Origin of the sequence: Methylobacterium mesophilicum, assembly GCF_036441335.1 — a bacterium.
GTDB lineage: Bacteria > Pseudomonadota > Alphaproteobacteria > Rhizobiales > Beijerinckiaceae > Methylobacterium > Methylobacterium mesophilicum_B.
Map to the genome: position 1 here is coordinate 1 of NZ_MLBW01000009.1, position 228,046 is coordinate 228,046.

At 72.3% G+C, this 228,046-nt stretch carries 187 protein-coding genes and 23 pseudogenes (1 of these 210 cut by a window edge); 111 read left to right on the forward strand and 99 right to left on the reverse strand.

Annotated features, from left to right (window positions below; translation table 11 throughout):
- Positions 1-207: 207 nt before the first annotated feature.
- From MMR14E_RS06745 to MMR14E_RS06770, 6 genes are all read right to left on the reverse strand, one after another.
- On the reverse strand, positions 208-663 hold the full coding sequence (locus MMR14E_RS06745) for a hypothetical protein (RefSeq protein ID WP_331313402.1): 456 nt from the start codon (positions 661-663) through the stop codon (positions 208-210).
- A 179-nt stretch (positions 664-842) separates the two neighbouring features.
- The gene (locus tag MMR14E_RS06750; RefSeq protein ID WP_331313571.1) at positions 843-1,871 is read right to left on the reverse strand and encodes an amidohydrolase family protein; all 1,029 of its coding nucleotides are present in this window, start codon (positions 1,869-1,871) and stop codon (positions 843-845) included.
- A 155-nt stretch (positions 1,872-2,026) separates the two neighbouring features.
- Complete coding sequence (locus MMR14E_RS06755; RefSeq protein WP_331313403.1) at positions 2,027-3,166, reverse strand: hypothetical protein; 1,140 nt, start codon at positions 3,164-3,166, stop codon at positions 2,027-2,029.
- 167 nt (positions 3,167-3,333) lie between these two features.
- Positions 3,334-3,930, reverse strand: a complete 597-nt coding sequence (locus tag MMR14E_RS06760) for a thiamine pyrophosphate-dependent enzyme (RefSeq protein WP_331313404.1) — start codon at positions 3,928-3,930, stop codon at positions 3,334-3,336.
- On the reverse strand, positions 3,918-4,466 hold the full coding sequence (locus tag MMR14E_RS06765; protein ID WP_331313405.1) for a thiamine pyrophosphate-binding protein: 549 nt from the start codon (positions 4,464-4,466) through the stop codon (positions 3,918-3,920). The genes MMR14E_RS06760 and MMR14E_RS06765 overlap by 13 nt, the downstream gene beginning before the upstream one ends.
- Positions 4,467-4,606: 140 nt before the next feature.
- Positions 4,607-5,572 carry a LysR substrate-binding domain-containing protein gene (locus MMR14E_RS06770; protein ID WP_419539314.1) on the reverse strand — a complete coding sequence of 322 codons (966 nt, stop codon included), beginning with the start codon at positions 5,570-5,572 and terminating at the stop codon, positions 4,607-4,609.
- Between the two features lie 323 nt (positions 5,573-5,895).
- Between MMR14E_RS06770 and MMR14E_RS06775 the strand changes: the two genes are divergently transcribed.
- The 3 genes from MMR14E_RS06775 (at position 5,896) to MMR14E_RS06785 (ending at position 8,859) form a co-directional block, all read left to right on the forward strand.
- Entirely contained in the window at positions 5,896-7,203 is a 1,308-nt protein-coding gene (locus MMR14E_RS06775; protein WP_331313407.1) for an MFS transporter, read from the forward strand.
- A 3-nt stretch (positions 7,204-7,206) separates the two neighbouring features.
- Positions 7,207-8,112 carry an ABC transporter substrate-binding protein gene (locus tag MMR14E_RS06780; RefSeq protein ID WP_331313408.1) on the forward strand — a complete coding sequence of 302 codons (906 nt, stop codon included), beginning with the start codon at positions 7,207-7,209 and terminating at the stop codon, positions 8,110-8,112.
- Between the two features lie 333 nt (positions 8,113-8,445).
- Positions 8,446-8,859, forward strand: coding sequence for a thioesterase family protein (locus MMR14E_RS06785; RefSeq protein WP_331313409.1), 414 nt, complete (start codon positions 8,446-8,448; stop codon positions 8,857-8,859).
- Between the two features lie 69 nt (positions 8,860-8,928).
- On the opposite strand, the gene MMR14E_RS06790 is transcribed toward MMR14E_RS06785, so the two are convergent.
- Positions 8,929-9,081, reverse strand: coding sequence for a hypothetical protein (locus tag MMR14E_RS06790; protein WP_331313410.1), 153 nt, complete (start codon positions 9,079-9,081; stop codon positions 8,929-8,931).
- 40 nt (positions 9,082-9,121) lie between these two features.
- On the opposite strand from MMR14E_RS06790, the gene MMR14E_RS06795 reads away from it, so the two are divergent.
- From MMR14E_RS06795 to MMR14E_RS06825, 7 genes are all read left to right on the forward strand, one after another.
- Positions 9,122-10,282, forward strand: a complete 1,161-nt coding sequence (locus tag MMR14E_RS06795; RefSeq protein WP_331313411.1) for an ABC transporter substrate-binding protein — start codon at positions 9,122-9,124, stop codon at positions 10,280-10,282.
- Positions 10,283-10,417: 135 nt separating this feature from the next.
- Complete coding sequence (locus MMR14E_RS06800; RefSeq protein ID WP_331313412.1) at positions 10,418-11,830, forward strand: phosphatase PAP2 family protein; 1,413 nt, start codon at positions 10,418-10,420, stop codon at positions 11,828-11,830.
- Positions 11,831-12,346: 516 nt separating this feature from the next.
- The gene (locus tag MMR14E_RS06805; protein ID WP_331313572.1) at positions 12,347-13,735 is read left to right on the forward strand and encodes a deoxyribodipyrimidine photo-lyase; all 1,389 of its coding nucleotides are present in this window, start codon (positions 12,347-12,349) and stop codon (positions 13,733-13,735) included.
- Positions 13,736-14,002: 267 nt separating this feature from the next.
- Positions 14,003-14,308 (forward strand): GCG_CRPN prefix-to-repeats domain-containing protein, encoded by a 306-nt coding sequence (locus MMR14E_RS06810; protein WP_419539310.1) that lies wholly within the window; start codon positions 14,003-14,005, stop codon positions 14,306-14,308.
- Positions 14,309-14,428: 120 nt separating this feature from the next.
- The gene (locus MMR14E_RS06815) at positions 14,429-15,808 is read left to right on the forward strand and encodes a chloride channel protein (RefSeq protein WP_331313413.1); all 1,380 of its coding nucleotides are present in this window, start codon (positions 14,429-14,431) and stop codon (positions 15,806-15,808) included.
- A gap of 137 nt (positions 15,809-15,945) precedes the next feature.
- A complete protein-coding gene (locus MMR14E_RS06820) occupies positions 15,946-16,125 on the forward strand; it encodes a DUF1328 domain-containing protein (protein WP_010685332.1) in 180 nt (59 codons plus the stop codon).
- An 8-nt stretch (positions 16,126-16,133) separates the two neighbouring features.
- Complete coding sequence (locus tag MMR14E_RS06825) at positions 16,134-17,000, forward strand: SDR family oxidoreductase (RefSeq protein WP_331313414.1); 867 nt, start codon at positions 16,134-16,136, stop codon at positions 16,998-17,000.
- A gap of 25 nt (positions 17,001-17,025) precedes the next feature.
- Here the strand turns inward: MMR14E_RS06825 and MMR14E_RS06830 are convergent, their stop codons facing one another.
- Positions 17,026-17,985, reverse strand: a complete 960-nt coding sequence (locus MMR14E_RS06830; RefSeq protein WP_331313415.1) for a cation diffusion facilitator family transporter — start codon at positions 17,983-17,985, stop codon at positions 17,026-17,028.
- Positions 17,986-18,143: 158 nt separating this feature from the next.
- Here MMR14E_RS06830 and MMR14E_RS06835 point away from each other — a divergent pair, with 158 nt between their 5' ends.
- Complete coding sequence (locus MMR14E_RS06835; RefSeq protein ID WP_331313416.1) at positions 18,144-18,581, forward strand: HIT family protein; 438 nt, start codon at positions 18,144-18,146, stop codon at positions 18,579-18,581.
- A 16-nt stretch (positions 18,582-18,597) separates the two neighbouring features.
- Here the strand turns inward: MMR14E_RS06835 and MMR14E_RS06840 are convergent, their stop codons facing one another.
- From MMR14E_RS06840 to MMR14E_RS06850, 3 genes are all read right to left on the reverse strand, one after another.
- A complete protein-coding gene (locus MMR14E_RS06840; protein ID WP_331313417.1) occupies positions 18,598-18,999 on the reverse strand; it encodes a PilZ domain-containing protein in 402 nt (133 codons plus the stop codon).
- Between the two features lie 273 nt (positions 19,000-19,272).
- Positions 19,273-19,503, reverse strand: coding sequence for a hypothetical protein (locus MMR14E_RS06845; protein WP_331313418.1), 231 nt, complete (start codon positions 19,501-19,503; stop codon positions 19,273-19,275).
- A 115-nt stretch (positions 19,504-19,618) separates the two neighbouring features.
- Complete coding sequence (locus tag MMR14E_RS06850) at positions 19,619-21,718, reverse strand: NAD(+) synthase (RefSeq protein ID WP_331313419.1); 2,100 nt, start codon at positions 21,716-21,718, stop codon at positions 19,619-19,621.
- A gap of 1,108 nt (positions 21,719-22,826) precedes the next feature.
- Between MMR14E_RS06850 and MMR14E_RS06855 the strand changes: the two genes are divergently transcribed.
- Positions 22,827-24,686, forward strand: coding sequence for a DNA translocase FtsK (locus MMR14E_RS06855; RefSeq protein WP_331313420.1), 1,860 nt, complete (start codon positions 22,827-22,829; stop codon positions 24,684-24,686).
- Between the two features lie 268 nt (positions 24,687-24,954).
- Positions 24,955-25,863, forward strand: coding sequence for a LolA family protein (locus tag MMR14E_RS06860; protein ID WP_331313421.1), 909 nt, complete (start codon positions 24,955-24,957; stop codon positions 25,861-25,863).
- Between the two features lie 12 nt (positions 25,864-25,875).
- Here the strand turns inward: MMR14E_RS06860 and MMR14E_RS06865 are convergent, their stop codons facing one another.
- On the reverse strand, positions 25,876-26,610 hold the full coding sequence (locus MMR14E_RS06865; RefSeq protein ID WP_331313422.1) for a lysophospholipid acyltransferase family protein: 735 nt from the start codon (positions 26,608-26,610) through the stop codon (positions 25,876-25,878).
- Between the two features lie 158 nt (positions 26,611-26,768).
- Here MMR14E_RS06865 and xth point away from each other — a divergent pair, with 158 nt between their 5' ends.
- Positions 26,769-27,578 carry an exodeoxyribonuclease III gene (gene xth, locus MMR14E_RS06870; RefSeq protein WP_331313423.1) on the forward strand — a complete coding sequence of 270 codons (810 nt, stop codon included), beginning with the start codon at positions 26,769-26,771 and terminating at the stop codon, positions 27,576-27,578.
- Positions 27,579-27,842: 264 nt separating this feature from the next.
- Positions 27,843-28,721 carry an SDR family oxidoreductase gene (locus tag MMR14E_RS06875; RefSeq protein ID WP_331313424.1) on the forward strand — a complete coding sequence of 293 codons (879 nt, stop codon included), beginning with the start codon at positions 27,843-27,845 and terminating at the stop codon, positions 28,719-28,721.
- 75 nt (positions 28,722-28,796) lie between these two features.
- Here the strand turns inward: MMR14E_RS06875 and MMR14E_RS06880 are convergent, their stop codons facing one another.
- Positions 28,797-31,127: an FdhF/YdeP family oxidoreductase gene (locus MMR14E_RS06880; RefSeq protein WP_331313425.1), complete on the reverse strand. Its 2,331-nt coding sequence runs from the start codon at positions 31,125-31,127 to the stop codon at positions 28,797-28,799.
- A 117-nt stretch (positions 31,128-31,244) separates the two neighbouring features.
- On the opposite strand from MMR14E_RS06880, the gene MMR14E_RS06885 reads away from it, so the two are divergent.
- On the forward strand, positions 31,245-31,499 hold the full coding sequence (locus tag MMR14E_RS06885) for a hypothetical protein (RefSeq protein WP_331313426.1): 255 nt from the start codon (positions 31,245-31,247) through the stop codon (positions 31,497-31,499).
- Positions 31,500-31,709: 210 nt separating this feature from the next.
- Positions 31,710-32,492 carry an SDR family oxidoreductase gene (locus MMR14E_RS06890; RefSeq protein WP_331313427.1) on the forward strand — a complete coding sequence of 261 codons (783 nt, stop codon included), beginning with the start codon at positions 31,710-31,712 and terminating at the stop codon, positions 32,490-32,492.
- Positions 32,493-33,419: 927 nt separating this feature from the next.
- On the opposite strand, the gene ssb is transcribed toward MMR14E_RS06890, so the two are convergent.
- The 3 genes from ssb to MMR14E_RS06905 form a co-directional block, all read right to left on the reverse strand.
- A complete protein-coding gene (gene ssb, locus MMR14E_RS06895; protein WP_331304587.1) occupies positions 33,420-33,986 on the reverse strand; it encodes a single-stranded DNA-binding protein in 567 nt (188 codons plus the stop codon).
- 168 nt (positions 33,987-34,154) lie between these two features.
- Positions 34,155-35,174 carry an NADP-dependent oxidoreductase gene (locus MMR14E_RS06900; RefSeq protein ID WP_331313428.1) on the reverse strand — a complete coding sequence of 340 codons (1,020 nt, stop codon included), beginning with the start codon at positions 35,172-35,174 and terminating at the stop codon, positions 34,155-34,157.
- Between the two features lie 441 nt (positions 35,175-35,615).
- On the reverse strand, positions 35,616-36,593 hold the full coding sequence (locus tag MMR14E_RS06905; RefSeq protein ID WP_331313429.1) for a protein-methionine-sulfoxide reductase heme-binding subunit MsrQ: 978 nt from the start codon (positions 36,591-36,593) through the stop codon (positions 35,616-35,618).
- Between the two features lie 207 nt (positions 36,594-36,800).
- On the opposite strand from MMR14E_RS06905, the gene MMR14E_RS06910 reads away from it, so the two are divergent.
- From MMR14E_RS06910 to MMR14E_RS06985, 16 genes and pseudogenes are all read left to right on the forward strand, one after another.
- Positions 36,801-37,811, forward strand: a complete 1,011-nt coding sequence (locus tag MMR14E_RS06910; protein WP_331313430.1) for an aldo/keto reductase — start codon at positions 36,801-36,803, stop codon at positions 37,809-37,811.
- Between the two features lie 297 nt (positions 37,812-38,108).
- Positions 38,109-38,876 (forward strand): ribosome maturation factor RimP, encoded by a 768-nt coding sequence (gene rimP / locus MMR14E_RS06915; protein ID WP_331313431.1) that lies wholly within the window; start codon positions 38,109-38,111, stop codon positions 38,874-38,876.
- A 64-nt stretch (positions 38,877-38,940) separates the two neighbouring features.
- A complete protein-coding gene (nusA, locus tag MMR14E_RS06920) occupies positions 38,941-40,578 on the forward strand; it encodes a transcription termination factor NusA (RefSeq protein WP_331313432.1) in 1,638 nt (545 codons plus the stop codon).
- A gap of 25 nt (positions 40,579-40,603) precedes the next feature.
- Complete coding sequence (locus MMR14E_RS06925) at positions 40,604-41,326, forward strand: RNA-binding protein (protein WP_331313433.1); 723 nt, start codon at positions 40,604-40,606, stop codon at positions 41,324-41,326.
- Positions 41,327-41,402: 76 nt separating this feature from the next.
- Positions 41,403-41,666: a translation initiation factor IF-2 associated domain-containing protein gene (locus tag MMR14E_RS06930; RefSeq protein ID WP_331313434.1), complete on the forward strand. Its 264-nt coding sequence runs from the start codon at positions 41,403-41,405 to the stop codon at positions 41,664-41,666.
- Positions 41,660-42,226: pseudogene (locus MMR14E_RS06935) on the forward strand (HAD-IC family P-type ATPase); the annotation flags it as partial. The gene MMR14E_RS06930 and the pseudogene MMR14E_RS06935, both read left to right, overlap by 7 nt.
- Complete coding sequence (gene cueR / locus MMR14E_RS06940; RefSeq protein ID WP_331313435.1) at positions 42,223-42,681, forward strand: Cu(I)-responsive transcriptional regulator; 459 nt, start codon at positions 42,223-42,225, stop codon at positions 42,679-42,681. The pseudogene MMR14E_RS06935 and the gene cueR, both read left to right, overlap by 4 nt.
- 65 nt (positions 42,682-42,746) lie before the next feature.
- Positions 42,747-43,919 carry a M20 aminoacylase family protein gene (locus MMR14E_RS06945; protein WP_331313436.1) on the forward strand — a complete coding sequence of 391 codons (1,173 nt, stop codon included), beginning with the start codon at positions 42,747-42,749 and terminating at the stop codon, positions 43,917-43,919.
- Between the two features lie 98 nt (positions 43,920-44,017).
- Positions 44,018-44,377: pseudogene (locus MMR14E_RS29165) on the forward strand (chromate transporter); the annotation flags it as partial.
- A 23-nt stretch (positions 44,378-44,400) separates the two neighbouring features.
- Positions 44,401-46,462 (forward strand): annotated as a pseudogene (infB, locus tag MMR14E_RS06950) (translation initiation factor IF-2); the annotation flags it as partial.
- A gap of 103 nt (positions 46,463-46,565) precedes the next feature.
- Positions 46,566-46,994: a 30S ribosome-binding factor RbfA gene (rbfA, locus tag MMR14E_RS06955; RefSeq protein ID WP_331313438.1), complete on the forward strand. Its 429-nt coding sequence runs from the start codon at positions 46,566-46,568 to the stop codon at positions 46,992-46,994.
- Between the two features lie 66 nt (positions 46,995-47,060).
- Positions 47,061-48,077, forward strand: a complete 1,017-nt coding sequence (gene truB, locus MMR14E_RS06960) for a tRNA pseudouridine(55) synthase TruB (protein WP_419539315.1) — start codon at positions 47,061-47,063, stop codon at positions 48,075-48,077.
- 134 nt (positions 48,078-48,211) lie between these two features.
- Positions 48,212-49,597 carry a dihydrolipoyl dehydrogenase gene (locus MMR14E_RS06965; RefSeq protein WP_331313574.1) on the forward strand — a complete coding sequence of 462 codons (1,386 nt, stop codon included), beginning with the start codon at positions 48,212-48,214 and terminating at the stop codon, positions 49,595-49,597.
- An 84-nt stretch (positions 49,598-49,681) separates the two neighbouring features.
- The gene (locus MMR14E_RS06970) at positions 49,682-52,297 is read left to right on the forward strand and encodes a histidine kinase dimerization/phosphoacceptor domain -containing protein (RefSeq protein ID WP_331313440.1); all 2,616 of its coding nucleotides are present in this window, start codon (positions 49,682-49,684) and stop codon (positions 52,295-52,297) included.
- A pseudogene (locus tag MMR14E_RS29170) lies at positions 52,294-52,795 on the forward strand (biliverdin-producing heme oxygenase); the annotation flags it as partial. The gene MMR14E_RS06970 and the pseudogene MMR14E_RS29170, both read left to right, overlap by 4 nt.
- A gap of 141 nt (positions 52,796-52,936) precedes the next feature.
- Positions 52,937-53,383, forward strand: coding sequence for a DMT family transporter (locus MMR14E_RS06985; RefSeq protein ID WP_331313442.1), 447 nt, complete (start codon positions 52,937-52,939; stop codon positions 53,381-53,383).
- Positions 53,384-53,453: 70 nt separating this feature from the next.
- On the opposite strand, the gene gmk is transcribed toward MMR14E_RS06985, so the two are convergent.
- Positions 53,454-54,116 (reverse strand): guanylate kinase, encoded by a 663-nt coding sequence (gene gmk / locus MMR14E_RS06990; RefSeq protein WP_056525786.1) that lies wholly within the window; start codon positions 54,114-54,116, stop codon positions 53,454-53,456.
- Positions 54,117-54,168: 52 nt separating this feature from the next.
- On the reverse strand, positions 54,169-55,026 hold the full coding sequence (locus MMR14E_RS06995) for a YicC/YloC family endoribonuclease (RefSeq protein ID WP_331313575.1): 858 nt from the start codon (positions 55,024-55,026) through the stop codon (positions 54,169-54,171).
- A 269-nt stretch (positions 55,027-55,295) separates the two neighbouring features.
- Here MMR14E_RS06995 and MMR14E_RS07000 point away from each other — a divergent pair, with 269 nt between their 5' ends.
- Positions 55,296-55,910 carry a PAS domain-containing protein gene (locus MMR14E_RS07000; RefSeq protein ID WP_331313443.1) on the forward strand — a complete coding sequence of 205 codons (615 nt, stop codon included), beginning with the start codon at positions 55,296-55,298 and terminating at the stop codon, positions 55,908-55,910.
- 152 nt (positions 55,911-56,062) lie between these two features.
- Here MMR14E_RS07000 and MMR14E_RS07005 read toward each other — a convergent pair.
- The 4 genes and pseudogenes from MMR14E_RS07005 to MMR14E_RS29175 all read right to left on the reverse strand — a co-directional run.
- Positions 56,063-56,281: pseudogene (locus MMR14E_RS07005) on the reverse strand (efflux RND transporter permease subunit); the annotation flags it as partial.
- Positions 56,282-56,302: 21 nt separating this feature from the next.
- Positions 56,303-57,718, reverse strand: a complete 1,416-nt coding sequence (mltG, locus tag MMR14E_RS07010) for an endolytic transglycosylase MltG (RefSeq protein ID WP_331313444.1) — start codon at positions 57,716-57,718, stop codon at positions 56,303-56,305.
- 150 nt (positions 57,719-57,868) lie between these two features.
- The gene (gene mutM / locus MMR14E_RS07015) at positions 57,869-58,759 is read right to left on the reverse strand and encodes a bifunctional DNA-formamidopyrimidine glycosylase/DNA-(apurinic or apyrimidinic site) lyase (RefSeq protein WP_331313445.1); all 891 of its coding nucleotides are present in this window, start codon (positions 58,757-58,759) and stop codon (positions 57,869-57,871) included.
- 124 nt (positions 58,760-58,883) lie between these two features.
- The gene (locus MMR14E_RS29175; protein WP_419539316.1) at positions 58,884-59,468 is read right to left on the reverse strand and encodes a Smr/MutS family protein; all 585 of its coding nucleotides are present in this window, start codon (positions 59,466-59,468) and stop codon (positions 58,884-58,886) included.
- A gap of 62 nt (positions 59,469-59,530) precedes the next feature.
- On the opposite strand from MMR14E_RS29175, the pseudogene MMR14E_RS07025 reads away from it, so the two are divergent.
- Positions 59,531-60,730, forward strand: a pseudogene (locus MMR14E_RS07025) (MFS transporter); the annotation flags it as partial.
- 148 nt (positions 60,731-60,878) lie between these two features.
- Here MMR14E_RS07025 and MMR14E_RS07030 read toward each other — a convergent pair.
- The 7 genes and pseudogenes from MMR14E_RS07030 to MMR14E_RS07065 form a co-directional block, all read right to left on the reverse strand.
- Positions 60,879-61,754: an RNA polymerase factor sigma-32 gene (locus tag MMR14E_RS07030; protein ID WP_012320644.1), complete on the reverse strand. Its 876-nt coding sequence runs from the start codon at positions 61,752-61,754 to the stop codon at positions 60,879-60,881.
- Between the two features lie 299 nt (positions 61,755-62,053).
- The gene (locus tag MMR14E_RS07035) at positions 62,054-62,659 is read right to left on the reverse strand and encodes a CarD family transcriptional regulator (RefSeq protein WP_331313446.1); all 606 of its coding nucleotides are present in this window, start codon (positions 62,657-62,659) and stop codon (positions 62,054-62,056) included.
- Positions 62,660-63,162: 503 nt separating this feature from the next.
- A complete protein-coding gene (gene fdxA, locus MMR14E_RS07040) occupies positions 63,163-63,501 on the reverse strand; it encodes a ferredoxin FdxA (protein WP_012320642.1) in 339 nt (112 codons plus the stop codon).
- 343 nt (positions 63,502-63,844) lie between these two features.
- Positions 63,845-66,376 (reverse strand): annotated as a pseudogene (locus tag MMR14E_RS07050) (helicase-related protein); the annotation flags it as partial.
- 101 nt (positions 66,377-66,477) lie between these two features.
- Positions 66,478-66,786: a hypothetical protein gene (locus MMR14E_RS07055; protein WP_331313447.1), complete on the reverse strand. Its 309-nt coding sequence runs from the start codon at positions 66,784-66,786 to the stop codon at positions 66,478-66,480.
- 216 nt (positions 66,787-67,002) lie between these two features.
- Positions 67,003-67,293, reverse strand: coding sequence for a DUF1330 domain-containing protein (locus tag MMR14E_RS07060; RefSeq protein ID WP_331313448.1), 291 nt, complete (start codon positions 67,291-67,293; stop codon positions 67,003-67,005).
- Positions 67,294-67,374: 81 nt separating this feature from the next.
- Complete coding sequence (locus MMR14E_RS07065; protein ID WP_419539317.1) at positions 67,375-68,310, reverse strand: DUF3108 domain-containing protein; 936 nt, start codon at positions 68,308-68,310, stop codon at positions 67,375-67,377.
- A gap of 377 nt (positions 68,311-68,687) precedes the next feature.
- Here MMR14E_RS07065 and rpmB point away from each other — a divergent pair, with 377 nt between their 5' ends.
- Entirely contained in the window at positions 68,688-68,990 is a 303-nt protein-coding gene (gene rpmB / locus MMR14E_RS07070) for a 50S ribosomal protein L28 (RefSeq protein WP_012320636.1), read from the forward strand.
- Positions 68,991-69,252: 262 nt separating this feature from the next.
- Here the strand turns inward: rpmB and cobT are convergent, their stop codons facing one another.
- The 4 genes from cobT to MMR14E_RS07090 all read right to left on the reverse strand — a co-directional run bounded on the left by cobT (position 69,253) and on the right by MMR14E_RS07090 (position 73,494).
- Complete coding sequence (cobT, locus tag MMR14E_RS07075) at positions 69,253-71,157, reverse strand: cobaltochelatase subunit CobT (protein ID WP_331313450.1); 1,905 nt, start codon at positions 71,155-71,157, stop codon at positions 69,253-69,255.
- Between the two features lie 6 nt (positions 71,158-71,163).
- The gene (locus MMR14E_RS07080; RefSeq protein WP_331313451.1) at positions 71,164-71,658 is read right to left on the reverse strand and encodes a DUF29 domain-containing protein; all 495 of its coding nucleotides are present in this window, start codon (positions 71,656-71,658) and stop codon (positions 71,164-71,166) included.
- 17 nt (positions 71,659-71,675) lie between these two features.
- Positions 71,676-72,659: a cobaltochelatase subunit CobS gene (gene cobS, locus MMR14E_RS07085; RefSeq protein ID WP_012320633.1), complete on the reverse strand. Its 984-nt coding sequence runs from the start codon at positions 72,657-72,659 to the stop codon at positions 71,676-71,678.
- A gap of 208 nt (positions 72,660-72,867) precedes the next feature.
- Positions 72,868-73,494 (reverse strand): J domain-containing protein, encoded by a 627-nt coding sequence (locus MMR14E_RS07090; RefSeq protein ID WP_331313452.1) that lies wholly within the window; start codon positions 73,492-73,494, stop codon positions 72,868-72,870.
- A 108-nt stretch (positions 73,495-73,602) separates the two neighbouring features.
- Here MMR14E_RS07090 and MMR14E_RS07095 point away from each other — a divergent pair, with 108 nt between their 5' ends.
- Complete coding sequence (locus tag MMR14E_RS07095; RefSeq protein WP_331313453.1) at positions 73,603-73,899, forward strand: BolA family protein; 297 nt, start codon at positions 73,603-73,605, stop codon at positions 73,897-73,899.
- Between the two features lie 171 nt (positions 73,900-74,070).
- Positions 74,071-74,502, forward strand: coding sequence for an alternative ribosome rescue aminoacyl-tRNA hydrolase ArfB (gene arfB, locus MMR14E_RS07100; RefSeq protein ID WP_331313454.1), 432 nt, complete (start codon positions 74,071-74,073; stop codon positions 74,500-74,502).
- 18 nt (positions 74,503-74,520) lie between these two features.
- On the opposite strand, the gene MMR14E_RS07105 is transcribed toward arfB, so the two are convergent.
- Together MMR14E_RS07105 and MMR14E_RS07110 are read right to left on the reverse strand one after the other, a co-directional pair.
- Positions 74,521-75,315: a YoaK family protein gene (locus MMR14E_RS07105; protein ID WP_331313455.1), complete on the reverse strand. Its 795-nt coding sequence runs from the start codon at positions 75,313-75,315 to the stop codon at positions 74,521-74,523.
- 69 nt (positions 75,316-75,384) lie between these two features.
- Positions 75,385-76,071, reverse strand: a complete 687-nt coding sequence (locus MMR14E_RS07110) for a class I SAM-dependent DNA methyltransferase (protein WP_331313456.1) — start codon at positions 76,069-76,071, stop codon at positions 75,385-75,387.
- Here MMR14E_RS07110 and MMR14E_RS07115 point away from each other — a divergent pair.
- Entirely contained in the window at positions 76,070-76,201 is a 132-nt protein-coding gene (locus MMR14E_RS07115) for a hypothetical protein (protein WP_331313577.1), read from the forward strand. The two genes, MMR14E_RS07110 and MMR14E_RS07115, sit on opposite strands and share 2 nt — an antisense overlap.
- Before the next feature lie 12 nt (positions 76,202-76,213).
- Here MMR14E_RS07115 and MMR14E_RS07120 read toward each other — a convergent pair whose 3' ends face one another.
- Entirely contained in the window at positions 76,214-77,962 is a 1,749-nt protein-coding gene (locus MMR14E_RS07120; RefSeq protein WP_331313457.1) for an ABC transporter ATP-binding protein, read from the reverse strand.
- Between the two features lie 464 nt (positions 77,963-78,426).
- On the opposite strand from MMR14E_RS07120, the gene MMR14E_RS07130 reads away from it, so the two are divergent.
- From MMR14E_RS07130 to MMR14E_RS29185, 5 genes and pseudogenes are all read left to right on the forward strand, one after another.
- Entirely contained in the window at positions 78,427-79,482 is a 1,056-nt protein-coding gene (locus tag MMR14E_RS07130) for a ligase-associated DNA damage response exonuclease (protein WP_331313458.1), read from the forward strand.
- Entirely contained in the window at positions 79,479-81,197 is a 1,719-nt protein-coding gene (locus tag MMR14E_RS07135) for a cisplatin damage response ATP-dependent DNA ligase (RefSeq protein ID WP_331313459.1), read from the forward strand. Before MMR14E_RS07130 ends, MMR14E_RS07135 begins: the two co-directional genes overlap by 4 nt.
- Positions 81,194-81,667: a secondary thiamine-phosphate synthase enzyme YjbQ gene (locus MMR14E_RS07140; RefSeq protein ID WP_331313460.1), complete on the forward strand. Its 474-nt coding sequence runs from the start codon at positions 81,194-81,196 to the stop codon at positions 81,665-81,667. The genes MMR14E_RS07135 and MMR14E_RS07140 overlap by 4 nt, the downstream gene beginning before the upstream one ends.
- 137 nt (positions 81,668-81,804) lie before the next feature.
- Positions 81,805-82,236: pseudogene (locus tag MMR14E_RS29180) on the forward strand (flagellar hook basal-body protein); the annotation flags it as partial.
- Positions 82,237-82,257: 21 nt separating this feature from the next.
- A complete protein-coding gene (locus MMR14E_RS29185) occupies positions 82,258-82,596 on the forward strand; it encodes a flagellar hook-basal body complex protein (RefSeq protein WP_419539318.1) in 339 nt (112 codons plus the stop codon).
- Positions 82,597-82,771: 175 nt separating this feature from the next.
- Here MMR14E_RS29185 and MMR14E_RS07150 read toward each other — a convergent pair whose 3' ends face one another.
- The 3 genes from MMR14E_RS07150 to MMR14E_RS07160 form a co-directional block, all read right to left on the reverse strand.
- Entirely contained in the window at positions 82,772-84,307 is a 1,536-nt protein-coding gene (locus MMR14E_RS07150; protein ID WP_331313462.1) for an efflux transporter outer membrane subunit, read from the reverse strand.
- A 143-nt stretch (positions 84,308-84,450) separates the two neighbouring features.
- Positions 84,451-87,600: a CusA/CzcA family heavy metal efflux RND transporter gene (locus tag MMR14E_RS07155; protein ID WP_331313463.1), complete on the reverse strand. Its 3,150-nt coding sequence runs from the start codon at positions 87,598-87,600 to the stop codon at positions 84,451-84,453.
- A gap of 16 nt (positions 87,601-87,616) precedes the next feature.
- Positions 87,617-88,939 carry an efflux RND transporter periplasmic adaptor subunit gene (locus tag MMR14E_RS07160; RefSeq protein WP_331313464.1) on the reverse strand — a complete coding sequence of 441 codons (1,323 nt, stop codon included), beginning with the start codon at positions 88,937-88,939 and terminating at the stop codon, positions 87,617-87,619.
- Positions 88,940-89,232: 293 nt separating this feature from the next.
- On the opposite strand from MMR14E_RS07160, the gene MMR14E_RS07165 reads away from it, so the two are divergent.
- The 3 genes and pseudogenes from MMR14E_RS07165 (at position 89,233) to MMR14E_RS07175 (ending at position 95,026) form a co-directional block, all read left to right on the forward strand.
- Positions 89,233-90,240: a GTP-binding protein gene (locus tag MMR14E_RS07165; RefSeq protein ID WP_331313465.1), complete on the forward strand. Its 1,008-nt coding sequence runs from the start codon at positions 89,233-89,235 to the stop codon at positions 90,238-90,240.
- A gap of 112 nt (positions 90,241-90,352) precedes the next feature.
- Positions 90,353-91,627 carry an O-antigen ligase family protein gene (locus MMR14E_RS07170; protein WP_331313466.1) on the forward strand — a complete coding sequence of 425 codons (1,275 nt, stop codon included), beginning with the start codon at positions 90,353-90,355 and terminating at the stop codon, positions 91,625-91,627.
- Positions 91,628-91,673: 46 nt separating this feature from the next.
- A pseudogene (locus MMR14E_RS07175) lies at positions 91,674-95,026 on the forward strand (ATP-binding protein).
- Positions 95,027-95,099: 73 nt separating this feature from the next.
- Here the strand turns inward: MMR14E_RS07175 and MMR14E_RS07185 are convergent.
- The 4 genes from MMR14E_RS07185 to maiA form a co-directional block, all read right to left on the reverse strand.
- Positions 95,100-95,417, reverse strand: coding sequence for a hypothetical protein (locus MMR14E_RS07185; protein ID WP_331313469.1), 318 nt, complete (start codon positions 95,415-95,417; stop codon positions 95,100-95,102).
- The gene (locus tag MMR14E_RS07190; RefSeq protein WP_331313470.1) at positions 95,414-95,725 is read right to left on the reverse strand and encodes an EthD family reductase; all 312 of its coding nucleotides are present in this window, start codon (positions 95,723-95,725) and stop codon (positions 95,414-95,416) included. The genes MMR14E_RS07185 and MMR14E_RS07190 overlap by 4 nt, the downstream gene beginning before the upstream one ends.
- A 65-nt stretch (positions 95,726-95,790) precedes the next feature.
- Positions 95,791-97,122 carry an NAD(P)/FAD-dependent oxidoreductase gene (locus MMR14E_RS07195; RefSeq protein WP_331313471.1) on the reverse strand — a complete coding sequence of 444 codons (1,332 nt, stop codon included), beginning with the start codon at positions 97,120-97,122 and terminating at the stop codon, positions 95,791-95,793.
- Positions 97,123-97,262: 140 nt separating this feature from the next.
- Positions 97,263-97,910, reverse strand: a complete 648-nt coding sequence (gene maiA / locus MMR14E_RS07200; RefSeq protein WP_331313472.1) for a maleylacetoacetate isomerase — start codon at positions 97,908-97,910, stop codon at positions 97,263-97,265.
- 165 nt (positions 97,911-98,075) lie between these two features.
- Between maiA and moaB the strand changes: the two genes are divergently transcribed.
- Positions 98,076-98,633 carry a molybdenum cofactor biosynthesis protein B gene (gene moaB / locus MMR14E_RS07205; protein ID WP_331313473.1) on the forward strand — a complete coding sequence of 186 codons (558 nt, stop codon included), beginning with the start codon at positions 98,076-98,078 and terminating at the stop codon, positions 98,631-98,633.
- Between the two features lie 7 nt (positions 98,634-98,640).
- Here the strand turns inward: moaB and MMR14E_RS07210 are convergent, their stop codons facing one another.
- Positions 98,641-100,089 carry an amino acid permease gene (locus tag MMR14E_RS07210; protein ID WP_331313474.1) on the reverse strand — a complete coding sequence of 483 codons (1,449 nt, stop codon included), beginning with the start codon at positions 100,087-100,089 and terminating at the stop codon, positions 98,641-98,643.
- Positions 100,090-100,338: 249 nt separating this feature from the next.
- On the opposite strand from MMR14E_RS07210, the gene MMR14E_RS07215 reads away from it, so the two are divergent.
- Both MMR14E_RS07215 and MMR14E_RS07220 read left to right on the forward strand, forming a co-directional pair.
- The gene (locus MMR14E_RS07215) at positions 100,339-100,794 is read left to right on the forward strand and encodes an Rrf2 family transcriptional regulator (protein WP_331313475.1); all 456 of its coding nucleotides are present in this window, start codon (positions 100,339-100,341) and stop codon (positions 100,792-100,794) included.
- Positions 100,795-100,868: 74 nt separating this feature from the next.
- On the forward strand, positions 100,869-101,246 hold the full coding sequence (locus MMR14E_RS07220) for a PH domain-containing protein (protein ID WP_331313476.1): 378 nt from the start codon (positions 100,869-100,871) through the stop codon (positions 101,244-101,246).
- 31 nt (positions 101,247-101,277) lie between these two features.
- Here MMR14E_RS07220 and MMR14E_RS07225 read toward each other — a convergent pair whose 3' ends face one another.
- From MMR14E_RS07225 to MMR14E_RS07235, 3 genes are read right to left on the reverse strand one after another with little or no spacing between them, the layout of a single operon-like run.
- A complete protein-coding gene (locus tag MMR14E_RS07225; protein ID WP_331313477.1) occupies positions 101,278-102,474 on the reverse strand; it encodes a CaiB/BaiF CoA-transferase family protein in 1,197 nt (398 codons plus the stop codon).
- Positions 102,475-102,486: 12 nt separating this feature from the next.
- Complete coding sequence (locus MMR14E_RS07230; protein ID WP_331313478.1) at positions 102,487-103,329, reverse strand: IclR family transcriptional regulator; 843 nt, start codon at positions 103,327-103,329, stop codon at positions 102,487-102,489.
- Positions 103,326-103,778: a hypothetical protein gene (locus tag MMR14E_RS07235; protein WP_331313479.1), complete on the reverse strand. Its 453-nt coding sequence runs from the start codon at positions 103,776-103,778 to the stop codon at positions 103,326-103,328. Before MMR14E_RS07235 ends, MMR14E_RS07230 begins: the two co-directional genes overlap by 4 nt.
- Positions 103,779-103,936: 158 nt before the next feature.
- On the opposite strand from MMR14E_RS07235, the gene MMR14E_RS07240 reads away from it, so the two are divergent.
- Positions 103,937-105,052 (forward strand): PA0069 family radical SAM protein, encoded by a 1,116-nt coding sequence (locus MMR14E_RS07240; RefSeq protein ID WP_331313480.1) that lies wholly within the window; start codon positions 103,937-103,939, stop codon positions 105,050-105,052.
- A 484-nt stretch (positions 105,053-105,536) separates the two neighbouring features.
- Positions 105,537-107,462: a methyl-accepting chemotaxis protein gene (locus tag MMR14E_RS07245; protein WP_331313481.1), complete on the forward strand. Its 1,926-nt coding sequence runs from the start codon at positions 105,537-105,539 to the stop codon at positions 107,460-107,462.
- A gap of 13 nt (positions 107,463-107,475) precedes the next feature.
- Here MMR14E_RS07245 and MMR14E_RS07250 read toward each other — a convergent pair.
- The 3 genes and pseudogenes from MMR14E_RS07250 to MMR14E_RS07260 form a co-directional block, all read right to left on the reverse strand.
- Positions 107,476-108,151: pseudogene (locus MMR14E_RS07250) on the reverse strand (ribonuclease HII).
- Between the two features lie 38 nt (positions 108,152-108,189).
- A complete protein-coding gene (locus MMR14E_RS07255) occupies positions 108,190-109,236 on the reverse strand; it encodes a glycosyltransferase family 1 protein (protein ID WP_331313482.1) in 1,047 nt (348 codons plus the stop codon).
- Between the two features lie 10 nt (positions 109,237-109,246).
- Positions 109,247-110,062, reverse strand: a complete 816-nt coding sequence (locus tag MMR14E_RS07260; RefSeq protein WP_331313483.1) for a UDP-2,3-diacylglucosamine diphosphatase — start codon at positions 110,060-110,062, stop codon at positions 109,247-109,249.
- A gap of 519 nt (positions 110,063-110,581) precedes the next feature.
- Here MMR14E_RS07260 and MMR14E_RS07265 point away from each other — a divergent pair.
- From MMR14E_RS07265 to MMR14E_RS07300, 8 genes are all read left to right on the forward strand, one after another.
- Entirely contained in the window at positions 110,582-111,790 is a 1,209-nt protein-coding gene (locus tag MMR14E_RS07265; protein WP_149310232.1) for an aminotransferase class V-fold PLP-dependent enzyme, read from the forward strand.
- A gap of 103 nt (positions 111,791-111,893) precedes the next feature.
- Positions 111,894-112,838, forward strand: a complete 945-nt coding sequence (locus tag MMR14E_RS07270) for a D-2-hydroxyacid dehydrogenase (protein ID WP_331313484.1) — start codon at positions 111,894-111,896, stop codon at positions 112,836-112,838.
- Between the two features lie 181 nt (positions 112,839-113,019).
- The gene (locus MMR14E_RS07275) at positions 113,020-113,883 is read left to right on the forward strand and encodes an NADP-dependent methylenetetrahydromethanopterin/methylenetetrahydrofolate dehydrogenase (protein WP_331313485.1); all 864 of its coding nucleotides are present in this window, start codon (positions 113,020-113,022) and stop codon (positions 113,881-113,883) included.
- Between the two features lie 14 nt (positions 113,884-113,897).
- Positions 113,898-114,539, forward strand: coding sequence for a methenyltetrahydrofolate cyclohydrolase (fchA, locus tag MMR14E_RS07280; RefSeq protein WP_331313486.1), 642 nt, complete (start codon positions 113,898-113,900; stop codon positions 114,537-114,539).
- 435 nt (positions 114,540-114,974) lie between these two features.
- Positions 114,975-116,168 (forward strand): malate--CoA ligase subunit beta, encoded by a 1,194-nt coding sequence (locus MMR14E_RS07285; RefSeq protein WP_331313487.1) that lies wholly within the window; start codon positions 114,975-114,977, stop codon positions 116,166-116,168.
- Between the two features lie 16 nt (positions 116,169-116,184).
- A complete protein-coding gene (gene sucD, locus MMR14E_RS07290) occupies positions 116,185-117,075 on the forward strand; it encodes a succinate--CoA ligase subunit alpha (protein WP_331293864.1) in 891 nt (296 codons plus the stop codon).
- Between the two features lie 141 nt (positions 117,076-117,216).
- A complete protein-coding gene (locus MMR14E_RS07295) occupies positions 117,217-119,967 on the forward strand; it encodes a phosphoenolpyruvate carboxylase (protein WP_331313488.1) in 2,751 nt (916 codons plus the stop codon).
- 188 nt (positions 119,968-120,155) lie between these two features.
- Positions 120,156-121,127: an HpcH/HpaI aldolase/citrate lyase family protein gene (locus MMR14E_RS07300; protein ID WP_059408565.1), complete on the forward strand. Its 972-nt coding sequence runs from the start codon at positions 120,156-120,158 to the stop codon at positions 121,125-121,127.
- Between the two features lie 180 nt (positions 121,128-121,307).
- On the opposite strand, the gene MMR14E_RS07305 is transcribed toward MMR14E_RS07300, so the two are convergent.
- The 4 genes from MMR14E_RS07305 to MMR14E_RS07320 form a co-directional block, all read right to left on the reverse strand.
- Positions 121,308-122,159: a glycosyltransferase family 2 protein gene (locus MMR14E_RS07305; protein WP_331313489.1), complete on the reverse strand. Its 852-nt coding sequence runs from the start codon at positions 122,157-122,159 to the stop codon at positions 121,308-121,310.
- Positions 122,156-122,749, reverse strand: a complete 594-nt coding sequence (locus MMR14E_RS07310; protein ID WP_331313490.1) for an SAM-dependent methyltransferase — start codon at positions 122,747-122,749, stop codon at positions 122,156-122,158. The genes MMR14E_RS07305 and MMR14E_RS07310 overlap by 4 nt, the downstream gene beginning before the upstream one ends.
- Positions 122,746-123,483, reverse strand: a complete 738-nt coding sequence (locus MMR14E_RS07315) for a PIG-L deacetylase family protein (RefSeq protein WP_331313491.1) — start codon at positions 123,481-123,483, stop codon at positions 122,746-122,748. Before MMR14E_RS07315 ends, MMR14E_RS07310 begins: the two co-directional genes overlap by 4 nt.
- Before the next feature lie 192 nt (positions 123,484-123,675).
- The gene (locus MMR14E_RS07320; RefSeq protein WP_331313579.1) at positions 123,676-123,999 is read right to left on the reverse strand and encodes an XRE family transcriptional regulator; all 324 of its coding nucleotides are present in this window, start codon (positions 123,997-123,999) and stop codon (positions 123,676-123,678) included.
- Positions 124,000-124,217: 218 nt separating this feature from the next.
- Between MMR14E_RS07320 and MMR14E_RS07325 the strand changes: the two genes are divergently transcribed.
- Positions 124,218-124,733, forward strand: coding sequence for an META domain-containing protein (locus MMR14E_RS07325; RefSeq protein WP_331313492.1), 516 nt, complete (start codon positions 124,218-124,220; stop codon positions 124,731-124,733).
- A 94-nt stretch (positions 124,734-124,827) separates the two neighbouring features.
- Positions 124,828-124,998 (forward strand): hypothetical protein, encoded by a 171-nt coding sequence (locus tag MMR14E_RS07330; RefSeq protein ID WP_331313493.1) that lies wholly within the window; start codon positions 124,828-124,830, stop codon positions 124,996-124,998.
- A 29-nt stretch (positions 124,999-125,027) separates the two neighbouring features.
- Here MMR14E_RS07330 and MMR14E_RS07335 read toward each other — a convergent pair whose 3' ends face one another.
- Both MMR14E_RS07335 and MMR14E_RS07340 read right to left on the reverse strand, forming a co-directional pair.
- Positions 125,028-125,243, reverse strand: coding sequence for a hypothetical protein (locus MMR14E_RS07335; protein WP_331313494.1), 216 nt, complete (start codon positions 125,241-125,243; stop codon positions 125,028-125,030).
- Between the two features lie 107 nt (positions 125,244-125,350).
- A complete protein-coding gene (locus tag MMR14E_RS07340; RefSeq protein ID WP_331313495.1) occupies positions 125,351-125,629 on the reverse strand; it encodes a hypothetical protein in 279 nt (92 codons plus the stop codon).
- A gap of 157 nt (positions 125,630-125,786) precedes the next feature.
- Between MMR14E_RS07340 and MMR14E_RS07345 the strand changes: the two genes are divergently transcribed.
- The gene (locus MMR14E_RS07345; RefSeq protein ID WP_331313496.1) at positions 125,787-126,320 is read left to right on the forward strand and encodes a gamma carbonic anhydrase family protein; all 534 of its coding nucleotides are present in this window, start codon (positions 125,787-125,789) and stop codon (positions 126,318-126,320) included.
- Between the two features lie 39 nt (positions 126,321-126,359).
- Here MMR14E_RS07345 and ppa read toward each other — a convergent pair whose 3' ends face one another.
- Both ppa and MMR14E_RS07355 read right to left on the reverse strand, forming a co-directional pair.
- Positions 126,360-126,893 carry an inorganic diphosphatase gene (gene ppa, locus MMR14E_RS07350; protein ID WP_020092642.1) on the reverse strand — a complete coding sequence of 178 codons (534 nt, stop codon included), beginning with the start codon at positions 126,891-126,893 and terminating at the stop codon, positions 126,360-126,362.
- Positions 126,894-127,004: 111 nt separating this feature from the next.
- Complete coding sequence (locus tag MMR14E_RS07355) at positions 127,005-127,511, reverse strand: N-acetyltransferase (protein WP_331313497.1); 507 nt, start codon at positions 127,509-127,511, stop codon at positions 127,005-127,007.
- A 207-nt stretch (positions 127,512-127,718) separates the two neighbouring features.
- On the opposite strand from MMR14E_RS07355, the gene MMR14E_RS07360 reads away from it, so the two are divergent.
- Positions 127,719-128,444, forward strand: coding sequence for a tyrosine-protein phosphatase (locus MMR14E_RS07360; protein ID WP_331313498.1), 726 nt, complete (start codon positions 127,719-127,721; stop codon positions 128,442-128,444).
- 4 nt (positions 128,445-128,448) lie between these two features.
- On the opposite strand, the gene MMR14E_RS07365 is transcribed toward MMR14E_RS07360, so the two are convergent.
- Together MMR14E_RS07365 and MMR14E_RS07370 are read right to left on the reverse strand one after the other, a co-directional pair.
- Positions 128,449-129,306 carry a prephenate dehydratase gene (locus tag MMR14E_RS07365; protein WP_331313499.1) on the reverse strand — a complete coding sequence of 286 codons (858 nt, stop codon included), beginning with the start codon at positions 129,304-129,306 and terminating at the stop codon, positions 128,449-128,451.
- Positions 129,307-129,330: 24 nt separating this feature from the next.
- The gene (locus MMR14E_RS07370; protein ID WP_331313500.1) at positions 129,331-130,074 is read right to left on the reverse strand and encodes a 3-deoxy-manno-octulosonate cytidylyltransferase; all 744 of its coding nucleotides are present in this window, start codon (positions 130,072-130,074) and stop codon (positions 129,331-129,333) included.
- A 308-nt stretch (positions 130,075-130,382) separates the two neighbouring features.
- On the opposite strand from MMR14E_RS07370, the gene MMR14E_RS07375 reads away from it, so the two are divergent.
- Together MMR14E_RS07375 and MMR14E_RS07380 are read left to right on the forward strand one after the other, a co-directional pair.
- Positions 130,383-131,354 carry a cytochrome c family protein gene (locus tag MMR14E_RS07375; protein ID WP_331313501.1) on the forward strand — a complete coding sequence of 324 codons (972 nt, stop codon included), beginning with the start codon at positions 130,383-130,385 and terminating at the stop codon, positions 131,352-131,354.
- Between the two features lie 158 nt (positions 131,355-131,512).
- Positions 131,513-132,673: a multidrug effflux MFS transporter gene (locus MMR14E_RS07380; RefSeq protein WP_331313580.1), complete on the forward strand. Its 1,161-nt coding sequence runs from the start codon at positions 131,513-131,515 to the stop codon at positions 132,671-132,673.
- A gap of 269 nt (positions 132,674-132,942) precedes the next feature.
- Here MMR14E_RS07380 and MMR14E_RS07385 read toward each other — a convergent pair whose 3' ends face one another.
- Together MMR14E_RS07385 and MMR14E_RS07390 are read right to left on the reverse strand one after the other, a co-directional pair.
- Entirely contained in the window at positions 132,943-133,446 is a 504-nt protein-coding gene (locus MMR14E_RS07385) for an N-acetyltransferase (protein ID WP_331313502.1), read from the reverse strand.
- Between the two features lie 64 nt (positions 133,447-133,510).
- On the reverse strand, positions 133,511-134,707 hold the full coding sequence (locus tag MMR14E_RS07390) for an MFS transporter (protein ID WP_331313503.1): 1,197 nt from the start codon (positions 134,705-134,707) through the stop codon (positions 133,511-133,513).
- Between the two features lie 248 nt (positions 134,708-134,955).
- Here MMR14E_RS07390 and MMR14E_RS07395 point away from each other — a divergent pair.
- A pseudogene (locus MMR14E_RS07395) lies at positions 134,956-135,099 on the forward strand (AraC family ligand binding domain-containing protein); the annotation flags it as partial.
- Between the two features lie 468 nt (positions 135,100-135,567).
- On the opposite strand, the gene hmpA reads toward MMR14E_RS07395, so the two are convergent.
- Positions 135,568-136,809, reverse strand: coding sequence for an NO-inducible flavohemoprotein (hmpA, locus tag MMR14E_RS07400; protein WP_331313504.1), 1,242 nt, complete (start codon positions 136,807-136,809; stop codon positions 135,568-135,570).
- Positions 136,810-137,001: 192 nt separating this feature from the next.
- Between hmpA and MMR14E_RS07405 the strand changes: the two genes are divergently transcribed.
- On the forward strand, positions 137,002-137,493 hold the full coding sequence (locus tag MMR14E_RS07405; RefSeq protein ID WP_331313581.1) for an Rrf2 family transcriptional regulator: 492 nt from the start codon (positions 137,002-137,004) through the stop codon (positions 137,491-137,493).
- Between the two features lie 12 nt (positions 137,494-137,505).
- On the opposite strand, the gene MMR14E_RS07410 is transcribed toward MMR14E_RS07405, so the two are convergent.
- From MMR14E_RS07410 to MMR14E_RS07450, 7 genes and pseudogenes are all read right to left on the reverse strand, one after another.
- Positions 137,506-138,612 (reverse strand): microcin C ABC transporter permease YejB, encoded by a 1,107-nt coding sequence (locus tag MMR14E_RS07410; RefSeq protein WP_331313505.1) that lies wholly within the window; start codon positions 138,610-138,612, stop codon positions 137,506-137,508.
- Positions 138,613-138,616: 4 nt separating this feature from the next.
- Positions 138,617-140,302: an extracellular solute-binding protein gene (locus MMR14E_RS07415; RefSeq protein WP_419539311.1), complete on the reverse strand. Its 1,686-nt coding sequence runs from the start codon at positions 140,300-140,302 to the stop codon at positions 138,617-138,619.
- A gap of 204 nt (positions 140,303-140,506) precedes the next feature.
- A complete protein-coding gene (locus MMR14E_RS07420; protein WP_331313506.1) occupies positions 140,507-142,432 on the reverse strand; it encodes an extracellular solute-binding protein in 1,926 nt (641 codons plus the stop codon).
- Positions 142,433-142,766: 334 nt separating this feature from the next.
- Positions 142,767-144,842: pseudogene (locus MMR14E_RS07425) on the reverse strand (hypothetical protein); the annotation flags it as partial.
- 250 nt (positions 144,843-145,092) lie between these two features.
- A pseudogene (locus MMR14E_RS29190) lies at positions 145,093-147,949 on the reverse strand (DUF4159 domain-containing protein).
- Between the two features lie 7 nt (positions 147,950-147,956).
- Complete coding sequence (locus MMR14E_RS07445) at positions 147,957-148,868, reverse strand: DUF58 domain-containing protein (RefSeq protein ID WP_331313510.1); 912 nt, start codon at positions 148,866-148,868, stop codon at positions 147,957-147,959.
- Between the two features lie 2 nt (positions 148,869-148,870).
- On the reverse strand, positions 148,871-149,875 hold the full coding sequence (locus MMR14E_RS07450) for a MoxR family ATPase (protein ID WP_331313511.1): 1,005 nt from the start codon (positions 149,873-149,875) through the stop codon (positions 148,871-148,873).
- Between the two features lie 329 nt (positions 149,876-150,204).
- Between MMR14E_RS07450 and MMR14E_RS07455 the strand changes: the two genes are divergently transcribed.
- The 4 genes from MMR14E_RS07455 (at position 150,205) to MMR14E_RS07470 (ending at position 156,510) form a co-directional block, all read left to right on the forward strand.
- Entirely contained in the window at positions 150,205-153,336 is a 3,132-nt protein-coding gene (locus MMR14E_RS07455; RefSeq protein WP_331313512.1) for a rhamnan synthesis F family protein, read from the forward strand.
- Between the two features lie 19 nt (positions 153,337-153,355).
- Positions 153,356-154,888: a glycosyltransferase family 2 protein gene (locus MMR14E_RS07460; protein WP_331313513.1), complete on the forward strand. Its 1,533-nt coding sequence runs from the start codon at positions 153,356-153,358 to the stop codon at positions 154,886-154,888.
- Positions 154,889-155,026: 138 nt separating this feature from the next.
- Positions 155,027-155,533: a cupin domain-containing protein gene (locus MMR14E_RS07465; protein ID WP_331313514.1), complete on the forward strand. Its 507-nt coding sequence runs from the start codon at positions 155,027-155,029 to the stop codon at positions 155,531-155,533.
- A 116-nt stretch (positions 155,534-155,649) separates the two neighbouring features.
- On the forward strand, positions 155,650-156,510 hold the full coding sequence (locus MMR14E_RS07470; protein ID WP_331313515.1) for an acyltransferase family protein: 861 nt from the start codon (positions 155,650-155,652) through the stop codon (positions 156,508-156,510).
- On the opposite strand, the pseudogene MMR14E_RS07475 reads toward MMR14E_RS07470, so the two are convergent.
- Positions 156,504-156,677: pseudogene (locus tag MMR14E_RS07475) on the reverse strand (2-octaprenyl-6-methoxyphenyl hydroxylase); the annotation flags it as partial. The gene MMR14E_RS07470 and the pseudogene MMR14E_RS07475 overlap by 7 nt on opposite strands.
- 101 nt (positions 156,678-156,778) lie before the next feature.
- Between MMR14E_RS07475 and tesB the strand changes: the two are divergent.
- From tesB to MMR14E_RS07490, 3 genes are all read left to right on the forward strand, one after another.
- Positions 156,779-157,678: an acyl-CoA thioesterase II gene (gene tesB, locus MMR14E_RS07480; RefSeq protein ID WP_331313516.1), complete on the forward strand. Its 900-nt coding sequence runs from the start codon at positions 156,779-156,781 to the stop codon at positions 157,676-157,678.
- A gap of 300 nt (positions 157,679-157,978) precedes the next feature.
- Positions 157,979-158,317, forward strand: a complete 339-nt coding sequence (locus MMR14E_RS07485) for a P-II family nitrogen regulator (RefSeq protein ID WP_010683623.1) — start codon at positions 157,979-157,981, stop codon at positions 158,315-158,317.
- Positions 158,318-158,398: 81 nt separating this feature from the next.
- Positions 158,399-159,898, forward strand: a complete 1,500-nt coding sequence (locus MMR14E_RS07490) for an ammonium transporter (RefSeq protein WP_331313517.1) — start codon at positions 158,399-158,401, stop codon at positions 159,896-159,898.
- Positions 159,899-160,039: 141 nt separating this feature from the next.
- Here the strand turns inward: MMR14E_RS07490 and MMR14E_RS07495 are convergent, their stop codons facing one another.
- Both MMR14E_RS07495 and MMR14E_RS07500 read right to left on the reverse strand, forming a co-directional pair.
- Positions 160,040-161,209, reverse strand: coding sequence for a phosphoserine transaminase (locus MMR14E_RS07495; RefSeq protein WP_331313518.1), 1,170 nt, complete (start codon positions 161,207-161,209; stop codon positions 160,040-160,042).
- Positions 161,210-161,561: 352 nt separating this feature from the next.
- Positions 161,562-161,933 (reverse strand): annotated as a pseudogene (locus MMR14E_RS07500) (tRNA (guanosine(37)-N1)-methyltransferase TrmD); the annotation flags it as partial.
- Between MMR14E_RS07500 and MMR14E_RS07505 the strand changes: the two are divergent.
- A pseudogene (locus MMR14E_RS07505) lies at positions 161,933-162,133 on the forward strand (BRCT domain-containing protein); the annotation flags it as partial. The pseudogenes MMR14E_RS07500 and MMR14E_RS07505 sit on opposite strands and share 1 nt — an antisense overlap.
- A 2-nt stretch (positions 162,134-162,135) precedes the next feature.
- Positions 162,136-162,777: pseudogene (locus tag MMR14E_RS07510) on the forward strand (class I SAM-dependent methyltransferase); the annotation flags it as partial.
- 7 nt (positions 162,778-162,784) lie between these two features.
- On the opposite strand, the gene MMR14E_RS07515 reads toward MMR14E_RS07510, so the two are convergent.
- Positions 162,785-163,822: an aromatic ring-hydroxylating oxygenase subunit alpha gene (locus tag MMR14E_RS07515; RefSeq protein ID WP_419539319.1), complete on the reverse strand. Its 1,038-nt coding sequence runs from the start codon at positions 163,820-163,822 to the stop codon at positions 162,785-162,787.
- A 480-nt stretch (positions 163,823-164,302) separates the two neighbouring features.
- A complete protein-coding gene (locus MMR14E_RS07520) occupies positions 164,303-164,932 on the reverse strand; it encodes an ATPase (protein ID WP_331313520.1) in 630 nt (209 codons plus the stop codon).
- A 300-nt stretch (positions 164,933-165,232) separates the two neighbouring features.
- Here MMR14E_RS07520 and MMR14E_RS07525 point away from each other — a divergent pair, with 300 nt between their 5' ends.
- From MMR14E_RS07525 to rimM, 5 genes are read left to right on the forward strand one after another with little or no spacing between them, the layout of a single operon-like run.
- A complete protein-coding gene (locus MMR14E_RS07525) occupies positions 165,233-165,451 on the forward strand; it encodes a glutathione S-transferase (protein WP_331313521.1) in 219 nt (72 codons plus the stop codon).
- 18 nt (positions 165,452-165,469) lie between these two features.
- Positions 165,470-167,044 (forward strand): signal recognition particle protein, encoded by a 1,575-nt coding sequence (gene ffh / locus MMR14E_RS07530; protein WP_331313522.1) that lies wholly within the window; start codon positions 165,470-165,472, stop codon positions 167,042-167,044.
- The gene (locus MMR14E_RS07535) at positions 167,041-167,373 is read left to right on the forward strand and encodes a chorismate mutase (protein WP_012320554.1); all 333 of its coding nucleotides are present in this window, start codon (positions 167,041-167,043) and stop codon (positions 167,371-167,373) included. Before ffh ends, MMR14E_RS07535 begins: the two co-directional genes overlap by 4 nt.
- A gap of 7 nt (positions 167,374-167,380) precedes the next feature.
- Positions 167,381-167,743 (forward strand): 30S ribosomal protein S16, encoded by a 363-nt coding sequence (gene rpsP, locus MMR14E_RS07540; protein ID WP_020092607.1) that lies wholly within the window; start codon positions 167,381-167,383, stop codon positions 167,741-167,743.
- A 12-nt stretch (positions 167,744-167,755) separates the two neighbouring features.
- The gene (rimM, locus tag MMR14E_RS07545; protein WP_331313523.1) at positions 167,756-168,463 is read left to right on the forward strand and encodes a ribosome maturation factor RimM; all 708 of its coding nucleotides are present in this window, start codon (positions 167,756-167,758) and stop codon (positions 168,461-168,463) included.
- Positions 168,464-168,515: 52 nt separating this feature from the next.
- Here the strand turns inward: rimM and MMR14E_RS07550 are convergent, their stop codons facing one another.
- Together MMR14E_RS07550 and MMR14E_RS07555 are read right to left on the reverse strand one after the other, a co-directional pair.
- Positions 168,516-170,180 carry a DHA2 family efflux MFS transporter permease subunit gene (locus tag MMR14E_RS07550; protein WP_331313524.1) on the reverse strand — a complete coding sequence of 555 codons (1,665 nt, stop codon included), beginning with the start codon at positions 170,178-170,180 and terminating at the stop codon, positions 168,516-168,518.
- A complete protein-coding gene (locus MMR14E_RS07555) occupies positions 170,177-171,133 on the reverse strand; it encodes an HlyD family secretion protein (protein WP_331313525.1) in 957 nt (318 codons plus the stop codon). The genes MMR14E_RS07550 and MMR14E_RS07555 overlap by 4 nt, the downstream gene beginning before the upstream one ends.
- Positions 171,134-171,676: 543 nt before the next feature.
- Here MMR14E_RS07555 and MMR14E_RS07560 point away from each other — a divergent pair.
- The gene (locus MMR14E_RS07560) at positions 171,677-172,339 is read left to right on the forward strand and encodes an HdeD family acid-resistance protein (RefSeq protein ID WP_331313526.1); all 663 of its coding nucleotides are present in this window, start codon (positions 171,677-171,679) and stop codon (positions 172,337-172,339) included.
- Positions 172,340-172,499: 160 nt separating this feature from the next.
- Positions 172,500-175,066 (forward strand): annotated as a pseudogene (locus MMR14E_RS07565) (PBP1A family penicillin-binding protein).
- Positions 175,067-175,070: 4 nt separating this feature from the next.
- Here the strand turns inward: MMR14E_RS07565 and MMR14E_RS07570 are convergent.
- Positions 175,071-175,499 carry a DUF1810 domain-containing protein gene (locus MMR14E_RS07570; protein ID WP_331313528.1) on the reverse strand — a complete coding sequence of 143 codons (429 nt, stop codon included), beginning with the start codon at positions 175,497-175,499 and terminating at the stop codon, positions 175,071-175,073.
- Between the two features lie 114 nt (positions 175,500-175,613).
- Here MMR14E_RS07570 and MMR14E_RS07575 point away from each other — a divergent pair, with 114 nt between their 5' ends.
- Complete coding sequence (locus MMR14E_RS07575; protein WP_331313529.1) at positions 175,614-175,991, forward strand: hypothetical protein; 378 nt, start codon at positions 175,614-175,616, stop codon at positions 175,989-175,991.
- Between the two features lie 55 nt (positions 175,992-176,046).
- On the opposite strand, the gene MMR14E_RS07580 is transcribed toward MMR14E_RS07575, so the two are convergent.
- Positions 176,047-176,316, reverse strand: coding sequence for a hypothetical protein (locus MMR14E_RS07580; protein ID WP_331313530.1), 270 nt, complete (start codon positions 176,314-176,316; stop codon positions 176,047-176,049).
- A gap of 205 nt (positions 176,317-176,521) precedes the next feature.
- Here MMR14E_RS07580 and MMR14E_RS07585 point away from each other — a divergent pair, with 205 nt between their 5' ends.
- Both MMR14E_RS07585 and pcaD read left to right on the forward strand, forming a co-directional pair.
- On the forward strand, positions 176,522-176,794 hold the full coding sequence (locus MMR14E_RS07585) for a DUF2061 domain-containing protein (protein WP_331313531.1): 273 nt from the start codon (positions 176,522-176,524) through the stop codon (positions 176,792-176,794).
- Between the two features lie 82 nt (positions 176,795-176,876).
- Positions 176,877-177,674, forward strand: coding sequence for a 3-oxoadipate enol-lactonase (pcaD, locus tag MMR14E_RS07590; protein ID WP_331313532.1), 798 nt, complete (start codon positions 176,877-176,879; stop codon positions 177,672-177,674).
- Between the two features lie 90 nt (positions 177,675-177,764).
- On the opposite strand, the gene MMR14E_RS07595 is transcribed toward pcaD, so the two are convergent.
- The 7 genes from MMR14E_RS07595 to MMR14E_RS07625 form a co-directional block, all read right to left on the reverse strand.
- A complete protein-coding gene (locus MMR14E_RS07595) occupies positions 177,765-178,085 on the reverse strand; it encodes a hypothetical protein (RefSeq protein WP_331313533.1) in 321 nt (106 codons plus the stop codon).
- 363 nt (positions 178,086-178,448) lie between these two features.
- Positions 178,449-178,862, reverse strand: coding sequence for an EF-hand domain-containing protein (locus MMR14E_RS07600; protein WP_331313534.1), 414 nt, complete (start codon positions 178,860-178,862; stop codon positions 178,449-178,451).
- A gap of 195 nt (positions 178,863-179,057) precedes the next feature.
- The gene (locus MMR14E_RS07605; RefSeq protein ID WP_331313535.1) at positions 179,058-179,303 is read right to left on the reverse strand and encodes a hypothetical protein; all 246 of its coding nucleotides are present in this window, start codon (positions 179,301-179,303) and stop codon (positions 179,058-179,060) included.
- Positions 179,304-179,401: 98 nt separating this feature from the next.
- The gene (locus MMR14E_RS07610; protein ID WP_331313536.1) at positions 179,402-181,021 is read right to left on the reverse strand and encodes an ABC transporter substrate-binding protein; all 1,620 of its coding nucleotides are present in this window, start codon (positions 181,019-181,021) and stop codon (positions 179,402-179,404) included.
- 152 nt (positions 181,022-181,173) lie between these two features.
- The gene (locus tag MMR14E_RS07615; RefSeq protein ID WP_331313537.1) at positions 181,174-182,235 is read right to left on the reverse strand and encodes an MBL fold metallo-hydrolase; all 1,062 of its coding nucleotides are present in this window, start codon (positions 182,233-182,235) and stop codon (positions 181,174-181,176) included.
- A gap of 117 nt (positions 182,236-182,352) precedes the next feature.
- Positions 182,353-182,589: a DUF6894 family protein gene (locus tag MMR14E_RS07620; protein WP_331313538.1), complete on the reverse strand. Its 237-nt coding sequence runs from the start codon at positions 182,587-182,589 to the stop codon at positions 182,353-182,355.
- A gap of 592 nt (positions 182,590-183,181) precedes the next feature.
- Positions 183,182-184,408, reverse strand: coding sequence for a transglycosylase SLT domain-containing protein (locus MMR14E_RS07625; protein WP_331313582.1), 1,227 nt, complete (start codon positions 184,406-184,408; stop codon positions 183,182-183,184).
- Between the two features lie 349 nt (positions 184,409-184,757).
- On the opposite strand from MMR14E_RS07625, the gene MMR14E_RS07630 reads away from it, so the two are divergent.
- The 11 genes and pseudogenes from MMR14E_RS07630 (at position 184,758) to MMR14E_RS07680 (ending at position 197,453) form a co-directional block, all read left to right on the forward strand.
- Positions 184,758-185,948, forward strand: coding sequence for an inositol-3-phosphate synthase (locus MMR14E_RS07630; RefSeq protein WP_331313539.1), 1,191 nt, complete (start codon positions 184,758-184,760; stop codon positions 185,946-185,948).
- 244 nt (positions 185,949-186,192) lie between these two features.
- Positions 186,193-187,106: pseudogene (locus MMR14E_RS07635) on the forward strand (hypothetical protein).
- 44 nt (positions 187,107-187,150) lie between these two features.
- Positions 187,151-188,332, forward strand: a complete 1,182-nt coding sequence (locus tag MMR14E_RS07640) for a class I SAM-dependent methyltransferase (RefSeq protein WP_331313540.1) — start codon at positions 187,151-187,153, stop codon at positions 188,330-188,332.
- Positions 188,332-189,327 (forward strand): Gfo/Idh/MocA family oxidoreductase, encoded by a 996-nt coding sequence (locus MMR14E_RS07645; RefSeq protein ID WP_331313541.1) that lies wholly within the window; start codon positions 188,332-188,334, stop codon positions 189,325-189,327. The genes MMR14E_RS07640 and MMR14E_RS07645 overlap by 1 nt, the downstream gene beginning before the upstream one ends.
- A gap of 182 nt (positions 189,328-189,509) precedes the next feature.
- Positions 189,510-191,111, forward strand: coding sequence for a YcaO-like family protein (locus MMR14E_RS07650; RefSeq protein WP_331313542.1), 1,602 nt, complete (start codon positions 189,510-189,512; stop codon positions 191,109-191,111).
- Positions 191,108-191,980, forward strand: coding sequence for a sugar phosphate isomerase/epimerase family protein (locus MMR14E_RS07655; RefSeq protein ID WP_331313543.1), 873 nt, complete (start codon positions 191,108-191,110; stop codon positions 191,978-191,980). Before MMR14E_RS07650 ends, MMR14E_RS07655 begins: the two co-directional genes overlap by 4 nt.
- Before the next feature lie 310 nt (positions 191,981-192,290).
- A complete protein-coding gene (locus MMR14E_RS07660) occupies positions 192,291-193,529 on the forward strand; it encodes a glycosyltransferase family 4 protein (protein WP_331313544.1) in 1,239 nt (412 codons plus the stop codon).
- Between the two features lie 39 nt (positions 193,530-193,568).
- Positions 193,569-194,327: a PIG-L family deacetylase gene (locus tag MMR14E_RS07665; RefSeq protein WP_331313545.1), complete on the forward strand. Its 759-nt coding sequence runs from the start codon at positions 193,569-193,571 to the stop codon at positions 194,325-194,327.
- Positions 194,317-194,927 (forward strand): annotated as a pseudogene (locus tag MMR14E_RS07670) (uracil-DNA glycosylase). Before MMR14E_RS07665 ends, MMR14E_RS07670 begins: the two are co-directional and overlap by 11 nt.
- A 151-nt stretch (positions 194,928-195,078) precedes the next feature.
- Positions 195,079-196,167 carry a lysylphosphatidylglycerol synthase domain-containing protein gene (locus MMR14E_RS07675; RefSeq protein WP_331313546.1) on the forward strand — a complete coding sequence of 363 codons (1,089 nt, stop codon included), beginning with the start codon at positions 195,079-195,081 and terminating at the stop codon, positions 196,165-196,167.
- 19 nt (positions 196,168-196,186) lie between these two features.
- Positions 196,187-197,453 (forward strand): annotated as a pseudogene (locus MMR14E_RS07680) (ATP-binding protein).
- Here MMR14E_RS07680 and MMR14E_RS07685 read toward each other — a convergent pair.
- Positions 197,435-198,046, reverse strand: coding sequence for a glutathione S-transferase family protein (locus MMR14E_RS07685; RefSeq protein ID WP_331313547.1), 612 nt, complete (start codon positions 198,044-198,046; stop codon positions 197,435-197,437). The pseudogene MMR14E_RS07680 and the gene MMR14E_RS07685 sit on opposite strands and share 19 nt — an antisense overlap.
- Positions 198,047-198,220: 174 nt before the next feature.
- Between MMR14E_RS07685 and MMR14E_RS07690 the strand changes: the two are divergent.
- Both MMR14E_RS07690 and MMR14E_RS07695 read left to right on the forward strand, forming a co-directional pair.
- Positions 198,221-200,143: pseudogene (locus MMR14E_RS07690) on the forward strand (heavy metal translocating P-type ATPase); the annotation flags it as partial.
- A gap of 42 nt (positions 200,144-200,185) precedes the next feature.
- A pseudogene (locus tag MMR14E_RS07695) lies at positions 200,186-201,010 on the forward strand (chromate transporter); the annotation flags it as partial.
- Between the two features lie 37 nt (positions 201,011-201,047).
- Here MMR14E_RS07695 and MMR14E_RS07700 read toward each other — a convergent pair.
- Positions 201,048-202,448, reverse strand: coding sequence for a leucyl aminopeptidase family protein (locus MMR14E_RS07700; protein WP_331313549.1), 1,401 nt, complete (start codon positions 202,446-202,448; stop codon positions 201,048-201,050).
- A gap of 129 nt (positions 202,449-202,577) precedes the next feature.
- On the opposite strand from MMR14E_RS07700, the gene MMR14E_RS07705 reads away from it, so the two are divergent.
- The 5 genes from MMR14E_RS07705 (at position 202,578) to MMR14E_RS07725 (ending at position 210,272) form a co-directional block, all read left to right on the forward strand.
- Positions 202,578-203,393 (forward strand): tetratricopeptide repeat protein, encoded by an 816-nt coding sequence (locus MMR14E_RS07705; RefSeq protein WP_419539320.1) that lies wholly within the window; start codon positions 202,578-202,580, stop codon positions 203,391-203,393.
- A 414-nt stretch (positions 203,394-203,807) separates the two neighbouring features.
- Entirely contained in the window at positions 203,808-206,507 is a 2,700-nt protein-coding gene (gene acnA / locus MMR14E_RS07710; protein WP_331313551.1) for an aconitate hydratase AcnA, read from the forward strand.
- 164 nt (positions 206,508-206,671) lie between these two features.
- Positions 206,672-207,358 (forward strand): metal ABC transporter permease, encoded by a 687-nt coding sequence (locus MMR14E_RS07715; RefSeq protein ID WP_331313552.1) that lies wholly within the window; start codon positions 206,672-206,674, stop codon positions 207,356-207,358.
- Positions 207,359-207,616: 258 nt separating this feature from the next.
- A complete protein-coding gene (locus MMR14E_RS07720; RefSeq protein WP_331313583.1) occupies positions 207,617-209,278 on the forward strand; it encodes an OFA family MFS transporter in 1,662 nt (553 codons plus the stop codon).
- A 76-nt stretch (positions 209,279-209,354) separates the two neighbouring features.
- Positions 209,355-210,272, forward strand: coding sequence for a LysR family transcriptional regulator (locus MMR14E_RS07725; RefSeq protein ID WP_331313553.1), 918 nt, complete (start codon positions 209,355-209,357; stop codon positions 210,270-210,272).
- A gap of 399 nt (positions 210,273-210,671) precedes the next feature.
- Here MMR14E_RS07725 and rpmG read toward each other — a convergent pair whose 3' ends face one another.
- The 6 genes from rpmG to MMR14E_RS07755 all read right to left on the reverse strand — a co-directional run bounded on the left by rpmG (position 210,672) and on the right by MMR14E_RS07755 (position 216,112).
- Positions 210,672-210,839: a 50S ribosomal protein L33 gene (gene rpmG / locus MMR14E_RS07730; RefSeq protein ID WP_020092568.1), complete on the reverse strand. Its 168-nt coding sequence runs from the start codon at positions 210,837-210,839 to the stop codon at positions 210,672-210,674.
- A 106-nt stretch (positions 210,840-210,945) separates the two neighbouring features.
- On the reverse strand, positions 210,946-212,130 hold the full coding sequence (locus tag MMR14E_RS07735) for an MFS transporter (RefSeq protein ID WP_331313554.1): 1,185 nt from the start codon (positions 212,128-212,130) through the stop codon (positions 210,946-210,948).
- Positions 212,127-212,870 carry an NUDIX hydrolase gene (locus tag MMR14E_RS07740; protein WP_331313555.1) on the reverse strand — a complete coding sequence of 248 codons (744 nt, stop codon included), beginning with the start codon at positions 212,868-212,870 and terminating at the stop codon, positions 212,127-212,129. The genes MMR14E_RS07735 and MMR14E_RS07740 overlap by 4 nt, the downstream gene beginning before the upstream one ends.
- Positions 212,827-213,291, reverse strand: a complete 465-nt coding sequence (locus tag MMR14E_RS07745) for a DUF983 domain-containing protein (protein ID WP_331313584.1) — start codon at positions 213,289-213,291, stop codon at positions 212,827-212,829. The genes MMR14E_RS07740 and MMR14E_RS07745 overlap by 44 nt, the downstream gene beginning before the upstream one ends.
- A 23-nt stretch (positions 213,292-213,314) precedes the next feature.
- Positions 213,315-215,636, reverse strand: coding sequence for a ribonuclease R (gene rnr / locus MMR14E_RS07750; RefSeq protein WP_331313556.1), 2,322 nt, complete (start codon positions 215,634-215,636; stop codon positions 213,315-213,317).
- Between the two features lie 137 nt (positions 215,637-215,773).
- Positions 215,774-216,112, reverse strand: coding sequence for a hypothetical protein (locus tag MMR14E_RS07755; protein WP_331313557.1), 339 nt, complete (start codon positions 216,110-216,112; stop codon positions 215,774-215,776).
- Between the two features lie 124 nt (positions 216,113-216,236).
- Here MMR14E_RS07755 and MMR14E_RS07760 point away from each other — a divergent pair, with 124 nt between their 5' ends.
- The 3 genes from MMR14E_RS07760 to MMR14E_RS07765 are packed head-to-tail and all read left to right on the forward strand — an operon-like array spanning position 216,237 to position 220,275.
- Positions 216,237-218,852: an FAD-binding and (Fe-S)-binding domain-containing protein gene (locus tag MMR14E_RS07760; RefSeq protein WP_419539312.1), complete on the forward strand. Its 2,616-nt coding sequence runs from the start codon at positions 216,237-216,239 to the stop codon at positions 218,850-218,852.
- The gene (locus MMR14E_RS29195; RefSeq protein ID WP_419539313.1) at positions 218,795-219,352 is read left to right on the forward strand and encodes a hypothetical protein; all 558 of its coding nucleotides are present in this window, start codon (positions 218,795-218,797) and stop codon (positions 219,350-219,352) included. Before MMR14E_RS07760 ends, MMR14E_RS29195 begins: the two co-directional genes overlap by 58 nt.
- A 32-nt stretch (positions 219,353-219,384) precedes the next feature.
- Positions 219,385-220,275: a 2-dehydropantoate 2-reductase gene (locus tag MMR14E_RS07765; protein ID WP_331313585.1), complete on the forward strand. Its 891-nt coding sequence runs from the start codon at positions 219,385-219,387 to the stop codon at positions 220,273-220,275.
- A 39-nt stretch (positions 220,276-220,314) separates the two neighbouring features.
- Here MMR14E_RS07765 and MMR14E_RS07770 read toward each other — a convergent pair whose 3' ends face one another.
- The 4 genes from MMR14E_RS07770 to MMR14E_RS07785 form a co-directional block, all read right to left on the reverse strand.
- A complete protein-coding gene (locus MMR14E_RS07770; protein WP_331313558.1) occupies positions 220,315-220,629 on the reverse strand; it encodes a plasmid stabilization protein in 315 nt (104 codons plus the stop codon).
- 17 nt (positions 220,630-220,646) lie between these two features.
- Positions 220,647-222,266, reverse strand: coding sequence for a hybrid sensor histidine kinase/response regulator (locus tag MMR14E_RS07775; protein WP_331313559.1), 1,620 nt, complete (start codon positions 222,264-222,266; stop codon positions 220,647-220,649).
- A gap of 132 nt (positions 222,267-222,398) precedes the next feature.
- Positions 222,399-224,372, reverse strand: a complete 1,974-nt coding sequence (locus MMR14E_RS07780; RefSeq protein WP_331313560.1) for an AI-2E family transporter — start codon at positions 224,370-224,372, stop codon at positions 222,399-222,401.
- Positions 224,373-224,429: 57 nt separating this feature from the next.
- Positions 224,430-224,810 (reverse strand): response regulator, encoded by a 381-nt coding sequence (locus MMR14E_RS07785; RefSeq protein WP_020092557.1) that lies wholly within the window; start codon positions 224,808-224,810, stop codon positions 224,430-224,432.
- Between the two features lie 196 nt (positions 224,811-225,006).
- Here MMR14E_RS07785 and MMR14E_RS07790 point away from each other — a divergent pair, with 196 nt between their 5' ends.
- The 3 genes from MMR14E_RS07790 to MMR14E_RS07800 all read left to right on the forward strand — a co-directional run bounded on the left by MMR14E_RS07790 (position 225,007) and on the right by MMR14E_RS07800 (position 227,997).
- Positions 225,007-225,642, forward strand: coding sequence for a glutathione S-transferase family protein (locus MMR14E_RS07790; RefSeq protein ID WP_331313561.1), 636 nt, complete (start codon positions 225,007-225,009; stop codon positions 225,640-225,642).
- A gap of 117 nt (positions 225,643-225,759) precedes the next feature.
- Complete coding sequence (locus MMR14E_RS07795) at positions 225,760-226,674, forward strand: amino acid ABC transporter substrate-binding protein (RefSeq protein WP_331313562.1); 915 nt, start codon at positions 225,760-225,762, stop codon at positions 226,672-226,674.
- Positions 226,675-226,755: 81 nt separating this feature from the next.
- On the forward strand, positions 226,756-227,997 hold the full coding sequence (locus MMR14E_RS07800; protein WP_331313563.1) for an MFS transporter: 1,242 nt from the start codon (positions 226,756-226,758) through the stop codon (positions 227,995-227,997).
- A gap of 2 nt (positions 227,998-227,999) precedes the next feature.
- Here the strand turns inward: MMR14E_RS07800 and MMR14E_RS07805 are convergent, their stop codons facing one another.
- Positions 228,000-228,046, reverse strand: partial view of an NAD(P)/FAD-dependent oxidoreductase gene (locus MMR14E_RS07805; RefSeq protein ID WP_331313564.1) — the end only. 1,192 nt of this gene lie beyond the right edge of the window; the window shows 47 of its 1,239 coding nt (coding positions 1,193-1,239); the start codon falls outside the window, past its right edge — the gene reads right to left on this strand; the stop codon is at positions 228,000-228,002.

The window sequence follows — 228,046 nt, forward strand, 5'->3', positions numbered from 1 at the left end:
CCGTCATCCGCCGCCGCGCCGGGACCAGGTGCTCCCTGCTCCATGCCCTCGCTGGCGCGCTGCGCCGCGAGCCCGAGTTCTGCCGCCTCCTCGTCTGCCGCAGCGCCCTTCATGGGCGCAGGAGCCCTCACGCCCCGGCGCGGGTCGCGCGCTGGCCGCGGGCACACCCGCAGGTCCGGCGCGGCTTCGATGTCCGCCCGGCCCCGGCTACCTGCAGGCCTCGGCCCGCTTGTCGATCAGGCCGCGCAGCCCGGAGAGGCTGATCTCCTCCGTGATGGCCTCGTGCCATCGGTCCAGCAGGCGGATGCTGAAGCGTCGACCGGCCAGAATATCTCTCAACACGTCCCCGTTCAGCGCGATCACGCCGGCGTCCTGCATCTGCGCTGTGGGAAACATCGCGTTCGAGACAGGTCCGTCGTCGATTCGATACTGATAATTGAAGATGGAATTCTTCGGCAGGCCGGTGATCTCGACGCGATCGCCGACGATCTGGATGCGCGACCGCGCCTTCGGCGCCAGAACGCAGGCGGCGTCCCCGCTCGACGCGCCCGCCGCCTTCCTGAGCACCCAGTCGCCCTCGCCGGCGACCGTCTGTCCGGCCTCCTGAGCGTGGCCGAGGCCCGCGACAAGGCAGAGCGCGACGGCGCAGATCGTGACCCTCATGAACGACATCCCCGCTTCACCTGCCGGTCCGGCCCTGGGCCCAACATCGGTCGCGCGGCGGCGCCGTCGATCTGAGACACATGCGCCCGGTCACCGGCAGGCGCGCTCCGGCGGATCCGCGATCGGGTCCGCCCCGCCTCCGCGGCTCCTCTGCGACTCCTCCGAAGCCCTCTGCGGCCCTACGGCGTCACGCCGGCCGACCGGAGCCGCGCCGCGAGGCGCGGATACACGCGCAGCGCGTTCCCGGCGTAGATCTTGGCCCGGTCCGCGTCCGGGATCGCCGCGGCCTCGACGTAGCGCTTGGTGTCGTCGTAGGCGTGACCGGTCTCGGGATCGACGCCGTTCACCGCGCCGACCATCTCGGAGGCGAACAGCACGTTCTCGCGCGGGACGACCTTGAGCAGCAGGTCGATGCCGGGCTGATGGTAGACGCAGGTGTCGAAGAAGACGTTGCGCATCAGCTCGGACAGCGGCGGCCGCTTCATGTCCTGGGCCAGCCCCCGGTAGCGCCCCCAGTGATAGGGCACGGCACCGCCGCCGTGCGGGATGATCAGGCGCAGCGTCGGGAAGTCCTTGAACAGGTCCGAGGTCACGAACTGCATGAAGGCGGTGGTGTCGCCGTTGATGTAGTGCGCGCCGGTCGCGTGGAAGTTGGGATTGGCCGAGGCGCTGACATGCACCATGCCGGGCACGTCGAGCTCGACCATCTTCTCCCAGAGCGGGTACCAGAACCGGTCGGAGAGCGGCGGATCGGTCCAGTAGCCCCCGGACGGGTCCGGGTTGACGTTGCAGCCGACGAAGCCGAGCTCCCGGACGCAGCGCTCGAGCTCGGCCGTGCAGTTCTTCGGCGAGACACCCGGCGTTTGCGGCAGCTGGCAGACGCCGACGAAGTTCTGCGGCATCAGGCTCGTCACCCGGTGGATCATGTCGTTCGACACGATCGACCAGTCGAGGCTGGTGCGGGCGGTGCCGATATGGTGGCCCATCCCGCCGGCCCGCGGCGAGAACAGCGCCAGGGAGATGCCGCGTTCGGACTGGAGCTTGAGCTGCCGCCCGCTCACGCTGGCGCGCACCGCGTCGTCGCTGACCCGCAGGTCCGACGGCTTGGGGGACTGGCCCGGGTCGTTGAGCGCGCCGATCTGGCGCTTGCGCCAGTCCAGCAGGGCGGCCGGCTCGGTGGTGTAGTGCCCGTGGCAGTCGATCACCAGACCCGTGTAGCGCGACGGCTCGGCCCGCGCCGCGCCGGCCGTCATCGCCGCCGCCCCCAGCCCCGCGAGGCGGCCCATGAAGCCGCGGCGGGGCAGGCAGCACGCGCACCGGGCGCCGGCGGCCGGTCCGGCCGCACCGGGATCCACCGCGCCGATCATCGCGCGCCGCCCTCCGGCAGGGCGGCGCGCTTGCGCAGGACCATGTCGCCCCGGAACAGGAACTTCTGCGCCCGCTTCCCGGTGTCGACCTCGGTGGTGAAGACGTTGCCCTTGGAATCGATGGCGAGGTTGTGGACCCAGTGGAAGTCGCCGGCCATCCGGCCGTTGCGGCCGAAGCGGCCGAGGACCTCGCCGGTGTCGCGGCTCAGGGTGCGGACCTCGTTGTTGGCCCCGTCGGCGTTGAGCAGGTAGGTCTGGCGCTCGTCCGGCCACAGCGCGAGCTCCCAGACCGAGCCGTTGGCCCGGGTGTTCTTCTCGACGAACATCTCCTTCACGAAGGTGCCGTCCTTCCTGAACACCTGAATCCGGTCGTTGGTCCGGTCGCAGACGTAGACGAGGCCGTCGCGGGCGATCTGCACGCAGTGTACCGGGTTGGCGAATTGCTGGGACGGGGCCGCCGCCGGATCGTAGGGGCCGAGCTTGTCGTCGGTCGGCGGCCTGCCGTAGGCCCCCCACATCCGCTTGAACGCGCCGGTCTCCGCGTCGAACACGATGACGCGGTGGTTGTAGTAGCCGTCGGCCACGTAGAGCTCGTTCGTCTCCGGGTCGACCATCATGCCGGCCGGCTTGCCGAGGCGGCTCGTGTCCCGGCTGTCGGTCTGCGGCCCCTGCTTGCCGATCTGCAGCACGAACTTGCCGTCCGGCGTGAACTTCAGGATCTGGCCGTCGGTGTCGCCGTTGCCGGCCAGCCAGACGAAGCCCTTGTGGTCGATGTGGATGCCGTGCTCGTTCTGGGGCCACTGATAGCCCTCGCCCGGGCCGCCCCAGGACTTCACCAGGCGCCCGGCCTGGTCGAAGACGAGGACCGGCGGCGCCGGCTTGCAGCAGCGGGTGCGGGGCGGATCGAGGCTCGCGGCCTTCTCGTCGTCGGTGAGGGTGCGCGGCCGCTGGATGACCCAGACGTTGTCCTGCGCGTCGACCGCGACGCCCGCCGCCTGACCCATGATCCAGTCGTTCGGCAGGCGCTGCGGCCAGGCCGGATCGACCTCGAAGCGCAGCGGCTCCTCGGCGACGGCGGGACAGGCGAATGTCAGGGCGGCCGCAGCCGTCAGCTGACGCAGCACGCGTCGCAGCATCTCGGTTTCCTCTCCCGGTTCTTATTCAATTCGTGTCGCTATCAGAGGCTGAAAGGCGATCCTCGTCCAGCATCGCGCAGCATATCCCGGTCACATCGCGCTACGCATGCGCCGGGTTGTTCCTGGCGCACGGCCGCGGCCGTCGCCGGGGCGCCCGGCGTCGCCCTCTAGGAGGTCGGGTAGCCGAGCGCGGCCCGGAAGCGGTTCTTGACGTGGACGCCGTCCCGCGGCGGCAGGACGCGCGGCGGGGTCTCGGGCCGGATCTTGATCGCCGCGAAGGTCGGGCCCGCGCGGGCGGCGACCCGGTCGCGCAGGGCGTCGAGGCCGGCGCTGTCGGCGATCGCCCGGCTCCACGGGAAGCCGCAGGCGTCGGCGACCCGCTCCAGCGCGAGGCCGCGGCCGGCGTGGCTCGCCTGCATGCCGGTCTCGCCGTAATGGCCGTTGTCGAGGACCGCGACGGTCAGGTTCGGCGGTCGCTGCAGGGCGATCGTCGCGAGCCCGCCGAGCCCCATCAGCATCTCGCCGTCGCCGGTGATCACCAGGACCGGCCGCGCCGGCTGGGCGCGGGCGAGGCCGAGGCCGACCATGCCGGCCGAGCCCATCGCCGCCCACAGGTAGTAGTTCCCGGGATGATCGCCCGCCGCCATCACGTCGTAGGAGGGCGAGCCGAGCCCGGTGATGACCAGCAGATCGTCCCGGCCGGCCAGGAGCCGCGCCACGGCCTCCCGGCGCTCCAGCGGCCCGCCCGCGCTCACCTCAGCCACGACTTCTCTCCGATCAGCCGCTGCCCCAGCAGCAGGGCGCAGGCGGCGTTGCCCTCGAACGCCATGGTGGCGGCGCCGTGCAGGAGCGGCGCGACGGCGTCCGGCGCGTCGGCCCGCCACGTCATCACGCCCATGAGCTTCAGCGACGCCTCGGTGGCCTGCCCCATGGGGTTCTGCCAGGGATTGAACTCGGCCCAGTCGCCGCGCATCGTGACGACCATGAGGAGCGGGAAGCCGCCGCAGGCCGGCAGCGCCAGGGTGTTGATGCAGTTGCCGACGCCGCTCGATTGCAGCAGCAGCGCCCCGCGCTGCCCCCCGAGCCAGGCCCCCGCGAGGTAGCCGATCCCTTCCTCTTCGGTGGTCAGCACGACGGCGTGGATGTCCGGGTCGGCCTCGGCGAGCCGGATCGCGGTCGCGTGCCCCGCGTCGGGCACGTAGGCCACGTGCCGGACGCCCGCCGCCTTGAGCCCGCGGAAGACGTCGCGGCGCCAGTCCGTCGCGCGGTCCGGTTCCTGTGCCGTCATCGCCCCGGTCATGGCCCCCGTCATCCCTGCCGCCCGGCCGGTCGGTCGTGGTCGACCCCGCCGGTTCGGGATGGATCGTAGAGGCGCCGGCCCGGCCCGGGCCAATAGCAATCGGTGAAACGAGAGATGCCGCCGATGTCTAGCTCGGGCAGCTAGGCTCGAGCGTCCCGGCCTGCATCGTCGGCCGCCCGCGACGCGTCCAGCACCTGGCCCATCCAGACGCCGCGCGCGGCGAGATCGGCCGCGATCCCGATCACCGTCTCGCCCACGAGGCGCGCGGCGCGGCTCACCGGCCGGTCGGCGGGATAGGCGACGACCAGCTCGCGGGTCGGACTGGGATCCGTGAGCGGCGCCGCCGTGAGGTCGCCCGCCGCCACCATGGCGTGGACCGGCGCCAACGGCAGCACGGTGGCCCCGATCCCGGCGCGCACCAGGTTGATCAGAGACTGGAACGAGTCCGCCTCGACGACGACCCGGAGCTCGATGCCGGCCCGCCGGGCGCAATCGTGGGCGATGTCGCGCAGCATGTGGCCGGGGCTCGGCAGGACGAGGTCCATGCCGGCGAGGCGGGCGAAGGGCACGGGCGCGCCCGGTTCCTCCCGCCCGCCCGGGCCGACGAGGAGCAGCGTCTCGATCATGATCGGGACGATGCGCAGCGTGTGCAGGCGGCGCGGGTTGTACGACACGGCCACGTCGATCTGCCCGCGCTGCAGCCAGTCGAGGATGTGCCCGCTATAGGCCGCGCTCAGCCGGACCGCGAGGTCGGGATGCGTGCGCCGGAGCGCCGTGACGAGCGGCACCGTCACGATCTCGGCGACGGTCGGCGTGGTGCCGACCGAGACCGTCCCCCGGAACGACGCGCGCCCGGACGCGACCGTGTCGCGGATGGCCTCCATCTCGGCCATCACCCGGCTCGCGTGCACCAGCACCTCGCGCCCGGTCTCGGTGATGACCATCCCGCGCCCGTGGCGCTCGAACAGGTAGGCGCCGAGTTCCTGCTCCAGCTGGCGGATCTGCCGGCTGAGGGCGGGCTGGGCGATGTTGAGCCGGTCGGCCGCCTTGCTGACGCTGCCGAGTTCGGCGACGTGGAGCAGGGTTCTGAGCTGCGCGATGTCCATGGCGCTCCACGCGGCGGCCGGGTCCTGCAGCATTACCGGCCGGGATCCGGGCGCGTTCCCCGGCCCGCCATGCCCGGCCCGCCATGCCCGGCCCAGCGCGCTCCGTGTCGGGGGCCGCGCGCGATCGCGGGCCGGTATAGTCCCGGGCGATAGCAGGTATACCGAAAGGGTCTTACCGTTGACCGCCGCCGCGGCTCGATAAGGGGTCCGCACGTCCGAGTCTCCCGGACCGAAGCGCCGGGCCTCGGACCCACGCCTGCAGGCACGACGACCGCCCGGCGCGACCGGGCGGCGATCGCCGCCGCGGTCAACGAGGAAGCGCCATGATCGGCTCGCGCAGGTTCGCGGTCTACGGGGGCCTCTTCCTGCTCACCGTCGTGAGCTACGTCGACCGCGTGAACCTCTCGGTCGCGGCGGCACCGATCGCCGCCACGTTCAGCCTGTCGCCGATCCAGCTGGGCTACGTGTTCTCGGCGTTCCTCTGGACCTACGTGCTGCTCCTCATCCCGATGGGCATCGCCGCCGACCGGTTCGGCGGCCGCACCCTCACGGCCGCCGCGCTGGCCATCTGGTCGCTGGCGGCGGTCTGGACGGGGCTCGCCGCCTCGCTGCCGGCCCTGTACCTGGCCCGGCTGACGCTCGGGGCCGGCGAGGCGGCGAACTATCCCGCCGGCGGCCACATCGCCTGCGCCTGGGCCCCGCGGGACGAGCGCGGATTCGCCACCGCCTGCCTGAACAGCGGGTCCTACGCGGGGCTGTGCCTCGGGGCGCCCCTCGTCGGCTGGCTCGTCACGGTCTTCGGCTGGCGGGAATCGTTCTGGATCGCCGGCGGCCTCGGGCTCGTCCTGGCCGCCGCGTGGTTCGCCCTGTACCGGGCGCCGGAGGCGGCCGCGTGGCTGACCGACGCGGAGCGCGCCCACATCCTGAGGCATCGCGGCCCGCAGGGGCGCACCGCGGGCGCGGCATCCGGCCCGCCCGTCGCGCGTCTCCTGCGCAGCCCGTCGATGTGGGCGCTCGCGATCACGCAGGGCTGCACCGTCTACACCAGCTACCTGTTCATGACCTGGCTGCCGAACTACCTCGCGGTGAGCCGCGGCCTCGACGTGCTGAGGAGCAGCCTGTTCACCGCGATCCCCTACGGCATCGCCGCGCTGGTCGGCCTCGCCATGGGCGCCCTGAGCGACCGGCTCCTGCGGCGGCCCGGGGCGACGCCCGCCGACCGGCGCAAGCTGATCGCCGGACTCCTCCTCGCCTCGTCGGTCATCCTCGCCACGCCGCTGGTCCAGCCGGTCTGGCTCATCCTCTGCCTGTTCGGAGTGTCGCTGAGCTGCGTCGGGACCGTGGCCGGCCTCAACATCGCCCTCACCGCCGACCTCCTGGAGGACGGCGCCGCCAACGGCGCGGCGGTCAGCCTGCTCATCGTCGGCGGGAATACGTTCGGCCTCGCCGCCCCCATCGTCACCGGCTACGTCGTGGCGGGCACCGGCGGCTTCGCCGGCGCGTTCCTGATCGCGGGCGCGCTGCTCCTGGCGGGGGCGCTGGTCGTCCTGCTCGGCGCGCGGCGTCCGATCCGCGCGGCGGCCCCGCCGCTGCCCGCCGCGTCGGTCCCCCTGCGCGCCGCGCGCCCCTGACCGATGACCGCGCTCACCTTCGCGGCCGTGTCGCGGAACTACTTCAACCTCCCGGTCTGGATCGCGCAGCACGCCGGCCTGTTCGCCGACGAGGGCCTCGCCGTGGCGATCGAGCTCCACGAGGGCGTCGATGCCGTGACCGAGCGGCTGCGCGACGGGCGGGTCGACCTCGCCTACGGCATCACCGAGCACGTCGTCCTCGACCGGGAGGCCGGGGGCCACCTCACGATCGTCGGTGGCAACGTCAACAAGCTGCCGTTCTCCCTGATCGCCCGCCCGGAGATCCGGGACGTGTCGGGCCTGCGCGGCAAGGTGATCGGCGTCTCGTCCCTGGAGGCGGGCAGCTCGTCCCTGGTGATGAAGCTGCTCGCGGCCCGCGGGCTCACCTATCCCGGCGACTACACGTTGCGGGCCGTCGGCCCCATCCTGGCGCGGTGGGAGCTGCTCCAGAGCGGCGCGATCGACGCCGGCCTGCAGGGCGCCCCGCTCGACGCCGTCGCGATCGACGCGGGTTACAGCGTCGTGTGCGATCCCCGCGCGGACGTCCCGGACTTCCAGTTCACGTCCTTGAACGTCGACGCGCGCTGGGCCGCGGCGAACGCGGCGATCCTCACGCGCTTCCTGCGGGCGTTCGTGCGCGCCCACGCGTTGTTCTACCGGGATCCGGACGCCGCGACCCGCGTCGCGGCGATCGAGACCGGCGTGGCGCCCGCCTACCTCACCAGGGCGTGGCAGACCTACACGGACGAAGCGATCTTCCCCCGCGACGGCGACGCGAGCACCGCCGCGGTCCAGGCCCTGATCGAGGTCAGCGCGCTGATCCGCGCGTTGCCGAACCGCCGTCATTCGGAGGCGGACCGCTACATCGACCGGCGCTACCTGCGCGCGGCGCACCGCTCCTTGCCGTGACGCTCGCACCTTCCTGAGGCCCGACCGGTCGCCGTCCGCCCGTCAGAGCGCGCCCGCGCGGCCACCGCCCGGGACCTGCCGCGGGCGCGCAACGTCGTGCTGGTCCGAGGTGATCGCGCTCCCGCAGGCGTCCGGTCAGCCCGGCCGGCGCTGACCGGACGCGTCGCCGCGGGCCGAACCCGGGCGCTTCCCGATCCCGTCCGGGGTTCCCATGCCGGTCCGGGCGGCGGGGTGGGGGCTGGGCTGCGTGCGGCGAAGGTCCCGGGATGTCCGGACGCGGTCCCTCAGCCCTACCTACCGGTCATCGGGCCGAAACGGATCTGGAGCGCGCGCATGCAGGACATCCCGTTGGGGGCGAAGGGGAGCTTCGCCATGCTGGTCGGGCCGTCACATCTGGCCAGCCAGTTCAAGGACAACATCCTGCCGCCGGTCTTCGCCACGCCGATGATGGTGCTGATCATGGAGAACGCGGCGCTGAACGCCGTCCGCCAGTACCTCGATCCGGGCGAGAGCGCCGTCGGTACGAAGGTCGACGTGACCCACATGGCGGCGACCCCGGTCGGGCACCGCGTCCGGGCAGAGGCCGAGGTGGTCGGCGTCGCCGGCCGCCAGATCCAGTTCCGCGTCGCCGCCTGGGACGAGGCCGAGCAGATCGGGACCGGAACGCACGAGCGCATGATCGTCGACATCGAGCGGCTCGGCAAACGTCTCGCCGGCAAACAGCCCGCGGCGTCGAAGCGGGCGTAGAGTCCAGGCCGCCGCCCCCGACTTCCGTGGGGCCGGCGAGCCTGGCTCGGTGCCGACGGGCCTCGACGCTCAATCCGGGCGGTCCGCGCGCGCGGCGTCGGTCTGCCGCACCGCGACGGCCGCCCTGATCGCCTCGTAATCGGCCTTCTTCAGGACGCGCCGGGTCACGAGATCCTCCGGGGACCCGTAGGGCCGGAACGCGACGATCCTGCGCCCGATCATGCCGGCCCCGAGGGCATTCAGCTCCTCGACGGACGCCGTGTTGAGGTCGACGCCCTGGCCCGGAGAGGCCGGCGGATGGCCGGAGCCCGGCGCGCCCTCGGCCTGCGTCTGCGGCGGCGTCGGCCTCGCCGCCCCGCTCGCCGCGGCCGCGGCGCTCACCGGGCCGCTCGCCGCGCCGGCCCGGGCCGAGTCCGCCCCGGAGCTGCGCTGGCGCCTGTCCTCCGCCTACGCCAAGACGCTCGACATCCTGTACGGCGCGCCCGAGGCGCTCAGCCGGATCGTCGCCGAGGCCACCGACGGGCGCTTCCAGATCCAGGTCCAGGGGCCCGGCGAGCCGGTCCCGGCCGAGGGTCTCCTCGACGCCGTGGCCGCCGGCACCGTCGAGATGGGCCACGGGCCGGCGACCCTCGGCATGGCCAAGGACCCGACCTTCGCGCTGGCGACCGCGGTGCCCTTCGGCCTCAACGCCCGGGGCGCCGCCGCGTGGTGGCAGGCGGGCGGCGCCGCCGAACTGTTCGCCGAGGTCTTCGCCAAGGCCGGGCTGGTCTGCCTGCCGGGCGGCAACACCGGTGCCCAGATGGGCGGCTGGTTCCGCCGCGAGATCAAGAGCCTGTCCGACCTGCAGGGGCTGAAGTTCCGGATCGGCGGCATGGGCGGCCAGGTGCTCGCCAAGTTCGGCGTCCAGCCGCAGGCGGTGCCGGGCCCCGAGATCTACGCGGCCCTGGAGAGCAAGAAGCTCGACGCCGCCGAGTGGATCGGCCCCTACGACGACGAGCGGCTCGGCCTGCAGAAGGTCGCGCCGATCTACCACTATCCCGGCTTCTGGGAGGGCGGCGCCATGCTGCACTTCTGGTTCAACGCCGAGAAGTGGAAGGCGCTGCCGAAATCCTACCAGGGGATCCTCAGGGCCGCGGCCGCCGAGGTCGGCGCCGACGTCCAGGCCAAGTACGACGCCCGCAACCCGCAGGCCCTGCGCCGGCTGGTGGCCGGGGGCGCGCAGCTGCGGCCGTTCCCCCAGGACGTCATGGAGGCCGCCCTCAAGAACGCCAACGACGTCTACGCCGAGATGGCCGCCAAGAACGCCGATTTCCGCCGCGTCTACGAGGCGATGCGGACCTTCCGGAACGAGGAGTACCTCTGGTTCCAGGTGGCGGAGTACACCTACGACAACTTCATGATCCGCGCCCGGGCGCGGGGCTGAGGCGCGCGCCGCCGCGGGAGGCCGGCGCGGTGCCGGAAGGCGCGGCAAAGATGGGGACGTCGGGGCCGCGCCCGATTGCAACGCGGTCGGGAACGGCTCTAGCGTCCGGCACGGCATCGGCGAGGGGAGGGCTGCATGTTCGGGACGCTGCGGGTCGGATTGGCGCTGCTCGGGGCGGCGCTGCCCCTCCACGCCCTCGCACAATCGGCCGCCAACCTGTCGGCCCTGCGCGGGCTCGTCCCGGTGGCCCGGCTGCAGACCACGCCCGACGGCAAGGCGGCGCTCGACGCGAACCTGCGGGTCACCGGCGATATCCAGACCGGCGCGCTGACGCAGCCGACGCTCCTGCCGTTCCCCGAGCAGCAGCAGCTCGCCCTGCGGGACTGCTTCATCACCGACGGCAACGCCGCCAACCTCGCCGACGGCCTCGGCACCGCGCTCGCCCAGGCGTACCACGCCAAGGCGACCTACAGCGACTACAAGACCTTCACCAGCATCGCGCCGGCGGTCGCCAACCTGATCGGCTACACCAACAACGTGACCAAGTCGGATTCGAATTCCGGCAAGTACTTCTTCGCCAACGCCACCACGAACGGCAAGCACCCGGTCTCGGAAGAGGCCGCCGCGATCCTGTCGAACGGCGCCGTCACCGACGTGTTCGGCAAGGCCTATGACCGGCCTGCCGGCAGCCCCGGCGCCGACCGCTACGGCAATTCGCGGCCGTTCCAGACGCTGCCGCGCCTCCTCTCCTACCGCGGCAAGGACTATTTCGGCGACGCGTCCGACAGCCTCGACTGGCTGCGCGGCCCCTCGCAGGACCTCGTGAACAGCCCGTCCTACCCGAGCGGTCACACCACTTACGGCTACACCGAGTCCATGGTGCTCGCGCTGCTCGTGCCCGAGCGCTACCAGCAGATGGTCGCCCGCGCCGCCGAGTACGGCAACGACCGGATCATCGTCGGCGCCCACTACGCCATGGACGTTCTGGGCGGCCGCGCGACCTCGCTGCACGCCCTCGCGCACCTGCTCGCCAACGATCCGGCCTATGTCGGCCAGATCCGGAAGAATCCGGCCGTCCTCGACAAGGCGTCGGCCGAGGCCGACAGGACGGTCGGCGTGACGGATTACCGCGCGCTCCTGACGGAGGCGCGCGCGGCGATGGCCGAGGCGCTGAAGGCCGGCTGCGGCGACACGGTGGCGGCCTGCGCGGCGAAGGATAGCGGCCGGTTCAAGGACGCGGCCGCCAACGCGGCCTTCTACGCGGCAACCCAGACCTACGGCCTGCCGGTGGTGCACCCGGACACCGCCGGCCGGCGGGAGGACGTGGGCAAGATCGCGCCGGAGGCCGGCCACCTGCTGACCGCGGCCTTCCCGGCGCTGACGCTCGACGAGGCCAACGCGATCCTCACCGAGACGCAGGGACCGGGCGGCGGCTTCCTCGACGACGGTTCGGAATTCGGCGTCTACGCGCGCCTCGACCTCTACACGGCCGGCGGCAAGGCCGCCGCGCTGGCGGCCAGCCGCGCGGGAGCGGGCGCGACGCGCTGACGCGCCCTGAGCGCCTGGCCCGGTCGGGCAGCGCGCTGACCCTCACCGCTCCGGTGGACGGGCCGGACCGGGGCTCGCGCCTGCTCCGGACAGAAAAAAGGCCACTCCCGAAGGAGCGGCCCGAAGTCTAGGGAGGAAACGCCCAAGAAGGGCTGCGAGAGGGCGACGCCATCGCCGTCCCGCGCTGCACAATCTGCGCTCCCGGTCGGAAAATTCAAGAGCATCAGGACAGCAGGGCTGTCCTTTCGTGCGCCCGCGCACGCATCCTCGTGGGCCTGTGTTGAAAATGTCGCAGACTGTCGGGCGCGATCGAAATCTGCATTGCCCCGGCAGGGCACGATTGATCGCCCTGCAAGTCCCTGATGAGGCGGGGTTTCGGTGCGACGAGCCGGTGTTCGGCCGGGCGTCTCGACTGCGGCTTTTCATCCGCCCCGTCGGGACGGACGAACTTCCCGCCCGCTCTACCTTCTCCGGCCAAGGTTCCGGCGCGGCGCGCCAAGCAAGGGGCAGGTGAGCATGGCGATCCAGGGCGAGCGGATCCGGATCCTCAACGACGTCGAGCCGCGCGGAGACGGCGCCTACGTGCTGTATCTGCTGCAGCAGGCCAACCGTGCGACGTTCAACCCGGCCCTCGAACTCGCCATCGAGGAGGCGAACCGCCTCGACCTGCCGGTCGTCGCCTGCTTCGGCCTGCTCGACGGCGCCAGCGGCTTTCCCGAGGCCAACGCCCGGCACTACGCCTTCCTGCTCCAGGGTCTCGCGGACGCGAAGGCGGGGCTGGAGAAGCGCGGGATCGGCTTCGTCATGCGCAAGTGCTCGCCCGCCGAGATCGCCATCGCCCTCGCCGAGGACGCCGCGCTCCTCGTGCTCGACCGCGGCTACCTCGCGATCCAGAAGCGCTGGTACCGGGAGATCGCCGGGGCGGTGAAGACGCGGGTCGTCCAGGTCGAGGGCGACGTGGTCGTGCCGGTCGAGACGGCCTCGCCGAAGCACGAGTACGCCGCCCGGACGCTGCGGCCGAAGCTGAACCGGCTGTGGGACCCGTTCCTGGCGGCGCTCAAGCCCCGCAGGGTGAAGCGCGCGGCCGATCGCCTGACGCTGAAGAGCGCGATCGACGTCTCCGACCCGGAGGCGGTGCTCGCCGGGATGACCCTCGACCGGGAGGTCGGCCCGGTGAAGCGCTTCACCGGGGGCGAGACGCAGGCCCGCAAGCGCCTGAGGGCGTTCCTGAAGGACGGGTTCCCGGGCTACGGCGCGGGGCGCAACATGCCGGAGGCGGCCGCCGCCTCCCACATGAGCCCGTACCTGCATTTCGGTCAGATCTCGCCCGTGGAGATCGCCCTGGCGGTCCGGGAGGCCGAGCGCGGCGACGCCGACGACCGCGGCGCCTACCTGGAGGAGCTGATCGTCCGGCGCGAGCTCGCGATGAACCACGTCTACTACACGGAGGGCTACGACGAGTACGACCGGGCGGTGCCGGACTGGGCGCGCAAGACCCTTGCGGAGCACGCGAAGGACGAGCGCCCCCACGCCTACTCGGAGGCGCAGCTCGCCGCCGGCGAGACGCACGACCGCTACTGGAACGCCGCGATGCGCGAGATGCGCGAGACCGGCTACATGCACAACCAGTTGCGGATGTACTGGGGCAAGAAGATCCTCGAATGGTCGCCGTCGCCCGAGGCGGGCTTCGCCCGGACGCTCCGCCTGAACAACCGCTACTTCCTCGACGGGCGCGACCCGAATTCCTTCACCAACGTCGCCTGGGTGTACGGCCTGCACGACCGGCCCTGGCAGAAGCGCAAGATCTTCGGCACGGTCCGCTATCAGAGCGAGAACTCGCTCAAGAAATTCGACGCCAAGGCCTATGTGCGGGCGGTCGAGAGGCTCTGCGCCGCCGAGGGCTGAGACGGGACCGCCCCGCCGGCGCGCGGCCGCGACGATATCCTCGCAATCGTCACGCGAGGAGCGGACCGGGCGGCAGCGTAGTGCGACGCTTGTCTCCGCGGGAGCGCAGTCGTTCCGCGCGCACAGGTTTGTGAAGAAACGCTTCCCGGGCCTCGGATGTTTCGAGCGCACTTCCGGCTCACCGCGAGAGGCCGGACAATATCCGGCGACAACTCGGTCGAACCGGGGCCGGATCGCCACTGTGCTCGCGACGAAAGGAGGACGACGATGCGGATGAAGCTGGCAGGCGCGGCACTCCTCGCGCTCGGAACCCTGGCCGCCACGGCCGGTACGGCGGAGGCCGCGCAGGGCTGCGGCCCGGGCTTCCATCGGGGCTGGTCCGGTTGGTGCAAGCCGAACTGGCGCCCCTACGCGTACCGCCCGGTCTACTACGCCCGGCCGGTGGTCTACGGCTGGCACCGCCCCTGGGGCTGGCACCATCGCTGGGGCTGGCGTCACGCGGGCTGGCACCGCCCCTGGGGCTGGCATCACCACGGCGGCTGGCGCCGGGCCGCCTGGCACTACAGATGGTGATCGGGTGAGCCGGCGGGGCCGGCGCGCGGGTGCCGGCCCCGCCCATCCCGCGAAAGGGGGGCTTTCCTTGACCGTTGCGCTATAGCGTCCGCTCAGACTGCGCGGACGAGGTGCTCATTCATGGTCGAGAAGCGGGACGACGTGCGGGAAACGACGGATGCCCCGCCCCCGCAACGGTCGCGCTACCGCCGCTCGATCATGCGCCTGCGGTCGGCCTCGATGGAGGCCTATCCGCTCTGGCGCGGGCGGCTGCTCTTCCTCGTGGGCGGCATCGGCGTGGGCCTCGCCGCCGTGCTGATGGCCAAGGGTGCCGACCTCGCGCAGGAGGGGTTCCGCCGGCTCACGGCGCCGTCGCCGCTGATCGCCCTGGTGCTGACGCCCGCGGGCTTCGCCCTCGCGGCGCTCCTGGCCCTCACGGTCTTCCCGAACTCGCAGGGGTCCGGCATCCCGCAGGTGATCGCCGCCCGCCACGCGCGGGATACCGGCTTCCGCTACTCGCTGATCTCGCCGCGCGTGGCCTTCGGCAAGGTGCTGGTCCTGTTCCTGGGCCTGTTCTGCGGCGCCTCGGCGGGCCGCGAGGGTCCGACCGTGCAGGTCGGCGCCGCGATCATGGCCGCCTTCGGCCGCCTGACCCCGGAGCGCCTGCCCGGGCTCCTCCTGGCGGGCGGCGCCGCCGGCGTCGCGGCGGCGTTCAACACGCCGCTCGCCGGCATCGTGTTCGGCATCGAGGAGCTGGGACGCGCCTACGAGGCGCGCTCCTCCGGCCTGATCGTGGCCGGGATCGTGGCCGCGGGCCTGACCTCGCTCGGGCTCCTCGGCAACTATACCTATTTCGGCACGACCGACGCCGCCTTGCCGCTGGCGGCCGGCTGGGTGGTCCCGCTCGTCGCCGTGGTCGGCGGTCTCGCGGGCGGTCTCTTCAGCCGCCTCGTGATCCTGTTCGCCCGCGGCCTGCCCGGCGCGGCCGGGCGGATGATCCGGAAGCGGCCCGTGATCTTCGCGGCGGCCTGCGGGCTGTGCGTCGCCCTGTGCGGCCTCGCCTCCGGGGGCGCGGCCTACGGGACCGGCTACGAGGAGGCCAAGGCCATCCTCCACGGCGACGCGGCGGCGGGATGGACCTACGCGCCCCTGAAATTCGCCGCCACCGTGCTGAGCTCGATCAGCGGCATCCCGGGGGGCCTGTTCGCGCCGTCCCTGGCGGTCGGGGCCGGCCTCGGCGGCACGGTCCACGGCCTCCTGCCGGACATGCCCGTGGGCGCCGTCGTGCTGATCGGGATGGTGGCCTACCTGACGGGCGTGCTGCAGGCGCCGATCACCAGCTTCGTCATCGTCACCGAGATGACCCAGAACCACGCGATGGTCATCCCCCTGATGGTCGCGGCGCTCCTGGCCGACGCGGCCTCGAAGGCGATCTGCCGGGGCGGCCTCTACCACACCCTGGCGGAGATCATGCTGGAACGTGCCGACGTGCCGGCACAGCCGGTGGCGAAGACCGGCTGAGTCCGGCACGACCGGCGCGTCCGCACGCGGGTAAGAATAAAAGCGGCCCGGCCCGTGCTGTGCGGAACGGTCTCGCTTGGCGTCGGTTGAGGCAGCAGCATCAAGGCCCCGCGCCGGGGCGCAGCCGGAGTGACGCCATGACCCTTCTGAAATGGGCCCTCATCTGCTTCGTGATCTCGCTGATCGCCGGCGGTCTCGGCTTCACCGGCATCGCCTCCGGCGCCGGCTCGCTGGCCCGCATCCTGTTCGGCCTGTTCCTGCTCATCGCCATCGTGATCGTCGTCATCGCCTTCGCGGTCGGACAGGCGGTGTTCTGAGGCCGGCGGTGCGCGGCGCGGTCTGCCTCGTCACCGGAGCGACCGGCGGTATCGGCTACGAGACGGCTCTCGGCCTCGCGCGCCTCGGCGCGCGGGTCGCCATCGTCGGCCGGGACCCCGGGAAGCTGCAGGCCTGCGCCGACCGGATCCGCGCCGCGGTACCCGGCGCCGCCGTGGAGCCGCACCGCGCGGACCTGTCCGCGCAGGCCGAGATCCGCCGGCTCGCCGGGACCCTGCGGGCGGCCTACCCGCGCCTCGACGTGCTGGTGAACAATGCCGGCGCGATCTTCGACCGGCGCACGCTGACCGTCGACGGGATCGAGCGCACCTGGGCGCTCGACCATCTGGGCTACGTGCTCCTGACCCTGGAACTCCTCGACCCGCTGAAGGACGCGGCGGCGGCGGGCGGGAAGCCGCGGATCGTCAACGTCGCCTCGGCGGCCCATTACCGGGGGCATATCGACTTCGACGACGTCGAGGGCGCCCGGCGCTACCGGGCGATGGGCGCGTATGCCCAGGCCAAGCTCGCCAACGTGCTGTTCACGTACGCGCTCGCCCGGCGCCTGCGCGACAGCGGCATCACGGCGAACGCCGTCCATCCTGGGGTGGTCAATACCGGCTTCGCCAAGAACACCGGCGGCCTGCTCGGCGCGGCCTGGGCGCTGATGCGGCCGCTGCTGATCACGCCCGAGAAGGGCGCGCGGACCTCCCTCCACGTGGCCAGCGACCCGGGCCTGGACGGGGTCACCGGCCGATACTTCTCCCACGGTCGGCCGAAGGTCTCCTCGGCCGAGAGCCGCGACGAGGCCGTCCAGGAGCGGCTCTGGACGCTGAGCCTCCGGCAGGTGGGCCGGAGCGACCGAGGAGGCCGCTGACGGGGCGGCCCTTCCGGTGCGGCCCTCAGGCGGCCGCCCGGACCTTGTGGTCACCCTGCTGCTGGATCTCGATGAACACCCGGGTTACGTCGGGGCTGCGCGCCTTCAGCGCCCGGTCGAGGCGTGTCACGAGGCTCTCGACCTCGCCGGCGCTGAGATCGTCGGTCATGTCGATGCTGAGATTGACCAGGATGTCGGAGGGGCCGAGGTGCTGGGTCAGCACCTCGTTGACGTGGAGCACACCCGGCTCGGCGCGGGCCAACTCCGCGATCGCCGCGATGATCTCGGGATCGGCCGCCTCGCCGATCAGCAGACCGTGCGTCTCGACCATCAGGAACGCCGCCATGCCGATCAGCACGAGGCCGATGCCGACAGACGCCCAGCCGTCGAGGCTCGGCATCTCCAGGAGGTGGGACAGGGCCACGCCGGCGAGCGCGATCAGCAGGCCGATCAGGGCGGCGGTGTCCTCCGCGAGCACCGTGAACAGGGTCGGGTCCTTGCTGCGCCGGATCGCCCGCACGGCCGAGTGCTTGCCCTTCTCGGCCCAGAACTGGCGCATCGCCACGAAGAAGGACGTGCCCTCCGCCGCGATGGCGAAGCCCAGGATCGCGACGTTCACCCAGAGGCCGGGCAGCCGGTAGCCGAACAGCTCGGCGTCCACGTCCGGCTCGGGGTGACGAACCCGCTCGATCCCCTCGTAGACGGCGAACAGGCCGCCTCCGAGGAAGATCATCAGCGCCACCACGAAGGCGTAGAAGTAGATCTCGCGCCCGTAGCCGAACGGGTGGCGCGCGTCGGCCGGGCGCTCGGCCCGCTTCATGCCGACGAGGAGCAGCACCTGGTTCGCCGTGTCGACCACCGAGTGCACGCCCTCGGCGAGCATGGCGGTCGAGCCGGTCAGCGCCCCGCCCACGAACTTCGCGGCCGCGATGGCGAGGTTGGCGCCCGCCGCCGCGTAGATCGCTCCCGTGCTCTCGTGCGCCATCCGGAACTCCCTGCGCGGTCTGTGGAACGCCGGACCGTCGGATCCCGGCACGGCGCCGCCGCCGCGGTGCAAGCGTCGCGGCCGCCCGGTTGTTCCCGTGTGGACGCGGGCGGGTGCCCCGTGCAACCTGCGGCCGCTCAAGGAGTCCCGGAGGCAGCATGGCCGACGCCCGCTACGATCCCGACAACATCTTCGCCAAGATCCTGCGCGGCGACATCCCCTGCCACCGCGTCTACGAGGACGCGCACACCCTGGCGTTCATGGACGTCATGCCCCAGGGCGAGGGCCACACCCTGGTGATCCCGAAGGCGCCGGCCCGGGGCCTGCTCGACGCCGACCCGGGCTCGCTCGGCGCCCTGATGGCGAGCGTCCAGAAGGTCGCCCGCGCCGTGAAGGCCGCGTTCCGGGCCGAGGGGCTGACCGTGTTCCAGTTCAACGAGCCGGCCGGCGGCCAGACCGTCTTCCACCTGCACGTCCACGTCATCCCCCGGCGCGAGGGCGTGCCGCTGAAGCGCCACGAGGGCGGGATGGCCGACAACGGGGTCCTCGCCGAGCACGCCGCGCGCATCCGCGCGGCGCTCGAGGCCGAGGCCTGACGCTCAGGCCTGAGGATCAGGCCGCGCTCGCCGAATCGCTCGACTGGGCCATGCTGGCGAGCAGCCGGCGCAGGGCGGCGTTCTCGGTCTCGAGCTCGCTGATGCGCTTCAGCAGCAGGGTCACGGAGGCGTCCGTCGCGGCCGGATCGGGCGCGGTGCCGGCCCGGGCCGGCGCCTCGAAGGTCACGCCGATGCCGTCCTCCCGGCGCCAGCGCAGGGTGGCCCGGTAGGTCCGGTCCTTCTGCGGGATGTAGAGGTCGAACGCGTCAGGAAGCGTGGTGGCCTCGCTCATCACGAGGCGCGCGCCGGTGGGGGACATGTCGCGCACCAGGCAGTCGAGGCTCGACGACCCGTTGTTGAAGACGATGCGGCCCTTGAGGAAGACCCTCTGGCGCGCCTCTCTGCGATGCTCCGACATGCGGGCGGCTCCGGACAGCTGACGGTTCCGCGAAACCTGCACGCGAGCCCTTAAGGAACCTTGGTCGCGATCGCCGAGTCGAGGCCCGCTATAGGGCTCGATACCGGTAACGTGCTGCCGCGAAGGCTCCGGAAGAGCGAGTCCGCGTCCCGGGCCGGTCCGATTTACGCGCGACGACTTCGGTTCGTCGTCTCCGTGCTCGGAGCGGCGACCGGGCAGCGCCGCGCCGATCATCCCCACACCGTCCCGCTCGCCGTGACGGACGGGGCCCGCTCAGGCGAGGAAGCGCCGGTCGACGGTCTGGAACAGGTAGAAGCCGTTGAAGCGCACCGCGGTGTCGGCGGCCCGGCCGTCGAAGTCGAGGGGCTGCCGGCTGCCGTCGCCGAGCTTGCCGCCGAAGGTCCAGCGGCCCGCGCCGATGAAGGGCGGGACCGTGCTGGCTTCCGGCACCGCGCAGCAGAGGCCCTCCTCGCCCTTGAGCTGGAACAGGTTGTAGCTTCGCATCCGAAGTCCTCCGCCTGGCCGCCCTCGAAGCCAATTTTCCCAATACAAGATCTTGCATTGCGAAGAATCGGCTTGACCGTGCTCATAATGGCACAATCGGTCGAGTTTGTGACGGTCAAGTTTCAGGGACGTTTCGGTTCAACTCGTCGATCCAGATCCGCGCCGACCCGTCGGAGGGCGCGCGCCAGTCCCCCCGGGGCGACAGCGAGCCCCCCGCCGAGACCTTCGGCCCGTTCGGGAGCGCCGAGCGCTTGAACTGGCTGAAGCCGAAGTAGCGGCTCAGGAAGACGCCGAGCCAGCGGCGGATCTCCGGGAGGTCGTAGGCGACCCGCTTGCTCTCCGGGAAGTCCGGCGCCCAGGTGCCGCGCTCCCGGTCGCCCCAGGCGTGGAGCGCCAGGAAGGCGATCTTCGAGGGCCGGAACCCGTAGCGGAGCGTGTAGAACAGGTTGAAATCCTGCAGCGCGTAGGGGCCGATCGTGCCCTCCGTGCTCTGCGGGCTGTCGTCCTGATCCACCGGCACCAGCTCGGGGGAGATCTCGGTGTCGAGGACCGCCTGGAGGGTGCGGGCCTCGTCCGGGCCGACCTCGCCGTTGCCGATCACCCAGCGGATCAGGTGCTGGATCAGCGTCTTGGGCACGCCGGCATTGACCGCGTAGTGGCTCATCTGGTCGCCGACGCCGTAGGTGCACCAGCCGAGCGCCAGCTCCGAGAGGTCGCCGGTGCCGACCACGATGCCGCCGGCGTGGTTGGCCAGCCGGAACAGGTAGTCGGTGCGCAGGCCCGCCTGCACGTTCTCGAAGGTCACGTCGTAGACCGCCTCGCCCTTGGCGAAGGGGTGGTCCATGTCGGCGAGCATCTGCTTGGCGGCCGGGCGGATGTCGATCTCGGCGGCCGTGCAGCCCAGCGCCTTCATGAGGGCGTGGGCGTTGGTCTTGGTGGCGTTCGAGGTGGCGAAGCCCGGCAGCGTGTAGGCCAGGATGTCCGAGCGCGGGTAGCCCAGGCGGTCGAACGCCTTGGCGATCACGATCAGCGCGTGGGTCGAGTCGAGGCCGCCCGAGACGCCGATGACGGCCTTGCGGGTGCCGGTGGCCTCCAGGCGCGTGGCGAGGCCGGCCACCTGGATGTTGTAGGCCTCGTAGCAATCCTGCGCGAGGCGCGACGGGTCGGCCGGCACGAACGGGAACCGCTCGATCCGCCGGATCAGGCCGAGATCGGCCTCGGGCGGGCTGAGCCGGAACGGCACCCGGCGATAGGGCAGGGCGCGGCCGCGCGAGTCGTCGTCGAAGCTGCCCGCCTGCAGGCGCTCCTGGGCGATCAGGTCGAGGTCGATGTCGGCCAGCGTCGTCACCGGCCTCTCGGGGAAGCGCTCGCCCTCGGCCAGGCGCACGCCGAGCTCGTCGATGCTGGTCTGGCCGTCCCAGGACAGGTCGGTGGTCGATTCGCCCTGGCCGGCCGCCGCGTAGACGTACGCGCAGGCACCCCGCATCGAGGCCGCCCGGGACAGGAGCGCCCGCGACTCGGCGCGGCCGACGGTGATCGGGCTGCCCGAGAGGTTGGCCAGCACGGTGGCGCCGGCGAGCGCCGCGCGCATGCCGGGGGGCTCGGGCACCCACAGGTCCTCGCAGATCTCCACCCCGACCACGAGGCCCGGCAGGTCCTCGGCGGGGAACAGCAGGTCGGTGCCGAACGGCGCGTCCTGACCGGCGACCCGGACGGTCTCGCCGGCGATCCCGGCGCCGGAGGCGAAGTGGCGCTTCTCGTAGAACTCCCGGTAGTTCGGCAGGAAGGTCTTCGGGACGACGCCGAGCAGGCGGCCGCCCTGGATCGCGAGCGCGCAGTTGTAGACGCGGTGCCGCCAGCGCAGGGGCGCGCCGACGATCAGCAGCGGCCGGAGACGGGCCGAGTCGGCGATCACGCGGGCGGCCGCGACCTCGACCGCGTCGAGCAGGGTCTGCTGGAGCAGCAGGTCCTCGATCGCGTAGGCCGACAGGCCGAGCTCGGTGAAGACCGCCAGCACCGCGCCCGAATCGTGGCAGGTCCGGGCGAGGTCGAGGATGACCTCGGCGTTGCGCTCGGGTTCGGCCGGATGGCTCCGGCCGGTGCAGGCCGCGATTCGGGCGAAGCCGTGGCGATAGAGGGAGCGGAAGCGCGCCGGCGATTCGGAGGTGGCTGGAGGCACGGGCACCTGTCCGGGTGAGGGGTGACTGCGGTTCATATAGGCGATGCGGGCGGGCCGCGGCGCGGAGCCAGTCCGCGCGCGCCCGTTCTCGAGGTCATCCCGGGATACTGCACCGCGGCGTCTCTGGACGGAAACCGGATCGCGATTTGCCGTACATCGAGCCTTGTTCCCTCGAGATTCCGCTATCGAACGGGTCACCGGCGGCAGGGACGGCACGGCCGCGGCGCGGCCGCGGCGCCGTGCGGTGCGGCCCGGGGGGCCGGATCGATCGCCCCGCATGGTTTCCGCACCGCGGCCGGCGGCAAGCCTCCATTAACGACGAATGGCCTAACTCAGGAACAGCCGCCGCGCGTCGGCGGATCCCTGTTTCGAGTATCGTCTGAGAACCCATGCGCGCATCGGGACGGCCTCCGTACTCCCACCGTGACCCCGCCCGCCCTGTCCGCGGCGGCGACCGCTCGGGCCTCTCCCTGGGAGCCCTGGCGCACCGGCTGATGGCGCTCCGCGCCAGCCTCACCCGCCGCCTCTCCGGCTCCCCCGCCGGCCTGCCTGCCCGCCCGTCCTACGGCGCCCCTGGGCGGCGGGCCGAGCCGAGCTGGCTGACGCCGCCAGGCGCGATGGTCGGCCGCGAGAGCACCGAGCGCCCCTCGCGCGCCGCGGCGCCCGAGCCGCACTGGCCGGCCCAGGTCTTCGACGACCGGGCGAGCCTCGACGCCCTGGACGTCCCGGTCTTCGAGAGCCGGATCGACCGCAGCGCTTCCTCGCCGGGCGTGCTGGTGCGCCAGCCGCGCCGCCCCGCCGCCATCGCCCCCGACTACGCGCCGGCCGCGGCTCCGGTCGCGGGGTACGCGACCGGCCACACGTCCGGCCACACGTCCGGCCCTCTCGCGACCGACCTGACCGCCCCCGTCGCGACGCCGGTGGCCGCCCCCGCTCCGGCCGCGCCCTCGGCCGTCCGCTACACCCGCACCCCCGATTCGGTTCTGCAGGAGCGCCGCCAGCGCGCCCTGGAGGCCGAGCGCGTCGCCCTGGAGCGGGCCCGCGCCGAGGCCCAGGCGGCCGCCCTCGCCCTGGAGACCGAGCGNCGGTCGTTGCCGCCCCGGTCTTTGCCGCGCCGGTCGCCGCGCGCGCCGAGGCCGAGCGCGTGGTGATCCCGATGACGCCGCGCCCGGTCCTGCTCCGCGGCAAGCTGGCGCCGCAGCCGGAGCCGGTCGAGGCGGAGATCGGGGTCGAGGCCGAGCCGGTCGCCGCCGCCGTCGAGGCGGTCGAGGTCGCGGCCCTTCCGGCCCCCGCGCCGGCGTCGGTCCCCCTGGTGGCGCCGCGGGCACACCTGATCCCGGCCGGCCGCCACCTCGAGATCGCGCCGATCGAGAACGCCGACTACGAGCTGCCGTCCCTCGAACTGCTCGCCCTGCCGGCCCCCGGCGGCAGCGAGGAGGTCGACGCCGACGTACTGGAGCAGAACGCCCTCAACCTGCAGCAGACGGTGCAGGATTTCGGCGTGCGCGGCGACATCCTGGCGGTGCGGCCGGGCCCGGTCGTCACCCTCTACGAGCTCGAGCCCGCGCCCGGCACCAAGTCCAGCCGCGTGATCGGCCTGTCGGACGACATCGCCCGGTCGATGTCGGCGGTCTCGGCCCGTGTCGCGGTCGTGCCCGGCCGGAACGTCATCGGCATCGAGCTGCCGAACGAGACCCGCGAGACCGTGTTCCTGCGCGAGCTCCTCTCGTCGGCCGACTTCGCCGAGAGCAAGCACAAGCTGGCTCTGTGCCTGGGCAAGAACATCGGCGGCGAGCCGATCATCGCCGACCTCGCGCGCATGCCGCACCTCCTGGTCGCCGGCACGACCGGCTCGGGCAAGTCGGTGGCGATCAACACCATGATCCTGTCGCTGCTCTACCGGCTGAAGCCGGAGGAGTGCCGGCTGATCATGGTCGACCCGAAGATGCTGGAGCTGTCGGTCTATGACGGCATCCCGCACCTGCTCTCCCCCGTCGTCATCGATCCCAAGAAGGCGGTCATCGCCCTCAAATGGGCCGTGCGCGAGATGGAGGAGCGCTACAAGAAGATGGCCAAGATCGCCGTCCGGAACATCGACGGCTACAACGCCCGCATGAAGGAGGCCCGCGACAGGGGCGAGACCATCACGCGCACGATCCAGACCGGCTTCGACCGCCATACCGGCGAGGCGGTGTACGAGGACGAGGCGATGGATCTCGCGCCGCTGCCGTACATCGTGATCGTGGTCGACGAGATGGCCGACCTGATGATGGTGGCCGGCAAGGACATCGAGGGGGCGATCCAGCGCCTGGCGCAGATGGCGCGCGCGGCCGGCATCCACCTGATCATGGCGACGCAGCGACCGTCGGTGGACGTGATCACCGGGACGATCAAGGCGAACTTCCCGACCCGGATCAGCTTCCAAGTGACGAGCAAGATCGACAGCCGCACGATCCTGGGCGAGATGGGCGCCGAGCAGCTTCTGGGCCAGGGCGACATGCTGTTCATGGCCGGGGGCGGGCGCACGACGCGGGTGCACGGGCCGTTCTGCTCGGACAGCGAGGTCGAGAGCGTGGTCGCCCACCTCAAGCGCCAGGGCCGCCCCAGCTACCTCGACGCCGTCACCGCCGACGACGCGCCGGAGGAGGCCGCCAAGGAGGGCGGCCGGTCCGGCCGGGGCAAGGCGGCCGCGGCCGACAAGGCCGAGCGGTTCGACGAGCCGGAGGAGGAGGCCCCCGTCTTCGACATCGGCGCCTTCGCGGCCGCGACCGGCGGCGAGTCCGACGACCTCTACAAGCAGGCGATCGAGGTGGTGCTGCGCGACCAGAAGGCGTCGACGAGCTACATCCAGCGCCGCCTGCAGATCGGCTACAACCGCGCCGCCTCCATCATGGAGCGGATGGAGATCGAGGGCATCGTCGGCCCGGCCAACCACGCCGGCAAGCGCGAGATCCTGGTCGCCGGGGCGACGCACAGCTCGGCCGGGATGTACGACGACGAGTGAGACGCCGTCCGGGCCGGCCCCTCCATGGGGCGGCCCGGACGTCGCATCTTCGCCACAGGGCGGAGTTCTAAAAGGGCGCTGCGAAACCCGCCCCGTCTCTGCGAGCGGAGCAAGGCAACCCAGGGTAGCGCGTCCTCCGGTATCGTGGCGCCCCTGGATTGCCTCGCTCCGCTCGCAGAGACGAGGGGACGGTCAGGCGTCCGCAGCGGCCCGCCCACATCTGTTTCGCCGCCGGAGCTTGCCCGCGGCTCCTCAGGAGACTCTGCCGATGATCGGCCGCCGCATCCGCACAGCCGGCTCCGTGATCGCCGCCGGGCTGTGGCTCGCGACCGCCAACCCGGCCCACGCGCAGGTCGGCGCCTTCATCGACAGCCTGTTCGGCCACAAGGAGGAGCCCGCCCCGCAGCCGGAAGCCGCCCCGGCGGCGCCGGCGCCGGCCAGGAAGCCCGCGCCCAAGGCCAAGGAGGCGAGCAAGGAGGCGAAGCCCGGCACCGCCAAGTCCGGCAAGGGGGGCGACAGGGCCGCCGACAAGGCCGACCACAAGGCGCCCGAGCCGAAGGTCGCGGCGGTGGGCGCGCCGACGGCGATCGTGACCGCCGACTCGACCGATCCCGCCGCGCTGCTGGCGCAGGCCAATGCCTACTTCAACGGCATCAACACCCTCACGGCCAATTTCGTGCAGATCGGCGCCGACGGCCGCCGGATCGGCGGCAAGCTGACGCTCGCCAAGCCGGGCCGCCTGCGCTTCGACTACGACCAGCCCTCGCCGCTGGAGGTGGTGGCCGACGGCACCTCGGTGGCGGTGCGCGACCGCAAGCTCAACACCCAGGACCTCTACTTCATCGCCCAGACGCCGCTGAAATTCCTCCTGCGCGAGAAGATCGATCTCGCCCGCGATCTCACCGTCACCGACGTCGCGAGCGATCCCGGCAGCGTCCGCATCAGCCTGGAGGATCGCGCCACCCTGGGCGGCACCTCGAAGATCCAGCTGTTCTTCGACGCCGAGATGAAGACCCTGTCGCAGTGGCGGATCACCGACCCGCAGGGCTACGTCACCACGGTGACGCTCTCGAACCTGCAGAAGGGCAGGAGCGTCGACGGCAGCCTGTTCTTCATCAATTACGGGCGTTCCGAGGACAAGGCGATGCAGCAGCAGATCCAGCAATCGCAGAAGTGACGGGGTCGCCCCTCACGGGGCGCCGAGCCCCGCCGCGGCGCCCGGCCGCCACCGGTCCAGCTCCCGATCGATCGCGCCCTCCGTCCCGTGCAGGAACTCTGCGGTCGGCAGGCCGGGGGCCAGGGCCGCGAGGTAGCTCACCACCACCGTGCCGGACCGGGTCGCCGCGCCCCCGGGCCAGAACAGGCCGGAATTGAGCGCCACCGGCACCACCGGCAGGCCGAGCCGGCCGTAGAGCAGCTCGACGCCGCGCTTGAAGCGCAGCGGCTCGCCGATCGCGCCGCGGGTGCCCTCGGGGAAGATCAGGACCGATCGGCCCGCCGCGACCGCCTCCCGGCCGCCGTCGATCATGGTGCGCAGAGCCTGGGTGCCCTTGGCCCGGTCGATGACGATCATCGGTGAGCGGCGGAGGAACCAGCCGACCACCGGGATCGCTAGCAGCTCCCGCTTCGCGACGATCGCCACGTCCGGCACCAGGACCAGGAAGGCGAGCGTCTCCCAGGTCGACTGGTGATTGGCGACGATCAGGCAGGGCTCGTCCGGCAGGTGCTGGCGGCCCTCCTCGACGTAGCGCAGCCCGACGATGCGCCGCAGCCCGCCCAGGATCCCGCGCGCCCAGAGCCGCGTCGCCCGCCGGATCGGCCGCTGCGGCGAGCCGGACAGGAGGAAGATCGCCAGCGGCGCGAGGAACAGCGTGGTCCAGGCGGCCCAGTAGACGGCGAACAGGAGCGAGCGGGCGTGTGCCATGGCGGGCCTCGACGAGGGGCCCGGGACAGGGCAGGGCCGGACATAGCGCCTGCCGGCCGGGCGCGCACGGCCTTTCGCCCGACGGGCGGTGAGCGGACTGTCGCGGGCCGCGAAATCGGCTATCGGAGCGCAACGCCGTCAGAACCCCAGCGCCGCCCGTGCAACTCACCGTCACCACCTGGAACATCAACTCGGTGCGCCTGCGCATCGACCTCGTGCTGCGCTTCCTCGCCGAGTACGGACCGGACGTGCTCTGCCTCCAGGAGACCAAGTGCCCCGACGACGCCTTCCCGCTGAAGGCCCTGCGCGGCTCGGGCTACGAGCACGTGATGTTCGCGGGCCAGAAGGGCTACAACGGCGTCGCGATCCTCTCCCGCTTCCCCCTGCACACCCGCGCCGTAATGGGCTTCTGCGAGCGCCAGGACGCCCGCCACATCTCGGCGGTGCTGGGGCCGGAGGCCGGGGCGGCCTCGGGCATCGTGCTGCACGACTTCTACGTCCCGGCCGGCGGCGACGTGCCGGACCGCGACCTCAACCCGAAATTCGCCCACAAGCTCGACTTCCTGTCGGAACTGCGCGCCTGGGGCGGCAAGCGCGTCTCCGGACCTGCGATCCTCGTGGGCGACCTCAACGTCGCGCCGCTGGAGCACGACGTCTGGTCGCACAAGCAGCTCCTCGACGTGGTCAGCCACACGCCGGTGGAGACCGAGGCGCTGGAGGTGCTGCGCGGGGAGGCCGGCTGGATCGACGCGGCGCGCCACCTGACCCCGGAGCCGGAGAAGATCTACACGTGGTGGAGCTACCGCTCCCCCGACTGGTCGGCCGCCAACAAGGGGCGGCGGCTCGACCACGCCTGGGTGTCGCCGGACCTCGCCGGGACCGTCCGCAAGGTCGAGGTCTTGCGCGAGGCCAGGGGCTGGGACCGCCCCTCGGACCACGCCCCGGTGACCCTCACGCTGGAGCTGTGACCGGGCGCGGAACTGCGGCGCGGTCCGAGCATTGCCCGCTCACGAACCCGTGACGCGAGCGAGCCCCGATGCGCAAGATCCTGATCGCCTTCCTCCTCCCCAAGGTCGTGTCCTACCTGCGCCGCCGCTACGGCGGCCCGCACGCCACGCGCAACCGGGCGTTCTGAGACGGTCCCGGTCGCCGCCTGTGACCCCCGGGCGCAGGCGGCGACCGCGGCAGCGGCCCTAGTTCCGGCGGATCCCCCCGCCGAGGAGCCGCACACGATGACCCAGGACCCGCGCGAGGCCGGCCCCCGTCCGCCCTTCCCCGGCGACCAGCAGCAGCCCCGCCCGGGCCTCACGACGCGGATGACGCCGCGTCCCGACCACGGCGAGGAGAGCTACGTCGGCAAGGGCCTGCTCACCGGCCAGGCGGCGCTGATCACGGGCGGCGATTCCGGCATCGGCCGCGCGGTGGCGATCGCCTACGCCCGCGAGGGCGCCGACGTGGCGATCTCCTACCTCGAGGCCGAGCAGGAGGATGCCGAGGACACGCGGGCCTGGGTGGAGAAGGCCGGCCGCCGCTGCCTGCTGCTCCCCGGCGACATCCGCGACGAGGCCCGGTGCCGGGATCTCGTGGCGCGCACCGTCGGCGCCTTCGGGCGCCTCGACATCCTCGTGAACAACGCCGCGGCCCAGGTAGTGAACGAGGGCCTCGACGACCTGGCAGCGCCCGACATCGAGGGCTCGTTCCGCGCCAACGTCTTCGCCATGTACTACCTCGCCCAGGCCGCGGTGCCGCACATGAAGCCGGGCGGGGCGATCGTGAACAGCACCAGCGTGCAGGCCAAGGTCGCCGATCCCGGCATGCTGATCTACGCCGCGACCAAGGGCGCGATCGCGAGCCTGACCATCGGCCTGTCGAACCTGCTGGCGCCGAAGGGGATCCGGGTGAACTGCGTCGCGCCCGGTCCGGTCTGGACGCCGATCCAGCCGATCGTGAAGAGCCCGGATCAGATCGCGCAGCTCGGCGCGCAGACCCCGCTCGGCCGCGCCGGCCAGCCCGCGGAGCTGGCCCCGGCCTACGTGCTGCTCGCCTCCCGCGAGGGCAGCTACATGTCCGGGGCGCTGGTGCCGGTCACCGGCGGCATCCCGATGCTCTGATCCCGCAGCCGTCGCCGCGTCCGGCGGCCGCGCTCGCGCGGATGGCGGCGGGGCCATCCGCCCCGCCCAGGCGTCTCAGCCGGTGTCGTATTCCAGCTCCGGCGCGAGGACCGCGTCGCTGTCGGGGTGCACCGTGACGGGGATCGCCTTGGCGGCGGGCGTCTTGCTGCCGATCGCGTAGTGCCAGATCGGCATCAGGACGTTGCACTCGGGGTAGTAGCCGCCGATGCAGCCGATCGGGATGTCGTAGGCCACGACCAGCAGGCCCGAGAGCTTGCGGTCGACGCCGTCATCGGCGACCGTCCGCAGCGTGACCGGCTGGCCGATCTTGAGGCCCCGCCGGTCGATGTCCGAGCGGTTCATCAGCACCACCTTCCGGGTGTTCTTGATGCCCCGGAAGCGGTCGGAGTAGCCGTAGACCGTGGTGTTGAACTGGTCGTTGCTGCGCAGCGTCATCAGCCGCAGGGCGTCGTGGCCGACATCGGGCATGTCGGCGTCCTCGTCGAGCCCGGTCGGGGTGACGAAGTTGGCCCGCCCCGATTCCGTGCGCCACGCGCGCCGGTTCGCCGGCAGGTCGCGCTGGAAGCCGCCGGGCTCCCACATGCGCCGCTCGTAGTCCCAGAACGAGTCCGGCAGCGTCTCGGCGATCGCGCGGCGGATCTCGGCGAAATCCTCGCTGTAGGCCGCCCAGCGCACCCGCGGGTTCGGGTCGAGGACGCGCTGCGCCAGCTCGCAGATCAGGCGGACCTCGCTGATCAGGTGCGGCGAAGCCGGCCGGCGCAGGCCGCGATTGCCGTGCACGCAGGCCGACGTGTCCTCCATGGAGAGCACCTGCTGGCCCTTGGAGGTCTCGACGATCTCCAGGCGGCCGGTGACCGGGAGGATGTAGCTGATCGCGCCCGGCAGCAGGGCGGTCCGGTTCAGCTTGGTGATGACGTTGACGGTCAGGGGGATCCGGCGCCACGCCGGCTCCATCTGGCCGTGGTCGGGGATGGCGCGGGCGAAGTTGCCGCCGAGCATGACGAAGGCGCTGACCTCGTCCCGCAGGATCGCCTCGCAGGCCTCGACGGTGTTGTAGCCCGGCTCGCGCGGCGGCGCGAAGTTGAACTGCTGGCCCAGCCGGTCGAGGTCGAACAGCTCGGGCTTCTCGGTGATCCCCATCGTGCGCTGCCCCTGCACGTTGGAGTGACCCCGGATCGGGCAGATCCCGGCGCCGGAGCGACCGATATTGCCGCGCATCAGCAGCAGGTTCACCAGCATCTGGACGGTCTCGACCCCGGCGCGGTGCTGGGTCAGTCCCATGCCGTAGACGCCGATGGTCGCCTTGGCGTGGCTGTAGACGTGGGCGGTGGATTCCATGTCGGCCCGGTGCAGGCCGGAGCGGCGCTCCAGCTCGTCCCAGTCCTGGGCACGCAGCCAGGTGGCGAAGGCGTCGAAGCCGTGGGTGTTGTCGCGGATGAAGGCCTCGTCGAGGACGGCGTCCCCACCCCGGGCCCGGGCCGCGTCGTGCAGGGCGAGGACCGCCTTGCAGATGCCCGCGATGCCGGCGAGATCGCCTCCCGCCTTCACCTGGTGGTACTGCGAGCTGATCCGCGTCGCCTTGCCGGTGAGCATCTCGGTGGGGGATTGCGGGTTCAGGAACCGCTCCAGGCCGCGCTCGCGCAGCGGGTTGTAGGTGATGATCGGGACGCCGCGCCGGCTCGCCTCCTGCAGCGGGTGCAGCATCCGCGGCGCGTTGCTGCCGGGATTCTGGCCGAAGAACATGATGCAGTCGGAATGGGCGAAGTCGTCGAGCGACACTGAGCCGACCGCCTGGCCGATGCTGGCCGGCAGCGCCACCGAGGTCGTCTCGTGGCACATGTTGGACGAGTCCGGCAGGTTGTTGTTCCCGTAGAGCCGGGCGAAGAGCTGGTAGAGGTAGCTCGCCTCGTTCGACAGGCGGCCCGAGCTGTAGAACACGGTGCCCTTCTGCCGGTCCGGGACAGCCCTGAGCTCGCGGGCGATCTCCTCGACGGCGTGGCCCCAGGAGACCGGGACGTACTTGTCGGTGGCCGGGTCGTAGCGCATCGCGTGGGTGAGGCGGCCGGTCTGCTCCAGGCGGTAATCGTCCCAGTTCAGCAGTTCCGTGACCGTGTGGGTCGCGAAGAAGTCCGGCGTGCAGCGGTGGGCGGTGAGTTCCCAGGCCACGGCCTTCGCGCCGTTCTCGCAGAACTCGAAGGGCAGCGGGCTCGCGGGCTTCACCCAGGCGCAGCTGTTGCACTGGTAGCCGTCGACCTTGTTGTGCCGGCTGAGTGCGATCGGTCCGCTCGCCAGCACGCCCTCGCGCCGCAGGATGTTGCCCACCGACAGGGCGGAGCCCCACCCGCCGGCGGGGAGGCGGTACGGCTTGAATTCGGGCTTGTCCAAGGGGCGATCTCCGGACCGTGCCGCCGGGAAACGGCGGCCATATCGCGACGTTCTCCGTTGAAACCGCGGGCGTGGTGCTTTGTTCGCGAGATTGTCCTGATCCTAACGGAGATTAATATGGCGGTCGGTCGAGACTATCTCTTGAGAAAGCCTTCGGGTCCGTCAGGTCCGAAACTGTTCCTCGACACGCAAGTCGTGCCGCTGGCCACCAATATCGCGGGAAGTCTGGAGGTGGCGCTGGACCGCGCGGCGGCGCGCACGGGCGTCCGGCCCGCCCTGATCCTGGCGGGCGCGACCGGTCTGATCGGCCTCGGTCTGGTCCGCCTGTTCACCCATCGGCGCGCGGATGAGGACCGGTTCGACCGGGTGTGAGCGGGGACCGGGACGCCGGTCATCGCCGGGCGGATGTTCGGGCAGACCCTCGACGGCGCGCGCGCGATCGATCAGAGCTTGACCGCGGATCGGTTCTCATCGGCGGCACGGCCCCAAGGCCTCGGGATCCGGCAGGCGGCGCTGGCGCCGCTGCGGACCCGAACGCCGCCCCGCGCCATCCGGGCGCCGCCGATCCCGACGGAGACGACCATGAGCGACGCCCAGGCCCGGACCGCGCTGGTGACGGGGGCCGCCCGCGGCATAGGCCTCGCCACCGCGACCCGCTTCCTCGCCGACGGCTGGAACGTCGCCCTTCTCGACATCGACGGCCCGGGCGCGGCGGCGGCGGCCCAGCGGCTCGGGCACCCGGAGGCCACGCTCGCGGTGACGGCCGACGTCTCCGACCCCGAAGCGGTGGCGGCGGCGATCCGGCAGGTCGCCGACCGGTTCGGCCGCCTCGACGCCCTGGTCAACAATGCCGGCATCGCGATCTTCAAGCCGCTGACCGAGACCACCTTCGCCGACTGGTCGCGGGTGCTCGCGGTCAACCTGTCCGGCCCGTTCCTGTGCACGCAGGCGGCCGTCCCGCTCCTGTCCGAGCGCGGCGGGGCGATCGTGAACATCACGTCGATCTCGGGCCTGCGCGCCTCGACGCTCCGGACGGCCTACGGCACCAGCAAGGCGGGCCTCGCCCAGCTCACCAAGCAGCAGGCCGCCGAGCTGGCGCAGTACGGGATCCGCGTGAACGCCGTCGCCCCCGGCCCGGTGGACACCGCGATGGCCAAGGCGGTGCACAGCCCTGAGATCCGGGCCGATTACCACGACGCCGTCCCCCTCGGCCGGTACGGACTGGAGACGGAGCTCGCGGAGGCGATCGTGTTCCTCTGCTCGGAGCGCGCCTCCTACATCACCGGTCAGCAGCTCGCCGTCGACGGCGGTTTCGAGTCGACGGGCATCGGCCTCAAGACACTGCGCGGCGCGCGCAACATCTGAGGGCGACGGCCCGATCCGCCAGGTCCGGACAGGGTTCGTTAACCCTGCCGCCGTAGCCCGGACACTTGGTCAACAGGCGCGGGCACCATGCCGAGACTCGGCTCCATGATCGTCGACGGTCTAGCGTTCCTCCTCATGGCGATCGCCCTCGCGGCGGTCGTCGCGGGCTACGAGCGGAACCTGCCGGATCCGTCCGCGTCACCCGCGCCGGTCGCCGCGAACGCCCCCGCGTGGGCGGACCCGGAGACGACGGGCTCGATCGCGCCGGCCGCGGACCCTGCCGTCCGCTGGGCGGACGCGGAGCCCCCGTTCGTGACGCCACGATCGGATCGCGCGTCCGGCGGCGCCTGGGTGAGCCCACCCCGTCGCTGACACAACGGACGCTCGACGCGCCGGGCATTCCGGAAAGCCGCTCGGCCCGGGACCCTTGTTCCGGCCGGGATCACAACTGATCATTAACTATGGTTGCCGAACCTTCCACCGCACAGCGAAGCGGAGAGGCATCCATGGCGCGCGACGGCAACCGACCCCACCCCAGCGCCCTCGCGCGGTACCCGGTTCCGATCGAGCTGATCTCGGCCCTGTTCCGCGCCGACGATGCGGAGCGCGACCGGCTGCTCGCGCCGATGCCGGCCTACGGGCGCGCCCGGATCGCCGCCTACTGCGCCGAGCACGCGCGGCTCGAGGCGCTCGGCCTGAAGGTCGCGCGCACCTGCGACGAGGCCACGCTGGTTCGGGCTGCGGGCGAAACGGTCGGCGCCGACCTCTTCGCGCGCGCGCGGGTGCCCGCACTGGCGCCGAGGGTCGGCCTGCGGGGGCCGGTGAGGCCGGCCTCCTCGGCCGCCTTCTTGGCCCGGATGTCCGCGTCACCCGGGTCGGGCAGGCCGACTCGGGTGACGGTGCAGGGCCTCCGGCTCGCAGGCGGTCCTAGAACGGGATATCGTCGTCGAGGTCGTAGCCGCCGCGGCTGCCACCGCCACCGCCGCCACCCGAGGAAGCCGGGGCCGGACGCCGCTCGCCGCCCTGGGCGCGGCCGCCGCCGAAATCGCCGCCGCGATCACCGCCCCGGCCACCGCCGAAGTCGCCGCCGCGGCTGATCTGGCCGCCACCCTCGTCCTCGCCGGCGAAGTCGCCGCCGCCGCCGCGCCCGTCGAGGATCGTCATCTCGCCGCGGAAGCGCTGGAGGACCACCTCGGTCGTGTACTTCTCGACGCCGGAATTGTCGGTCCACTTCCGGGTCTGGAGCTGGCCCTCGATGTAGACCTTCGAGCCCTTGCGCAGGTACTGCTCGGCCACCCGGGCGAGGTTGTCGTTGTAGATCACGACCGAGTGCCACTCGGTCTTCTCCTTGCGCTCGCCGGTCGCCTTGTCCTTCCACGACTCCGACGTCGCGAGTCGCAGGTTGCAGACCGGGTCGCCCGAACCGAGACGGCGCATCTCGGGATCGCGCCCGAGATTGCCCACCAGAATCACCTTGTTGACGCTGCCCGCCATCGCTCTCTCCTAGTCGTACGGATCTCACAGGGCACCAGCCCGGCGGCGCGCGAACCATGCGCCCGGGCCTCCGGAGCGGCAACCGGCGAGGCGGGCTTGTGCCCGCTTTCCGCAGCGCCGACGGATCGATTTGTTCTATATCCGTTCCGTTTCGGCAGCAAGCCGCTCTCAGGCGACGCGGACGACGAGCTTGCCGAAATTCCGACCTTTCAACAGGCCGATGAACGCCTCCGGGGCATTCTCCAGCCCCTCGACCACGTCCTCGCGGTAGCGGACGCGCCCGTCCTGGATCCACCCGGCGACCTCCTTGCGGAACGTGTCGGCCTGTTCGGCGAAATCCCAGACGATGAAGCCCTGGATGTGCAGCCGGTTGGTCAGGACCGCGCGCATCAGGCCGGGCAGGCGGTCCGGGCCGGGGGGCACCTCGGTGGCGTTGTAGGCGGAGACGAGGCCGCAGACCGGGATCCGCGCGAACGGGTTGAGCAGCGGCAGCACGGCGGCGAAGACCGCGCCGCCGACATTCTCGAAATACACGTCGATGCCCTTCGGGCAGGCGGCCGCCAGCGCGCCCGGCAGGTCGGACCCGCGGTGATCGATGGCGGCATCGAAGCCGAGCTCCTCGGTGAGGTAGCGGCACTTCTCGGGGCCGCCGGCGATCCCGACGGCGCGGGCGCCGTGGATCTTGGCGATCTGGCCGACCAGGGACCCCACGGGGCCGGCGGCGGCCGCCACCACGACGGTCTCGCCGAATTTCGGCCGGCCGATGTTGAGGAGGCCGGTATAGGCGGTCATGCCCGGCATCCCGAGCACGCCCAGCGCCGTCGAGGGCGGGGCGGCATCGGGGTCGACCTTGCGCGAGCCCTTGGCGTCGGTGACGAAGTAGTCCTGCCAGCCCGCGAAGGCCGTCAGCAGGTCGCCCACGGCGTGATCCGGGTGGTTGGAGGCGATGACCTCGCCCACCGTCTCGGCGGTGATCGGCGCGCCGATCTCGACGGGCGCCGCGTAGGATTTCGCGTCGCTCATCCGGCCGCGCATGTAGGGGTCCAGCGACAGCCAGCGGGTGCGCAGGAGGACCTGGCCGGGTCCGGGCTGCGGCACCGGCACCTCCTCCAGGCGGAAATTCTCGGGCCGCGGCTCGCCGTGCGGGCGCGAGGCCAGGACGATTCGGCGGTTCATGGCGGTGGTCATGGCGGACTCCGGGAAGCGGGCTTCCGCCCCGATCTGGGGCGCCGGGCCCGGGAGGCAAAGGCACCGGCGCGATCGCGCGGCCGAGTCGCGCGTTGTCCCGACACGAGAGCGCGGAGCGGCGGCATGCGGGAGACGGCACTGGGATTCGGGCTGGCAGCCCTGGCGGCGGGGGCCGCGCTGGCCGGTCCCCTCGACGGTTACCGCGACCGGGCGCGGGTGCTGGTCCTGTCGGCGCCCGAGCCCGGGGACGCGCAGCTCCGCGCGCAGCNGGGGGCGGCGCGGCGGGCGCCGCCTTGGCGGCCGGCTTCGCGGGCGTCGCGAAGGCGAGGGTCGGCGCGAGCAAGCCCGCGATCAGGAGAGGCGTGCCGCGCATGGCGTCTCGAAAGCTCCGCTTGGCCCGGGACCGCCGGCGGCGGAGGACCGGGAGCGGGTTCTGCGGCATCAGGCCGACGGCGACAAGGGCTCTCGGACGGGCTCTCGGACGGGCTCTCGGACGGGCTCTCGGACGGGCTCTCGGACGGGCTCTCGGATAGGCTCCCGGCGGGCCGCCTGGGCCGGTCGCCTGCCCGGTATCGGGGCCTTCGGGCCGCGCACGAGCGCCACCAGCGGGAGCGACAGGCCGACGGCCAGCACCCACCAGGCCGGCCGGATCGGGCCGGAGAAGTCCAGGTTGGCGGCGAGGACGAGGTTGGCCGGCACACCGCTGGCGAGGCCGTACCACGCGGCCTCCAGCCCGGCGGTCGCGAGCCCCGCGGCGATCGCCAGGAGGAGGAGCGACCAGGGCCGCTCCGGCCACTGGAAACGCCGCATCACCCGCCAGCCCATCAGCAGCAGGAACAGGCCGGCCGAGAAGACCGGGTCGGTGACGTCGATCTTCGACTGCAGGAAGTAGTGGACCAGGGCCGCCACGGCGATCGTGTAGGTGAGGCGGTGCAGGCGGTTCCAGTTCGGGCCGAGGTTGCGGATCGCCGCGTCCGTGGAGGTCAGCCCCAAGGCGATCAGGCCGATCAGGGCCACGAAGCCGATCGTCAGGTAGAGCCGGAGCGCGATCTCCGAGATCACCTTGGTGAGGATCAGGTTCTGGTCGACGGCGTAGAGGGTGAGGTGGGCCACCGCGTAGGCCATCACGGTCACGCCGAGCATGCGCCGCACCACGAGGACCTTCGGCCAGTCCGCGAGGCGGCGCAGCGGCGAGATCGCCAGCGAGAAGAGCAGGAAGCGCACCGCCCACTCGCCGGTAGCGTGGATCAGCGCGGTGATCGGCTTCGCCCCGAGGGCGTCGAGCCGGTACGCGGCCGCGAGGTAGAGCGCGGGCGCGACGCAGCCCGCGAACACCGCGAGCTTCAGCCAGGAGAGGCGGCCGGCCCGGTCGAGCCAGGGGAGGGGGATGCCGAGGGGAGCGGCCAAGCGATCGATCATGGGTCCGAACGGAAGCTTCGCGGTTTACGACGGCGCCGCGCCGGTGGAACGGGCCACCGGCGGGAACGGCTGCCCGGGCCATCGGTGCCGTCACGGGTCGGTTCGCCGCGGCCGCGCGCCGGTTACAGGGCGGCGTTGACCTGTGTTGTGGTTGACCGCGCCGTTCCCGCGGCGAGATAGCGGGACGACGGACGTTGGATGGATCCCATGCAGTATCGCACGCTCGGCCGCTCCGGCCTCAAGGTCTCGCCGATCTGTCTCGGCACGATGATGTTCGGCGGCCCCACCGACGAGGCCACGGCCGGCCGCGTCGTCGCCAGCGCCCGGGAGGCCGGCATCAACTTCATCGACACGGCCAACGTCTACACGGAGGGCCGCTCGGAGGAGATCACGGGCCGGGCCATCAAGGCCGAGCGCGACGCCTGGGTCCTGGCCACCAAGGTCGCCAACCCGACCGGGCCGGGCGTCAACGACCGCGGCCTCTCGCGCGTCCACGTGATGAAGGCCGCCGAGGACAGCCTGCGCCGCCTCGGCACCGATTTCATCGACATCTACTACCTCCACAAGGAGGACCACGACACGCCGCTCGCCGAGACGGTGCGGGCGATCGCCGACCTCGTGCGGGCGGGCAAGATCCGCCATTTCGGCGTCTCGAATCACCGCTCGTGGCGGGTCGCCGAGATCTGCCGGCTCTGCGACGAGGCCGGGATCGACCGGCCGGTGGTGAGCCAGCCCTACTACAACGCCTTCAACCGCATGCCCGAGACCGAGCACCTGCCGGCCTGCGCGCATTTCGGGCTCGGCGTCGTGCCGTACTCGCCGCTCGCCCGCGGCGTGCTCACCGGCAAGTACGATCCCGACGCGCCGCCGCCGGCCGAGTCGCGCGCCGGCCGCCAGGACGCCCGGATGATGCAGACCGAGTGGCGCCCGGAATCCCTGCGCATCGCCCGGACGCTGAAGGAGCACGCCGAGGCCCGCGGCATCACGGCCGGTCAGTTCGCCACCGCCTGGGTGCTGAACAACCGCCTCGTCACGGGCGTGATCGCCGGGCCGCGGACGGAGGCGCAGTGGCAGGAATATCTCGGCGCCCTCGACTACGCCTTCACCCCGGAGGACGAGGCGCTGGTCGACGGGTTCGTCGCCGCCGGCCACCCGACCACGCCGGGCTACAACGATCCGGCCTATCCGCTGGAGGGGCGGGTGCCGCGCAGCGGCTGAAACGCGGCCGATCTTCAACCGATCCCCTCATCCTGAGATGACCGCGAAGCGGGCGTCGAAGGATGAGGCGGAGGTCGGGACGGGCGGGGTTGCGCGGCGCGGCGGATCCGCCTTGCGCTCCGGGCCGAGGGCCGCTATCTAGCTCTCAACAGTTCTGATGGCAGTCGAGAGGCTGCGGTTCGGGAGTGGGCCCCACCGGGTCCGCTCTTTTTTTTCGCCGCACGCCCTCTCGCCGCACGAGGCCCCGCGCCGCGGGCGGCCAGGCAGAACCCCGCGAAGGTTGCGCGCTGAACACCCATGTCGTCCGAGATTGAAGCGGATCTGTCCGAGAAGCGCCTCGTCCGCGAGGCCGGAATCGCCGCGCGCGTCGCGCAGGCGATCGAGGGACCGCTCGCGGGCCTCGGCTTCCGGCTGGTCCGGGTGCGGATGTCCAACGTCAACGGCTGCACCGTGCAGATCATGGCGGAGCGGCCGGACGGCACCTTCACGATCGACGATTGCGAGGCGGTGAGCCGCGCGATCTCGCCCATCCTCGACGTCGACGACCCGGTGGGCGGCGCCTACAACCTGGAGGTCTCCTCTCCGGGGATCGACCGGCCGCTGGTGCGGGTCTCCGACTTCGCCCGCTGGGTGGGCTACGAGGCCAAGGTCGAGCTGAGCCCGCCGCTGGACGGGCGCAAGCGCTTCCGCGGCATCCTGGGCGCGCCGGACCCGACGGGAACGACCGTCCCGATCGACCTGCCCGACGTGAAGGAAGGGCTGCCGAGCCGCATCGACCTGCCGCTGAAGGACCTCGCGGAGGCCCATCTCGTCCTCACCGACGCGCTGATCCGCGAGTCGCTCCGCCGCGGCGGACCGGCCGCCGCGGACGAGGATGACGAGGAGGCCGACGACGAGGAGGCTGCCGCGGAGAGCGCGCCGCCGCCGGCGCGCGCACCCTTCCAGCCGAAGGGTCCCCGCAAGGCCAGCCCCGCCGGCAAGCCCCAGAAGCAGGCCCGGACCGGCCCGAAGAAGCCCATCGTGACCAAGGCGTCGCGGCTCAAGGACCGCGACTCCCTGCACTGAGACCCCCGCGCCGGCCGCCCGGCGGCCGGGCCGAAGATTTGACGGAAGAGAAGGACTGACACCGATGGCCGTCGTCAGCGCCAACAGGCTCGAACTCCTCCAGATCGCCGACGCGGTCGCCCGCGAGAAGGTGATCGACCGCTCCATCGTGATCGACGCGATGGAGGAGGCGATCGCCAAGGCTGCCCGCTCCCGCTACGGCGCCGAGACCGACGTTCACGCCGAGATCGACCCGAAGACCGGGGCGCTCCGCCTCTCGCGCCACCTCCTGGTCGTCGACCAGGTGGAGAACGACGCCCGCGAGATCACCCTCGACCAGGCCCGCCGCTACAACCCGGGCGCGCTGGTCGGCGACGTCATCTCCGACACCCTGCCGCCCTTCGATTTCGGCCGCGTGGCCGCCCAGTCGGCCAAGCAGGTCATCGTCCAGAAGGTGCGCGACGCCGAGCGCGCCCGCCAGTTCGACGAGTACAAGGACCGCATCGGCGAGATCCTCAACGGCATCGTCAAGCGCGTCGAGTACGGCAACGTGATCGTCGACCTCGGCCGCGGCGAGGGCATCGTGCGCCGGGACGAGATGATCCCGCGCGAGACCTTCCGCCCGGGCGACCGCATCCGCTCCTACCTGTTCGACGTGCGCTCGGAGGTCCGCGGCCCGCAGATCTTCCTGTCGCGCTCGCACCCGCAGTTCATGGCCAAGCTGTTCGGCCAGGAAGTGCCGGAGATCTACGACGGCATCGTCGAGGTGAAGGCGGTGGCCCGCGATCCGGGCTCCCGCGCCAAGATCGCGGTGATCTCCCGCGACGGCAGCATCGACCCGGTCGGCGCCTGCGTGGGCATGCGCGGCTCGCGCGTGCAGGCCGTCGTCGGCGAGCTGCAGGGCGAGAAGATCGACATCATCCCGTGGTCGGAGGACGAGGCGACCTTCATCGTCAACGCGCTCCAGCCCGCCGAGGTGGTGAAGGTGGTGCTCGACGAGGAGGCCGACCGCATCGAGGTGGTCGTTCCGGACGACCAGCTGTCCCTGGCGATCGGCCGCCGCGGCCAGAACGTGCGCCTCGCCTCGCAGCTCACCGGCTGGGACATCGACATCCTCACCGAGGCCGAGGAGTCGGAGCGCCGCCAGAAGGAGTTCGCCGAGCGGACCCAGGTGTTCATGGAGGCGCTCGACGTCGACGAGACCGTCGGCCAGCTGCTGGCGGCCGAGGGTTTCCGCAACGTCGAGGAGATCGCCTACGTCGATCTCAATGAGCTGTCCGGCATCCAGGGCCTTGACGAGGAGACCGGCACCGAGATCCAGGCCCGCGCCCAGGATCACCTCGCCCGGATCGAGCAGGCGCACGACGCGCGCCGCACCGAGCTCGGCGTGTCCGATGAGCTGCGCGAGATCGACGGCATCACCACGCCCATGATGGTGGCGCTGGGCGAGAACGACGTGAAGAGCGTCGAGGATCTGGCGGGCTGCGCCACCGACGACCTCGTCGGCTACACGGAGGGCCGCGGCCCCGAGGCCGTCCGCCACGCCGGCTACCTCGACGGGTTCGACCTGTCCCGCGCCGAGGCCGAGGCCCTGATCATGGCCGCCCGCCTCAAGGCGGGCTGGATCGAGGCCCTGCCGGAGCCGGAAGCCGAGGAAGGGGCCGAGGAGGGCGCCGAGGCGGCCGAGGGCGAAGAGACCGCCCCCGCGCAGGCCGGGGCCTGAGCCGAGAGCCGGACGCGGAGGCGCGATGGTCGCGGTCGACACGACTTCGCCCGAGGACGGGCTGGATGCCGGGGGGCTCGATGCCGGCCCCGGCCGCCGCTTGCCCGAGCGGACCTGCATCGTGACGCGCGTCGCCCAGGCGCCGGACGCGATGATCCGGTTCGTGCGCGGGCCGGACGGCAGCGTCGTGCCCGACCTGCGCGCCAAGCTTCCGGGCCGCGGCGCCTGGATCAGCGCCCGGCGCGAGGCGGTCGCGACCGCCGTGCGGAAGAACCTGTTCTCGCGGGCGTTCAAGGGGCCGACGCCGGCCGCCCCCGACCTGCCGGACCGGATCGCCGCCGGACTGCGGGACGATCTCCGGCAGGCCATCGCCATGGCCAACAAGGCGGGCTGCGTGGTCGCGGGCTTCTCCAAGGTGGAAGCCGCGATCGGCGGCCAGCCCGGCGCGATCGCGGTGATCCACGCCGCCGAGGCGAGCCCGGACGGCCGGCGCAAGATCGCGTCGGCCTTGCACAGGCGCCACGGTGACGCCATGTCAAGGATCCCGATCATCGATGACCTGTCCGAGGACGAATTGGACATGGCCTTAGGTCGGGATCATGTGATACACGCTGCGCTCGTCGCAGGAGCCGGAGCCGCCGGCTGCCTGTCGCGTTGGCGTCGGCTACGCTCCTTCGAGGGCGCCGCCGCGGCGACCGGGGAGCCCGATCCAGCCCGAATCGGCGGGATCGACGAAGCCTCACGTTGACGACGCAGGACTATTTTGACCGGCGCCACCGGGTGTCGGTTCACGGGACGATGGAAACCCTCAGGGTTCAGGCTGAATGAGCGATACGAACAACCCGGGCGACAAGACTCTGAACCGGACTTCCCCGAAGCCGCTCGGCCTCAAGCGGCCGATCGAGGCGGGCACCGTGCGTCAGAGCTTCTCCCATGGCCGCTCCAAGCAGGTCGTGGTCGAGACGGTGAAGCGCCGCGTCATCGGTGCGGCGCCGGCCGCCCCTGCCCGTGAGCCTGCCCCCGCTCCGCGTCCGGCAGCCCCCGCGCCGACGGCGCCGCCCCCGCGGAGCGGGGGCAGGCGGCCCTGAAGGCGCGCGGCCTCGCGGTGGCGATGGTCACGGGCGACGATCCCGTCACCGCCGCCGGCGTGGCGCGCAGCCTCGGCATCGACGCCGTGGCCGCCGGCGTGCTGCCCGGCGGGAAGGTCGAGGCGGTCCAGCGGTTCCGGGCACAGCACGGGCCGGTGGCCTTCGTGGGCGACGGCATCAACGACGCGCCGGCCCTGGCCGAGGCCGATGTCGGGCTGGCGATCGGCACCGGCACCGACATCGCCGTCGAGAGTGCCGACGTGGTGCTGATGTCGGGCGATCTCGAGGCCCTGGTCGAGGCCCTGGCGCTGTCGCGGGCGGTCATGGCCAATATCCGCCAGAACCTGTTCTGGGCCTTCGCCTACAACGCCGCGCTGATCCCGGTGGCGGCCGGCGTGCTGGTGCCTTTCGGCGGCCCGGCCCTGTCGCCGGTCCTGGCCGCCGGCGCCATGGCGTTCTCGAGCGTGTTCGTCCTCGGCAACGCCCTGCGGCTGCGGCGGGCCGGCGGGAGGCCTGCGGTCGCCGAGGCACCCGCCCGCGCCGCGACGAGGCCGGCATGACCGGGGCGATCCTGACGATCGGCGAGGCGGCGCGCCGGACGGGCGTCTCGGCCAAGATGATCCGCTGGTACGAGGCGACAGGCCTGCTGCCGCCGGCCGCCCGGTCCGAGGCCGGCTACCGCCACTACGGCGAGGCGGACCTGCACACGCTCCGCTTCATCCGCCGCGCCCGCGACCTCGGCTTCAGCGTGGACGCGATCGCGGATCTCCTGGCGCTGTGGCGCGACCGCGCCCGGCCGAGCGCCGGGGTGAAGGCGATCGCGCAGGAGCAGATCGCCGATCTGCGCCGCCGCATCGCCGAGATGGAGGGCATGGCCCGGACGCTGGAGCATCTGGCGGAGGCCTGCTGCGGCGACGCGCGTCCAGAATGTCCGATCCTCGATGATCTCGCGGCGCCGGATCACGGGCCGACGCCGCAGCGGGCGATCCGCGCGCTCGCCAAGCGTGGCCGTTGACGGCGGCTCTGGCCCCGGCTTTGCTGGTCCGGCCCACCCGCAAAGGCCACGAGAGCCCCGACCCGATGCCCGTCCTCGAACGGATCCGCGCCTTCGCCGACACGATGACGGCGTGGCGGCACGAGCTGCACGCTCATCCCGAGCTGCTCTACGACGTCGACCGCACCGCCGGCTTCGTCGCCGAGACGCTGCGGTCCTTCGGCTGCGACGAGGTCGTCACCGGTATCGGCCGCACCGGGGTGGTGGGCGTCATCCGCGGCCGGGGACGCAGCTCGAACCGCGCCATCGGCCTGCGCGCCGACATGGACGCCCTGCCGATCCAGGAGGTGCGCGACCTGCCCTACCGCTCGACCGTGCCGGGCAAGATGCACGCCTGCGGCCACGACGGGCACACCGCCATGCTGCTCGGCGCCGCCAAGTACCTCGCCGAGACCCGGGATTTCGACGGGGCGGCCGTGCTGATCTTCCAGCCCGCCGAGGAGGGCGGCGGCGGCGGCGAGGCCATGGTCGACGACGGCCTGATGGAGCGGTTCGGGATCGAGTCGGTCTACGGGATGCACAACATCCCCGGGATGGCGGTCGGCACCTTCGCGATCCGGCCGGGGCCGATCATGGCCTCGACCGACCGCTTCACGGTCACGATCGAGGGGCGAGGCGGGCACGCGGCCCTGCCGCAGAACGCCGTCGACAGCGTGCTCGTGGCGAGCCACGTGATCATCGCCCTGCAGAGCATCGTGTCGCGCAACCTCGACCCGGTGCAGTCGGCCGTGGTCTCGGTCTGCGCGCTGGAGGCCGGCGAGGCCTTCAACGTCCTGCCGCAGACCGTCACCATGCGGGGCACGATGCGCACCCTGTCGCAGGCCGTGCGCGGCCAGATCAAGGCGCGGATCGAGTCCCTGGTGGCCGAGATCGCCGGCGGCTTCGGCGCGCGGGGCCGGGTCGCGTACGGGGCGAGCTACCCGGTGACCGAGAACCATCCGGCCGAGACCAACTTCATGGCCGGCGTCGCCGAGGCGCTGGTCGGTGGGGAGAACGTCGACCGGGGGGTGGCGCCGATGATGACCGCCGAGGACTTCTCCTACATGCTCGGCCGCCGCCCCGGCGCGTACATGTTCATTGGCAACGGCGACAGTGCCTCGCTCCACCACCCGCACTACGACTTCAACGACGCGGCCGCGCCGTACGGGGCTTCCCTGTGGGCGCGCCTGATCGAGACCGGGCTGCCGCGGACCGCCTGAGCGCGCCGCCTGCCGCCCCGTCGCTGGCCGAGGCCGTCCCGGTCTGGCTGCGGGTGGCGGCGCTCTCCTTCGGCGGGCCGGCCGGGCAGATCGCCGTGATGCACCGCATCCTGGTGGAGGAGCGGCGCTGGATCTCCGAGCGGCGCTTCCTGCACGGTCTCGGGTTCTGCACCCTGCTGCCGGGGCCGGAGGCGCAGCAACTCGCCACCTATATCGGCTGGCTGATGCACGGGTCGGTGGGCGGCCTCGTCGCCGGGGGGCTGTTCGTGCTGCCGGGGCTCCTCGCCCTGATGGCCCTGAGCTGGCTCTACGTGCTCTACGGCCATGTCGACGCGGTCGCCGGGCTGTTCTTCGGCCTCAAGGCGGCCGTGCTCACCGTCGTGCTGCACGCCCTCTGGCGGCTCGGCGGCCGCGCCCTCCGCGACCGGGCGGACCGGCTCGTGGCGCTCGCCGCCTTCGTGGCGATCTTCGCCCTCGCGGTGCCGTTCCCGCTGGTGGTGATCGCCGCCGGCCTGGCGCGCCCCGCCGGTCGCGGCGCCCAGACCAACGAGGACGAGTCCGAGACCAAGCGGGTGATCCGCCGTCCCGGCATGCCGCTCAAGATCATCGCGCCGCCGAAGACCCCGAAATCCCCGGGCGGCGACCGCAACCGCGGCCGGCTGACCATCGCCAACGCGACCTCGGGCGAGGACGAGCGCACGCGCTCGGTCGCCTCGTTCCGCCGCCGTCAGCAGCGCATGAGCGGCCGCGGCCACGTGGAGCAGAAGGAGAAGCTGTCCCGCGAGGTGACGATCCCCGAGACGATCACCATCCAGGAACTCGCCAACCGCATGTCGGAGCGGGCCGTGGACGTGATCCGCCTGCTCATGAAGCAGGGTCAGATCCACAAGATCACCGACGTGATCGACTCGGACACCGCCCAGCTCATCGCCGAGGAACTCGGCCACACGGTGCGCCGCGTCGCCGAGTCCGACGTCGAGGAGGGTCTCTCCTCCGACGAGCCGGATCTGGAGGAGGATCTCGATCCCCGTCCGCCGGTGGTCACCATCATGGGCCACGTCGACCACGGCAAGACGTCGCTGCTCGACGCGATCCGCAAGGAGAACGTGGTCGAGGGCGAGGCCGGCGGCATCACCCAGCATATCGGCGCCTATCAGGTCGCGGCGCCCTCCGGTGACATGATCACCTTCATCGACACGCCCGGCCACGCGGCGTTCACGTCGATGCGTGCCCGCGGCGCCAAGGTCACCGACATCGTGGTGATCGTGGTGGCGGCCGACGACGGCGTCATGCCCCAGACCATCGAGGCCATCCAGCACGCCAAGGCGGCCGGCGTCCCGATGATCATCGCGGTCAACAAGATCGACAAGCCGGACGCCAAGCCGGAGCGGGTCCGCACGGAGCTGCTGCAGCACGACATCCAGGTCGAGTCGATGGGCGGTGAGACCCTCGAGTTCGAGGTCTCGGCCAAGACCGGCGCCGGCCTGCCGCAGCTCCTGGAGGGCATTCAGATCCAGGCCGAGATCATGAACCTGCGCGCGAACGAGAAGCGCGACGGCGAGGGTACGGTCATCGAGGCCCAGCTCGACCGCGGCCGCGGCCCCGTGGCCACGGTCCTGGTCCAGCGCGGCACCCTGTTCACCGGCGACATCGTCGTCGCGGGCGCCGAGTGGGGCCGCGTGCGCGCCCTGATCGACGATCTCGGCGAGAACGTGCAGTACGCCGGCCCCTCGGTTCCGGTCGAGGTTCTGGGCTTCAACGGCACGCCGGATGCCGGTGACCGCGTGATCGTGGTGCCGAACGAGGCCCGCGCCCGCGAGGTCACCGAGTACCGCGCCCGTCAGAAGCGCGAGCGCCAGAACGCGCGGACCGGCGGTGCCAACCGCTCGCTGGTCGACATGATGCGCGACCTCAAGGAAGGCGCCGGCCGCAAGGAGCTGCCGGTCGTCATCAAGGGCGACGTGCAGGGCTCGGTCGAGGCGATCTCGGGCGCCCTGGAGAAGCTCGGCAACGACGAGGTCGCGGCCCGCATCCTCCTGGCCGGCGTCGGCGGCATCACCGAGTCGGACATCACCCTGGCGCAGGCGTCGAAGGCCGTCGTCATCGGCTTCAACGTGCGCGCCCACAAGGAGGCCCGCGAGGCCGCCGAGCGGGCGGGCATCGAGATCCGCTACTACAACATCATCTACGACCTCGTGGACGACATCAAAGCCACGCTGTCGGGGATGCTGCCGCCGACGCTCCGCGAGGAGCGCCTGGGCGAGGCGACGATCCAGGAGGTCTTCGAGGTCTCGAAGGTCGGCAAGGTCGCGGGTTGCCGCGTCACCGACGGCATCGTGGAGCGCGGCGCGCATGTCCGCCTCATCCGCGACAGCGTCGTGATCCACGAGGGCAAGCTCAAGACGCTCAAGCGCTTCAAGGACGACGCGAAGGAAGTCACCTCCGGGCAGGAGTGCGGCATGGCCTTCGAGAACTTCGAGAACATGCGCGCGGGCGACGTGATCGAGTGCTACCGGGTCGAGGAGATCCGCCGCACCCTCTGACGCTCCGGACTCATCCGGACAGGGCGGCCGCGGCACCTGCCGCGGCCGTCTTTTCTTTTTCAGGACGTGCGCCGTCCGCTCCGGCGGGCCGGCCCGAGACAGAATGGCTCAGAAACCGACCTCCACCGGCCCCTCGCAGCGCCAGCAGCGCGTGGCCGAACTCGTGCGGCACGCGCTGGCCGAGGTGCTCCAGCGGGGCGACATCCAGGATCCGGTGCTCGGCACGCATGTCGTGACGGTGCCGGAGGTGCGGATGTCGCCGGACCTGAAGCTCGCCACCGCCTACGTGATGCCGCTCGGCGGCCTCGACGAGGCCCCGGTGATCGCCGCGCTGGAGCGTCACCGGAAGGTGCTGCGTCAGGCGGTGGCCCGGCGGGTGAATCTGAAATTCGCGCCGGAGCTGCGGTTCCGGCGGGACGAGACCTTCGACGAGGCGGCGCGCATCGACAGGCTGCTGCGGGACGAGCGGGTCCAGCGCGACCTCGAGTCCGCGCCCGAGGACGACGAACCGGAGACCGGGACGGGGCATTGAGTCCCGATACCAAGCAGAAAGGGACGGGGCATCGACCCCGGGGGACACGCGGACATGACGGTTTCCATGGAAGATTTTCCGCCGGCCGAGCGCCAGGCTCCCCCGCCGAGCGCTGAGCGCCACGGGTCGGAAGGCCGCCGCCCGCAGCGCGGGCCGCGGCCCGACCGGCCGAAGCGCCGGGACGTCTCGGGCTGGGTGATCCTCGACAAGCATGTCGGCATGACCTCGACCCACGCGGTCGCGGTGGTGAAGCGCGCGTTCAATGCCAAGAAGGCCGGCCATGCCGGCACCCTCGACCCGCTGGCCTCCGGCATCCTGCCGATCGCTCTCGGCGAGGCCACCAAGACCGTCCCGTTCGTGATGGACGGCCGCAAGGCCTACCGGTTCACCGTCCAATGGGGCGTCGAGACCGACACCGACGATGCCGAGGGGCGTCCGGTCGCGACGAGCGATGCCCGGCCGGACCGGGCGGCGGTCGAGGCGGCGCTGCCGGCCTTCGTGGGGGCGATCGAGCAGGTGCCGCCGCGCTACTCGGCCATCAAGATCCAGGGCGAGCGCGCCTACGACCTCGCCCGCGAGGGCGAGACCGTGGAGCTGGTCGCCCGGCCCGTGCAGATCGACCGCCTCGCGGTCGTCGAGCACGACGGCGAGCGCACCGTGATCGAGGCGGAGTGCGGCAAGGGCACCTACGTGCGGGCGCTGGCCCGCGATCTCGGCCGGATGCTCGGGTGCTACGGCCACGTGGCCGCCCTGCGCCGCACCCGGGTCGGACCCTTCTCGGAGTCCGCGGCCTGCGCCGTCTCGGCCCTGACCGACGGCAGCCCCGAGGCGGCCCTCGCCTATCTGCGCCCGGTGGAGACGGCCCTCGACGCCATCCCGGAGGTCGCCGTGTCGCGCGATCTGGGCCTGCGCCTGATGCGGGGACAGCCGGTCATCCTGCGGGGCCGCGACGCCCCGGTGGAGGGCAAGGCCTTCGCGACCTGCGCCGGCATCCTGGTCGCCGTGGGCGACGTCGAGCGCGGCGAGCTGATCCCGCACCGGGTGTTCCACCTCGGCGGCACGGCCCCCGGCCGCAGCGCCTGACCTTCCGGCTCCGCGCGGCCGGGCCAGGCGCGCGCGGGGCTCCGGCCGGTCCAGGCTTGGCTGAGACGTGAGCGCGCAGGCGGAACGAACCTGAGCCGTGACGCTTTGGCCCCGGCGAACGGTCCGGGATGCTGATGCGCGAACTCGACTACGACGTGGCGGTGATCGGTGCCGGGACCGCCGGGATCGCGGCCCACCGCGCCGCCGCCGCGGCGGGGGCGCGGTCGGTGCTGATCGAGCGCGGGCCCGGCGGGACGACCTGCGCGCGGGTCGGCTGCATGCCCTCGAAGCTCCTGATCGCCGCGGCCGCGGCCGCGCACGCGGCGCGCAGCACCGACCTGTTCGGCATCCGGGTTCCCAAGGTCGCGGTGGACGGGCCCGCCGTGCTGCGGCGCCTCCGCGCGGAGCGCGACCGGTTCGTCGGCAGCGTGCTCGACGGCCTCGACGCTCTGCCCGGCGACGAGCGCCTCGGCGGCACGGCGCGGTTCGAGAGCGACCGCTCCCTGCTGATCGACGGCGCGACCCGGATCCGCTTCCGGGCCGCGGTCATCGCCACGGGCTCGAGCCCGATCCTCACGGAGCCCCTGCGCGGCCTCGGCGCGGACGTCCTCACCACCGACACCCTCTTCGAGATCCCCGACCTCCCGGCTTCGCTGGCCGTCCTGGGGGCCGGTGCCGTCGGGATCGAGATCGCGCAGGCGATGGCGCGTCTCGGCGTCGCCGTCACGGTGATCGACGCGGGCGACACCGTCGCGGGCCTGACCGAGCCCGGTCTCGCCCGGCAGGCCGCCGCGATCTTCGGCGCGGAGCTGGATCTCCACCTCGGCGCCGAGCTTCGGGAGGCCGTTCCGGACGGCGACGGCGTCCGCCTTCACTGGACCGATCGCCACGGCCGCGAACAGGTCACGCGGGCGGCGCGGGTGCTGGCCGCCACCGGCCGTTCCCCCAATCTGGGGGCCCTGTGCCTCGAAGCGACCGGTCTGTTCCTCGAGCCGGAGGGCCTGCCGGATTTCGACCGGCGCAGCCTCGTCTGCGCGGGGGCACCGATCCTGATCGCGGGCGACGCCGACGGCTGGCGGCCGGTTCTGCACGAGGCGAGCCGTCAGGGCGGCATCGCGGGGGCCAACGCGGCCGCCCTGGCCGCGGGCCGCCCGGTCGCGACGCCGGAGCCGTGGACGCGCCTCGCGATGGTCTTCACCCATCCCCAGGCGGCGGTGATCGGAGCGCCCTACGAGCCGGAGGACGATCGACGGATCGTCGGGGCCCTCGATTTCTCGGACCAGGGGCGCGCCCGCGTCGAGGGCCTGAACCGCGGCGGCATGCGGATCTGGGCCGACCGGTCCGGACGGCTGCTCGGGGGTGAGATGCTCGGGCCGGCCGTCGAGCACCTCGCGCACCTGCTGACCTACGCCGTTGCGGACCAGCAGACGGCCCAGGCCGTGCATGACCGACCGGTATATCATCCTACGGTTGAAGAAGGACTTATCAGTATTATGTCTAAGATCATACAGAGAAGCTGAGCCGTTGTTCTTGCCGACATCACAAGCATTGCGCTCGGCCATTCCGGTCGCCATACCCGTCTGAATGCGCCGGTCTCGTTCCTGATGCCGCCCAGCCAGGCCCCCGATACGGACGTCGATCTCGACGTCATGGCGCCGGACGCGCTCGACCGCCTGGACCAGGGCGTGATCGGGCTCGATGCGGCCGGCACCGTCGTGGCCTTCAGCGAGGGCGCGAGCGCGATCTCCGGGCTTTCGCGCGAGGCCGTCCTCGGGCGCGACTATTTCCGCGACGTGATGCCGGGCACGAACGTGCCGAGCTTCCGCGGGAGGTTCCTGGCGGGCGCGCGCCGCGGCGCCCTCGACGAGAGCTTCGACTACGTCTTCGGCCGGCTGCCGCAGCCGCTCCGGGCCCGGATTCACATGCGTCACGGCCAGATCGGCGGCACGCGCCCCGTGACGTGGCTGACCATCGACCCCGTCGAGAGCCTCGGGGCCGACCTGTCGCGCGAGGCCGTCCTGGCGGCGATCGGCCGGCGGGTCCGCGCCGAACCGGTGGATGCCAGCCTCTGCGAGCGCGAACCGATCCACATCCCGGGCTCGATCCAGCCCAACGCCGTGATGCTCGCGGCCGATGCCGGAACCCTCCTGGTCGCGGCCTACTCGGCCAATGTCGGCGAGATCATCGACCCGATCGAGCCGCCGCTGGCGGGCCGGCCCCTGGCGGACGTGCTGCCGGCGGCGTTCGTCGCGGCGATCCGGTCGCGGCTGGCGAGCGGAACCCTCGACGACGGTGCCTCCCTGCGCCGGACCCTGACCTTCCCGGACCGCGGCACCGCCTATCACGCCGTCGCCCACGCCCATGCCGGCCGCGTCATCGTCGAGCTGGAGCTGGAGCCGGATTCGGCCGAGGATTTCGCCACGGCGAGCCAGGTCGACACCGAGCTCGCCGTCGGGCGCCTGCGCGAGGCCGGAACCCTGATGGAGGCCGCCCGGATCGCGGCCCACGAGATCCGGGCCCTGACCGGCTTCGAGGCGGTCCTGGTCTACCGCTTCGACGCGGACTGGAACGGCGAGGCCGTGGCCGAGGACAAGGTGCCGGGCTGGTCGCGCAGCCTGCTGGGCCTGCGCTTCCCCGCCTCCGACATTCCCGCCCAGGCCCGGGCCCTCTACACCAAGGCCAAGAGCCGCTTCGTGATCGACCGCGACTGCGTCCCGGTCGGGCTGGTCTCGGCGCCCGGCGCGGGCAACGGCCCGATCGACCTGACTTTCGCCCAGCACCGCACGCTCTCGCCGATCCACCTGGAGTACCAGCGCAATCTCGGCGTGAACGGCTCCATGTCGATCTCGATCATGGTCGAGGGACGGCTCTGGGGCCTGATGATCGGCCACCACCGTCGCCCGCACTACGTCACGCCGGAGACGCGCGCGGCCGCCACGGTGCTCACCGACGCCTTCGCCATGCGCGTGCAGGAGATCGAGTCGCGCCGGCTCTGGGCCGAGCGGCAGGCGCATCTCGACGTCGAGGGGCGCCTCGTCCGCGGCCTGACGCGGTCCGACGACTTCGTGGCCGCCCTGACCGCCGACACGACGACGCTGCTCGACCTGTTCAGCGCCACCGGCGCCGGCATCGTCTCGGGCGAGCGGGTCACGCTGATCGGCCGGACGCCGCCGGCCGAGATGGTGCCGGCGATCGCGGCCTGGCTGCGGGCGCGCGTCCCGGCGGGCGAGGTCGTCTACAGCAGCGACAGCTTCAGCGCCGATTATCCGGAGGCCGGCCCGCATCGCGAGATCGCCAGCGGCCTGCTCGCGGCCTTCGTCGACGATTCGCGCGATAACCTGCTGCTGTGGTTCCGGCCCGAGGTGCCCAGCACGGTCACCTGGGGCGGCGACCCGCGCAAGCCCGTGCTCGCCGGGAGCGGCCCCGTGGCCGTGCTGCCCCGCCGGTCCTTCGAGCGCTGGGTCGAGGAGCGCACCGGCTTCGCCGCGCCCTTCGCGGAATGGCAGGTCCAGCTCGCCGGCTCCCTGGCCGAGGCGGTCGAGGGCGTGGTGCTGCGCCAGCGGCGCAAGATCGACGAGCTCACCGGCCTGCTCGCCGAGAAGGAGCGCCTGCTCGAGCAGAAGGACCTGCTCACGCGCGAGATCGACCACCGGGTCAAGAACTCGCTGCAGATCGTCTCGGCCTTCCTGCAGATGCAGCGCCGCCAGATCGCCGACGGCGAGGCGCGGCAGGCTTTCGCCGACACCTCCGCGCGGGTGATGAGCGTCGCGCGGGTGCACGACAGCCTCTACCAGGCCGATCGCTTCGACGAGGTCGATCTCGGCCAGACCATCGAGAGCCTATGCAACGACCTCGCGGGGCTCGCCGGCGACGGGCACGCGGTCGACATGTCGGCGGAGCCCGGCCTGATGGTGCCGTACCGCAAGGCGGTGGCGCTCTCGCTGATCGCCACGGAACTCGTCACCAACGCCTTCAAGTACGCGGCCAACCCGGCCGGCGTCGGCCGCGTCGAGGTCAGCGTGTCGGCCTCCGGCCCCAGCGAGGTCCAGCTGCGCGTCTGCGACAACGGGGCCGGCCTACCCGACGACTGGGCGGACGCGAAGGCGCGGAGCAAGGGCTCCGGCCTGGGCATGAAGCTGATCCGCGCGATGCTCGATCAGATCAACGCCAAGCTCACCGTCGCCAACAATCCCGGCGCCTGCTTCACGATCACCGCGTGAGATCCCGCGACGGCCTGCACGCGCGGCTGCGCGCCGCGACCGACCCGGCCCACCGGGCGCTGGAGACGTCCCTCGACTGGCAGGCGCGGGTGGCGACGCTCGGCGGCTACCGGGATCTGCTGGGACGCCTCTACGGCTTCCACGCGGTCTGGGAAGCGGCCATCGGGTCGGGGCTCGCCGACGAGCCGTTCCTGGGGCCGCGCCGCCGCCTCGCGCTCCTCGCGGCCGACCTCGGCCATCTCGGCCTCCTGCCCGGCGCGGTCGCGGCGCTCCCGAGGCCGGCCGCTCCGGTTCTCNCTCCAGGGTGGCGATGCCGGCGGAATCGTAGCCGCGGTACTCGAGCCGCCGCAGGGGGCGATGTGGGCCGCCTTCCGCACGCGCCTGGACGCGTTCGGCGACGACCCGGCCGCGGAGGCCGCGCTCACCGGCGCGGCCGTGTCGACCTTCGCGGCGATGCGCGCGTGGCTCTGCCCGGTCCCGGAGCTGCCGGCCGCCGCCTGAGCCGCTCAGGGGCCCCAGACGCCGTCGCGCTCCGCCGTCGGATGATCGATCAGCCGCGGGACAGCGTGGCAATTGACGGAGTCGGCCGGGACGGTTGTCAATGCCGCCCGCCGTCCCGACCTCGAGGTTCGCCCCGCAATGCTCGCCTTCGCGCTCTCCGCCCTGCTTGCCGTGCTGGCGGGCGCCGGCCTCGTCCTGCAGCAGATCCTGAACGCGAATCTCCGCGCGGGCCTCGGCTCGGCGTCCTGGGCGGGCGTGTCCAGCTACGCGGTCGGGCTCGCCTGCATGGCGCTCCTGGCCGCCGCCCTGCGCGACCCGGTGCCGGCCGCCGGCGTGGCGGAGCGGATCCCGTGGTGGACCTGGAGCGGCGGGCTGTTCGGCGCGGTGTTCATCGGCCTCGCGATCCTGCTCGTCCCGAAGCTCGGCGCCGCGACCTTCTTCGCGCTCCTGGTCACGGGCCAGATGCTCGCCTCGGTGCTGTTCGACCACGCCGGCCTGCTCGGCCTCGCGCAGCGGCCCGTCGACCTGCCGCGCCTGCTCGGGATCGCGCTCCTGATCGGCGGCGTCGTGCTGATCCGCCGCTAGAGCCGTGCCCAGACGCGCTCTCTCGCGCCGAACCGGTATCCACTTCGGCGGAGAGCGCTCCAGGGCCGGATCACGGCGTCTCGGCCAGCAGGCCCTCGACGAAGGGGGCGAGGCCGGTGCGGCGCGCCCGCCGGAGGCGCTCGGCCGCCAGGATCCCCTGGAGGGCCCGGAAGGCGTTCTGCAGGTCGTCGTTGACGATGACGTAGTCGTACTCGACCCAGCGCTGGATCTCCGTCCGGGCGTTGGCGAGGCGCTTCTCGATCGTCTCGGCGGAATCCTCCGCCCGGCGCTCCAGGCGCTGGCGCAGTTCGGCCATGCTGGGCGGCAGGATGAACACGGTCACCACGTCCTGGGCGAGCTTGGAGCGCACCTGCCGCGTGCCCTGGTAGTCGATGTCGAAGATCATGTCCCGGCCGGAACCCAGCACCTTCTCCACCGGCCGCCGGGGCGTACCGTAGAAGTTGCCATGGACTTCGGCCCATTCGAGCAGGTCGTCGCGCTCGCGCAGGTCGTCGAACGCCTCGCGATCGATGAAGTGGTAGTGCCGCCCGTCGATCTCGGAGGGCCGCCGCCCCCGCGTGGTCACGGAGATCGACAGGTCGAGCGCCCAGCTCGGATCCTGCGCGATCGCCCGCGTCAGGGTGGTCTTCCCCGCGCCCGAGGGCGAGGAGAGGATCAGGATCAACCCGCGCCGCGCGATCGAGTCGGAGACGCTCCCGGCCGGCTCGGTCATGCGCGTGGCTCCCCGACGTTTCGCATCCGTATCCTCACGTCCTGATCCGGCATCATTCGATGTTCTGGACCTGCTCGCGGAACTGCTCGACCACGGCCTTCAGGTCGAGTCCGATCCGGGACAGGCTGATGTCGTTGGCCTTGGCGCACAGGGTGTTGGCCTCGCGGCCGAATTCCTGGGCCAGGAAGTCCAGGCGGCGGCCGATCGCGCCGCCGGCCGCCAGCAGCTCGCGGGCGCTCGCCACGTGGGCGCGGAGCCGGTCCAACTCCTCGCGCACGTCCGCCTTGCCGGCGAGCAGCATGGCCTCCTGGTGCAGGCGGTCCGGATCGAGGCCGGTGCCGCCGAGCGCCGCGACGGCCGCCTCCAGGCGCGCCCGCACGGCCTCGGGCTGGCGGGCCGGGTTCGCCTCGGCGGCCTCGGTCAGCGCGGCGATCCGCTCGACCTGGGCGGTGACGACCTGTTCGAGCTGACGCCCCTCGGCGCGGCGGGCCTCGACGAGATCCGCGACCAGCCGGACGACGCCCGCGGCCAGGTCCCGGGCGAGGGAGTCGGTGTCCGCCGCCTCGTCCTCGACCTCGATCACGCCGCGCACGCCGAGCAGCCCGTCCATGGTGGCGGGGGAGACCCCCTCGGGGACCGGCACACGGGCCACAGCCTGGGCGAGGCTCGCCAGGAGGGTCTCATTGATCCGCACCCGCGCCGTCGCCTCCGGCTTGGTGAGCGTCAGCGTCAGCTGGCACTGCCCGCGGCTCAGGGTCTTCTGCAGGGCGGCTCGGGCCGTCTCGCCGAAACCGTCATAGCCGGCCGGCACGCGGGTGCGCACGTCGAGGCCGCGCCCGTTGACGCTGCGGACCTCCCAGGCCCAGTGCACCGGTCCGGCACTGCCCGCCGTCCGGGCGAAACCGGTCATGCTCGCGATCTGGGCCACGCCGACCCCCGTCCCCGTGAAGATCGGGGCCTGTAGCACGGATCTCTCCGGTGGGAAGAGGCCGGTCGCCGTGGCCGCCGCGCCGCGGCCCGCTCGGGGCGCCCCGCGGGCCCACCGCACCGGCCGCGCGCGTCGTCCGGGCGCGATCGGTGCGATCACGTTTCCCCGCGGGTGTCGCGCGGCCGACGTTGCCTTTCGCCGTGAAGGTGTGCTCGAAATCTCGCTCGTCTGCACGTGAACTCGGATGGCGCATGCCGCGATCAGTCTTGGGGAGGGCCGCGCTCACGCCGTTCGGGATGTCCGCGCTGGGCGTCGGTATCTGGGAGGATGCGCCGCACACGGGCTACGTGCGCGGGGACGCGACGATGGCGCGGATCTTCGGCCTGACCGAGGCCGAGGCGGCGGACGGCGTCACCTGGGAACAGCTCTCCGCGCTCTTCCACCCGGAGGATCTCGCCCGGGACCAGATCGAGCGACGCCGCGTCCGCGAGGAGGGCGGGCTCTTCGCCTGGGAGCACCGCATCGTGCCCGCGCCGGGAATCGTGCGCTGGGTGCTGGCGCGCGGCCGGTTCGAGCGCCGCGCGGACGGGCACATCTACGGCCGCGGCATCGTGATCGACATCACGGACAGCCGGGCCGACGGCCCGTTCGAGCCGCCGGCCGGCTTTCTCGGGGCCCCCACCGAGCAGGGGACCGCCGTCGAGCGGATGGCCGATTGCGCGATGCGCCTGTGGGAGATGGTCGGCGATCTCGGGCCCGAGGAGGCGAAGCGGGTGCAGCCGCTGCTCGAGGCCCTGCTGTACGAGCTGGGACGGCACCCTCGGCGCGCGCCGAGGGCCCGAGTCGATAGCTCAAGACGTTCCTAGAACAACGACTTCGCGGCCCGGCCGGCGGCGCCGACCAGCGGCCCGGGCAGCAGGAAGAACAGCACCACGACGACGCTCGACAGGGCGAGCACGACGCGCAGCCCCGACAGCGCGGACGCGATCCATTGCGGCCGTGTCGACCGAGACGCCGGGGCGTTGTTGAGCCGCCCGTTGACGTTGAGGGTGTACTGGAAGTCCTGTCCGGCCGGGACCGGCGGCATCCCCACCGCGCCCGCGGTGACCTCCTGGCTCTGCTGCTGCACGATGTTAATGATGGCGTCGGGGGTGAGGCCGCGGGCCTGGACGAGGTCGGGGTCCAGCCAGATCCGCATCGCGTACTGGCCCGCGCCGAACACCGTGACGTTGCCGACGAGGCCGTCCGGCGCCGCTGCCTAGCGGCGGCCCCGCGGCGCCGGTGCCGGCTCGCTCAGGGTCGGGACGGTCTTGGGCGAGCCCAGGTCGTAGCTGCGATTCTTGAGCGGATCGAGGCGCGTGCCCTCGGAGGCGTCGAAGGCGCGCGTGCCCGGCGTGCCGGTATCCAGCGCGAAGGCCGCGTTGGTGTTGATCCCGTTGCCCGCGGGGGCGCCGCCCGGCGCGTAGGCCGAGGCGCGGCCGGGCGTGGCCGGATCCGGGCTCGGCTCGACCTTGTCGACGGCGTCCGGCGGCGCCTGCCGGCTCTTCTCCACCGCCCGCCAGCGGGCGACGTTGCGCTGGTGTGCCTCGAGGGAATCGGCGAAGGCGTGGCCGCCGGTGCCGTCCGCCACGAAGTACAGGTCCTTGGTCCGGGACGGGTTGGCCACCGCCTCCAGGGCGGCGCGGCCGGGATTGGCGATCGGTCCCGGCGGCAGACCCTCGATCACGTAGGTGTTGTAGGGCGTCGGCCGGTCGATCTCGGAGCGCAGGATGCCGCGGCCGAGGGTGCCGCGCCCGCCCACGAGCCCGTACACGATCGTGGGGTCGGATTGCAGCTTCATCCGCTTGTTGAGGCGGTTGATGAAGACGCCGGCCACCCGGGGCCGCTCGTCGGCGCGGCCGGTCTCCTTCTCGACGATCGAGGCGAGGGTGACCATCTCGGCCGGGGTCCGCACCGGCACGTCGGCGCTGCGCCGCAGCCAGATCTGGTTCAGGACCTCGCGCTGCTTGGCCTTCATCAGGTTGACGATCTGCTGCCGGGTGGCGCCGCGCTCGAACTTGTAGGTGTCCGGCAGGAGCGAGCCCTCCGGGGGAATCTCGTTGATCTCGCCGGTGAGCACGTCGTTGTCGTTGAGGCGGGTGACGATCTGCTCGGAGGTCAGGCCCTCGGGGAAGGTGATGGCGTGCTGGACCTGCCGGCCCGTGGCGATCGTGTCGAGCGTGTCGGAGATGCTCGCGTGGGCCTTGAAGACGTACTCGCCGGCCCGCAGCGCCGGCCGGCCGCCGAAGCGGGCGGCGAACTCGAACAGGCCGGTATGGTCGATCACGCCCTCGCGCTTGAGGGTCTCGGCGATCTCGGACGTTCCGCTGTGGGTCGGGATGACCACGACCTTGTCGGCCGCGAGCGGTCCCGGCTCGCGCACCTGCCGCTGGAACAGCGTGATCCCGATCATCGCCGCGATGGCGATGACGACCGCGAAGGTCAGGGCGCCGCTGATCAGGCCCACGAGGCCGCTGCGCTCGCGCTCGGGCTTCTCCGGCGGCGGGGGCGCGACCGTCGGCTTGATCGCCTCGCCGGGCGAGCGCGGCGACAGCCGCTGCGGCAGGGCAGGCTCGTCCGTCGGATCCTGCGCGGTGGTCTCGGGCGCGGGCGTCTTTGAGCGGCGGAAGAACATCGGGATCCTGTCTGGGCCCGCGCGACCCGTCACGCGTCGCGGGCCGGGATCGGCTGCCCGCAACCGGGTGCGCACGTGGAGGGCCGTAACCCTAGTCGGGTTTGTGGCGAAATTGCCGTTCCGCGGCGCGATAGGCGCCGGGCGGCGCGCTCAGCCCGGGGGCTGGCAGGTGGCGCAGTAGAAGGTCGAGCGGTTGGCCTGCACGATCCGGGTGACCGCGCCAGCGCATCCCGGCCGGGTGCAGGGCAGGCCGACCCGGTCGTAGACCCGGAACGCGTGCTGGAAGGCGCCCGCGCTGCCGTCCGTGTGGGCATAGTCGCGCAGGGTCGAGCCGCCGGCCTTCACGGCCTCCTCGAGGACCTGCACGATCGCCTTGGCCAGGGCGTTGGCCTTCTGCGTCGGGCGCCCGTCCGGTCGGGCGAGGCTCCCGGCCGGGGCCTCCGGATGCAGGCGCGCCCGGTGCAGCGCCTCGCACACGTAGATGTTGCCGAGGCCCGCGATCAGGCGCTGGTCGAGCAGGGCGGCCTTGAGCGGCGCGATCTTGTGGCGGAACAGCTGCGCGATCACCGCCCCGGTGAGCCCGTCGAGGGGCTCCACCCCCATCCGGGCGAAGTGGCGGCAGGCCGCGAGTTCCGCGCTCGGGACGAGATCCATGAAGCCGAAGCGGCGGGCGTCGTTGTAGGTCACCGTGGCGCCGGTGCTCATCGCCATGACCACGTGGTCGTGCTTGGGCGTGCCCTGGGCGCCCTCGAGGTAGAAATCCCCCGGCGACAGGTTGCTGCCGTCGGGCAGCGCCACGTCGAACCGGCCGCTCATGCCGAGATGCATCACCAGCGTCTCGCCGGAATCGAGCGCGGCGGTGAGGTACTTCGCCCGGCGCGCGAGGCCCGTGACGGTCCGTCCCTCGAGGCGGGCGGCGAAGCGTTCGGGGAACGGGAAGCGCAGGTTGGCCCGGCGCAGGGTGACGCGGCTGAAGCGCGCGCCGACCAGGGCGGGCGCCAGGCCTCGCCGCACGGTCTCGACCTCGGGAAGCTCCGGCATCTCTCTCGCGGCTTTTCCGTGCGCGGCGCTCCGTGCGCCGGCTCCGGATATCGGCGGGATCGGTCCGGGCCGCAACCGCGCGGAACCGGCGCGGTTTGCCGCGCGTCCCGCGCCGAAAGCCGCGCTACCGGCGGCGCAGGCGCACGTAGAGCGCGCCGCCGCCGCCGTGGTGGCGGGCGGCCTCCTCGAAGCCGAGGACGATCCCGTGCAGATCCGGCCCCCGCAGCCAGTGCGGCACGCTGCGGCGGAGCACGCCGCGCTCGGCGAAGGCCTCGCCGTAACCCGACCCGCCCTTGCCGGTGACGACCAGCACGTAGGCGTGCCCGGCGGCCCGCGAGCGGAGCAGGAAACCCGTCAGCGCCGCGTGCGCCTCCGCCTGCACCATCCCGTGCAGGTCGATCCGCGCGTCGATCGCCAGCCGCCCGCGTCGCAGGGCGACCTTGGCCGTGCGCTCGAGGCCTGTGCTCGGGGCGTGCCGCTGCGGCGGCGGCTGGTACNCGGGAACCCGCATCGCCGCGCCCCGGATCGGGCCGGGGTCCGCGATCTCGCCCGCGCCCCCGGCCGCGCGCCGGCGGACGTCTCCCTCAATCGCGGCGAGGCCGATTCGGAGACGTGGTCGTCCGGGACGGGCCGAGGCAGCAGTGCGGGCGACCGTGAGACCGGCGCCGCGACGCCGCTGCGGGGGCCGTGCGGCGACGATGGCGACGATCCGGGCTTGACCGTACCGGGAGCGGAGTACAGGTCCGGAGCCCGAAACGGCTCCAGGATCGCATGGCTCCCACCGCAAACCTCGCCCTGATCAACCTGTTCATCGGTGACATCCAGGGCGGCCTCGGACCCTTCCTCGGGACCTGGCTGGCGCAATCGGCCTCGTGGAGCCCCGCGCGGGTCGGGTTCGTCATCACGCTGGTGGGGATCGGCACGCTGTTCCTGAGCGGTCCGTTCGGCGCCCTGGTGGACCGGTTCCCGCGCCCGCGCCTGCTGATCGCGATGGCCTGCGGGGCGATCCTGGCGGGCACGCTGCTGCTCCTGCCGGCCCGCAGCTTCCCGGCGGTGCTGTGCGCGCAGCTCCTCGCCGCGGCGGGCGGGACCCTGCTGCTCCCGGCCGTCGCGTCGCTGACCCTCGGGATCGTCGGGAAGGACCGGTTCCCCGCGCAGCAGGGGCGCAACCAGGCCTTCAACCACGTCGGCATCCTGATCGCGGCGGGCGCCATCAGCCTCGGCACCGGCTATTTCGGCCCCGCGATCGCGTTCTGGGTGCTGGGCGGCATGGCGCTCGCGGCGATCGTCGCCACGGTGACGACGCCGGCCGGCGCCTGGAACCGCCGCCGCGCCGTCGGCTGGAAGGAGGAGGACGCGGACGAGCCGGAGCGCAGCGGCATCCGCCAGGTTCTCGGGAATCGCCGCCTGCTGGTGCTGACCGTCGCGCTGACCCTGTTCAACCTGGGGAATGGCGGCATGCTCTCGCTGCTCGGCCAGAAACTGGTCGCGACCGCGGCCGACGCGACGACCTGGACGGCCCGCTACGTCATGGTGGCCCAGCTGGTGATGGTCCCGGTGGCGCTGTTCGCCGGATCGCTCGCCGACAGGCGCGGCCGCCGCCAGCTGCTCATGGTCGCCTTCGCGGTCCTGCCGGTGCGGGCGCTCCTGTCCGGCCTGATCGACGACCCGGTCTGGCTGATCGCCGCCGAGGTGCTGGACGGCGTCGCCTCCGGCATCGTCGGGGTGGCCGTGCCGGTCGTCGTCGCCGACCTGACCTGGGGATCGGGCCGCACGCAGACGGCCATCGGCAGCGTCAACGCCGTACAGGGCGTCGGCGGGGCGCTGTCGGGGTGGTACGGCGGCCTGTCCTACGGGCTGTTCGGCTGGACCGGCGCCTTCCTGGCCCTCGGCGTGCCGGCACTCGGCGCCCTCGCGCTGGTGATCTGGCTCGACGCCACGCCCGAGGCCGGCCGGCGTCGCCGGCGGCGCGAGCNGCTCCACGACCCGGCGCTTCGGCGGCACGGGAGCCTGAACCGGTCGCGCCGCGCGCGCGGGAGCCGCCCGCACGACTTGCCGGAACGCGAGAGCCCGGCCTCGGAGGGCCGGGCTTCGGGTCGCGGGACGCGGCCGGGGCGGCTCAGCCGATATGCGGGCTGCCCGTCGCGGCGGGGAAGCGGTCGGCCAGGGCGCGGCGCAGCTTCTCCAGGGCCCGGTTCTCGATCTGGCGGACGCGTTCCTTGGAGATACCGAGCCGCTGGCCCAGGGCCTCCAGGGTCGCCTGATCCTCGGCGAGGCGGCGCTCGCGCAGGATGCGCAGCTCGCGCTCCGACAGCACCGTCAGGGCCTGCTGGAGCCAGCTGAGCCGGCGCTCGCCGTCGACCGTGGCGCTCACCGTCTCGTCGGGCAGGTCGGCGCCGTCGACGAGGAAGTCCATCCGCTCCGAGGAGGCGTCGCTGTCCTCGCCAACGGGGGCGTTGAGCGACATGTCGGGGCCCGACAGGCGCGCGTCCATCAGGGCGACGTCGTCCCGGGAGACGCCGATGGCGCTGGCGATGCGGCGGTGGATCTCGTCGCCGACATGCTCCTCGGTCGATTGCATCAGCCGGGCGCGCAGCCGGCGCAGGTTGAAGAACAGGGCCTTCTGCGCCGAGGAAGTCCCGCCGCGCACGATCGACCAGTTGCGCAGGATGTAGTCCTGGATCGAGGCGCGGATCCACCACGTCGCGTAGGTCGAGAAGCGGACGTCCCGCTCGGGCTCGAAGCGGGCCGCGGCCTCCATGAGGCCGACATGCCCTTCCTGGACGAGGTCGGCCATCGGCAGGCCGTAGTGACGAAAACGCCCCGCCAGGGCGATGACGAGGCGCATATGGGCCGAGATCAGACGGTGGAGGGCCCGCTCGTCGCGCTCGTCCTTCCAGCGGACGGCGAGGCCGCGCTCTTCTTCCCGGGCCAGGAAGGGTGCCTCCATGGCAGTCCGTATGAACTGCCGTCGAATTCCCGCGATCTCAGCCATCCGCCTGCCTCTTGTTGTCGAGTGCTGTTGCGGCGTCGAGCCGATAGCCCGACGCGCAGGCGTCACCGGGAGGCGACGCCAGGCAACCGACAACGGAAGGCCGAACGCGAAAGTTCCGCCCCGATGCCCCACAATGCGACAGCCGGGCGGCCACGAAATCGTGTTCCGTGCGATCAGATGGGATCCGGCCGCGCGTCGTCCAGCCCGGTCGTCGCGGAACGACCGCGTCCGGCCCGCCGGGGCACAAAAAAACCCGGCCCTCAGGGCCGGGTTCGATGCCGCTCGCGGTGGGAGGCGCCTCAGGCGGCCTCCTCCTGAATGTCGTCGCCCTCGCTGTCCCCGTCGGCCTCGGCCTCGGGCTCCGCCTCGCTCTTCGCCCGGCGGGGCGACTTGGCGAGGCTCTGCTCGATCAGCTTCAGTGCCTCGGTCTCGGTGATGCGGTTCACCGACGAGATCTCGCGCACGATCCGGTCCAGGGCGGCCTCGTAGAGCTGACGCTCGGAGTAGGACTGCTCCGGCTGGGCCTCGGACCGGAAGAGATCGCGCACGACCTCGGTGACGGCGAGCAGGTCACCCGAGTTGATCTTGGCCTCGTACTCCTGGGCGCGGCGCGACCACATGGTGCGCTTGATCCGGGCGCGGCCGGTCAGCAGGTCGAGGGCCTTCTTCACCAGTTCCGGCTCGGCGAGCTTGCGCATGCCGACGCTGTTGGCCTTCGCGGTGGGGACGCGCAGGACCATCTTGTCCTTCTCGAACGATACGACGAACAGCTCAAGCTTGTAGCCGGCGATCTCCTGCTCCTCGATCGCGGTGATGCGACCGACGCCGTGGGCCGGATACACGACAGCCTCGCCGGTCTTGAAGCCCTGCCGGCCTGCGGTCGTCGTCTTCTTGACTGTGGTCATGCGAGAAGGGCCTCCACTGGCGCGCAGCGTTCGGCGCCGCGCGAAACCGTGTTCTTCCGGGCGGGACACCCGGTCTGCCTCGCCGCTCCCGGACCCGACGCCGAGCGCGCGAGTCCGGACGTTCCCCGGCGCGACCGTGCAGGCGTCTGGCCCGTCCGCCGAAGTCACCTTCGGCGGTCGAGCGCGTACTACCCCTAACCCACGAAATTCGAAGGCGTTTCAGATGAAGGGAGCACGTCTGGCGCGAGCGACGGCAGGCGGATTGTCTACCACAATCCGGCGCGCAGATCAAAGCATCCCTGAAGACGCACGCGCGGACCAAGCGCGGCGCCAAAGAGTTTTACACTGGTGCGGCGGGACAGGAATGACCTGACCGCGTATCAGGGCTTCGTATGACGCGGCCCCGTCGCGCGGTTCAGCGGCGGGACGGGCTCGGCAGATCTTCCCGCACTCTGGGAAGCAAACCGCGGGCCGGCGTCAGAACCTGCGGGGACCGCCCGGGGTCAGTCGCCCGAACCGGGGTTGGGCGAGAAATGCGCCTCGAGCTTCCCGGTCTTGCCGTCCCACTCCTTGGCGTCGGCCGGGGCTTCCTTCTTCTGCGTGATGTTCGGCCAGCTCTTGGCGTAGTCGGCGTTCAGCTTCAGCCAGGTGTCGAGGTTCGATTCGGTATCGGGCTTGATGGCCTCGGCCGGGCATTCCGGCTCGCAGACGCCGCAATCGATGCACTCGTCCGGATGAATGACGAGCATGTTCTCGCCTTCGTAGAAGCAGTCCACCGGACAGACCTCGACGCAGTCCGTGTACTTGCACTTGATGCAATTGTCGGTGACGACGTAGGTCATCGGATGTCTTCGTCCTAAAACTCGACTTGGCCCGGGCGGAGCCTGGAGACGGCCCGCGCGCCCGGAGGGTGCTGCGAGGGGAACGCCGGTGAGACCCGGCACGGAGCCGGACCTCGGAGGCCCACGGCTCTAGACGCTGCCTCCCGGACTGACAAGCGCGCGGGCGCCGCATGGGTTCGCGTCGGGTCGCGCGCGCGGCCGCTGTGGCGCGGCCTCATCACTCCGAGGGCCCGTCCGAGCCGACCTCGAACGACAGGGCGCCGCCCGACAGGTCGTCGTAGAGCAGCCGCGCCTCCGGCGCCGGGCCGCGGCGCAGGCCGAGACCGACCACCCGCACCGCCANGGCCGGCGCGGCCGGTGCCGTGGCGGCGGCCGGGACGAGCGGCACCGTGATGGCCGGGCCGGGACGCGCCTCGGCCGTGTAGCCGAGCGATTTCAGGATCGAGGCGAAATCCTCGCCCGAGCAGCCGACCAGCGAGGTCATGCCGACGGTGGCCACGAACCCGTCGCCGTCGGCGGTGCCGTCCGGCGGGGCGCCCGGGGTGGTTCCGGGCCGGTAGGCGATGGCCGGGCGGATCAGGTCGGCGAGGCGCTCCAGGATGTCGACGCGCACCGCGCGCTCGCCGCTGACCCGGAAGCCGGCGGCGCGGTAGAGCCCCTTGGCGATCTCGCGGTCGACCTTGATCGAGGTGCGGCCCGAGCCGGCGAGATGCGCGATCTCGTCGAGGCCGCGCTGGTCGAGGCCGCCGTTGCGCAGGGCCCAGAGCTGGGCCGCGAGCGTGCGCGGCGCCGGCTTCAGAAGGGCCGGCAGGAAGATGTGGTAGGCGCCGAACCGGACGCCGTGGCGGCGCAGGGCCCCGCGGCCGTCCTGGTCCAGGCTGCGCATCTCGTGCGCCACCTTCGAGCGCTCCAGCACGCCGAGCGCCTCGACCACCTGGTAGCCGATCCCCTTGGCGAGGCCGGTGAGATCGGCCGCGGTCTCGATCTCCATGAGCGGCCCGAGCAGCCGCACGATGTAGGCCTTCAGCCACGCGTCGAGGCGGGCCTCGACCTTCTCGCGATGCGCGCCGGTCAGGCTGTCGTCCGCCAGCAGACGGATCTGCGGGGCGAACAGCTTCTCGCCGGGGGTGAGCTTGGCGACGGGCGCGCCGGTCCAGCGGATCGTGCCGTCGTGCGAGAGCACGAGGGTGGAATCGGCGGTCGCGGCGAATCGCTCGGCCCGCGCCTCGATCTCGCCCCCGAGCGCCTTCTCGGCGGCGCTCCTCAGGGTCTTGGCCTCGTGCCCCTCGGCGCTGGCATCGGGAACGAACAGGAATCCGTGAAGGTGGCCGACATGCTGACCCTCGACGGTGACGTCACCGTCGGCGGTGATCTGGGCTTCGAGCATCGTGTTCTCTCTCAGGCGCCGCATCAGGACGCTTGTGCGCCGGTCGACGAAGCGGCTCGCGAGGCGTTCGTGCAGGGCGTCGGACAGCCTGTCCTCTACCCGACGCGTCTCGCCCTGCCAATGTTCTGGGTCGCGCAGCCAGTCGGGACGGTTCGCCACGAACGTCCAGGTGCGGCCCTGCGCGATCCGACGGGACAGCGTGTCGATGTCGCCGTCGGTCCGGTCGATCATCGCGACCTGCTCGGCGAACCACGTGTCGGGGATGCGGCCCGCCATGCCCTTCATGAGGAAGCGGTAGAGCTGCGCCACCAGATCGGCGTGCACCTGCGGGTGGACCTTGCGGTAATCCGGCACGCCGCAGACGTCCCACAGGCGGCGCACCGCGGCGGCGCTCCGCGCCATGTCGCGGATGTCGTCCTCCTTCATGAGGATCTCGAGGGCCTGCTGGTCCTCGCCCATGGGGGCGCGGGTCAGGCCCGATTCGCGCGGGTGCTCGTCGAGGCTCGCCTGCAGGCCCTCCAGGCTCCCGAAACTGAGATCCGGGTTGCGCCACTGCAGGATGCGCAGGGGATCGAAGTCGTGGCTCTCCAGCCGCTCCACCAGTTCGGCCTCGAAGGGCGGGCAGCGGCCGGTGGAGCCGAAGGTGCCGTCCGCGAGGTGGCGGCCGGCCCGGCCGGCGATCTGGCCCATCTCGGCCGGGGTGAGCTTGCGGAAGCGGGTGCCGTCGTACTTCCAGTTGGCCGCGAAGGCGACGTGATCGACGTCGAGGTTGAGGCCCATCCCGACCGCGTCGGTGGCCACGAGGTAGTCGACGTCCCCCGCCTGGTACATCTCGACCTGGGCGTTGCGGGTCCGCGGCGAGAGCGCGCCCAGCACCACCGCGGCGCCCCCGCGCTGGCGCCGGATCAGCTCGGCGATCGCGTAGACCTCCTCGGCCGAGAACGCCACGATCGCGGTGCGCCGGGGCAGGCGCGACAGGCGCTTCTCCCCCGCGAAGGTGAGCTGCGACAGGCGCGGCCGCGTGGTGGTGTGGACGTTGGGGATCAGGCTCTGGACCAGCGGCAGCATGGTCGAGGAGCCGATCAGGAGCGTCTCCTCGCGGCCGCGGACGTAGAGCAGGCGGTCGGTGAAGACGTGGCCGCGGTCCATGTCGGCGGCGAGCTGGATCTCGTCGATGGCGACGTACGCCACGTCGAGGTCCCGGGGCATCGCCTCGATGGTGCAGATCCAGTAGCGCGGACGGTCCGGCTTGATCTTCTCCTCGCCCGTGACGAGGGCGACCTTCTCGGGGCCCACCTTCGCGACGACGCGCAGGTAGACCTCCCGGGCGAGCAGCCGCAGGGGCAGCCCGATCATGCCGGTCGGGTGGGCGAGCATCCGCTCGATGGCGAGATGCGTCTTGCCGGTGTTGGTCGGCCCGAGGACCGCGGTGACGCCGCGGGCGCGGGCCTCGCGGGACAGCGAGCGGCTGGGCGTGGGGCGGAGCAGCGCGTCGATGGTCGGCGGTTCCTTCGAGCGGGAAGGCCGTCGCGGCGCCGTCGCGGCGCGGGCGGGGAGGCGGGTTCGACCGGCCGGCCGCGTCGGGGACGCTAGGGCCGGTACGGTCCTCCCCCATATGGGATGCCGCCGCCGCCAGGTCCAATCTGCGGCGTGATCATCGGGTAGATGTCGATCTGCGTCGTCGGCGTGCCCGGCTGGGGCGCCAGGTCGGCGCAGAGCGTGTCGGGGGTCGCGACGAGGGGGCCGCGACGGGGCGGCTTGTTCTCGACGACTTCGGCCGACGAGAAGGCGTCACCGCCGCAGCCCGGATCGGCGGATCCGGCGCTCAGGGATTGTGCCGCGGCCGGACCTGCGAGCGCGGCCAGGAGGAGGGCGATTCGGAGGGCAGGCCAGCACATCCGCCCATTATCGCCGGGAACGTGAAGATTCCCTCCACCCGCGCGACGATGCGTCCGCCCACGCGTGCGGCCGCGGGGCGCCGGTTTGCGCCGCGGGCGTTCCCGTCGTCACGGCCGGCGGGCGCAGGGTGATGTCGGGCCCCGCGCGTCCCCGGGGTCATTCCGCGCCGCCGCGGGAGCGGGCCGCGTCGAATCCGGCCGCGGCCGATGCGCCGATCAGTCGGCGCCCTCGACGAGCACCACCTCGCCGATGCCCGCGGGCCGGCGCTTGGCCACGGCGGCCTGGTACTCGGGCGAGAAGTAGTAGGCGCGCGCCGCCTCGTAGGACTCGAATTCGAGCACGACGTTGCGCGGACGGCCCTCGCCCTCCAGCGCCTCGCAGCGGCCGCCGCGCACCAGCGGCTTGCAGCCGTACTTGCGCATCGCCTCGGAGGCCATGGCGGCGTAGTCCCTGTAGGTGTCCGGGTCGGTGACCGTCATCCGGACGATGATGTAGCCCTTGGGCACTGCTGACCTCCCCGCGCGGCTGCCGCGCCGCGCCGAGGTGCCGGGAAACCGGCCGCCGGTCAAACGCCCCCCTCGCCGCCGCTACTGCGCGGCCAGGCTCGCCTGCGCGACGCTGTTGCCGGCCGTGCCGGTGCCAGCCGTGCCGGCGGTCGCCGACGTGCCGCTCTGGCTCCAGCGCGTGGCCTCGATGATGTTGGTGCCGATCGTGGTGAGCACCGAGATGCGCAGCGGGATCAGGACGCGCGTCCCCTCGACGGGGGCGAGCCAGACCGACATCTCGCGGTTCTCCTCCATGAACTTCACCCCCGGCCGGTCCGGGCGGTGGCCGGCCACAGCCTGATAGCGGGCGTTGCACACGAGGACTTGCCCCGCATAGCCGGGCTTCTGCACCGGGCGGGTCTCGGCGTAGCTCAGCACCACGTTGAAGCGGGTGGCGCCGTCGAAGACCGGAAGGGTCCGGTTACAGTTCTCCGGGTCGAGGGGCTCGCCGCGCCCCTGGGTCGGCATCAGCAGCGCGCTCACCGGGTCGATGATGCCGCGCTTGTTCGCCGGCGTGACCGGCACGCGGTCCTGCATGTCGACGAGCGGCGGCGTGATCTCGGCCTGGACGACGTTGCCGCGCGCCAGGGCCATGCGCACCGCGATGCCGGAGGTCGCCGTCTGGGTCGCGATGGCGAAGGCGCCGGGCTGCGGCGCGGCCGAGAAGCTTCCGGAGGCCCGGGCGGAGCCCTTGCCGCCGGTGATCGCCCCGACGAGGCCGGTGAGCACGGCAGACACGTCCATCATGTAGCGGTCGCGGTCGAAGGAGCCGGCGAGGCGGGCCGTGCCGATCGGGAGGCCGGCGAGGTTGATCCCGTAATCGACCGCCACGGTCGCGGCGGCGGGCGCGGCCCGCTTGGTCCGCGACGCCCGCGCGCCGGCATCGGTCGGGACCGCGAGGGTCGCGACCGCCAGGAGGCTGCCCGCGAGGCTGCCCGCGAGGCGGCCGACAGCGTGCGTCTTCGACGGCTTGATCATTCGACGGATTGGCGTGGCGCTCATGATCCGGATCGCATCCCAGGGCGGGCGGGCCAAGACACTCGCTCGAACGCACCCTCTCGAACACACCCGCTCGCCGGCGTCCTCTGCGACGCACGGAGCGGGCGAGGCGCCTTCCTGCAGGTGGAAGAAGGCTATATCCCGGCATCGTGGTTAACAGATCGTTGGGCGTCCGGCGCGACGCCGGCCTCCCTCTGCACCTTGACGCACCGCGCCTTCGTCGCCTATAGGCTCGCGCCTTCAACAGGACTCCGCCGGACCTGGAACACGCAATGGGCGCCGCCCGCTGCGACGATGATCGCGCCGGCCGCGATCGGGTCTTCACCGGGCGGAACGAGACGGGATCGTTTTTTATCATGGCGCGCCGCTGCGAACTCACCGGCAAGGCCGTTCAGGTCGGCCACCTCGTGAGCCACTCGAACCGCAAGACCAAGTGCCGGTTCCTGCCGAACCTGTGCAACGTCACCCTCCAGTCCGACGCGCTGGGCAAGCGCGTCCGCCTGCGGGTCACCGCGCACGCCCTGCGCTCGGTGGAGCACCGCGGCGGCCTCGACGCCTTCCTGATCAAGGCCGGCGAGGGCGACCTGTCGCAGACCGCGCGTCTCCTGAAGCGCGAGATCCACAAGAAGCTCGCCGAGACCCCGGCCGCCGCGGCCTGATTCGTCGGGCTTCCAGCCATCCTTCATCGGACGGTTCCAACCGCCGTGGCCCCCGGGGCCGGGGCGGTTTCCGCTTGCGCGCGACAGGCGGACTGATTCGGACAGTCCCGTGCAGGCCGTTTCCGGTCGATGCTTCCGACGCCGCCGTCCTCGCTCGCGATGACGGCGGGGACGCGTCAGTCGCAGCGCTCGGTCACCTCAGGATGAGGTCCCGGACCGGACGGCCCGGGAGCCGGAGCAGCGGCTCGGTCCGAACCGGCGATCAGCGCCGGCCGCCCGCCGCGCGCAGCATGCGGCCCGCCGGCGCCGCGCCGTCCTCCTCGAACAGCTCGGCCAGCTTCTCGGTCATCGCCCCGCCGAGCTCCTCGGCATCGATGATCGTCACGGCGCGGCGGTAGTACCGGGTCACGTCGTGGCCGATGCCGATGGCCAGCAGCTCCACCGGCGAGCGCGTCTCGATCTCCTCGATCATCCAGCGCAGGTGCCGCTCGAGGTAGTTGCCGGCATTCACCGACAGGGTCGAATCGTCCACCGGCGCGCCGTCCGAGATCACCATCAGGATCTTGCGCTGCTCCGGCCGGCCAAGCAGGCGCTTGTGCGCCCAGTCGAGGGCCTCGCCGTCGATGTTCTCCTTGAGCAGACCCTCGCGCATCATCAGCCCGAGGTTCTTCCGCGCGCGCCGCCAGGGTGCGTCCGCCGCCTTGTAGACGATGTGGCGCAGGTCGTTCAGGCGGCCGGGGTTCGGCGGCTTGCCGGCGGCGAGCCAGGCCTCGCGGCTCTGGCCGCCCTTCCAGGCGCGGGTGGTGAAGCCCAGGATCTCCACCTTCACGCCGCAGCGCTCCAGCGTCCGCGCCAGGATGTCGGCGCAGGTCGCCGCGACGGTGATCGGCCGGCCGCGCATCGAGCCCGAATTGTCGAGCAGCAGCGTGACCACCGTGTCGCGGAAGTTCGTGTCCTTCTCCTGCTTGAAGGAGAGGGGCTGGTAGGGGTCGATGACGACGCGGACCAGCCGCGCCGGATCGAGCTGACCCTCCTCCAGGTCGAAGTCCCAGGCGCGGTTCTGCTGGGCGAGGAGGCGGCGCTGGAGCCGGTTGGCGAGGCGGCCGACCACGCCCTGCAGGTGCGAGAGCTGCTTGTCGAGGTAGGAGCGCAGGCGCGACAGCTCGTCGGCGTCGCACAGCTCCTCGGCGTGGATGACCTCGTCGAACCGGGGGTTGAACACCCGGTACTCGGGCCCGCGCGCCTCGTTGCCCTGCCGCTGCGGCGGGCGCGACGCCTCCGAGGCTTCCTCGGACTCCGTGTCCTCGGCCTCCTCGGGCAGCTCGCCCGACGGCGCGTCCGCGGATTCCTGGGCGCCCTCCTCGATCTCGTCGGAGGCCTCCTCGGAGGTCTCGATCTCGGCGCGCTCGCCCTGGCTCTTCTCCTCCGAATCGCCCTCGCTGGGGTTCTGCTCGTCGTCCTGGGCGTCGTTCTCGTCGTCGTTCTCGTCGTCCTCCGCGTCGAACGGCGTCTCGTCCGACATGTCGAGGGAGGTCAGGAGGTCGCGCACCGAGCGGGCGAACTTGCGCTGGTCCTCGATCGAGCCGAGCAGCCCGTCGAGGTTCGGGCCGGCCTTGGCCTCGATATGCTCGCGCCACAGCTCGACGATCTTGGTGGCGGCCTCGGGCGGCTTCTGGCCGGTCAGGCGCTCGCGCACCATCAGGGCGACGGCGTCCTCCATCGGGGCGTCGGCCCGGTCGGTGATGGTCTCGTACTTGCCGCCGCGGTGGTAGCGGTCCTCCAGCATCGCCGAGATGTTGCTGGCCACGCCCGCCATCCGGCGCGAGCCGATCGCCTCCACGCGCGCCTGCTCGACCGCGTCGTAGACCGCGCGGGCGGCGCTGTTCTCGGGCGCGAGGCGGCGGTGGACGGCCACGTCGTGGCAGCCGAGGCGGAGGGCCATGGCGTCGGCATTGCCGCGCAGCACCGCGACATCCTGGGCCGAGAGCTTGCGCGGCGGCTCGGGGAGGCGGGCCTTGTCGCCGGTCAGCGCCGGCCGGTCGGTGGCGTAGGTGACCTCGACCTCGGAGCGCCGGGCGATGGCGCGCAGGCACCCGGCCACCGAGCGCTTCAGGGGCTCGGCCACGGGTTCGCGGCGCTCGCCGGGCTTGCGGTTGGAGATGGACATGCGGGGCTACCGGTCGTCGTCGAACGCGAAGGGGCGGTTCAGGATCTCGTCCCAGCTGTAGGGACAATCCGCGGGCAGGGATTTGAGCGCGCGTTTCATCTCGCGGGCTGCCCCGAGGCGACCAAGCCGGAACGCATCGTGCCGGATCTCGTCGAGGCTCGACTTCAAGCCGGGGCTCTTCCGCATCTGGATGAGGGCGCGCTCCCGATGCTCGGCGATGCTGAGTGCCCAGCTGCGGCTTCGCCGCGCCGGTTGATGGTCCCACTTCAGCATGTGCAGAAGGATGATCTCGACTGCGCTCTGAAGCCGGTAATACTCGCTCAGGCCCACGTCGCTCAGCTCCTCGGCGATATTCTCGAGGTCGAGCGCGTCCACACGGCCGGCGCGGAGCAGCGCCACCTGCTCCTGAACCCAGGTGTAGAGATCGTCCGCGTAGCGCGTCCGCACCCGGGCGTGCGCAGTCGCCGGAGCGTCCTCGCGCGTCGGGGCCGGATGCGCCATCGCGTCCTCCATGCGGGTCAGCTCAGCGCGACGTTCACCGCGCTCTCGGGCAGCTCCTTGCCGAAGGCGCGCTGGTAGAACTCGGCCACCAGCGTCCGCTCCAGCTCGTCGCACTTGTTCAGGAAGGTCACCCGGAAGGCGAAGCCGATATCCTTGAAGATGTCGGCGTTCTCGGCCCAGGTGATCACCGTGCGCGGGCTCATGACGGTGGAGAGGTCGCCGTTCATGAAGGCGTTGCGGGTCAGGTCCGCGACGCGCACCATCCGGTTGACGATGTCGCGGCCCTGGTCGCCCCGGTAATGGGTCGCCTTCGAGAGCACGATGTCGACCTCGCGGTCGTGCGGCAGATAGTTCAGCGTCGTGACGATCGACCAGCGGTCCATCTGGCCCTGGTTGATCTGCTGCGTGCCGTGATAGAGGCCCGACGTGTCGCCGAGGCCGACCGTGTTGGCGGTGGCGAACAGCCGGAAGGCCGGGTGCGGGCGGATGACGCGCTTCTGGTCCAGCAGCGTCAGCCGGCCCGAGAGCTCCAGCACGCGCTGGATCACGAACATCACGTCCGGGCGGCCGGCATCGTACTCGTCGAACACGAGGGCGACGTTGTTCTGCAGCGCCCAGGGCAGGATGCCGTCCTGGAAGGCCGTGACCTGCTTGCCGTCCTGCAGGACGATGGCGTCCTTGCCGACGAGGTCGATGCGCGAGACGTGGCTGTCGAGGTTGATCCGGATGCAGGGCCAGTTCAGCCGGGCGGCGACCTGCTCGATATGGGTCGACTTGCCGGTGCCGTGATAGCCGGTGACCATCACGCGCCGGTTGCGGGCGAAGCCGGCCAGGATCGCGAGGGTCGTCTCCCGGTCGAAGATGTAGTCCGGGTCGACATCCGGCACGTGCTCCTCGGGCTCGGCGAAGGCCGGCACCTTCAGGTCGAGGTCGATGCCGAAGACATCGCGGACGGAGACGGTGCGGTCGGGCAGCGCGGCGGGCGTAGCGTCAGAGAGCATTCGGAACCTCGTGAGGCGCGGGCGCTCCACTCCCAAACAGTGAAGCATCCGCGCGGAAGGACGTCGAGCCGGGCCTCCGCGGCGGGGCGGAGCCATCCTTAGACGGCGGCGCGCTCGCGCGCCACCGACCGGCATGGATCCCATATAGGGCCGCCCCGCGCGGTTTGCCCTATCCTGGGTGCGAACCGGCGTGCATCGTTCGTGCCGCTCAGCAGAGATTGGCCGCGCGGAGCACGTCGTGGGCGCGGATGATGTCGCGCAGCCGCTCCTCGAACGACCGGTCGCCGCCGTTGGCGTCGGGGTGGAAGCGCTTCACCAGCACCTTGTACTGCGCCTTGATGGCGGCCGAATCCGCCCCCTCCTCGAGGCCCATCACGTCGAGGGCCCGGCGCACCGTCGCCGAGTGCTTGGGCTTGCGCGGCTCCTCGGGCTGGCGGGCGCGCCGGCGCGCGTCGCCGACGCCCTCGCCGCGCAGGATCCCGAGCGGGTCGACATAGGCCCAGTCGCGCGCCGGCTCGTCCGCCGGCTTGGCCTGTCCGGTCCGGTTCACGCCCATCGCCCAGGTCGGGCGATGACCGATGATCGCGTCCTTCTGGTAGGCCTGCACGGCGGCGTCGTTCATGCCGTCGAAGTAGTTGTAGGTCGCGTTGTAGGCGCGGACATGGTCGATGCAGAAGCGCCAGTACTGGCCCTCCGCCTTCCGCCCCTTCGGCGCCCGGTACAGGCCCGGATGCGTGCAGCCCGGACTCTCGCAGCCGGCTTCCGCGGCGGGCTTCGGCTCGTCGCAGGACGGTTTGATCCGGATGCTGTCGAACAGGCGCGAGTTGAGATCCATGACGGGCCGATTATGAGGGGGCGGACCTGAGACACAAGGGCACCGGGCCTGATGACGCATGCGCGGGATCGGGCTTGACGGCACCTACGGACACGACGCGAGGGCACGATGGTGGACGGTGTGGGCGCGGGCGGCACCCTGCGGGACTGGATGGAGGCGCGGCTGCGGGAGCAGCTCGCGCCGGCGCGGCTCGACGTGATCGACGAGTCGCATCTGCATGCCGGCCACGCCGGAGCGCGGCCGGGGGGCGAGACCCACTACCGACTCGACATCGTCGCGTCGGCCTTCGAGGGCAAGAGCCGCGTGGAGCGGCACCGGTTGGTGAACGCGCTGCTCGACGACGCGTTCAAGCGGGGGCTGCACGCCCTGGCGCTCCGCGCCCGCACGCCGGCCGAGGCAGCCTGAACCGGGGCGCCCGGAACGGGGGCGTATTTCTCCGACGGGGCGCGGTGAGCGGGACGGGAGGCACGGGACAGATATGGTGACGGGGCCGCCGATCCGCATCCGCCCGCTCGTCGGCGCCGTGCCCGCGGCGGGGGCGACGCGCGCCGTCGGCGCGCTGCCGGGGAGGCCGCCATGCCCCTGCGGGTGACGCCGCGCATCCTCCTCGACGAGGACGAGATCGAGCTGTCCTTCATGCGCGCCTCCGGCGCCGGCGGGCAGAACGTCAACAAGGTCGAGACCGCCGTCCAGCTCCGCTGGGCGGCGCTGGCGTCGGCCGCCATCGACGAGCGGGTGAAGGCCAATCTCGTGCGGCTCGCCGGGCGGCGGATGACCAAGGACGGCGTCCTCGTCCTCGCCGGGCAGCGGCACCGGACGCAGGAGCGCAACCGGGCCGACGTGCTGCAGCGGCTGGTCGATCTCGTCGCGGAGGCGGCCAAGCCGCCGCCGCCGATCCGCCGGCCCACGAAGCCGACCCGGGGCTCGCAGGAGCGGCGTATCGGCGCGAAGAAGAGCCGCGCCGCGATCAAGCAGGGCCGGGGCAGCGTCAAGGATTCCGACGGCTGACCCCGCTCCGCCCGCGTCTCAGTGGATCGCGTCGATGACCTCGGCCTTCGGGCTGGCATCGGGCGCCGGTGACGAGCCGGCCACCAGGGTGCTGCCCGGCTTGGCGAGGGTCAGGGCGATCGCGATCAGGGCCAGGATGGCGGCCAGCGCTGCCGGGAACAGGAAGGCCGACTCGCCGTAGCGCATGTCGAGCAGGCCGCCCACGACCGCGCCGGTGCTCAGCCCGGCCCAGAGCGGTGCCTGGATCCAGAAGGAGGGCGCGACCGTGCCGAGCAGCAGGTTGGCGCAGCCCGTGCCGAAGCGCACGACGGCGCCGGTGACGTAGGTGAGCGCGAGGGAGCGGCCGCCCTCGTCCTGGAGCGTCGCGTTCTGGAGGCCCAGCGCCAGGACGATCGGGTAGGCGTGCAGCGGGTAGGCGAAGGTGCCCCAGGGCATCAAGAGCCCGCCCGCGAGCAGCAGGGCCTGGAGCGTGAGCAGCACGGCGAGGCGCCAGCGCCCGACCCAGGCGGCGATCAGCGTCCCCAGGAAGGCGCCGAAGCAGAACGTGCAGATGGTGCTGGCGACACGGGTGACGTTCTCCCAGTCGCCATTGGCGACCGCCACGCCGAAGCGGGTGGTGTTGCCCGACATGAACGACATGAAGAGCTGCGAGAATTCCAGGAAGCCGATGGAGTCGGCGCAGCCCGCGAGCGCCGCCAGGGCGATCGCGAACGGGATGCGTGTCCGCGGATCGGCGGGAAAGGACTTGTCGGCCGGAGGTTCGGGCTTCCGCCCCGGTGCTGCACCGCCTGTCCGACTTCCGTATTCCGCCATGCTGATCCCCCGATCAAGCCGCCGCGCCCAGCCGCGGTCGACTGACAATGGACGAATAGCGGAGCGGTTTCATGCCGATGTGCGCCGCAACACAACGACGCGCCCCGGCACCGGCCGTCCGCCCTCGCGGCGGATTTCCGCGGGGCGTGCCGTCAGCATCTCCAGGCCGCGCGCCGGGGCCATCGCCGCGATATGGGCCTCCGCGTGGGCGTAGCGGCCGTCCTCGCCCAGGACGGAGCCGGATCCGTCGTGGGACTGGACCGTGAAGGCACCGAGGCCGCCGGGCCGCAGCACCCGCCCCACGCCCGACAGGAACGACGCGAGATCCGCGACGTAGATCAGGACGTCCGCGGCGAGGCAGAGGTCGACCGAGGCCTCCGGCATGTCGGCCAGGACGGCGGCGACGTCGCCCGCGACGAGGCGCTCGTAGAGCGGCCGGCCGCGCGACGTCTTGGCCCGCGCGAGCGCCAGCATCCCGGGGGAGAGATCGATCCCGGTGAGATGGTCGACCCGGTCGCGCACGACCTCGCCCATCAGCCCCGTGCCGCAGCCGAGATCGAGGGCCACCGCGAAGCGCTCCGGATCGCGCGGCAGGGCGTCGCGGACGAGCTGCGGGCCGACATAGCCCAGACCCTCAACGAGGTGGCGCTCGAAGCGCGGCGCGTAGCCGTCGAACAGGGCGCGGATATAGGCCGGCGACAGGACCGGCAGGCCGTCGCCGAGCCTGACCTCGGTCGATGTCCCGGTGCTCGACATGGTCCGGTTCGCCTTCGCGACGCTGGTCGAACTGATCGAGGGGACGCGGGCGCCGGACGACCTCGCCCAGAAGCTGTTCCCCACGCGCCTCGTGGTGCGCGAGTCGAGCGCGGCGGCGGGGCCGCCCTAGCGGGGCCGGTCCTCACTCCGCCGCGAGGACGCCCGCCCCGGTCTCGCCGCGCCCGAACTGCGCCGCGTGCAGGCGGCTGTAGGGGCCGCCGGCGGCGAGCAGGGCCGCGTGCCGGCCCTCCTCGACGACCCCGCCCTCCCCCAGGACCACGATGCGGTCGGCGTCCCGGATGGTGGCGAGGCGGTGGGCGATCACCAGGGTCGTGCGCCCGCGGGCGAGCTCGGCGAGCGCCCGCTGGATCTCCCGCTCGGTCTCGGTGTCGAGCGCCGAGGTCGCCTCGTCGAGGATCAGGATCGGCGGGTTCTTGAGGAACACCCGCGCGATGGCGATGCGCTGCTTCTGTCCGCCGGACAGGCGCACGCCGCGCTCGCCCACCACCGTGTCGAGGCCCTCCGGCAGCCCGTCGATCAGCCCGCCGAGCCGGGCGCGCCGCGCGGCGGCGTCGATCTCGGCCTCGGTGGCGTCGAGGCGGCCGTAGGCGATGTTCTCCCGGATCGTGCCGGCGAACAGGAACACGTCCTGCTGCACGATGCCGATCTGGCGGCGCAGCGACGCGAGGGTGATGGCGCGGATGTCGATGCCGTCCACCGTGATGCGGCCCGCCTCGACCTCGTAGAAGCGCGGCAGCAGCGCGCAGAGGGTGGTCTTGCCGACCCCCGAGGGACCCACGAACGCCACCGTCTCGCCGGCCGCGACCGCGAGGTCGAGGCCGGTGAAGACCGGGCGGCCGGGGCCGTAGCCGAAGCCGACCCCTTCGAAACGGATGTCGCCGCGCAGGGCGCCGACCGCGCGGGCGTCCGGACGGTCGGTGATGTCGGGCGCGGTGGCCAGCAACTCCTGGTAGCGGCGGAAGCCCGCGACCCCCTTCGGATACGTCTCGACCACGGCGCCGATCTTCTCCAGCGGCCGGTAGAACACGCCCACCAGCAGCAGGAAGCCCACGAAGCCCCCGGGCGTCAGGTCGCCCCGGACCACGAAGGCGGCGCCGCCGAGCAGCACCGCGATCTGGACGAGGCGCAGGCCGAGATAGTTGATCGACAGGCCGGCCGCCATCAGCCGGTAGGCCTCGAGCTTCGTGTCGCGGTAACGGGCATTGTCGAGGGCGAACAGGGCGCGCTCGTGGGGCTCGTTGGCGAAGGCCTGCACGACCCGCATCCCGCCGACATTCTCCTCGATCCGCGCGTTGAAGGCGCCGACCCGGCCGTACTGGGCCTGCCAGTTGCGGGTCATGCGGCCGCCGTAGCGGATCGACACGAAGGCGATCAGCGGCAGGATCGCCGCGGTGATCAGCGCCAGCGGCGCGTGGACGTAGAGCATCAGCGCGAAGGCGCCCAGCAGCGTCATCACGGCGATGAACAGGTCCTCGGGCCCGTGATGGGCGACCTCGCCGATCTCCTCCAAGTCCTTGGTCACCCGGGCGACGAGGTGGCCGGTCTTCTGGCCGTCGTAGAAGCGGAAGGACAGCTTCTGCAGGTGGTCGAAGGCCCGCGCCCGCATGGTGGTCTCGATGTTGATGCCGAGCACGTGGCCCCAGTAGGTGACCACCACCATCAGGCCGGCATTGGCGACGTAGACCAGCGCCAGCGCGGCCGCGGCGAGCAGGATCAGGCCCCAGTCCTGCCGGGGCAGCAGGCTGTCGATGAAGCCCTTCACCGCGATGGGGAAGCCGAGCTCCAGCAGGCCCGACAGCACCGCGCAGCCGAAATCCACCAGGAACAGCGTCCGGTACGGCCGGTAATAGGCGAGGAAGGCCTTCAGCATCGCGCGGCTCGGATCAGCGTTGGGCGGCGCACTCGACGGGGCAGAGCGCGCCGCAGGACGGCACCCCCGGGAGGCGGTGGCGCAGGCAGCAGACGCGCCGCCGCCGGCAGCCCGACGCCCCCGGGCAGAGCGCCTGCGCAAGAGGACTCTCGAGCGCGCTCCTAGCGCAGGCGGGGCCGGCGCGCCATCCGAGGCAGGCCGCGACGTCGTCACAGGCGGCAGACCCGCGCGCGCCCGGCCGAGCAGGAGCCAGGCCGGCGCGTAGCGCGGGGCGCGCTCCAGAACCTGCTCGGCGAGGTCGGCGGCGCCCGCGTGGTCGCCGTCGGCGAGGCAGGCCTCGGCGTAGCGGTAGCGGCGATCGGCGAGGAGGTCGCCGGAACTGAGCTGCGAGGCCATGCGTCTGCCGGGTCGGGGGCGCCTATATACCGGGGCCACCGGCGGACTCCACCGGCAGCACGGACCCGATGCCGATACGCGCCAGCGATCTCCTCACCCTGACCCGCGAGGGTCTCTACTGCCCCCTCGGGCGCTTCCACGTCGATCCGACCTGGCCGGTGGAGCGCGCGCTGATCACACACGGGCACGCCGACCACGCCCGCGCGGGCCACGGTCAGGTGCTGGCGACGCCCGAGACCCTGCGCATCATGGCGGTGCGCTACGGCGCGGATTTCTGCCGCCAGCGGCAGGAGGCGCAACTCGGCGCGGCGCTCCGCGTCGGCGACGTCACCGTGCGCTTCGCCCCGGCCGGCCACGTCCTCGGCTCGGCGCAGATCGCCATCGAGCGGGACGGGGTCCGGGTCGTGGTCTCGGGCGACTACAAGCGCGCGCCGGACCCGACCTGCCTGCCGTTCGAGGTCGTGCCCTGCGACGTGTTCATCACCGAGGCGACCTTCGGCCTGCCGGTCTTCACCCACCCCGACACGCGGGGCGAGGTCCGCAAGCTCCTCGAATCGGTCAGGCTGTTCCCGGAACGGGCCCACATCGTGGGGGCCTACGCCCTCGGCAAGGCGCAGCGGGTGATGGCGCTGCTGCGCGAGGAGGGCTGGGACCGGCCGATCCACCTGCACGGCGCCATGGAGAAGCTGACGACGCTCTACAAGGAGGAGGGCGTGCCGCTGGGCGACACGCCGAAGGTCGTGGCCGCCGAGCGCAAGGACCTGCACGGGGCGATCGTGCTCTGCCCGCCCTCGTCGATCCAGGATCTGTGGTCCCGCAAATTCCCCGACCCGGTGACCTGCTTCGCCTCGGGCTGGATGCGCGTGCGCGCCCGCGCCCGTCAGAAGGGCGTCGAGCTGCCGCTGGTGATCTCCGACCATTCCGACTGGCCGGACCTGTGCCGCACCATCCGCGACACCGGCGCCGGGGAGGTCTGGGTGACGCACGGCCAGGAGGACGCGCTGGTCCACTGGTGCGGGACGGAAGGCATCCGGGCCAAGCCGCTCCACCTGCTCGGCTACGGCGATGACGGCGAGGTCGAGGGGGCCTCGGAGGCGGCCTCCGAGGCGGAGGCGGCGGCGTGAACGACTTCGCCCACCTGCTCGACCGCCTCGCCTACGAGCCGCGCCGCAACGCCAAGCTGCGGATGCTCCAGGATTACTTCGCGCGCACGCCCGATCCCGAGCGGGGCTACGCGCTGGGCGCCATGACCGGCACGCTGAGCTTCCGCGAGGCCAAGCCGGCCCTGATCCGGGGGCTGGTGGAGGCGCGGATCGACCCGGTCCTGTTCCGGCTCTCGCACAATTACGTGGGTGACCTCGCGGAGACGACGGCGCTGATCTGGCCGGGACCGGCGGAGGCGCCGCGGGAACCGGGCCCCGGCCACAACAACCCGCCGCCGCATGTCCCGACCCTCGCCGAGGTCGTGGAGACCCTCGCGACCATCCCCAAGCGCGAGCTGCCCCGCCATCTCGCCGACTGGCTCGACGCCCTCGACGAGACCGGGCGCTGGGCGCTCCTGAAGCTCGTCACCGGCAACCTGCGGGTCGGCGTGTCGGCGCGGCTCGCCAAGACCGCGGTCGGCGCGCTCGGCGGCCACGACGCCGACGCCGTGGAGGAGGTCTGGCACGGGCTGACCCCGCCCTTCGAGACCCTGTTCGCCTGGGTCGAGGGCCGGGCCGCGCGGCCCGAGACCCTGAACCCCGCGCCGTTCCGGCCGCCGATGCTGTCGCACCCGATCGAGGAGGAGGCCGACCTCGAGAAGCTGGAGGCCGCGGCCTTCTCGGCCGAGTGGAAGTGGGACGGCATCCGCGTCCAGCTCGTCGGCGGCCTCGACCGGGCCGGCCAGCAGGTCGGGAAGGTCTATTCCCGCACCGGCGAGGACATCACCGGGGCGTTCCCGGACCTCGCCGAGGCCATCACCTTCGCGGGCGCCCTCGACGGCGAGCTGCTGATCCTCCGCGAGCGGCGGGTGCAGAGCTTCAACGTGCTGCAGCAGCGCCTGAACCGGAAGGCCGTGACGGGCAAGCTCCTGGAGGAGTTCCCGGCCCACGTGCGGGCCTACGACCTGCTCACTCTGGAGGGCGACGACCTGCGCGGGGAGCCCTTCGCGGACCGGCGGCGGAAGCTGGAGGCGCTGGTCACGCGCCTCGACCACGCGCGGATCGACATCTCGCCGCTCGTGCCCTTCGCGGATTGGGAGGCCCTGGCGGCCGCCCGGGCGGACCCGGCCTCGGTGGGCGCCGGCGCGGATGCCGACGCCATCGAGGGCGTGATGCTCAAGCGCCTCAACAGCCCCTACCTGCCGGGACGCCCCAAGGGGCCGTGGTGGAAGTGGAAGCGCGAGCCGCACATCGTCGACGCGGTGATGATGTATGCCCAGCGCGGCCACGGGAAGCGCTCGTCCTTCTACTCGGACTACACGTTCGGGGTCTGGCGGGCGGCGCCCGAGGGCGGCGACGAGCTGGTGCCGGTGGGCAAGGCCTATCACGGCTTCACCGACGCCGAGCTCGCCAAGCTCGACCGCTACGTCCGCAACAACACCACCAAGCGCTTCGGCCCGGTGCGCGAGGTCGCCCACGGCCGCGAGGCCGGGCTCGTCCTCGAGATCGCCTTCGAGGGCGTTCAGCGCTCGACCCGGCACAAGTCTGGCGTGGCGATGCGCTTCCCCCGGGTCAGCCGCATCCGCTGGGACAAGCCGCCCGCGGAGGCCGACCGGATCGACGTGCTCGAACGGATCCTCGCCCGCGGCGAGCGCGAGATCGCGCCGGGCACGGCGCTGATGGAGAAGACCGCATGAGGCAGGCACACGGCAGGGTCGGGCCGGTCGAGGCGCTGGCCTCAGGCCCGGTGGAGCGCCACGCCAGCGGCCGCCTCACCGTCGCGACCCCGGGGCCGGGCTTCACGGACTTCACCGCGGCCGTGGCCGCGTTCGTGCGCGGCAGCGGCGTCCGGGACGGGCTCGTCACGGTGTTCTGCCGGCACACCTCGGCCTCGCTGACCATCCAGGAGAATGCCGACCCCGACGTCCAGACCGACCTGATGACCGCGCTGGACGGGTTCGCGCCGCGGCAGGCCGGCTACGTCCACGGTGCCGAGGGGCCGGACGACATGCCGGCCCATATCCGCGCGCTGATCACCGATTCGGCCCTGACGATCCCGCTGGTCGGCGGACAGCTGGCGCTCGGCACGTGGCAGGGGATCTACCTGATCGAGCACCGCGACCGGCCGCACCGGCGGGAGATCGTGCTGAGCGTGCTCGGGGCGTGACGCGTCCGACGGCGCCGCGCGGGGCGGCCCGCGCCGGGCCGGCAACACGCGGTCACACACCGTCGGTTAACCATAGTGGGCCCTTATCGGTCTCCGTCGGATCGGGGACCGTGCCGCTCCGGCGAACGGAGACCCCGATGGGCCTTTTCACCGCGCTCTCGAACTCGATTTCCGGCGCCTCGGCGCAGTCGCTGGCCCTGAACAACATCTCGGGGAACATCGCCAACACCCAGACGGTGGGCTTCAAGTCCACCGAGACGCGGTTCGCCGACATGCTGGCCGAGACCGGCGACAGCACGCAGCTGGCCGGAGGCGTGATGCCGAGCACGCGCAACAGCCTCAACATCCAGGGCACGATGCAGTCGACCGGCGTGGCGACCAACCTCGCGATCTCGGGCAACGGCTACTTCGTCGTCAAGAAGAACACCGGGACGCCGGACAGCCCGGCCTTCGCCGGCGACACCGGCTACACGCGGCGCGGCGACTTCGCGCCGGACGCCAGCGGCTACCTCTCCAACGGCGCGGGCTACTACCTGTTCGCCGGCCCCGCGGCGACGACCCCCGTGCAGGTCCCGACCGGGGCGAGCACCCTGGCGAGCCTCGCGGTCTCGCCCGCCGGGACCCTCACGGGCACGGCCGCGGACGGCAGCACCCTGGCCCTCGGCACGCTGCAGCTGGCGCAGTTCGGCATGCAGGACAACCTCGCCTCGCTCGACGGCGGCACCTACGTGGCCACCGGCCAGTCCGGGACTCCGAGCTACGGCCTCAACGGCGCGACCATCACGGCCGGCTCGGTGGAGCAGTCGAATGCCGGGATCTCGGACCAGTTCTCGAAGATGATCGAGACCCAGCAGGCCTACACGGCCAACACCAAGGTCATGAGCACGACCGACCAGATGCTCCAGGACGCCATCGCGATGTACACCTGACGCGGTCCCGCGGGGCGCACCCGGCGGTCGTCCGCGAGCGCGCGGGCGCCCGGCATCGGAGTCGTCGTCGGCCGCGGCGCGACGACGGGGATCGGAGGGAGCGAGCCGCAGCTCCGCAGCCCCGACGCCGTGCGCGCGCATCGGGATTCGGGAGCGCGCGGCGTCGGCGATCCGGTCACAGGATCTTCAGCGGGTCCTTCTCGGGCGGGGGCGGCGCCACGTCGGCGCGGTTCCACCAGCCGCCGCCCAGGGCCACAAACAGCGCGGCGGTGTCGGCGTACTGGGTGGCGCGCGCCGCCGCCGAGGTCACCAGCGCCGAGAGATAGCCCTGCTGGGCGATCAGAACCTGCGACGAGGTGATCGCTCCGGCCGTGTACTGCTTGCGGATCAGGGCGAGGCTCTGATTCGTGGCGCTCACCGCGGCGTCGGCGGCGGCCACGGCCTTCGCGTCGGCCTGGAGCGCCCGCAGCGCGTCCGCGACGTTCTGGAAGGCGGTGATCACCGTCGCCTTGTACTGCGCCTGCGCCTCCGTCAGCGACTCCTCGGCGGCGCGCTGGCGCCGGAACAGGGTGCCGGCATCGAAGATCGGCGCCGTCGCCTGCCCGATGATCGTGAAGAACGCGGCGCCCGGACTGGTCACCTGCGCGATCCGCGTGGCGCTGGAGCCGCCCGTGGCGGTCAGGCTGAACTGCGGCAGGCGGTTCGCCAGCGCCACGCCGACATTGGCGCTCGCCTGCTGCACCAGGGCCTCCGCCGCCTTCACGTCGGGCCGCTGCTGCACGAGCCGCGAGGGCAGGCTCACCGGGAGGCGGGTCGGCAGGCGCAGGGCGGCGAGGTCGAAGGTCTCGGAGACCTCGTCGGAGGGCAGGCGTCCTGCCAGCGCGGTCAGCAGGTTGCGCTGCTGCGCGAGCGCCTTCTCCAGCGGCGGCAGCAGCTGCTGCGACAGCGCCAGCGCCGCCTGCTGCTGCACCACGTCGGCCCCGGCGATCTGACCCAGCGACAGCTGCTTGTTGTAGAGCTGCAGAACCTCGGTCTGCGCCTGGATCACCTTGCGGGTCGCGTCGATCTGCGCGCGCAGGGACGCCTCCTGGATCGCGGCGGCGACGACGTTGGCGGTCAGGCTCAGGTAGGCCGCCTCCAGCTGGAAGCGCTGGTTCTCGGTGGTGGCCTCCAGGGACTCGATCTGCCGGCGGTTCCCGCCGAACACGTCCGGATTGTACGAGACCACCGCCTGCGGCGTGGACAGGCTGTAGAGATACTGGTTCTGGTTGTTGAGGGGCGATTGCAGGTCGAGACCGGGCGCCAGCGCCCCCTGGATCTGCGGCGTCGCGGTCAGGCTCGGATAGAGCGTGCCCTTCTGGGCGAGCACGTTCTGCTGCGCCACCCGCAGGGAGGCCTGGGCCGCCTCCAGCGACGGGTTGTTGGCGAGCGCCTGCTCCACGAGGCGGTTCAGCGCCTTCGAGTGGAACAGTGTCCACCACTGGCCGGGGATGTCGGCGCCGGACACGAAGCTCTGGTCGGCCGAGCCGCCCTGCCGGGTCCGGATCTTGTCGGCCGCGGAGGGGTTCTGCAGCGGTTCCCTGGTGTAGCGGCCGACCGGCGGGGCCTCGGGCGCCACGTAGTTCGGGCCGACCGCGCAGGCCGACAGGCCGAGGGAGGCCGCCAGCCACGCGGTCGCCCGTCCGCACCGTCTCGGCGCAAAGCTCACCATCCCGCCCCCGAAAACCACACCTCGGTAGAGCGGCGCGACCCGCTGCCAAGTCAATCCAGCCGTCCCCAGATGGCGCGCGCGGCGCGGTCCTTGTGGCGCCCCTGCAACGGGCGGCGCGCCGGCCCGGACGATCCCGAGCCGGCTCACGCGGCGGCCCGATGCGCGGGCCGCGCCTGGGCGTCCGGGTTCGGGCGGCGTCGGGAGAACAGGGAGATCAGCACCGGGACGATCACGAGGATCAGGTTCGGCGCCAGGATGATGCCGCCCACCACCACCAGCGCCAGCGGCTTCTGCACCTGCGAGCCGATGCCGGTGGAGACCGCGGCCGGCAGCAGGCCGACGCAGGCCGCCACGCAGGTCATCATCACCGGGCGCATGCGCACCACCGCGGCGTGCCAGACCGCCTCCTGCCGCTTCCAGCCCTCATCGAGCAGCTGGTTGTAGTAGGCCAGCAGGATCACGCCCTCCATGGTCGAGATCCCGAACAGCGCGATGAAGCCGATCGCGGCCGAGATCGAGAACGGCGTGCCGGTCAGCGCCAGGGCGAAGATGCCGCCGATCATCGCCATCGGGATCACCGACAGGGTCAGCAGCATGTCGGCCACCGACGAGAAGTTGATGTAGAGGAGCAGCGCGATCAGCAGCAGCGTGATCGGCACCACGAGGCTCAGCCGGGCGGCCGCCTCCTTGAGGTTGGTGAACTGCCCGACCCATTCGAGCCGGTAGCCCGGCGGCAGGTCCACCGCCTCGCCGACCTTGCGCTGCGCCTCGATCACGGCGCTGCCGAGGTCGCGGCCGCGCACCGAGAACTTCACCGGGATGTAGCGTTCCTGGTCCTCGCGGTAGATGAACGAGGCGCCCGAGACGAGGTCCACGTCGGCGATCTCGGAGAGCGGCACCTGGATCACGCCGCCGTTGGGGTTCTGGGCGCCGACCGCGATGTTGCGGATGCCCGCGAGCGAGGAGCGGTACTCCTTCGCGAGGCGCACCCGCATCGGGAAGTGCCGGTCGGAACCGTACTCGTAGAGGTCGCCCGCGGTCTGGCCGCCGATCGCCGCCTGGATCGTGGTGTTCACGTCGCCGATCGACAGGCCGTAGCGGGCCGCCTTGTGGCGGTCGACGTCGATCCGCACCGTCGGCTGGCCCAGCGATTCGAACACCGACAGGTCGGTGACGCCCGGGACGGTGGCGAGCGCCGCCTTCACGGCGTTCGCCGTCTTGGTGAGCTGCGCGAGGTCGTTGCCGTAGATCTTGACCGAGTTCTCGCCCTTCACGCCCGAGGCCGCCTCCTGGACGTTGTCCTCGATATACTGCGAGAAGTTGAATTCGATGCCGGGGAACTCGGCCTCCAGCTTCCTGCTGAGGTCCTGGATCAGCGTCTCCTTGTCGAGGCCCTTGCGCCACTGGTCGATGGGCTTGAGCGGCGCCAGGATCTCGACGTTGAAGAAGCCCGTGGCGTCGGTGCCGTCGTTCGGGCGCCCCTGGTGCGACAGGACGGTGGTGACCTCCGGGACCTCCTGGAAGATCTTGCGCATGCGCTGGACGTAGGCGTTGCCGGCCTCCAGCGAGATCGAGGACGGCATCGTCCCGCGCACGTAGAGGTTGCCCTCCTCGAGCCGCGGCAGGAACTCCAGGCCGAGATTGCGGGCCGTGAGGCCCGAGACCAGCAGCACCGCCACCATCACGGCGACCGCCAGGACCCGGTTGCGCAGGCCGAAGCGCAGCGCCGCCTCGTGGCCGACGCGCAGCACCCGCACGATCAGGGTGTCGCGCTCCTCGAGCTTCCTCGGCAGCATCAGGGCCGAGAGCGCGGGCGAGACCGTGAAGGTGGCGAGCAGGCCGCCGAGCAGCGCGTACGCGTAGGTCTTGGCCATCGGGCCGAAGATGTGCCCCTCGACGCCGGTCATCGTGAACAGCGGCAGGAAGCCGACGATGATGATCGTCGCCGAGAAGAAGATCGCCCGGTTCACCTCGCGGCCGGCGATCGCGATGGTGCCGAGCCGCCCGGTCAGCCCGTCGGGCGGGTCCTCGCCCTTCACGTGGTCGGGCTCGGCGATGTGGCGGAAGACGTTCTCCACCATGATCACGGTGGCGTCGACGATCAGGCCGAAATCGATCGCGCCGAGCGACAGCAGGTTGGCCGAGTCGCCGCGCACCACCAGGATCAGGATCGCGAAGCCGAGCGCGAACGGGATCGTGGCCGCCACGATGATCGCGCTGGTGAGCGAGCCGAGGAACAGCCACTGCACCACGAAGACCAGCACCACGCCGAAGACGAGGTTGTGCATCACCGTGTGGGTGGTGGTGTGGATCAGGCCGGAGCGGTCGTAGATCCGCTCGATCTTCACGTCGGGCGGCAGGATCGTGGAGCTGTTGATCTTGTCGATCTCGGCCTCGACCCGCTCCAGCGTCGGCAGGCTCTTGCCGCCGCGGGTCATGAGCACGATGCCCTCGACGATGTCGGGCTGGTTGTCGTGGCCGACGATGCCCAGCCGCGGGGCGTTCGACACGCGCACCTCCGCCACGTCCCGCACCAGCACCGGGGTGCCGTTGACGAGGCTGATCATCGTGTCGCGGATGTCGTCCATGTCGCGGATCAGGCCGATGCCGCGCACCACCGCCGATTGCTGCCCCACGTTCAGCGTCTGGCCGCCGACGTTGATCGAGGCGTTGTTCAGCGCGTTGGTCAGCTGCACCAGGGTCAGGCCCTGGGCCTGGAGGCGGTTCAGGTCGACCGCGACCTCGTACTCCTTGGCCTTGCCGCCGAAGGCCGTGACGTCGACGACGCCGGGGATCGCCTTGAACCGGCGCTGCAGCACCCAGTCCTGCAGGGTCTTCATGTCCATGGGCGAGTAGCCCGCCGGGCCGACGAGCTTGTAGCGCATGATCTCGCCCACAGGGCTCGTCGGCGAGATCTGCGGAGTCGCGCCGTTGGGCAGCGTCGGGGCCTGCGACAGGCGGTTGAGCACCCGCTGCAGCGCCTGCTCGTACGTGTACTCGTAGTTGAACTGAACCTTCACGTCTGAGAGCCCGAACAGCGAGATCGTGCGCACCACCTGGGCGTTCGGGATGCCGGCGAGCGCCACCTCCAGCGGGATGGTGATGTAGCGCTCGATCTCGTCGGCGGACTGGCCCGGATTCTGAGTGATCACGTCGACGAGCGGCGGGACCGGATCCGGGTAGGCCTCGATGTTGAGCTGCGTGTAGGCGCCGTAGCCGACGCCGAGCATCACCACGAACAGCAGCACCACCAGCACGCGCTGGCGCAGCGAGAAGGTGATCAGGGCGTTCATCGGACCGGATCCCCGCTCAGGACGCCTTGTCGCCGGTGGCCGCCCGGTCGATGAACAGGGCCCCCCGGGTGACGACCTGCTCGCCCGCGCGCAGGCCCTGGACGACCTGGGCGTTGTCGCCGTTGATCAGGCCGAGCTTGATGTCGCGCGCCTCCACGGCGCCGTCCGGCCGCGCGACCCAGACGTGGGTGCGGTCGCCCTCGTACACGATGGCGGCCAGCGGCACGCTCGGGCTCGGCTCGCCCTTGCCGGTGATGATCGTGTAGGTGGCGAACATCTCCGGGCGCAGCACCCGGTCCGGGTTGTCGACCTCGCTGCGCACCGCGAGCCGGCGCGTCGCCGGGTCGAGGCTGGAGGCCATGTAGTTCACCCGGGCCTTGAACACCCGCGCGCCGAAGCCCGCGACCTTCGCCTCGACCTCCTGACCGATGCGGATCCGCGGGATCTCGCTCTCGCGGACGTTGGCCACGAGCCAGACCGTCGACAGGTCGCCGATCACGAAGACCGGGTCGCTGGAGGCCGAGAGGTACTGCCCGATGCCGACCTTGCGCTGGACGATCGTGCCGGCGATGGGCGCCCGGATCTGCGTCTCGGCGCTCATCGTCCCCTTCTTCTCGAAGGCGGCGATCTCGGCGTCGGTCTTGCCGAGGAGGCGCAGGCGGTTCTTCACCGCGTCGAGGGCGCCCTCGGCGGTCTTCAGGTCGCTCTGGGCGGCGATGACGTCGTTCTGGGCCGACTGGTAGTCCTTCAGCGCCGTCGCGTGGGCCTGGAACAGCTCCTGCTGGCGCTGCGCGATCGTCTGGTCGAGCTTCAGGAGCGCCTGCTGCTTCTGGAGGTTGTTCACGGCCGCCTGATAGTCGTTCTGCGCCTGGACCATGTCGGTGGCCTCCAGCGTCAGCAGCACGTCGCCGGCCTTCACGTCGTCGCCGGCGCGGACCAGGACCTTCGTCACCCGGCCGGCATAGGGCGAGACCACCGGGACGTTGTCGTCCTCGTTGAGGGCGATCCGACCCTCGGCCGAGCCCTCGGGCCGGAACATCAGGTTGGCCACCGGCAGGATCTCGAAGGCCGCGCGCTGCTCCTTGGACGGCCGGAACACCCGCTCCACGGGGCCGGCCTTCTCCGCGTCGATGCCCGGGTCCGGGTTGCCCGGGGCGAACAGCCCGGTCACGGCCGCGACGAGATGCGCGGCGGCCTCGCGGGTCCGGTCGGGAAACGCGACGGCGGCGCCGACGGCGGCCGCGAGCAGGACGACGATGACCAGCAGGCCGGGCCAGCGGCGCCTGCGCGCGGGGACGGCGACGGCCTCGTCCTGGTCCAGCGGATTTCGGGCGTCCATGCGGATGATCTTCTAGGTCCGGACCGAGAGTCCGGGCTGGGTGACGAGAGTACGATACGTGCCCGGACGACGCCTACATCAATGCGGTCGCTGGTGCTTTTCTATGGCGCGCCGCGGGAAGATTCCGGCGGTCCCGCGTGCCTAGAGCAAAGCTTGTCAGACAGGCAATCGATCCGGCGCCCCGGTCGCGAAACCGTGTGGCCCCGTCTTCCTTTGACGGGATTTGTTACAATATGACAACGCTCGCGGGTCCAGGCCCGCGCGATCCCGCACCTGTCACCGAAGAACCCGTCATGTCCGATACGAGCAACGCTTCCGTCCCGGCCGCACCCGGTTCCGCCGCCGGCAAGATCCCGGTCACCGTGCTCACCGGCTATCTCGGCGCGGGCAAGACCACGCTCCTCAACCGGATCCTCACCGAGAACCACGGCAAGCGCTACGCCGTGATCGTCAACGAGTTCGGCGAGATCGGCATCGACAACGACCTCGTCGTCGGCGCGGACGAGGAGGTGTTCGAGATGAACAACGGCTGCGTCTGCTGCACGGTGCGCGGCGACCTGATCCGGATCATGGACGGGCTGGTCAAGCGCCGGGGCAAGTTCGACGCGATCATCGTCGAGACCACCGGGCTCGCCGACCCGGCCCCCGTGGCGCAGACCTTCTTCGTCGACCAGGATGTCGGCGAGGCCGCACGCCTCGACGCCGTGGTGACGGTGGCCGACGCCAAGTGGCTGTCCGACCGCCTGAAGGACGCGCCGGAGGCCAAGAACCAGATCGCCTTCGCGGACGTGATCCTGCTCAACAAGAGCGACCTCGTCTCCCCGGCCGACCTCGACCGCGTCGAGGCCGAGATCCGCACGATCAACCCGCTGGCCAAGCTCCACCGCACGCGGAACTGCGCCGTGCCCCTCGACGCGGTGCTCGAGCGCAACGCCTTCGACCTCGACCGCATCCTCGACGTCGAGCCCGACTTCCTCGAGGCAGGGCACCACCACCATCACGATTCCGACATCCGCTCGGTCTCGGCCAAGATCGAGGGCGCGGTCGACCCGGACAAGTTCATGCCGTGGATCTCGAACCTGACCCAGACGCAGGGTCCGGACATCCTGCGCTGCAAGGGGATCGTGGCCTTCCCGGACGAGCCGAAGCGCTTCGTCTTCCAGGGCGTGCACATGATCCTCGACGGCGACGTTCAGGGCGACTGGGGCAAGGACGAGAAGCGGGTCTCCCGGGTGGTCTTCATCGGCCGCAACCTCGATCCGGCGGCGATCACCGAGGGCTTCGAGGCCTGCCGCGCCTGAGCCGGGGAGCCGCCCTCCGGGCTGCCGGGCGTCGGGAAGGCGATTCTCAACGTTTGGATGGCATCACGGACGGCGCGGGCCCGCGTAACCGGCCCGCGGAGTCCGCGTATCCATGGCCCACACCGCAGCGCCCGCAGGCCCGGTCCCGTCCGGGTCGGCGGGCGGAATCCCGCTCATCGCGGCCGTCGAGGGGCTGGCCAAGGCGCTGTTCGCGGCGTTCATCTTCTTCGCCTGCTTCGCCTTCTCGGAGACGTCCCCCTACGACGCGGTCGCGATCCCCACGATCCTGCTCTGGCTCTGCCTCGGCGTGCGGCTGCACCGCGGGGCGGTGCCGCTGGTGGCGCTCCTCCTGCTCTACCTCGCGGCCATCGTCACCGCGCTGCTGCCCTACCTGAACGAGGAGTTCCCGGTCACCTGGACCGTGCAGCTGATCTACCTGTCGATCACCTGCGTCTTCTTCGCGATGTTCTTCGCGGACGACACGCAGGCCCGGATGGAGCTGGCGCTCAAGGCCTACACGGCGAGCTGCGTGTTCTCGGCGGCTCTGGGCATCGTCGGCTACCTGCAATGGCTCGGGATCGAGGACCTGTTCTACAAGTACGACCGGGCCTCGGGCACCTTCCAGGACCCGAACGTCTTCGGCTCGTTCCTGACGCTCGGCGCCCTCTACCTGATGCACGGCCTGCTCACCGGCTCGACCCGCCGGCCGCTCGTGTCCCTCGCGGGCCTGCTGATCATCGTGGCCGGCATCTTCCTGTCGTTCTCGCGCGGGTCCTGGGGCGGGAGCGTCGTCGCGGTGCTCCTGATGGTGGGATCGGTCTATGCCGGCAGCGCCTCCCCGCGCCTGCGCCGCCGCATCGTGCTCCTGACCCTCGCGACGGTCGTCCTCGGCACCGTCGCGGTGATCGGGCTGCTCTCGGTCGACCACGTTCACAAGATGTTCGAGACCCGGGCGGCCCTGACCCAGGATTACGACCAGGGCGAGACCGGCCGCTTCGGCAACCAGATCCGCGGCTTCGCCATGCTGCTGGAGCGGCCGTTCGGGATGGGGCCGATGCACTGGCGCCTGACCTTCGGGCTCGAGCCGCACAATTCCTACATCGGCTCCTTCGCCAACGGCGGCTGGCTCGGGGGCGCGGTGTTCATCGGCCTCGTGGCGGCGACCGGCCTCGTCGGGTTCCGGCTCCTGGCGCGGCCGTCGCCGGTCCGGGCGCACGCGCAGATCGTCTGGCCGGCGCTGCTGATGTTCTTCCTGCAGGCGGTCCAGATCGACATCGAGAAGTGGCGCCACGTCTACATGATGCTGGGCATGGTCTGGGCGCTGGAGGCCGCGCGGCTGCGCGCGGGCACGCGGCCGCAGGCGGGCGCGCTTGAAACGCGGCGCTAGGCGCGGCATCGCTCGGTCGCGGCCGATCGGCACCCGGAGACGGTACGTGAGCACACAGCCGGACAGCGAGCGCGACCGGCTCGCGGCCCTCGAGGCCCTCGCCATCCTCGGGACCCCGTCCGAGCCGCATTTCGAGGCCGTCTGCCGGACGGCCCGGCGCCTGTTCGGCGTGCGCAGCGCGTTCGTGGCCTTCCTCGGCGACACGCATCAGTGGCTGAAGACGCCCTGTGCCGGGGTGCCGACCACGATGCGGCGGGAGGAGAGCTTCTGCCAGCACACGATCCGCAGCGACGCCCTCGTGGTCGTTCCCGACGCGCGGCAGGACGCGCGCTTCCGCGATCTGCCCCTCGCCGCCGCGCCGGACGGGATCCGGTTCTACGCGGGCATCGCCCTGAGCCTCCAGCCGGGCCTGCGGGTCGGGACCCTCTGCCTCGCCGATCCCGAGCCCCGCGCCGACTTCGCGCCCGAGGACGCGGCCGCCCTCCGCGACCTCGCCGAGATCGTCGTGGCGCATCTGCGCCTCACGGAAGCCAACGCGCGGCGCGACCGGGAGATCGCGCAGGCGGCGATCCGCGAGGCGCTGATCCGGGAGCAGCACCGGGAGATCAATGCCCGGGCCCGCGCCCAGGAGGCGGCGAATGACCAGCTCACTATGGCCGAGCAGCTCGCCAGCGTCGGCAACTGGCGCGTGGGTCTCGCGGACGGGCAGCCGGTCTGGTCGGCGAGCCTCTACGCCATCGCGGGCCGCGACCCCGCGACGCCGCCGCCGCGCCTCGACGCCTTCTCGCAGATCTACCATCCCGACGACCGCGCCCGGCTCGAGGCGGTCGTCGCGGACGCGATCGCCCGCAGGGTCCGGTTCGACTTCGAGGCCCGGCTGCTGCGGCCGGACGGCGAACTGCGCGACGTGGTCGTGCGCGGCATGGCCCGGGGGGAGGGGCCGGGCGCCGGACTGTTCGGCGTGCTGATCGACGTGACCGAGCGCCGGCGCGCCGAGGACGAGGTGCGCCGCAGCGAGCTGCGCTACCGGGGCCTCGCCGAGGCGCTGCCGCTCCTGGTCTGGACCATGCGGGTCGGGGACGGTCGGGCGACCTACGCCAACGCGCAGTTCCAGTCCTATTACGGGCCGATCGGGCCCGAGCGCGCGGAGCGCCTCGTCCGGAACCACCCCGAGGATGCCGCCGCCATGGAGGCGGCCTGGATCAAGGCGGTCGAGACCGGCACGGGCTACGGCGGCCAGTGGCGCATCCGCCGCCACGACGGCGTCTACCGGTGGCACAAGCTCGCGCTGATCCCGATCCGCCTCGACCCGGCGGACGGCGCGGTGGCGGAGTGGCTCGGCACCGCCCTCGACGTCGACGACATCGTCACGGCGCGGCTCGCCGTCGAGGAGGCGAGCGGCCTTCTGGACATCGCCCTCGACGCCGCGGAGGCCGGCACCTGGGACTGGGACATGCGCACCGGGCTCGCCGTGCTCAGCCCGGAGAGCGCGCGGATGCACGGCCTTCCCGAAACCGGCGCGGCCCACACGATCTCGGCCTCCGCCTGGACGGCGCTGATCGATCCCGACGACGTGGCCGATGTCTGGAGCGAGATCCGGCGGGCGGTCGAGTCCGGCACCCCCTACGCGGCCGAGTTCCGGGTCGGCGCGCGCTGGCTCTACGCGCGGGGCCGGACGCTCTGCGGCGCCGACGGGCAGCCGCAGCGCATGGTCGGCCTCCACCTCGACATCACCGAGCGCAAGGCGGTCGAGGCGGCCCTGCGCACCGCCACGCGGGACGCGGAGGCGGCGCGCACCGAGGCGGAGCGGGCGAGCGCGGCCAAGAGCGAGTTCCTCGCCGCCATGAGCCACGAGATCCGCACGCCGCTGAACGGCATCCTGGGCTACGCCGAACTGCTCCTCGACGCCGACGCGATCCAGAACGAGGACCGTCGCCGCCTGGAGCTGATCCAGAGCAGCGGCGCGGCCCTGCTCACGGTGGTCAACGACATCCTCGACTTCTCGAAGATCGAGGCCGGCGAGCTGACCCTCGATCCGGTCACCTTCCCGCTGGTCCCGGTCGTCGACGGCACGGTCTCGATCGTGCGCGGCAGCGCGCTCCGGAGCGGTCTCGCCATCGAGGCCCGGATCGACCCGACCCTGCCGACCTTCGTGGTCGGCGATGCCGGGCGCCTGCGTCAGGTGCTGCTCAACCTGCTGAACAACGCCGTCAAGTTCACGCCCGAGGGCTCGGTCACGGTGACCGTCGAGCGGGAGGGCGGCGGCCTCGCTCCCGACGGCCGCCCCGGCGACGCGGTCCGGTTCTCCGTGGTCGATACCGGCATCGGCATCGCGCCGGCGCAGCAGGACCGGCTGTTCAAGCGGTTCAGCCAGGTCGACGGCTCGATCAGCCGGCGCTTCGGCGGCACCGGCCTCGGGCTGGCGATCTCCCGGCACCTCGTGTCGCTGATGGGCGGCGAGATCGGGGTCGAGAGCCGCGAGGGGGCGGGCTCGACCTTCTGGTTCCGGCTGGTGCTGCCCCGCGGCGAGCAGGGCACCGCGACCCCGGACGCCGCGGCCGACGCGGGTGTGCCGCCGCGGCCGGCCACNGTGTGCCGCCGCGGCCGGCCACGGCTCCGGCCGCCGGCCAGGTCCCGGGCGCGCCGCTGCGGCTGCTCCTCGTCGAGGACGTGCCGCTCAACCAGGAGCTCGCCTGCGCGGTGCTCGAATCGCAGGGCTACGCGGTGGACGTCGCCGGGGACGGCGCCGAGGCGATCACGGCTGTCGGATCGTCCGTCGCGGCGGGCCGGGCCTACGATCTCGTGCTGATGGACGTCCAGATGCCCCGCGTGGACGGGCTCACGGCCACGCGCCGCATCCGCGCCCTGGCGCCGCCCGCCTGCGACGTCCCGATCGTCGCCATGACCGCCAACGTCCTGCCGTCGCAGATCGAGGAGCTGCGCGAGGCCGGGATGGACGATTACGTCGGCAAGCCGTTCCGGCGGGCCGACCTCTTCGCCACGATCAGCCGCTGGACGGCGCCCGGCGCGCGGCGGCCGGCGCGGGCCGAGGAGCCGCGCCGCCTGCCGCAGGTGGATTCGGCCGTGCTCGACGCGGCGGTCCTCACCGAGATGGAGGCGAGCTTCGGCGCCGATCGCGTCGGAGCGCTGCTCGATCTCCTGGCGAACGAACTGTCCGAGCGGTTCCGGCCGAGCGAGACCGACCGCCTGCAGATCGCCCACGACGCGCATGCCCTGGTGGCGGCCGCCGGGCTGCTGGGCTTCGTCGGCCTGTCGAGCCTGTGCCGGGAGGTCGAGGCCGCCGCCCACGCGGGCGCCGACCTGATGCCGCTGATCCGGCGCCTGGAGATCCAGCGGGCGACCGCGCTCCGCGCCATCCGGCAGCTGCGCGCGGCGTGAGTCTGCGCGCGGTCTCGAGGACCTTGTCCGTCATCGCTTCGCCGCGCGCGCGATGGCGGCGGCCCCGAGGCCGTCAGTCGGGAACGGATTCCCCTGGCTCCTCGGGCAGCGGGTCGCCGGTCCAGGTCGTCGCGAAGGCGGCGAGCTCCCGCGCGTCGGCGAAGGCCGCCACGGTGACCTCGCGCGCGGCCGCCGGCGCCCCCGGATAGGGGGCGAGCTGGACCGTCACCCGGGCGAGCCGGCCGCTCGGGGCCTTCTCGGCGATCCAGGCCTGCGCCTCCGGCGTGAAGCGCTCCGGGCCGTCCAGGGCCCGGGCGTCGGTCCGCAGCACGACCACGTAGGTGCCGAGGCTCGGATCGGCCTCCTGCACCGCCTTGACGATGTCGATCACGGGTTTTCCGCGAAGTCGTTGATCTGCACCTGGGCCTGCGCCGCGGTGAAGTTCGGGATGTCGGCGAAGATCTCCTCGCCGTGGGCGGCCACGGCCTTCTTGAAGGCGTCGATCGACTCGAAGGTCAGCAGGGCCACGACCTGGAACGGGGCGGTGCCGCCGTCCGGCGTGCCGGCGCCCTTGACGACCTTCGCGTCGTGGAGGCCGAGGGACGACCAGCGCTCGCGCACCAGCGGCATGTGGTGGCCGAGGTAGTAGCCCATGTCGAAGCTCGGGCCGGCCGGGTACATCACGCTTACCAGGATCATGGCGTTTCCTTCCTGTGAGGCGCCCGGTCGATCCGGGCGCCCGTCCTCGGTTCGTACGGCGACGGTCAGTGCAGCTTCACCCGCGGCTCGGTGCGCCGGGTGAGCGCGCGGGCCAGGGTGTCGAGGGCGGTCTTGGCCGTGCCGTGCAGCGCCCGCTCGTGCATCTTGTAGAGCGAGCGGTACATCATCCGGGCGAACAGACCGGCGATGAGCATGTTCTTGCCGCGCACGAACCCCATCAGGCTGCCCACGGTCGAGTACTCGCCCAGCGAGACCAGCGAGCCGAAATCCTTGTAGCGGAACGGCTTCAGCGGCTTGCCGTCGATCTTGGCGGGGATCTGGCTGATCAGGTGGCTCGCCTGCTGGTGGGCCGCCTGCGCGCGCGGCGGCACCGGCGTGTCGGAGCCGGCCTCGACCAGGTAGGCGCAGTCGCCGATCGCGAAGATGTCGGGGTCGCGGGTCGTCTGCAGCGTCGGCGTCACCACCAGCTGGTTGGTCCGCGTCGTCTCCAGGCCGCCGATGCCCTGCAGGAAGGGCGGCGCCTTCACGCCCGCCGCCCAGACGACCAGCTCGGACGGGATGAAGGTGCCGTCCGCGAGCTGCACGCCGTCGGCGCGGACCTCGGTGACCCGCGCCTTCACGCGCACGTCGACGCCGATCTTGCTGAGGAGCTGCATCACCTCCGCCGAGAGGCGCTGCGGCACCGCCGGCAGGATCCGGTCGGCGGCCTCGACCAGGGTGATGCGGATGTCCTTGCCCGGGTCGATCTTGTCGAGCCCGGTCGAGACGACGTGGCGCAGGGTCCGGTGCAGCTCGGCGGCGAGCTCGGTTCCCGTGGCGCCCGCGCCGATCACCGTGACGTGGAGCTGGCCGGGCCGGACCGGGCCGGCCTGCGTGTGCGCCCGCAGCGAGGCGTTGACGAGGCGCTGGTGGAAGCGCACCGCCTGGTCCTGGGTGTCGAGGGCGATGGCGTGCTCGGCGACGCCCGGCGTGCCGAAATCGTTCGTGGTGGAGCCCACCGCCATCACCAGCGTGTCGTAGGGGACGGCGCGCTCGGGCGTGACCTCGCGCCCTTCCGCGTCGTAGCTCGCGGCGAGCTGGATCGTGCGCGCCTCCCGGTCGAGCCCGGTCATCCGCCCGATCCGGTAACGGAAGCCGTGCATGTGGGCGTGGTGCAGGTAGTCCACCGCGTGGTGGCCGACGTCGAGGCTGCCGGCCGCCACCTCGTGGAGCAGCGGCTTCCAGATATGCGTCCGGGCGCGGTCCACGAGGGTGATGTGCGCGCGCTTGCCGCGCCCGAGCTTGTCGCCGAGCTTCGTCACCAGCTGGAGCCCGGCGGCGCCGCCGCCGACCACCACGACGCGATGAAGGCCCGACTCGTTCTCGACGGATGCCATCGACTCTCTTTCTCCCCCCGGACCGGGATCAATCGCCGGCCTCCTTACACGGCCTGGGTTGCCGAATACCACAACGCCGGCCGCGATCCCCGGTCACGAGTGCGACGGCGCGCACCGGACGGGAGGCGCGCGGAGCCCGGTCACGCCGACGGAGCGCCCGGCTGACGCAGCGGGTGTGCCTCCGCGACCGCCGGCAGGGCGAGGCAGGCCTCGGCGATCCGCGCGACCGTCGGGTAGGCCGCCGTGTCGATGCCGAAGATACCGGTCCCGACCCAGAGGCTCACGAGGCAGAGGTCGGCGTGGCTCACCGAATCGCCCTGGCAGAACCGGCCCGTCCCGGGCTCGGTGGTGAGGCGCGCCTCCAGGGTCCTCAGGCCGGTCTCGAAGGCGTTGCGCAGGAAATCCAGCATCCGCTCCCGGGGCAGGCCGTAATGCTCCATCAGGAAGGTGCGCACCCGGGGCACGTAGAGCGGGTGGGTGTCGCACGCGACCACCTGCGCCAGCGAGCGGGCCCGCGCCCGGGCCCGCGGCGCCTCGGGCAGGAGGCGCACGCCGCCCCGCGTCTCTTCTAGGTAGTCGAGGATCGCCAGCGACTGGGTGAGCGGCGGCCCGTCGCCGTCGAACAGCGCCGGCACCGCGCCCTGCGGGTTGATCGCCCGGAATTCCGGCTCGTGCTGGTCGCCCGCGTCGAGGTCGATGAAGGTCTCCTCGTAGGCGATGCCCTTCAGCTTCAGCGCGATCCGCACCCGGAAGGCCGCGGCCGAGCGCCAGTTGCCGTACATGTGCATGGGTCAGCGATCTCCGACGGGACGGGCGAGCACAGCCGACTTCGCGGCGGGCCGCAAGGGGGGGGGAGCGGGGGCGGAAGCGGGGGCCGCGCGCGCGGCGGCCCCGGGGGCGACAAGTGGTCCCGCCGGTCCCATATCGGTCTCCCGCCCCGGAGAGCCCGCACGATGGCCGATCAGACCGACGCCCGCCGCTTCATCCCCCTGAACATCGCGGTCCTGACCGTCTCCGACACGCGGCGCCCGGAGGACGACCGCTCGGGCGACACCCTGACTCAGCGCCTCACCGAGGCAGGGCACACCCTGGCGGCCCGGTCGATCGTCCCGGACGAGATCCCGGCGATCCGCGCGCGGGTGGAGGCGTGGCTGCGCGATCCCGGCGTCGACGTGGTCATCACCACCGGCGGGACCGGCTTCACCGGCCGCGACGTCACCCCCGAGGCGCTGGAACCGCTGTTCGAGAAGCGGATGGACGGCTTCTCAGCCGTGTTCCACCGGATCTCGTACGACAAGATCGGGACCTCGACCCTGCAATCCCGCGCCACCGCGGGAGTCGCGCGGGCGACCTACGTGTTCGTGCTGCCGGGCTCTCCCGGTGCCTGCCGCGACGCCTGGGACGGGATCCTGGCCCAGCAACTCGACTACCGGCACCGGCCCTGCAACTTCGTGGAGATCATGCCGCGCCTCGACGAGCACCTGCGGCGCGGCGCGAGCCTCACGGTCTGAGGCGGCGCTAGGCTAGAGTCCCCTCCTTGCGGCGCAGGACCGAGTGCTTGCGGCCGTAGAAGAAGTACACGACGAGGCCGATCGCCATCCAGATCACCAGCCGCAGCCACGTGTCGAGGGGCAGGCCGACCATCAGGAGCAGGCAGGACAGGATGCCGAGGATCGGCACGACCGGCACGGCGGGGGCCCGGAACGGCCGCTCCATGTGGCGCTCGGCCCGCCGCAGGTAGAGCACCGAGCCGCAGACGAGGATGAAGGCGGCCAGCGTGCCGATGCTGACCATCTCGCCGAGGATGTGGATCGGCACCAGGGCCGCCACCACGGCGACCGCGGCCCCGATGAGCGCCTGGCTGCGATACGGCGTCTGGTAGGTCGGGTGGACGCGGGAGAACATCTTCGGCAGCAGGCCGTCCTGCGCCATGGTGAAGAAGATCCGGCTCTGGCCGTAGAGCAGGACGAGGATCACCGTGGTCAGCCCGGTCAGAGCCCCGAGCTTGATCAGGAGGGCGAACCAGCCGATGCCGATCACGTCGACGCCCTTGGCGATCGGGTCCGGGACGTTCAGGTCCTTGTAGGGCACGAGCCCGGTCAGCACGGCGGCGACGAGCACGTACAGGATCGTGCAGACCGCCAGCGAGCCGAGGATGCCGATGGGCATGTCCTTCTGGGGCCTGCGCGCCTCCTGGGCGGCGGTCGAGACCGCGTCGAAGCCGATGAAGGCGAAGAACACCACGCCCGCGCCGCGCAGGACGCCGCTGTAGCCGAAATGGCCGAAGGTCCCGTCGTTGTCCGGGATGAGCGGGCTCCAGTTCGCGGCGTTCACGTGGCCCCAGCCCAGGGCGATGAAGGCGACCACGACGGTGAGCTTCACCGCGACCATGATGTTGTTGAAGCGCGCCGATTCTTTCGTGCCGCGCATCAGCAGGATCGTGATCAGCGCCACGATCAGGACCGCCGGCAGGTTGAGCAGCGCGGTCCCGCCGCCCTCGATCGGCGTGCCCGGCGCGTTGGCGAACTGCGCCGGGATCACGATGCCGACGCTCTTCAGGATGCTGGTCACGTAGCCCGACCAGCCGACCGCCACGGTGGCGGCGCCCATGGCGTATTCGAGGATCAGGTCCCAGCCGATCAGCCACGCGAAGAACTCGCCGAGCGTCGCGTAGGTGTAGGTGTAGCTGGAGCCGGCCACCGGGATCAGCGCGGCCATCTCGGAGTAGCAGAGGCCGACGAAGGCGCAGGCGATGCCGCCGAGCACGAAGGACAGCATGATCCCCGGCCCGGCATACTGGGCCGCGGCCGTGCCGGTGAGGACGAAGATGCCGGCGCCGATGATCGCCCCGATGCCCATCGCGGTGATCGAGAGGGCGCCGAGCGACTTCGAGAGCTGCTGCTCGCCCTCGCCGCTCTCGACGATGTCCTCGACCGACTTGCGCCCCATCAGGCCCGACGAATCCATGGCACCATCCTTCGAGGTCGGGGCGGTTCGGCACGCGTCGACACGCCCGGAGGCGGCGACGATTCTGTCACGCTTCCAGAGTTGTAGAGGCAAATCGACCGACAACAACGTGAGTCGGCGCAAGATTCTTCCGGCCAGGATCCGTGGGGTCAGGCGCGCACCGCTTCGACTCCGGTCAATCACGTAACTTGATAAGTATCGTGATGCGGCGCGGTTGCCAAGCCCGAGCCCGGTGTGATGGATCGACGGGTGCGCACCGACAGCCGCCTCTCCCGAACGCTCCATGTGCTGCTTCACATGGCCCGCCACGACGGACCGATGACGTCCGAGGCGATCGGGCGGATGCTCGGGACGAACCCCGTGGTCGTCCGCCGGACGATGGCCGGGCTCAGGAACGCGGGCTACGTGACATCGGAGAAGGGCCACGGCGGCGGATGGACCATCGCGGCGGACCTGAACGCGGTCTCGCTGCTCGACGTCCACCGCGCGGTCGGCGGTCCCCGCATCTTCGCGATCGGCAGCGATCGCGCGAACCCGGCCTGCGCCGTCGAGCAGGTCGTCAACGCGGCGGTCGAGGACACGCTGCGCGAGGCCGAGGCCCTCCTGATCGCGCGGCTCGGTTCCGTCAGCCTCGCCGAACTCGCGCGAGGCTTCGACGCCCGGTGCCGGCCCGAGGGCCCGTCGGACGCCTCGACCTGCGCCTGACGTCGGGCGGTTGCCGCGCCGGCGCTCAGGCGCCATCCTCGGCATCGACGCGGACCCGCACGGGATGATCGGCCATGGGCCTTCTGGACGGATTGCTCGGACACGGCTCGGCGGTCGACGCGGCCTCCCTGGAGCGCCGGCTCGACGGCATCCTGATCGAGGGCGAGACGGCGCGGCTCGCCTTCAGGATCATCCGCGACGTGTTCGTGTTCACCGAGCGCCGCGTCATCCTGATCGACGTCCAGGGCGTGACCGGCAGCAAGGTCGAGTTCCTGTCGGTGCCGTACCGCGCGATCGTGCGCTTCTCGGTCGAGACCGCCGGCACGTTCGACCTCGACGCCGAGCTGAAGATCTGGGTGTCGGGCGCGGCGGAGCCGATCCAGCGGACCTTGAAGAAGGGCGCGGATGTCCGGGGCATCCAGCGGGCCCTCGCCGAGGGCGTGCTGCGCTAGCCCGCGGCACGCGAGGGCCGGCGACGGCCGCCTAGCGGACCACGCCCTTGGCCCGCAGCGCGTCGCGCGCGTCCTGCGGATACTCCAGCTGCTCGGCCAGGATCTCGGCGCTCGAATCTCCGAGGCCCGGCGGCATGCGCCGCACCGGCAGCCGGCGCCCGTCGAGCCGGTAGGGCGGGGCTATGACGTGGGCGTTCTCGGGCGCCGCGACCACCAGCCCGGCCTCCTGGGCCCGGTCGCAGGTGAGCGCCTCGCGCAGGCCCATCACCTCGCCGCAGGGGATGCCCGCGGCCCTGAGCCGCGCGATCAGCGGCGCGCGCTCCCACGTGGCGAGCTCGGCCTCCAGCACGGGGATGAAGGCGGCGCGGTTGCGCGACCGGTCGAGGTTGGTGGCGAAGCGCGGGTCGGCGACCCAGTCCGGGCGCTCCAGCACCTGCTCGCAGAAGCGGCGGTACTGCCCGTTGTTGCCGACCGTGATCACCACCGGGCCGTCGCCCGCCTCGAACACCCCGTAGGGCACGATCGACGGGTGGGCGTTGCCGTAGCGGGGCGGATCGATCCCCCGGGCGAGCGCCTCCAGGCCGTAGTAGGAGGTCAGCGCCACGCCGCAATCGAACAGGGCGAGGTCGACGGTCCGGCCGCGCCCGGTCCGTTCCCGCTGGTACAGGGCGGCCAGCACGGCTTGGGCGGCGAACTGGCCGGTGAACAGGTCGACCGCCGCGACCCCGAACTTGAGAGGCGGCCCTCCGGCCTCGCCGTTGAGCGCCATCACGCCGGACTCGCCCTGGACCACGAGGTCGTAGCCGGGCCGGCCGGCCTCCGAGCCGTCGGAGCTGTAGCCGGCGATCGAGCAGTAGATCAGGCCGGGATTCTCCGCCGCCAGCGCCGCGTAGCCGAGGCCGAGCTTGTCGGCCCCGCCGGTCTTGAAGTTCTGGACCAGCACGTCGCTGTCGCGGGCCAGTGCCTTCACGATCGCCAGCCCCTCCGGCGTGGCGAGGTCGACGCCGATCGAGCGCTTGTTGCGGTTCACGCTGTCGAAATACGAGGTGTTGCCGGGGCTCGTCGGCACGCCCCAGTCGCGGGTGTCGTCGCCGCGCTCCGGGTGCTCGACCTTGATCACGTCGGCGCCGAGATCGCCCAGCACCTGCGCGCACCAGGGCCCGGCCAGGACCCGGGACAGATCGAGGACGCGGATTCCGGCGAGCGGCAGGTCGGCAACGGCATCCATCGCGAAAGGTCCTCACGCTCCCATGACGCCGTCGAGACTGCGCACGGCGTCGATCAGTTTCGGACGCGCCACCTCCAGGAGGAAGCGCGCGTCGGTGATGACGGTGGGGGCACCGCAATTGACCGCCATGGGCGGCAGGCCGCCGCCGGGATGGAACCCCACCGCGATGGCGCAGACCGTCTCCTGCCACTCGCCGAACGAGGTGCAGCAGCCGAGTTCCCGGTGCTCCTCCACCGCCCGGTCGAGGCCCGCGCGCAGCGCCGGCCAGGCCACGGGATCCAGCGCCTTCAGGTCCTCGTAGAGGCCCGCGCGCTCGCGGTCCGGACAGACCGCCACGTAGGCGCGGCCCATGGCGCTGCGGGCGAGCGAGATGCGCGAGCCGGTGTCGAGGTTGAGCGAGATCGCCGCCGGGCCGCGCTGGCAATCGACGTAGCGCATGCTGAGGCGGTCGCGCACCCCGAGGCCCACCGAGGCGTTGGCCGCCTCCGCGACCGCGCGCAGGACCGGCCGGGCGATCGCGCGGATGTCGAGACCGCCCAGGGCGGCCGAGCTCAGCGCGATGGTGGCGGTGCCGAGGCGGTAGCGTCCGAGCTCGGGCATGTGCTGCAGGTAGCCGAGCTTGGTCAGCGTGTAGGTCAGCCGCGACACGGTGGAGCGCGGCAGGTCGCAGGCCTCCGCGATGTCGTGGTTGGCGAGGCTCGTGCGCCCCGGGCCGAAGCAGGCGAGCACCGCCAGCCCCCGGGCCAGCGCCGTGACGAAGTGCCGGTCCTCCTTCGCGCCGGCCCCGCCGGCGTCGGGCTCGGCGGCGTCGGATCCGGCGCGCAGGTTCCCGTCCGCCTCCACCGACCCGCTCATCGGCGCAGGAACGNGGCCCGGGCCTGCCGGGCGCCGGCGACCGTCTCCACCCGTCTGACGATGCCGCCGAGCCAGCTCCCGGCCGGTCGGTGCAGGCGGCCGAGCGCCGTCTCCGGCCGCGCCGTCCCGACGAAGCGGTCCAGGGTGCGGATCCAGCCTTCGGCCGGGACGTCGCCCGCCTCCAGGCACAGGATCCAGTCCCGCCGGGCCGCGGCGGCACCCGCCGCGTAGGGATTCCCGCCCCGGTGCAGCACGAGGGTCGCGCCCGTGGCTTCCGCGACGGCCGCCACGGCCTCGCTCTCGCGGCCCGCGACGATCACCGCGTCGCCGACGAGGCCGCCGGCCACGCCGGAGACGAGCACGCTGAGCGTGTCGGCCAGGCGATCGATCGCGTCCGGATCGGCCGGTTCGGCCAGATAGGTCACGGCTGAGAGCATGAGCGCGCGCATAGACGATTCTGCGCCGCCGTAAACTGCCCCGCCGCCTCCGCGCGGACGCGCCGCGGCCCGGACGGGCGATGGAGCCGGATTTGCCTGAAAAAGAGGCGTTTGCCGACGTCGTGTTCGCTCTATGTTCCGGTCCCGATCCGGGCGGAGGACGAGGCGTCATGGGGGACACGCGCGACGGGACCGCACCCGGGGCCGCGCCGCGACTCGGCCCGAGCGCCGCCGATCCGGCCGCCCGGCGTGGGCGCGGCGCGACCGCCAACCCGACGGGCCGGTACGAATCCGCCCGGCACGAGGCGTTCCACGACGAGACCTGGACGACCGACGCGCCGGCACCCCTGCGCACGCACGTCACGCCGGAGCGGTCGGCCCGGATCATCGCCCGGAACAGCTCGCCCGACATCCCGTTCGATCGGTCGATCAACCCGTACCGCGGCTGCGAGCATGGCTGCATCTACTGCTACGCCCGCCCCACCCATGCCTGGCTCGGCCTGTCGCCGGGGCTCGACTTCGAGTCGCGGATCGTCACCAAGCCGGACGCCGCCCGGCTCCTCGCCCGCGAGATCGCCGCGCCAGGCTACCGACCCGAGACGATCGCCCTCGGCACCGCCACCGACCCGTATCAGCCGGTCGAGCGGGAGCACCGGCTCACCCGCGCGGTGCTGGAGGTGCTGCGCGAGGCCCGCCACCCCGTCAGCATCACCACGAAGTCGGACCTGGTGCTGCGCGACCTCGACCTCCTGGCCGAGATGGCGGCGGATAACCTCGTGCTGGCGGCGATCTCGCTGCCCACGCTGGATCCGGGCCTCGCACGCCGCCTCGACCCGCGGGCGCCGCGGCCGGGCAAGCGGCTCGCGACGATGCGGGCGCTGAGCGCGGCGGGGGTGCCCGTCATGGTGAACGTCTCGCCGGTCATTCCCGGCCTGACCGATCACGAGATCGAATCGATCCTGACCGAGTCGCGCGCGCACGGTGCGACGCGCATCGGCCACGCGCTGCTGCGCCTCCCCGGCGAAGTCGCCGATCTCGTGGCCGACTGGTTCGCCGAGCACTATCCGGAGCGCCGGGCGCGGGCCTTCGCGCTCCTGCGGGACGCCCGGGGCGGGCGCGAGAACGACCCGCGCTTCGGCCACCGTTTCCGCGGGGAGGGGGCCTACGCGGCGATGATCGGCCAGCGGGTCCGCCTCGCCGGCACGCGACTCGGCTTCGCCTTCGGCCGGATGGAGCTGAATCGGGAGTCCTTCCGCAAGCCGGGGGCACAGCTGACGCTGTTCTGAGCCGGCGGGGCGTCGAGCCCGGCGAGCCGGGATCGTACGAGCGGAGCGCTCTTCGTGCGAAATGACTCCGCTGTCGGTGCATCAGCGACCGATCATCCATCTCCAATTCAGATCGACACAGCGACATACCGCGCTCCTCGCGGAGATGAGGAGTTCGACCGCGCGAATACTTGGCTTGTTGACCTGAGGTTTCGCCGTATTTGTCAGAATACACATTCCGATTGAGTCGTAAATCCGAGGTTGACAGTGAAGATCTTTCGTCATTTATGAAGTCGTTTTCCGATTCTTTTTCAAGAAGGATCTCGCTTTGTCTCGATATTTTAGATTTTCAATAGGTTCGGTCATCGGATTGGTATTGCTGGGTATGGGGGTGATGCTGATTGCGGTGCGTACAGACACGCTTCTGAGCGCCGTGGAGCATGCGCGAGAGGGGCAGCGCGTCGTCACGCTCACGCGTGTCAGCCGCACGTTGCTCCGATCGGTGATGGCGGCCCGCATGGCGCGGGGCATCGTTCAGAAGGTCCTGGCCGTTGAGGGGCCGATCTCGGTTGCCGACAGGGCGGATCAGCTGTCCGAGCGGCAGGCCCTGATGGACGCGGAGAACGAATTCTGGACCCTCGTGCGCGACCTCTCCGTGCCGTCGGTCCAGGCAACGCTGGAGCCGCTTCGGAGTGCGCAGGCGACCTTGGCCGCGCTGAGGCCACAGATCGACACGGTCGTCGCGCTCCCGAGGGAGCGCCGCGATGCGGCGTTCGGACGGACCTTCGACACAGCCGTCACGAGCCTCCTCGACGCCTTCGCGGCAACCAACGCCGCGGTGGACGCGGCCATTCCGCGCCGTGACGCGGCGGTGGCGAAGGCCCTCGACATCAAGCGCGCCAGCTGGGCGACGCGGGTCGCCCTCGGCAATTCCTGGCGCCGTATCGAAACCTCGGTGGCTGCCAAGGCGGCTTGGTCGCAGGAGGAGATCGTCGCGGCGGCCGAGGAGCGGGGACGCCTGATGGCGGACTGGGGTGAAGTCGTCGGCCTGTTCACGGGGGACGTCCCGGTCGCCCTGCGTGCCGCCTTCGAGAAGGCGGGAGCCAGCAACTTCGAGGGTGAGTCGGCGCGGCGCCGCGTAGCGGTCACGGACGCGCTCAGCCGCGGCAGGCCGCCCGGCATCGAGGCCGAGGCGCTGCGCGCGCGCGACATCGCCGACGGGAAGGTGCTTCTCGATCTGGTCCACGCGGGTCTCGACGCGATGATCGACCGGGCCCAGCTCCTCGCCGCCGAGTCGGAGCGCGCGCTTTCCGGGGCCGTGCTGTTCCTGACCACCGCGGTCCTGCTGGCGGTCGGCGGTATCATCATCGTGTTCCGCTGGGTGCTCCGGCCGTTACGGGCCATGACCCGCGCCATGCAGGCGCTCGCGGAAGGAGACGCCGGCGTGCCGATCCCGGCCCGCGGGCGGCGGGACGAGATCGGCGCGATGGCGGCGGCCGTGCAGGTCTTCCGGGACAACCTCGTCCGCACCCGCGCCCTGGAGGCGGACGCGGCCGAGGCGGCGCGCGCCGCGGAGCTGCAGCGCCGGACCGTGACGCACGCGCTGGCGGAGACCTTCGAGGCGGCGGTGGCCGGCATCGTCGGGCGGGTCTCCGCCGCCGCGACCGAGCTGCAGACCACGGCCTGGCAGATGACCACGACCGCCCAGGAGACCGCCAGCCAGTCCGATACCGTGGCCGCCGCCGCCGAGGAGGCCTCCGCCGGCGTCAGGACGGTCGCCGCCGCGGTTGAGGAACTCGGCACCTCCGTCCAGGAGATCGGCCGGCAGGTCCAGGGCTCGTCCGATCTGGCCCGGGGCGCGGTCGGCGAGGCCGATCAGACGGCCGCCCTGGTGGCGGCGCTCAACGCGTCGGTCGCCCGGGTCGACGCCGTCGTCGAGCTCATCGCCGGCATCGCGGCACAGACGAACCTGCTGGCGCTCAACGCCACGATCGAGGCGGCGCGGGCCGGCGACGCCGGGCGCGGCTTCGCGGTGGTCGCCACCGAGGTCAAGGCACTGGCCGCCCAGACCGGCCGCGCCACCGACGAGATCGGCCGGCAGATCGGGGAGATCCGGGCCGTGACCGGGCAGGCGGTGCGGGCGATCGGCACGATCACCGGCCGGATCGGCGAGATCGACACCGTGGCGGCGGCCATCGCGGCCGCGGTGGAGCAGCAGGGGGCGGCCACGCGGGAGATCGTCCGCAACGTCGCCCAGGCCAGTGCCGGCACGCAGGAGGTGACCGGCAACATCGCCGGCGTGGCGCAGGCGGCCGACCAGACCGGGCGCGCGGCGGACCACGTGCTCAAGGCCGCGACCGCGCTCGCGCGTCAGTCGGAGGAGCTCGCCGCGGAGGTCCAGCACTTCCTGACGGGTGTCCGGGCCGCGTGACCCGTCGCCCGCCTCAGTCGAAGCCGCGGGTGAAGCTGAGCCGATGGTGCGGGCTGCGCCCGAGCTGCGTCAGGCCGGCGCGGTGGACGGCCGTCCCGTAGCCGACGTTGCGCTCCCAGCCGTAGCCGGGATGGCGCCGGGCAAGGCGCCGCATCAGCTGGTCGCGGAGCACCTTGGCGACGATCGAGGCGGCGGCGATCTGCGGCACGAGGTGGTCGCCGCCGATCACGGCGCGGCCCGGGAGGCCGGGCAGGGCGTCGCGCCCGTCGACCAGGGTCGCGTGCCCTGATCGACCGGATCACCATCCGCGGCGCCACCGCCCGCGCCATGGCGTCGAGGGTCGCGCCGCGGATGTTGATCCGGTCGATCAGGGCACGCGACCCCGCCGCCACCGCGACCCGCGCGTGGGCGCGGATCAGCGGCGCCAGCCGGTCCCGCACGGGCTCGGGGACGCGCTTGCTGTCGTCGAGGGCCGCGAGGAGGTCGGCCGGGATCGCGGTCGGATCGAACCAGACCGCGGCCACCACCACCGGTCCGCAGAGCGCGCCGCGGCCGACCTCGTCGCAGCCGATCGCCGCCGGATACGCGGCGGCCCGGGCGGGATCGAACGGCCCGGCGACCGGGGGGCGGGCTCTGGCGGACCCGGCCGGTCTGGCTGGCGGCTTAATCGGCGGCATGGCGGGCGGCATGGCGCCGTCCTGCCATTCCGCGCGGACGCCGTCACGGGTCAGGCGGCGTCGCGGGTGCTCCGGGCACCGCCATGCGCCTCGACGATGTTGCCGAAGAACTGCCGGGCGCTCACGTCCCAGCCGCAGCGCAGGGCCTCGGCCCGGCACTCGGCGCGCGACAGGCGCAGGGCGGCCAGCGCGGCGACCCGCAGATCCGGGTCGAGCACGCCGACCCGGGTGCCGCCGACGACGTCGTTGGGGCCCGGCACCGGGAAGGCCGCCACCGGGAGGCCGCTGGCCAGTGCCTCCAGCAGCACGATGCCGAACGTGTCGGTGAGGCTCGGGAACACGAAGACGTCGCAGGCGGCGTAGACCGCCGAGAGGTCCGCGCCGGTGCGGGTGCCGAGGAAGCGAGCCTCCGGCTCGAGCGCCTGCAGGCGCGGGCGGTCCGGCCCGTCGCCGACCACCACCTTCGTGCCGGGCAGGTCGAGGTTCAGGAAGGCCGCGACGTTCTTCTCCACGGCGAGCCGCCCGACGTAGAGGAACAGCGGTCCCGGCAGGCCGGCGAGTTCCGGCGGCACGGGCGTCCCGGGCTCGGCCGGCCGGAACCGCTCCGTGTCGACGCCCCGGGTCCAGCGCATCAGCCGGCCGAAGCCCCGCGCCGCGAGTTCGCCCTGGAGCGAGGCGGTGCTGACCATCGTCCCCCGGGCGGCGCCGTGGAACCGGCGCAGGTACGCGTAGGACCACGCCTCCGGCACCGGGGCGCGGGCGGCGAGGTATTCCGGGAAGCGCGTGTGGTAGCTCGTCGTGAACGGCAGGTCGTGGGTGAGGCAGTGCCGGCGCGCCGCGAGGCCGACCGGCCCCTCCGTGGCGATGTGCACGTGGCTCGGCCGCTCGGCCCGCCAGCGCGCCGCCACCCGCTCGCGCCCGGCATAGGCGAGGCGGATCTCGGGATAGCCCGGCAGCGGCAGCGAGCGGAAATCGGCCACCGACAGCAGGGTCGTGGCGAAGCCGTGCTCCGGCGCGCGCCGGACCATCTGCTCGAGGGAGCGCACGACGCCGTTCACCTGCGGGTGCCACGCGTCGCTGGCGATCAGGAGCTTCACGGCGGCACCCTCACGCCACCGCGCGCCGGCCCGGCAGGGGCTGCGGCAGGGCCTCGGTCGCCCGCGCCCGCAGGAGGCTCGGATAGTGCAGCACCTCGATGCGGCCGTCGTAATGCTCCACGAGCCCCGTGCAGGATTCCACCCAGTCGCCGGTGTTGAGGTAGCGCAGGTCGCCGATCGGCCGGTCCGCGGCGTGGTGGATGTGGCCGCAGATCACCCCGTCGGCGCCGTGGCGTCGGGCCTCCTCGGCCAGGATCGTCTCGAAGCGGCCGATGAAGCTCACCGCGTTCTTCACGCGCAGCTTCGCCCAGGCCGACAGCGACCAGTAGGACAGGCCGAGGCGCCGCCGCACCTTGTTGATCAGCGTGTTGAGGGAGAGCGCCAGCGTGTAGGCGCCGTCGCCTAGGTGAGCGAGCCACGGCGAGTGGCGCACCACCATGTCGAACTGGTCGCCGTGGATGACGAGGTAGCGCTTGCCGTCGGCCGCCTCGTGGATCGCGGTCTCGGCCAGCTCGATGCCGCCGAAGCTCGTCCCCACGTAGTCGCGCAGGAACTCGTCGTGGTTGCCGGGCAGGTAGACGATCCGCGCGCCCTTGCGGACCTTGCGCAGGAGCTTCTGCACCACGTCGTTGTGCTCCTGCGGCCAGTACCAGCCGGAGCGCAGCTGCCAGCCGTCCACGATGTCGCCGACGAGGTAGATCGTGTCGGCGTCGTAATCCTTCAGGAAGGACAGCAGCAGGCCGGCCTGGCAGCCGCGCGTGCCGAGATGCAGGTCCGACAGGAACAGCGTCCGCACGCGGACCGGCATCTCCTCAACCTCGGCCACGGCATCCTCTCCCGGCGGCTGTACGGTGCCGGGATCCAGAGCGCGATCCGATCTCAGTTTGATGACGCGGGTCCGGACGGGGCGGAAAGACTTCGGTGTGCGGCGCCGCGAAGCCTCTCAACCGGAGCTCGACTTCGCTGCGGCGCACAAAAAATTTTTTTGGCAAGTTCCGGAAGTTTTTCCGGTTTTCCTTTCGAGCTTCACCGCCTCATAATACCAAGAACCGGCGGCTCGGCACGAGCTCGCCCGGACCTTGACAGGAAGGCGGCGAGGACGGCCCTGGAGCCGTTGGACGGGACGGCAATTCGGAGGCGACCGGCGCGCGGGGGCGCGCCGCGACGCGAGCGGCGTGAGGCCGCCTGCCGCTCCGCGGACGCCCCCCGATCACGGCAGAGGATGGCGTTCGAGGGGGTGCGGCGCGAGCCGCTTTCGACGGCGCCGGACCGACTCCCTGACGACGCTTGAACAACCCGGCGCGGGGTCACGCCCGCGCGCAACGGACTTTTCGGAGGAAACATCATGGCCGCAACCCGGCGCCCCGGTCGCAACCACCTCTTCATCCCGGGCCCCACCAACATCCCGGAGCGCGTCCTGCGCGCCATGCACGTGCCGTCGGAGGATCACCGCTCGCCGAGCTTCCCCGAGCTGGTCAAGCCGCTGCTGCAGGACTCCAAGATGGTGTTCGGCTCGACCAACGGGACGGTCATCCTGTTCCCGTCCTCGGGCACCGGCATCTGGGAATCGGCCCTGTCCAACACCCTCTGCCGCGGCGACAAGGTGCTCACCGCCCGCTACGGCCAGTTCAGCCACCTCTGGGTCGACATGGCCCAGCGCCTCGGCCTCGACGTGATCGTCCAGGACGAGGAGTGGGGCGCCGGCGCCGACCCGCAGAAGATCGAGGAGGCGCTCCGCGCCGACAAGGATCACGCCATCAAGGCCGTGATGGTCGTCCACAACGAGACCGCCACCGGCGTCACCAGCGACATCGGCGCGGTGCGCAAGGCGATCGACGCCGCCGGCCACCCGGCGCTGCTGTTCGTGGACGGCATCTCGTCGATCGGCTCGCTGCCGTTCTACATGGACGACTGGAAGGTCGACTGCGCCATCGCGGGCTCGCAGAAGGGCTTCATGCTGCCGGCCGGCCTCGGCCTGATCTGCATCAGCCCGAAGGCGCTCAAGATCGCCGAGGGCGGCACCGGCCGCAACGACCGGCTCGGCCACGCCTACTTCGCCTGGAAGGACCAGCTGGCCGCCAACGCCACCGGCTATTTCCCCTACACCCCCGTCCTGCCGCTGCTCTACGGCCTGCGCGAGGCGCTGGCGATCGTGAAGGAGGAGGGGCTGGAGAACGTCTACCACCGCCATCACGTGCTCGGCGAGGCGACCCGCCAGGCCGTGGCGGCCTGGGGCCTCAAGCCCTGCGCCAAGGAGCCGAAGTGGAACTCCGACACGGTCACGGCGATCGTGGTGCCGGAGGGCGCCGACGCCGCCAAGGTGATCACCCACGCCTACGAGCGCTACAACCTCTCGCTGGGCGCCGGCCTGTCCAAAGTTGCCGGCAAGGTGTTCCGCATCGGCCACCTGGGCGACCTGAACGAGCTGTCGCTGCTGGGCGCCATCGCGGGCGCCGAGATGGCCATGCTCGATTGCGGCATCAAGGTCACGCCGGGCTCGGGCGTCGCCGCCGCCTCCAGCTACCTGCGCGAGAATCCGCTGCATAAGGCGTGAACCGCGCACGCGATCGGGGCGGGACCGGGTTGCCGGGCCCGCCCCGACGCGCAAGTAAGAACAAGACTATCGAGGAAGCCGCCCGTCGTCCGAGAGGGGTCCTATGACCAAGAAGATCGTGTTCCTGGATCGTGAATCCCTCGATGCCAGGGTCCGACCGTTCAACTTCCCGCACGAATACGTCGAGCACGAGTCGACCTGGACGCCGGAGGAGATCGTCTCCCGCCTCCAGGGCGCGGAGATCGCGCTGATCAACAAGGTCCCGATGCGGGCCGAGACGCTGAAGCAGCTCCCCGACCTGAAGCTGATCGCGGTCGCCGCCACCGGCACCGACGTGGTCGACAAGGCCCAGGCCAAGGCCCAGGGGGTGACGGTCGTCAACATCCGCAACTACGCGTTCAACACCGTGCCGGAGCACGTGGTCGGGCTGATGTTCGCCCTGCGCCGGGCGATCGTGCCCTACGCCAACTCGGTCCGGCGCGGCGACTGGGCGAAGTCCAAGCAGTTCTGCTACTTCGACTACCCGATCTACGACATCGCCGGCTCGACGCTCGGCATCGTCGGCTACGGGGCGCTGGGCAAGTCGATCGCCAAGCGCGCCGAGGCGCTCGGCATGAAGGTCCTCGCCTACGACGTGTTCCCGCAGGACGGGCTCGTCGATTTCGAGACGATCCTGACGCAGTCCGACGTGATCACGCTGCACGTGCCGCTGACCCCCGACACCAAGGGGATGATCGGCGCCGCCGAGCTCAAGAAGATGAAGAAGAGCGCGATCCTCATCAACACGGCCCGCGGCGGGCTCGTGGACGAGGCGGCGCTGCTCGAGGCGCTGAAGGACGGCACCATCGCGGGCGCCGGGTTCGACGTGGTGGCGCAGGAGCCGCCCAAGGACGGCAACATCCTGTGCGACGCCGACCTGCCGAACCTGATCGTCACGCCGCACGTCGCCTGGGCGAGCAAGGAGGCGATGCAGATCCTCGCCGATCAGCTCGTCGACAACGTCGAGGCCTTCGTGGCGGGCAAGCCGCAGAACGTGGTCGAGAGCTGACGCGACGCAGATCGCACGCCGTCGTTCCGGGGCGCCGCAGGCGGGCCCGGAAACCGGAGCCGCCGACGGTGTCGGCCGAGAATCACCTGTGCGTCTGGATTCCGGGCTCCGCTCCGCGGCCCGGAATGACGGGGTGGATGTCCCTGACGTGATCATGCCCATCCTGGGCCGAGGTTAAGACATGACCAAGAAGCTGCTGTTCCTGTTCGACACCGATGCCGTCCCCAACGTGTTCGACACGGTCGTCGGCTACGACGGCGGCGCCGACCACATCACCGGCTACGGCGGCGTGAACCCCGACAATGTCGGCGCGCTGGTGGACGGCACGATCTACACGCGCGGCGGCTCCGAGAAGAAGTCGACGGCGATCTTCGTCGGCGGCGGCAGCATGGCGGCCGGTGAGGAACTGTTCACGGCGGTCAAGAAGCGCTTCTTCGGTCCGTTCCGGGTCTCGGTCATGCTCGATTCCAACGGATCGAACACCACGGCCGCCGCCGGCGTCGCGCTGGTGGCCAAGGCCGCCGGCTCGCTCCAGGGCAAGAAGGCCGTCGTGCTGGCGGGCACCGGCCCGGTCGGCATGCGCTCGGCCGCCCTGCTCGCCGGCGAGGGCGCCGAGGTCACCATCGCGGGCCGCGCCCTCGACAAGACCCAGGCCGCCGCGGACCAGATCAACACGCGCTTCAAGGTCAACGTGAAGGCCGCCGCGACCCCCGACGAGGCCTCCCGCGTCGCCCTGGTGAAGGGCACGAACCTCGTGTTCACGGCCGGCGCCATCGGCGTCGAGCTGCTGCCGGAGGCCGCCTGGGCTCAGGAGTCGTCGATCGAGTTCGTCGCCGACTACAACGCGCAGCCCCCGACCGGCATCGGCGGCATCGACGTGATGGACAAGGGCAAGGAGCGCAACGGCAAGCAGGCCTTCGGCGCCCTCGGCATCGGCGGCCTGAAGCTCAAGCTGCACCGGGCCTGCGTCGGGCAGCTCTTCGAGAGCACCGACAAGGTGCTCGACGCCGAGGAGATCTACGCCCTCGCCAAGACGATGGCCTGACCGGAGGAGCGCCCATGTCGGACACGCAGCAGCCAGAGAACGCGACCATCCAGACCTTCCTGACGGATCTGGCGAGCGCCGCCCCGACCCCCGGCGGGGGCGGCGCGGCGGCGATCTCCGGCGCCATGGGCGCGGCCCTGGTGTCGATGGTCTGCAACCTCACCATCGGCAAGAAGAAGTACGTCGAGGTCGAGGCCGAGATGAAGGAGGTCCTGGCCAAGTCCGAGGGCCTGCGGGTCGTGCTCACCGGCATGATCGGCGAGGACGTCCAGGCGTTCGACGCGGTGATGGGCGCCTACGGCCTGCCCAAGGCCACCGACGACGAGAAGGCCGCGCGCGCGGACAAGATCCAGGCGGCGCTCAGGACCGCCTGCGACGTGCCGCTCGCCTGCTGCCGGGCCTGCCGCGCCGTGATCGACCTCGCGGCGATCACGGCCGACAAGGGCAATCTCAACGTCGTGTCGGATGCCGGCGTGGCGGTGCTGTCCGCCTATGCCGGCCTGCGCAGCGCGGCGCTGAACGTCTACGTGAACGCCAAGGGCCTCGAGGACCGCGCGTTCGCCGACGAGCGGCTGAAGGAGCTGGAGGACCTGCTGTCCGATGCCGGCGCGCTGACCGAGAAGGTCTACGCGGTCGTGAAGGACAAGGTGAACTGAACCGCGACGCCCTTCGTCCTTCGCGGAGGGCGGGCGCGTCCCCGCTGGGGCAGCGCCGCGCTGAACAGCGCGTTCGGTTCGATCACGTCGACGCCGCCGTCTCTGCGAGCGGAGCGAAGCAATCCAGTCGGCGTCGCAATCTCAGAGGTCGCGCTGCCCTGGGTCACTTCGCGGCGCTCGTGATGACGGAGCGGGCGCATCGAACGAAGCGTTCCAGCGAACTTTGTATCGATTCAACAGTCGAGGCCGGGTGCATGATGCCCCGGCCTCGTTGTTTTTCTGTATGCTGCGTCGCAATATCGAATACGGTCCGTGCTGCGACCGCGAAAAAGTCGCGGTCAATCAGGGGCTTAAAAAATTTGACGGGCGTAATCTTTCGACTCAACTAAAGTAGAGGGCGTCAACGGCGGCAACGAACCGCGGAGGAGGCGCCGAATGGACGTCCACGAGTATCAGGCCAAGGAGCTGCTCGCGAGCTTCGGCGTGGCCGTCCCCAAAGGAGCCATCGCGTTCAGCCCGGACCAGGCGGTCTACGCCGCCACCGAGCTCGGCGGCTCGTTCTGGGCCGTCAAGGCGCAGATCCACGCGGGCGCCCGCGGCAAGGCCGGCGGCATCAAGCTGTGCCGGACCTACAACGAGGTCCGCGACGCCGCCAAGGACCTCCTCGGCAAGCGCCTCGTCACGCACCAGACCGGCCCCGAGGGCAAGCCGGTGCAGCGGGTCTACGTCGAGACCGCCGACCCGTTCGAGCGCGAACTCTACCTCGGCTACGTGCTGGACCGGAAGGCCGAGCGCGTGCGGGTCATCGCCAGCCAGCGCGGCGGCATGGACATCGAGGAGATCGCCGCCAACGAGCCGGACTCGCTCATCCAGGTGGTGGTCGAGCCGGCGGTCGGCCTGCAGCAGTTCCAGGCCCGGGAGATCGCCTTCCAGCTCGGGCTGAACATCAAGCAGGTCTCGGCCGCCGTGAAGACGATCATGAACGCCTACCGGGCGTTCCGCGACTGCGACGGCACCATGCTGGAGATCAACCCGCTCGTCGTCACCAAGGACGACCGGGTGCTGGCCCTCGACGCCAAGATGAGCTTCGACGACAACGCGCTGTTCCGCCGGCCCGGCATCGCCGACATGCACGACCCGTCCCAGGGCGACCCCCGGGAGGCCCAGGCCGCCGAGCACAACCTCAGCTATATCGGTCTCGAGGGCGAGATCGGCTGCATCGTCAACGGCGCCGGGCTGGCCATGGCCACCATGGACATGATCAAGCACGCGGGCGGCGAGCCGGCGAACTTCCTGGATGTGGGTGGCGGTGCGTCCCCCGAGCGGGTGGCCACGGCCTTCCGGCTGGTCCTCTCGGACCGCAATGTGAAGGCGATCCTCGTCAACATCTTCGCCGGCATCAACCGCTGCGACTGGGTCGCGGAGGGCGTCGTCCAGGCGGCCCGCGAGGTGAAGATCGACGTGCCGCTGGTGGTCCGGCTCGCCGGCACGAACGTGGAGGCGGGCAAGAAGATCCTGGCCGACAGCGGCCTCGATCTCATCACCGCCGATACCCTGGCGGAGGCGGCCAAGAAGGCGGTCGACGCCTGCGCCGCCGCCAAGGGCCATCACGACACGACGCAGCACTGAAGGGGGAGACCGCGCCATGAGCATCCTCATCGACGAGACCACCCCGATCATCGTCCAGGGCATCACGGGCGACAAGGGCACCTTCCACGCCAAGGAGATGCTCGACTACGGCACGAACGTCGTCGGCGGCGTCACGCCCGGCAAGGGCGGGCGCACCCATCTCGGCCTGCCGGTGTTCAACACCGTCAAGGAGGCGGTGGCGGCGACCGGCGCCACCACCTCGATCACCTTCGTGGCGCCGCCCTTCGCGGCGGACGCCATCATGGAGGCGGCCGATGCCGGGCTGCGGCTGGTCTGCTCGATCACCGACGGCATCCCCGCCCAGGACATGATGCGGGTGAAGCGCTACCTGTACCGCTACCCCAAGGAGCGGCGGACCATGGTGGTCGGCCCGAACTGCGCCGGCATCATCTCGCCCGGCAAGGCGATGCTCGGCATCATGCCCGGCCACATCTACCTCCCGGGCAATGTCGGGGTGATCTCCCGCTCGGGCACGCTCGGCTACGAGGCCGCCTCGCAGCTCAAGGAGCTGGGGCTCGGGATCTCGACCTCGGTGGGCATCGGCGGCGACCCGATCAACGGCTCGTCCTTCCTCGACCACCTCGCCCTGTTCGAGACGGACCCGGATACCGACGCGGTGCTGATGATCGGCGAGATCGGCGGCCCGCAGGAGGCCGAGGCCTCGGCCTGGATCCGCGAGAACATGTCGAAGCCGGTGATCGGCTTCGTGGCCGGGCTGACCGCTCCGAAGGGGCGTCGCATGGGCCATGCCGGCGCGATCATCTCGGCGGCCGGCGACAGCGCCGCCGAGAAGGCCGAGATCATGCGCTCGTATGGCCTGACCGTGGCGCCGGATCCCGGCAGCTTCGGGCAGACCGTGGCCGACGTACTCGCCCGCGCGGCGTAGATCCTTCCCTCCCCCTTGCGGGGGGACCGAGGGTGGGGGTGGTGCAGGATCGGGCGATCCGGTGCCTTCTGAACCACCCCCACCCCCAACCCCTCCCCGCAAGGGGGAGGGGAGCGCAGCCTTGCGCCACGAGGTGGCCCCATGACCCGCACCCTTCACGCAACCCCCGGTCTCGTCGACGCCACGGCCTTCGCGCCGCCGGTCATCGTCGGCACGTCGTCGGAGCAGGCGCTGGACATCCTGTTCCAGGCGCTGCTCGACGTCGCCCGCCGGCACGACCCCGACCTCGAGGCGGTCCTGCACGGCACGGCCGACATCTCGCGCTTCTCGCCGCAGATGCTCGCGCGCGCGCTCCAGGTGCAGGGCATCTGGTTCCAGCTGATCTCCATCGCCGAGCAGAACGCCGCGATGCGCCGCCGCCGGCACGTGGAGCGCACGGAGGGCCGGGCCGCGCTCGGCGGCTCCTTCGCCAAGGTTTTTTCCGACGCGCGCAAGCAGGGGGTGCCCCCTGAAAAGATCCAGGCGCTTCTCAGCGACCTGCGTATCCGCCCGACGCTGACCGCCCACCCCACCGAGGGCAAGCGGGTCACGGTGCTGGAGAAGTTCCGCCGGATCTACCTCGTCCTGCGCGAGCTGGAGATGCCGCGCTGGACCGACCGCGAGCGCAACGGGCTCATGAACGAGCTGCGCGACCAGATCGAGCTGGTCTGGATGACCGGCGAACTGCACCTGGAGAAGGCGACCGTCGAACGGGAGGTGGCCTGGGGGCTGCACTTCTTCGACGAGACCCTGTTCGAGATGCTGCCCGAGACCCTGGAGACCCTCCACGAGGCCCTCGCCGAGACCTATCCGGGGACCGACTTCAAGGTCCCGCCGTTCTTCCAGTTCGGCTCGTGGATCGGCGGCGACCGGGACGGCAACCCCTACGTCACGGCGGCGGTCACCCGGCAGACCCTGCACCGCAACGCGCTCGCCTCGCTCACGCGCTACCGGGACGGCGTGCGCGAGCTGGGCCGCACCCTGTCGCTCACCGAGCGCTCGCTGCCGCTGCCCGAGAGCTTCCGCGCGGAACTCGACCGCCACCTCGCCGAGAGCGGTCAGTCCCGCGCCATCACCCGGCGCAATCCGGGCGAGCCCTATCGCCAGTATCTCTCCTGCGTCCTGCGCAAGATCGAGGCGACCATCGCGCGCAACGAGGGCGAGCACCCGTCCGGCCCCGACTACGCGAGTGCGGACGGTCTGATCGAGGACCTGCGCACCCTGGAGCGCGGCCTGACCGAGGCCAAGTGCGGGGCGCTGGCCCGGGACCTCGTCCGGCCGGTCCGGCGCATGGTCGAGATCTTCCGCTTCTCGACGGTCCGCCTCGACCTGCGCGAGAACACCACCCGGACCACCGACACGCTCCACGCCCTCTGGCGCCAGCGCAACGGCGAGGGTGAGCCGCCGGCCCTCGGCTCGACCGCGTGGCGCCAGTGGCTCGACGCGGAGCTCGCCCGGCCGCGCGACCCGGAGCGGTCCTTCGAGGACCTGCCCGACGCGGCCCGCGAGACGCTCGCCACCTTCGCCCTCGTCGCCGAGATGCGCGAGGCCCTCGACCGCGAGGCGTTCGGCGCCTTCGTGCTGTCGATGACGCGCTCGGTCGAGGACGTGCTCGGCGCCTATCTGCTGGCCAAGGAGGCGGGGGTGTTCCTCGACGCGGCCGGCACCGAGATCTGCCCGCTGCCGATCGTGCCCCTGTTCGAGACCATCGACGACCTGCGCGCCGCCCCGGCGATCATGCGGGCGCTGCTCGGCACGCCGGTGGTGCGCCGCTCGACCCGCTGGCAGGGCGGGGTGCAGGAGGTGATGATCGGCTACTCCGACTCCAACAAGGACGGCGGCTTCGTCGCCGCCAACTGGGAGCTCTACAAGGCGCAGAGCAAGCTGACCCGCCTCGGCGAGGAGCTCGGCGTCGGGATCGCCTTCTTCCACGGGCGTGGCGGCTCGGTGAGCCGCGGCGGGGTGCCGACCCAGAAGGGCATCATGGCCCAGCCGCCGGGCTCCATCCGCGGCCGGTTCCGCACCACCGAGCAGGGCGAGGTGGTCTCGTTCAAGTACGCCAACCGCGGCACGGCCGCCTACCAGATGGAGCTGCTGGCGGCCTCGGTGTTCGAGCACGCGCTGGCCGGCGACGGCGAGCGGGCGGGGCCGGGCCACGACGACGCCCTGGAGGCGCTCGCCGGCGCCTCGCGGGCGGCCTACGTCCAGCTGCTCCAGACCGACGGGCTGGTCGATTACTTCCAGGCGGCGAGCCCGCTGGACGAGATCGCGCTCCTCAACATCGGCTCGCGCCCGGCCCGCCGCTTCGGCGCCCGCTCGCTCTCGGACCTCCGGGCGATCCCCTGGGTGTTCGCGTGGTCGCAGAACCGGCACGTCATCACCGGCTGGTACGGCGTCGGCTCGGGGCTGGCGAGCTTCATCGACGTGCGCGGCCGCGACGGCGAGGCGACGCTCAAGCGGCTGTTCACCGAGTCCCGCATCCTCCGCCTCGTCCTCGACGAGGTCGAGAAGACGCTGATGATGGTCGATCTCGACATCGCCCGCGCCTACGCGGGCCTCGTCCCGGATGCCGGCATCCGCGATCGCATCTTCGCGATGATCGAGGCCGAGTACGCGCTGACCCGCGAGATGGTGCTGCGGGTGAGCGGCGGTGGGGAACTCGCCGAGCGCTTCCCGCTGTTCCGGGATCGGCTGAAGGGCCGGCTGCCGACCATCAACCAGGTGAGCCGCGAGCAGGTGGAGCTGCTCGCCCGCTACCGCTCCGAGACGGACGAGGACCGGCGCGAGGCGGTGAAGTCGGCCCTGCTCCTGTCCATCAACTGCATCGCGGTCGGCTTCGGGGCGACCGGTTAGGAAGGGGCGCAACCGGCTCTCTCTCCTGCACGGGAGAGGAAACCCGAGCCTGAGACGAACCGCGATGGAGCGAACCGAAACGCGCCTCCCCGCCCTGTCAGGGGCCGAGGGGCGCGCCATTTGCCGCCGGTGAACGGGAGCGCATCCCGCAACGGCACCAGAACCGTCACCAGGAGAGAGAACCCGAGATGAGCTTCACCCTGATCCAGCAGGCCAAGCCGCGCCTGCACCGGTCCGAACTCGCCGTGCCCGGCTCCAACCCGACCTTCATGGAGAAGTCGGCCTCCTCGGCGGCGGACGTGATCTTCCTCGATCTCGAGGACGCGGTCGCCCCGGACGACAAGGAGAAGGCCCGCACCAACATCATCCAGGCGCTGAACGACCTGGATTGGGGCAACAAGACCATGATGATCCGCATCAACGGTCTCGATACCCACTACATGTACCGCGACGTGGTCGACATCGTCGAAGCCTGCCCGCGGCTCGACATGGTGCTGATCCCCAAGGTCGGCGTGCCGGCCGACGTCTACGCCATCGACGTGCTGGTCACCCAGATCGAGCAGGCCAAGAAGCGCGAGAAGCAGATCGGCTTCGAGGTGCTGATCGAGACGGCCCTCGGCATGGCCAACGTCGAGGCGATCGCCCAGTCTTCGAAGCGCCTGGAGGCGATGTCGTTCGGCGTCGCCGACTACGCCGCCTCGACCCGCGCCCGCTCCACCGTCATCGGCGGCGTGAACCCCGACTTCTCGGTGCTGACCGACAAGGACGAGGCCGGCAACCGCCAGACCCACTGGCAGGATCCGTGGCTGTTCGCCCAGAACCGCATGCTGGTCGCCTGCCGCGCCTACGGCCTGCGCCCGATCGACGGACCGTTCGGCGACTTCTCGGATCCGGACGGCTACCGCTCGGCGGCCCGCCGCTGCGCCGCCCTCGGCTTCGAGGGCAAGTGGGCGATCCACCCGAGCCAGATCGAGCTCGCCAACGAGGTGTTCACCCCGTCGGAGGCCGAGGTCACGAAGGCCCGCCGCATCCTCGAGGCGATGGAAGAGGCCGCCAAGGCCGGCCGCGGCGCCGTCTCCCTGGACGGACGCCTCATCGACATCGCCTCGATCCGCATGGCGGAGGCGCTGATCGAGAAGGCGAACGCCATGAAGGGCTGAGGCAGCCCGCGGGCGGATCCCGGCACAGGGCCGGGATCCGCCCTCCGCACCGCGATGAACGTCTCGTCGTTGCGAGCGCAGCGAAGCGATCCAGGGTCGCGGCAACGGCGACATGCGTGTCGCTGCTGGATCCCTTGGCTGCGCGCGCGCGGACGGCGGCGCCGCGTGGGGCGAGTCCCGTCAGAACGGACGATCGTCCGGCAGCCGCGCCGCTTCCATCTCGCCCGGCGTCGGGTCCCGGTGAACCACGATGCCGCTCGACCGATCCGCCGCGATCAGCCCGAGCCGCGCGAACCCGTCGAGCCATCCGTCCATCGGCCAGATCCCGTGCCGGTCGTGAAAGCGGGCCGCGTTGGCGACGATGTCGCGGAAGTGCTGCAGCGGCGGGTCGTAGCCCGGATGATGCTGGTGGTAGGCCCGGGGGCCGCCGAGGAACAGGATCGGCACGCCGGCCCGCTCCGCCCGGAAGGCGAGGTCGGTATCCTCCGCGCCGTAGCCCGAGAAGGTCTCGTCGAAGCCGCCGAGGCGGTCGTAGGTCGAGGCCCGCACCGCGAAGGCGAGGGACCAGAACAGGCCGGGCTGCGGCGCCGGCGCCACCGTGCCGGCGGGCGGGAAGGCCCGCACCGGGTGCGGCGCGCCGAGACGCGCCAGGTCCGTCTCGCGCCACCCGTCCGCGACCGCCCCGGCCGGCAGGTAGCCGATCTCGCAGCAGATGAGGCCGTCCCGCTCGGCCACCGCCCGGGACAGGCCCGCGACGAGCCCCGCCGAGGGGATGCAGTCCACGTCGAGGAAGATCAGCGTGTCGGCGCGGGCGGCCCGGCGTCCGGCATTGCGCGCCGCGGCCAGCGGCAGGCCGGCATGCGGGAACGGCACGCGCTCCACCGGGAAGGGCAGGGTCGGGTAGGGCGCCGCGTCGTCGCCGATCTCGACGACCACGCAGCGATCGGGCGGGTCGCCGCGGCCGAGACCCTCGAGCAGGCGTGTCAGGTGCGCGCGCCGGCCCTTGTTGAGGGTGATGACCGCGACGCTCACGGGGCGGTTCCGGCGCGCAGGACGTCGAGCCGGTACTTGTCCGTCCGCGCCTGATTCAGGACCTGGGCGAAGGGCGCGGACAGCCGGATGAAGCCCTCGGCGGCGCCGTCGCCCGAGAGCGGGTAGTCGGTCTCGCCCAGCCAGTGCACCAGCACGATGTCGCCACCGGGCACGATCGTCGCGCCGGCCCGGCGCACGAGCGCGGCGAAATCGTCCGGAGCCAGGAAGTAGAGGAACTCGGAGAGGACGATCAAGTCGAACCGCTCCTCCGGCCAGTCCGCCGGCATCGCGCCCTGCCGGACCTCGACGTGGGGGCGATCCGCGCAGCGTTCCCGGGCGGCCTCCGCGGCGGCCGGGACCAAGTCGGTGGCGAGCAGCCGCTCGCAGCGCTCGGACAGGGCGCGGGTGAAGACCCCGATGGAGCAGGCCGGCTCGAAGGCGGCCCGGTAGCGCGCCCGCGGCAGGGCCGCCAGCGTCGCCGCGTACTTGTCGCGCTCGTAGGATGACGTGGTGAAGCGCCAGGGATCCGGGTCGCTGGCGTAGATGCCGAGGAAGTAATCCTCCGGGAGGGTCTGGGTCCGCCGGGTCATGCGGGGACCGCCACGAAGCGTTCGTAGGGGCCGCAGAGCCGGTCGATCATGGCGGGCTCGAGCCGGAAGCCCGCGGGATCGTCCGCGATCAGGTCGGTGGTCTGCGATTCGTGGGCGGCGACGGCGCGCACCTTGGTCTCGCGATAGGCGGAGACGTCGAGGCGCAGGCCGGCCGGGCTCGGCCCGACCTCGGTCTCGGGCGGCAGGGTCCAGCCCCAGACGGGGTACTCGTAGACCCGCACGCCCGGCATCCGCGGCCGGGCGAGGGCGACGATCGCGGCGGCCGCCCTGTGGTCGCAATGGGGATCGTGGCGCCACGTGACGAAGACCGCGCCTGCCCCAATCGCCGCGGCCGCGCCGGCCACGGCGGACGCGGCCGCCTCGGCCTCGGGGCCGTCGCTCGGGACGTGCGCGTCCGGCAGGCGCAGGAAGGTGACGGCGTCGGGCCCGAGGCCGAGGACCGCCACGGCCCGCCGGGTCTCCGCCTCGCGCAGGGCGCGCAGCTTCTCCGGCGGGTAGAGGCGGGAATGCGTGTGCGACCCGCAGCCGTCGCTGACCACGACGAGGTGCACGGGCCGCCCCGACGCCCGGGCAGCGGCGATCAGCCCGCCGCATCCGAGGCTCTCGTCGTCGGGATGCGGCGCGACGACCACGAGACCCCGGCTTCCCAGGAGGGCATCGAGGCTCGCCACGGGCAGCGCGTCGGCGGCGGCCAGGAAGGCGTCGGCGCGCATCAGCGGCCTCCCGTCCGGTCGGCGGCCAACCGGAAGACGGCCATGGGGGAGCGCCGGTCGCACCGCGACGGGCTGCAGACGGGATCGATCACGGGACGCTCCAGGGACGGTGCGCGGGTTCGGACGTCCCCGGTTCTCAGGCGCGGCGCATGAACGCGCCATGAGCGGCGCGTTCGCAGTGGCCGGCGTGTGTCAGCGATCGTTCTCCGTGGTCAGGGCGTCGGCGCGGGTGCCCTCGTCGACGCCCCGGTCCGCCGCGAGCCGGACGCCGGGCGTCGGCGCGTCGCTGAACACCGCCCCGGCCGCGCTGAGGGCGCTGCGCAGGGCCTCGATCTGTCCGCTCGGCGCATCGCTGTAGCCGCCCTCGAAATCGCGCACGAATCGCTCGTCCAGGCCGATCTTGCCGGCGAGATCGGCCTCCGACCAGCCGAGCAGCCCGCGGGCGGCCCGCGACTGCGCCGGGGTCATGGCGAGCGCCCGGGTCCCGCTCTGCGCGCCCTCGTCCGATCCTGCCAAGGTCATCCTCCTGCTCCGCGATGATCAACAACGATCGCCACCCCGGATCGTTTCCGGTCGGTCTTCGGCCGAGCGCGACCATAATTGTGCTGAAATCCTGTCGCATCCGCCAAGGCGCAAGGATTCGGAGCGGTCTCGCGAGGGACCGGGCCGCGCGGCCGGCGCGGCGTTTCCGGAGGATGACCTGCGCGCGGCGCGCGCGACATGGGGACTGGACGATGAGAGGGGTGCTGATCGCGAGCTTGGCCTGCGCCGTGCTGGCCATGGACCTGTCGGCGGCGACGCAGGCGCAGGCGCAGATGGGCGGCTCGCCGACCGGCTTCGGCCGGGGCAACCGCCGGCCGGGCGGCGAGGAGGAGAAGAAGCCCCAGTACGTGCCGGGGGCCAAGGCCAGCGAGAAGATGTTCCCGCTGGATTCGACCTGGACCGCCGTGAGCCTGAACGGCAAGCCGTTCACGGGCGGCGACCGGCCGAGCTTCATCATCGACAAGCAGTACCGCGCCCGCGGCTACGGCGGCTGCAACACCTTCGCGGCCACCGCCTTCCCGCTCAAGGAGCAGCACATCGCCGTGGGCCCGCTCGCTCTGACCAAGAAGAGCTGCGACAAGGGCCTCGCCGCCACCGAGCAGGCCTTCTTCATCGCCCTGCGCACCTCGGCGGTGTGGGACATGGTCGGCTCGCAGCTCGTGCTCAAGAGCCCGAACGGCGAGCTGAAGTTCGACCGGGCCCTTTAAGGACCGGTTCACCACGCCGGACGAAGGCATCGGCCGGTTCAGACGCCCTTGAGGGGCGTCGAGGCTCACTCCTCGCGTATCGAGGAGGCCACGGATGCCAGTCGGGATCGGGATCGGGATCGGACGCGGGGACCCCCTGCGTCCCGCGGTGACGCGGACCTCGCGCTTCTCGGGTCCCGAGGGCTTCCATCCCGGTGCCCTGTGGCTCGCCACGGCGGTCCCGCTCCTGGCGACCGTCCTCCTCATGATCCGGCTCTTCGCCTGAGGCGGAGTCCGCGCCGGGCTGGCCGAGCGTCATCGGCAGCCGGTCGTATCCGGTCCCCGACGAAGCTCCGCGACGCGGCTCGGTTCGGGCACAGCCTCCGATCGCAACGCGACGGGCGGGAACAGGGCCGCCAGGCCCGCGGCCACGCCGTACAGGACGGGATCGGCATTCGGGCCCACCTCGGGTGGACGCAGATCGCTGGTCAGCTTCGTGCGCCGGCGGGCATCGCGCGCGTTCGCGAGCATCTGTCCGCGTCCCCGTTGTTCACCTGATCGGACTGTCAATGCCGCGCTCCGCGTTTCGTTGCCGCGGAGGTCCGATATTTCTCCCGTTCCTCACCCGCGGCCGAATCTCAGCCCCGGCGGCGGAGAATCGTCACCGGTCGACCCTCGTAGAGCGGGCAGGCGGCCGGGACGACCTCGACGATCGACGCGCTCGGGCAGCGCGCCCGGCACCGCTCGGCCGCCGCGATCTGATCGCCGCCGCAGGCATCGGCGAAGCAGAAGGTCCCGAGATCCTCGCAGGTCGCCCGGAACCGGCCGAGGGGCGCGGGCCCCCGCAGGTCCGCGGCCCCGGCCGCCTGGGTCATGAGGAGCGCCGTCAGGCCGATCAGGGCCGGGAGCCGTGCCATCTCTGTCTCCGATCCGGGTCGGTACCGCTTGCGGAGCCAGCCTAGCATTGGCAGCCTGGAGACGTCGTACCATTCCCGCGACAGGCGACGCGCGTCGTCCGCCGCGATCCCGGCCGCGCCGCGCGGCCGGGACGACCGCTCCCTCCGAAAGGCCGCCATGCCGCTCTACGCCCTCGACGAACACGTCCCCCACCTCGCCGACCCCGACCGGGTCTGGATCGCGCCCGACGCGCAGGTGGTCGGCCGCGTGCAGCTCGGCCTCGATGTCGGGATCTGGTTCGGCGCGGCCCTGCGCGGCGACAACGAGCCGATCCGCATCGGCGACCGCACCAACGTCCAGGAGGGCGTGATCATGCACGTCGATCCCGGCTTCCCCCTCGTCATCGGGACCGACGTCACGATCGGGCACGGCGCGATCGTGCACGGCTGCACCATCGGGGACGGTAGCCTCGTCGGGATGGGGGCGACGGTTCTGAACGGGGCCCGGATCGGCCGCGGCTGCCTCGTCGGCGCCAACGCGCTGGTCACCGAGGGCAAGGAGTTCCCGGACAACAGCCTGATCGTCGGGGCGCCGGCGAAGGCCGTGCGCACCCTCGACGAGGCCGCGATCGAGGGTCTGCGGCAGGCCGCCCTGCGCTACGTGGAGAATGCCCGGCGCTACCGGGCCGGGCTGCGCCGCATCGACGGCTGACGCGCCCGGGCCGCTCCCGGGCGGGAGCGGCCGGGTCACTCACTTCTTGGCCTTGCCGCGCTCGATCGCTTCCTCGATCAGGCGGTGGGCCTCCTCCTTGTCGCCCCAGCGGACGAACTTGACCCACTTGCCGGGCTCCAGATCCTTGTAGTGCTCGAAGAAGTGCTGGATCTGCTGGATCGTGATGTCGGGCAGGTCGGTGTAGTTCTCGACCCGGTCGTAGCGCTTGGTCAGGTGGCGCGAGGGCACGGCGATGATCTTCTCGTCCTCGCCGCCCTCGTCCTGCATCACCATGACGCCCACGGGGCGCGCGCTGATGATCGCGCCCGGCAGCACCGCGCGCGTGTTGGCCACCAGCACGTCGCAGGGATCGCCGTCGCCCGACAGGGTGTGGGGGATGAAGCCGTAATTGCCCGGGTAGAACATCGGCGTGTACAGGAACCGGTCGACGACCAGCGCGCCGGATTCCTTGTCCATCTCGTACTTGATCGGCTCGCCGCCGAGCGGCACCTCGACGATCACGTTGACGTCGTGCGGCGGCTTCTTGCCGAGCGGGATGGCGTCGATCTTCATGGCCTGTCGCTTCCGGAACGCGGTCTCGTCCGCTTCCCGGATCTCTTAGAGGCGCGGCCTGGCAAAGCAAATCAGTCGATGGTACGGCCCGGCAACGAGCGCTGGAAAACGTTAGCCGAAGAGAAACCCGACCTTCGGGAGCGGGAGGCCCGCTACGCGGTCCAGCACCCGCGGGCCGGCGACGCCGCCGAGCCCCTCGTAGAAGGCGCTGGCGCGGGCGTTGTCCTCGAGGCTCCAGACGCCGAGCCGCGTGAGGCCGTGATCCGCGAGGTCGTTGCGCACCGCCCGGAACAGGCGGCGGCCCAGGCCGACACCCTGGTATTCCGGGAGCAGGTAAAGTTCGTCGATCTCGGCCTCGGTGCCGAGCGTCCGGCTGCGCGTCCGTCCGTAGGCCGCGTAGCCGACGACGAGATCGCCCGTCTCGACCACCGCGATCGGGCGCCCGCGGCGCAGGGCGCCCCGCCACCACGCCCGGTCCCGGGTGGAGATCAGCCGCTCCAGGGCGACGCCCGGGATGATGCCGCGATAGGCCTCGCGCCACGACGCATCGAACACCTTGGACAAGCCGCCGAGATCGGCCTCGCGGGCCCGGCGGATGCTCGTGGTGCGCGTGCTCATGGGCCTCGGGCCTCCCATCGTCCGACCGGCGGATAACCCGCGCGGCCCGCGCAGGTTCGATGCCGATCCAGGCAGAGTGAAGGCAAGAATGGCGCCGGATCGCGTCGTCGGGCGCGTCGCCCGCCCGCCGGTCGTCGGGCGGCCGGCGAATTGCCGGGTCGGCGGGTGGCTGGTAGAGCCCGGGCTGGTCCCTTCCGGCAGCACCCCGTGTTCAACCGCTTCCTCAAGCCCGAGACGCGCTACGCGCGCCGCATGGCCCGGATCGCCCGGTTCGAGCGGCCGATCGCCGGGCCCGGCGACCGGCTGATGGCCTGGGCCAACATGCTGCTGATGGACCACGGCGTGTTCCGCCTCGCCTATCTTAACCGGCACCGGGTCGGCTCCGGCGCCCTCTGGCGCTCGGCCCAGCCCGGCCCCCACCAGCTCGCCCGCTTCCGGGCCGAGGGGGTGCGGACGATCATCTCCCTGCGCGGCGGGCGCGAGCACGGGTCCTGGCCGCTGCAGCGCGAGGCCTGCGAGCGCCACGGGCTCACGCTCGTCGAGTTCGTGCTCCGCTCGCGGGAGGCGCCGGACCGCGCCACCATCCTCGGCGCCAAGGCGTTCTTCGCCGGCATCGAGTACCCGGCCGTGATGCACTGCAAGTCCGGCGCCGACCGGGCCGGCCTCGCCTCGGCCCTGTACCTGATCCTGCACGAGGGCCGCCCGGTGGCCGAGGCCGCCCGGCAGCTCTCCGCCCGCTACGGCCATCTCCGCTTCGCCAAGACCGGCATCCTCGACGCGTTCTTCGCCCGGTACCGGATCGAAGGCGAGGCGAAGGGGATCGACTTCCTCACCTGGGTCGAGACGATCTACGACCCGGAGGCGCTCAAGCGGGATTTCCGGCCGGGCTTCTGGTCGGATCTGGCGGCGGACCGGGTGCTGCGGCGGGAGTGAGGCCTCACTCCGCCGCGGGCCGCGCCGCCTCGCGGAACGGGTGGGCCGGGTAGGTGCCGATCACCCGCAGCTCGCGCGAGAAGAAGCCGAGCTCGTCCAGCGCGCGCCTGAGGCCCGGATCCTCCGGGTGGCCGTCGACCTCGGCGTAGAACTGCGTGGCGGTGAACTCGCCGTCGACCATGTAGCTCTCGAGCTTCGACATGTTGACGCCGTTGGTCGCGAAGCCGCCGAGCGCCTTGTAGAGGGCGGCCGGGATGTTGCGGACGCGGAACACGAAGCTCGTCACGCAGGGCCCGGTGCCCTCGCCGACCGGCTCGGGCTCGGGGGAGAACACCACGAACCGGGTGGTGTTGTGCGCCTCGTCCTCGACGTCGCGCTCCAGGATGTCGAGGCCGTAGACCTCGGCGGCGAGCGCGGGCGCCAGGGCCGCCCGGCTCGGGTCGCCGATCTCGGCGATCTCCCGGGCCGCCCCGGCGGTGTCGCCGGCGACCACGGCCTTCAGGCCCAGCCGGCGGATGATCCGGCGGCACTGGCCCAGCGCGTGGACGTGGCTGTGGACGCTCCTCAGCGCCTCGAGCTTCGTGCCGGGCAGGACCATCAGCTGGAAGTGGATCGGCAGGAAGTGCTCGGCCACGATGTGCAGCGGCGAGATCGGGATCAGGTGGTGGATGTCGGCGACGCGGCCCGCGATCGAGTTCTCGATCGGGATCATCGCCCGCTGGGCGCGCCCCTCCGTGACCGCCGCGAAGGCGTCCTCGAAGGTCGGGCAGGGGAGGGGCGTCCAGTCCGGATAGGCCTCCGCGCAGATGATGTGCGAGTTGGCCCCGGGCTCACCCTGGTAGGCGATGGTGCGGTCGGTCATGGCGGCGCGGATTCGCTCGTCGGGTCAGTTCAGGCGCCGGCCCCGCAGCAGGGCGCGGGCCCGCTCCAGGTCGGCGGGGGTGTCGACGCCGAGCGGCAGGTCGTCGACGATGGCGGCATCGATGCGCATGCCGGCCTCGAGGGCCCGCAGCTGCTCCAGCTTCTCCCGCACCTCCAGCTCGCCGGGCGGCAGGGCGACGAATCGGCGGAGCGCCGTGCGCCGGTAGGCGTAGAGGCCGATATGGTGCCAGAGGGGCCCGTCGCCCCAGGGCGCGCGGGCGCGGGTGAAGTAGAGGGCGCGCAGCCGCCCGGGGGCGACCGCGTGGCCGACGAGCTTGACCACGTTGGGGTTGTCGGCCTCGTGCGGATCGGTGATCGGCGCGCAGAGGGTGACGATGTCGACGGTGCGGTCGGCGAGCGGCACGATGGAGGCGCCGATGATCGCCGGATCGATGGTCGGCAGGTCGCCCTGCACGTTGACGACCACGTCGTGGCGGCCCTCCGGATCGACGATCTCGAGCGCCTCGGCGAGCCGGTCGGAACCCGACGGGTGGTCGGCCCGGGTCATCACCGCGAGGCCGCCCGCGGCCTCGACCGTGCGGGCGATCTCCGCCGTGTCGGTGGCGACCACCACGGGGCCGATGCCCGCCTCCACGGCCCGTCGCCAGACATGGACGATCATGGCCTCGCCGGCGATGTCGGCCAGCGGCTTGTTCGGCAGGCGGGTCGCGGCGAGGCGCGCCGGGATCAGGACCAGGGGATCGGACATCGAGATTCGGATCCGGATGCGCGGATCGGGGGCCGCGGCGGGAGGCGGCCGGCTGCTTAACAGGCCGGCCCCCGGTTGTCGTCCCCCGGAAACGGGCCGGGCCGCGGTGGAGAAAAGGTGCCACCCGGTGACAAGCTGGGCAATTCGGTGGAACAATCCTGCGCTGGAGCGACGCGGAGCGCCCCTGCGGCATTGTCAGGAACCGCCCTGAACCGCTAAGGCAACCTCGAAATCTTCCAATGTCCGGTGTCCGAGCCCGCTCGCCCGTGTCGGGCGCGCGATCGGCACGGCCGAGTTGCGAGAAGAGCATGAACTCGTTCGAGGTGAACAAGGTCCTGGGTGCGGTCCTCGGCGCCCTTCTGTTCGCGGCCGGATCGGGTTTCGTCGCCGAATTGATCTACCACCCGAAGCCGGCGGGCAAAGCCGGCTACGACCTGCCCGAGCCGCAGCCCGAGGCCGCCGCCGCGGCGCCCGAGGCCAAGGTCGAGCCGATCGCCGTCCGCCTCGCCAGCGCCAATGTCGAGAAGGGTGAGGCCGGCACCAAGGCCTGCCACGCCTGCCACAGCTTCGAGAAGGGCGGCCCGAACAAGGTCGGCCCCGACCTGTACGGCATCGTCGAGCGGCCGAAGGGCGCGCATGCGGGCTTCGACTACTCGGCGGCCATGAAGGAGAAGGGCGGCTCCTGGACCTACGCCGACCTCGACGAGTTCCTGACCAGCCCGAAGGCCTACGTGAAGGGCACCAAGATGGCCTTCGCCGGCATCGCCGCGCCGCAGGAGCGGGCCAACGTCATCGCCTACCTGCGGACGCTCGCCGAAGCGCCGAAGCCGCTGCCGGCCGTCGAGAAGAGCGACGCCGCCCCTGCGGCCGCGCCCGCCGCTGCCAAGCCCGAGGACAAGCCCGCCGCCGACAAGCCGTCCGCCGACAAGCCCGCCGCCGGCAAGGCGTCCGAGGGCAAGGACAGCCCGGCCAAGCCCGCCGATACCGGCACCGCCAAGCCGGTCGACGCGAAGTCGCCCGGCAGCCCGCGCACGACCGGCGAGTCGAGCGACCGCAACGCGCCGGCCCCGCCGGCCAGCGCCCACGACGGCGACCAGCAGGGCCAGCCCTCGAGCCTGATCCCCGCCGAGCCGACCGCGCCGACGGCGCCGGCCGCCAAGGAGCCGGCCGCGAAGGCCAATCCCGAGGCGGTCGAGCGGGCGAAGGACCTGGAGGTCGGCGGCCCGACCAAGGATCTGAACGCGCCGCTGCCGACCCCGCAGCCGCTGCCGAAGGAGTAGGCGGCCCCGCCGGGTGGGGGGACGGTCCCGCCCCTCGCGTGTCTGGCGCGTTCCGCCGGCATGGCTCCGGGCGTGGCCCTTGCTCTAAGGCGGCCGCGCCCCGGCATCCTGCCGGAACGAGAACCGCGTAGGACCCCTTGGCTGATCGAAGTCCCGCCGTGCCGGAGCGCCGGGCCCCCCTGCCGCTCCTCGTCGCCGTGACCATGACCGGTACGGTAGCGCTGCACATCTTCGTGCCGGCACTGGCGGCGGCGGCCGTCGACCTCGGCACCAACGCCGCCGGCGCCCAGCTGACGATCACCGTCTACCTGATCGGGCTCGCGGGCGGTCAGCTCCTCTACGGTCCGCTCTCGGACCGGTACGGGCGGCGCCCGATCCTGATCGGCGGGCTCGGCCTCTACCTCGCCGGGCTGCTGCTCGCGATCCCCGCGCCGAATATCGGCGTCCTTCTCGTCGCCCGTGTCCTGCAGTCGCTCGGCGCCTGCGGCTCGCTGGTGATCGGCCGCGCGATGGTCCGCGACGTCTCGACCCGGGAGGACGCCGCCCGGAAGCTCGCGATCCTCACCACCGCGATGACGCTCACGCCCGCGCTGGCCCCGGCGATCGGCGGCGTGGTGAACGAGGCCTTCGGCTGGCGCGCGGTGTTCGTGGTGCTGGCCGGCCTCGTCGCGGTGCTGGGCGCGCTCGTGGTGTTCACCCTGCCCGAGACCAACCGCCACAAGGTGGCGCTGCCGGGCCTCGTCGCGGTGCTGGCCGGCTACCTGCGCCTGGTGCGGGTGCCGGTGTTCCGCGCCTACCTGGTGGCGGGGGCCTGCGGCGGCACCAGCCTCTACGCCTTCCTGGCCGTGGCGCCGTTCCTCCTCGTGGACCGGCTCGGGCGCTCGTCGCAGGAGGTGGGCTTCGACTGCCTGATCGTCGTCTTCGGCATGGTCGGCGGCGCCGTCCTGGCGAGCCGGCTCGCCGCCCGGGTGCCGATCCGCAAGGCGGCGCGGAGCGGCAACCTGCTCTGCATCGTGGCGGCGCTTTCCCTGCTGATCGTGGACCGCACCGGCATGCTCGGCGTGGTCAGCCTGATCGTGCCGCTCTTCGCCTACGCGGTGGGCGTCGGCCTGCTCAGCCCCAACGCGGTGGCGGGGCTGATGAACGTCGACCCGCACGCGGCCGGGTCGGCCTCCAGCCTCTACGGCTTCACCCAGATGACGTTCGGGGCACTGTTCACCGCCGCGGCCTCGGCGTGGCCCGCGACCTCCGCGACGCCGGTGGCGCTGGCGCTGCTCGCCGCCGGGCTGATCGCCGCGCTGGCGCTCCGGCGGGCCTGAACGGGGGTCCGAACGGTTGGGCACCGGCCCTGGAGGTGTTCGCCGCTCGGCGGACCCGTCGGCCCCTCCGTCATCGCGAGCGACAGCGAAGCGACCCGGGGTCAGCGCGCCCTCCGCAAGTGTGGCGCTACGGGATTGCTTCGCTTCGCTCGCAATGACGGCGGCTGCGTGCGGGTTGAGCTGAGCCATCCACGCGCATGCGGAAGACCAGCCCGGTGCGGATCGAAATCACCGTCAGTGAGCCGAGGCACGCCCTTCGGGACCCCGCTTCAGGTCCTGACCGCCTCGATCAGGCCCGACACGCCCGCACGGAACTCCTCGGCCAGTTCCAGCCACAGCAGGCGCGCCGGGTCGACCGGCCCCGGCAGGGTCAGGCGCCCGGGCGGAACCGGCGCGAAGCCGAAGCGGGCGTAGTAGGGCGCGTCGCCGACGAGGATCACCAGACCCTCGCCCGCCCGCCGGGCCCCCTCGATCGCCGCGCGGGTCAGGGTGCTGCCGATGCCGCGGCCCTCGAAGCTCGGATCGACCGCCAGGGGGCCGAGCATCACGAAGGGCGTCGCCCCGGTGCGCACCGGACCCATCCGGACCGAGCCGACGAGGAAGCTGCCGACCGAGGCGGTGATGCCGAGATCGATCCGCTCGGCCGCGCCCTCCCGGAGCCGGTAGGCGGTGCGGGCGAAGCGGCCGGGGCCGAAGGCCCGGGCATGGAGGCGCTCGATGGCGGGGGCATCCTCCGGCCGCTCCGGCCGGATGACGAGGGACAGATCGGTCACGGGGTACTCGCGGGTCGGACGGGCGCCGCGTAGCAGCGCCGGGCCAGACCCGCAAACCGTCGCGCTACTCGGCGGCGGCCAGCGCGGGCCGCGCGCCGCCCTGCGTCAGCCTCAGGAAGCCGAGGGCCGCGAGCCAGATCACCGCGCCGCAGGCGGAGGCGACGCCGAGGACCAGCGCGAAACCGCCGCGATCGTGCAGCAGGGCGATCGCCGGCACCACGAAGCCGCTCGCCGTGAAGCCCACGAAGTAGCGCACGCTGTAGGCGCGGGCCCGGTAGGCGGGCGGCACGTAGCGGGCGATCATCGCGTCGTTGATCACCACCTGCCCGTAGATCGCCGTCATGGCGAGGACGAGCCCGGCGAGAAGCGGCAGGCCGGTGGAGACGGCCGCGAGCCCGAGGCCCAGAGGCTGCAGCACCGAGAGCGCCACGAACAGGGACGGCAGGCTGTAGCGGTCGATCAGGCGGCCCATGGCGAGTTGCATCAGGGCGCCGAACAGGAAGACCCCGGTGGCGATGGAGCCGGTCAGGGCCAGCGGCAGCGCCTGCCCGACCCCCTCGTCGATCACCTTGGGCAGGCTGATCGTCGTCAGGTTGAAGGTCAGGCCCCCCGCGAAGATCGACAGGGCGAACATCGCCATGAGCGCCCAGGGCCGGGTCACCGGGATCACCGCGGCGCCGCCGGCCTTCCGGCCCGCGGCGTCGCCGTCGCCCGGGACCAGGGCCACGAAGGCGGCCCCGCAGGCGAGGCAGACGAGGCCGGGGACGACGAAGGCCGCGCGCCAGCCGATCGTGGCGGCGAGCAGCGCGGTCAGGCCGGAGGCCGAGGCCGCGCCGAGATTGCCCCAGACGCCGTTGATGCCGAGATCGTGCCCGAGCCGGCGGGCATGGGTCACCAGCATGGCCGAGCCGACCGGGTGGTAGATCGCCGAGGCGAGCCCGAGGACGCAGAGCCAGAGGGCGAAGGCGAGCGGTGTCGAGGCGGTCGCCACGCCCAGGCAGGACAGGCCGTAGCCGAAGAAGAACACCGCCAGCATGTTGCGCCGCCCGAACCGGTCGGCGAGCGAGCCCATCGGCAGCGAGCACAGGCCGAAGGCCACGAAGGCGCCGGTGGCGAGCCCGATCAGCTCGCCGTAGCCGAGCCCGGTCTGGGCCGCGATGGCGATGACCGCGGTCGGGTAGATCAGCAGCACGAAATGGTCGAGGGCGTGCGCGACGTTGACGAAGCGCAGGGTGCGGCGGGACAGCGTATCCGAATCCATCGCGGCGTTTCCTCCGGGACGACCCCCTGATAGCCTGACCCGATGGCTGTGTTGGGCCGGATATGTACGCGAACGGGCCAATGTTGACGGAGGCGCACGGCGCCGCGGGGCGGTCGACCGAGGCGGCCGACTACCAGGACGTGCCCCGCCCGGTCGCGGTGATGCCCAAGACCTACGCGGCCGGGATGCATCTCGCCCGGCACTTCCATCCCCGCGCGCAGCTGCTCTACGCCACGTCCGGCCTGATGATGGCGTTCGCGGAGGACGGCACCTGGGTGGTCCCCGAGGGGCACGCCCTCTGGATCCCCCCGCTTCTGCCGCACGCGGTCGCGACACACGGGGCGGTCGCGATGTGCTCCGCCTATCTCGATCCCGCCGCGGTCCGGTCCTTCCCGGCGAGTTGCCGGGTGATCGCGGTGTCGCGGCTCCTCGCCTCCGCGCTCACGGCGCTGGCCGAGGAGCCTGTGCTCTACGCAGAGGATGGCCGCGGCGGCCATCTCGCCGCCCTGGTGCTCGACGAGATCGGCCGGGCCCCCGCCACGCCGCTCGCCCTGCCACTCCCGCGCGACGCACGCCTGCGCCGGGTCTGCCTCGCGCTGATCGAGGATCCGGCCTCCGAGGCCGATCTCGACGCCTGGGCCGACCGGGCGGGCGCCAGCCGGCGGACACTCACGCGCGGGTTCCGCGCGGAGACGGGCCTCAGCTTCGGCGACTGGCGGGCGAGGGCCCGCGTCATCCGGGCGCTGGCTCTCACCGCCGAAGGGCGNTGGGCTACCGCAGCGCGCAGGCGCTGCGGACGACCGTGGCGCGGGTGCTCGGCGCCGAGCGTCCCCTCGGCGGCGGGTCGCCGTGAGCGCCGCTTAGGCCGCCTGCCGGGGCTCCTCGAACAGCTCGTCGGCGGGGCCGAAGAACTCGAACTTCACCCGATCGGCCGGGACGCCGAGGCGCAGCAGGCCGGTGGCGAGATCCCGCAGGAACGGCTTGGGACCGCACAGGTAGTAGGTCGCGCGGTCGTGCGGCGTGTGCTCCGCGAGCCAGTCCGCCGTGATCAGGCCCTGGACGTCGTAGTGCTCACCCGGCCGGTCCGCGGCTTCGGGCTCCGCGTAGAAGGTCACGAGCGTCGCGTTGCGGGCCCGCGCCGCGAGCGCCCGGGCGTGGTCGCGCAGGGCGTGCACGCGGCCGAACAGGGCGCCGTGCACGTACCAGGTCGGCCGGTCCGGGCTGTCCGCCGCGATGGTCTCGAGCATGCTGATCATCGGGGTCAGCCCGACGCCGCCGCTGACCAGCACCACGGGCGCGTCGCTCTCGGCGTCGAGGCTGAAATCGCCCGCCGGTGCGGCGACCTTCAGCACGGTGCCGGGCCGCGCGTGGTCGTGCAGCCAGTTCGAGGCGATCCCGGCCGGGCGGCCCGGCGTCGCCTCGCGCTTGACGGTGATGCGGTAGGCCCGGTCGTTCGGCGCGCAGGACACCGAGTAGTTCCGCTTCAGCACGCCGCGGCCCGGCAGGTCCAGGAGGAAGCCGAGATACTGGCCCGGCCGATGCCGCAGCACCGGGCCGCCATCGGCGGGCAGCAGGACGAAGGAGCGGATCGTCTCGCTCTCCCGGGTCACGCTGTCGACGACGAAGTCGCGCCAGCCGTTCCAGCCGCCCGGCTCGGAGGCATGGTCGCGGTAGATCGCGGCCTCCCGGCCGATCAGCAGTTCCGCCAGGAACCAGTAGGCCTCCCCCCAGGCGGTGGCGACCTCCGGCGTGGCGGCCTCACCGAGGACGTCCCGGATCGCGCCGAGGAGCGCGTCGGCCACGTGCGGGTAGTGCTCCGGCAGGATGTTCAGGGCGACGTGCTTCTGCGCGATGCGCTCCACCGCGCCCGCCAGGACGCCGAGATTGTCGATGTTGCGGGCGTAGGCGAGCACGGCCTGGGCCAGGGCCTTCGGCTGAGAGCCGGTCTCGCCGTGATGGGACTGGTTGAAGAGGTCGCGGATCTCGGCGTTCTCGAACAGGCGCTCGTACATGCGCTTCGTGATGGTGAGGCCGTGGGCCTCCAGGGCCGGCACGGTGGCCTTGATGAGAGCGACGGTGGCGGGGGAGAGGGGCGCGGGCATGGCACAGCTCTAAGGTGCATACGACATGCATCTTTTATCGCGCCTCTCGATAAGGTGCAATTAAAATATATCTTATCGGCGAGCCGTCCGGCCCCGCGTCGGCGGTGGTGCCGGTCCTCCACAGGGCGTACGGAAGCGGATCGCGGCGGGCGCCGCATCGCCCCACGGCAGAGATCGTCTTCTGGAGTCGAGATGCGCCTGACCCGCTACACGGATTACGCGCTGCGCACGCTGATCTACGTCGGGCTCCACGAGCCCGAGCAGAGTTCGATCGCGGCGATCGCGCGCGCCTACGGCATCTCGGAGAACCACCTGACCAAGGTGGTCCATCAGCTGGGACGGCTCGGCCTGATCCGGACGATCCGCGGCCGGGGCGGCGGCCTTCGGCTGGCGAAGCCGCCGGAGGAGATCGTCGTCGGTGCGGTGGTGCGCCAGACCGAGGACGACCTGGCGCTGGTCGAGTGCTTCGGCGGCGGGGCCTGCGCCATCACGGCCCCGTGCCGGCTCCGGCGGGTGCTGGGGGAGGCCCTGGCGGCGTTCCTCGCGGTCCTCGACCGTTACACGCTGGCAGACCTCCTCGGCGCGCCGGACGGCGACGCGATCGCGGCGCTGCTGGGCCTGGCCGGCCCGCCGCGCGGCGAGCTGCCGACGCCGGCCGGCATCCCCAGCCTCCCGGAAGCCTGACGGCCCGCGCGGTCAGGTCGCCCGCGCCGAGAAATCGATCCGCGGGTCGATCCAGACGTAGATCAGGTCGGACAGCAGGTTCACCGCGAGCCCGAGCAGCGAGAAGATGTAGAGCGTGGCGAACACCACCGGATAGTCGCGCCCGACGATCGCCCGGAACGACAGCTCGCCCAGGCCGTCGAGGGAGAAGATCGTCTCGATGAGCAGCGAGCCGGTGAAGAAGGCCGAGATGAAGGCGCCCGGAAAGCCCGCGATCACGATCAGCATGGCGTTGCGGAACACGTGCCCGTAGAGCACGCGCCGCTCGGACAGCCCCTTCATCCGCGCGGTCAGCACGTACTGCTTGCGGATCTCGTCGAGGAACGAGTTCTTGGTCAGCAGGGTCGAGGTGGCGAAGGCGCCGATCACCAGGGCGGTCAGCGGCAGCACCATGTGCCACGCGTAGTCGGTCACCTTGTGCCAGGGCGAGAAGCTCTCCCAACCCTCGCTGGTCAGGCCGCGCAGCGGGAACCACTGGTAGAACGAGCCGCCGGCGAACAGGATGATGAGCATCAGCCCGAACATGAAGCCCGGGATCGCGTAGCCGATGATCACCACGAAGGAGGTCGCCCGGTCGAAGCGCGTGCCGTCCGCCACGGCCTTGCGGATGCCCAGCGGGATCGAGATCGCGTAGGACAGCAGCGTCATCCACAGGCCCAGCGAGATCGAGACCGGCAGCCGCTCCTTGATCAGCTGGATGACCGTGACGTCGCGGAAGTAGCTGCGGCCGAAATCGAACCGGACGTAGTCCCAGAGCATCTTGGCGAAGCGCTCGGGCGCCGGCCTGTCGAAGCCGAACTGCTTCTCGAGCTTGGCGATGAATTCCGGGCTCAACCCCTGCGCGCCGCGGTAGCGGGAGCTGGCGTCGCCGCCGCCGCCCGACGGCCGGCTGGCGCCCCCGAGGTCGCCCGCGCCGCCGGTGACGCGGGACATGGCCCCGTCGCGCTGGCCCTGGAGCTGCGACAGCACCCGCTCCACCGGGCCGCCCGGGGCGAACTGCACGATGGTGAAGGTGATCAGCATGATCCCGAACAGCGTCGGGATCATCAGGCCGATTCGGCGCAGGATGTAGGCGAGCATGGCGTCAGTCCCGCCCGATCCGCTTGGCCTTGTCGGCGTCGAACCACCACGTCCCGGGGGCGCCGAGGTCGTATCTCGGCGGGGTCGTCGGGCGGCCGTACACGTCCCAGAGGGCGAGGCGGTGGGTCGAGGCGTACCACATCGGCACCCAGTAGCGCCCGGCCCGCAGGACCCGGTCCAGCGCCCGGCAGGCGGTGGTCAGGTCCGCCCGCGACGTCGCGTCGGCGACGGCGGTGAGCAGCGCGTCGATCGCCGGGCTCGCGATTCCCGAGAGGTTGTTCGAGCCCGCGGTCCCGGCGGAGCGGGAGCCGTAGGTCTCGCGCAGCTCCGCGCCGGGGGTGAGCCCGCTGCTGTAGCGGCGGGGCGTGACGTCGAAGTCGAAATCCTTCAGCCGCGCCTGGTACTGGGACGGGTCGACCGTGCGCAGGCTTGCCCTGATGCCGAGCAGTCCGAGGTTGCGGATGAAGGGCTGCGTGACCGCCTGGAAGACCGGATCCTCGTCGAGGAACTCGAGGGTCAGGGGCTGGCCGCCGGGCAGCAGCAGGCTTCCGCCCTGGCGGGTGCAGCCGGCCTCCCGCAGGAGCGCGTCGGCCCGCTTCAGCAGCGCCCGGTCCTGGCCGGACCCGTCGGAGACCGGCGGCACCCAGGCCTCGCCGAACACCTCGGGCGGCAGGTCCTTGAACGGCTCCAGCAGGGCGATCTCGTCGGCCGAGGGCTTGCCCGTGGCCTTGAGGTCGGAATTCTCGAAGAACGAGGCCGTGCGCCGGTAGGCGCCGTACATCAGGTTGCGGTTCGACCACTCGAAATCGAAGCACAGGCCGATCGCCTCGCGCACCCGCGGGTCGCGGAACGCCGCGCGGCGGGTGTTGATCCACCAGCCCTGCGTGCCGCTCGGCCGCGCGTCGGGCACGGTCTCGCGGACGACGCGGCCCTCGTTCATCGCCGGGAAGTCGTAGCCGGTGGCCCAGACCCGGGCGGTGAACTCCTCGCGGAACGTGAAGGCACCGCTCTTGAACGCCTCGAAGGCCACGGTGCGGTCGCGGAAATACTCGAAGCGAATCGCGTCGAAGTTGTTCTGGCCGACGTTCACCGGCAGCTCGGCGGCCCAGTAATCCGGCACGCGCTCGAGGCCGATGGACCGGCCCGGATCGACGGTGCCGACCCGGTAGGGGCCGGAACCGAGGGGCGCCTCCAGGGTCGAGGCCTCGAAGTCCCGGCCGGCGTAGTAGGCCGCGGAGAAGATCGGGAGCTGCGCGACGAACAGCGGCAGGTCCCGGGCGCGGCCCGGCTCGAAGGTCACCACGAGCCGCCCGTCGCCCTCGGCCCGGGCGTCGGTCATGGGACGGATCACCTCGGCGATCTCGGGGTGGCCCTTGTCGCGCAGGAGCTTGAGGCTGAAGGCCGCGTCCCGCGCGGTCAGCGGCGAGCCGTCGTGGAACCGCGCCTGCGGGCGCAACGCGAAGGTGTAGGTCAGGCCGTCCAGGCTGACCGTGACGGCGCGCGCCACCAGCCCGTAGAGGGCGTCCGGCTCGTCGAGGGCCCGGACCATCAGGCTGTCGAAGGTCAGGGGCATGCCGGCGGCCCCGTCGCCGCGCAGAACGTAGACGTTGAGCGTGTTGAAGGTGTTGAGCGACTGGTTGCCGGTCGTCGCGGCGAGCTGCGCCGAGAAGCGCCCGCCGCGGGGCGCCATCGGGTTCACGTAGTCGAAATGCGCGAAGTCGGGGCCGTATTTCAGCTCGCCGAAGCTGGACAGGCCGTGGCGCTCCTGCGCGTCGGCCGCCCGGGCGGGGCGCCACGGCGGCAGCGCCGCGGGCGGGGCGCCACGGCGGCAGCGCCGCGAGCGCGCCGGCCCCGAGGACCAGGCCGCGGCGGGTCGGCATCCCGGGACCGCCCGTCAACGGGGCGCCCCGGTCTTGGCGGCGAGCCTCTCGTCGTACCACCACGTCGTCGGGAAGCCCGAGCTGGCGTAGAGCGGCAGGATCGCCGGGTGGCCGAACCGGTTCCAGCGCAGCGTCCGCTGCTGGTCGGAGGACCATTGCGGGACGACGTAGTCGTGGGCGAGGAGCACCCGGTCCAGGGCCCGGGTCGCCGCGATCACGGTGTGCCGGTCCTTGGCGAAGATCACCTTCTCGATCAGGGCGTCGATGCCGGGATCCTTGATCCCGATCAGGTTGCGCGAGCCGGGCTTGTCGGCCGCGGCCGAGCCCCAGAACTCGCGCTGCTCGTTGCCCGGCGAGAGCGACTCGCCCCACGACGCCGTGGTGACGTCGAAGTCGAAGTTGCGGATGCGGTTCTGGTACTGCGCCTGGTCGATGACCCGCAGGGTGGCATCGATGCCGATCAGCTTCAGCTGCGCCGAGAACGGCAGGATGACCCGCTCGAAGGTGTTCTGGAACTCCAGGAACTCGACGGTCAGCGGCTCGCCGGTGGCCTTGCTGACCATCTTGCCGCCGCGCAGCTCGTAGCCGGCCTCGCGCAGCAGGCCGACGGCCTCGCGGAGGTTCCTGCGCACCGCCTCGGGGCCGTCGTTCACCGGGTTGGCGTAGGGGGTGGTGAAGACCGAGGCCGGGACCTTGTCCTTGACGCTCTCGAGGATCGCCTTCTCCTCGCCCTCCGGCAGGCCCGAGGAGGCCAGCTCCGAGCCGAAGAAGTAGGAGTTGATGCGCTTGTACAGGCCGTAGAACAGCGCCTTGTTCATCTCCTCGTAGTTCATCGCGAGGTTGAAGGCCCGGCGGACGCGCGGGTCCCTGAACTTGTCCCGGCGCGTGTTGAACGCGAAGGCCTGCATGATGCCCATGCCGCGCTCGGGGAACGCCTCCTTGATCAGGCGGCCCTCCTTCACGGCGGGGAAATCCTCGTAGGCGGTCGCCCAGTTCCGGGCGATGTTCTCGACCCGGAAATCGTAGAGATCGCCCTTCAGCGCCTCGACCAGCACTGTGCCGTCGCGGAAGTACTCGTAGCGCTCGGTGTCGAAGTTGTAGCGCCCGGCATTCACCGGCAGGTCCTTGCCCCAGTAATCGGGCACGCGGGTGTAGGTGGTGGTGCGGCCCGGCTCGAACTTCGCGAGGCGGTAGGGGCCCGAGCCCAGCGGCGGCTCCAGGGTCGTCTCGGTGACGCTGCGCGGCTTGCCGTTGGAATCCTTGGCGGTCCACCAGTGCTTGGGCAGGACGCGCAGCTGCCCGATCACCTGCGGCAGCTCGCGGTTGCCGCTCTCCGTGAAGGTGAAGGTCACCTCGTGCGGCCCGGTCACCTCGGCCTTGGCCACCGTCTGGTAGTAGGCGGCGTAGAACGGGCTGTTGGCCTTCAGCACGTCGAAGGACCACACCACGTCCTCGGGCGTGATCGGCTTGCCGTCGTGCCAGCGGGCGTTCTCGCGCAGCCGGTACGAGACCGAGCCGAGATCGGGGGCGATCCGCACCGCCTCGGCGAGCAGGCCGTAGGAGGTGAACGGCTCGTCCGACGACTCGGTCATCAGCGGATCGTAGATCTGCTGGATGCCGTTCTCGAGGTCGCCCTTCAGGCCGGCGACGACGATGTTGAAGTTGTCGAACCCGCCCTGGGCCCCGAACCGGACCATGCCGCCCTTGGGCGCGGCCGGGTCGGCGTAGTCGAAATGCTTGAAGTCGGGGCCGTATTTCGGCTGGCCCATCAGCGTGATCGCGTGGGTCCACTGGCCGTTTGCGGCCGGCAGGGTGGCCGGTGTGGTGGCCGGCGTCGACGGCATCGCGGCCGGTTCCTGCGCACGGGCCGGGGCGAGCTGGAGGCAGGCGACGAGGAGCGTCGCGGCGAGGAGGCGTCCAGTCACGGTCTGCGCTGTCACGGGCAGGCTGTCTCCGTTGCGTCGGGCCTGCGCGCGGCGCGGGCATCTCGAGAGTACCGGGGTCATAGGACGCGGGCGGCCACCCGTCGACCATGCGCCGCCGCACAGGGCCGCGCGCGCCGCGCCCGGCCCGCCGGGGGTCCGCGTCACGCCGCCCGCCCCCNTCGCGACGATCCGTGCCGCGGCGGGGGTAGGCGTCTCGAACGCCCTCGGCTCGCTCAACGGCCGGATCAGCCTGATGATGCTGGCCGCCTTCGCGGGTGCGGCCGAGCTCGGCCAGTTCACGGCCGGGTTCCGGTTCTTCGAGCTGGGCGCCGCGGTGGCGATCACCCTGTGCGCGCCGCCGGCGGCCCTCGACCAGCCACATGGCGAGCAGGGCGGCCGCCAGCGCGGCCAGCGCCGCGAGGCCGAGCGCCAGCGGGTAGACCTCGACGCCGCGGATATTGGCGCTGTCGCTCGGCCGGAAGCCGATCCAGTCGCTTCCGGCGAGGCGGCCGCCGCGCACCAGCGCGAGGCGCGGCACCTGGAGGCCGCCGGTCTCGGCGACCCGGCGGACCGAGCCGCCCGATCCGTCGGCCACGGCCTTCAGGCGCTCGGTGTCGCTGAACACGTCGGCGAGCTCGCGCGGGTTGGCCGGCCCGACGCTGACGAAGGCCACGAGGTTGCCCGACCGCAGGGTGTGCAGGCCCAGGGTCTCCGCGTCGAAGGTCGCGGTGAACAGGCCGGGCTCCTTCGGCTTGAGCGTCAGCGTCGTCACCTTGCCGGTGGGCCCCGTGACGGTGACCGGCTCGGCCTGGTCCGCCATCGTCTGGCGCTCGACCCGCACCTCGCGGCCGCGCCCGGTGGTCTGGGCGCGCAGGGCCTCCTCCTCCAGGGCCGGCTCCTTCATCAGCCAGTGGCCGAGGCGGCGCAGCAGGTCGAGATAGGGGCCGCCCTCCTGATAGCCCCGTGCCCAGAGCCAGGCATGGTCGGACAGGAGCAGGGCGACGCGGCCCTTGTCCTCGCGCGACAGCGCGAGCAGCGGCAGGTTGTCGGCCCCCGACAGGATCGGCTGGATGCCGGCCCGGGTCCGGGCCTCGACGATGCGCAGCCAGTCGCCCCAGGCGGGCGGGTTCGCGTCCGAGCCCGGCAGGTCGCGGGTCACCGGGTGGCGCTGGCCGACTTGCGTCGGCGTCGCCTTGTAGGGCTTCTCGACGACCCGGCCGTCGGGGTCGCCCGGCAGGATGCCGGCGAGCCGCGTGCGGGCGAGGCTCGCCGGTCCGGCGAATTCGGGGCCGGCGGCGATCAGCAGGGCGCCGCCCTCGCGGACGTAGCGGACGATGTTGTCGAAATAGGCCTGCGGCAGCACGCTCTGGTTGGCGTAGCGGTCGAAGATGATCAGGTCGAAGTCCTTGATCTTCTGGACGAACAGCTCGCGCGTCGGGAAGGCGATCAGGGAGAGTTCCGAGATCGGCGTGCCGTCCTGCTTCTCCGGCGGGCGCAGGATCGTGAAGTGGACGAGGTCGACGTTGGCGTCCGACTTCAGGAGGTTGCGCCACGTGCGCTCGCCCTGGTGCGGCTCGCCGGAGACGAGCAGCACCCGGAGCTTCTCGCGGATGCCCTCGATCGGCAGGACCGCCCGGTTGTTGACCGTGGTGAGCTCGCCCGGCAGCGGCTCGACCTCGATCTCCACCACGTTCGGGCCGCCGTGCTCGATGCGCAGGTTGAGGGCGAACGGCTTGTCGGTGGCGACGTCCCGCCGGCCGATCTCCTCGCCGTCGCGGCGCACCGTGACCACAGCGTGGCCGGTCCCGCCGCGCTCCATGACCTCGGCGCGGATCGTCAGATCCTTGCCGACGATGCCGAAGCGCGGCGCCTCCAGGAGCTTGATCTGCCGGTCGCGCTCGTCCGGGTGTCCGGTGACGAGGACGTGGAGCGGGGCCTTGATCCCGAGCTGGGCCAGGGACGCGGGAATATCGTGCACCACGCCGTCGGTGAGCATCACGATCCCGGCGAGGCGCTCCGGCGGCACGTCGGCCAGCGCCTGGCTCAGGGCGGTGAACAGCTTGGTGCCGTCGTCGCCGTCCTTGGAATCCGGCACGTCGATGAAGCGGGGCTCGATATCGGTGAGCGCGCCGAACCGGCGCTGCAGCTCGGCGCGGACCGCGTCGGTCATCTGCGGCCGGTCGCCGAGCTGCTGGGACCCGGACCGGTCGACCACGATGGCGGCCACGTCCTTCACGGGCTCCCGGTCCTCCCGCACCAGCGCCGGGTTGGTCAGCGCTGCCAGCACCAAGGCGAGGACGAGGACGCGGAGCAGGGCGGTGCGGCCGCGGGCCAGCACGGCGAACACCGCCAGGACGGCGACGATCCCGCCGAGGACGGCGATGGCCGGCCAGGGCAGGAGGGGGGTGAAGCTGAGGCTCAGCATGACGGTCCGGCCTCGAGCATCTGGTTTGTCGAAGCGCTGTCCTTTTCCCGGGCGCATGGAGCGTCAGCGGAATGTGACCCGGGATCCGCCACGAGACGTCGCGAAGCGTCCGGATGGCTCATACCGTGCCGCTGCGCGGCGCTCCTCGCGCTGGGTCCCGGATCACCTTCCACTGCGCTCCAGGCGTCCGGGAAAGGGCCGCGCGTCATGACCGCGGGCGGAATGGCGCTGCGTTGTCTGTCCAACACCATCACTGCCCCAGCCGCTCCAGCAGCGCGGGCACGTGGACCTGGTCTGCCTTGTAGTTGCCGGTCAGCGCGTACATCACGATGTTCACGCCGCCCCGGAACGCCATCTCGCGCTGGCGCTGGTCGCCGCCCACGACCGGGTAGAGCGGCTCGCCCCGGCGCCCCACCGCCCAGGCGGCGGCGAGGTCGTTGCCCGTGATGATGATCGGGCTCACGCCGTCGCCGGCGCGGGCCGGGCGGCGCTCGGCGCCCTCGGCGGCGGGCGGCAGCGCCTCCACCCAGGTCTGGCCGGTGGCGTAGCGGCCCGGGAAGCTGTCCACGAGGTAGAAGGCCTTGGTCAGCACGTGGTCGAGGGGCACCGGCTCCAGTTCCGGCACCTCGAGCGTCGCCAGCATCTTCCGGAGATAGGCCCCTTCCGGGGTGGGCGGCCCGCCCGGCCGGGCGGTCAGCGCGTCGCGGGTGTCGAACAGGACCGTGCCGCCGTTGCGCATGAAAGCGTCGATCTTGCGGATCGCGACGTCCGAGGGCTGCGGCCGGTTCGGGGCGATCGGCCAGTAGATCAGCGGGTAGAAGGCCAGCTCGTCCTTCGCCGGATCGATCCCGGCCGGCTCGCCCGGCTCCAGGGCGGTGCGCGCGGCCAGCATCTGGGTCAGGCCGGTGAGGCCGGTGCGGCTCGCCTCGTCGACGGCGGCGTCGCCCGTGATCACGTAGGCAAGGCGCGTGACCAGCGCCGATTCGATGCCGTTCGGCCGGTTGGCCGGCGGCTCCTCCGCGCGGACCGGGCGCGCCGGCAGGGCGGCGAGCAGGACGAGGCCGGCGAGGGCCAGCACGGTCTGGCGGCCGCGCAGGCGGGCCGCCAGACCGCCGCGGCGCAGGAAGCCGCCGAGCCACAGGCCCGCCAGGGTGTCGAGGGCCAGCAGCAGCAGCGCCAGGGTGAACAGGCTCGGCCGCAGGTCCAGGGTCTCGGCGCCGGCGAGCGACCCGAACCGGGCGCCCTCGAGCGCGGCGGTGTCGAGGGGCTTCAGCCGGTCATCCGGTTTCAGGGCGTTCACGCTGATGCCTCCGTCCGGCGGGCCGTAGAAGCCCGGCGGATGTTCGAGGTTCGCCCGGTCGGCGTAGTCGGCCGCCACCKCGGTGGCCGAGGCCGGCGGCGAGCCGAGCGCCCCGAACCCTTCCGAGGAGTGCGACGAGGCGTAGACCGCGCAGAGATGGCGGCCCGCGCGGCGTCGCCCTGGACGGGCGCCGCGGCGCCGGCCAGCGCCACGACGCGCCGGAGCATGTCGATGAACAGGCCGGAGAGCGGCAGGTTCGACCACGTCGTGTCGGCGGTGACGTGGAACAGCACGATCGTGCCCTGGCCGCGCTTCTGCGCGGTGACGATCGGCGTGCCGTCCTGGAGCGAGGCCCAGGTGCGGTTCGGCAGGTCGCCGTCGGGCTCCGCCAGGATCTGGCGGCGCACGCCGATATCGGCCGGCGGCGTCAGGCCCGCGAAGGGGCTCTCGGGCGGGAAGGGCGCCAGGGTCTTGGGGCTGTCCCAGGAGAGCGTGCCGCCGAGGGTCCGGCCGCCCCGCCGCAGCCGCACCGGCACCAGCGGATCGTTGCCGGCGGCGAGCCGCGGGCCGGCGAAGCGCAGCAGCATCCCGCCGTCCTTCACGAAGCTCTCGATCCGCGCGGTGGTCTTCTCGTCGAGGGCGCCGACATCGGCCAGCACGAGGACCGAGACCTGGTTGTCGAGGAGCTGGTTGATCGAGTCCGCCGTGCCCTTGGCGCCCCGCGGCTCCTGCACGTCCGCGAAGGGCTGGAGCGCCCGGGCGAGATAATAGGTCGGCGCCAGCAGGGGCTGGGCCTGGTCGAGGGTGCCGCCGAAGACGAGGCCGACCCGGCGGCGCTTGCCGCGCTCGTCCTGCAGCACCACGGCCCCGGCCGAGCGCTCGCCCGCGATCTCCAGCCGGCTGATGCTGTTGCGCAGCTCCACCGGCATCTCGAAGGTCGCGCCCGCCTCGGTGGCGTCGGCCGCGAAGGCGAAGTCGCGCTCGGCGAGCGGCAGGCCCTTCTGGTCGAGCGCCCGGATCACGCCCGCGTCGCGCCCGTTCGGCGCCGCCCGCAGGGCGTGCGTCACGAGCTTGCCGGCGTTCTCGGTGGCGGTCAGGGCGAGGGCCGGCGGCCTGTCGGCCCGCAGCACCGTGAGGGCCGCGCCCCTGTCGCCCGCGAGGTCGGCCAGCCCCTTGGCGAAGCGCGTGTCGCCCGCGCCGGCGACGCCGTCGCTGATCCAGACGAGGCCGGCGCCCCGGTTCTTGTCGAGGAAGGTCTCGATCGTCGCGAGATGCGCGTCGCGGGCGGGGAGGATCGGCCGCGGCGCGAGGGCGCGCAGGCGCTCCAGGGCGGCGGCCGGCGTCTTCGCCTCGAAGGCCGCGGGGGCGTCGGCGAGGCCGATCACCNGGCCGCGGGGGCGTCGGCGAGGCCGATCACCGCGACGGGCCGTCCGTCCCGGGCGGCGCCTTCGACCGCATCGGTGGCGACGCGGAGCCGGTCGCGCCAGTCGTGGGCGGCGGCGAAGCCGTTGTCGAGGAGCACGAGGAGCGCGCTGCGGCCGCCCCCGGCCCCGACGCCCCCGGCATTCCAGACCGGGCCCGCCACCGCGAGGATCAGGGCGGCGGCGATCAGCAGCCGCAGGATCAGCAGCCAGGGCGGCGTCCGGGCCGGGGTCTGCCGCTGCGGGATCAGGTCGGCGACGAGCTTCAGCGGCGGGAAATTGATCCGCCGCGGGCGCGGCGGGGTCACCCGCAGCAGGAACCACAGGGCTGGCAGGCCGATCAGGGCGGCGAGCGCCAGCGGGGCGGCGAAGGTCAGACCCAGCATGGCGGCCTCACTCCGTGCCGCGGGCGGCGATCAGCGTGGCGAGCCGCAGGGCCGCCTCGCTCGCCGGCCGGTCCGTGCGGTGGATCGTCAGCGTCCAGCCCTGGCCGCGGGCGATGGCGGCGAGTGCCGCCCGGTGCTCGGCGATCCGGGCGCGGTAGCGCGCGCCCCAGGCGTCGGCATCGCCGATGTCGAGGCTGAGGCCGCCCTCGAGATCGTGCAGGACGGCCTGACCGGTGAAGGGAAAGGTCTCCTCGATCGGGTCCACCACCATGAGGAGATGGCCGCGGCTGCCGCGGCCGGCGAGGCTCTGCACCGACGCGGCGATCCGGTCGGGCTCGGTGAGGAAGTCGCCGATCAGCACCACCTCGTCGAAGCGGGCGGGGTGCGCCTGCGGCGGCAGGTCCTGGGTGAGGCCGGCCGTGTCGGCCACGAGCGCCTGGGCCAGGCGCTCGACGATCCCGCGGGAGGCGCTCGCGCGGGTCAGGCCGAGCAGGCCCACCCGCTCGCCGCCCTCCACGAAGGCGTCGGCCAGGGCGAGGCCCAGGATCAGCGCGCGCTCGACCTTCGGCGCTGAAGCCAAATCCGAAGCAAAGCCCATCGAGGCCGAGCGGTCGATCCACAGCCAGATATTGTGGGCGGCCTCCCATTCGCGCTCGCGGACGTAGAGCCGGTCGTCCCGGGCCGAGCGGCGCCAGTCGACGCGGGCCGCGGCCTCGCCTGTCACGAAAGGGCGGAACTGCCAGAAGCTCTCGCCGGGCCCCGCGCGGCGGCGGCCGTGGAGGCCGTGGGCCAGCAGGCTCGACACGCGGCGCGCCTCCAGGACGAGGCGGGGCATCTTGTCGGAGAGGGCGGTCGCGCCCTCGCTCTCGCGCCGGCCGGGGGTGCGCCTGCCCGCGTCGAGGGCGTTCGTCGCGACCAAAGTCAGAGCTTCTCCGCGAGCTTGGCGATCAGGCCCTCGATGGTCTCGCCGTCGGCGCGGGCGGTGTAGCTCAGCGCCATCCGGTGCTTGAGCACCGGCTCGGCGAGCGCCTTCACGTCGGCCACCGAGGGGGCGACCCGGCCCTCGATCAGCGCCCGGGCGCGGGCGGCCAGCGTCAGCGCCTGGCTGGCGCGGGGGCCGGGGCCCCAGAGGAGCTTGTCCTTCACGATCGCGTCGCCGCTGTCCGGCCGGGCGGCGCGGACGAGGTCGAGGATCGCCTCGACCACGGCCTCGCCGACGGGCAGCCGGCGCACGAGGCGCTGGGCGGTGAGCAACTGCTCGGTCGACATGACCGCCCGCGGCCGCGTCTCGTCGACGCCGGTGGTCTCGATCAGGATCCGCCGCTCGGCGGCGCGGTCGGGGTAGCCGACGTCGATCTCCAGGAGGAAGCGGTCGAGCTGCGCCTCGGGCAGCGGGTAGGTGCCCTCCTGCTCGATCGGGTTCTGGGTGGCGAGCACGTGGAACGGCCGGGGCAGGTCGTGGCGGGCGCCCGCCACCGAGACGTGGCCCTCCTGCATGGCCTGCAGCAGCGCCGACTGCGTGCGCGGGCTCGCCCGGTTGATCTCGTCGGCCATCAGGAGCTGCGTGAAGACCGGCCCCTGCACGAACCGGAAGGCCCGGCGGCGCTCGGCGTCCTCCTCCAGGATCTCGGTGCCGAGGATGTCGGAGGGCATCAGGTCCGGCGTGAACTGCACGCGCCGCGCGTCGAGGCCGAGCACCGTGCCGAGCGTCTCGACCAGCTTGGTCTTGGCGAGGCCCGGCAGGCCGACCAGCAGGCCGTGGCCGCCGGCCAGGATGGTCACGAGTGCGAGATCGACGACCTTCTCCTGGCCGAAGATCACCCCGTGGATCGCCTCCCGCGCCGCGCCGACGTCGGCGAGGCAGCTCTCCGCCGTCGCCACGATGCCGTCGTCCAGGGCGGTGGCCGGGCTGATCCCCTGCGTCATGCCGATATCCATCTCCTGCCCGGGCCCCGCGGGACCCGCCGGCCAATCCCGCGAGTGTGGGGCTTCAGGTGCCGGGCTGGCAAGGTCGGGATCGCCGCACGCCCGTTCGGGGCCGCGTTCGCGACGTCCGGCCTCCGCGCCGAGCCGCTCGCGATGGGTCGGACGCCGATCCCGCCCCGCTCTTGGCGTCGGCGACCCGGACCTTTAGGAAGGCGCCCAAGCCGGGGCGATCCTCACCCGCGACCGCCGGACCGGCCGAACCCTCTGATGTCTCTCGCGGATCGCGGCGTGGGCAGCTTTGCGGGCTTCCCGCGTATCCGGACCTGACCATGCGCCTTCGTGATGTGTTCGCCGTCGGATCGTCGGAGAAGGCCGGCCTCGCCGGCGCGGCGCAGTCCCTCGCGCGCCCGCTGACCCGGCGCCTCAGGGGCCGCCGCGGTGAGCCCCGCCAGGCGGACCTGGTCCGCGCCGTCAAGGAATCCGGCCTGTTCGATCCGGCCTGGTACGCGAGGCGCTACCCCGACGTGGTCGGCGAGGGGATCGATCCGGCGGTGCACTACGCGGTCCATGGCGGGCGCGAGGGGCGCTGGCCGCACCCGCTGTTCCACGGCGACCTCTACCTCGATTCCGTCCCGGGCCTCCGGGCCGAGGGCACCAACCCGCTGCTCCACTACCTCGACCGCGGCGCCGCGGCCGGCATCCGCCCCAACCCGCTGTTCGACCCGGACTGGTACGCCACGCGCTACCTCGGCGGCGCCGAGCACCGCGCCCGGGCCTTCGCCGACTTCCTGGCGCGGGGCGACACCGACCCGTCGCCGCTGTTCGACACCGCCTGGTACCTGTCCCGCTACCCGGACGCCCGCGCGGCCGGCGGCAACGCGCTGAGCCACTTCTTCGAGACCGGCCGGAAGCAGGGCTACCTGCGCAACCCCGAGGAGTTCGCCGGCCTGTCGCGTCACGTCGACCTGATCCGCCGGTCGGGCCTGTTCGACGCCGCCTTCTACCGGGAGCGCTGCCCCGAGGCCGAGACCAGCGGGCTCGAGCCCCTGGAGCACTACGTGATGGCCGGCGGCTACCGCCGCTACGCGCCCCACCCGCTGTTCGATCCCGACTGGTACGCGGCCCAGTCCGCCGCGGTGCGGGCCGACAGCCTCAACCCGCTGGTCCATTACCTCGAGCACGGTGCCGCCGAGGGCCTCGACCCGGGGCCCTGGTTCGACACGCGCTGGTACACCGAGACCTACTTGCGCGACGACGCGGCCGGGCACAATCCGCTGGCGCATTTCCTCGCCGACGGCGGCCGCACGACGAGCCCGTCGCCGCGCTTCGACGCGCCCTGGTACCGAGCCCGCTACCCGAAGGTCGCCGCGCTCGGCCTCAACCCGCTGATCGACTACGTCACCACCGGCCTGGAAGCGGGCCGCCTGACCCGCCGCGTCCCCGGGGCCGCGGTGCCGGAAGCCTCCGACGCGCGCCTGTCCTGCCTGAAGCGCGAACCCCGCCGGCACGGCCGCACGGCCCTGTTCATCACCCACTGCCCCGAGGGGCGGATCCGCGGCCACGTCGAGCCGTATTTGCGGGCCTTCGCGGAGAACGGGACCGACCTCGTCCTGATCATCGCCGCCGACCAGCACAAGAACGCCGTGCCGCAGGCGATCCTGGATCTCTGCGCCTCGGTCTACCTGCGCGAGAACAGCGGCTTCGACTTCGCCGCCTGGGCGCATGTCCTCCTGGAGGACACCGACCTCCTCGATTCCGAGACGCTCTACCTCGCCAACGACAGCCTCGTCGGGCCCCTCGACCGCGACGACTTCGCCGGCCTGCTCGCGAAGATCGATGCCTTCCCGGAGGCTGTGATCGGGCTCGCCGACAACTTCTACTACAGCCACCACCTCCAGAGCTTCTTCCTCGCCCTGAAGCGGCGCTGCCTGTCCTCCTACGCGTTCAGCCACTTCCTCCTGTCGGTGGCGAACTGGCCGGACAAGAACGCGGTCATCACCGAGTACGAGCTGACCTTCTCGCAGCGGATGCGGGCGGCCGGGCTCGGGATGCGCAGCCTGTTCTCGGCCCAGAACAAGCACATGTCGCTGGTCAACGACCCGCGCAACAACCGCACCCTGTTCGACTGGGAGAACATGCTCAGCCAGGGCTTCCCGTTCGTGAAGCGCTCGCTGCTGGGCGAGCACGCCGCGATCGGCGGGGCGGCGGTGCGGGAGGCGATCGCCGAGCGCGGCTTCGACCTCGACCGGCTCGACGTGACCTACACGTATCCGGGTGCCAGGATCTGGGCGGACCTGCGCCGGCCCCGGGCGCCGGAGCGGCCGCTGCGCGTCGCCTACGTCTCGCCGATGAACTACGCCAACGGCCTCGGCGTCGCGGCCCGGAGCTACGCCCGCGCCCTGCATCGGACCCCCTTCGCACTGAACGTCCACCCGATGGAGCGGCCGTTCCACGTCCATGCCCGGGTGGCGCCCGCGTGGCAGGCCCGGACCTTCTCGGGCCCCGCCGACGTCGCGCTGGTGCACTTCAACGGCGACAGCTGGCACTCGCTGATGAGCGACCGGCAGCGGGCGATCGCCGCCGAGGCGCGGCTGAAGATCGGGCTGTTCGTCTGGGAGACCTCCCACGTACCCGGCGGCTGGCTGCCGACCGTCGACGGCCTCGACGCGATCTGGGCGCCCACGGAGTTCTGCGCGGCGATCTTCCGGCAGATCACCGACATCCCGGTCGACGTCGTGCCCTACGTGGTCGAGAACGAGGCCGGCGAGCCGGTGAGCGCCGCCGCCAAGGCGAACCTGCGCAAGGCCTTCGCGATCGACCCGTCCAGGCGGGTGATCCTCTACGCCTTCGACGGCTCGAGCTACCTCGCCCGCAAGAACCCGCACGCGCTGATCCGGGCCTTCCGGGCGGCCGGTCTCGGGCAGGCCGGCTGGCAGCTCGTGCTCAAGACCAAGCACGTCTTCGACCTGCCCGAGGAGGGCAAGAAGCTCCTCGACCTCGTCGGCACGTCCGGCGACGTGGTGGTGATCGACCAGCCGCTCTCCCAGAACGAGCTCGGCGCGCTGTTCGATCTCTGCGCGGTCTACGCCTCGTCGCACTCCTCGGAAGGGTTCGGCCTGACGATCGCCGAGGCGATGGAGATGGGCAAGGTCGTGGTCGCCACCGATTACGGCGGCTGCCGCGACTTCCTCGACGCCACCTGCGGCTTCCCCGTGAAGGCGGAGGTCACGGCCCTCGACCGGACCTACGGCCCGTACCTGCGCGGCGCCGAGTGGGGCCAGGTGGACGAGGCCGACCTGACCCGGGCCCTCAACGAGGCGGCCCGGGCGGTGACCGGCGGCGACGCGGCCCGGATCGGCGCCGCCGCCCGGGCGCGCATCCGCGAGCGGCTGTCCATCGGCGCGGTGGCGCGCGCCATGGAGGCGAGCCTGACCCGCCTCCTGGCCGCCGAACGGTCCTGAATCCCCGGAGACGCGACCCGTGTTGAAGAAGAAGCCGGTCCCGGCCCCATCGACCTCGTGGGGCACGCTCCCGTGGCCCGACGCGATCCTGCCGCTGCCCCTCGACGCGCAGCTCCGCCCCCTCGACGAGCGCCGGCTCGGCCAGGTCGCGGCCGGCCAGTTCCCCGCCTGCCGGGCGATCTTTGTCGCCCCCGCGGCCTCCGAGCTGTGCCCCGACCTCGCGGCGCACCTGACGCGCGCGCTCGCGGAGCGGCCCGATATCGGCATCTTCTACGGCGACGACGCCGTGGTGGACGGTGCCGGCCAGGTCCGCAGCGTCCACTGCAAGCCGGCCTTCAACCCGGCGCTCCTCATGGCCGACGACTATATCGGCTTCCCGCTGCTGATCCGCGTCCCGGCCCTGGCCGGCCTGAGCCCCGATTTCGGCGCGCGCCACGGCAGCGCCGCGTGGTTCCGCTTCCTGCTCGGCGCGATCTCGGCGGGGATCGGCATCGACCGGATCCCCCAGACCCTGATCGCCTCGCCGCTGGAGCGCCCGAAGGCGACCCGCACGGCGCGCGCCCACGCCCTCGACCGGTGGTTCGAGACCTCCGGCATGTCCCTGCGCGCCGCCCCCGGCCTGACCCCGGACACGCTGGAGATCCGCCGGAGCTTCGACGCGCGGCCGGCCGTGACCCTCGTCGTGCCGACCAACCAGAGCCGCCCGAAGGACGATCAGGGCCGCGCCGTCGCGGGCGCCAAGCCCCACGTGATCAACCTGCTCGACAGTCTCGGCCGCAGCACCTACCCGGCCGACCGGATCCGCGTGCTGATCGGCGACGACGTGGCCGACGACGCGATCTACCGCGGCCGCTCCGACCGCTTCACCGTGACCCGCCTGCTGACGACCCGGGCTCCGGGCGAGCGGTTCAACTACGCGGCCAAGATGAACACGCTCTGGCGCGCGGCCGAGACCGAGCTCGTCATCCTGATGAACGACGACCTCGTCGTGCGCCGGCCCGGCTGGATCGAGGCGCTCCTGACCTTCGCGCTGGACCGCGGCGTCGGCGGCGCCGGCGGCCGGCTGCTGTTCCCCACGGGCAAGATCCAGCACGCCGGCATGACCGGCGGCATCTTCGACGTGTTCGCCCACCCCTGGTACAACCGGGACGCGGCCGAGCCGACCTACGGCGACTGGGCGCTGACGCAGCGCGACTGCTCGGCGGTGACCGGGGCGCTCTTCGCCACCCGCAAGGCGGTGCTGGAGGCGGTGAACGGCTTCGACGAGGGCTTCGCCCTGGACTTCAACGACGTCGACCTGTGCCTGAAGATGCGGCAGCTCGGCTACCGCATCGTCTACACGCCCTTCGCCGAGATGGCGCACCACGAGAGCGCCTCGCGGCAGACCAGCTTCGCGCCGGGCTCGCAGATCGCCCGCTTCCTGCGCCGCTGGGGCGACGTCATCGCGGAGGATCCGGCCTACAGCCCGCAGCTGCGCATCGACACCGACGTGGTCGCCCCCCGGGCCGACGCGACGCGCTGGATCGCGGAGCGCCGGGCGGCCGCCGCCTGAGCGGCCCCGGATCCGCCGCGCCCGGGTTAAGCTAAACCCGCGAAGTTGGGCGCGGCGGGCTGGAACGGGACGGCCCGGGCCTCTACCCCTCGAGGGGAAGCGCGGACCGATTCGTCCGCGCCGGGGCGGGAGCCGACCGTGAAGACGCTGCCCGCCGCCGCCCTCGCCCTGCTCGCCGGCCTCGCCCTGGTGGGCCTCGCGGCGGAGATCCGGCTGCACGAGCGCGACCGCCCCGTCGCCAGCACGGCGGTCCGCTCCGGCGGCGCCGCCTTCGTCCCGGCGCCGATCCCGGCGGAGTGGGTCGTCTCCGGCGACCCCGTCACCGAGGTCGCGGGGGTCTCGCAGACCCATGACGGCAGCGCGCAGGTCTACCTGTGGCGCACCACGGCCAGCACGTTCCGCTGGACCCACCACGCCGACGAGATCATCACCATCCTCGACGGCGAGGTCTTCGTCACCGACGCGGACGGCCGCCGCCACCACCTGACGCCGGGCGACGTGGCGCATTTCCCGGTCGGGTCCGTCCAGCTCTGGGAAGTGCCCCGGACGCTGCTGAAATCGGCGATCCTCAAGCACCGCAGCCCGACCCTGGTCGAGGCGTCCCTGCGCTGGCTCCGCCGGGCGCGGGCGCTCGTCGCCGGCTGAGGCGCGGGCGCTCCCGACGCGCGAGACGCCGTCCCGGCGGGTCCCGCGACCGGGGGACACGGCTTGCTAAGGCCCGGCACGGCATGATCGGATCCCCGACGCCGCGAACCGACCCGATGGCCCGACCCCGCGACCTGCAGCTCGACGCCGCGCGGGGCCTCGCCGTGCTGCTCGTCCTCTCCGGCCACCTGCTGCAGCCCGTCTTCTACGGCCCGTCGGGGCCCGAGCCGGGGCCGGCCCTCGCGGTCTGGCGGGTGATCTACGCCTTCCACATGCCGTTCTTCTTCCTGCTCTGCGGGATGGTCGACCGGATCAAGGGGGAGGCGGGTCTCGCCGCCGCCTGCCGCTCCGCGCTGAAGCTCGCGGCGGTGGCGCTGGCGTTCGGCACCCTCGCGCAGATCCCGCCGATCCTCGACGGCAGTCTCGCGCCGGGGCCGGCGCTGCTCGATACGCTGCGCGGTCGTGACACGAGTCTGGGCGTGCTCTGGTTCCTGGTCGCCCTGGGGCTGGTGCGGGTGGTCGAGGCCGCGGCGCGCGCGGCGGCCTTCCCGGGCGGCTACGGGATCGTCCTGGGCGGTGCCCTGGCCGTGTCGTGGACCTGCAGCGCGCGGGCGTTCCCGTACTGGCAGGTCCACGCGCTCGTGGGCGCCCTGCCGTTCTACGTCGCGGGCCTGAGGCTCGGGCGGCGGGCGTTCGACGTGTCGGCGCTGCTCGGCGCCTGCGGCCTCGCGGTGCTCCTGCTCTGCGCCCCGCGGAACTTCGTCCACGTCGCGACCGGGCAGTACGGCGACCCGGCGCTGTTCGCCGTGACGGCCGCGGCGGGCTCGGTGTTCGCGCTCGCGATCGTCGGCCGGCTGCGCGGCCCGCCGCGCGCCGCGGCCGGCCTGCTGGGGCGGGCGAGCTTCGAGCTCTACATCGTCAGCGGCGTCTTCCTCCTCCTGGCGCCGCACTGGCCCGCCTGGGACCGGTNGGCGTAGGCGCGGCCGCGATGCCGGGCGGGGTCGGCGGCGCCCGGGTCGATCACCGTCACGGCCAGCGCCGGCCCGCGGGCCTGCTTCAGGGCGAGGGCCAGGGCAAGGCTGGGCAGGCCGCCGCCGGCGATCAGAAGGCTGCGGCTGCCGGGGCGAGGCGTCTCGGCCGTCATCGGGGCGGATCTCCTTGGGGTTCCCGCGCGCGGGACGCGTGGATTGGTTCGTCCGAAAAGCCTATGTCGCACGCGGGCAACGAACGGAAACCCCGCGGGTCATGACCGACGCCAACACCGACGCGATGACGGACGCCGTCGCCGAGCTGATCGCCATCCTCGACCTGGAGCGCCTGGAGGTCGACCTGTTCCGCGGCCAGAACCCCAGGACGGGCTGGCGGCGCGTCTTCGGCGGGCAGGTGGTCGCGCAGGCCCTGGTGGCCGCCACCCGGACGGTGCCGGACGACCGCCCCGCCCACTCCCTCCACGCCTACTTCATGCTGCCCGGCGACCCGCGCACGCCCATCGTCTACGAGGTCGAGCGGATCCGGGACGGGCGCAGCTTCACGACCCGCCGGGTCAAGGCGATCCAGCACGGGCGCGCGATCTTCGCCACGACGGTCTCCTATCAGGTCGTCGAGGAGGGGCTCACGCACCAGCCGGCGATGCCGGCGGTGGCCGGCCCCGAGGGACTCCTCGACGGCAAGGCCCTGGCGGCGGCCGGCGGCACCGGGATGCCGGAGGCGATCGCCGCCTATTTCGGCCGCGAGCGGCCGATCGCGCTGCGGCCGGTCGACCTGAACCGCTACCTGCCCGCCGGTGCGGGCGGCCGGGCCCCGGACCCGGTCTTCAATGTCTGGCTGCGCGCGGCCTCCGCGCTGCCGGACGATCCGGCGCTGCACCGGGCCGTGCTGGCCTACGCCTCCGACATGACCCTGCTCGACGTCTCGCTGATCCCGCACGCGCGCTCCGTGTTCGATCCGACGATCCAGGCCGCGAGCCTCGACCACGCCCTCTGGTTCCACCGGCCGGTCAAGATCGACGACTGGTTGCTCTACGCGCAGGACAGCCCGGTCGCGGGCGGCGCGCGCGGATTCGCCCGCGGCCAGATCTTCGACCGCGCCGGTAACCTCGTGGCGTCGGTGGCCCAGGAGGGCCTGATCCGCCCGACGCGGGATTAAAGCGGGTTCCCGCGCGTGTGTTGCCGGTGCGCCACGGCGCGGAATGCACGGTTTTGGGCAGATTGCATCGATCGTGTGCATTCTCGCGGCTGAACCTGCCCGCGATCTGTCCGCGGCGGGCTAAACCATGGGCAAATCGACGATCGGTGAAAACGTTCCCGGTCAAGCTTGTCTGGCATAGTCCTTGAATAGCGGCCTTCGACCGCGGGTCATCCCGAGCCTGCGGACGGTCCGTTCCGGCTCGTCCCGCAGGTCGGGTGACGGCAACGGTTCCCAAGGACTTCGAAGGGGGCGTCGCCCATGAAAATCGTGATGGCCATCATCAAGCCGTTCAAGCTCGAGGAGGTGCGCGACGCGCTCACCGGAATCGGCGTCCACGGCCTGACGGTGACGGAGGTGAAGGGCTATGGCCGCCAGAAGGGCCACACCGAGATCTACCGCGGCGCGGAATACGCGGTCAGCTTCCTCCCCAAGCTGAAGATCGAGGTCGCCGTCGCCTCGGACCTGACGTCCAGCGTGATCGACGCCATCGCGGGGGCCGCGCGGACCGGCCAGATCGGCGACGGCAAGATCTTCGTGATGCCGCTGGAGAAGGCGGTGCGTATCCGGACCGGCGAGACCGACGCCGACGCCCTCTGATCCGCGGCCCGGTGCGCCCGGGCCCGCCGATCGCCAGACCTGCTGAAACACTACGGACTTGAGACCGGGAGCCACGTGCCCATGAAACTTCGTCATGCCCTCATGCTCGGCTTGGGAGGGGCGGCGATCGCCGCCCTCCTGATCGAGCCGTCCCTCGCGCAGACCCCGACACCGGAAGCCGCCTCGCCGCCGCCCTCGCCGGTCCCCAACAAGGGCGACACGGCCTGGATGATGATCTCGTCGGCCCTCGTGCTGATGATGAGCATCCCCGGACTCGCGCTGTTCTACGGCGGCCTCGTGCGCACCAAGAACATGCTGTCGGTGCTGACCCAGGTGTTCGCGATCGTGTCGATCGTCGGCCTGCTCTGGGTGTTCTACGGCTACAGCCTCGCCTTCACGAGCGGCGGCGGCCTCAACGACTTCGTCGGCGGCTTCTCGAAGGCGTTCCTGAAGGGCGTCGACGCGAACTCGACGGTCGCGACCTTCTCCAACGGCGTGGTGATCCCGGAATACGCCTATCTGTGCTTCCAGATGACGTTCGCCATGATCACGCCCGCGCTGATCGTCGGCGCCTTCGCCGAGCGGATGAAGTTCTCCGCGCTGGTGGTGTTCACGATCCTCTGGGTCACGGTGATCTATTTCCCGATGGCCCACATGGTCTGGTACTGGGCCGGCCCGGACGCCGTCGGCAACGCCGCCAAGGCGCTGGCCGCCGCGACCGACGACGCCTCGAAGGCGACCGCCCAGGCGGCCCTCGACGCGGTCAACAAGGATGCCGGCTTCCTCTTCCAGAAGGGCGCCCTCGACTTCGCGGGCGGCACCGTGGTCCACATCAACGCGGGCATCGCCGGCTTCGTCGGCTGCCTGATCATGGGCAAGCGCATCGGCTACGGCCGCGACCTGCTCGCCCCGCACTCCCTGACCATGACGATGATCGGCGCCTCGCTGCTGTGGGTCGGCTGGTTCGGCTTCAATGCCGGCTCGAACCTCGAGTCCAACGGCACCGCCGCGCTCGCCATGCTCAACACCTTCGTGGCGACCTGCGGCGCCGCGGTGGCGTGGCTGTTCGCCGAGTGGGCCCTCAAGGGCAAGCCGTCCCTGCTCGGCATGCTGTCGGGCGCGGTCGCCGGCCTCGTCGCGGTCACCCCGGCCTCCGGCTTCGCCGGCCCGATGGGCTCGATCGTGCTCGGCCTCGTCGCCGGCGTGGTCTGCTTCGTGATGTGCTCCACCGTGAAGAACGCGCTGGGCTACGACGACTCGCTGGACGTCTTCGGCGTCCACTGCATCGGCGGCATCCTGGGCGCCCTGGCGACCGGCATCCTGGTCGACCCGAACCTCGGCGGCGTCGGCATCCCCGACTACACCTCGAAGCCGGGCGAGCTCGCGGTCGGTGCCTACGACATGATGAGCCAGCTCATCGTCCAGGCCGAGGCGGTCGGCCTGACCCTGCTATGGTCGGGCATCGGCTCGGCGATCCTCTACAAGCTCGTCGACGTGACGATCGGCCTGCGCGTCACGCAGGAGGAGGAGCGCGAGGGTCTCGACATCGCCGATCACGGCGAGCGCGCCTACAACTACTGAGACGGACGGCGCGGCCCCGCGGGGCCGCGTCTCCCGCACGGAAAACCCCGGCTCCGAGAGGACCGGGGTTTTCTTTTGCGTCAGGCCGTCATCGCGAGCGGAGCGATGCGGGGCGGCGATCGGGCATCGAGCCCGAGGCCTTCACGCCGCCCGTGCCAGGGCCGCCTTCTCCTCCGCGAAGGCCCAGTCGAGCCAGGGCGTCAGGGCTTCCAGATCCGACGTCTCCACGGTGGCGCCGCACCAGATCCGCAGGCCCGCCGGCGCGTCGCGATAGGCGCCGATGTCGAGGGCGACGCCCTCGCGGTCGAGGCGCTCGACGATCCCCGCCGCGAAGGCCGAGACCGCCGCGTCGCCGCGGGCGAGCACGTCCGGATCGGCGATCACGAGGCAGACGCCCGTGTTCGAGTAGGTCGCGGGGTCGGCGGCCAGCGGCGCGATCCAGGGCGTGCGCGCGACCCAGTCGTAGACGGCCTTCGCGTTGGCGTCGGCCCGCGCGTGCAGCGCCTTCAGGCCGCCGATCCGCTCGGCCCAGTCCAGGGTGTCGAGGTAGTCCTCGACGGCCAGCATCGACGGCGTGTTGATCGTGTCGCCCTTGAAGATGCCCTCGATCAGCGTGCCGTCCTTGGTGAGGCGGAAGATCTTCGGCAGGGGCCAGGACGGCGTGTGGCTCTCCAGCCGCGCCACGGCGCGGGGGGAGAGGATCAGCATGCCGTGCGCCGCCTCGCCGCCCATGACCTTCTGCCAGGAGAAGGTCACGACATCGAGCTTGTCCCAGGGCAGGGGTTGGGCGAAGGCCGCCGAGGTCGCGTCGCAGATCGTCAGGCCGTCGCGGTCGGCCGCGATCCAGTCGCCGTCCGGCACCTTCACGCCGGCCGCGGTGCCGTTCCAGGTGAAGACCACGTCGCTGTTCTTCGTGTCGATCGCCGCGAGGTCCGGCAGGATCCCGTAGGGCGTCTGGTGGATGCGCGGCGCGATCCTGAGCTGCTTCAGGGCGTCCGTGACCCACTCCTTGCCGAACGCCTCCCAGGCGGCGACCTCGACCGGCTTCGGCCCGAGCATCGTCCACATCGCCATCTCGACGGCGCCGGTGTCGGAGGCCGGCACGATGCCGATCCGGTAGTCGGCGGGCACCTGCAGGACCGCGCGGGTCAGGTCGATCGCCCGGCCGAGCTTGGCCTTGCCGAGGGGGGAGCGGTGCGACCGGCCGAGCGCGGCGTCGGCCAGGGCGGCCGGGGTCCAGCCCGGGCGCTTGGCGCAGGGGCCGGAGGAGAAGTGGGGCACGCGCGGGCGCTGCGTGGGGCGGCTGGTCATGGCGGATCCATCCTTGCAGAGGGCCGCGCTCCCGCGGGGAGGCGCGTCCCGGCTCGCGCATGCGCCGAAACCGGCCGGCTTGCAAGCGCCTGTCCGGACAGCAGTCTTCGCGGCGCTGCCCCCGGCCGGGACAGGGCCCCGGGCGGCGAGGAACAGTCGATTAATCCGGGCCCGTTAGCCTTAATGAGGTGCCGCGTAGCGTTTGAGGTGCGCCGATGACTTTCCACAGCGCCGCGATATTGGCGGTCTGGTCCGTTCTACTCTTGGTTATTGGAGCCTTAATTCCGCGATTCCTGCAGGCGAGCCGGACGCCGCGGCTGGTGCCGCAGCCGCTGCAGCTCGACCCTCTGGATTACGACCGCGACGGCCCGGTGATCGACCTCGAGCCGACCTGACCGGGGCCGTTGCTGGGGCGCAGGTCCGGGCGCCGCTCGGCGGTGATCCGCTCCGCCTCCGCCCGCCGCCAGCGGGCGATGGCGGCGTGGTTGCCGCCGGAGAGGACGTCCGGGATCGCGCGGCCCTCCCAGTCGCGGGGGCGCGTGTAGTGCGGGTACTCGAGGAGCCCGCCCTCGAAGCTCTCCTCGACGCCGGATTCCATCCTGCCCATCACGCCGGGCAGGAGGCGCACGCAGGCGTCGAGCACCACCAGGGCGGCGATCTCGCCGCCGGACAGCACGTAGTCGCCGATCGAGACCTCCTCCAGGCCGCGCCCGGCGATGACGCACCGGCACCCTGGAGAAGATGACCCGCAACGAGGCCAAGGCTGTGGCCGAGCGCCTGGGCGCGAAGGTCTCCGGCTCGGTCTCGGCCAAGACCGATCTGGTCGTGGCCGGCCCCGGCGCGGGCTCTAAGCTGAAGGACGCCCAGAAGCACGGCGTGCAAGTCGTCTCGGAGGACGACTGGCTGGCGATGGTGGCGCAGGGTTNGCGCCCGCCGCCGCCTTCCCCAGGCCCGACCGGCCCGTGGCCGAGATCGTCGCGCCGCGCTGGTCCTCGGAGGCCGAGCGCGACCGGGCCGGCGAGTTCGCGCAGGTGGCCGAGGGGATGGGCATCGCCCCCGGCGAGACGGTGGCGGATATCGGCGCCGGCAGCGGCTACTACGCGGTGCGGCTGAGCCCCCGGGTCGGGCCGCGGGGCCGCGTGCTCGCCGAGGACGTGACGCCGTCCTACCTCGCGGCCCTGGAGACCCGGGTGAAGGCGCTCGGGAACGTCACGGTCGTGCGCGGCGAGCCGCACGACCCGCGCCTGCCCCCGGCCTCGGTGGACGCGGCGATCCTCGTCCACATGTACCACGAGATCACCCAGCCCTTCGGCCTGCTCCACAACCTCGCCGCCGCGATGCGCCCGGGCGGCCGGGTCGGGATCGTGGATGCCGACGCCATCCCGTCGCGGCACGGCACGCCGCCGGCGCTCCTGCGTTGCGAGCTGGCCGCCGCGGGCTACCGCGAGACCGGCTTCCGGCCGCTCGCGGACGGGGCCTACCTGGCGGTGTTCGCGGCGCCCGCGCCGGAGGCGCGCCCGAGGCCGGAGACGATCCGGCCCTGCCGTGACGACGCCACGGCGCGGTAGCGGCGCCTCAGGAGCGCCAGCGCAGCTCGCGGCGCTCCAGCGGGTTGACGAACGGGCGCCCGTCGCGGGCCGATTCCAGGGCCTCGCGCTTCAGCCGGAAATACCATTGCGAGGGCAGGTCGCCCTGGCCGAACAGCACCATGGTGGGCTTGCGGTCGAGCCCGTCCTGCGCGTGCTGGAGCACCTGCTGGTCCTGGGTCAGGAACTGCCGCATCAGCGGGCGCGCGACCGGTCGGAGCAGGTTCAGGGCCGGCATGCTCCAGTAGAGGGCGTTGGTGAGCAGCGTCCGGTCCGGCGAGAGCGGTGTCGCGAAGGTGTAGTTCGCCACCCGCTTCGCCCCCGCGCGGATGCGCTCCAGGCGCACGCCGGGCAGGCGGAACTCGATCTCGACCTCGGGGACGCCGCCGAGCAGGCGGTAGACCGGCGAGCTCGTCGTGGTCGCGTGGCTCGTCATCACGAAGCCGTGGGGCACCGGCTGGAAAGTCTTCACCTTCTCGCGGAGCTGCTTCGAGGGCCGGAACCACCACGAATCGTGGACGAAGGCGACGTGCCCGGGATCGACGAGGCTCAGCGTCGTCAGGTCGAAGGAGGCCTCGACCTCCAGCGCGACCACGAGGGAGCCGGCCGGCTCGAAATCCAGCGCCGGCACCTCCGGCACCCCGCCGGCGGCGGGGCCGAGATGCGGGTTGACCCAGAGGAAGCCGGCGCTCTCCCGGACGGGGAAGCGCTGCACCTGGATGCGCGAGAAGTCGGCCGCGTCGTGCTCCGACAGGGTCGGGACGTCGCGGCAGCGCCCGTCGGTGCCGAAGCGCCAGCCGTGGAACGGGCACATCAGGGTGTCGCCGTCGAAGCGGCCCTTCGACAGGGCCATGCCGCGGTGGGGGCAGCGGTCGCGCAGCGCGAAGGGCGCGCCGTCGGGGGCGCGGCCCAGCACGATCTGCTCGCCGTTCAGCGCCACGGCCCGCAGGGCCGACCGGCCGCCCGCCCGGCCGAGGCTCCGGGACTGCCCGACGCAGTACCACGCGTTGCCGAGCGGCTGGCGCATCGCGTCGGGGTCGAGCGCGGCCTCGTCGGCGGGGCGCGGCGGGTTGGCGAAGGGCGCGTTCAAGGCGGTTCGGGCAGACTTCGGGGCGCCCGTCATACGCCCGGCCGCCGGGACGGGGAAGCGCCGGGCCCTCGGAGCGCCCGGGCCGGCGCGGCGCCGGTTCCGCACCGACCCGGGGAGGACAAACGGGCGCAGGCGCGGGGCTTCACAAGCCGGCCGCGGCCACCTACCTTCGCCTCACCCGCAACCAACGAAAGGAGGTGATCCAGTGTCTCATTGTCATCAGCCGTGTGTCTCGGCTCATCGGACCTGGACCGTCGCCTCCGGCGCGTCGCTCTAAGACGCGTCAGAGACCCGATCTCGGGACAGTTCCGCCGGACAACACGGTTCGGCAATGGAAGGGCCACCCTCTCGGGTGGCCCTTCGGCGTTTCAGGGTCCGGTAGTGGGGCCGGCGCCGCCATGCGCCGCCCGGCGTCGCTCAGCGCCGCTGGGACTGGAACAGCGGCTGGGCCAGCGCCTCGGTCCGGGCGCGCCAGAGGTCGCGCTCCTCGCGCAGTGCGTCGCGCTCGCCCGCCAGGGCCAGCCGCTCCGCCCGCAGGGCGTCCCGCTCCGCGATCGCCCGGTCACGCTCGGCGCGCAGCTCCTCGCGCTCGGCCCGGAAGCGCTCCCGCTCGCCGCGAAACTCCTCGCGCTCGATGCGGACGTCCTCCTGCTCGGCCCGGAGATCCTCCAGGGAGCCGATCTCGTCGCGGATATGCTCGCGCAGGGTCCGGATCTCGTCGGCCAGGATGGCTTGAAGCTCGTCCTGGCGCTCGGCCTCGACGCGGAGCTTGGCCTTGAGCATCAGGTTCTCGGCCATCAGCTCGGCGATGTCGGGATCCTCGGCCGCGGCCCGCGGGGCCTCGGGGGCGGGAACGACGCGGGGCGACCACGCCGTCTCGCCGCCGCGGGCCCGCTTCGCCTCGGGCAGGACCTCCGCCGGCCGCGGCTCGCCGCGGGCCTCGGACGGCGCCTGAGCCTTCATCGCCGTCAGCCAGTCGCGGAGCGGACCGGTCGCGGGAAAGCTGCCGGACTCGGTCGGCGAGTGAGAGCGGGCGGGTTCCGACATCGGCGGGCGTCCTGAGCGAATATGGCGTGAAGACAATCCCAACATGCTTAACGATCGGTAAAAGTTAACACCGATCGGCGGCCCGTCCCGGCACCGCCGCGGCGCCGGCCGGGCCGAAAAATTGACTTTCCGGCCGGCTGCCGCTACGCCCCGGCCTCCCGATCCGTAGCAGATCGACCGATGCCAAGCCGACCGGTCCCGCGAGGCCGGAGGTCAACGCCCGACAGCGCGTCCGCGCCCTCGGGCGCGATGGGCGTTGGCCGATCTGCGGGGACGGGATCCGCCGGCCGAGGCACCCGCATGACGCGAGATCACGAAGCGTTGACCATCGAGGACGCGATCAACGAGAGCTGCCCGTGGTCGGGCAAGCCGATCTCGGCCGACGCGCTGACGCTCTACAACGGCGCCGTGGTGGGCTTCTGCAACCCGGAGTGCCGGGACAAGTTCGCCAAGGCGGTGCGCAGCTTCGAGGCCGCCCTCCAGGCGCGCCGCGTCGAGCGCGCCGGACTCGAGCAGTAACGGCGGGGCGTCTTTAACATGTTCGAAGGCCTGTCCGACCGCCTCTCCGGCATCCTCTCGGGGCTCACCCGCCGCGGTGCCCTGACCGAGGCCGACGTCACCGCCGCCATGCGCGAGGTGCGCCGCGCCCTGCTGGAGGCCGACGTCGCCCTCGAGGTGGTCCGCGGCTTCACCGACCGGGTGAAGGAGAAGGCCGTCGGCGCCGTGGTGCTCAAGTCGGTGACGCCCGGCCAGATGGTCGTGAAGATCGTCAACGACGAGCTCGTGGCGATGCTCGGCACCGACGCCGAGACCGTCGATCTCAACGCCCCCGCCCCGGTCCCGATCCTGATGGTCGGCCTGCAGGGCTCGGGCAAGACCACCACCACCGCCAAGATCGCCCGGCGCCTCTCCGACCGCGAGAAGCGCAAGGTGCTGCTCGCCTCCCTCGACACCCGCCGTCCGGCCGCCATGGAGCAGCTGGCGGTGCTGGCCAAGCAGGTCGGCGTGGAGAGCCTGCCGATCATCGCCGGCCAGTCGGCGGTGCAGATCGCCAAGCGCGCCATGGACGCCGCCCGCCTCGGCGGCTTCGACGTGGTGATGCTCGACACCGCCGGCCGCACCACGGTGGACGAGGGCCTGATGGCCGAGGCCGCCGAGGTGAAGGCCGCGACGAGGCCCCACGAGGTGCTGCTCGTCGCCGACGCGCTCACCGGCCAGGACGCGGTCAACACCGCCCGCGCCTTCGACCAGCGGCTCGGCGTCACCGGCATCGTGCTGACCCGCATGGACGGCGATTCCCGCGGCGGCGCGGCGCTGTCGATGCGCGCCGTCACCGGCAAGCCGATCAAGCTCGTCGGCGTCGGCGAGAAGGTCGACGCGCTGGAGGAGTTCCACCCGGCCCGCGTCGCCAACCGCATCCTCGGCATGGGCGACATCGTCTCGCTGGTCGAGAAGGCCGCCGAGACCATCGACCACGAGCAGGCGCTCCGCACCGCGGAGAAGATGCGCAAGGGCAAGTTCGATCTCGAGGACTTGTCGATGCAGCTCGGCCAGATGGAGAAGATGGGCGGCATCGGCGGCCTGATGGGCATGCTGCCCGGGATGGGCCAGATCAAGAAGCAGGTCGAGGGCGCCAACCTCGACGAGAAGATGTTCAAGCGCCAGCGGGCGATCATCTCGTCGATGACCCCGCAGGAGCGGAAGAACCCCGACCTCCTCAAGAACAGCCGCAAGAAGCGCATCGCGGCGGGCTCCGGGGTCGACGTCTCGGAGATCAACAAGCTCCTGAAGATGCACCGGACCATGGCCGACATGATGAAGGCGATGGGCCAGGGCAAGCGCGGGATCGGGCAGGCGCTCGGCTCGATGTTCGGCCTGGGCGGCGGCGGGATGGGCGGCGGCATGGGCGGTGGAATGCCCGGCCTCCCGCCCGGCATGCCGGAGCCGACGCCGGAGCAGATCGCGCAGCTCGAGAAGCAGTTCGGCGGCAAGCTGCCGCCGATGCCGCCGGGCCTGGGCGGGGGCGGGATGCCCAAGCTTCCCGGACTTCCGGGCCTCGGCGGCCCGAAGCTGCCGGGTCTCGGTGGGTTCATGCCGGGGAAGAAGAAATGAGCGTGCTCGCGGCCCAGGCCGTCGATCCCGAACTCGCGCGCCTGCGGGACAGCATCGACAATTTCGATGCGGCGCTGATCCATCTCCTCGCCGAGCGTTTCCGCTGCACGCAGCGGGTCGGCGAGCTCAAGGCCCGAAAGGGGATCCCCCCTTCCGATCCGGACCGGGAGGCCCGTCAGGTCGCCCGGCTCCGCAAGCTCGCGGTCGAGGCCAAGCTCGACCCCGACTTCGCCGAGAAATTTCTGGCCTTCGTGGTCAAGGAAGTCATTCGGCACCACCAGTCGATCAAGGCGGACCACGAGTCCCAGATCGAGCAACAGCGAAAGTAGTCAGACCATGGCCCTCAAGATCCGTCTCACCCGCGGCGGCGCCAAGAAGCGCCCCTACTACCGCATCGTCGTCGCCGACGCCCGCGCCCCGCGCGACGGCCGCTTCATCGACAAGGTCGGCGCCTACGACCCGATGAAGGCCAAGGACGACCCGGCCCGCATCGTGCTCGACAACGAGAAGATCCAGAGCTGGCTCGCCAAGGGCGCGCAGCCGACCGACCGCGTCCTGCGCTTCCTCGACCAGGCCGGCCTCGCCAAGCGCCCGACCCGCAACAACCCGCAGAAGGCCGAGCCGGGCGAGAAGGCCAAGGAGCGCGCCGCCAAGCGCGCCGAGAAGGCCGCCGCCCCCGCCGAGGACGCCGCCGCGTAAGGCGCCCCGGTCATGGCGCGCCGCCCCGCAGGTCCCACCTCCCGCGACGGCGGCCGCCGAGGCCGCACGAGCTCGGCGATCGGCAAGATCGCGCCCGAAGCGTCGACCTCGCCCAAGGCACCGGGCCCCAAGCCGGGCCCCAAGCCGGCGCCGTCTCCCGTGCCGCCCGATCCGAATCTGGTCCTGCTGGGCGAGTTCGGGCGGGCGCACGGCCTCAACGGCGAGGTCCGGCTCAAATCCTACACCGGCGATCCGCAGGCGATCGCCGGCTACGGAACGCTCCAGACGGCCGACGGCCGGACGCTGACGCTCGCCGACGTGCGTCCCGCCCCCGGCCCGTCGCCCGACATGCTGATCGCCCGGGTCAAGGGCGTCTCGGGCCGCAGCGCCGCCGAGGCGCTCAACCGCGTCGCGCTGTACGTTCCCCGCGAGCGTCTGGCCGCGCCCGAGGACGACGACGAGGTCTACGCCGCCGACCTGATCGGCGCCGCGGCGGTGGACGAGGCCGGGACCCTCGTCGGGACGATCGTGGCCGTGCCGAATTACGGCGGCGGCGACCTCCTGGAACTGCGCCCGCCGAACGGCGGCGCCACCGCGCTCCTGCCCTTCACGAAGGCCTTCGTGCCGGTCCTCGACGTGGCGCAGCGCCGTGTCACCGTGGTCGCGCCGGAGGACCTGTTCGCGGCGCCGGGCGAGAAGCCGGCCGACGATCCGGGCTAGGGACCGGGGGCCGGGCCGCGCGCCGGCGGCGCGTCCGGTGTCCGGGCGGGCCTCAATGCCCCCCGGCCGGCGCCCCGCCGCCGAGCTTGACGCTCTTCAGGCTCAGCGCCAGCGGGACCGCGCAGGCCGCGACGAGGCCGAGCACCCAGAACACGTCGATATAGGCCCAGTAGGCCACCTGCGTGCTGAGCACGCTCCCGATCCACGCCGTCGCCTGGTTCTGGGCCTCGATCCCGGCGTAGCCGTGCTCGGAGAAGTACTGCGTCGCCTGCCGCATGGTCTCCTGATAGGCCGGCGAGGCCGGGTTGACGCTCTCCACCAGGCGGCTCTGATGGAACTGGCTCCGGTAGGCCAGGATGTTCTGGGCGAGCGAGACACCCATCGAGCCGCCGACGTTGCGGGCGACGTTGATCAGCGCCGAGGCCTGGTCGGTCTGGTCCTTGCGGATCCCCTCGTACGAGGCCGAGGTGATCGACAGGAACACCATCGGCAGGCCGATGCCGATATAGACCCGCGACCACGCGAAGAACGCGAAGGTCGTGCTGCCGTCGATCCGCGTCAGGTCGTACATGCCCAGCGCCACGATGGTCATGCCGGTGGCGATCAGCCATTTGGGCTGGACGTAGGACGAGATCCGGCCGGTCAGGAACATCATCACCACCGTGACGATGCCGCCCGGGCCGAGGACGAGGCCCGACAGGGTGGCGGTGTAGCCGTAATATTCCTGCGTGATCTGCGGGATGAACTGCGTGGTGGCGATCAGGATCGCCCCGGTGAACATCATCACCAGGAAGCACGAGCCGAACTGGCGGTTGCCGATCAGCCGGAGGTCGACGGCCGGGTTCTCCCGGGTCAGCAGCCACGGGATCATGGCGATGAACGAGACGACCATCAGCGCGCCGGACACGTTCATCAGCGTCGAGGTGCCGAACCAGTCCTTCCGCTGGCCCTCGTCGAGGATCACCTCCAGCGAGCCGAGGAACAGGGCGACGAGCACGAAGCCGACGATGTCGAAGCGGATGCCCTTGCGCACCAGGGCGCGGCGCTCCTTCTTGGCCGCCTCGCTGTCCTCGATCAGCCAGTACATCAGCCCGAGCGCGACGACGCCCACCGGCCCGTTGATCAGGAAGCACCAGTGCCAGGAGGCGTTGTCCGACAGCCAGCCGCCCAGCGTCGGGCCGATCACCGGCGCCACCACGATGGCGACCCCGTAGAGCGCGAAGGCCTGGCCGCGCTTCTCCGGCGGGAAGGAATCGGCCAGGATCGACTGCGCGAGCGGCGCCATGCCGCCGCCGCCGAGGCCCTGCATCACCCGGAACAGCAGCAGCGATTCCAGGCTCCAGGCGAAGCCGCACAGGATCGACGAGACGGTGAACAGCGCCACCGACCACATGAAGAACGCCTTGCGGCCGTAGCGCTTGGCCAGGAAGCTCGACGCCGTCAGCGTGATCGCGTTGGCGACGAGGTAGCTCGTCACCACCCAGGCCGCCTCGTCCGGACCGACCGCGAGGCCGCCCGAGATGTAGCGCAGGGCCACGTTGGCGATGGTGGTGTCGAGCACCTCCATGAAGGTCGCCAGCGCGACCACGCCGGCGATCAGCCACGGATTGTGGCCGCCCGGCGCCTTGCCGGACCCGGCCCCGCTTCCTCTGGCCTTGCCCCCACCCGAACCGCGCCCGGGCGCGGCCGCGCTCCCCTGGCCGGCCACGGCGCTCACCGCACCGTGACGGTCGGGACGATCGACATGCCCGGGCCGATCGATACGTCCGTCGGCCAGCTCTTGACCACGATCTTGACCGGGATGCGCTGGGTCACCTTCACGTAGTTGCCGGTGGCGTTCTGCGCCGGCAGCAGGCTGAAGGCGGTGCCCGAGCCCGGCTGCACCGAGGCCACCGTGCCCTGGATCTTGCGGCCGGGATACGCGTCGATCTCGATGGCGACCGGCTGGCCCGGCCGCATGTCGGTGATCTGCGTCTCCTTGAAGTTCGCCGTCACCCAGATGTCGTCGGGCACGAACATTGCCAGGGTCTGGCCGGCCTGGGCGAGCTGGCCGACGCCGCCGGTGAGCCGCACGACGCGGCCGGCCTGCACGGCGCGGACCGTCGTGTAGCCGAGGTTCAGCTCGGCCTGCTCGACCTGGGCCCGGTCGCGGCCGAGCTGCGCCTGGGTCGAGGCCTTCTGGGCCTGGAGCGAGCCGACCTGCTTCTGCGCGGCGACCACGCTGGCATTGGCGCTCTGCACGGCCGCCTGCCGCTGCTGCAGCGTCGAGGTCGCCGACTGCGACTGCTGGACCGAGCCGGAGCCGCGCTCGGCGAGGTCCTTGTAGCGGGCCGCGTCCTCCTGGGCGAATTTCAGCGCCGCCTCGGCGGTGGCGACCTGCGCCTTGGACACCTCGATGTTGGCGTACTGCGCCTGGATCTGCGCGTCGATGTTCTTGATGCCGGCCTCGTCGGCGGCGACCTGCGCCTTCGCCTGGTCGAGGGCGATGTCGTAGTCGCGCTGGAAGACCTGGAACAGGATCTGGCCGGCCTCGACGTGCTGGTTGTCGGTGACCGGCACGTCGACGAGGTAGCCGCCGACCTTCGGCTGGATCGAGATGCTGCGGGCGTCGACGAAGGCGTCGTCGGTGCTCTCGTACGGGTGCATGTAGAGCAGCCAGTAGAAGAACACCCCGACGCAGAGCGCGACGACCGCGAGCCCGCCGAGCAGGAACGCGAGCGGGTGGCGCCGCAGGACGTTGGGGCGCCGCGCCTCGTCCCCGTCGTCGTCGGATCCCGCCGCGTCGTCGTCGGCCTGCCCGTCCTGCGCCTCGGACGCGTCGCAGGACGGGCAGGCCGACCGGACGCGTCGCCGGCCTCGTCCGCGCCGGGCTCGCGCGCGGTCTCGCGGTCGGTCCCGCGGTCCGCGGCCGGCGCGGCGCGGCCGAGATCGAGCACGTCGCGCTCGCGCGCGACGGGCCGGCCGTCGGCAGGCCGCGGGCGCGCCTCGTCCTCGGAGAGGTGCCGCTGATCGTCAAACATGGGAAGTCGTCGCCCGATGGGCCGGCCACCCGAAAGTGACCGGGCTTGTCGCATCGCCCGCCTCAGGCAGCAAAAGCCGGCCGCAGGCTCAAGGTTCCATGCGCAGATCAGCCCGCCTAGGAACGCATGCCGCACTGCGGCGTTCTGCGCCCGGAACCTTTGCCGTTCCCGGCTCAAGGCCCAGGAGTTCGCCATGACCAGCAGCCCGTCCCCGACGCCGAACCGCCCCGGATCCGGTCCCGCGACCACGCCCTCCGGCATCCCGCTCGTCGGGGTGGCGCGCCTCGACGCGATGAGCGCGGCGCTGGCGCGGAACTGGTGGCTCGTCGCCCTGCGCGGCGTCATCGCGATCCTGTTCGGCGCGGTCGCGTTCATCGCCCCGGGCGCCTTCGTGCTCTCCCTGGTGCTGTTCTTCGCCGCCTACATGCTCGCCGACGGCGTCTTCGCCGTCGTGGGCGCGGTCCGGGCCGCGCAGCGCCACGAGCGGTGGGGCTTCCTGCTGATCGAGGGCCTCGTCGACATCGTCGTGGGCGTCGCGGCAGTGCTCGTGCCGGCCGCCGCCGTCTGGGCGTTCGTGCTGCTGCTGGCCGTCTGGGCGCTGGTGACCGGCGGCCTGATGATCGCCGCGGCCTTCCGCCTGCACCTCCATTACGGGCGCTGGTGGCTGGTCCTGGGCGGCGTCGTGTCGATCCTGTTCGGGCTCGCGCTGCTCATCAACCCGGGCATGTCGGCGCTGGTGCTGACGTGGTGGATCGGCTCCTACACCTTCGCCTTCGGCATCCTCCTGCTGATCCTGGCCTTCAAGCTGCGCAGCCAGCACGGGGCCGTCGGTCCGGGAGCGCCGCTCGGCCGGTGAGCCGGCCGGGACCGGATCGGCCGCCGTGGCCCGATCCACACGGTCGCGGCGCGATCGACGCCCCGCCGGTCCCGCGACCCCGCACCGGCGGGACACCGGGACGGATGCGGCTTAGAAGGCTCGGTCGGCCGGATCGGCCGGTCCCGGAACACGCACCACGATGACGCCCGACGCGCCGGAACGCGCCCCGGCCGACGGGCCGAAACCGCCGAAGCCGGATCCCGCCGCCGATGCCCCGGACCCGCGGCTCGCCGCCCGGGAACATCTCCGGGTAGAGGGTGAGGATCGTGGCCCGCCAGGGCGTGTCCGCGCGCGTCATGGCGCTTGATGGCGCGCGGGGTGCGACACCGTCAACGGGCCCGGCACCGCCGGCGCGCCCGCCGGTTGTCGGCCATGATCCGCGCGCTCGCCCTCCTCACCGCCACCACTGCCATCCTGACCGGCCCGGTCCGCGCCGCCGAGCCCCTGGCGCCCCNGAGCGCCCGTCTTCCGTCGCCGGGACGGACGCGCGCGTCCTGAACCGGCGCGCGCGCCCGCTCCTCGGCCGCCGGCACCCCGTCCTGCTCGCCGCCGCCGCGGTGGTCCTGCTGCCGGTCCTGGCGCTGGCGATCTACCTGTTCGCGGCCTTCGTGAGCCTGCCGCCGCTGGGCGGCGCCGTGGTCGAGACCGGCCAGAGGGCGATCACCGTCGAGGCCGACGACGGCCGGGTCTTCGCCACCCGCGGCAGCTTCCGCGGCGAGAAACTCACCGCGGCCGACCTGCCGCCGCACCTCGCCCAGGCGATCGTGGCGATCGAGGACCGCCGCTTCTACAGCCACTGGGGGATCGACCTGCGCGGCCTCGCCCGGGCGGCGTGGCGCAATCTCCGCGGCGGCGGCGTGCGCGAGGGCGGCTCGACCATCACCCAGCAATATGTCCGCCTGATCTCCCTCAACCAGGAGAAGACGCTCTGGCGGAAGGTGCAGGAGGCCTTCCTGGCGCTGCGGGTCGAGTCGACGATGAGCAAGGACGCGATCCTGCTCGGCTACCTCGACGCTGCCTATTTCGGCGCCGGCGCCTACGGGGCCGACGCGGCGGCCCGGCGCTATTTCGGCAAGCCCGCCAAGGCGCTGAACCTGCCGGAATCGGCCATGCTGGCCGGGCTGGTGCGCGCGCCCTCGCAGCTCGCCCCGACCCGCAATCTCGGCGGCGCCAAGGAGCGCGCCGACGTGGTGCTCCAGGCCATGGTCGAGACCGGCGCCATCACGCAGGGAGAGGCCGACGCCGCGCGCAAGCAGAGCGTCACCCTGAAGTCGCCCCCCGAGGCGCCGCCCGGGACCAACTACTTCCTCGACATGATCGCGGGCGACGTGAAGCGACTCGCCGGCACCGACGGCGACATGACGGTGCGCTCGACACTCAACCTCGACCTGCAGAGCCTCGCCGAGGGCGTCGTGGCCCGCCGCCTCGACAAGGACGGCGCCCGCCGCAAGGTCGGCCAGGCCGCCATGGTGGTGCTGTCGAAGGAGGGCGCGATCCTCGCCATGGTCGGCGGCCGCGACTACGAGGACAGCCAGTTCAACCGCGCCGTCCAGGCCAAGCGCCAGCCCGGCTCCCTGTTCAAGCTGCTCGTCTACCTGACGGCCTACGAGAAGGGCTACACACCGGAATCCGTGATGGTCGACCGCCCGGTCCAGATCGGCGACTGGCAGCCCGAGAACGACGACGGGCGCTATCGCGGGCCCGTGCCCCTGCGGACCGCCTTCGCGCTCTCGATCAACACCGTGGCGGCCCAGCTCGGGCAGGATGTCGGCATCCCGGCGGTGATCGCCACCGCCCGCAAGCTCGGGATCCAGTCGGACCTGCCCAACGTGCCGAGCCTCGTCCTCGGCTCGGGTGCCGTGAGCCTCCTGGAGATGACCCGCGCCTACGGCTCGGTCCTGTCCGGACGCACCCCGCTCCAGGCCTACGGCATCCAGGCGATCCGCGGGGCCGCGCCGCAACCGCTCTACGTCCGCGCCGACGCGGCCCCGGGCCCGATGCTGGCGCAGGAGCCGCGCACCATGATGCTCGACTCGCTGCAGGCGGTTGTGGAATCCGGCACCGGCCGCGCCGCGCGGGTGCCGGGCCAGATCATCGGCGGCAAGACGGGCACGAGCCAGGATTTCCGCGACGCGTGGTTCGTCGGCATGACGCCGGACCTCGTGGTCGGGATCTGGGTCGGCAACGATGACGACAGCCCGATGAACCGCATGTTCGGCGGCGAGATGCCGGCCGGGATCTTCCACGACTTCGTCCAGCGCGCCGCCGAGAAGCTCGCGAAGGGCAAGCCACGCCCCTCGGCGGAGCGGGCCGAGCCGGCCCGGGCGGCGGCACCCGCGCCCGCGGCCGAGCCGGCGGACCTCGCCGACGGCGGCCGAGCCGGCCGCCGTCGGCGAGGTCCGCGGCGTGCCCGAGGTGATCGATACCGGCACCCTCAACCTGCGCGGGCGGGTCGTGCGCCTCCTCGGCGTGGTCGGCGAGCGCGGTCACCTCGCCCGCCAGCTCGCCAGCTACCTGCGCCGCCGCGAGGTGGTGTGCACCGGCCTGTCCGACGGGCCCACGGCCCGCTGCCGCATCGAGGGCGACGACCTCGCCGGGCTGATCCTGGCGGCGGGCGGCGCCCGCGCCTCGGAGGACGCGCCGCCGGACCTCCTGGGCGCGGAGGAGCAGGCCCGCGCCGAGCGGGTCGGCCTGTGGGGCCGGTGAGATCCTAGTCCGCCCCGAGCGCCGCCATGGTCCGCGGGTCGGGAACGCCGTCGAAGTAGCGCGCCAGCGCCTCGGCGAAGAGCGGCTCCCCCGGCACGGCGCGGGCGAACAGCGTCATGCTGGAGCGGAACTTCAGGTCGTCGGGCGAGCCGAAGATCGCGTGGGCCGAGCGCCCGGCGACGGCGTTGACGGCCGCCGTGCAGGCGCGCAGGCGCGCGCCGAGCACCGGGTGCGCCGCGTAGGCCTCGGCCTCGGCGAGGGACCCGATGGCGTAACGCTGGGCCATCGGGCTCGCGCCGAGCCCGGCGATCTGCGGGAAGACGAACCACATCCAGTGGCTGCGCTTGTCGCCGGCCTCCAATTCCGCCAGGGCGCGCGCGTAGACGCCCTCCTGCGCAGCGACGAAGCGGCCGAGTTCGTAGGTGTCGGTCATGCGCGGCTCCGATGCTCCGGTCCTGCCCGGTCAACCGCGCGGCGCCGGTCGGGGATGCAGGCGCGCGGCCGCGCCGCCGCAGACGCCGTCCCGGGATTGGTGTATGCGCCGCCCATGCTCGGAACGCTCGTCGCCTTCATGGTCGCGAACCCGGCGGTGAGCCACGCGCTGACGGCGATCCCCGAGACCGCCGGAGTGGCGGCCGCGCTGATCCTGCTGCGCAGTCCCCGCCCGGAAGGCGTCGCGGCGCTCGTGGTCTCGACCTACTATTACGGCCGCGAGGCCGGGCAGCGGGAGCACGACATCAAGCACGCCGGCTGGGACGCCGTGCAGGCGCATCTCGGCGCCGAGTTCCTGTACGGCTGGTCGCTGCCGAACCTGCAGCAATGGGTGGCGCCGACCTGCGCGGCCTGGGCGGTCGCGGCAACGATCTACCTGATCCGGTCGCGGACGGCCCGCGCGGCGCCCCTTCGGCCGCCGGGGTGCCGGTGATCCTGACGGGCAGCTCGCCCGGCCCGGCGCGCGATCGCGTGCGCCGGTGCCAGGTTCAGGCGCGGGTGAACGGCCCGTCCGACGGCCCGATCTCGCTCCGGTCCCCGAGCAGCCGCCGGCCCGAGGCGATGATCTGGACCGTCTCGCGGCTGCTGCACTGCCGCCGTGCCAGGGCCTCCAGGTCGCGCAAATAGTCGATCACCGGGCTGCGCTGCCTGTCGGCCCGGCCGATCACCGGCTCGACCTTCGCGGTTACCAGACCGCCGACCGTGTCCCAGAACTCCGCCGGACGGATCGCGGCGTCGCCGATCGCGGGCTCGTGCATCGCTGATCTCCTCTGGCCTCGTCACCGCACTTGTCGAGCGTTTCGGCTGGCGGTGCATTAGCCCATGTTGGAGACGGTCCTCCGGATCGCCGGGCTCGCGGCATCGTCATCCGCGCGCCCGGAGATCCGGCGGGGCGGCCTCGGGTGCGTGCCCCTCATGGCCCGCGCCGCCGCCGGTGTTTCGAATGGACAGCAGGGAGCCCGCATGCCCGCAGACGACGTCCCGACCCAACACGTCCGCGCGCCCGAGCCCGCGCGGACGCGCGCGCCTCCGGCCGGGGAGAGCCGCCTCCGCTCGATCGCGAAGGCCGTGAGCTGGCGCGTCGTGGGGAGCCTCGACACGCTGCTGCTGTCCTATCTGTTCACCGGAAGCGTGCTCGTCGCCGGTTCGATCGCCTCGACCGAGACCGTGACCAAGACCGTGCTGTACTACCTCCACGAACGCGGCTGGGGGCTGATTCCCCTGGGGCGCACCTGAGAGCCGTTCGGGCGGCCGCGAGGCCGGCCCGCTCAACCCCGCCGCCGCGACATCCTGAAGAGCCCGGACCGGAGAGAGCCGTATGCCGCAGATCACCGTCGGAGGACTCGGCCTCCGCTACCACCTCGACGGGCCCGAGGGCGCCCCGGTCGTCGCCTTCTCGAACTCGCTGGGCGCGACCCTGGAGATGTGGGACGCGCTGATGCCGGCGCTCGCGGGACGTTACCGGACGCTGCGCTACGACACGCGCGGCCACGGCGGATCGGAGACGCGCGACGGGCCCGCGGCGATCGCGGACCTGGCCGGAGACCTCGCGGGCCTGCTGGACGCCCTCGGCCTCGGCCGGGCCCATCTGGTCGGGCTGTCGCTCGGCGGGATGACCGTGCAGGCGCTCGCGAGCGCCGACCCGGGGCGGGCGCTCAGCGCCACCCTGATGGCGACGGCGGCCTGCTTGCCGAGCCGCCAGAGCTGGGACGAGCGCGCCGCCACCGTGCGCGCGCAGGGGACGGCGGCCGTGGTCGAGGCGACGCTGGGACGGTGGTTCACGCCGGATTTCGCGGCGCGCGACCCCGAGGCGGTGCGGGCGGTCCGCGCGCGCTTCCTGGCCTGCGATCCGGCCGGCTACGCGGTGTGCTGCGGGGCGATCGGGCGGATGGATCTCCGGCCGGCGCTCGGAGCCATCATCGCGCCGACCCTGGTGATCGCCGGCCGCGACGATCCCTCGACGCCCCCGGCCATGGCCGAGGAGATCTGCGGCGGCATCGCCCAGGCCGAGCTCGTCGTGCTGCCCCGCGCGGCTCACCTGCTCGCCGTCGAGCGCGCCGACGCGGTCGGCGGCTACCTGCGCGCCTTCCTCGACCGTGCCGCCCCGGGCACGTAGCCNTAGCCGGGGGGGCGCTCGGCATCGACCGCGCGGTCGCCGCAGGGGCGGGGATCGCGCGCCGCGAGCGCGCCGCGCCTCGGCCGCGCTTCAGTGACAGGCGATCCCGACATCGGCGGGCGACATGCCGTGCGCCAAACGCCGCCCGGTGCGCAGCAGCGCCTGTCCGAGCAGCGCGACGGTCAGCGGGTCTCCGTCCTGCTCGGCCAGCCGATAGGCGGCGAGCAGCGTGTCGCCGAGGTCGCCGAGCAGGTCTGACGATTCCGCATCCGCATCCGCGGCCTCGGCGTCGCTCGCGGCACCCCGGTCGCGCGCGTCGACCGCCGTCGAACCGTGAGTCCCGTCCGCAAGCGCGCCCAGTTCCGCGCGGCGCCGCGCGTTCGCTTCGTCCTCGGGTGAGCCGTTGCGCATCGTGTTGGTCCCTCAACCGTCGCGAGGGTGCACCTACAGGTTGCGAACCGTCAACTCCCCCGGAAGGTACACAGCGAGCGGTCGAGCGTCGCATCTCCCCGGTGGCTCAACAACGCGCCGGACGCTACGCCGATCGGTTCGCCGGCGCGCCCGACCGGACGCTGCGGCGCTGCCGCCCGGCGTCCGGTCGCGGTGGGAGCCGGATCGGAACAGTCGCGGCAATCCACAACTTTTACGTGAAAAACCGACGGGTTTGCGCGGCTCGACGAAGGTGAAGGGTCGGTCAAGACGCAGCGAGGCCCCCGCGATCAGCGCCGCGGGGGCCTCGCTCATCGACGCTCCATCGGGAACGTCCGGTCGGTTTTACTTGATCAGGGCGAGGAGAGCCTTGCCGGCCTTGGAGTTCAGCTCCTTGGCGTCGAGCGTGCCGTCGTTGTCCGGGTCGGCCAGCTTGAAGCGCTCGGCGACGGCCGCGAGGTACTCCTTCTTGTCGAGGGTGCCGTCGCTGTCCGGATCGGCCTGCTTCACGCCGGCCGCGCTCAGGCGGCCCTTCAGCTCCTTGGCGTCGAGCGTGCCGTCCGAGTCTTTCTCGAGGCGGTCGAAGGTCGCCGAGGCCACCGCCTCCACCTCCTTCATGTCGATCGTGCCGTCGCTGTCGGTGTCGATCATCTTGACGGCGCTCGCCCCGCTCATCGGCTTGGCGAACGCGGCCGGAGCAGAGAAGCCGCACACCGCGAGGGTGACCGCCGCGAAGCCACTGATGAAACGAAGGGTCATTGCCAGATGCTCCCAAAATTTGATGCTTGATCTTCCTAGTCGCCGATTCGCCGTGCTGCAAGTGCGAAATGCGGCCTGTGGGCGGCGCGCGCTGTCTCGGGCCGATCGCCGGCGGATCGGCAAAGAGAAGGGGGCCGGCGCGAGCCGGCCCCCGAAGAGGGCGCACAATCGCCGCGCGGCGCGGCGCGCGGCGAATCAGTATCCGTAGCCGCGCCGCATCACCGGGCGGTCGTCGTCGAACCGCTGGCGCCTGTAGAGGCGATCCTCCTCGTAGGCGCGGTCGCGCCGATACTCTTCGCGGAGGAAGTCGCGCTCCCGCTGGCCGCGGGAGCGCAGGTCGACGCTCGGCCCGTCTGGGCCGATCTCGATACGCTGCGCCGCGGCGGGGATGACGCTCGCGAGGGAGGCGGCCAGGACGGCGCCGGCAAGCAGGGTCTTCATGGGACTCTCCGTCGTGCGTTCGAGGTCAAACCCGTCTCCGCACCGATCGTTCCCGATGTTGTCCTGTTCTCCCCGCGCCCGTCACAGATCCGGCCGGATCAGGCGAGCGTCGCGAGGTCCTGAAACCAGTGCTGCGCCTGGACGTAATTCTTGACCCGCGGTGACAGCGCGTGCGGATTGGTATCGTGTACCACCCAGACCTGGACGGCGTCGTCGACGACGATTTCGTGAATGCGCGCGAGCAGCCGGTTCTGCTCGGCCACGTCGAGGCTCGCCTTCACCTTGTCGCAGAGGGCATCGACCTCGGGATTGCGGTAGTGGCTCCAGTTCACGCCGTTCGGCGCGATCTGCCGCGAATCGTAGAAGCGCAGGATGGCGTAGAACGGGTCGGAGGTGACGTAGGCGATGTTGCCGGCGCTGATCCCCTTGAGGCTCGGATCCGCGGCGCCCTGGCGCCACGCCGTGTAGGCCACCTCCAGCTCGACGGTCTTGAACTCCACCTGGATGCCGATCTCGGCCCAGCTCTGCTGGACGAACTCGTTGATCGGCAGCGACAGCATCTGCCCGGTGCCGCCGGTCGGGATCAGGACCGTGGCCTTCACGGGGTTCTTCACCGAGTAGCCGGCCTCCTCGACGAGCTTGCGCGCCGCCTCGACGTCGGTCCGTATCTTGAAGCCCGGCTTGCCGAACCACGGGCTCGATTCCTGGACCTGCCCGACGGCCGGCTGGGCGAGGCCGCCCATCAGCTCGACGACGCCCGCGCGGTCGATGGCGAGGTTGGCGGCCTTGCGCAGGCGCAGGTCGCGCCAGGGCGATCCCTCCAGCATCGACAGATGGTAGTTCCAGACATGGGGCGTGTCGTTGCCCACGACCCGCATGCCGGCCCCCTTCAGGCGCGGCACCGCGTCGGGCGCGGGCGCCTCGATCAGGTCGACGCTGCCGGACAGGAGCGCGTTCACCCGGGCGAGGTCCTCGGGCACGCAGCTGAGGGTCAGCTTCGCGAGCTTCGGGACCCGCTTCGGGTTCCAATAGCCGACGTTCGGCAGCAGCTCGAGGCGCACCCGCGGCACGAGCTGCCCCATCCGGAACGGCCCGGTCCCCGAGGGCTCGAAGGCGAACTTCGCCCAGTCCTTCCCGACCTTCTCGTACTGCGCCGGCGACGAGATCAGGAACCAGAGCATCTGGTAGGGGAACAGGCTGTCGGGCGTCTTGGTGACGACCTGGACGGTCTTCGCGTCGAGCTTCCGGTAGCTCGCGACCCCGGGCAGGCGCGGGCGGACCTGGGCCGCCTGCCGCTGGTCGAAATGCGGCGCCTCCTTGTTCAGCACCTTGTCGAAGTTCCAGATCACCGCGTCGGCGTCGAAGGCCGAGCCGTCGTGGAAGGCCACGCCCTCGCGCAGGTGGAAGGTCCAGACCTTCGGGTCGGCCGGGTCGGCCTCCCAGGCGGTGGCGAGGCCGGGCACCATCTTGCCGGGCCGGTCGGCGACGTCGAGTTCCCAGGCGACCAGGGGATCGTAGAGGGTGAGCCCGGTGAACTGGTAGCCGCCCGCGCCCCGGTCGGGCTGGCCGGCGGTCAGCGGCAGGTCGGTCATCGAGATGCCGTAGGTCAGGGTGCCGGGGGCCGCGCCCTGCGCGCCGGCCCGGCCCGCCGCCCCCAGTGCCGCCAGGGCGACGCCCCCGGCCATCAGGGATCGGCGTGTCGGCTTGATCGGGTCCATCGTGTCTCTCGGCTGAAGGCGCGGGCGCCGCACGGAACGGCACCGCCCTCGGGCGCGCGGCGGCGCTGCCCGGGCCTCCACCCCATGCTGCATACAGAATGATGCACGCATCGTGCCCAATGGCCGCCGGCGCGTCCGGACGGCCGCCCGGGTCAGGCCTCCCAGACCTGGCCGGGCCGCAGGGCCAGGAAGCGCTCGGCCGGGATGCCGGCCCCGCCGAGGGCCGCCGCCAGGGCCTCGGCGGGCCGCTCGACGCCCTCGTCGGTGAGCTGGAACGTGCCCCAGTGGTGGCCGAGGGCCTGCTCGGCGCCGAGCAGGGTGAGGACCTTCACGGCCTCGGCCGGGTCGACGTGCTGCGCCTGCATGAACCAGCGCGGCTCGTAGGCGCCGATCGGCAGCGTCGCGAGGCGCGGCGGCCCGAAGCGGGCCCTCACGTCGGAGAAGAGCGCGCCGTCGCCGAAGCCGGTGTCGCCGACATGGTAGTGCACGCCGCGGGGCGAGGTGATCACGAAGGCGCACCACAGCGCCATCCGCCGGTCGTTGACGCCCCGGGCCGACCAGTGGTTCGCGGGCGTCAGGTGGACCTGCAGCCCGTCGCCGAGATCGACCGACTGCCCCCAGTCGCGGGTCTCGACGTGCATCGTGTCGTCGTAGCCGCGCAGGATCGTGTCGTTGCCCAGCGGCGCCACGATCAGCGGCTGGTGCGCCTGCCAGAGCCGGGCGAGGCTCGGCCCGTCGAGATGGTCGTAGTGGTTGTGGGTGATCAGCACCGCGTCGATCGGCGGCAGGTCGGCGAAGGCGATGCCCGGCGGGTTGACGCGCTTCGGCCCCGCGAAGCGGACCGGGCTCGCCCGCTTGGCGAAGACCGGGTCGATCAGGATGTTCCGGCCGGCGACCTGCACGAGGTAGCTCGCGTGGCCGATCAGCACGACCCGCAAGCCCTCGACGCGCTCGGGCGGCCGGTCGGCCGGGTAGGGGCTGGGGAAGCTCTTCGGCCAGGGCTCGCGCTGCCGCTTGGCCTGCCAGCGCAGGACGTCGGGGAGCGCCTTGTCGGTCGACTGACCCGGCCGGAAGAAGCGCAGCCCGTCGAAATGGTCGGAGGTCGGGCCGCGGTAGTAGGGATTCCGGCCGCGCCGGTGCGCGGCGTAGCCGACGCCGCCGAGCGTCATGACCGTGGCCGCACTCGCGACCGTGAGCAGGCTGCGCCGTTTCATGGATCCGAGATGGCCGGAACCGGGGGGCGGTCAAGCGCTGCCCCGGCGCGGCCGCGCGCCTCAGGGCGGGCTCGGCGCGGTCTCAGGGGGACGACGGCCGCGCGGAGCAGGTCCCGCTCACTCCACCATCTCGGCGGCGAGGGACAGGCGCGCCCGGTAGACCACCTTGCCGACGCCGTCGCGGACGCAGGCCACGTAATCCTGACGCTCGACGTCCGGCAGCATGTCGCGGGCGATCGCCGACATGATGCGCGTGACCTTCGCGCGCGCCGCCGGCAGGTCCGGCAGGTCGAACCCGACCTCATCGTGGATCGGCTGCGCGCCGTCGTGCAGGTCGATGAAGTAGCGGGGCATCGGCGCCAAGCATCTCTAAGAGAAGTAGTCTGCCGACAGGATTGGTCTTGCTATGGTTAACAGTGCCTTAAAAGCCGAGCTTTGAGGCCGCGCGGTGGTCCCTCGGCGGCCGGTCAGGATCCGGTGTCCAGGCCCCGATGGGACTCACCCGATCCGCCCCGTCGCGCCGGGGGGGCGCCGCGGGCCAGCCCGGGATCCGGACTCGGCGTGGACCTGTCTCCTGTGCGGGAGGCGGTTGGGGTGAGGGATCGGGTCTTTCCGGAGAGGTCGCACCCCTCGCTCGGTCGCTCTCCGGAGGGATCACGGGCCGGCCCGCGCTGCTCATCGAGGAGCCCGACTCGGCCAGGGCCGATTCGGGAGGAGAGGGGGCCTCGCGCCCGATGCGCCACGGGGTGGGCGACCGCCCCGATCCGAGTCGGGCGGGCTCCGGGTCCCGCCGCTTCGGCGCGTCCGGGTCCGGCGACGAAGCCCGGGATGATGCCTGGGCGACTTCGTCGGGAGATCGAGCGGGAAGGGCGGGCGATCCGACGAATCCGGCGCACCGAGGCGCCGAACCGACGGGCTCAGGAAAGCCGGCAGCCCGGCGGGGTCCTCACACCCCGTCCGGCGGCAGCGCCTCCGTCACCTCGACGCGGCGATTGCCGGCCACCGGAGCCGTCTCCTCGGTGGCGGCGACGTCGCTCTGGGCCGGCGCCTTGTCGAGGGCCTCGGCGACCGCCGCCACGCCCTGGTATCGGGTCAGCCGCCGGTCGATCATGCCGTCGATCCGGTCGTGCAGCTCGGACACGGTCAGGCTGCGGCGCTTGCCGCCCGTCTTCTCGGTGAACAGGCCGCGATTGGCCCGCGCCGCGGTGCGGAACTCGCGGCCGGCGACCTCGTCGGGCTTCTCGGAGGAGAGCGACAGGAAGCGCCCGGCGCTCGCCGTGCCGAGGAAATGGGCGAGGTACAGCTCGGTCGTGGTGAGCGCGCGCCCGACCCGGGCCTCGATCCGGTCGCGGTCGCGCTTGATCAGCTCGGCCGCCATCAGGGCGGCGACGCGCGGGTCGTTGCGCAGGCCGAGCACCCGGGCGCGCATGCTGCCCGTCACGGTGATCGCGGCGCCCCGGCCCTTCACGGCCGCGGCCTCGTCGGCGAGCCCGTAGCGCGCGCCGTAGTCGCGGATCATCTCCAGCCAGGTGCGGGCGACGAACTGGAACAGGCCCTGCGCCGAGGAGGTCGCGGCCTTCGCCTGGGTGTCGAAGCTCGATTCCTTGTCGGCCAGCGCCATCATGTAGACGGGATCGACGCCAGCCTCGTCGGAGGCCTTGACGATCGTGTCGACCACCGTGCGCGGCACGCTGCGCTCGCCGAACTTGACCGCGTCCTGATCCTGCGTCACCCGCGGCAGGGCCGCGAGGTCGTCCTGGATCAGGGCCGTGGTGGCCGGTTCCTGCTCCGGCACGGGCAGGCCGTTCCAGGCAGCCTCTGCCGGGGCCGCGGGCGCCTCGGCGGGAACCGCGGGCTCGGATGCGGGTTGAGCGAGGGCCTGCGCGGCGCGCGGGCTGGTGTCCACTCGGTCGTGGGCCTGGGCGGCCGGCGCGAAGTAGGCGGGCGCGAAGGCGGCCTGCGGCAGGCCGAACCCGGCGACGAGCCCGAGGGCCAGCGTCCCGGAGATCCGGCCGAGGCCGGTGCGGCGAAGTGACCGGCGCCCTGCTCTGCGCCCGGCCCGCGGCAGCCACGCCACGGCTTCGTCCTCGAAAGCGCCCGTGCCGGTCAGGGTCCGCGGCACGAGTCGGTTCACGTCGTCGGCGCGACGCGCCGGCTCCGGGAAAACCCCCATCATTGGTCCTCTTCAGATCGGTCCTTGCGTCCGCCCGGCTCTGTCGGCCGGGTTTCTTCTGGAAGCGGCGGCCCTATCGACGCCCGCCGTGACCAGAATGGGACGGCCCCGTGATCCAAGCGTGGCACGGTCAAGGAAGGGTTAACCCTGCCCCTTAGGGCCGCGTTAACGCCGCCCGCGCGCCGGCGGCCGGCCGCGCGCGGGACGACGGCGGGGCGATGTTGTCGCATTCGGCTTGGAACGGAGCACCGCGGAGCCAGTTAGGTACGGCCCCGGGGGGGGCGAACTTCCGTCCTCGGACGGACCCTTCAAGACGCCACCCGCGTCCCCACAAGGACATCATTTTCCGATGAGCATGCAGTCCGGTCGCCGCGTCGGTGTCGCCTTCGTTGGCATGGGGGGCGCCGTCGCCACCACCGCCATCGCCGGCATCGAGATGATCAAATCCGGCTCCAACCGCCTCGACGGGCTGCCGCTCGCCGGTCTCTCCGTGGCCGGCATGGCCGACTACAAGGATCTCGTCTTCGGCGGCTGGGACCTGAACGGCGACGACCTCGCCTCCGCGGCGGGCGGGCACGGCGTGCTCTCGAAGGACGACATCGAGACCGGCGCGCAGGCGCTCAAGGGCATCACGCCGTGGCCGGCGGTCGGCAGCGCCAAGTTCTGCAAGAACATCGACGGCCAGAACCGGATCGTCGCCAAGGACCACCGCGAGGCGGTCTCGGTGATCGCCAACGATCTCCGCCGCTTCCAGAAGGAGAGCAACCTCGACGACGTGGTCGTTGTGAACCTCGCCTCCACGGAGCGCTGGCCCGACCTCAACGACCCGACCCTGAACTCCACCGCCGCCTTCGAGAAGGGCCTGGATTCGAGCGACGAGGCGATCTCGCCGGCGATGCTCTACGCCTACGCGGCGATCAAGAGCGGCATCCCCTACGCCAACTTCACCCCGAGCGTCGCCGCCGACGTCCCGGCGCTCCTGGAACTCGCCAAGGAGCTGAACGTCCCGGTCGCCGGCAAGGACGGCAAGACCGGCCAGACCATGATGAAGACCGTGCTGGCCCCCGCCCTGAAGGCGCGCGCCCTGCACGTCGACGGCTGGTTCTCGACGAACATCCTGGGCAACCGCGACGGCCTCGCGCTGAACGACCCGAACTCGCTGCAGTCGAAGCTCAACACCAAGGGCACGGTGCTCGACTCGATCCTCGGCTATCCGGTCGAGGACCACCTCGTGCACATCCACTATTACCGCCCGCGCGGTGACGACAAGGAGGCCTGGGACAACATCGACGTCACCGGCTTCATGGGCCAGCGGATGCAGATCAAGGTCAACTTCCTCTGCAAGGACTCGATCCTGGCGGCGCCGCTCGTCATCGAGATCGCCCGCGTCCTCGACCTCGCCCACAAGCGCGGCGACGGCGGCGTGCAGGAGCAGCTCTCGACCTTCTTCAAGGCGCCGATGGTCAAGAACGGCCACGGCCCGGAGCACGCCTTCGGCAAGCAGGAGCAGATGCTCCGCGACTGGCTGGGCGTGCACTGAGGCATCCCGCTTCGACGACCACGGCACGATCTCGGTCCGGCGGCGTCGTCGACGACGGGCCGGAGCCGGCCCCTCTCCCGTGCGGGAGAGGGTTCGGGTGAGGGACCCGGTCTTTCCGGAGAGGTCGCATCCCTCACCCTGTCCCTCTCCCGCACGGGAGAGGGGACCCGCGTCCGACCGGACGACGGGCGCGTCCGCCCCAGCCGCCTGTGAGGCCCCGAGCCTCATCCGGCCGAGAGAAATGATGCTCCGCGAGAACCACCCGTCGCAATCCGGTGCCGCAGCGCCCGAGGCGCTGCGCGACCTCATGGTCGAGATGAACGACCTCAAGCGCGTCCACTCGGCGGGCCGGCAGGGGTCGATCGCCGAGCGGCTGTTCGCCCAGGGCTGGGGGCTGCTCACCGGCGGCGCCGCGCCCGACGACGTCGCCCTCGACATCGCGGCCGTCACGCTGGCGGCGACGCGCCTCTGCGACCTCGACGCGGCCTTCCTGACCGCGGCGGGGCTCTCCGACGCGGACGCCTCCGCGGTGCTGGTCGCGGGCTTCGACGCCGTCACCGGAGACCTCGATCCGGACCTCCGCGACCGCCTGCGCGCGCGGCTCGCGCCGCGTCCGNGCTGCCGGGCTTCGTCGCCGCCCTGGCACAGCAGCCGCGGGCGGGCGTCACCTGTCCCGGTCGCGCCCGGATCCTGCTGGAGCCGCCGGAGAACCACGCCGAGCACTGCCTGATCGTGGCGGTCTACGGCGTCTGTCTCAGCCCGTTCTACCGGGCCGATCCCGGCACGGTCTTCCTGGCCGCGATGGCCCACCACTTCCACAACGCCGCGATGCCGGATGCCGGCTTCACCGGCGAGATGCTGCTCGGCGACCATCTCGGGCCGATCATGGCGACCACCACCGCCTGGGCGCTCGCCGAACTCGCCGAGCCCCTGCGGGCCCAGGTCGAGCGCGCCCGCGCGGTGCTGCCCGACGACGCCACGGCCGAGGGCCGCGCCTTCCACGCGGCCGACTGCATCGACCGCGTCCTCCAGATCGCCCAGCATCTCCGCGGGGCCTCGACCACGATGGCGATGGTGCTCGACGAGTGGGAGCTGGTCCATGCCGGCCCGGTGAAGGGCTTCCACGATCGTGTCCTCGCCGACATGCGCATCCCTTGATCGCCGGACCCGGTCGCCCATCTGCCCGGGCGGCCCCGAGAACCATGATCCCGTTCGACATCCTCTCGCCGGATACCGGCAACCCGCTGAAGGCCGACGGCCCGCACGCCCTCCGCGACGCGGAGACCGGCGCGCGCTGGCCCGTGATCGACGGCATCCCGTACCTGCGGATCGACCGCGCGGCCCTGGTCGAGCGGGTGCTCGCCCATCTCGACGCCGGCGAGCCCGACGAGGCGCTGGCCGCCCTGCTGGTCGATCAGGACGATTGGTGGAACGGGCCGCCGGCCGATCCCGCCGGGATCATCCGGCTGATCAGGACGCGCCGCGAGGCGACCCTGCGCGACGCGGTCGACCTGCTCGGCTGGGGCCGCGTCGGCGACTACTTCCTGCACCGCTGGAGCGACCCGACCTTCCTGGCCGGCCTGTCGCTGCTGGAGGCGCACTGGAACGAGCCCGTCTGCGTCTTCGAGTTCGCCTGCGGCATCGGCCACTACCTGCGCGAGCTGCAGCGGCGCGGCTGCAGGGTCGCCGGCGCCGACGTGGTCTTCGCCAAGCTCTGGGTCGCGCGCCACTGGGTCGTCGGCGAGAAGGCGCAGCTCGTCTGCTTCGACGCCGGCTCGCCCCACTGGCCGATCCCGGGGGCGCCGGTCGACCTCGTCGTCTGCAACGACGCCTTCTACTTCCTCGACGACAAGGCGGCGCTCCTCGAGAGCCTCCGCCAGAACGCCGGCGACGACGGCTGGCTGGCGCTCAGCCACATCCACAACCGCGACTGCCCGGGCTTCTCGGCCGGCAGGGCCGTGACCGCGGAGGAGATCGCCGAGTTCTTCCCCGACGCCCTGGTCTACGACGACGCGGAGCTGACCCGGGCGCTGGTCGAGGCGCGGGCGCCCGGCCCGCAGGATCCCGCCGCCCTGCGAACCTGCGAGGCGTTCTCGGTGGTCTGCGGCCCCGGGATGCGCCCGGCGCCGCGCGCCCTGGTCGACGGCCTGACCCTGCCGAAGCCCGGCACGGTTCTGCGGCTCAACCCGCTCTACGTGCCCGAGGGCGACGGCTACGTCGTCCGCTGGCCCTCGGAGCGCTACGAGGCGGAATACGCACCCCGCGCCACCTATCCGCTGCACTCCCCCGGCCCCGAGCACCTGACCTTCACCGAGGACCTCGACGTGCAGGAGACGCAGCGCGTCCGCGTCCGCGAGTTCGTCGACCTGCCGGAGCGCTGGTGATGGACGCGGTCGGCTGGGGCATCGTCGGCTACGGCTGGGTCGCCCGCGACTACATGGAGCCGGGCATCCGTGCCGCCGGGCACCGGCTGGTCGCGGTCAGCGATCCGAACCCGGAGAGCCGCGCCGCGGCCGAGCGAACGGGGGCGCGCGCCCATGCCGATCTCGCCGGCCTCATCGCGGAACCCGACGTCGAGGCCGTCTACGTGGCGACGCCCAATCACCTGCACCGGGGCGCCGTCGAGGCGCTGGCCGCCGCCGGCAAGGCGATCCTGTGCGAGAAGCCGATGGCCGCGACGCTGGACGACGCCGAGGCCATGGTCCGCGCGGTCGAGTCGGAGGACATCTTCTACGGGACGGCGTTCGACCAGCGGCACCACCCGGCGCATCGGATGATTCGCGCTCAGGTCGAGGCCGGGCGGCTCGGCTCGGTCACGGCGGTGCGGATCGTCTACGCCTGCTGGCTCGGGCGCGACTGGTCGGAGGCCGGGCAGCCCAACTGGCGGATCGACGCCGCCCAGGCCGGCGGGGGTGCGCTGATGGACCTCGCCCCGCACGGGCTCGACCTCGTGGATTACCTGCTCGGCGAGCCGATCGCCGACCTCGCGGCCCTGACCCAGACCAAGGCCCAGGATTACGCGGTCGACGACGGCGCCCTGCTGATCGGGCGCACGCCGAGCGGCGCGCTGGCCAGCCTGCACGTCGCCTACAACTGCCCCGACGCGCTGCCCCGCCGCCGCCTGGAGGTTGTCGGCACGAAGGGCCTGCTCGTGGCCGAGAACACAATGGGCCAGACCGCCGGCGGGTCGCTGACCTTCGTAGACGGTGCCGGCGGGCGTTCCGAAGCGCTCGCCTTCGACGCCGACAGCTCACCCTTCACCGAGCAGGTGCGCGCCTTCGGCTCGGCCCTGCGCCGGCCCGAGGAGCGGGTCGCGTATTCGGCGCCCCGAGACCTTCACACGATGCGGCTCGTCGCCCGCGCCTACGGGCAGGGGTAGCGGACAGGACATTCGATCACGCGACCGACTCAAGCATCTCCCACTCACCCCCTCATCCTGAGGTGCCGGAGCGCGGCGGAGGCTGCGAAGGAGCCCTCCTTCGAGGCCCGCTTCGCGGTCACCTCAGGACGAGGGGGGACGGAGCCGGGAAGGCAGGCGGTCGCGGCAGACGGGAACACGACGTGAGCAACGCAGACGCCTTCCACGACCAGGACGACCGGGCGCGCCACGCGCGGATCAAGGCGCCGCGCCCCTATCGGTTCGGCGCCGCGCGGCCGATCGAGGGCCTGCCCGGGACCCTGCCCGATCCCGTCAGGGCCTATCTCGACGTCCTGCCGGAAGGGCGCGTCGTCGGCTTCCCCCTGGCGCCCCTGGACCGCACCGGCATCCCGGTCTGGTTCGTGGCTTTGTTCCTCGACGACCCGTTCTTCGTCGGCGCGATGCCCTCCGGCATCGGCTACGGCGCGACCGACGACGAGGCGCTGATCGGTGCCGTCGCGGAGATCGCCGAGAACCTGATGCCGTCCCTCGCGGTGCTGCCGCGGGCCAAGGAGCGGGCGAGCTACAATGATCTGGCTCGCGTCTACGGCACGAAATCCGTCGCGGATCCGCTGACCCTCTGCCTGCCCGCCGGCTCCCCGGTCGGCCGCGACACGGAGCTGGAATGGACGCCGAGCGTCCGCCACGCCACCGGCGAGATCGTGCTGATGCCGCTCGACGTCGCGGCGACCGATTATTTCGAGCTGTCGGAGGGCTACAAGCCCTTCACCAACCTGATCACCAACGGCCTCGGCGCCGGGCCCGACGTGCCCTTCGCGCTCGGCCACGGCGTGCTGGAGCTGCTCCAGCGGGACGGCAACGGCCTGCTGTTCCGGGCCCTCGACCAGGGCGTGATGCTCGATCTCGACGGCATCGGCCCGGAGAACGCCGCGATGCTGGCCCGTCTGAAGGAACTCGGCATCCGGGCGCTGCCGAAATTCGCCACCGACCAGTTCGGCCTGACCAATCTCTACGTCGTCGGCTACGACGAGGATCCGGCGCGCACCCCGGCGCCGATCGCCCTCTCGGCCTGCGGCGAGGCCTGTGACCCGGACCGGGAGCGGGCTCTGCGCAAGGCGCTCCTGGAGTTCCAGGCCGCCCGGGTGCGCAAGACCTTCGGCCACGGCCCCCTCGACATGGCCGCCACGGTAACCCCACCGGGTTACATCGACGCCTTCATCCAGAAGGCGCTGCCCAGCCTGGACCTCGAGGAGAGCCGCGCCCTGCAGGCGATGCTCGAATGGATCGAGATGCCCGCTGCCGACCTGCGCGGCGTGCTGGCCGACACCGTGTATTCGGAGCGGAGCACCAAGCGGTTCTCAGAGCTGCCCTCCACACAGGCCTCGGACGGACACGCGCGGGGGAAGATCGCCTGCGACCGGCTGCTGGAGGCCGGATTCGACGTGCTCTACGTCGACTGCACGCCGCCCGGCGGCGGGGTCGGCGTCGTGAAGGCGATCGTGCCGGGGCTCGAGGTCGAGACCATGAGCTACTACCGGATCGGCGAGCGCAATACGCGCAAGCTTCTCGACCGCGACCACCCGCTGATCCAGTTCGGCGCCGAGAGCGAGACTCTGCGGCCGGTGCGCCTCACGCCGGAGGCCCTGGAGCGGTTCGGCGGCCAGCCGCTGTTCGACGTGGCCCTGGCCGAGCGGATCGTCGGGCGGCACTATCCGCTCTACCGCGAGCCGGAATCGCACCACGCGCCGTTCCGCCTCGCCCAGCGGAAAGGGAGGGCGGCGTGACGCTCCGGTTCGCCTACAACACCAACGGCGCGGCCAATCACCGCCTCGACGACGCGATCCACCTGATCAAGGCGGCGGGCTACGACGGCGTGGCGCTCACGCTCGACATCCACCACCTCGACCCGTTCTCCGACACCTGGGCGGCGGAAGCCGGCCGGGTCGCGAGCCTGCTGGAGAAGCTGGAGCTGACCTGCGTCATCGAGACGGGCGCCCGCTTCCTGCTCGATCCCTCCGCCAAGCACGAGCCGACGCTGGTGACCGCCGACGCCGCGGGCCGCGCCCGGCGCGTGGGCTTCCTCAAGCGGGCGATCGAGATCGGCGCCATGCTCTCCGCCGAGGCGGTCTCGTTCTGGGCCGGCGTGCCGAAGCCCGGCGTCGATCACGGCGAGGCCCGGCGCTGGCTGGAGGAGGGGCTGCACGAGGTCGCTGCCTTCGCGACCGAGTCCGGCGTCGTGCCGTGCCTGGAGCCCGAGCCCGGCATGCTGATCGAGACGCTCGACGATTACGCGGCGCTCGACGTGCCGGGGCTGAAGCTCGCCCTCGACACCGGCCACTGCCTCGTGACCGGCGAGCGCGAGCCGGCGGCGGCCGTGCGGGAATTCACCGACCGCATCGGCACCGTGGCGATCGAGGACATGAAGCGCGGCAGCCACATCCACCTGCCCTTCGGCGAGGGCGACATGGACGTGCCGGGCGTGCTGGAAGCCCTGGAGGAGGTCGGCTTCGGCAAGCTGATCTGCGTCGAGCTGTCCCGCGAGAGCCACCGGGCCGACGTGATGATCCCGCAGGCGCTGGAGTACCTCCGCGGCTGCCGGCGCCCCGGGCCGGTGCTCGCCGGCGAGCAGGAGACGCGGCGGCAATGGCAGTGAGCATGGCCGTTTCAGCTGATCACACGCAGACCACCGTCTCGGCATGGCGCGGGCCTCGGCTCCCGTCGGGCGTGCTGATGCTGGTGTCCGTTGCGACCACGCTGCTTCAGGAGCGGGCGCAGGTCCCCTCTCCCGCGCGGGAGAGGGACAGGGTGAGGGGTGAGAACTGTCCGAATGAAGCGCGACCGACGCAGACGTCGTTGGTGCGCTTTGTCCTGAGATCTCTCGTCCCTCACCCTAACCCTCGCCCGCACGAGAGACGGGGCAGGTCGTGCTCCGCCACCAACGGACTGCGCCCCACGGTGCAACGATGAGAATCCTCTTCCTCAGCCGCCGCTACTTCCCGGCGATATCCGGCATGAGCGTCTACGCGCAGAACCTGCTGCGCGAGCTGGTCGGCGCCGGCCACGACGTCACGATGATCTCGCAGTACCGGGGCGACGCCTTCGGCACCCGGGTCTACGGGGGCGGGCCGCCCCCGCCGGTGCCGGGCGTGCGGGTGATCGGCCTGGAGCAGCTCGGTGAGCAGGCGTCGGGCGATTTCGAGCGCGACATCGCCGCGATGGTGGACGCGATCTGCCGCGAGCACGCTCGACAACCCTTCGACATCTTGCACGCCCAGTACGGCTACCCCACCGGCTGGGCCGTCCTGCTCGCCGCGCGCGAACTCGGCGTGCCGAGCGTCGTCTCGATCCAGGGCGGCGACGGCCACTGGGTCGGCTCCTGCTGCGAGACCCACCGGGTCGCCATGTGCGAGGTGCTGGCCCACGCCAACGCGCTGCTGATCGGCGGCGCCTCCTTCGTGGACGAGGTCTGCGAGCGGCTCGGGTCGGACCCCGCCCGCTTCACGATCGTGCCCGGCGCGGTCGACACCGACCGGTTCGCGCAGGGCACGCCCGACGGGCTGCCGGCGCCCCATGCCGGCCCGGTGCGGCTGTTCTACCACGGCCGGGTCGACCGCCGGAAAGGCGTGCTCGACTTCATCGAGGCCCTGGCGATCCTGCGCGCGCAGGGCACGCCGTTCGCCGCCACCATCTCGGGCATCGGACCCGACGTGGACCCGGCCAAGGCGCTCGCCGCCGAGCGCGGCTTCTCAGAGCGCGAGATCGCCTTCACGGGCTACGCCGAGTACGGCTCCGTGCCCGACCTCTACCGCCACGCCGACGTGTTCGTCTCGCCGACCTACGCGGAGGGCTTCTCCAACACGATCCTGGAGGCGCTCGCGGCCGGGCTCGCCACCGTCTCGTGCCACGCGGTCGGCGTCTCGGACTGCCTGCGCGACGGGGAGAACGGGCTGCTGGTCAACCCGGGCGACGTCCCGGCGCAGGCCGCCGCGCTCACCCGGGTCATCGCGGACGCGGATCTGCGCCGCCGCATCGCGACGGCCGGCCTGGAAGAGTGCCGACGGGTCTACTCGTGGCACGCGGTCGGGCGGCAGATCATGGACGTCTACGCCCGCGTGCGCGGCGAGCGGCCGGCCACCGGCTTTTCGCCGGACCTGCCCCACGATCCGACCTGCCGCTTCCGCGCCGAGCCGCACCTGCTCTGAGCGCGGGTTGGAACCCATCGAGACCGTCGCACCCGAACGATGCCCACCGCGCTCGCCCTCTCGCCCCATCTCGACGACGCGGCCTTCTCGTGCGGCGGCCTCCTGGCAAGCCTCGCGCAAGCTGACTGGCGCGTGGTGATGGCGACCCTGTTCACCGGCAGCGTCGCCGAGCCGAGGGGCTTCGCGCTCGCCTGCCAGCTGGACAAGGGGCTGGGACCGGAGATCGACTACATGGCCCTGCGCCGGGACGAGGATGTCCGCGCGGCCGCGGCGCTCGGCATCGCGCCGCCCGTCCACCTGCCGTTCCGGGAGGCACCGCACCGAGGCTACGGCTCGGCGCCGGAGCTCTTCGCCGACACCCGCGCCGACGATTGCGTCGCGGCCGATCTGGCGCCGGCCATCGCGGGGCTGATCGCCGCGGAGGGCCCTGACCTCCTCCTCGCCCCGCAGGCGATCGGCGGCCATGTCGATCACGTCCAGGCGGTGCGGGCGCTGCGCGGCCTCGCGCCGGCGCAGCCGATCCTGTGGTGGCGCGACTTCCCCTACACGGTGCGGGAGGCCGCCCCGAAGGAACCCCTCGCCGACCTGTTCGCCGACCTCGCCGAGCCCGCGATGCGCCTCGCCCCGGACGCGCAGGCCCGGAAGCGCGCCGCCTGCGCGGCCTATGCCAGCCAGATCGGCTTCCAGTTCGGCGGCGTGGCCGGCCTCGACGCGCGCCTCGCCCGGGAACAGGGCACCGAGCGCTTCCGCCGGTCCGGCCGCCTCGGCCCCGCGATCCCCGGTCTCGATGCCGGCTGAGCCGCGGGCGCCGAAGGCGCTGGCCGATCCGGAGCCCTGATCGACAGCCCCCACATCGCCCCGATCCGGGCGCTGGCGGCGACCATCGCGGCCGAGCGCGGCGCCCCGGTCCCGGCGCCCGACCCCTTGGACGGCGGCGTCGGCGCGCGGATGCTCCTCCTCCTCGAGACCCCCGGCCCGGCGGTCCTGCGCACCGGCTTCGTCACCCGCGACAGCGCGAACGGCACCGCCGCCAACCTGTTCCGCTTCCTCGCCGAGGCCGGGCTCAGCCGGGCCGACACGCTGATCTGGAACGCGGTCCCCTGGCTCATCCACGCCGAGGGCGCCCGCAACCGGGCGCCCCGCCGGGCGGAGGTCGCGGCGGCCGCGCCCTACCTGGCCCCGCTCCTCGACCTGCTGCCGCGCCTCGCCGTGGCGGTGCTGGCCGGCCGCTTCGCCGGGGAGGCGGCGCCCGCCCTCGCGGTTTTCCGCGCCGACCTGCCGGTCATCCGCGTGCCGTACCCGAGCCCGACCTATGTCTGCACCGCGCCGGAAGTGCCCGCGCGGATCCGGCGCGGCCTCGCGGAGGCGGCCGCGATCCTCGGACGAACCTCCGGCTGAGGATAGATCGCCCGTCACGGGCCTGCCTTCCCTGGCCTTGCGCCCCGGTTCGGCCTACATGCGGGGCAACGGGCCGCGGTCCGGGAGATTCCGGCACGGGCTGACGGCCTTCGGCCGGGCCGCGCAGCCGGAAGGGCGGACGCCGATCGGCATGAATTTTCAGGGACAGCACCGGGGACCGGCCGAGCCGGTCGAGCCGGTCCAGCACGATGCCGAAGGGGGCTCGAAGCGGAAGAGCCTGAGCAGCCGCTATGCCTGGATCGGCACGGCGGCCAGCATCGTGCTGTTCGCGGTCTCCCTCGGCGTCCTGTGGAAGCTCGTGCAGAGCGTCAGCTGGGCGGAGGTGCGCAGCGCCATCGCGGCCGCGACCGCCGAGCAGCTCGGCCTCGCCTTCCTATTCGTCGGCGTCAGCTACCTGTTCCTGACCGGCTACGACGCGCTGGCCCTGCGCCAGCTCAAGATCAAGGTGCCCTACCGGATCACCGCGCTCGCCTCGTTCACGAGCTACGCCGTGAGCTTCACCCTCGGCTTCCCGCTGCTCACCGCCGGGACGATCCGCTACTGGATCTACGCCCGGCAGGGGCTCTCGACGGCCAAGATCGCCGCGCTCACCGTCATCGCCGGCTTCACCTTCTGGCTCGGCATGGGCGTGGTGCTGGGCCTGAGCCTCATCATCGAGGCCGGCCAGCTCGCCGGGCTCGCCTTCACGTCGATCCGGATCAACCAGGGCGTCGGCCTCGCGGCGCTCGCCCTGGTGCTCGGCTACCTCGCCTGGGTCTCGGCCAAGAAGCGCAGCATCACCGTCAAGCAGTGGCGCCTGGAGCTGCCCGGGGCCTCGGTCTCGATCGGCCAGATGATCGTCGGCATCGGCGACGTCTGCGCGGCGGCGGCGGTGCTCTACGTGCTGCTGCCCCAGGAGACGACGCTCGGCTTCACCACGTTCCTGGCGATCTACGTGCTCGCCGCCATGCTGGGCATCGCGTCCAACGCGCCGGGCGGCATCGGCGTGTTCGAGGCGACGATCCTGCTCGCGCTGTCGAGCCTCCCGCGCAACGAGGTGCTGACCTCGCTGCTGCTGTTCCGGGGCTGCTACTACGTCGTCCCGTTCGTGACCGCCCTGGCGATGCTCGGCCTCTACGAGATCGTGAAGCGCGCGGGTGGCGCCCGCGATCCCGGCCCGCCGGAGGGCACGGCCGGACCGTCCGGCCGCGCGTGGCACGACGAGTCCGAACCCCGCTGATCGGCCGGCCGCGCCCGCCATGTCCGGCCGCCTGCGCAGCTCCCCCGCCTGGACCGGCGCCGCCATCGCCGCGGGCCTGTTCGGGCTCGCCGCCGCCCTGTCCGGCCGACTCGACCTCCCGCTGATCCTGATCGGCCTCGCGGCGGTCTGCCTGGGCGGCTGGCTCGGCGGCCNGCGAGGCCCCCGTCCCGCGACCGGCCGCCACCACGCCGCGCCACGCCGTCGCGGAGGCGCTGCTCGCCCACGTGCCGGATCCGGTCATCCTGGTCGACCGGCGGACCCTGGTGCTGGAGGCCAATCCCGCCGCCCGCGCGCTGCTGCCGGCCCTGCATCAGGCCCGGCCGCTGTCCTTCGCGCTCCGCGACCCGGAGGTCCTCGACGGCATCGAGGCGGTGCTGAGTTCCGGCCTCCCGCGCCGCGTCGCGCTGTCGACCCGGGTGCCGCTGGAGCGGACCTTCGATGTCCAGATCGGCGCCCTGCCGATGCCCGACGGCTCCGGCGTCAGCGCGCTGCTGTTCCTGCGCGACCTCACCTCGGCCCGGCGCCTGGAGGCGATGCGGGTCGATTTCGTCGCCAACGCCAGCCACGAGCTGCGCACGCCCCTCGCTACCCTGATCGGCTTCATCGAGACCCTGCAGGGGCCGGCCCGCGACGACGCGCGGGCCCGGGAGCGCTTCCTGGAGATCATGCGCGTCCAGGCCCTGCGGATGACGCGGCTGATCGACGACCTGCTGTCGCTGTCGCGGATCGAACTGCGCGAGCACGTCGCCCCCACAGCGGTGGTCGATCTCAAGGCACTCGCCCGCCAGATGGTCGACGCCCAGGGGCCGCCGGCCGAGGCGCGGGGCGCCGCGATCCGGCTGGAGGAGGGGGCGGGCCCCTACGCGGTCCCCGGCGACGCCGACGAGCTGGCGCGGGTGATCGAGAACCTGATCGAGAACGCGGTGAAGTACGGCGGCGGGCGGATCAGCGTCGGGCTCGCCCGCGAGGACGACCCCCGGCTCGGCCGCCGCGTCGTCCTGTCGGTGGCCGATGACGGGCCGGGCATCCCGCCCGAGCACATCCCGCGGCTGACGGAGCGCTTCTACCGGGTCGACGTCGCCTCGAGCCGCGCCCGCGGCGGCACGGGGCTGGGGCTCGCCATCGTCAAGCACAGCCTCAACCGCCACCGCGGCCGCCTCGCCATCGAGAGCGTGGCCGGCGAGGGGACGACCGTGCGGGTCAGCCTGCCGGAATACGGCGCCGCGCCGCCGCAGCCCGCGGCCGATCAGGCCGGCCCGGCGTAGGGGCCGATCCCGAGCCCGCCCTCGACGCGCCCGACCCAGGCGCGGATCGCCGGGTACGCCGCCAGGTCGAAACCGCCCTCGCGGGCCATGCGGGTGTAGGCGACGAGGGCGACGTCCGCGAGGGTCAGGGTCTCGCCCGCCATGAACGCCGAGCGCGAGAGGGTGTCCTCCATCAGCCGCAGGGCGTCGGCGCCGCGCTCGGCGAGCTTCGGGTCGAGATCCTCGGGCGCCCGCCCGAGATAGTGGATCTGGTAGCGGCGAACCGCGATGTAGGGCTCGTGGCTGTACTGCTCCCAGAACATCCACTGCAGCATTCGGGCGCGCGGCAGGCGCTCCGCGGGCACCAGCGCGGAGCCTTCCGCGAGGTAGACGATGATCGCGTTCGATTCCGACAGCACGGTGCCGTCGGGCAGGACGACGATCGGCACGCGGCCGGCGGGGTTCAGGGCGAGGAACTCGGGTCTGCGCGTCCCGCCGCCCGGGACGTCGACGTCGCGCCAGACCGCCGGGATGCCGAGTTGGGCCGCGACCCACTTGACCTTGAGGCAGTTCCCGGAACCCGGGTCGCCGTAGATCGTCAGCGGTTCGCTCATCCGTGTCCCCGTCGCTCCGGCAGGGCGGCGACCTTGGCCGGGCGCGCGCGATTCGACAACGGCGTCTCTGCCTCCGCCGGACCGCTCCGGAGCGTCGCCCGCGGACCCCTTGACCTTCCCATTATGGGAAGCCCCATCTGACCGGGCATGGATGCCTCGAACCGGATCACCGCCATGTCGCGATCGGTCGCCCTGACCCTCCCCGTCGAGGGTATGTCCTGCGCCTCCTGCGTCGGCCGCGTCGAGCGCGCCCTCGCGGCGCTGCCCGGCGCGCGGGACGTGGCGGTGAACCTCGCCACCCACCGCGCCAGCCTCGTCCTCGACGGGGCGACGAGCCCGGGCGACGTCGCGACGGCGCTCGCGGAGGCCGGCTACCCCGTGCCCGAGACGCAGAGCCTGCTGGCCGTCGAGGGGATGTCCTGCGCGAGCTGCGTGGGCCGCGTCGAGCGGGCGCTGGCCGCCGTGCCGGGGGTGACCGGGGCCGGCGTCAACCTCGCCGCCGGCCGGGCCGCGATCCGCCATCCCGAGGGCGTGGTGCCGATGGAGGCGCTGGTGGCGGCCGTGGAGACGGCGGGCTACGAGGCCCGGCCGGTCGACGCCGGCCACCCGGTCGACCCCTCAGCCCGTCAGGCCGAGGAGGGGCGCGCCCTGCGCCGCGACCTGATCGTCGCCGCCCTGCTGTCGGCGCCCGTCGTGGTCCTCGACATGGGCGGCCACCTCCTGCCCGCCCTGCACGCTGGCCCGGTGACGGCCCTGGTCCAGGCCGCGCTGGCGACCCTGGTCCTCGCCGGCCCCGGGCGGCGCTTCTTCCTGCGGGGCGTTCCGGGCCTGCTGCGCGGTCATCCCGACATGAACGCCCTGGTCGCCCTCGGGGCCGGCGCCGCCTACCTGTACTCGCTGGTCTCGACCCTGGCGCCCGACCTTCTGCCGGCGGGGGCGGCGCACCTCTATTTCGAGGCGAGCGTCCTGATCGTCACGCTGATCCTCCTCGGCCGGACGCTGGAGGCCCGCGCCAGGGGGCGCACGGGTCAGGCGATCGCGCGGCTGATGGACCTGACGCCGAAGACCGCCCGGGTCGTCCGCGACGCAGCGGAGACCGAGGTTCCCCTCGACACCCTGCGCCTCGGCGACGTCGTCCGGGTGCGTCCGGGCGAGCGGGTGGCGGCGGACGGCGCCGTGGTCTCCGGCACCAGCCATGTCGACGAGAGCATGGTGACGGGTGAGCCCGCGCCGGTGCGCAAGGGCCCGGGCGATTCCGTGGTCGGCGGGACGCTCAACGGCCGCGGCAGCCTCGACCTGCGGGTCGAGGCCGTCGGCGGCGCTACCGTGGTGGCGCAGATCGCCGCCATGGTGGAGCGCGCCCAGGGCGGCAAGCTGCCGATCCAGGCGCTGGTCGATCGCGTCACCGGGCGGTTCGTGCCGGCGGTGATCGGCATCGCCGCGGTGACCTTCCTGGCCTGGCTGATCCTGGCGCCGGCCCCGGCGCTGGGTCCGGCCCTGGTCAACGCCGTCGCGGTGCTGATCATCGCCTGCCCCTGCGCCATGGGACTCGCGACGCCCACCGCCATCATGGTCGGCACCGGGCGCGCGGCGGCGCGCGGCGTGCTGTTCCGCGACGGCGCGGCGCTTCAGGGCCTGCGCGACGTGCGGGTGGTGGCCCTCGACAAGACCGGCACCCTGACCGAGGGCCGCCCGCGCCTCACCGAGATCGTCCCGGCCGCGGGCGTCGCGGAGGATGCGACGCTGGCCCTCGCCGCCGCTCTGGAGACCCGCTCCGAGCACCCGCTGGCCGGCGCCGTCGTGGCGGCCGCCCGCGAGCGCGGCCTCGACCTGGCGGAACCGGACAGCTTCGAGGCGGTGGCGGGCTTCGGGATCGCCGGACGGGTCGAGGGCCGGGCCGTGGCCCTCGGCGCCCCGCGCTACCTGGAGCGCCTCGGCATCGCCCTCGACCCGGATCTCGCCGCCCGTGCCGAGGCGCTGGCGGGCGCGGGGCGGAGCCCGATCCACCTCGTCCTCGACGGCCGCCACGCCGCGATCCTGGCGGTGGCCGATCCCGTGAAAGCCGGCGCCCGCGCGGCCCCGTCGGCGAGCATGGCGACGAAGAGGAATGCATGGCGGTCATGAAGGTGTTCGCCGGCACGCCTGGGACTGGCAAGACGTGGCGCGGCCGCCGAGAGCGCGGCCGATCCGGCCGCGGAGGCGGACGTCCTGATCGGTGAGGCGGCGCTGCCGCGGGAGCGCGTCGGCGCCGCGTCCTCCCTGCGGACGGCGGCGCTCTGGCTCGCGGTCTGGCTCCTGCCGGTGGCGGCGCTGCTCATCCTGCCCGGCGTGCCGCCGGTCTTCGGGCAGGTGGCGCTGTTCTTCTCCAAGATGGCCCTGGTGACCTTCGGGGGCGCCTACGCGGCGCTCGCCTACGTGGCGCAGCAGGCGGTGGAGCAGTTCGGCTGGCTCAAGCCCGGCGAGATGCTCGACGGGCTCGGCCTCGCCGAGACCACGCCCGGCCCGCTGATCATGGTGCTCCAGTTCGTGGGTTTCCTGGCGGGCTTCCGGGCGCCCGGCGCCCTGCCGCCGCTGCTCGCCGGGACGCTCGCCGGGCTGCTGACGACCTGGGTCACCTTCGTGCCGTGCTTCCTGTGGATCTTCGCGGGCGCCCCGCTGATCGGGCGCCTGCGCGGCAGCCGCCGGCTCGCGGGGGCGCTCTCGGCGATCACCGCCGCGGTGGCGGGCGTGATCCTCAACCTCGCGGTCTGGTTCGGGCTGCGGACGCTGTTCGCCCAGGTCGAGACGGTGCCGCTCGGCCCGCTCAGGCTCGACCTGCCGGTGCCGGGCAGCCTCGATCCGGCCGCCCTGCTGCTCACCCTGGCGGCGATCCTCGCGGTCTTCCGGTTCGGGCTCGGGACGCTCCAGACCCTGGCCCTGTGCGCCGGGGCCGGGATCGTGCTGCGGCAGGCGGGGCTCGCCTGAGCCGCACCGTCATCGGGCGCGCAGCGAGGAGCGGTGGTCAGCCGCCGTAGCGGGCCTTCAGCAGCGCGTAGGTCAGCCGCGCGGTCTGGACCTCGCCGCCCTCCGGCCGGCCGGGCTTGGTCGAGGGGTTCCAGCCGTAGAGGTCGAAATGGCCGTGCGCCTTCGTGTTCGGCGCGAAGCGGCGCAGGAACAGGGCCGCGGTGATCGCCCCCGCGAACGGTCCGCCCGAGACGTTGTTGAGGTCGGCCACCTTGGAGTCGAGCAGGCTCGCGTAGGGCGCGTGCAGCGGCATGCGCCAGACCGGGTCGATCGCCGCCCGCCCGGCCCGCGCCACCGCCTCGGCCAGCGCGTCGTCCTCCGTGAAGAAGGCCGGCAGGTCCGGTCCGAGGGCCACCCGGGCCGCGCCGGTCAGGGTCGAGAAGTCGAGGATCAGCGCGGGCGCGTCCGCGTCCGCGAGGGCGAGGGCGTCGGCGAGGATCAGCCGGCCCTCCGCGTCGGTGTTGCCGATCTCGACGCTGAGCCCGGCCCGGCTCGGCAGGACGTCGCCGGGGCGGAAGGCGTTGCCGGCGACCGCGTTCTCCACCGCGGGGATCAGCAGGCGCAGGCGCAGGCGCAGGCCGGCGCCCATGACCATGTCGGCGGCGGCGAGCGCCGCGGCGGCGCCGCCCATGTCCTTCTTCATCAGCAGCATCGCGGCCGACGGCTTGAGGTCGAGGCCGCCGGTGTCGAAGGCGACGCCCTTGCCGACCAGCGTCACGCGCGGCGCGTCCGCCGGCCCCCAGGTCAGGTCGATCAGCCGCGGTGCCCGGGGCGAGGCGGCGCCGACCGCGTGGATCAGCGGGTATCCCTCGGCGAGGGCCGCGCCCTGCGTGACGGTGACGGAGGCGCCGTGGCGGTCGCCGAGTGCCCGGGCGGCGGCCTCGATCTCGGCGGGTCCGAGATCGTTGGCCGGCGTGTTGACGAGATCCCGGCCCAGCGCCACCGCGGCCGCGATCCGCTCCACCTCGGCCGCGTCGATGCCGGCCGGCGCCGCGAGCCGGGCCTTGGTCCCGCCGCCGGTCCGGTAGCGGCCGAAGCGGTAGCTCCCCATCAGCCAAGCGAGGGCGGCCTCGGCCGGCTCGGGGGCGTCGTCGAGGCGGAAGGTCCCCTCCGGCAGCAGGCCGGGCAGCTTGCCGGCGAGCAGCCGGTCGTAGGCCGGGGCCTCAGGGTCGCCGAGGCCGAACAGGACCCGCGCGAGGCCGCCGTCCGGGCCGGGCAGGAGCGCGAGGCTGCCCGCCTTCGGCTTGAAGCCGATGGCCTGGGCGAAGCTCCGCTGGGCCGGCTCCAGGCCGGGTTCGACCGTCGCCCAGCTCCCGGTGGTGACCAGCGTCACCGGTACGGCCGGCGTGTCGCCGGGCAGGAGCCCGCGGGTCGTCGCCGGAATCTCGGCCTGGGTCATGTGCCTCTCGCGTGCCGCCCGGACCGGCGGCTTAACCGGTGATTAGGGTTAACGCTCTATCACCGGCCGGCCGGGAGCGTGAAGCGCGTGCCATCGCGCCCGGTCCAGATGCCGGCGGAGCGCACCATGATGACGGCCCTGTACCGGGTCACCCAGTCCCAGGCCCGCGCCGGACGCCGCGCCGCCCTCGCGGTCGCCGTCGTCGCGCTGGGCCTCGCCGGCTGCAACACCAGGTCGCCGGAGACGACCGGCTCGATCGGCCCCCTCGGCGGCCCGTCCGCTGCCGCGGCGCCGTCGCGGCAGGACATCGACCGGCTGGCCGAGCGCTTCAACGCCGACCCCGCCGACGCGCGCGCGGCGCTGGCCTACGCCCGCGCCCTGCGCGCCACCGATCAGATCAGCCAGGCCTCGGCGGTGCTGCAGCAGGCCGCCCTGCGCAACCCGCAGGATCGGGCCCTGCTCGGTGCCTACGGCAAGTCGCTGGTCGAGGCGGGCCGCTTCCGCGAGGCGATCGACGTGCTCGCCAACGCGCACACCCCCGCCAACCCCGACTGGCGCATCCTGTCGGCGCAGGGTTCGGCCTCCGCCCAGCTCGGCGAGCAGGCCCGCGCCCAGGGCTTCTACGAGGCCGCCCTCAAGATCCGGCCGAACGAGCCCTCGCTCCTGTCCAATCTCGGCCTGTCCTACGCGCTGTCGCGCAACCTCGACCAGGCCGAGCAGACCCTGCGGCTCGCCGCCGACCAGCCCGGGGCAGACGCCCGGGTGCGGGCGAACCTCGCCATGGTGCTCGGCCTCAAGGGCCGCTTCGCCGATGCCGAGGCCGTCCTGCGCCGCGACATGAGCGCCGAGGAGGCGGCCACCAACGTCGCCTCCCTGCGCCGGCTCGCGGCCCAGCCGAATCGGTCGAAGGCGCTGTCCGGCGCTGGCCTGCCGGGGCAGGGGTGATCGGGCGACCCGCCCGGCCCTGCGCGGCTCAGCCATGCCGGCCCTCACGCCGGCTCGACACCCCCGGTCCCGGCTCCGCGCCCCGGATCGGTGCTGCGCCGTCGCGCAGGACGCCTTCCGGACGCGTCCCAGCGCCCGGCCGCTGACCGCGCTCGCGCCCTCGCGCTCCGGGCCCGACAGGAAAACGCACCTGTCATGACGACCCGGTAGCGGCCAGATTCGAAAAGTTCTATATCCCTCCGCGGCTGCGCCGCGCGGCATCACGGGCGTCCAAATCGCCCCCGCGCATCGTCCTGCCCGGGCACTCCCGGGGCGGCGCGCGCCCGTCGGGCGCTAAACAGGCCGAACACGGATCTCGTAGCGCAGGTCTTGCCTGCGCGTGTTCGACAACCCGCAGCGAGGATAGAACCAGCCGTGCCCTCACTCGACAGCTTCAAGGCCCGCCAGACGCTCGAAGCCGGCGGCAAGACCTACACCTACTATTCCATCCCCGCGGCCGAGAAGAGCGGCCTCGCCTCGGCGGCCGCGCTGCCCTTCTCCATGAAGGTGATCCTGGAGAACCTGCTGCGCTACGAGGACGACCGCTCGGTCAAGAAGGCCGATATCGAGGCCGCCGTCGGCTGGCTCGACCAGAAGGGCAAGGCCGAGGTCGAGATCGCGTTCCGCCCGTCGCGCGTGCTGATGCAGGACTTCACCGGCGTCCCGGCCGTGGTCGACCTCGCCGCCATGCGCGACGCCATGGTGGCCCTCGGCGGCGACCCGCAGAAGATTAACCCGCTGGTGCCGGTCGATCTCGTCATCGACCACTCGGTGATCGTCGACGAGTTCGGCACCCCGAAGGCGCTGGCCGACAACGTCGCCCTGGAATACGAGCGCAACGGCGAGCGCTACACCTTCCTGAAGTGGGGCCAGTCGGCCTTCGACAACTTCTCAGTGGTCCCCCCGGGCACCGGCATCTGCCACCAAGTGAATCTGGAATACCTCGCCCAGACCGTCTGGACGAAGTCCGAGGACGGCTCCGACGTCGCCTACCCCGACTCGCTCGTCGGCACCGATTCGCACACCACCATGGTCAACGGCATGGCGGTTCTGGGCTGGGGCGTCGGCGGCATCGAGGCCGAGGCGGCCATGCTCGGCCAGCCGCTGTCGATGCTGATCCCCGAGGTCGTGGGCTTCAAGCTGTCGGGCAAGCTGCCCGAGGGCACCACCGCCACCGACCTCGTGCTCACCGTCACCCAGATGCTGCGCAAGAAGGGCGTGGTCGGCAAGTTCGTGGAGTTCTACGGCCCCGGCCTCGACGACATGGCGGTCGCCGACCGGGCCACGATCTCCAACATGGCGCCCGAGTACGGCGCGACCTGCGGCTTCTTCCCGGTCGACCAGAAGACCATCGACTTCCTGAAGGTCACCGGCCGGTCCGACGACCGGATCGCCCTGGTCGAGGCCTACGCCAAGGCGCAGGGCATGTGGCGCGACGCTCAGACCCCCGACCCGGTCTTCACCGACACGCTGGAACTCGACATGGGCCAGGTCCGGCCCTCGCTCGCCGGCCCGAAGCGCCCGCAGGACCGGGTGCTGCTGGACGGCGCCAAGGCGGGCTTCGCCGCCTCGATGGAGAGCGAGTTCAAGAAGGCCGCCGACCTCGCCCGCCGCTACCCCGTCGAGGGCACGAACTTCGACATCGGGCACGGTGACGTGGTGATCGCCGCGATCACGAGCTGCACCAACACGTCGAACCCCTCGGTGATGATCGGTGCGGGCCTGCTCGCCCGCAACGCCGTCGCCAAGGGCCTGCGCTCCAAGCCGTGGGTGAAGACCTCGCTCGCGCCCGGATCGCAGGTGGTCGGCGAGTACCTGGAGAAGTCCGGGCTTCAGGAGCCGCTCGACGCGCTCGGCTTCAACCTCGTGGGCTTCGGCTGCACGACCTGCATCGGCAATTCCGGCCCGCTGCCGGAGGCGATCTCGAAGGCGATCAACGACAACGACGTCGTCGCCGCGGCGGTGCTCTCGGGCAACCGCAACTTCGAGGGCCGCGTGAATCCCGACGTGCGGGCGAACTACCTCGCCTCGCCGCCACTGGTCGTCGCCTACGCGCTGGCCGGCTCGCTCCAGATCGACATCACCACCGAGCCGCTCGGCCAGGGGTCGGACGGCAAGCCCGTCTACCTGAAGGACATCTGGCCGTCCTCCGCCGAGGTCCAGCAGTTCATCGAGGAGAACATCACCTCCGCGCTGTTCAAGTCCCGCTACGCGGACGTGTTCGGCGGCGACCAGAACTGGAAGGACGTCGAGGTCACCGAGGCCGAGACCTTCGCGTGGAACCCGGGCTCCACCTACGTGCAGAACCCGCCCTACTTCGTCGGCATGGAGAAGACCCCGAAGCCGGTCGAGGACATCGAGGGCGCCCGGATCCTCGGCCTGTTCCTCGACTCGATCACCACCGACCACATCTCGCCGGCGGGCAACATCCGCGCGGCCTCGCCGGCCGGCGAGTACCTGCAGTCGCATCAGGTGCGCGTGCAGGACTTCAACCAGTACGGCACGCGGCGCGGCAACCACGAGGTGATGATGCGGGGCACCTTCGCCAACATCCGCATCAAGAACCAGATGGTGAAGGACGCCTCCGGCGGCGTGGTCGAGGGCGGGTGGACGCACTTCCAGCCGTCCGGCGAGAAGATGTTCATCTACGACGCGGCGATGAAGTACGCCGAACAGGGCACGCCGCTCGTCATCTTCGCCGGCAAGGAGTACGGCACCGGCTCGTCGCGCGACTGGGCCGCGAAGGGCACGAAGCTGCTCGGCGTCCGCGCCGTGGTGGCCGAGAGCTTCGAGCGCATCCACCGCTCGAACCTCGTCGGGATGGGCGTGGTGCCGCTCGTCTTCCAGGGCGACACGTCCTGGCAGTCGCTGGGCCTGAAGGGTGACGAGACCGTCACGATCAAGGGCCTCGCCGGCGAGCTGAAGCCCCGCCAGACGCTGACCGCGGAGATCAAGTCCGCCGACGGGTCGGTGAAGCAGGTCCCGCTGACCTGCCGCATCGATACGCTCGACGAGCTCGAGTACTTCCGCAACGGCGGCATCCTGCCCTACGTGCTGCGCTCGCTCGCGGCCTGACCATGCACCGGGCGGTCCTCGGGCCGCCCCCTGCGACCGATGAGGCGGCGTCCCCCGGGCGCCGCCTTATTTGTTTCTCAGGGCGATCATTTCGCTTGCGCACAACCTTGTTTCGCGCGCGGGCCGCCCCATAACCCGGCTCCTGAAGCCAGGATGGGACCCCGATGAAGCATCTCAGCAAGACCCTCGTCGCCGCCGGCCTGACAGCCCTGCTGTCGAGCGCGGCCCTCGCCGCGCAGGTCGAGCGCGTCCGCGGGACCGTCGACAAGGCCGACGGCAGCACGCTCACGATCAAGACCGACGACGGCAAGTCCGAGACGGTCGACGTCGCCGGCGCCAAGTTCGCCTGGGTGGTCCCGTCGAGCCTCGACCAGATCAAGGACGGCGTCTTCATCGGCACCGCCACCAAGGGCGAGAACCCGATGACCGCCCTCGAGGTCGTGCTCTTCCCCGAGTCGATGCGCGGCACCGGCGAAGGCCATTACGGCTGGGACACGATCACCGACCAGACCGCCGGCGCCGGCGCCAAGGTGAAGAGCGCCATGACCAACGGCACCGTCAAGGCCGAGACGTCGAACGCCCCGAAGGTCAAGAGCGCCATGACCAACGGCACCGTGAAGGCCGACAAGGCGGCCTCGGGCGGCGAGCGCACCCTGACGGTGAGCTACGGCAAGGACGGTTCCAAGGAGATCGTGGTGCCGTCCTCGGCGCCGATCGTCGCCTTCGAGCCCGCCGACAAGGCGATCCTGACGCCGGGCGCCAAGGTCTTCGCCGTCGTCGCCAAGGACGGCGCCAAGGCCGACGGCAAGCTCATCGCGGTCGGGAAGGACGGCCTGACCCCGCCCATGTGAGCCCATCGCGGGGCCGGACACCGGATAGGACCGGTGGCCGGCCCCGCACCGCGGCGCCTCCTCCGCGGCCGGCGTGATGCGGCGGCTCCGGTCGCCGACCGCGCCCGATGGCCCGTGCACACGCAATACGCATACAGCCGGCGCCGAACGGGATTAAAATCACCGTCTCGGCGTGGCACGCGCTGGCACCCTGCACACAAATCGCGCATGGTCGCCCGCCAGCGGCCCGCCAACGAGGCCGCGGCGGAGGAGTCCATCATGGGTGCTGGAGTGGCAGGCGCGATCGCGCCTGGGGGAACGCCGAGTCTGCTGTCGCGCGAGCGGATCGTCGCCAGGCCGGGCTTCAACCGGTGGCTGGTGCCGCCGGCGGCCCTGGCGATCCATCTCTGCATCGGGATGGCCTACGGCCTGTCCGTGTTCTGGCTGCCGCTGACCCGGGCTCTCTCCGTGGGCAAGCCGGCGCCGGCTGCCTGCCCGGACATGGGCGTGATGACGGCCCTGTTTACCACCACCTGCGATTGGCGCGTCAGCGACCTCGTCACGGTCTTCTCCATCGGCATCGTCGTCCTCGGCCTCTCGGCCGCCCTGTTCGGCGGCTGGCTGGAGCGCGCGGGCCCGCGCAAGGCCGGCATCGTCGCCGCCCTCTGCTGGGGCGGCGGCTTCCTGATCGGCGCCTTCGGCGTCTACATCCACCAGCTCTGGCTGGTCTGGCTCGGCATGGGCCTGATCGGCGGCATCGGGCTCGGCCTCGGCTACATCTCGCCGGTCTCGACGCTGATCAAGTGGTTCCCGGACCGCCGCGGCATGGCGACCGGCATGGCGATCATGGGCTTCGGCGGCGGGGCGATGATCGGCTCGCCCCTGGCCGACAGCCTGATCAAGAGCTTCCGGACCGCGGATTCGGCCGGCGTCTGGCAGACGCTGGCGGTGATGGGTGTCGGGTACATCCTGTTCATGCTCGGCGGCGCGTTCGGCTACAGGGTGCCGCCGGCCGGCTGGCGCCCGGACGGCTGGACCAGCCCGACCGCCAAGAACGCGATGATCGCCTCGGGGCACGTCCACCTGCGCGACGCCCACAAGACCGTCCAGTTCTGGATGATCTGGCTCGTCCTGTTCCTCAACGTGTCCGCCGGCATCGGCGTGCTGGCGCTCGCCTCGCCGATGCTCCAGGAGATCTTCGGCGGCGAACTGATCGGCCTGCCCGGCACCGGCTTCTCGGCCCTCGACGCCGGCCAGAAGGCGCAGGTCGCGGCCATCGCGGCGGGCTTCGTCGGCCTGCTGTCCCTGTTCAACATCCTGGGCCGGTTCTTCTGGGCCTCGATGTCGGACCGGATCGGGCGGAAGGGCACCTACGCGATCTTCTTCGCGCTGGGCGGCCTCCTGTACGCGGCGGCGCCCTGGGCCGCCGGCATCGGCTCGCAGGCGCTGTTCGTCGCGATCTTCTGCGTGATCCTGTCCATGTACGGCGGCGGCTTCGCGACGGTGCCGGCCTACCTCGCCGACGTGTTCGGCACGCAGTTCGTGGGTGCGATCCACGGGCGCCTGCTCACCGCGTGGTCGATGGCCGGCATCGTCGGGCCGTTCGTGATCACCAAGATCCGCGAGGCGCAGGTCGCCGCGGGCGTGCAGGGGGCCGACCTCTACGGCCGGACCATGTACGTGCTGGCGAGCTTCCTCGCGGTCGGCTTCCTCTGCAACCTGCTGGTCCGGCCGCTGGCGAAGAGCTGGTTCATGTCCGATTCCGAGCGGGCTTCCCTGGACGTCCGCGCGGGCGCGACGGCCTCGGGGCCGGCCGGCTCCTTCGGTATCGGCCGCGGCGGCTTCAGCGCCGGGGCCGCCCTGGCCTGGGCGGTGGTCGGCATCCCGATCGTCTGGGGTATCGGCATCACGCTGTCGAAGGCGTTCATCCTGTTCCGCTGAGCGGGCGCGCTCGGTTGTGGCCGGCACGGCGGGTCGCTAGGCTTCCGGCGCCTCGCCGTGCCGGGATGCCGCCGTCGTGATCGACAAGCTGGACTTCCTGCTCGCGCTCGCCCGCGAGCAGCATTTCGGGCACGCCGCCGAATCCTGCGGCGTGACCCAGCAGACCCTCTCGGCCGGCGTGAAGCAGCTGGAGAACCGCTTCGGCGTGCAGCTCGTGCTGCGCGGCTCCCGGTTCCAGGGCTTCACCCCCGAGGGCGAGCGGGTCCTGGAATGGGCGCGGCGCATCGTGGCCGACGCGCGGGCCATGCACGAGGAGGTCACCGGCCTGCGCCGGGGCCTGACCGGCCACCTGCGCATCGCCGCCATCCCCACAGCGCTGCCGATGATCGTGAACCTCACGACGCCCTACCGCGAGCGGCACCCGGACGTGCGGCTGACAGTCGAATCCGCCACCTCCGCCGACATCTTCTCCCTGATCGAGAACCTGGAGGCGGATGCGGGCCTGACCTACCTCGACAACGAGCCCCTCGGGCGGGTGATCTCCGTTCCCCTCTACCGGGAGCGCTACCGCCTGGTGACGGCGATCGGCGGGCCGTTCGATGATCGCGCCAGCGTCACCTGGGCCGAGACCAGCCGCCTGCCCCTCTGCCTGCTCACGCCGAACATGCAGAACCGGCGGATCATCGACCAGCAGATCCGGGAGGCCGGCGCGGACCCCGCCGCGACCCTCGAATCGAACTCGATGATCGTGCTGCTGACCCATGTGCGCACCCTGCGCTGGGCCTCGATCATGCCGGAGATCCTGGTCGACGCCCTGGGTCCCATGGAGGGCGTGCGCACCATCCCGATCACCGCGCCGGACCTGGAGCACACGATCGGCCTCGTCGCCCCGCGGCGCGAGCCGTCCACGCCGATGGTGACGGCCCTCGTGGCTATCGCGCGGTCCCTGGCGCGGACACTCGATCCGGATCTGGCCGCGTCGAGCCCCGGCTGAGCGACCGGCTCCGGGCGCGGGCCGGGACGCGGCGCTCCGTGAGCAACCCGCGGGTCGCCCGGAGCGCGTGCGCCGGCAGCGTCAGGACGAGCCAGATCGCGAGGATTGTCGCGGTGATGAAGATCGCCAGCAGGATCCGCTGCATCGAACCCGCCCTCCGCCCGCAAGGCTGGCCGAGACCGCCGGCCGGAGATCGGCCGGAGAATCGCACCGCGTCCGGGACGCGTGACGGTTAACGAGTCGGGCTGGTGCCAAGCTGTCGGCCGCCCGAGCGGCGGCCGGGTGGCCGCCGGGAACGCGCGCCATCGCCCCGCGCGGGGCAGTACTGGACAGAGAAAAGCCGCCCCGTCTCCGGAGCGGCTCCCTGTCGGCGGTCGGGCTGCGAGGCAGCCCGCCGCCTTACTTGATCTTGGTTTCCTTGAAGTCGACGTGCTTGCGCGCGACCGGGTCGTACTTGCGCATCGTCAGCTTCTCGGTCTGCGTGCGGGAATTCTTCTTCGTGACGTAAAAATAGCCCGTGTCGGCGGTGGAGACGAGCTTGATCTTGACGGTGACGGCCTTGGCCATGGCGCGGCGCTCCTGCAGGGTGCGGCATTCCGCGTGAGCGAAACGCAAATGGCCGGGAGGGCCCGGCCGAATACGGGCGGGTGAATGCCCGATCGGGCCCGGCAGGTCAAGAGCGGACGCGCCGGCGCTCCGTCGCGGCGAGCCAGCCGGCGAAGGCCAGGAACAGGGCGAGCAGCGCCAGCGCGAACCCGTTCGGCGGCACCAGATCGAGCCCGCCGCCGATCACCGGCGGCCCCAGCATCAGCCCGACATTGTAGAGCACCACGAAGGCCGCGTTGGCGCCCGCGAGATCGTTCGGCGGCGTGCGGTCGCCCAGCATCGCGAGGCCGACCGTGTAGAGGGTGCCGGCGATGCCGCCCCAGACGAGGAGCAGCAGGCCGAACGCCGCCGGATGGCCGGCCGCGAGGGGGATCAGGGCCGAGCCCGCCGCCCCCGCGAGGCCCGCGCCGAGGAGCACCGCGCCCCGGTCGAGGCGGTCGGCGAGCCAGCCGAACGGGATCTGGAACAGCACGTTGCCCAGCGCGATCAGGCTGACGAGGCCGGCCGCGCCTTGCGCGTCGTAGCCGAGGCGCAGGCCGTAGAGGGGCAGGATCGCGAAGATGCCGGTCTCCACCGCCCCGTAGGCCAGGGCCGCCGCCAGGGCGCCGGGGGCGAGCCGGACGTAGCCGAGGATGCCGCGGCCGGAGCCCGTCTCGATCGTGGGCGACAGCCCGCGGGCCAGGGCGATGGGCAGGCCGCCGGCCAGCATGAGGGCGGCCCCGGTCGCGTAGGGCGCCAGCCCCTCGGTCCCGACCAGGGCCAGCAGCAGCGGTCCGACCGCGAAGCCCGCCGCCAGGACGGTGGCGTAGATGCCCATCACGAGCCCGCGGCGCTCCGGCGGGGCGGCGGCGTTGATCCAGTACTCGGAGAGGACGAACAGCGCCCCGAGCGTCGCCGAGAACACGAAGCGGAGGGGGAACCACAGGGCGATGCCCGGCAGCAGCGGGAACAGCGCGAGGCTGATCGCCCCGACGAGGAGCGCCAGCCCGAGCAGCGGGGCGACGCCGACCCGCGCGGCGAGGCGCGGCACGAACGGCACCGTGCAGATGCTGGCGATGCCCGCCACCGCGGTGTTGAGCCCGATGAGCGTGCTCGACGCGCCGCGCCGCTCCATCTCGATCGAGAGGAGCGGGATCGACAGGCTGAGTCCGATGCCGACGACCGTGACGCAGGTCACGGCCGCCGAGATCGCCGCCACATCCTCCGAACTGATCCCGCGCCGCCCGTCCTGCAATCCGTCCGGACCGCTCACAAGGCCACCCGTTCGCGCCGCCCGTAGCGCTCGTAATGGAAGGGGATCGTCCGGTAGGGCGCGAAATCGACGGCGATCTGCGCCTCCAGCTCGTCCAGGATCGCGCGGGTGATGTAGGGCAGATCGAGCTTGCGGGCCGCGTCGAGCCGGACCCAGGCGAGTTCGGTGAACTCGGCATCGGCCTCGACCCGCCCCGGCTCCTCGGCCGCCACCATCCGGCGGTCGATCGCGAAGAAGCGCGTGTCGAAGCGGCGCACGCGCTTGGGCGGCGTGATCGCGCGGGCGACGAGGTGCAGCGCCTCGAGATCCGGCAGCACGCCGTGCCGGGCGAAACCCTCCCAGCCCGACGGGACGTCCTCCGGGGCGCCGTGCTCGGTCGTGCCGAGCAGCAGGCCGGTCTCCTCGTAGGTCTCGCGGATCGCGGCGAGGGCCAGCGCCCGGCCGAGATGGTGCGGCGGCCGGGACACCTGCCGGGTCAGCGCCGCCTCGGCGTAGTCCGGGAGCGCCCCGGCCACCGGCATGTGGCGGTCGCCGAGTTCGATGCGCCCGCCCGGGAAGACGAACTTGCCCGGCATGAAGGCGAGGTTCGGGTTGCGCCGGCCCATCAGGACCTTCGGGCCGCCCTTACCGCGCCGGTCGATCACGATCATGGTCGCGGCGTCGCGCGGCCGCAGGCGCGCCGCGGCGGGCTTCCGCTCAGGAGCTGTGACGATCGGGGGCTCCCGCTGCGGCTCCGGCAAGGCGCGTCTCCTCAAGCCCCGGGGCGGGGCGGCTCCGCGGTAGCGTGGCGAAGCCGTGCATGCCAAGGGCGTATTGCAGCCCGACGACAGCGCCCTTCACGGGCTGGAGCAGGGCCAGCGCGAAGACGAGGGTGAAGACCGGCCACACGCCCATCTCGACCCAGAGGGGCACCTCGTAGGCGCTCTCGGTCTCCAGGATCAGGTAGCCGACGATGTGGGCGACGATGAAGATCACCACGTAGGGCGGCAGGTCGTCGGCCCGGTGATGGTGCAGCTCCAGGCCGCAGACGTCGCATTCCGGCCGCACCTTGAGGAAGCGGCCGAAGATCCGGCCCCGGCCGCAATGCGGGCAGCGGCCGACGAAGCCCCGGGCCATCGCGGGGATCAGGCGGGTGCGCTCGGGAATCGCGTCGGCGGCCATGCCCTGGCTGTACACGGCCCGGGTCAGCGGCGCGAGCCGCGGTGGCGCGACCCGGTGTTGCGGATGCCGGGGGGACGACCGGGCGGCGCGGCCTTGAAGGGCCGCCCGCCGGATTTCTTGCCCGGACCGGCGCTCCGCGCGCCGGAGCGGCTCCGGCCCTCGCTGAGCAGCTCGAACCGCAGCGCCCCGGCCACCGGCGCGGCCTCCACGAGCCGCACCTCGACCCGGTCGCCGAGACGGAACGTCTCCCCGGTGCGCTCGCCGACCAGGGCGTGATGGCCCTCCTCGTGGCGGAAATAGTCGGCGCCGAGCTGCGAGACCGGCACGAAGCCGTCCGCGCCGGTCTCGTCGAGCTTGATGAACAGGCCGGCCCGGGTGACGCCGGCGATCTGGCCCGCGAAAGTCGCGCCGACCTGGTCGGCGAGGTGGTGGGCGATGAGGCGGTCGATCGTCTCGCGCTCGGCCGCCATGGCGCGGCGCTCGGCCGCCGAGATCTGCTCGCCGATCTGCGCCAATTCGCCGAGGGAGACGTCGCCCGCGAGACCGTCCGATCCGAGCCGGCAGGCGGTGATCAGCGCCCGGTGCACGATCAGGTCGGCGTAGCGCCGGATCGGCGAGGTGAAGTGCGCGTAGCGGCGCAGGTTCAGGCCGAAATGCCCGAGATTCTCCGGGGCGTAGACGGCCTGGGCCTGGCTGCGCAGGATCACCTCGTTGAGGAAGACGCCGTGCTCGGTCTCGGCCGCCGTGGCGAGGATCCGGTTGAACAGGGCGGGCCGCAGCGCCCCCTCCTTCGGCAGCTTGATGCCCACCGAGGCGAGGACCTCGCCGAGCGCCCGCATCTTCTCCAGGGCGGGCTCGTCGTGGACGCGGTAGATCAGGGGCTGGCGCGCCTGCTCCAGGGTCTCGGCGGCGGCGACGTTCGCCTGGATCATGAACTCCTCGATCAGCCGGTGGGCGTCGAGGCGCTCCGGCACGATCACCCGGTCGACCGCGCCCTCGGGGCTCAGGAGGACCTTGCGCTCGGGCAGGTCGAGGGCCAGCGGCCCCCGGCGGTCGCGGGCCGCGCGCAGGGCCGCGTAGGCGGCCCAGAGGGGGCGGAGCGCCGACTCCAGCAGCGGGCCGGTCGCGTCGTCCGGCCGCCCGTCGATGGCGGCCTGGGCCTGCGCGTAGGCGAGCTTGGCGCGTGAGCGCATCATCACCCGGTGGAAGCCGTGGCGGCGCTTCTCGCCGTCGGCGGCGATGACCATCCGCACCGCCAGCGCCGGCCGGTCCTCGCCCTCGCGGAGCGAGCAGAGATCGTTCGAGATCCGCTCGGGCAGCATCGGCACGACCCGGTCGGGGAAGTAGACCGAGTTGCCCCGCTCCAGCGCCTCGCGATCGAGGCTGGAGCCCGGCCGGACATAGGCGGCCACGTCCGCGATGGCGACGGTGAGGACGAAGCCGCCGGGATTGGCCGGGTCGGGATCGGCCTCGGCCATGACGGCGTCGTCGTGGTCCTTGGCGTCCGGCGGGTCGATGGTCACGAGCGGCCGGTCGCGCCAGTCCTCGCGGCCCTTCAGGGTGGCGGGCTTCGCGGAATCGGCCTCCGCCAGCGTCGCGTCGGCGAAGACGTGCGGGATGTTGTGCAGGTGCAGGGCGATCAGGCTCACCGCCTTCTCGGAACCGAGCGAGCCGAGCCGCTCCCGCACACGCCCCTTCGGCAGGCCGAACCGGGTCTCGCGCTCCAGCGAGACGCTGACGAGGTCACCGTCGCGGGCCTGCCCCTCCTCGCCGGGCGGGATCAGGATCTCGCGGCCCTGCGCGCGCTTCTCGACGGGCACGATCCGGCCGCCCTGCGCGCCGGCCCGGTAGACGCCGATGATCTCGGCCTTGTTCTTCCCGATGACCTTGACGACCCGGCCGCTGTAGCCGCCCTCCGCGTCGCGCTCGACCCGGACCAGGGCGCGGTCGCCGATCCCCGGGGCCGGGCGGTTGCCCTTGCGGGGGCCGCGCGGCTGGGTCAGCACGATGGCGGGCGGCTTGCCGGTCCCGGTCCACTCCACCGGGACCGCCAGGAAATCGCCGTGGCGGTCGCGGGAGCGGATGTCGGCCAGCACGACCGGCGGCAGGTGGCCCGCCGGAGCGAGGCCGCCGCGGCCGCGGTCGAGGGCGCCGTCCTCCTCGATCTCCTTGAGGACGCGCTTCAGGTCGATCTTGGCGGCCCCCTGGATCCCGAAGGCCTTGGCGATCTCCCGCTTGCCCACGCGCTCCTTCGACTCGGCCACGAAGGCGAGGATCTGCTCGCGGGTGGGGAAGGGCTGCGGAGCGGTGGGCTCGGCCGCCGGGGCGGTGGTGCGTCGTGCCAAAAGGGGGGTGCCGGAGAGTTCTGCGATAGACGGGACCCGCGTGCGGGCGCGGGACCGGGGCGTCGGTCCTGTGAGGCTAACATGGGTGTCCCGCCCGCCCGCGGCAACGCCGTGCCGGCACTCCTCAACAGGCGCGATCAGCCGGTCGAGGCGCTCTTGCGGATGCGCGCCACGGCCTGATCCAGGTCGAGACCGGGCGCGAGGAGCTCGTCCAGGGTGAAGGGGCAGGCGCGCGGCAGGGTCAGATTCACCCGACCTTCCAGCGGCGCGAGTTCCGGACTCTCCGCCTCCTGGACGGCGAGCGTCCAGGCGCCGTCCATCCGCAGGCTCTCGGGCTCGGGCGGATCGCCCGCGAGGGCGGCGAGCTTGGCGTGACCCGCGTCGCGGCAGGCGCGGCTCAGTCCGTCGTCCGAGAGGAGGGCGGCCTTGATCAGCTCGGCCAGGGCGTCCCTGACCCGTTCGAGGCTCGCGTTCATGGGCATCCGTTCCGGAGATTGCGGGAGGTCGCGGGAAGTCGCGGGTGCGTGGCAAGCCGGATGCCAGCGCGCCCCCTCCCGGCGCCGATGGTCTCCCGCGATCCGCCGGGTGTAGAAGGCGCGGATGATCCCGGTCCTGACCCGCCATACCGAGGAAGTCCCGCTCTACGCCGCGGCCTGCGCCGAGCTGCGCCTGCGCGGCTTCGAGGGCGACCTGACGCTCTCGGACGCCGACCGCACGGTCTTCTCCACAGACAACTCGATCTACCAGGTGGCGCCTGGGGCCGTGGCCTTTCCGCGCACCCGCGACGACCTCGTGCGCGTTGCCAAGCTCCTCGCGGATCCGCGCTTCGCCGAGATCGTGATCCGGCCACGGGGCGGGGCGACCGGCACCAACGGCCAGTCCCTGGGCCACGGCCTCGTGGTCGACACCTCGCGGCACATGAACCGCATCCTGGAGATCGACGTCGCGAACCGCGTCGTCCGGGTCGAGCCGGGGGTGGTGAAGGACCAGCTCAACCGGGAACTCGCCAAGCACGGCCTGTTCTTCGCGCCGGAACTCTCCACGTCGAACCGCGCCACGATCGGCGGCATGATCTCGACCGATGCCTGCGGGCAGGGCTCGTGCCTCTACGGCAAGACCCGGGACCACGTCCTCGCGCTGACCTGCGTGCTCACCGACGGCACGGTCTGGACCGCCGAGCCCCTGGACCCGGCCGGGCTCGACGCCGCCAAGGGCCGCGACGACCGCGTCGGCGCCATCCACCGCGCCGTCGACGCCGTCGTCACCGAGAACGCGGCGCTGATCGCCGAGCGCTTCCCCAAGCTCAACCGCTGCCTCACCGGCTACGACCTCGCGCATCTGCGCGACGCGGGCGGCCGGTTCGACCTCAAGAGCGTGATCTGCGGCTCGGAAGGCACGCTGGCGCTGATCGCCGAGGCGCGGCTCAACGTGCTGCCGATCCCGAAGGCCGCCGTGCTGGTCGCGCTCTCGTACATCGATTTCGACGCGGCGCTGCGCGACGCGCAGGCGCTGCTGCCGTTCGGCGCCGCCTCGGTGGAGACGATCGACTCCACGGTCCTGGCGCTGGCCCGCAAGGACCCGATCTGGGCCGAGGTGCGGGCCTTCTTCCCCGACGACCCGGCCGGGCGGCCGGTGGACGGCATCAACCTCGTGGAGTTCGTCGGCGACGACGCAGCGACCGTGGAGGCGGCCCTCGCGCGGCTCACCGGGATGCTGGAGGCCGAGCGCGGCACCGACACGAAGCGCCTCGGCTTCACCGTCGCGCGGGGCGACGCGATCGAGCGGCTCTGGACCATGCGCAAGAAGGCGGTGGGCCTGCTCGGCGCCGCCAAGGGCGAAGCGCGCCCGATCCCGTTCGTGGAGGACACGGCGGTCCCGCCGGAGCGGCTCGCCGACTACATCGCGGAGTTCCGCGCGCTCCTCGACGGCAAGGGCCTGCGCTACGGCATGTTCGGCCACGTCGATGCCGGCGTGCTGCACGTCCGGCCGGCCATCGACCTGAAGGATCCGGCCCAGAACGGCCTGATCCGCGAGGTCACGGAGGGCGTCGTCGCGCTCACCGCCAAGTACGGCGGCCTGCTCTGGGGCGAGCACGGCAAGGGCTTCCGCTCGGAATTCGTGCCGGCGACGTTCGGCCCGCTCATGCCGGCGCTGGAGGCGGTCAAGCGCGCCTTCGACCCGGACGACCGGCTGAACCCGGGGAAGATCGCCTCGGCCAGGGGCGCGGGCCTGACCCGGATCGACGGCGTGCCGCGCCGGGGCGAGCGGGACCGCACCATCCCGGCGCCGGTCCGGGAGAGTTTCGACGAGGCGCTCCACTGCAACGGCAACGGCGCCTGCTTCAGCTTCGACGCGGACGAGGCCATGTGCCCCTCCTGGAAGGCGACGCGGGAGCGGCGCCACTCGCCCAAGGGTCGCGCCTCGCTGATGCGCGAGTGGCTGCGCCGCGCCGCGGAGGCCGGGATCGACCCGGCCGCCGAGCTGGCGCGGCAGCCCGCCGGGTGGCTCTCCGACGTGGCGGCGACCCTGCGGCGCCGCCTCCGCGGCCGGTCCGAGGCCGACGACTTCTCCCACGCCGTCAAGGAGGCGATGGACGGCTGCCTCGCCTGCAAGTCCTGCACGGGGTCCTGCCCGATCAAGGTCGACGTGCCGACCTTCCGGGCGAAGTTCCTGGCGCTCTACCACACGCGCTACGCGCGGCCGCTGAAGGACCATCTCGTGGCGGCGCTGGAGCCGCTGCTGCCGCTGGCGGCGCGGGCGCCGCGCCTCTTCAACGCGGTCCTGGCCAACCCGCTGGCCCGGCTGATCCTGGCCCGGGCCGGGCTGGTGGCGATCCNATCCTGGCCCGGGCCGGGCTGGTGGCGATCCCGGCCCTGTCGCCCGTCGCGCTCGCGGCGCGGCTGGCGGAGCGCGGCGTCGCCGTCGCGACCCCGGACGCCCTGGCTCGGCTGGATCCGCGGGAGCGCGCGCGGTCCGTACTGGTGGTGCAGGACGCCTTCACCAGCCACTTCGACGCGGCGGTCGTGGCCGACAGCTGCGACCTCCTCGTCGCCCTCGGCTTCCGGCCCTGGCTGGTGCCCTACCGGCCGAACGGCAAGCCGCTGCACGTGCACGGCTTCCTGGCGCGGTTCGCCGCCGTCGCCCGGTCGAACGCCGCGATGCTGCGCGACCTCGCCGGGCACGGCGTGCCCCTGGTCGGGATCGATCCGTCGATGACGCTGACCTACCGGTCCGAGTACGCGCAGGCGCTCGGCGGCGACCTTCCGAAAGTCCATCTCCTGCAGGAATGGCTCGCCGCCCGCCTCGACCGGATCGCGCCGGGGCAGGGCGGGCGCACGATGCGGCTGCTGCCCCACTGCACCGAGCGCACCAACGCGCCGGGCGCGGTGCGGGACTGGCAGGCCGTGTTCGCCCATCTCGGCCTGCGGCTCGAGGTGCCGGCCGCCGGCTGCTGCGGCATGGCGGGGACCTACGGGCACGAGGCGCGCCACCGCGCCACCTCCGAGGCGATCTACGGCCTGAGCTGGGCCCGCCACGTCGCCGAGGCGCCCGGCTGCACCCTGCTGGCGGACGGCTATTCCTGCCGCTCCCAGGCCGAGCTGGTCGACGGCGTGCGGCTGCGGCACCCGGCCCAGGCGCTGCTGGAGCATGTCCGCGCGGCTGAAGCGGGCGCGGCGCCCTTCCATCCCGAGCGCGCCGCCGCGGTGGCGCCGTGAGCCCCGCCGTGAGCCCCGCCGCGAGCCCCGCCCTGACCGTCGCCGTCGTGGGGGCCGGCGCGGTCGGCTGCTATTACGGGTTCCTCCTGGCGCGGGCCGGCCACGCGGTGACGCTGATCGGCCGTCCCGCCCTGGTCGAGGCGGTGGAGAAGGACGGTCTCGTGCTGGAGAGCGCGGCCGGGACGGCCTCCGTGCCGGTCCGGGCGACCGATGCGGGGGCGGGCGTGTCGGGCGCCGACCTCGTGCTGGTCTGCGTGAAGTCGGGCGACACCGCGGCGGCGGGCGCGATGATCGCCCCCCATCTCGATCCGGCCGCCACGGTCCTGAGCCTCCAGAACGGCGTCGACAACGCCGAGCGGCTCGCCGCGGTGCTGGGCCGCCCGGTCGTGCCGGTGGCTGTCTACGTCGCCACAGCGATGGCCGGCCCCGGCCGTGTCCGGCACAACGGGCGCGGCGACCTGATCCTCGGCGCGTCCGAGACGAGCGCGCGCGTCGCCGCCGCGTTCGCGGCGGCCGGCATCCCGACCACCGTCTCGGCGCGGGCCATCGACGCGCTCTGGGCGAAGCTGATCATCAACTGCGCCTACAACGCCCTGTCGGCCCTGACGCATCTGCCCTACGGCCGCCTGGTCGAGGGCGAGGGCGTGGCCGCGGTCATCGCGGACGTCGTGCAGGAATGCGCGCGCGTCGCGGAGGCCGAGGGCGTGTCCGTGTCGCCCGGCATCCTCGACGACGTGATGGCGCTCAGCGCCGCCATGGCCGGACAGCGCTCGTCCACCGCCCAGGACCTGGCCCGCGGCCGGCCGAGCGAGATCGACCACCTCAACGGCACCATCGTGCGCCGGGGCGCGGTGCACGGGATCCCGACGCCGGCGAACCGGCTGCTGCACGCGCTGGTCAAGCTCGCCGAGCGGCGGGACTGAGATCGACCCCGGACGCCGGAGACACGGTTCGCGACGGGATCAGGCCCGCGCGGCGGCGTTGGCCTTGCGGGTCGCGGCGGCCTTCCGGGCGGAGGCGGAGCGCTCCGCGGCCGTCCGACCGGCCGAGGCCTTGCCGCCGGACGCGCCGCCCTTGTGGGCGGCCGGGTGGCCGGTGGCCTTGCCGCGACCCGATCCGCCCGGCTTCTTGCCGCCGCCGTCGTCCTTGTTGACGGTGGCCCAGGCGCGGGCCTCCGCCTCCTTCTCCGGCACGCCGCGGGCCTCGTACGAGTCGGCGATGTGCTCGGCCTTGCGCTTCTGCTTGTCGGTGTATTTCGACTTGTCGCCCTGGGACATGGGCCGTCTCCCGAAGCTCAGCCCACCCCGGTCGGACCGTCGAGGATCGCGCGCACGCGGCGGACCAGCTCCGTGCGCCGGTAGGGCTTGTTCAGGAGATCAAACTCCGAGCCGCCGATATCGGTTCGCTCCAGGCTCGCCTCCGCGTAGCCCGTGGCGAGCAGCACCTTGAGCTTGGGCTGGCGCCGCCGGGCCTCGCGGGCCAGCAGCACCCCGTTCATGCCCCCCGGCATGATCAGGTCGGTGAACAGCAGGTCGACCTTCTCGCTCGAGTCCAGGATCTCCAGGGCCTCGCGGGCGTTGCTCGCCACCAGCGTCGTGTAGCCGAAGTCCCGCAGGATGGTGCGGGCGAGTTCGGCCACGTCCTCGCGGTCGTCGACGATCAGGATCGTCTCGGTGCCCTGGCGGTCCACGGCCCGCAGCGAGACCTTCGCGGGGGCGTTCACGTCGCCGTCGGTCGCGGGGAACGACAGGCGCACCGTCGTGCCGGACCCGACCGTCGACTCGATCTGCGCGGCGCCGCCCGACTGCTTGGCGAAGCCGTAGACCATCGACAGGCCGAGGCCCGTGCCCTTCCCCTCCTCCTTGGTGGTGAAGAACGGGTCCATCACGCGGGCGAGCACGGCCGGCGGGATGCCGGTGCCGCTGTCCCTGATGGCGATGCTGACGTAGCGGCCGTCGCGCAGAGGCCCGATCTCCCGGCCACGCGCGGCGATCTCGTTGTTCTCGGTGGAGATCCGGACGGTGCCGCCCTCCGGCATCGCGTCGCGGGCGTTGATCAGCACGTTCAGGATCGCGACCTCGGCCTGGGTCGGGTCGACGCGGCAGTTCCAGAGATCCGCCGCGAGGTCGAGCTCGACCTTCACGGCCTCGCCCACGGAGCGGGCGACCATCTCGCCCATCCCCTCGATCAGGGTGTTGAGATTGACCGCGCGGCCGTCCAGCCGTTGCTTGCGGGCGAAGGCCAGCAATTGCTGGGTCAGCGTCGTGGCGCGCTCGGCCGCCTGCCGGATGTTCTCGGTGGCGCGGCCGAGCCGCGCGCGGTCGGCGTCGGGCTTCTCCAGGCCGGCCGCCAGGATGTCGACGTAGCCGACGATCACCTGCAGCAGGTTGTTGAAATCGTGCGCGATGCCGCCGGTGAGCTGGCCGAGCGCCTCCATCTTCTGGGCCTGGCCCAGGGCCTCCTCGGCGTCGCGGCGGCGTGAGACGTCGAGCTGCGAGCCGAAGTAGTACACGAGCTCGCCGTCGGCATTGTAGACCGGCGAGACGAACAGGGCGTTCCAGAAGGTCGATCCGTTCTTGCGGTAGTTCAGGATCTCGGTGGCGAACTCGCGCTTTTCCGCGATCGCCGCGCGGATCTGCGCGACGCTCTCTCGGTCGGTGTCGGGACCCTGGAGGAAGCGGCAGTTGCGCCCGATCAGCTCTTCCGGCGTGTAGCCGGTCATCGCCAGGAATGCCCTGTTGGCGAAGATGATCGGGTTGTCGGGCTGGCGCGGATCGGTGACGATCATCGGCATCCGCGTCGTCTCGACCGCCGCGAAGAAGATGTCGCTCTTGCGGTCGGTGATGTCGCTCGGGGCGCTGTCCCGGATCGGGGGACTCGGCCCGGAGGGCGGCGTTTCTGGCGTTTCAGACATGCGAGGCGGTCGTCACCTTCCAGGCCGGGAAAGACCTCTGCGCGCGGTCGATCACGAAATGCGTGAGCGAGATTAGCGGCCGGACGGCCGAAGTCGACATGGTATCCCCGGCGGCGGTGTCGCGCGACGCTCTCATGCCGCTGCCGGCCGCGCCGCCGCGGCCGGCGCGCCCACGGGTGCCGTGACGACCCGGGGCGGCGCGGGTTCGCGACAGGCGCCCAGCACCGCCGACAGCGCCTCGTTCAGCGAGGTCACCAGGAAGTCGGCCGAGGTCGCCCGGCGGAGGCGCTCCAGGGTCGCGGGATCGCGCTCGCGCCAGAAGCCGACCAGGATGCGGACACCCGGCACCGCCGCCCGGGCCTGCCGGACGGTGAAGCGGATCTGCGACAGGCTCACCGGCTCCAGGTAGGAGAAGCAGATCAGCGCGAGGCCGTCCGGGTTCTCGGGCCGCTCGCCGGCACGGATCGCCGCCATGGACAGGATCTGCGAGGCCAGCCCGTGGCGCGCGAGGATCTGGCTCAGCATCAGCGTCGCCGCCTCGTCGAACGGGCCGCGGCTCGACACGCACAGGACCGGCGTCTCACTGCGCCAGTTCGGCGCGAGGTCCTCGCGCTCCAGAACGATGCCGGCCACCTGCCGGTCGGGCCCGACGGCGGCCAGGGCCGCCGCGGTCTCGGTGTCGGGCCCGCGGCCGGATCCCCGCCGGGCACGGCGCCCGACCGGCGCCGTGCCCAGGCGGTCCACCACCGTCGCGATCGCGGCACCGACCTCCGCCTGCCGCTCCCGATCCAGGGTGCCGCGGGACAGATCCTCCTGCGCCAGCAGCAGGCCCGCGAGGGCGACCTCGTCGTAGTAGGTGACGAGCGCGCGCTCCTTCAGGAACTGCCACCCCTGGTCGATCGCCTCCACCGGATCGCCGGCCAGCATGCGCTGGTAGAAGATCTCGGGCGGTGACAGGGCGGGCTGGTCGCCGAGCAGCACGTCGAGGTACCAGAGCCGCTCCACGTGCCGGCCGAGCACCACCAGGCAGACGGTGAGGGGGGTGGCCAGCACGAGGCCGATCGGGCCCCACAGGAAGGTCCAGATCGTCGCGGCCAGGATGACGGCGACCGGCGAGAGGCCGGTGGAGTGCCCGTAGAGCAGCGGCTCGATCACGTGGCCGCAGATCGGCTCGACCACGAGGAACAGGGCCGCGGTGGCGATCACCATGCTCCAGCCGGGATCGACGGCGGCGGCGAGGATCAGCGGCAGCAGGGCGCTGATCGCGGCACCGATGTAGGGCACGAAGCGCAGGATCGCCGCGAGGACGCCGAACAGGGTCGGGCTCGGGACGCCGATCACCCAGAGACCGACGCCGATGACGAGGCCGAAGGCGATGTTGAGCGCGAGCTGGGCCAGGAAGAAGCGGCTCAGCCGGCTGGTGGCGTCGTCGATCGCCGCCGTGGTCCGGCGCAGGTCGCCCGAGCCGCCGGCGAGCCGGATCGCCCGGTTCCGCAGGTCCTCGCGCTGGAGCAGGATGAAGATCGTGAAGATCAGGATCAGGCCGGTGGTGGCCAGCGGGTGCAGGATCGGGCCCGCGAAGGTCTGAAGCGTGTCGACGACGCTGGCGCGGGCGGGGGTGAGCTCGACCGTGAGCGGGTGCGTGCGCGATCCCGGCTCGCCGCGGACCTCCGCGGCCGGCGGCGGCTGCAGGGTGGCGCTGAGATCCTGCACCATGTCGACGATCCGCGAGAGCGTGCCGGTCCCGGCCGTCGCCCCGCGCAGGTCCTTGATCTTCGTGCGCATCACCTGGGTGTAGCGCGGCAGGTCGGAGGCGAGCTGGGACGCCTCGCTGGCGATCAGGCTGCCGAGGCCGAACAGGGCGCCGAAGACGATCACCACCACCAGCAGGACCGCCGGGGCGCGCGGCACGCGCAGCCGCCGCAGCATCCGCACCGCCGGAACGAGGACGAAGCTCAGGAGGATCGCCAGCGTCACCGGCACGAGGATCTCGCGCCCGAGGTAGAGGGCCGCCATCGTGGCGACCACGAGGAGGATCGACGCCAGCGCGACGAAGACCGGCAGGCCCTGCCGCAGGCGCTGGGCGGTGACGGGATCCTCGCTCACGGACACGCTCCACTCACATCAGGTCTCGGGGCCACAGGTCGCGCGTCCGCGGCCGGGTCAGCTCGCCTGCGCGGTCTCGCCCAGGGCAGCGCTGATCTGGCTGAGCAGCTTCGAGAAATCGACGGGCTTCGGGTGGTAGTCGTCGCATCCCGCCTGGATCGCCTTGTCGCGGTCGCCCGACATGGCGTGGGCCGTCAGCGCGATGATCGGGATCGCCCGCGTGTCGGTGCCGGATTTCAGGGTCCGGGCGACCGACCAGCCGTCCAGGACCGGCAGGTTCATGTCGAGGAGGATCACGTCGGGCTGGCCCGAGCGGGCCTGCCGGACACCGGCCTCGCCGTCATGGGCGAGCATCACCTCGTAGCCGCGCCGCTTGAGGCGGCGCGAGAGGAAGTCCCAGATCTCTTCGTGGTCCTCGACCAGCAGAATCTTCGCCATCAGAACTCGTAACCCCCGGCTCGCGTCGTGCCGGTCGGAGGCCCAACGCGCGGCAACGCACAATCGCCCAACGTTCCTGCCGCGATTCCGGTCCCTGGAGAAGTGGCGCTCCGGTCCGCGGTTGACCCGTCGGTCCACGGGTAAGAGCGTACACGCCAACGAATCGACAATCCTCGAACGGGGCGGAACGACCACTATGCCTGACATCGAGCTCTATCATTCGCCCAATACCCGCTCGTCGGGCGTGCGCGTGCTGCTCGAGGAACTCGGGGTCCCGTACCGGCTGCACGCGCTCAACATGCGCGCCGGCGAGCACCTCCAGGACGCCTATCGCGCCGTCAACCCGATGGCGAAGGTGCCGGCGATCCGCCACGGCGACGCCCTGGTGACCGAGCAGGCGGCCGTCTACCTCTACCTCGCCGACCTGTTCCCCGAGGCGGGGCTCGCCCCGGCTCCGACCGAGCCCGACCGGGCCACCTACCTGCGCTGGATGGTGTTCTACGGCTCCTGCTTCGAGCCCGCGGTGATCGACCGGCACCTGCAGCGGGAGCCGGGCCCGCGCGCCATGTCGGCCTACGCGGATTACGACAGCGTCATCGCCCGGGTGAAGGAGGCCCTGACGCCCGGCCCGTACCTGCTCGGGGCGCGCTTCAGCGCCGCCGACGTGCTGTGGGGCGGCGCCCTCGGCTGGACGACGGGCTTCGGCCTCGTCGCGCCCGATCCGGTGCTGACCGCCTACGTGGAGCGCATCCGGTCCCGCCCGGCCTCGCGGAAGGTCGCGGCCGCGGACGCGCAGCTCGCCGAGGCGCATCAGGCGGCCGCGTCCGCCTGAGCGCGGCCGGACTCTTGCTGGGGCTCCGGCCGGGGGCCGGCCCCGGCGCGCGGTCCGGTCTCCCGCCGGCGGGTCATCCCGCTGGCGGCCCCTCGCGCGACCGGAACCCGTCGGCCCATGCGTCTGCTCGCTCCCCTCGTCGCCGCGCTCCTCCTCGGCGCCCCCTCGGGGGCCGCACGGGCCGCCGAGCTCACCGGCACCCTCAAGAAGATCCACGACAGCAACAGGCTGGTCCTCGGCGTGCGCGATACCGCCACGCCGTTCAGCTACCTGGACCAGAACCAGAAGGTCGTCGGCTTCGCGGTCGACATCTGCCTGAAGATCGCCGACGCGGTGAAGCGCGAGCTGAAGATGCCGGGCCTCGAGGTCGGGATGGAGTTCGTCAACTCCTCGTCCCGCATCCCGCTGATGACCAACGGCACGATCGACCTCGAGTGCGGGACGACCACCAACAACGCCGAGCGCAAGAAGCAGGTGGACTTCACCAACACCCACTTCCTGACGGCGACCCGCTTCGTCTCCCGGAAGGACCAGCACATCGCCAGCCTGGACGACCTGCGCGGCAAGACGGTCTCGTCGGTGGCCGGCTCGACCAACATCCTGATGCTGATCAAGGCCAACAACGAGCGCAAGCTCGGCATCACGGTGATCGCCGCCAAGGACGTCCCGGAGGGCTTCCTCATGGTCGAGACCGGCCGGGCCTCGGCCTTCGTCATGGACGACGTGCAGCTCAGCGTGGTCGCGGCCCAGTCCAAGGAGCCCGCCGCCTACGTGGTCAGCGACGAGACCCTGTCCAACCCGGAGCCCTACGGGATCATGCTGCGCAAGGACGATCCGGCCTTCAAGGCGGTGGTCGACCGGGCGACGGCCGATCTCTACCGGAGCCCCGAGATCATGGTACTCTACGACCGCTGGTTCCTGAAACCGGTGCCGCCGCGCGGCCTCAACTACAACGTGCCGCTGTCGTCGGCCCTGCGCTGGGCCTTCGCGCACCCGACCGACAATCCCGACCCCGCGTTCTACGCGCACTGATCTGTCGCGCGGCGGGGTTCCGCTCCGGCGAGGGAGATGCGATGCCGCGATCCTGACCCCGCCCGCGTCGCGAAGCGTGCCATGACCGACAGCACAGAGCCGGCTCTCCCGACCAGCGCGGCCGTCGCCGCGCCGCCGGCCACGTCGATCCCGCGCCTGATCCTCGTGCTGGCCTGCGCGGGCTTCGGCAGCACCTTCGCGCTCCGCTCGGTCGAGCCCCTGGTCGGCGTGCTCGCGCGGGACCTCGCGAGCGACGCGCACACCGTGGCGCTCCTCTCCACCGCCTTCGCGCTGCCCTACGCGTTCATCCAGCCGGTGCTCGGCCCGATCGGCGACGCGCTCGGCAAGGAGCGGGTGATGAGCACCTGCCTCGCGGTGCTCGCCGTGGCGCTGACCCTGTGCAGCGTCGCGCCGGATATCGGCAGCCTGTTCGGCCTGCGCATGCTGGCGGGGGCGGCCGCGGGCGGCTGCATCCCGCTGTCGCTGGCGCTCCTCGGCGACCGCGTGCCGATGGAGAGCCGGCAGGTGGCGATCGGGCGCTTCCTCGTGGCGGTGATCCTCGGCCAGCTCTCGGGCTCGACCTTCGCGGGCCTGATCGAGGCGGCGATCGGCTGGCGCGGCGTCTTCGCGGTCACCGCCGCGGTGGCGGCGCTCGCCTGCGCGGCGACCGTCCTCGGCTTCGACCGGGCCGGCCGGGCCCCCGCCCGCCGCCCCGCCTTCGGCGAGGCGGTGACGCGCTACCGCACGATCCTGGGCAATCCCCGGGCGCGGGTGCTGTTCGCGGCGGTGTTCATCGAGGCGATCGCGATCTTCGGCGTGTTCCCGCACCTCGCCCCGCTGATCGAGGCGCGGGGCGAGGGCGGCCCGCGCGAGGCCGGTCTGGTGCTGGCGGGGTTCGCGGTCGGCGGCCTGCTCTACTCGGCGCTCGTCGGGCTGCTGGTGCGGCTGCTCGGCCTGCCGCGGATGCTGATCGGCGGCGGCCTGATCTGCGGCGCGTCGCTCACCGTGGTCGGGCTCGCGGGCTCGTGGCAGGTCGACTGCGCCGCGCTCACCGCCATGGGCCTCGGCTTCTACATGCTGCACAACACCTACCAGACGCAGGTCACCGAGGTCGCGCCCAAAGCCCGGGCCTCCGCGGTGGCGCTCCACGCCTTCTCGTTCTTCTGCGGCCAGGCGCTCGGCGTCGCGGTGATCGGGCAGGCGCTGCTCCGGTTCGGCCAGCTCGGGGCGCTCCTGGGCTGTGCTGTCACCATCCTGGCGCTCGGGATCGCCACGGCCATCGCCCTGCGCCAGAAGCCGGCGCCGGTGGCGTTCCCGGGCTGAGGTCAGGCTCGCCGCAGCGCGAGACCCTTCAGGTCGAAATCCGGGTCGG

Coding starts and splice junctions, on each gene's coding strand:
- MMR14E_RS07630 (WP_331313539.1), top strand. CDS start 184,758: ATGAGCATGCAGTCCGGTCGCCGCGTCGGTGTCGCCTTCGTTGGCATG.
- MMR14E_RS07610 (WP_331313536.1), bottom strand. CDS start 181,021: ATGGACCCGATCAAGCCGACACGCCGATCCCTGATGGCCGGGGGCGTC.
- MMR14E_RS06925 (WP_331313433.1), top strand. CDS start 40,604: ATGGTCGCGGTCGACACGACTTCGCCCGAGGACGGGCTGGATGCCGGG.
- MMR14E_RS07675 (WP_331313546.1), top strand. CDS start 195,079: ATGAATTTTCAGGGACAGCACCGGGGACCGGCCGAGCCGGTCGAGCCG.
- MMR14E_RS07285 (WP_331313487.1), top strand. CDS start 114,975: ATGGACGTCCACGAGTATCAGGCCAAGGAGCTGCTCGCGAGCTTCGGC.
- hmpA (WP_331313504.1), bottom strand. CDS start 136,809: ATGCCCGCGCCCCTCTCCCCCGCCACCGTCGCTCTCATCAAGGCCACC.
- gmk (WP_056525786.1), bottom strand. CDS start 54,116: ATGACCGAGCCGGCCGGGAGCGTCTCCGACTCGATCGCGCGGCGCGGG.
- MMR14E_RS07095 (WP_331313453.1), top strand. CDS start 73,603: ATGGTGGACGGTGTGGGCGCGGGCGGCACCCTGCGGGACTGGATGGAG.
- MMR14E_RS06945 (WP_331313436.1), top strand. CDS start 42,747: ATGCCCGTCCTCGAACGGATCCGCGCCTTCGCCGACACGATGACGGCG.
- MMR14E_RS07645 (WP_331313541.1), top strand. CDS start 188,332: ATGGACGCGGTCGGCTGGGGCATCGTCGGCTACGGCTGGGTCGCCCGC.
- MMR14E_RS07755 (WP_331313557.1), bottom strand. CDS start 216,112: ATGAACGCGAGCCTCGAACGGGTCAGGGACGCCCTGGCCGAGCTGATC.
- MMR14E_RS07410 (WP_331313505.1), bottom strand. CDS start 138,612: ATGCTCGCCTACATCCTGCGCCGAATCGGCCTGATGATCCCGACGCTG.
- truB (WP_419539315.1), top strand. CDS start 47,061: ATGGAAGATTTTCCGCCGGCCGAGCGCCAGGCTCCCCCGCCGAGCGCT.
- MMR14E_RS07485 (WP_010683623.1), top strand. CDS start 157,979: ATGAAAATCGTGATGGCCATCATCAAGCCGTTCAAGCTCGAGGAGGTG.
- MMR14E_RS07595 (WP_331313533.1), bottom strand. CDS start 178,085: ATGCGCAACGGCTCACCCGAGGACGAAGCGAACGCGCGGCGCCGCGCG.
- MMR14E_RS06850 (WP_331313419.1), bottom strand. CDS start 21,718: ATGAACCGCAGTCACCCCTCACCCGGACAGGTGCCCGTGCCTCCAGCC.
- MMR14E_RS07685 (WP_331313547.1), bottom strand. CDS start 198,046: ATGAGCGAACCGCTGACGATCTACGGCGACCCGGGTTCCGGGAACTGC.
- MMR14E_RS07715 (WP_331313552.1), top strand. CDS start 206,672: ATGAAGCATCTCAGCAAGACCCTCGTCGCCGCCGGCCTGACAGCCCTG.
- MMR14E_RS06790 (WP_331313410.1), bottom strand. CDS start 9,081: ATGATCGGGCGCAGGATCGTCGCGTTCCGGCCCTACGGGTCCCCGGAG.
- MMR14E_RS06970 (WP_331313440.1), top strand. CDS start 49,682: ATGCCGCCCAGCCAGGCCCCCGATACGGACGTCGATCTCGACGTCATG.
- MMR14E_RS07340 (WP_331313495.1), bottom strand. CDS start 125,629: ATGGCACGGCTCCCGGCCCTGATCGGCCTGACGGCGCTCCTCATGACC.
- MMR14E_RS06965 (WP_331313574.1), top strand. CDS start 48,212: ATGCGCGAACTCGACTACGACGTGGCGGTGATCGGTGCCGGGACCGCC.
- MMR14E_RS07355 (WP_331313497.1), bottom strand. CDS start 127,511: ATGAGCACGCGCACCACGAGCATCCGCCGGGCCCGCGAGGCCGATCTC.
- MMR14E_RS06875 (WP_331313424.1), top strand. CDS start 27,843: ATGACCCAGGACCCGCGCGAGGCCGGCCCCCGTCCGCCCTTCCCCGGC.
- ppa (WP_020092642.1), bottom strand. CDS start 126,893: ATGAAGATCGACGCCATCCCGCTCGGCAAGAAGCCGCCGCACGACGTC.
- MMR14E_RS06755 (WP_331313403.1), bottom strand. CDS start 3,166: ATGCTGCGACGCGTGCTGCGTCAGCTGACGGCTGCGGCCGCCCTGACA.
- MMR14E_RS07115 (WP_331313577.1), top strand. CDS start 76,070: ATGGTCCGGTTCGCCTTCGCGACGCTGGTCGAACTGATCGAGGGGACG.
- MMR14E_RS07745 (WP_331313584.1), bottom strand. CDS start 213,291: ATGGCCGCCGACGCGATTCCCGAGCGCACCCGCCTGATCCCCGCGATG.
- MMR14E_RS07665 (WP_331313545.1), top strand. CDS start 193,569: ATGCCCACCGCGCTCGCCCTCTCGCCCCATCTCGACGACGCGGCCTTC.
- arfB (WP_331313454.1), top strand. CDS start 74,071: ATGCCCCTGCGGGTGACGCCGCGCATCCTCCTCGACGAGGACGAGATC.
- MMR14E_RS07310 (WP_331313490.1), bottom strand. CDS start 122,749: ATGACCCGGCGGACCCAGACCCTCCCGGAGGATTACTTCCTCGGCATC.
- MMR14E_RS07295 (WP_331313488.1), top strand. CDS start 117,217: ATGACCCGCACCCTTCACGCAACCCCCGGTCTCGTCGACGCCACGGCC.
- MMR14E_RS06745 (WP_331313402.1), bottom strand. CDS start 663: ATGAGGGTCACGATCTGCGCCGTCGCGCTCTGCCTTGTCGCGGGCCTC.
- MMR14E_RS07415 (WP_419539311.1), bottom strand. CDS start 140,302: ATGGCGCCCCGCGGCGGGCGCTTCTCGGCGCAGCTCGCCGCGACGACC.
- MMR14E_RS07450 (WP_331313511.1), bottom strand. CDS start 149,875: ATGACGCAGGGGATCAGCCCGGCCACCGCCCTGGACGACGGCATCGTG.
- MMR14E_RS06840 (WP_331313417.1), bottom strand. CDS start 18,999: ATGTCGGAGCATCGCAGAGAGGCGCGCCAGAGGGTCTTCCTCAAGGGC.
- MMR14E_RS06810 (WP_419539310.1), top strand. CDS start 14,003: ATGCGGATGAAGCTGGCAGGCGCGGCACTCCTCGCGCTCGGAACCCTG.
- MMR14E_RS07560 (WP_331313526.1), top strand. CDS start 171,677: ATGACCAGCAGCCCGTCCCCGACGCCGAACCGCCCCGGATCCGGTCCC.
- MMR14E_RS07795 (WP_331313562.1), top strand. CDS start 225,760: ATGCGTCTGCTCGCTCCCCTCGTCGCCGCGCTCCTCCTCGGCGCCCCC.
- MMR14E_RS07225 (WP_331313477.1), bottom strand. CDS start 102,474: ATGGATGCCGTTGCCGACCTGCCGCTCGCCGGAATCCGCGTCCTCGAT.
- MMR14E_RS07365 (WP_331313499.1), bottom strand. CDS start 129,306: ATGACCGACCGCACCATCGCCTACCAGGGTGAGCCCGGGGCCAACTCG.
- MMR14E_RS07515 (WP_419539319.1), bottom strand. CDS start 163,822: ATGCGCCAGCCGCTCGGCAACGCGTGGTACTGCGTCGGGCAGTCCCGG.
- MMR14E_RS07720 (WP_331313583.1), top strand. CDS start 207,617: ATGGGTGCTGGAGTGGCAGGCGCGATCGCGCCTGGGGGAACGCCGAGT.
- MMR14E_RS07190 (WP_331313470.1), bottom strand. CDS start 95,725: ATGATCCTGGTAAGCGTGATGTACCCGGCCGGCCCGAGCTTCGACATG.
- MMR14E_RS06905 (WP_331313429.1), bottom strand. CDS start 36,593: ATGATCGATCGCTTGGCCGCTCCCCTCGGCATCCCCCTCCCCTGGCTC.
- MMR14E_RS07520 (WP_331313520.1), bottom strand. CDS start 164,932: ATGTCGGAACCCGCCCGCTCTCACTCGCCGACCGAGTCCGGCAGCTTT.
- rpmG (WP_020092568.1), bottom strand. CDS start 210,839: ATGGCCAAGGCCGTCACCGTCAAGATCAAGCTCGTCTCCACCGCCGAC.
- MMR14E_RS07335 (WP_331313494.1), bottom strand. CDS start 125,243: ATGCTCGCGAACGCGCGCGATGCCCGCCGGCGCACGAAGCTGACCAGC.
- MMR14E_RS07660 (WP_331313544.1), top strand. CDS start 192,291: ATGAGAATCCTCTTCCTCAGCCGCCGCTACTTCCCGGCGATATCCGGC.
- MMR14E_RS07150 (WP_331313462.1), bottom strand. CDS start 84,307: ATGGTGAGCTTTGCGCCGAGACGGTGCGGACGGGCGACCGCGTGGCTG.
- MMR14E_RS07370 (WP_331313500.1), bottom strand. CDS start 130,074: ATGTCCGATCCCCTGGTCCTGATCCCGGCGCGCCTCGCCGCGACCCGC.
- fdxA (WP_012320642.1), bottom strand. CDS start 63,501: ATGACCTACGTCGTCACCGACAATTGCATCAAGTGCAAGTACACGGAC.
- MMR14E_RS07620 (WP_331313538.1), bottom strand. CDS start 182,589: ATGCCCCGCTACTTCATCGACCTGCACGACGGCGCGCAGCCGATCCAC.
- MMR14E_RS07195 (WP_331313471.1), bottom strand. CDS start 97,122: ATGGCATCCGTCGAGAACGAGTCGGGCCTTCATCGCGTCGTGGTGGTC.
- MMR14E_RS07345 (WP_331313496.1), top strand. CDS start 125,787: ATGCCGCTCTACGCCCTCGACGAACACGTCCCCCACCTCGCCGACCCC.
- MMR14E_RS07030 (WP_012320644.1), bottom strand. CDS start 61,754: ATGGCTGAGATCGCGGGAATTCGACGGCAGTTCATACGGACTGCCATG.
- MMR14E_RS07615 (WP_331313537.1), bottom strand. CDS start 182,235: ATGAAACGGCGCAGCCTGCTCACGGTCGCGAGTGCGGCCACGGTCATG.
- ffh (WP_331313522.1), top strand. CDS start 165,470: ATGTTCGAAGGCCTGTCCGACCGCCTCTCCGGCATCCTCTCGGGGCTC.
- MMR14E_RS07625 (WP_331313582.1), bottom strand. CDS start 184,408: ATGGGGGTTTTCCCGGAGCCGGCGCGTCGCGCCGACGACGTGAACCGA.
- MMR14E_RS07585 (WP_331313531.1), top strand. CDS start 176,522: ATGCCCGCAGACGACGTCCCGACCCAACACGTCCGCGCGCCCGAGCCC.
- MMR14E_RS07165 (WP_331313465.1), top strand. CDS start 89,233: ATGTCCGATACGAGCAACGCTTCCGTCCCGGCCGCACCCGGTTCCGCC.
- maiA (WP_331313472.1), bottom strand. CDS start 97,910: ATGCACATGTACGGCAACTGGCGCTCGGCCGCGGCCTTCCGGGTGCGG.
- MMR14E_RS07300 (WP_059408565.1), top strand. CDS start 120,156: ATGAGCTTCACCCTGATCCAGCAGGCCAAGCCGCGCCTGCACCGGTCC.
- MMR14E_RS07770 (WP_331313558.1), bottom strand. CDS start 220,629: ATGTCCCAGGGCGACAAGTCGAAATACACCGACAAGCAGAAGCGCAAG.
- MMR14E_RS07170 (WP_331313466.1), top strand. CDS start 90,353: ATGGCCCACACCGCAGCGCCCGCAGGCCCGGTCCCGTCCGGGTCGGCG.
- MMR14E_RS07325 (WP_331313492.1), top strand. CDS start 124,218: ATGAGAGGGGTGCTGATCGCGAGCTTGGCCTGCGCCGTGCTGGCCATG.
- MMR14E_RS06805 (WP_331313572.1), top strand. CDS start 12,347: ATGGCGATCCAGGGCGAGCGGATCCGGATCCTCAACGACGTCGAGCCG.
- MMR14E_RS06865 (WP_331313422.1), bottom strand. CDS start 26,610: ATGGCACACGCCCGCTCGCTCCTGTTCGCCGTCTACTGGGCCGCCTGG.
- rpmB (WP_012320636.1), top strand. CDS start 68,688: ATGGCGCGCCGCTGCGAACTCACCGGCAAGGCCGTTCAGGTCGGCCAC.
- MMR14E_RS07220 (WP_331313476.1), top strand. CDS start 100,869: ATGGGCCTTCTGGACGGATTGCTCGGACACGGCTCGGCGGTCGACGCG.
- mutM (WP_331313445.1), bottom strand. CDS start 58,759: ATGCCGGAGCTTCCCGAGGTCGAGACCGTGCGGCGAGGCCTGGCGCCC.
- MMR14E_RS06900 (WP_331313428.1), bottom strand. CDS start 35,174: ATGACCACCGCCATGAACCGCCGAATCGTCCTGGCCTCGCGCCCGCAC.
- MMR14E_RS07640 (WP_331313540.1), top strand. CDS start 187,151: ATGATCCCGTTCGACATCCTCTCGCCGGATACCGGCAACCCGCTGAAG.
- MMR14E_RS06800 (WP_331313412.1), top strand. CDS start 10,418: ATGTTCGGGACGCTGCGGGTCGGATTGGCGCTGCTCGGGGCGGCGCTG.
- MMR14E_RS07275 (WP_331313485.1), top strand. CDS start 113,020: ATGACCAAGAAGCTGCTGTTCCTGTTCGACACCGATGCCGTCCCCAAC.
- MMR14E_RS07210 (WP_331313474.1), bottom strand. CDS start 100,089: ATGGATTCGTCGGGCCTGATGGGGCGCAAGTCGGTCGAGGACATCGTC.
- MMR14E_RS07110 (WP_331313456.1), bottom strand. CDS start 76,071: ATGTCGAGCACCGGGACATCGACCGAGGTCAGGCTCGGCGACGGCCTG.
- MMR14E_RS07405 (WP_331313581.1), top strand. CDS start 137,002: ATGCGCCTGACCCGCTACACGGATTACGCGCTGCGCACGCTGATCTAC.
- MMR14E_RS07600 (WP_331313534.1), bottom strand. CDS start 178,862: ATGACCCTTCGTTTCATCAGTGGCTTCGCGGCGGTCACCCTCGCGGTG.
- MMR14E_RS06820 (WP_010685332.1), top strand. CDS start 15,946: ATGACCCTTCTGAAATGGGCCCTCATCTGCTTCGTGATCTCGCTGATC.
- MMR14E_RS07245 (WP_331313481.1), top strand. CDS start 105,537: ATGGCGGCCCGCATGGCGCGGGGCATCGTTCAGAAGGTCCTGGCCGTT.
- tesB (WP_331313516.1), top strand. CDS start 156,779: ATGACCGACGCCAACACCGACGCGATGACGGACGCCGTCGCCGAGCTG.
- MMR14E_RS07775 (WP_331313559.1), bottom strand. CDS start 222,266: ATGTCTGAAACGCCAGAAACGCCGCCCTCCGGGCCGAGTCCCCCGATC.
- cobS (WP_012320633.1), bottom strand. CDS start 72,659: ATGCTCTCTGACGCTACGCCCGCCGCGCTGCCCGACCGCACCGTCTCC.
- MMR14E_RS07580 (WP_331313530.1), bottom strand. CDS start 176,316: ATGCACGAGCCCGCGATCGGCGACGCCGCGATCCGTCCGGCGGAGTTC.
- MMR14E_RS07390 (WP_331313503.1), bottom strand. CDS start 134,707: ATGGATTCGGATACGCTGTCCCGCCGCACCCTGCGCTTCGTCAACGTC.
- MMR14E_RS07000 (WP_331313443.1), top strand. CDS start 55,296: ATGCCGCGATCAGTCTTGGGGAGGGCCGCGCTCACGCCGTTCGGGATG.
- MMR14E_RS06845 (WP_331313418.1), bottom strand. CDS start 19,503: ATGCGAAGCTACAACCTGTTCCAGCTCAAGGGCGAGGAGGGCCTCTGC.
- MMR14E_RS07575 (WP_331313529.1), top strand. CDS start 175,614: ATGCTCGGAACGCTCGTCGCCTTCATGGTCGCGAACCCGGCGGTGAGC.
- MMR14E_RS07265 (WP_149310232.1), top strand. CDS start 110,582: ATGGCCGCAACCCGGCGCCCCGGTCGCAACCACCTCTTCATCCCGGGC.
- MMR14E_RS06885 (WP_331313426.1), top strand. CDS start 31,245: ATGGCGGTCGGTCGAGACTATCTCTTGAGAAAGCCTTCGGGTCCGTCA.
- MMR14E_RS07790 (WP_331313561.1), top strand. CDS start 225,007: ATGCCTGACATCGAGCTCTATCATTCGCCCAATACCCGCTCGTCGGGC.
- MMR14E_RS07525 (WP_331313521.1), top strand. CDS start 165,233: ATGACGCGAGATCACGAAGCGTTGACCATCGAGGACGCGATCAACGAG.
- MMR14E_RS07230 (WP_331313478.1), bottom strand. CDS start 103,329: ATGAGCGGGTCGGTGGAGGCGGACGGGAACCTGCGCGCCGGATCCGAC.
- MMR14E_RS07570 (WP_331313528.1), bottom strand. CDS start 175,499: ATGACCGACACCTACGAACTCGGCCGCTTCGTCGCTGCGCAGGAGGGC.
- MMR14E_RS06780 (WP_331313408.1), top strand. CDS start 7,207: ATGACCGCGCTCACCTTCGCGGCCGTGTCGCGGAACTACTTCAACCTC.
- pcaD (WP_331313532.1), top strand. CDS start 176,877: ATGCCGCAGATCACCGTCGGAGGACTCGGCCTCCGCTACCACCTCGAC.
- MMR14E_RS07700 (WP_331313549.1), bottom strand. CDS start 202,448: ATGACCCAGGCCGAGATTCCGGCGACGACCCGCGGGCTCCTGCCCGGC.
- rimM (WP_331313523.1), top strand. CDS start 167,756: ATGGCGCGCCGCCCCGCAGGTCCCACCTCCCGCGACGGCGGCCGCCGA.
- MMR14E_RS07130 (WP_331313458.1), top strand. CDS start 78,427: ATGCCGATACGCGCCAGCGATCTCCTCACCCTGACCCGCGAGGGTCTC.
- MMR14E_RS06830 (WP_331313415.1), bottom strand. CDS start 17,985: ATGGCGCACGAGAGCACGGGAGCGATCTACGCGGCGGCGGGCGCCAAC.
- MMR14E_RS07065 (WP_419539317.1), bottom strand. CDS start 68,310: ATGATCAAGCCGTCGAAGACGCACGCTGTCGGCCGCCTCGCGGGCAGC.
- MMR14E_RS07330 (WP_331313493.1), top strand. CDS start 124,828: ATGCCAGTCGGGATCGGGATCGGGATCGGACGCGGGGACCCCCTGCGT.
- MMR14E_RS07605 (WP_331313535.1), bottom strand. CDS start 179,303: ATGAAGACCCTGCTTGCCGGCGCCGTCCTGGCCGCCTCCCTCGCGAGC.
- MMR14E_RS06785 (WP_331313409.1), top strand. CDS start 8,446: ATGCAGGACATCCCGTTGGGGGCGAAGGGGAGCTTCGCCATGCTGGTC.
- MMR14E_RS06765 (WP_331313405.1), bottom strand. CDS start 4,466: ATGACCGGGGCGATGACGGCACAGGAACCGGACCGCGCGACGGACTGG.
- MMR14E_RS07490 (WP_331313517.1), top strand. CDS start 158,399: ATGAAACTTCGTCATGCCCTCATGCTCGGCTTGGGAGGGGCGGCGATC.
- MMR14E_RS07315 (WP_331313491.1), bottom strand. CDS start 123,483: ATGCGCGCCGACGCCTTCCTGGCCGCCGCCGACGCGCTGCCCGTGGCG.
- MMR14E_RS06985 (WP_331313442.1), top strand. CDS start 52,937: ATGCTCGCCTTCGCGCTCTCCGCCCTGCTTGCCGTGCTGGCGGGCGCC.
- rbfA (WP_331313438.1), top strand. CDS start 46,566: ATGGCTCAGAAACCGACCTCCACCGGCCCCTCGCAGCGCCAGCAGCGC.
- rimP (WP_331313431.1), top strand. CDS start 38,109: ATGTCGTCCGAGATTGAAGCGGATCTGTCCGAGAAGCGCCTCGTCCGC.
- MMR14E_RS07080 (WP_331313451.1), bottom strand. CDS start 71,658: ATGGCGCATCCGGCCCCGACGCGCGAGGACGCTCCGGCGACTGCGCAC.
- MMR14E_RS07140 (WP_331313460.1), top strand. CDS start 81,194: ATGAGGCAGGCACACGGCAGGGTCGGGCCGGTCGAGGCGCTGGCCTCA.
- MMR14E_RS07090 (WP_331313452.1), bottom strand. CDS start 73,494: ATGGATCTCAACTCGCGCCTGTTCGACAGCATCCGGATCAAACCGTCC.
- MMR14E_RS06775 (WP_331313407.1), top strand. CDS start 5,896: ATGATCGGCTCGCGCAGGTTCGCGGTCTACGGGGGCCTCTTCCTGCTC.
- MMR14E_RS07035 (WP_331313446.1), bottom strand. CDS start 62,659: ATGACCACAGTCAAGAAGACGACGACCGCAGGCCGGCAGGGCTTCAAG.
- MMR14E_RS07120 (WP_331313457.1), bottom strand. CDS start 77,962: ATGCTGAAGGCCTTCCTCGCCTATTACCGGCCGTACCGGACGCTGTTC.
- ssb (WP_331304587.1), bottom strand. CDS start 33,986: ATGGCGGGCAGCGTCAACAAGGTGATTCTGGTGGGCAATCTCGGGCGC.
- MMR14E_RS06890 (WP_331313427.1), top strand. CDS start 31,710: ATGAGCGACGCCCAGGCCCGGACCGCGCTGGTGACGGGGGCCGCCCGC.
- MMR14E_RS07455 (WP_331313512.1), top strand. CDS start 150,205: ATGCGCCTTCGTGATGTGTTCGCCGTCGGATCGTCGGAGAAGGCCGGC.
- cueR (WP_331313435.1), top strand. CDS start 42,223: ATGACCGGGGCGATCCTGACGATCGGCGAGGCGGCGCGCCGGACGGGC.
- MMR14E_RS07160 (WP_331313464.1), bottom strand. CDS start 88,939: ATGGACGCCCGAAATCCGCTGGACCAGGACGAGGCCGTCGCCGTCCCC.
- mltG (WP_331313444.1), bottom strand. CDS start 57,718: ATGTTCTTCCGCCGCTCAAAGACGCCCGCGCCCGAGACCACCGCGCAG.
- MMR14E_RS07240 (WP_331313480.1), top strand. CDS start 103,937: ATGGGGGACACGCGCGACGGGACCGCACCCGGGGCCGCGCCGCGACTC.
- fchA (WP_331313486.1), top strand. CDS start 113,898: ATGTCGGACACGCAGCAGCCAGAGAACGCGACCATCCAGACCTTCCTG.
- MMR14E_RS29195 (WP_419539313.1), top strand. CDS start 218,795: ATGCTGCGCGACCTCGCCGGGCACGGCGTGCCCCTGGTCGGGATCGAT.
- MMR14E_RS07375 (WP_331313501.1), top strand. CDS start 130,383: ATGAACTCGTTCGAGGTGAACAAGGTCCTGGGTGCGGTCCTCGGCGCC.
- MMR14E_RS07270 (WP_331313484.1), top strand. CDS start 111,894: ATGACCAAGAAGATCGTGTTCCTGGATCGTGAATCCCTCGATGCCAGG.
- MMR14E_RS07495 (WP_331313518.1), bottom strand. CDS start 161,209: ATGACCAGCCGCCCCACGCAGCGCCCGCGCGTGCCCCACTTCTCCTCC.
- MMR14E_RS06770 (WP_419539314.1), bottom strand. CDS start 5,572: ATGGACATCGCGCAGCTCAGAACCCTGCTCCACGTCGCCGAACTCGGC.
- MMR14E_RS06910 (WP_331313430.1), top strand. CDS start 36,801: ATGCAGTATCGCACGCTCGGCCGCTCCGGCCTCAAGGTCTCGCCGATC.
- MMR14E_RS06835 (WP_331313416.1), top strand. CDS start 18,144: ATGGCCGACGCCCGCTACGATCCCGACAACATCTTCGCCAAGATCCTG.
- MMR14E_RS07705 (WP_419539320.1), top strand. CDS start 202,578: ATGACGGCCCTGTACCGGGTCACCCAGTCCCAGGCCCGCGCCGGACGC.
- MMR14E_RS07055 (WP_331313447.1), bottom strand. CDS start 66,786: ATGTGCTGGCCTGCCCTCCGAATCGCCCTCCTCCTGGCCGCGCTCGCA.
- MMR14E_RS07800 (WP_331313563.1), top strand. CDS start 226,756: ATGACCGACAGCACAGAGCCGGCTCTCCCGACCAGCGCGGCCGTCGCC.
- MMR14E_RS07535 (WP_012320554.1), top strand. CDS start 167,041: ATGAGCGTGCTCGCGGCCCAGGCCGTCGATCCCGAACTCGCGCGCCTG.
- MMR14E_RS07155 (WP_331313463.1), bottom strand. CDS start 87,600: ATGAACGCCCTGATCACCTTCTCGCTGCGCCAGCGCGTGCTGGTGGTG.
- nusA (WP_331313432.1), top strand. CDS start 38,941: ATGGCCGTCGTCAGCGCCAACAGGCTCGAACTCCTCCAGATCGCCGAC.
- MMR14E_RS07105 (WP_331313455.1), bottom strand. CDS start 75,315: ATGGCGGAATACGGAAGTCGGACAGGCGGTGCAGCACCGGGGCGGAAG.
- MMR14E_RS06930 (WP_331313434.1), top strand. CDS start 41,403: ATGAGCGATACGAACAACCCGGGCGACAAGACTCTGAACCGGACTTCC.
- MMR14E_RS07785 (WP_020092557.1), bottom strand. CDS start 224,810: ATGGCGAAGATTCTGCTGGTCGAGGACCACGAAGAGATCTGGGACTTC.
- MMR14E_RS06995 (WP_331313575.1), bottom strand. CDS start 55,026: ATGACCGGTTTCGCCCGGACGGCGGGCAGTGCCGGACCGGTGCACTGG.
- cobT (WP_331313450.1), bottom strand. CDS start 71,157: ATGTCCATCTCCAACCGCAAGCCCGGCGAGCGCCGCGAACCCGTGGCC.
- moaB (WP_331313473.1), top strand. CDS start 98,076: ATGGCCGATCAGACCGACGCCCGCCGCTTCATCCCCCTGAACATCGCG.
- sucD (WP_331293864.1), top strand. CDS start 116,185: ATGAGCATCCTCATCGACGAGACCACCCCGATCATCGTCCAGGGCATC.
- MMR14E_RS06860 (WP_331313421.1), top strand. CDS start 24,955: ATGATCGGCCGCCGCATCCGCACAGCCGGCTCCGTGATCGCCGCCGGG.
- rpsP (WP_020092607.1), top strand. CDS start 167,381: ATGGCCCTCAAGATCCGTCTCACCCGCGGCGGCGCCAAGAAGCGCCCC.
- MMR14E_RS06815 (WP_331313413.1), top strand. CDS start 14,429: ATGGTCGAGAAGCGGGACGACGTGCGGGAAACGACGGATGCCCCGCCC.